The sequence below is a fragment of the Pseudomonas cannabina genome, from assembly GCF_900100365.1.
GTDB lineage: Bacteria > Pseudomonadota > Gammaproteobacteria > Pseudomonadales > Pseudomonadaceae > Aquipseudomonas > Aquipseudomonas cannabina.
The window spans coordinates 2,527,875-2,758,560 of record NZ_FNKU01000001.1; the positions used below are offsets into that span (position 1 = coordinate 2,527,875).

Below are 230,686 nucleotides of genomic sequence, written 5' to 3' on the forward strand. Positions count from 1 at the left end.
GTAAGTCGGCAGGCCGTCGGTCTTCATCAGGACCTGCATGTCCATGCGGTCCCACGGGATTTCGACTTCGCCACGCAGCATGTCCGGCACCACGCAGACGCCTTCGGTCGGCACTTTCATGCGGATGACGTGCGGCTCGCCGGCATCCAGACGGCGCTGGACTTCCTCTTTGGAGAGCAGCAAGGCACGACCGTCGTAACGCGGGGTTTCGCCCTTGGCCTGCTGCTCGGCGCGCATCTCGTCGAGTTCTTCGGCGGTGCAGAAGCACGGGAAGGCATGGCCCAGTTCGACCAGTTGCTGCGCGTATTTCTGGTAGATATCGCCCCGCTCGCTCTGCCGGTAGGGACCATGTGGACCACCAACGTCCGGACCTTCGCTCCAGTCGATGCCCAGCCAGCGCAGCGCGTCGAAGATCTGCTGTTCGGACTCGCGGGTCGAGCGCAACTGGTCGGTGTCTTCAATGCGCAGAATGAACTCGCCGCCGTGCTGTTTGGCAAAGCAGTAGTTGAACAGCGCGATGTAGGCCGTGCCGACGTGAGGGTCGCCGGTGGGCGATGGCGCGATGCGGGTACGAACGGTGGTCATGGAAAATCCCGGAGTAGATCGATCAAGCGCGGAATGTTAACAGGCCGGGGGGCTGAGGCTCCAGCGCGGGTGATGTGATCGTCTCCATAGAACGTCTTCGTGGACAAGTCCACTCCCACAGTGTCCGCGATCTCACACAGGTGCCCGGAATCTGTGGGAGCGGACCGGGCGACGCTTCGCTTGTCCGCGAACTGCCGGGAACCGGCAGCAAAACCATTGCATATGTAGAATGTCTTCGTGGACAAGTCCACTCCCACAAGTGTCCGCGATCTCCCTCAGGTGCCCACACTCAGCGTGATAACCACCAGCGGATCAAACCGCCAGCAACCGCTCGCGCAATTTGCCGATCTCGTCGCGCATCTGTGCGGCGGCCTCGAATTCCAGGTCGCGGGCCAGTTGGTACATTTTTTCTTCCAGTTGGCGAATGCGCTTGTTGATCTCGCTCGGCGAGCGCAGTTCGTTTTCGTAGCGGGCGTTTTCTTCGGCGGCTTTGGCCATGCCTTTGCGCTTTTTGCTGCGCGAACCCGGCACGGTGGCGCCTTCCATGATGTCGGCAACGTCCTTGAACACGCCTTTCGGGGTGATGCCGTGTTCCAGGTTAAAGGCGATCTGTTTCTCGCGACGTCGCTCGGTCTCGCCGATGGCGCGCTCCATCGATCCGGTGATGCGATCGGCATACAGAATCGCCCGGCCATTGAGGTTACGTGCCGCCCGGCCGATGGTCTGGATCAGCGAGCGGTCGGAACGCAGGAAGCCTTCCTTGTCGGCATCGAGAATCGCCACCAGCGACACTTCCGGCATGTCCAGGCCCTCGCGCAGCAGGTTGATGCCCACCAGCACATCAAACGTACCCAATCGCAAATCGCGAATGATCTCGACGCGCTCCACCGTGTCGATGTCCGAGTGCAGGTAACGCACCCGCACGCCATGGTCGCTGAGGTAATCGGTCAAGTCCTCGGACATGCGCTTGGTCAGCGTGGTAACCAGTACCCGCTCTTCGAGCGCCGCGCGCTTGTGGATTTCCGACAGCAGGTCATCGACCTGAGTCAGCGCCGGGCGGATCTCGATCTGTGGGTCGACCAGACCGGTCGGGCGTACCACCTGCTCAACAATGCGGCCCGCATGTTCCGCCTCATAGTTGCCGGGCGTGGCCGAAACAAAAATGGTCTGCGGGCTGATCGCTTCCCACTCGTCGAAACGCATGGGCCGGTTGTCCAGCGCCGATGGCAGGCGGAAACCATATTCCACCAGGGTTTCCTTGCGGGAGCGGTCGCCTTTGTACATCGCGCCGACCTGCGGCACGCTGACGTGGGACTCGTCGATCACCAGCAAGGCATCAGCCGGCAGGTAGTCGAACAAGGTCGGCGGCGGCGCGCCGGATGGGCGGCCCGACAGGTAGCGCGAGTAGTTTTCGATGCCGTTGCAGTAGCCCAGTTCCAGCATCATCTCCAGGTCGAAACGGGTACGCTGCTCCAGTCGCTGGGCTTCCACCAGCTTGTTCTGGCTGCGCAGGTATTCCAGCCGCTCTTGCAGCTCGACCTTGATGTTTTCCATCGCTTCGACCAGCGTCTCGCGTGGCGTGACGTAGTGGCTTTTCGGGTAAAAGGTGAAACGCGGCAGCTTGCGGATCACCTCGCCGGTCAGCGGGTCGAACGCCGACAGGCTCTCGACTTCGTCGTCGAACAGCTCGATACGGATCGCTTCCAGATCGGATTCGGCCGGATAGATGTCGATCACGTCGCCACGCACCCGGAACGTCGCGCGAGCAAAGTCCATGTCATTGCGGGTGTATTGCAGGTCCGCCAGACGGCGCAGCAAGGCACGCTGATCAAGTTTGTCGCCGCGGTCGATGTGCATGACCATGCGCAGATACGTTTCCGGGCTGCCCAGACCGTAAATGCACGACACCGTGGTGACAATGATCGCGTCCTTGCGCTCCAGCAGCGCCTTGGTCGCCGACAGGCGCATCTGTTCGATATGGTCGTTGATCGACGCATCCTTCTCGATGAAGGTGTCCGACGACGGCACATAGGCTTCGGGCTGATAGTAGTCGTAGTAGGAGACGAAATACTCCACGGCGTTGTTCGGGAAGAATGCCTTGAACTCGCCGTACAGCTGCGCGGCCAGGGTCTTGTTCGGCGCCAGCACCAGGGTCGGTCGCTTGATCTGGGAAATGACGTTGGCGATGCTGAACGTCTTGCCCGAGCCGGTCACACCCAGCAAGGTCTGGTGCGCGAGCCCCGCATCGATCCCTTCGACCAGTTGGCGAATGGCCTCGGGCTGATCACCGGCTGGCTCAAAACGGGTAACGAGCTGGAACTCGGACATAACTGACCTCTTGATTGGCGCGCGTATCAGGGGTTCGCGTGAATCTGCCCGCGACCTGACTGCCCTGACCGCATGGATAAAAAGTTCGGGCGCGCAATGACGAAATCATCACAGACGACCGTTCCCGCCGGGAAGCAGACGTGCGATGTTTCGAAGTGATGGCTAATAGATGGAGTCATATATCAGCCTTTCAAGGCATGCACCTGAAGCATTGAGGTTTTAACCGAACGAACGTTCTGCAAATATGCGCAAAAACCTGCAAAAAACCCGCCCCGCCCTGTCGCCCGACGAGGGGATGCTCTCTATACTAGCCCCTGTTTGCGCACCGCTTCGGCGCATCGAGCCGCAGCGTGTAGCCCCTTCCCACTCTTCATCAAGAGCCGCCGCACAATGAGCCTGTTCTCCGCTGTCGAAATGGCACCCCGCGATCCGATCCTGGGTATCAACGAAGCCTTCAACGCCGACACCCGCACCACCAAGGTCAACCTTGGCGTGGGCGTTTACTGTGATGAAGACGGGCGTATTCCTCTGCTGCGTGCCGTGGCTGAAGCTGAAAAGATCCGTGTCGCCCAGCACGCGCCGCGCGGCTACCTGCCGATCGACGGCATTGCCGCCTACGACCAGGCCGTGCAGAAGCTGCTGCTGGGTGCCGATTCATCGCTGATCGCGTCGGGCCGTGTACTGACCACTCAATCGGTCGGCGGCACAGGCGCCTTGAAGATCGGTGCCGACTTCCTCAAGCAACTGCTGCCCAACGCGGTTGTGGCCATCAGCGACCCAAGCTGGGAAAACCACCGTGCGCTGTTCGAAACCGCCGGTTTCCCGGTGCAGAACTATCGTTACTACGACGCCGCCACGCATGACGTGAACCGCACCGGCATGCTCGAAGACCTGCACAACCTGCCGAACAATTCGGTGGTCGTTCTGCACGCCTGCTGCCACAACCCGACCGGCGTCGACTTGAGCCTGGACGACTGGAAAAAGGTCCTGGAAGTGGTCAAGGCCAAGGGCCACGTGCCGTTTCTGGACATGGCTTATCAGGGCTTCGGCCAAGGTATTCAGGAAGACGCCCTCGCGGTGCGCCTGTTCGCCGAGTCGGGCCTGACCTTCTTCGCCTCCAGCTCGTTCTCCAAATCGCTGTCGCTGTACGGCGAGCGCGTCGGTGCGCTGTCGATCATCACCGAATCGAAAGAAGAAACCGCCCGCGTCCTGTCGCAGGTCAAACGCGTGATCCGCACCAACTACTCCAACCCGCCGACTCACGGCGCGATCATCTCCGCTGCGGTGCTCAACGACCCGGCATTGCGCGCTATGTGGGAAGAAGAACTCGGCGAGATGCGCGTGCGCATCCAGGGCATGCGCAAAGCAATGGTCGAGCGTCTGGCCGATAACCCGGCCGGTCAGGATTTCAGCTTCGTCGACCGTCAGTGCGGCATGTTCTCCTACTCCGGCCTGACGGCCGCCCAGGCCCAGCGCCTGCGCAGCGAATTCGGCATTTACGCGCTGGACACCGGTCGCATCTGCGTGGCAGCGTTGAATCAGAAGAATATTGACGTGGTGTGTGAGGCGATCAAGAAGGTGCTTTAAAGCTGCAAGCTGCAAGCTGCAAGCAAAAGCTGCAAGCAAAAGCTGCAAGCAAAAGCAGGACCGCTTTAGCTTGTAGCTGACGCTCCACTGAGTACTTTCCATCGAACGATCCGAAAAAACCTGCCTCGAAACCCTGTCAGACCTTTTTCTGAATCAGCTATCGAGGTAATCATGTCCATCGAACCGCAACGCCAGAAAGAACCGACGCCCAATCAGGACGCCCCTGCCGCGCCAGGTCCGGACCGCAACGATCCGGCCATCGAGCCGCAGGTTTCGGATGTAGAACCAGAAACCGAAACAGGTAACGGCCAGAAACAGGGGCAGACCCCTGCCCCCAGCCAAAGCCAGTCGCAAAGTCAGGATCAGAACCAGCAGTCCAACGGCAGCGCCTATGTGCCTGACTACGAGCCGCAGCAAAAAAAGGAAGACCAGCGCAATCAGCAGCCCACTCAAGGCACCGACGCTGATATCGACACCAACGCGGGCTGAATGAAACAACCGAAAAGCGCATTTGGGTCGTATGGCCCAAATGCGCTTGCGATTTATTCCTTGATCACCTGCACCTGATACGCCGGATCAGCCTTGATTTGCTGCTCGGTGAACGGCAGCGTGCTCCATTGTTTTTTCGAAAACGCTTCGGTCTGATCCCGTGAATGGGCGGACTGCGGATTGCTGGACTCGGAAAACGCCAGCAAACCCTGCGCCTTCGGGCCCTGTTCATCAAACGTCACCACCTGCAAATAGCTGGTGCCACTGACCACCTCGCGTTTGCCGTCCTTGCCCGCGACCGTCTGCATGGCGTTGTAGATGCCCAGCCCGGCCGGGCCGCCGTGAATCGGGACCGGTTGACCGCTGATGCTGGAAACCTGAATATCGCCCCATCGGGTCTCAGCAGAGAGACCGGCCTTGGCCACCTCATCGACCGCCGCAAGCATGGCGGCGCGCAACGCGGTGGCGACTTCCGGGTATTCAATGGCCAGCCCGCTCGGCGTATGGACCGGGTTCTGCGGGTCGAACACCACGCGCCAGCGAGAGGCGACGGCCTGCATGGACGTCACGATGCGCTGGAAGTACACAAAGCCGATGCCGCTGTTCAGGTCAGCGCGACCGTCCCAGGCTTTCAGTGCGGTACACAACGGCGTCAGGCGCGCGGCATCGTCACCCAGCTCTGAGGCGCAGAACCTGAGCAGGTCCGGCAGCACTTGCCCCGCGTGATACACCTCGTTGTCCATGACCATCGCTTGCAGGTTCTCGACGCTGACCTTGCCTGCCTTCTGCAGGCTGCTCAACCGATCCAGCGCAAAGCGCGCCCGCTGGCCCAGCGGCTGACCGGCCTAGCTGATCAGTGGCGAAAAGTCTTTCAGCGGCGCAGCCGGGTTGACCATCCAGGCCGAGTCATTGGAGTGCTGCACGAAATCGGTCCGCAACAGTTGCGGCTGGCGCGAAGAAGGGTAAATACCGGCTTGCGCCGCCTCGGGAGACACGTCCCAGTTGCACTCTCTGCGCGAGCCATCGAGCACGATCAGTTCGGTGCCGATGCGCGGGTCGCTGCACTTGGCAAGCTTCACGGCGTCAACGTTCGGCACCACCGAAATATTCATGTACAGCGCCTGTCCCTTGGCATCGACTGCCAATGTGTTGACCCACGGAATGCCCTGAATCCTGTGCACCGAATCCTGAAACGCCTTGAGGCTGTCAGCCTTGTCCATCGCATACCATTGCTGCAGCACCCGATCGTTTTTCAGGTTGGCATCGCGCAGGCTGAAGGCAAACTTGTCATCCCAGTCCAGCTTGCCCGGCCACTGCACCACCGGGCCGAACTTCGAGGAATAGATGATGCGCGGCACCACCTTGAGCGTACCGTCCGGCTGCCTCACTTCGACGCTGACCTGCTGTTTAGCCATTGCGATGGATTTACCATCCAGCAAGTAACGGGTCGAGTCTTTCGGATCGAGTTGCAAACGGTGCAGAGTGAAGTGTTTCGATGTATCGACGGTGTGGCTCCAGGCCAGATGCTGGTTGAAGCCGATGTTGATCAGCGGCAGGCCCGGCAGCGCCGCGCCCATGACGTCCAGCTTGCCGGGGATGGTCAGGTGCATCTGATAGAAACGCATGCCGCCACCCCACGGAAAGTGCGGATTGGCCAGCAGCATGCCGCGCCCGTTGGCGGACAGATCACGCCCCACCGCCACTGCATTGCTGCCGCGCTCCAGGGCAAAGCGCTCGTTGCGGGCAGCGGCCAGTTGCAGCGCCTGAACCTGCTGGCTATCGACCTGCAATGGCTTTTGCGCAGAAGGCGGTTGGGCACCGGCAAAGGCTTCAGTGAACTGCCCGACACCCCCTTCGACCAGCAGACGACGGGTCAGGCGCACCAGATCATCAGTGCTGATCGGCCGCACCCACTCCGCCGCGCAGGGTTGTGGCAGACCTTGGGTGGTCTGCTCGGCGAGCGAACGGTTGTAACCAGCGACATAGCCCTGCATCAATTGGCGAATCTCGGGCGGCTGGGCTTTCCAGAAATCCGCCAGCGCCTCTGGCGTATTGAGCCACTGGAACAGCAGGTCGCTGGCCATGTTGTTACGCTGCTCAAGGGTCGCCTTGTCCGGCCCGAAATAGCGCGAGCGCTCGCCGTTGACGGTGACGATTTCATTGGCCAGCAGGCACAGGTTGTCCTGCGCATAGGCGTATCCGATGCCGTAGCCCAAGCCTCGTTCATCGGCGGCAACGATGTGCGGCACGCCGAAGCCGGTGCGCCGAATCTCGGCGCTAGCGGCCTGTTGTTCATGCGCAACCAGCGCCTGCGCAGGCAAAACCACCGCGCACGAAAGACCTGCAAACAGAAAACCGGGCAGTATTCTGGACATAATCACGCTGACTCCCACTCGATAACACGACCCGAATTAGCCGCTCCCGTTAAACGAAGTACGGACGCAGATTTTTAGTTGAATCGTACAGCCCGTGATCGGCGCTAAATTCCCGTCGCCATTCCTCGTCTAAAGGGCAGCTCTCGTGGCCGTCGCCTAGCGACCGGCTGACTTCCCAGCGCAGGAATCTGCATGAAACGCTCTCGATACCCTCGACGCGCCCTCCTCGTGGCGCTGTGTCTGTTTCCGGTCATTGCCGTGTGTGCCTGGCAGATCCTGCCCGACGGTACGGGCAACGCCTCGACCGTGACGGTGACCCGCGGCACCATCGAAAACAGCGTGACCGCGCTGGGCACCCTGCAACCGCGCAGTTACGTGGACGTCGGCTCGCAGGCCAGCGGGCAGATAATGAAGATCCACGCGCAGGTCGGTGATCAGGTCAAGGAAGGCGATTTACTGGTGGAAATCGACCCGTCGACGCAAAAAGCCAAACTCGACGCCGCGCGCTACGCCATCGACAACCTCAAGGCCCAGCTTCAAGAGCAGCGTGCGCTGCACGAGCTGGCCGAGCAAAAGCAACAACGGCAGAAAAGCCTTGCCGCAGGCGGTGCCACACGCGCCGAGGACGTACAGGCGGCGCAATCGGAATTTCGTGCCACTCAGGCCCGGGTCGACATGTTCAAGGCGCAGATTCTCGAAGCCCAGGCCGCGCTGCGCAGTGACGAAGCGGCGCTGGGTTACACGCGCATCTTTGCGCCGATGAGCGGCACCGTGGTCGCGCTGGACGCCCGCGAAGGCCAGACCCTCAACGCGCAACAACAGACGCCGCTGATTCTGCGCATCGCCCGGTTGTCACCGATGACCGTCTGGGCCGAAGTGTCAGAAGCCGACATCGGCCACGTCAAACCGGGCATGACCGTCTATTTCACCACCCTCAGCGGCGGCAGCCGGCGCTGGAGCAGCACCGTGCGGCAGATTCTGCCCGTGCCGCCCAGGCCGCTGGACCAGGCTAATCAGGGCGGCGGCAGCCCGAGCAGTTCGCGCAAAAGCGGCGGTGGCCGTGTGGTGCGGTACACCGTGCTGCTGGATGTCGACAACAGCGATCAGGCACTGATGGCAGAAATGACTGCACAGATCTTTTTCGTCGCCGGTAAAGCTGAAAACACCCTCACCGCCCCGCTCGCGGCCCTACGCAACGATGCGCAAGCCGATGTTCAGACCGCGCAGGTGCTAGCCGCTAATGGCGAGGTGCAGAAGCGCCAGGTGCGCACCGGGATCAGCGACCGTCTGCGCGTGCAGATTCTCGACGGGCTCAGCGAAGGTGATCGCCTGCTGGTGCCAGCGCCCGTCGGCAGCGGAGGCTGAATGCACACGCCGCTGATCGACCTGCGGGGCATCCGCAAATCCTACGGCGGTGGCGACAGCCCGCGGGTCAACGTGCTGCGCGGCATCGATCTGTCGATTCATGCCGGTGAGTTCGTGGCAATTGTCGGCGCCTCCGGCTCCGGCAAATCGACGCTGATGAACATCCTCGGCTGCCTGGACCGTCCGACCTCGGGTGACTACCTGTTCGCCGGGGAAAACGTTGCCGAACTGGGCAGCGACGAACTGGCCTGGCTGCGTCGCGAGGCGTTCGGTTTCGTGTTTCAGGGCTACCACCTGATCCCGTCCGGTTCAGCGCAGGAGAACGTCGAGATGCCCGCCATCTACGCCGGTACGCCCGCCGCAGAGCGCCACGCCCGAGCCGCCGCCCTCCTCGACCGCCTGGGCCTGGCCTCACGCACCGGCAACCGGCCGCATCAACTCTCCGGCGGCCAGCAGCAACGGGTGTCCATCGCCCGCGCCTTGATGAATGGCGGGCACATCATTCTTGCCGACGAACCCACCGGCGCGCTGGACAGCCACAGCGGTGCCGAGGTCATGACCCTGCTGGACGAACTGGCCAGCCAGGGGCATGTGGTGATTCTGATTACCCACGATCGGGAAGTCGCCACCCGAGCCAACCGGGTCATCGAGATCAGCGACGGTCTGGTGATCAGCGATACCGTTCGGGATGTTTCCGAGGTGCCGCCCTCCGCCAACCCGGCCGCGCTACAGGCCGTCGATCTGCGCAAGCGTCTGAGCGAAGGCAGTGACAGTCGCGGTGCCTGGAAAGGCGAGCTGCTCGACGCTATTCAAGCGGCGTGGCGGGTCATGTGGATCAACCGCTTCCGTACCGCGCTGACCTTATTGGGCATCGTTATCGGTGTCGCGTCGGTGGTGGTCATGCTCGCGGTCGGTGAAGGCAGCAAGCGCCAGGTCATGGCGCAGATGTCTTCGTTTGGCTCCAACATCATTTATCTGAACGGCAAGGCACCTAACCCGCGCGCCCCCAAAGGTGTCATCACCCTGGAAGAAGTCGCCGCGCTGGGCGAGTTGCCCGAAGTGAAAATGATCATGCCGGTCAACGGTGGACAGGCAGGAGTGCGATTCGGCAATGTCGATCACTCAAGCTACGTCGGTGGCAACGACACGCACTTTCCGGCGATCTTCAACTGGCCGGTCGTGGAAGGCAGTTACTTCAGTGAGGCCGACGAACAGAGCGCAGCCGCCGTGGCCGTGATTGGTTACAAAGTCCGGCAGAAGCTGTTCGGTGATCGCATCGACCCTATCGGTCAATACATCCTCATCGAGAACGTGCCGTTTCAGGTGGTCGGCGTGCTTCAGGAAAAAGGCGCGACCTCGGGCGACCTGGACAGCGACAACCGCATCGCGATTCCGTATTCGTCGGCCAGCATCCGCCTGTTCGGTTCGCAGGACCCGGAGTACATCACCATCGCTACCCGCGATGCCAATAACGTCAGGCAGGCCGAAACAGCGATTCGCAACCTGCTGCAACGCCTGCACAACGGCAAGCAGGATTACGAGCTGACCAACAACGCCGCGATGATCCAGGCCGAAGCGCGCACCCAGAACACCCTGTCGCTGATGCTCGGCTCGATTGCTGCCATCTCGCTGCTGGTCGGCGGCATCGGGGTGATGAACATCATGCTCATGACCGTGCGCGAACGCACCCGCGAGATCGGCATTCGCATGGCCACCGGGGCGCGGCAGCGCGACATTCTGCGCCAGTTTCTCACCGAAGCGGTGATGCTCTCGGTGGTCGGCGGGCTGGCCGGTATCGTGCTGGCGCTGGCGATGGGCGCGGCCTTGCTGGCGAGCAAGGTGGCGGTGGCCTTCACCCTGTCTGCGGTGATCGGTGCCTTTGCCTGTGCCCTTGTCACCGGAGTGATTTTCGGCTTCATGCCGGCCCGCAAAGCTGCCCGGCTTGACCCGGTGGCGGCCCTTACCAGTGAATGATTATTCGATGAAGCCACGCCTTTCCCTGCTGACCGTCTGCCTGTTGCTGAGCGCGTGCAATACGCCTGCCCCGCGCCTGGACAGCGGCATCCAGCCACCCGCAAGCTGGGCATTTGCCGAGCGCGCTGCCAGCCAGCGCAGCGATGCCCAATGGTGGCAACGCTTCGGCAGTCCGGAACTGAACCGCCTAATCGCTCAGGCCAGCCGCGACAGCCATGAAGTGGCGGCGGCAATGGCGCGGGTGCGTCAGGCTCAGGCGACCGCCATCATCGGTGGTGCGCCGCTGCTGCCGGAACTGGCGTTTGACCTGCGCGGCGAACGCAACAAGTTTGTGCGCAACAGCGACCGCAAGGCCAACCCGTCCGACGACAACAACACCAACAACTTCACCAGCGACCTGACCGCCAGCTACGAAGTGGATTTCTGGGGTGGCATCGCGGCCGGACGCGACAGCGCGTTACAGGGCCTGCGCGCCAGCGAGTTCGACCAGGCGACCGTGGAGCTGACCTTGCTCAGTAACGTCGCCGACCGCTACGCGCAAACCCTGGCAGCACGCGAGCAAGGCCGGATCGCCGGGCTGAACCTGGCCAATGCGCAGAGCGTTTTGAGGCTGGTGCAGACCCGTTTTGATGCGGGCTCGGCCACTGCGCTGGAACTGGCGCAGCAGAAAAATCTGGTTGCCACCCAGCAGCGCGAACTGCCGCGTATCCAGCAACTGGCCAACGAACAGTTGATCACCCTCGCCGCACTGCTCGGCCAGCCGGTGCAGAATCTCAAGCTGAGCGATCAGGCCTTCGACACGCTGAACTGGCCGGACATCGGCGCAGGCGTGCCCAGCGACCTGCTGACCCGCCGCCCTGACCTGGCCAAGGCCGAAGCCGAACTGGCGGCCGCGCAGGCCAACGTTACGGTAGCCCGCGCGGCGATGCTGCCGAAACTGACGCTGAGTGCCCGGCTGGGCACCGAAGCCACCCGCGCCGAAGACTGGCTGCGTGCGCCATTCAGCAGCCTGGCGGCCGGGCTGGTCGGGCCGATTTTCAATAACGGACGCTTGGGGGCTGAACGCGACCGTGCTTCGGCGCGCCAGCAAGAACTGCTGGAAACCTACCGCGGCGCGATCATCAACAGCTTCGCCGACGTAGAAAAAGCCTTGAACAGCATCAGCGGCCTGGACCAGCAACGCTACTGGCATGAAGAAGAGCTCAAACAGGCGCAAACCGCCTTCCGCATTGCGCAGAGCCGCTACGAAGCCGGGGCAGAGGATTTACTGACCGTACTGGAAACCCAACGCACGCTGTACCTGGCGCAGGATGTGAGCGTGCAGTTACGGCTGGCAAGGATGCAGGCGAGCATTGCGCTGTATAAAGCGCTGGGTGGGGGTTGGCAGGTGCACTGAACGGGTCAGGGCCAGCGGCGGCTATCGTGCGATGCTCCGCGCCATACATCACTGAGCCCGAAAAAAGGGGGATTAAACCACAGCATCAGTATAGACATAGCCCTTTGTGGGAGTGAGCTTGCTCGCGAAGGCAATGGTTCAAGCGACCTGTCTTGGGGGGCTGTACCTGCCTTTTCGTGAGCAAGCTCACTCCCACAGGATGAGTGTATAACGCTGAGCACGGAGCATGGGCACTCGTCACCGCTCGTTAAAACCACCTCTCCGGCAGCAAATTCCTTGCATACCAAGGCCTGCGCGGTACACGGCGCAGCAGGTTGCTCAACTTGTCATCGGCCGCAAAAGTAATCCGCAACGCAAGCTTCATGACTTCCGGGTCCATTTCCATGGTCGTGCCCGCCGCCTGCCCCGGCACGGTGCTGCAACCGTGGGTTTCCGGGCCCAGCCATGGGTCGCTGACTTCAACCCAGCGGCCCGGTGCGAACCATGGCACGCCGTTGACATTCAGGCGTTTCACTTCGCCCGGATGAAAGCGCTCATGAGCGCGGAACCAGTCGTCGATGCGGTCATCGATCCAGCCGTGGAACATCCAGAACACCGGGTTCACGTGCGACGAAAACGGGTCGGCCAGAAAGTCGTTTTGCGGCTCGAACCAGCGCTCGGCGAAGTCGTCCGAACGACGGGCCATCGGCACCGGCTGGCCATTGGCCGGGTCGCGCGCCACCGCGGCCCAGCGCATGTGCAGCCAGTCATGCAGCTCCAGCTCGACCTGCGAACCGAACTGCCCCAACGTCAGCTTCGACAGAAAACGCGGATCGCGGTACTGCGATTCCCACACCTGAAAATGCGTGTGATAGGTCTCGTGGCTTTTGATGTCGCTGACCAGCTCCGTGTATTCCTCATCACCCTGCGCCAGCCAGTTGGGCGGCAAGGCGCAGCCATCGTGATTGTCGAAGTAGCGGGCAAAGCCCAACCGGTCGCGCTCAAGCTCCGGCTGTGGCAACGGAAAGCGCGGCCACGACGGCAGGTCCTGAATCTTGCGGGCCTGAATCAGCATGTGCCGGTGCATGTAGAAAAAGTCTTCACCCGAGCCGTTACGGTCTTTGTGCGGGCCACGGGCATCACGCTCTTTTTCCCGTGGCCCCGGCTGCCAGCCAATGCCGCGCAGAGCATCGCGCTTATCCTCGGGCAGTTTGTGCCATTTGTCCCGAGACGCATGCCAGAGTTGGTGAAACAGGCGATGCTCCTTGGAAACCAGCCAAGCCAGAAACGGCGGACTCAGACCCACCCGTTCCCGCGCCTCGGGGAATACCTGTTTGATGGCGATCAGGCGATTTTCCAGTTCCGGCAAAGCCAATGGCCGATCCAGTCGCTCGACACGCCCGCTCAGCGTGCCGCTGCCGGCATTGCCGAACGCGCCCCAGACTTCATCGAGGGTCAGGCTGAATTCGTAATCCGGAGTGTCGCTGTGCGGATCATTGCCCGCGTGGCCGTCCATCACACGCAGATACAGTTTCGCGGCGTTGGCCGGTTGCAGGTCGCCTATCACCCGAAAGCGTGGCATGCCCTCGCCGCGCAGTTGCTCGGCCGTGTCGATATAGCCGCGCAGGCCACGCCCACGTGGGGCAATGTCGAGAAACATTTCCAGGCCTTGCAGCGGCGCTCCGCTCAGCCCGGCATCGCGGCCCTCGAAACGCAGGGTCCACACACCACGCAGCTTATCGGCGAGGCGCTGAGTGGCAGTGTCCGCAGGCCCGGCCGTGGCCTCGCCCGGCGTCACGGGTTCATCGGCGCGGGTAAGTTCGCGGTGCGCGTAATAAGCAGCCGGAAGCGCCGCGCCGGTCAGCGCCAGCCCTGCCATGAACCCTCGTCGAGAAATCGTCATTGCCTACCTGTTCCAACCCGAGACCGCTGTTATCCAAGCTAGAACGTAAAACCGGCTGACAAACTTAGCTCGATGCCCACGCACACCACCTTGCGCTAAATTTTTCGCCCATCCGCTCGTTCTCCACCAGATAGCAACGGCCCTTGCGGGCTGCGCCACGGTTAATCAAACGAGACGGAAATGACAAGACCGCGTTGGAAAAAGGCTCTCTTCATCGGCCTGCCGCTGGCCCTGGCCATCAGTGCAGGCGCGGGTTTTCTGGCCTGGAATTACGGGCTGCCCGCCGGTTACCCGGTGAAGATCATGAAACAGGCCGACGACCTGCAAGAGCGGATCATTTCCTTCGACAGCCACATCACCGTGCCGATGAAATTCGGCAGCGAGGGCAACGAGGCCGACAAGGACGGATCGGGGCAGTTCGACCTGGTGAAAACCGCCCGCGGCAGGCTCTCCGGCGCGGCATTGACGATCTTCGGCTGGCCGGAAATCTGGAACGGCGACAACGCCCCGCATCGTCCGACCCCCGGCTTTGTCGACGAAGCGCGCCACCAGCAGGAAGTGCGCTACAAGATCATCACCGGCATGGTCCGCGACTTCCCCAATCAGGTCGGCATTGCCTACACCCCGGACGACATGCGCCGCCTGCACGGCGAGGGCAAGTTTGCGATCTTCATCAGCATGCTCAACGCCTACCCGCTGGGCGACGACCTGAACCTGCTGGACCACTGGACCGCGCGTGGCATGCGCATGTTCGGTTTCAGCTATGTGGGCAATAACAGTTGGGCCGACTCCTCGCGGCCCCTGCCCTTCCTCAACGACACGCCCGACGCATTGGGTGGGCTTTCTGAAATAGGCAAGCAGGCTGTGCAGCGCCTCAATGACCTGGGCGTGATCATCGACGTCTCGCAGATGTCGAGCAAGGCGCTGCTGCAGGTCAGCCAACTGAGCCGCACGCCGATGGTCGCCTCGCACTCGGCACCGCGCGCACTGGTGGACATCCCGCGCAACCTCAGTGACGAGGAAATGCAGCTCATCAAGCAGAGCGGCGGCGTGGTGCAGATTGTGGCGTTCCCAGCGTATTTGAAGCCGCTGACCCAGAAAACCCAGGACAAGCTCAACGCCCTGCGCAAGGATTTTGACCTGCCGCCGCTGCCGAATCTGGCCATGGCGCTGATGCCCGGCGACCCGATCATTACCGTCTGGCCCGAACAGCGCTTCGGTGCCTACGCCAGCAAGCTGTACGCGATTCTGGAAGAGGAACCCAAGGCCACGGTCAAGGATTTCGTCGACGCCATCGATTACACGGTCAGAAAGATCGGCATCGACCATGTCGGCATCAGCTCCGACTTCAACGATGGTGGCGGCGTGAAAGGCTTCAACGACGTCAGCGAAATCCGCAACGTGACCGCCGAGCTGATCGAGCGCGGTTACGCCGAAGCCGACATCACCAAACTCTGGGGCGGCAATTTCTTGCGTGTCTGGGAGCAGGTTCAGGCTTCGGCGCGTCCTGATGCGAAACAAACGAACCTCTCGAACGCCGCTACCCGATCATCAGGCGAAACCGCTCATGACTGACCGCAGAACCTTTCTCAAGCAGGCCGGCTTACTCGCTGCAGCCCTGCCGCTGGGCTCCAGCCTGGCAACAGCAGCCGAACCACTAACAGCGTCCGAGCCAATGGCCGCAGACAAATGGGCACGCCTGAAACAGCTGTTCAATCAGGACCCGGACTACGTTCACTTTTCCAACTTTCTGGTCACGTCGCACCCCAAACCGGTGCGCGACGCCATCGAGCAACATCGTGCACACATCGACCGCAATCCTGGCCTGGCGATGGACTGGGACCTGCAGGAAACCGAGCGCCGCGAACATGAGGTTCGGGTCTGGGCGGGCAAGTACCTGAATGCCCAACCCGGCCAGATCGCCCTGACCGGCAGCACCACCGAAGGACTGGCGATCATCTACGGCGGTATTCATGTACGCCCGGATCAGGAGATCCTGACCACCGAGCACGAGCATTCCTGCACCCGCGACATCCTTAAATTCCGTCAGCAGCGCGAAGGCACGCAGGTGCGCAAGATTCGCCTGTTCAAGGACCCGGCCACTGTTTCGGCAGACGAGATTATTGGCTCCATCGCCCGCAGCATTCAGCCCAAGACGCGCGTGCTGGGCATGACCTGGGTGCAGTCGGGCAGCGGCGTGAAACTGCCGATCGGCGCCATCGGTGATCTGGTCGAAGAACACAACCGCAACCGCGACGACAAGGACCGCATCCTGTACGTGGTCGATGGCGTGCACGGCTTTGGCGTCGAGAACCTGGATTTTCCGGACATGAAGTGCGACTTCTACGTCGCGGGCACCCACAAGTGGATGTTCGGCCCGCGCGGCACCGGGATTGTCTGCGCCCGTTCGGAGCAGGTCAAAGACCTCACCCCGATAATTCCGACGTTCTCGGAAGCCACCGGTTTCAGCACGATCATGACGCCCGGCGGTTATCACTCGTTCGAGCATCGCTGGGCGCTGAACGAAGCGTTCAAGCTGCACCTGCAACTGGGCAAAGCCGACGTGCAGGCACGTATTCATCAGCTCAACAGCGACCTCAAGCAGCGTCTTCAAGCGCAACCGAATGTCGAGCTGGTGACACCGATGGACCCTGCGCTGTCGGCGGGCTTCAGCTTTTTCCGGCTCAAGGGCCAGAAGAGCGACGAGGTGGCCGCGTGGCTGATGAAGCAACGCATGGTGGTCGATGCGGTGAGCCGCGACGTCGGCCCGGTGGTACGCACCGCGCCGGGGCTGCTGAACAACGAGGCTGAAATCGAGCGTTTCATGGAGCTGCTCAGCCAGCGCGCCTGACGCGCCCGCACTGCATCAACTGTTTCCGTTTACTGCTAGCGAGACCCGTCATGAAAAAAACACTGCTGTCCCTATCCGCCGTGCTCGGCCTGTTGCTGGGCGGCACCGCCCTCGCCGCTGCGCCCGTTTCGGTGCCCGCGCCGGTGCCCGCGCCCGGTAAGACATTCAAGGACTGCAAGGATTGCCCGGAAATGGTCGTGCTGCCTGCGGGCACCTTCACCATGGGCGCGCCCGAGGAAGAAATGGGCCGCCAGCCGGACGAAGGCCCACTGCATGACGTGACCTTCGCCAAGCCGTTCGCCATCAGCCGCTTTCAGGTATTGGCTGGCGAATGGGACGCCTATATCAAAAGCTCCGGTTACAAAACGCCCGACGGTGACACCCGGCCAGGCCGCGAGTGCAGGGCCGGCAAGCCACGCTACCCGCTGACCGCGCGCCAGCCAGCGGTGTGCATGGACTGGAACGAGGCCAACGCGTATGTCGAATGGCTGTCGAAGAAGACCGGCAAGCCTTACCACATGGTCAGCGAAGCCCAGCGGGAATACGCGGCACGCGGCGGCAGCAAAGGCTCGTTCCCGTTCCCGATGGACGAAGGCAAGCCCTACAGCATCGCCAAACACGCCAACACCTACGGCCCGGAAGACGGTTTCAGCTACACCGCGCCGGCAGGCAGTTACAGCCCGAACGATTTCGGCATCTACGACGCCCACGGCAACGTCTACGAATGGACTGCCGATTGCGAGACCAGCAACTACAACGGCGCACCCACCGACGGCAGCGCGTGGCTGGCCGGTGACTGCACCTGGAAGATGATTCGCGGCAACGACTGGACCGAAGCGCCGATTTTCTCCCGCTCCGGCAACCGCAACAGCCGCCAGCCCGCTGTGCGTGGCGACTGGCTGGGCTTCCGGGTCGCTCGCGACCTGTAACGGACTTCATGCGCGCGCCTGTGATGCATGCAGGCCGCACTCACGGACACTGACGAGACCCACCATGACCCGCAAAACTGAAAGCCTCGCCCGGGAAACCCTGAGGATCCTCAAGCCGTTCTGGTGGCTGGTGGCGTTGTCGACTGTGCTCGGGATCGTCAGTGGCCTCAGCGTCACCGGCCTGCTGGCCACCATCAATAATGCGCTGAACATGCCCGGCGGCCCCGATGCCTATACCGCATGGCTGTTTGCCGGGCTGTGCGTGCTGACCCTGGCCTGCTCGACGCTGTCCAACCTGTCGACCAACTACGTCGGCCAGCGCGTGGTCGCCAACCTGCGCCGCGAGCTGGCCGCCAAAGTACTGGTCGCGCCCATCGAGCAACTGGAGCGCTATCGCTCGCACCGTTTGATCCCGGTGCTGCTCAACGACGTCAACACCATCAGCACTTTCGCCCTGTCGGTCGCGCCGATGGTGATTTCGTTCACGGTCACCCTGGGCTGCCTGACCTATCTGGCGCTGTTGTCGTGGCAGATTCTGGCCCTGACCGTGCTCACCGTGGTGCTCGGCACCGGCGCGCAGTACCTGGCTCATGCGTTCGGCATGCGCAGCATTCTGGCCGCGCGTAACAGCGAAGACGAACTGCAGAAGCATTATCAGGCGCTGTCCGCTGGTGCCAAGGAACTGCGTATTCAGCGCAAACGCCGTCAGCACATGCTCGACGAAAAGATCCACGGCGCTACCGAAAACATCTGCCGCTCGAACATTCGCGCCGCCAACATCTTTGTCAGTGCCGAAACCTTCGGCTCGATGCTGTTCTTTGCCGTGATCGGCATGGCCATCGCCTTCCAGGCCATGTGGCCGACCACCGAGAAAACCGTGCTGGGCGGCTTCGTGTTGGTGATGCTGTACATGAAAGGACCACTGGAGCGTCTGATTACCGCCCTGCCCGGCATCAGCCGCGCGCAGATCGCCATGCGCCGCATCGCCGAACTGTCGTGGAAATTTTCCAGCCCCGAACCGCACCTGCTGGTCAGCGACCGCCCTAATTCACTGGCCAATATGCAGACCCTGGAACTGCGCAACCTGCGCTACGACTACCCGCCGGTCGAAGGCGGCGACGCGTTCCATCTCGGCCCGGTGGACCTGAGCATCAAACAGGGCGATATCGTGTTCATCGTCGGCGAGAACGGTTGTGGCAAGACCACGCTGATCAAGCTGCTGCTGGGCCTGTACAAGCCGCAACAGGGTGAAGTCCGCCTGAATGGCGAGGCTGTGATTCCGGAGAATCTCGACGATTATCGCCAGTTGTTCACCACGATCTTCGCCGATTACTACCTGTTCGATGAGCCGCTGCAGGGTGAGGCCGCATTGCCGCAAGACGCCGGCAAATACTTGGAGCGTCTGGACATCGCGCACAAGGTCAGCATCAAGGACGGCGCGTTTACCACCACCGACCTGTCCACCGGCCAGCGCAAGCGCCTGGCACTCATCAATGCCTGGCTGGACGAGCGTCAGGTGCTGGTCTTCGACGAGTGGGCCGCTGATCAGGACCCGGCATTCCGTCGGGTGTTCTACACCGAGCTGCTGCCGGAATTGAAGCAGCAGGGCAAGACCATCATCGTCATTTCCCACGACGACCGCTACTTCTACATCGCCGATCAACTGGTGCGCATGCAGGCGGGCCAGATTGAGGTCGAGCAAGCGCAGAGCCAAACCGCACAAGCCTGAATCATCGACATTGAAACGCCCCGCCCGGCCTGTCCGCGAGCGGGGCTTTTTCTTGTCCGGAGAAGTGACGCGCGGCCAAAGCGGATAGCCAAGAGCCATCTTTTTTCGGGATTTGTGAAAAATTCAGTAAATAATCGTTAATCGCTTTCGTTCTCATTAACAGCGAACTGCGTGCCCAGCCATTTCCCCGCGCGGCGCTTTATAAGTTGCGCTTGCCTGCCCGGTCGACGGCTGAACCCGACTGCGCAGGCCCGAACAACGCTCCCGATCTCCTTGCCGATACCCACTGGAAAGAGCCAATTCATGCACAACCCGTCACGCCTCACCCCGCTCAGCAACGCGCTGCTGCTCCGTCAGATGTTCCGTTCCCGGCCATCCATGGCGGCCATGGGTCTTGCGTTCTGCATGCCAGTCGCCCCGCAGGCGCAGGAAGCTGCCACCGAAGGCTCGGCCACGACGGGCTCGGTCACTCTGGCGCCGACCGCGATCGATTCGCAGTACCTGGGCACGACCACCGACGGCACCGGTTCGTATACCACCGGCGCAGTGAGTATTGGCAAGGGCGCGCCGCAGTCGCTGCGTGAAACACCGCAATCGGTGACCGTAGTGACGCGGCAGGTCATGGACGACAGCAACCTCACCAGCCTCAGCGATGTGCTGGAAGACACGCCCGGCATCACTTTCCAGTACCGCAACTTTGGCGGTCACGTGTACACCTCGCGCGGCTTCTCGCTGCTGGCAGAAAGCTTCCTGATCGACGGCATTGGCGGTCAGGGTTATCAGATCACCGGCTGGATGCAGCCGGATATGGCCATTTATGACCGCGTGGAAGTGCTGCGCGGTGCGTCCGGCCTGCTGGTCGGCGCCGGTCAGCCTGGTGGCGCGGTCAATCTGGTGCGCAAACGCCCGACGGCCGACAACAAGTTCTCGATCACTACCCGTGCCGGTTCCTGGGACCAGTACCGTGTCGATCTGGACGGCAGCGGCAAGCTCAACGATTCGGGCACCCTGCGCGGGCGCATGGTCGCGGCCTATGACGACAGCGGTTCCTACCTCGACGGCCGCGACAGCCGCACCCCGCTGCTGTACGGCATCGTCGAAGCCGACGTGAGCGATGACACCACCCTGACCATGAGCCTGCGTCGTCAGGAGCAGGTCATCAACGGCTACTCGATCTACGGCCTGCCACGCTACAGCAACGGCCAGTCGCTGGGCCTGTCGCGTTCGACCAACCTGGCGCAGAAGTGGAACCGCCACGAGAGCGACATGACCGAGGCGTTCACCGAAGTCGCGCACCGCTTCAATGAAGACTGGACCAGCAAGACGTCGCTGACGTATTCGCAGGGCGGGTTTGATCAGACGATTGCGTATGCACGCGGAGCGGTCGATCCGGCTACGTTGGCGGGATCTACTTTCCAGAGCACGCTCTTCCGCAAGGACGAAGTGAACAGCACTGGTCTCAATAGCCAGTTGGAAGGTAATTTCAACGCCTTTGGCCTGGAGCATCAGGTAACACTCGGCGCTGACTGGTCAAGACAGGAGGCCAACTCGCATCAGGCTACTGCGCGGACCCGGTCGCCAATCAATATCTTCGACGTCAACCAGAACGCTTTCGCCAAACCTGCGCGTCCGGCCTGGACCACCGACATCGACACCACCGAAGAACGCGCGGGGCTGTACGCCAACACGCGTATTCACCTGAGCGAACCCTTGAGTGTGGTGCTGGGCACTCGTCTGAGCTGGTATGACTACAAGTACGACGTCAAGACCGGAGCGGCAACCAGTTACGAGTCCACGCAGACCCAGGAATTCACCCCGTTTGCGGGCGTTATCTACGACATCAACGACAGCTGGTCGTGGTACGCCAGCTATGCCGATATCTTCACACCGCAGGCCAACTATGTAACCGCTGGCGGCTCGCCGCTGGACCCGGCGATCGGCTCCAACTACGAAACCGGTTTCAAGGGTGAACTGTTCGACAAGCGCATGAACCTGTCGATGGCGCTGTTCTACATCAAGCAGAAGGATGTGGCCGGTGTCGACGTAAACACCACTCAGCTCTGCCCGACCAGCTCCGACGGCTCCTGCTACCTGCAGGACGGCATCAGCCGCAGCAAGGGTGTCGACGTCGAAGCCAGCGGCGAAGTGCTGCCGGGTCTGCAAGTGTTCGGCGGCTATACCTACAACATGCTGCGCAACAACGGTGACTCGGATGTTACCTATGAAACGCCGAAACACATGCTGCGCCTCAACACCAGCTACAACCTGCCGGGCGCCTGGAACCGCCTGACCCTGGGCACCGGCGTGTCGGCGGATTCGGGCTACGAAGTGCCGTCCAACAAACAGCTGGGCGTCGCCGGCAAGGCCATCTGGGATGCGCGGGCCTCGTGGAAACTGGATGAGAACTGGAAGGTGTCGCTCAACGCCGAAAACCTCTTCGACCGCAAGTACTACACCACCTCGATCGCCACCGACCGCTCCAACGTCTACGGCGAACCGCGCAGTTATGTCCTGACCTTGCGGGGTGATTTCTGATCTGAGTCCAGGCTTTTGATTCTGGCCGAAGGCCGTGATGGAACCCCCCGTGGGAGCGAGCTTGCTCGCGAAAGCAATGGTTCAAATACCCTGGTTCCCGGGGCTGCACCGGACTATTCGCGAGCAAGCTCGCTCCCACAGATTTTTTGTATAACGAGCAAACATCTGCATACCAACAATCACCCGCAAATACATTATCCTGCACCCTCGATTTCAACGAGCCATCCCTCCCATGCCAACACCCTCCAACCGTCTGCGCACAGGACGCGTGAAAACGTGTGTCTTGCGTCTGGGCGGGCTGGTGCTGGCATTGGCTTTTCAGGGCGAGGCGCTGGCTGAAGAGTTCGAGTTCGACATTCCCGCACAGGCCCTGAACAGCGCCCTCAAGGAACTGGGGCGGCAAGGCGATCTGCAAATTCTTTACAACCCCGACGATGTGAGCGGCAAGCTCGGCAGTGCGGTGCACGGCAAGTTGACGCCTGAACAGGCGGTCACGGATCTGCTGGAAAAAGCCGGTGTGGCGCACAGTTTCGAGGCCAACACCCTGATTCTCGGTGCCGCCGCTTCTGCGCAGCCCATGAGCCTGGGGCCGGTGGCGATCAAAGGCGACCATTTCGGCATCACCAGCGAGGGCAGCGGTTCGTATGCGGCCACCGGAATCAGCATCAACAAGACCGCACAATCGTTGCGCGATACCGCGCAGTCGATCACCGTCGTGACCCGCCAGTTAATGAACGACAAGAACCTCACCGGTCTCGACGAGGTGATGGCGCAAACGCCAGGCATTACCTTTTCACAACGCAATTTCGGCTCTCATGTGTTCAGCTCACGCGGCTTTGCGCTGGAGGACGAGAGCTACACCATCGATGGCGTGGCCGGCTGGATGACCCCGGACATGGAAATCTACGACCGCGTCGAAGTGCTGCGCGGCGCTGCCGGGCTGCTGATCGGTGCGGGCAACCCCGGTGGCGCAGTGAATCTGGTGCGCAAGCGGCCGACCGCAATACCGCAGCTGTCGATCACAACCCGCGCCGGGAGTTGGGACCAGTACCGTGTCGACCTGGACGGCAGCAGTAAACTCAACGAGTCGGGCAGCGTGCGCGGGCGCTTTGTAACCTCTTACGAAGACCGTGGCTCTTTCATCGACGGGCTGCAAAAAACCGCGCCGCTGCTGTACGGCATTCTGCAAACCGACCTGAGCGAAGACACCACACTGACCCTGGGCTTGCGCCATCAGAGTGCGGACATTCATGGCTTTTCGATTTTCGGCCTGCCCCGCTACAGCAACGGCAGGGCTGTCGATCTGTCGCGTTCGACCTCGCTGGCCCAGGACTGGAATCGCCACCAGACGCGGACCGACGAAGTGTTCAGCGAGCTGGAAACGCATTTTGACGAGAACTGGAGCGGCACACTGTCGGCGACCCACTCCGAGGGCGCGTTCGACCAGAAAGTCGCCTATGCACAAGGCGCCATCGACCCTGCAACGCAGAGCGGTTCGCGACTGGTCAAAACCCTGTTTCGCTCGGACACACTGCAAAGCGACGGTTTTGACAGCCATCTGGACGGTCGTTTCGACGCCTTCGGCCTGACCCACCAGTTAACGGTCGGTGGCAATTGGTCCGAGCAAAATCGTGATTCGCGCTATGCCACCGTCAACGCCAATCAGCCGCTGGACATCTTCAACCCGGACCACAACGCGATTGCCGAACCTGCGCGCCCGGCCTGGCGCAGTACCGACTACAGCGACAAGCGTTATGGCGTTTACAGCAACCTGCGCCTGAGCCTGACCGAGTCGTTGAGCCTGGTCATGGGCGGGCGAGTCAGCTGGTATGACTATCAGAGCCAGTCCGCAGGCGTGACCGCTCGCGCCCAGGAGGACAATCAGGTTACGCCGTTCGTGGGGGTGATCTACGACCTGGACCGCGACTGGTCGTGGTACGCCAGCTACACCGATATCTTTCTGCCACAGAGCGGTTATCGAACCGCATCCGGCGCGCTACTCGACCCGGCCATCGGTGCCAGCCATGAAACCGGTATCAAGGGCGAACTGTTCGACAAGCGCCTGAACGTGTCTTTTGCGCTGTTCTATGTGAAACAGAAAGACGTGGCAGTCGAGGACGAAGCCCATGCGGGGCAGTGCCTGAGCAACGACGCTTACGGCACGTGCTACCTCAATGGTGACATCCGGCGCAGCAAGGGTTTCGACATGGCAATCAGCGGTGAACCACTGCCTGGGTTACAGACCCTGGCCGGTTACACCTTCAACCTTACGCGTGGCAGCGACGGGCAATCGATTTCAGCAGAAACACCCCGGCACATGGTGCGCCTGTCCAGCAGCTACATCCTGCCCGGCAGCTGGCGTAGCCTGACTGTCGGTGGCGGTGTCTCGGCGCAAAGCGGCTACTCGGCACACGCGTCGACTCAGCCTATCGACAACCCCGGCCGCGCCATCTGGGACGCGCGGGCCTCGTGGAAAATCGACGAACACTGGTCGGTGGCGCTCAACGGCAACAACCTGCTGGATCGCAAATACTACAAGGCCACCGGCGACATCGACCGCGGCAACTACTACGGCGACCCGCGCAACTACGTCCTGACGTTGCGCGGGGATTTTTAGCAGACTGGCGATCAAGACCGGACGCAGAGCGTCCAGAACAGCATGTCTCCTAGTGGGAGCGGACCGGGCGACGCTTCGCTTATCCGCGAAGGCGGCAGTTCAGACGATATATTTTCGGAGAATGCCTAAGCCCTTTCGCGGACAAGTCCGCTCCCACGGGGGCCGGTATGCCCCTCTATTTACTGCCGTTTCCCGGCAGACCCAACAAAAGCGAAGTGTCGCCCGATCCGCTTCTACAGGTGGGAGTGCCGTTCGTGACGCTCTGCGTCACACAAGCCGTTCGGCAAGCCCCTGCAGAAACGCTTCCGCGAGCACCACGTTGTCGTGCCGCTGATCAACCGTTGTCGAGCTGCGCAGTCCGTTCACCGAGCATTGTTCAAGCAGCACCGTTTCAGCCCTGGCAATCTGCCCTGGCGCTCGGCTCTGCCCGGCCCACCAGCAATCGGCCTGTACGTTGAGCTTTTTCAGGGTGAACGCCTGGCTCAGCTGCGCGTTGGCTTCCAGCAGTTTGTAACCGGTTTCGATCTCATCCTGCACAGCGATGTCCTGGAAGACGCTGCGCAGGCTGTCGGTGTTCATTCCGGCTTGCTGTGCAACCTTGTCGACCACCCAGTCAATCACCTCACCCTCGCTGGACACCGACTGCCGGGCGGTTTCGATCAGGCCGACAATCGACGCCTCCTGCAAGCCCGGCACAAACGCCTGCAAGCTTTTGATCAGGCTGCGGTAGTAATTTTCGCCCTGTTTCTGTGTGGTGACTTCAGGCGCTTCCTCGACCCATTCCATGCCCAGCGACGTAGGCAGTTGGGTGTCCACCAGTCCGAGGAAACTCACCGTATTGCCGTCACGCTCCAGCACATGCGCCACCTCGATGGCCAGCGCGCCGCCCATTGACCAGCCCAGCAAATTGTAAGGCCCGTGCGGCTGTGTCGCGCGGATCTGCTCGACGTAATAATCGACCATTTCCTGCCAGGACGTATCGAACCAGCCCGGCACCACGTAGGCCTTGTTGACCAGCCCGTAAACCGGTCGGCGGTCGCTCAATTGGCCCGCCAGCGGGTAATACGAGTACGTCCCGCCGCCCCCCGGTGGCAGGCAAAACAGCGGCGCAGCGTCCGATTGATTGGCGTTCATGGCGATGACGGCTGATTTGACTTTAGCCTCATCGGCACGCATGAAATCAGCCAGTTCGCCGAGGGTCTGCATCAGCAGGAAATCATGCAGCTTGATGGAGATCTCGAACGTCTCGCGAATCCTCCCCGCCAGCGAAACCGCCAGCAGCGAATGACCGCCCAGCGCGAAGAAGTTGTCGTTCAGCCCTACCCGCTCGACCTGCAACACCTGCTGCCACAGCGCCGCCAGACGCTGCTCGAATTCCGTACGCGGTGCGACGTAACCCTGCTGCGACTGGCTGACATCCGGTTTCGGCAGTGCGCGGCGATCCAGCTTGCCGTTGGCGGTCAGCGGCATCGCATCAATGAAGACAAACCAGGTTGGCACCATATAGTCCGGCACGTGAGCCTTGAGGTGCCTCTTCAAGGCTTCGCGCAGAACATCCGGCTCTTGACCTGCATCGGTCGGCACCAGATACGCCACAAGCTGTTTGCCGGACGGCCCATCGATATCGATCACATTGGCTTCGCGCACACCGGCATGCTCATGCAGACGCGCTTCGATTTCGCCCAGCTCGATGCGCAGGCCACGAATCTTCACCTGATGATCGATGCGCCCCGCGTATTCGATAACGCCTGCATCACGATAACGTGCCAGGTCGCCGGTGCGATAAAGCCGTCCGCCACCCTGCTCGTCAAACGGATCGGGCACGAAGCGCTCGGCTGTCAGCGCCGCACGGTTGTGATAACCCCGCGCCAGCCCGACGCCACCCAGGTACAACTCTGCCGCCACACCTTGCGCAGCGGGCAGCAGGCCGTCGTCAAAAATGTGGGTTTTCAGGTTATCGATGGGCCGACCAATCGGCACGCTGAGTACGTCGTCCGTGGAACACGTCCAGTGAGTGACGTCAATCGCGGCTTCGGTCGGGCCGTACAGGTTGAACAAACCGGCCTGCGGCAGACGCTTGAGCACCTGACTGGCGAGTTCGGCAGGCAATGCTTCACCGCTGCACACCACACGACGCAGGCTGTGACAGCTTTCCACCTGCGGATGGGTCATAAACGCCTGCAGCATCGACGGCACAAAATGCAGGGTCGTGACCTCATGTTGGCGGATAGTCTGCACCAGCCGCTCGGGGTCGCGATGGTCGCCCGGCAGCGCCACCGCCAGACGAGCACCAGCCATGAGCGGCCAGAAGAACTCCCAGACCGACACGTCGAAACTGAACGGGGTTTTCTGCAAAACGGTACCGGATTCATTCAGCCCGTAAGCCTTTTGCATCCAGTGCAAACGGTTGACCAGGGCGCGATGGCTGTTGCCTGCGCCCTTGGGCTTGCCGGTCGAGCCGGAGGTGTAAATCACGTAGGCCAGATTCTGCGGATGAGTCAGGTTGACCGGGTTGGCAGCGCTGTAACCTTCAAGCCAGTCGCCGTCCTGATCCAGGCACAGACTCTGCACTTGAACCGGCAGGCGCTCCAGCAGTGCGCTTTGGGTCAGCAGCAAACCAATCCCGCTGTCCTGCATCATGTACGCCAGCCGATCCTCGGGGTAATCCGGGTCCAGCGGCACATAGGCGCCACCGGCCTTGATGATCGCCAGCAAACCGATCACCAGTTCCAGGCTGCGCTCGACACAAATCCCCACCAGCACGTCCGGCCCGACGCCCGCTTCACGCAAGCGGTGGGCGAGCTGGTTGGCGCGGGCATTGAGTTGCGCGTAGCTCAGTTGTTCAGCCGCAAAAATCAGCGCCGGGGCGTCTGGTGTGACCAGCACCTGGGCTTCGATCAGGCTGTGCAGGCATTGCTCGCTCGGGAAGTCGGCAGTCGTGGCGTTCCAGTCGTGGACAATCTGCTGCTGTTGATGATCATCCAACAACGCCAGCTCGCCAATCGCCGCCTGCGGATCACGCACCAACGCTTGCAAAACCTGCCGCAGATGCGCCGACAACTGCGCCATGTGTTGCTCGCTGAAATGCTGGCGGGCATAGCTGAAACGCATCGACAACGTTTCGCCCAGGTTGACCACCAACGTCAGCGGGTAATGAGTCTGCTCCTGCGTGTGCAGGCCGCCAAACACCAGCCCCTGCGGCGCAGACTGCTGTAATGCCTCGGACACCGGGTAGTTTTCGAACACCAGAATGGTGTCGAACAACGCCTCGCCAGCACTGCGTGCCCAACGCTGAATGTCGTACAGCGGCGTGTGTTCATACTCGCGCAGGGCGATGTTCTTCGCCTGCACTTGCTGCACCCAGTCCGCCACCCGCTGTTCCGGGCGCGGGCTGGCGATGACCGGCAAGGTATTGATGAACAACCCCAGTTGCTCTTCGACGCCCGGCAGTTCAGCCGGGCGCCCGGCCACGGTTGCGCCGAAGGTCACGCTGGATTGGCCGGTGTAGCGTTGCAGCACCAGCAGCCAGGCCGACTGCACCAGCGTGTTGAGGGTGACGCGCTGCTCACGGGCGAACTCGCTCAACTGGCGGGTGCTGTCGGCGTCGATCAGTTGCAAGTAATCGCCATGCCCCTGCCCGTTCTCGGGCGCTTTGAACGCCTGAACCAGCCGGGTCGGCTCGTCCAGCCCGGCCAGTTGGCCGGTCCAGAAGCGCTCGCTGAGCGCAGCATCCTGACGTTGCAGCCATTCGATGTAATCGCGATAACGGCTGACTTGTCTCGGCAGCGTCTGGCCGCTGTAGCGTTGCAGCACTTCGCCCAGCAAGCGCGAGCTGCTCCAGCCGTCCATGAGGATGTGATGGCTGGTGTAAATCAGTTGATGCCTCTGCTCGCCGGTTCGCAGCACAGCTAGGCGCAGCAACGGCCCTTGGGCCAGATCGAAGCCCTGCTGGCGGTCCGCATTCGCCCAATCGTCTATCCATTCGCCTGATTGCGCACGGGCATCCAGTTCGACAAACGGCATGCTGACATCGCGCAACACCACTTGCAGCGACTGCTCAAGATGGCTGACAAACCCGCTGCGCAGCACTTCGTGGGCACCCAGTGTGGCCTGCCAGGCGGCGCGGAAACGCGGCACGTCCAGGCCGCTGACCTCGACGCGCATCTGGTTGATGTAATTGCCTGCTTCCTGCTCGAACAGGGTGTGAAACAGCATGCCCTGCTGCATCGGCGCCAGCGGGTAGATGTCTTCGATCTGCGCCGCAGGCATCGGCAAACGGCTTAGCTGCGACTGGGTAAGGCGCGCCAGCGGGAAGTCCGACGGGGTCACGCCAGCCACGCCTTCGGTGGTGCAATGGGCAATTAATTGTTGCAGTTCAAACGCGTATTCGTCGGCCAGTCGCTGCACGGTGTCACGTTCAAATACCGCACCGCTGAAGGTCCAGCTCAGGCGCAATTCGCCGCCATACACCTGACCATTGATGCTGAGCGGCGCAGCCAGTGGCGCATCGGCACTCTGCGACGCGCCGCTGCTGTCGGTCGAAGGCGTGAACAGCGCGCCCTGTGCGTCAAAGCTGCCGTCGAACTGGCCCAGGTAGTTGAACACGATGCTGCCCTGCGGCAACGCTTGCAAAGTCTGCCGCGCCGATTCGCTGCCCAGATAGCGCAGCGCGCCGTAACCAATGCCCTTGTCAGGCACTGCGCGCAGCTGTTCCTTGATGGTCATGATCGAATCGGCCAGCGTGGCCTGCGGGGTGAGCCTGACCGGGTACAGGTTGCTGAACCAGCCGACCGTGCGGGTGATGTCCAGCGCGTCGAACAGGTCTTCGCGGCCATGCCCTTCCAGACGAATCAGCGCGTGCGGCTGCGCAGTCCAGCGGCTGACCACCCGCGCCAGCGCGGTCAGCAGCAGGTCGTTGATCTGCGTGCGATAGGCCGCTGGCGCATCTTGCAGCAGTTGCCGGGTCAGTTCGCCATTCAATTGCGTGACCACCGACAGCGCGTGTTTCTGCTGCTGGCCGCCGTGTGGATGATCGCACGGCAAAGCGTCGCTGACGTCCTGCAACTGCGCTTGCCAGTAATCCAGTTCCTGTTCCAGCGCCGGGCTGTGCGCATAGGCCTGCAACTGCTCGGCCCAGCTTTTCAGCGAGCTGGTTTTCGCCGGCAGCAACGGTGGCCTGCCTGCCGCCGTGGCGACATACGCCTGTTGCAGGTCTTCCAGCAACACCCGCCACGACACGCCGTCCACTGCCAAATGGTGAATCACCAACAGCAAGCGCTGCTCGCCCTGCGGCAGGTCGATCAGCACCGCACGCAGCAACGGACCGTTTTTCAGGTCCAGGCTGCGTTGCGCTTCTTCAGCCAGTTCGCTCAGGCGTTCGACACTGTCCAGCTCGTGGGTCCACAGCACGTCACGCGTGTTCAGCGCGCCGAATGTGGCCTGCCACTGGCCGTCTTGCTGCGTGAACCCGAGGCGCAATGCGTCGTGCTGTTCGATCAGCGCGGTAAGTGCCGCTTGAAGAGGGGTTGCATCCAGCGTTTGCAGGGGTTTGAGCATCAGCGCCTGGTTCCAGTGCTGACGCTCGGGGATGTCCAGTTCGAAGAAGCGCGCCTGAATCGGCAGCAACGGCAGCGAACCACTGACCTGTTCTGCCGCCGCAGCGGGCTTTTTCTCGATCAGTTTGGCCACCGAAGCCAGTTGGCCGATGGTCTGTTTCTCGAACAACTGCTTGGGGCTGAGCTTGATGCCCTGGCGCTTGGCGCGGGCGATGATTTGCAGACTGAGGATCGAATCGCCACCCAGTTCAAAGAAATTGTCGGTGCTGCCGACCTGCTCCAGCTTCAGCACATCGGCCCAGACGGCAGCGAGTTTTTCCTCGATCTCACCGACCGGTGCGGTGTAGCGTTGTTTGACCACGCCCGGCTTGGGCAGGGCGCGCTTGTCGAGCTTGCCGTTGGCGGTCAGTGGCAGCCTGTCGAGCAGCAGGATCTGCGCGGGCACCAGGTATTCCGGCAGGCGCGCCGCCAGCTGCTCGCGCAGAGATTCAACGTTCAGGCGCGCACCGGCCGCTGCGACGCAGTACGCCACCAGTTGCAGGCGTGTTTCGTCGCTCTCCAGCGGCTGGGCCAGCACCACGGCTTCGGCGACGTTTTCCAGGGTTTGCAACAACTGCCCGACTTCGCCGGGCTCGACCCGGTAACCACGGATTTTCACCTGATCGTCCGCACGGCCGAGGTATTCCAGCACGCCGTCCACCCAACGCGCTCGGTCGCCTGCCCGGTACAGACGTTGACCATCGGCGTCCGGGTCCGGCACGAAACGTTCGGCGGTCATCGCCACACGGCCCAGATAGCCCTGCGCCAATCCGCGACCGCCCAGATACAGCTCGCCCGCCACACGCTCGGCAACCGGGTTCAGGTAGGCGTCCAGCACCCGCGCCTTGCCATTGGCCAGAGGCTGACCGACCGGCACGCTGCGGCAGGCGCTCAGACGCTCGGCCACTTCATGAGTGAGGATGCCGACTGTGGTTTCGGTCGGGCCATAGTGATTGACGATGCGGCAGCCCGGTTTCAGCGCACGGACCTGCTCGATCAACGCCCAGGAACTGGCCTCGCCGCCCAGCATCAGCAACTGGCTCGGCAGCACGTCGGCCGGGTTGGCGGCTTGCAGCAAGCCCTGCAAATGGCTAGGCACAATCTTCAACACTTCAACCTGATGCTCGGCCATGTAACGGGCGAAACCGTCAGGGTCGAATGCCTGTTCGTGGGACAGCAAATGCAGCGGGCGACCGGACGCCAGGGCACCGAACAGCAGCGTATGGCCCAGGTCTGCGGCGACCGTCGAGACCATCGCCATGCTCGCCCCGTCCTCCAGCGACAGGCGCGCAAGCACGCCCTGCACGTAGTCGGCCAGCGCGCCGTGGCTGATTACCACGCCCTTTGGCTGCCCGGTCGATCCGGAGGTATAGATGATGTACGCCGGTTGCTCGGGCAGGACCTGAATATCCAGCGCCTGACTGTCGACGTCAGCCCACAGCGCGGCCTCGAACGCCAGCACCGGGCATACGCCAAGCTGCGCAGCCTTGTCGTCGCCGGACGCATGAATCAGCAGCACCGCGCCACTGTCACGAACCAGTTGCTGCAAACGCTCGGCGGGCTGCGCGCTGTCCAGCGGCAGGTACACAGCACCGAGTTTGAGCACCGCCAGCAGGCTGACCACCCACTCCACCGAGCGGTCCAGGCACAGCGCAACGGTCATGCCCGGCTGGATGTCCTGGCTTTGCAAGTAGCGGGCGAACTGGTTGCTGCGTTGTTCAAGTTCGTCAAAGCTCAACACCTGCTGGCCAACGCGCAAGGCGGTCTTACCGCGCCCGATGTGCAGGCCCTGTTGCCACAGGCTGAGAAAATCGCCGCAAGCAAAATCAACAGCCAGCTCAGCGACTGGTAACGAAATGGTTTGCGGCTGATCGGCCAGACGCTGGTCGGTGTCGGCGACCAGCGCTTGCAGCACAGCGCGCAGTGCGTCGGCCATGCGCTCGATGGTCGGTGGCTCGAACAGGTCGGTGGCGTAGGTGAAATAGCCGCGAATGCCGCCCGGCGTGTCGGTGAAGTCGAACGCCAGATCAAAGCGCGCATCGCTGCTGCCCATCGGAAACGCGTCGACGGTCAGGCCCGCCACACGCTGCCCGCTGTCTTCGGCGGCCAGCAGATGCTGGTTGATCTTGAACTGGAACAGCGGGTTGTGGCCCAGGTTGCGTTCCGGGGCCAACGCATCCACCAGGTGCTCAAACGGCAGTTCCTGATGCGACTGGGCACCAGTAACGACCTGTTTCACCTGATCCAGCAGCTCAGCAAAGCTCTGTCGCTCATCCACTTGAACGCGCAGCACTTGAGTGTTGATGAAGAAGCCGATCAGCCCTTCCAGTTCGCTGCGGGTGCGCCCGGCGTTGGGCGCGCCGATACGAATGTCGGCCTGACCGCTGAAGCGCGACAGCACCACCGACAGCGCCGCCAGTATCAGCATGAACACGGTCTGGCCGCTGTTGCGCGCCTGGGCTTTCAGTTGTGCGGACAGGTGTTCCGGCAGATCGACACGCACAGTTGCGCCGCGCTGACTGGGCTGCAGCGGACGCTCGTGGTCCAGCGGCAGGCTCAACAACGGATGCTCGCTGCCCAGTTGCTGTTTCCAGTAATCCAGTTGTCGCTCGCCCTCCCCGGCCTCCAGCCATGCGCGTTGCCAGATCGCATAGTCGGCGTACTGAATCGCCAGCGCAGGCAATTGCGCGGGCTGGCCGGACACCTGCGCCTGATACAGCTGCACACATTCGCGAATCAGCACTTCGCCGGACCAGCCATCGGACACGATGTGATGCATGCACACGGTCAAAACGTGTTCGGTGTCGCCCAGTTGAAACAGCTTGAAGCGCAGCAAGGTGCCGCTCAGCAGATCGAATGGCTTGTGCAGCTCGGCACGCACCTGGCTTTCGATGTCGCCGGGTTCAACTGAAGCAAACTCAAGGGCGACGGTCGCCTGCTGAAGAATCTCCTGATAGAACGCGCCGTCCTCGGAAACAAACCGCGTGCGCAGGGTTTCGTGGCGCAGCACCAGTTGGTCCAGTGCTGCGCTCAACGCCTGGCGGTCCAGCGGACCATTGAGGCGCACCGCCATAGGCACGTTGTAAGCAGCGTTGTCCAGTTCCATCTGCCAGAGGAACAGCATGCGCTGCTGCGCGTAGGACAGTGGAATGCGTGCTGCGTCGTGCCGGGTGACGGCGATGGGCAGCAGTTTGAAGCTCTGCCCGGTCTCGTGCATTTTAGCGAGGATCTGCCGACGCTGTTCGACGGGCAACCCGGTGAAACGCTGGGCGATACGCTCTGCTGCAGACTTGTCCATGTCAGATACCCGCCATTTCATTCATCATTTTTTCGATATCGGACAAGCCGTCCTCGGTCAGCGACAGGCCACTGCTGGCGAAGGCCTGAATAAATTCGTTCAATTGCGGTTTCTCGAAAATCAGGCGCAGCGGGATGTCGATCCCTAGGGAGACGCTGATTTATTCTAAAACCCAGCTGTTGCCCCCAGATAAATCAAGGCCTCCAGAGCGTTGCAGGGACGAAAAATCGAATAAATCAGCGCCTCCCTAGGCCGGTGTGGATTCTGGCAATCAGTTGGGTTGCCAGCAGCGAATGGCCGCCCAGCTCGAAAAAGTCATCGCTCAGCCCGACCCGCTGGACTTTCAGCACATCGGCCCAGATTGCCGCCATCTGCCGTTCCTGTTCGGTGGACGGCGCGACGTACTGGCGCTGCAATTGAGTGGCGTCCGGTGCGGGCAGCGCCCGGCGATCCAGCTTGCCATTGGCGGTCAGCGGCATGCTGTCCAGCACGATGAAGAGCGTCGGCACCATGTAATCCGGCAGAGATTCTTTGAGGTGGGCTTTCAGCACCTCACGCAGGTGATCGCTGCCCTGTTCAGCCACCAGATACGCCGCCAGTTGCTTGCCGGACGGGCCGTCAACGTCGATGACCACCGCTTCCTGAACGCTGTCGTGCTCCAGCAGGCAGGCTTCGATTTCACCCAGTTCGATGCGCAAGCCACGAATCTTCACTTGATGGTCGATGCGCCCGGCATATTCGATAACGCCCTCGTCGCGATAACGCGCCAGGTCGCCGGTGCGATACAAACGTCCACCCTGCTCGTCGAACGGATCGGGCACAAACCGCTCGGCTGTCAGCGCCGCACGGTTGTGATAACCCCGCGCCAATCCGATACCGCCCAAGTACAGCTCTGCCGCCACGCCTTGCGCAGCGGGCAGCAAACCGTCGTCGAGGATGTGGGTTTTCAGGTTATCGATGGGCCGACCAATCGGCACGCTGAGTACGTCGTCCGTGGTGCAGGTCCAGTGGGTGACGTCGATAGCGGCTTCGGTTGGGCCGTACAGATTGAACAAGCCCGCTTGCGGCAGGCGTTTGAGCACTTGGCCAGCCAGTTCGGCAGGCAGTGCTTCACCGCTGCACACCACACGGCGCAGGCTGTTACAGCTTTCTACCTGCGGGTGAGTCATAAACGCCTGCAGCATCGACGGCACAAAATGCAAGGTCGTGACCTGATGCTGGCGAATGGTCTGCACCAACCGCTCGGGGTCGCGATGATCGCCCGGCAGCGCCACCGCCAAACGTGCGCCAGTCATGAGCGGCCAGAAGAACTCCCAGACCGACACGTCGAAACTGAACGGGGTTTTCTGCAACACCGTGTCAGTGCCATCCAGCGCGTAGGCCTTTTGCATCCAGTGCAAACGGTTGACCAGGGCGCGATGGCTATTGCCCGCGCCCTTGGGCTTGCCGGTCGAGCCGGAGGTGTAAATCACGTAGGCCAGATTCTGCGGATGACTCAGGTTGACCGGGTTGGCCGTGCTGTAACCTTCAAGCCAATCGCCATCCTGATCCAGGCACAGACTCTGCACTTGAACCGGCAGGCGCTCCAGCAGTGCGCTTTGGGTCAGCAGCAAACCAATCTTGCTGTCCTGCATCATGTACGCCAGCCGATCCTCGGGGTAATCCGGGTCCAGCGGCACGTAAGCGCCACCGGCCTTGATGATCGCCAGCAGGCCGATGACCAGTTCCAGGCTGCGCTCGACACAGATGCCCACCAGCACGTCCGGCCCGACGCCCGCTTCACGCAAGCGATGCGCAAGCTGATTGGCGCGGGCATTGAGTTGCGCGTAGCTCAGTTGTTCAGCCGCAAAAATCAGCGCCGGGGCGTCAGGCGTGACCGATACCTGGGCTTCGATCAGGCTGTGCAGGCAAAGCTCGCTCGGGAATTGCGCAATCGTGGCGTTCCAGTCACGCACGATCTGCTGCTGTTCGGCAGCGTCAAGCATCGGCACGTCAGCGATGCGCTGGCTGGCATTGGCGCAGATGGCCTGCAACAACGCGAGCCAGTGCCCGGCCATGCGCTCAATGGTGCTGCGCTCGAACAGCGCGGTGGCGTAGGTCAGGCCTGCGCTGAGGCCGCCGTCCTGTTCGGCGGTGTTCAGGGTCAGGTCGAACTGCGCCGGGTAGCTCTCGGACATCAGCGCTTGGACCTGCAATCCGGGCAACGCACGCACCTCGGCGCTGACCTGGCTCTGGTGGTTGAACATCACCTGAAACAGCGGGCTGTGGCTGAGGCTGCGCTGTGGCTGCAAGGCTTCGACCAGTTGCTCGAACGGCAGCTCCTGATGAGCCTGGGCTTGCAGCGCGGTGTGTTTGACCTGTTGCAGCAGCTCGCTGAAGGTTGTGTGCAAGTCAAACTCGGCACGCAGCACCTGGGTGTTGACGAAAAAGCCGATCAAACCTTCGGTTTCCGCGCGGGTGCGGTTGGCAATCGGCACGCCGACACGAATGTCCGGCTGGCCGCTGTGGCGATGCAGCAAAGTCTGGAACGACGCCAGCAACAGCATGAACAGTGTGACGCCCTGTTGCCGCGCGAGCTGTTTCAAGTCATCGATCAACGCGGGCGCAAGCTCCAGCGCCAATCGCGCACCGGCATGGCTTTGCACAACAGGGCGCGGATGATCGGCAGGCAGCTCAAGAATCGGCTGCTGGTCGCCCAGTTGCTGCCTCCAGTACGCCAGTTGCCGCGCCTGCTCACCGACGTCCATCCAGCTGCGTTGCCACAGCGCGTAGTCGGCATACTGCATGTCCAATTCAGCGAGCAGCACCTCGCGGCCCTGGCTGTAGCCTTCGTACAGGCGCACCAGTTCATCGACCATGATCGGCATCGACCAGCCATCGGAGACGATGTGGTGCTGAGTCAGAATCAACACATGTTCATCGGCGGCCAGGTGCAACAGACGAACCCGCAGCAGCGGACCCTGTTCCAGATCGAACGGGCGCTGCACTTCCTGCTCCACGCAGGCTTCAAGGGTCTGACCGGCGGGCACGGTTTCGACCGTCAGGGTCAAGGCGCGTGGCGCATGGATAATCTGCACCGCCTGTTCGCCCTGCTGGCGGAAGGTGGTGCGCAGGGTTTCGTGACGGGCGATCAGCGCGCTGAAGCTGTGCTCCAGCGCCGCAATGTCCAGCGAACCACGCAGGCGCAGGGCCGCAGGAATCGTGTAAGCCGTGCTTTCAGGGTCAAGCTGCCAGAGGAACCATTGACGCTGTTGCGCGTAAGACAAGCCCAACGGCTGAGTACGGTCGGCCTTGATGAAGCGTGGCGCGTTATTGCCCTGCCCTGCGCCCGCCGCGTGGGCAAAGGCTGCCAGATCACGCGTTTCAAAAAGGTCGCGTAACGACAGCTCGACGTCCAGTTGCTGCCGAATACGCGAGATCACCTGCGTGGCCAGCAGCGAATGGCCGCCGAGTTCGAAGAAGTTGTCGCTGCGGCCGACCTGCTCGATTTTCAACACATCGGCCCAGATCGCCGCCAGTTGCTGCTCCAGCTCGCCCTGCGGCGCTATGTAGACCGCCTGCAACTGGCTGGCATCCGGCGCGGGCAGCGCCTTGCGGTCCAGCTTGCCATTGGCGGTCAGTGGCAGCTTGTCGAGAATGATGAAATGGGTCGGCACCATGTAATCCGGTAGATGGGCGCGAAGCTCGACTTTCAGGGTTTCACGCAGCGTTTGCTGATCCTGAGCAGGATCGTTCGGCAGCAGATACGCCGCCAGTTGCCCTTCGATAGCCAGCACGACCACTTCGCGCACAGCCGAATACGCTTGCAGCCGCGCTTCGATTTCGCCCAGCTCGATACGGAAACCACGGATTTTCACTTGATGGTCGATACGCCCGGCGTATTCGATCACTCCCGCAGTTTTATAGCGGGCCAGATCCCCGGTGCGGTACAGGCGACCGCCGTCATTGGAGAACGGGTCCGGTACAAAGCGCTCGGCAGTCAACGCCGCACGATTGTGATAACCCCGCGCCAGACCGGCATGGCCGATGTGCAGTTCGCCGCTGCAACCCTGGGCGACCGGGTTGAAATCGGCGTCCAGCACGTACCACGACAGGTCCGGGATTGCCTCGCCAATCGGGCTGGCCGGGTTTTGCGTGTCGGCCTCGGTGATTGGCCGGTAAGTGACATGCACTGTGGTTTCGGTGATGCCGTACATGTTGATCAGTTGCGGCGTTTGGTCGCCGAAACGTGCAAACCACGGCTTCAGGCTGGCAACGTCCAGCGCTTCGCCGCCGAAGATGACTTTTTGTAACGACATGTGCACGGGCGAATCACAGGCCACTCGCATCAACTGCTTGAACGCCGATGGCGTCTGGTTGAGCACCGTGACCTGCTGCTCAACCAGCAGCGCATGGAAATCTTCCGGCGAACGGGTCACGTCGCGAGGCACGATTACCAATCGGCCGCCGTGCAGCAGCGCGCCAAAAATCTCCCAGACCGAGAAGTCGAAGGCGAACGAATGGAACAGCGTCCAGACATCTTTTTCGTCGAACTTGAACCCGTTATCCGTGGCAGCAAACAGACGCATCAGGTTGTGATGAGCGAGCAAGGTGCCTTTGGGTTTGCCGGTCGAACCCGAGGTGTAGATGACGTAGGCCAGATTGTCTGGCGCAGTCTGGTTGATCGGGTTTTCGGTGCTGTAACCGTCCAGCGCATCCGCCAGATTCAGGGTTTGAACGTGCGCAGGAATCGGCAGTTGGTCCAACAAATGCGCCTGCGTCAGCAACAGCTCGATAGCGCTGTCCTGCATCAGAAAGCTCAGGCGATCCTGCGGGTAATCCGGGTCCAGTGGCACGTATGCGCCCCCGGCCTTGAGGATCGACAGCATGCCCACGATCATCTCCAGACTGCGCTCAGCCGCCAGCCCCACGCGAACATCCGGGCCAACGCCCTGCTTGCGCAGTTTGTGGGCCAACTGGTTGGCGCGGCTGTTGAGCTGCTGATAGCTCAATTGCTCGGCACCCAAGCTCAGGGCGATGGCCTGCGGGGCGCGTTCTGCCTGGGTTTCGATGCGTTGATGGGCGCACTGCTCAGTCGGGTAAACCGCCAGATCCTGGTTCCAGTCGCGCAGGGTATTTTGCCGCTCTTCAACGCTCAGCAATGGCAAGTCGGCGATGCGCTGGTTGACGTCGCGGTACATGCCGGTCAGCAGGTTGCGCCAATGCCCGGCCATGCGCTCGATGGTCGCGGCGTCGAACAGGTCGGTGGCGTAGGTCAACGAAGCGGCCAAGCCGTTCGGGCGTTCGCAGGTATCCAGGGTCAGGTCGAACTGCGCGGTGTGCTTGTCGGACACCTGATAGTCCAGGCGCAGACCGGCCAGTTCGCGGGCCTCGTTGTGGCCTTCGCTTTGGTGGTTGTAGGCCACCTGAAACAGCGGGCTGCGGCTCAGGTCGCGCTGCGGTTGCAGGGCTTCGACCAGTTGTTCGAACGGCAGGTCCTGATGAGCCTGGGCCTGCACGGCAGTGTGTTTGATCTGTTGCAGCAGCTCGGTCACAGTGGTCTGCGCGCCGAACTCGGCCTTGAGCACCTGGGTGTTAACGAAGAAGCCGATCAGCCCTTGGGTTTCGCTGCGGGTGCGGTTGGCGACAGGCACGCCAACGCGTATGTCGGCCTGGCCGCTGTAGCGGTGCAGCAAGGTTTGCAACGACGCCAGCAAGAGCATGAACAGGGTGATGCCCTGCTGCCGCGCCAGTGCCTTGAGGCTGTTCAGCAGCGCGGCGTCCAGTTCGACATTCAGTCGCGCTCCGTCGTAGCTGCGCAGCGCCGGGCGTGGTCGATCGGTGGGCAGTTGCAGAATCGGCTGCTGATCGCCCAGTTGCTGCGTCCAGTAAGCCAGTTGGCGTTCCTGCTCACCCATTTCCAGCCAGTTGCGCTGCCAGATCGCGTAGTCGGCGTACTGGATCGGCAACGGCGCCAGTTCGGCCTCTCGGCCCAGCGTGGCGGCCTGATAGCACTGCATCAGCTCGTCGACCATGATCGGCATCGACCAGCCATCGGAGACGATGTGGTGCTGGGTCAGCACCAGCACGTGCTCCTGTTCGCTCAGTTTGAGCAGCCTGACCCGCAACAGCGGCCCGTGTTGCAGATCGAAGGGCTGTTGCACCTCCTGATCGACATAACGCTCGACCGTTTCGCCAGTCGCCAGTTGATCAACGTTGAGCGCAAAAGGCGACGCCGGATGCACCACCTGCAACGCCTCATCACCCTGCTGCTCGAAGGTGGTGCGCAGGGTTTCGTGGCGCTCGATCAGGTGTTCGATGCTGCGCCGTAGCGCCTTGACATCCAGCGCACCATGCAGGCGCAACGCCAGTGGAATGTTGTAGGCCGCGCTGTGCGGCTCCAGTTGCCAGATGATCCATTGCCGCTGCTGCGCATACGAGAGCGCAGACGGTGCCAGCGTCTCTCGTCTGGCAATCGGCGTGACCCCGTAGAGATTCACCCCCTGGCGCTTGAGCAGGATCGCCAGCGCCTTGCGTTCACGGGCGGACAGCGATTTAACGGAGTCAAGCAACTGTTGCACTGGGGTCTCTCCTGCTAAGCGATCAAATTATCAATTTCCTCCGCTGATAAACGTTTGAGTGCCTCCAGTGATTTAGTCAATTCGTCCAGTGCATGGTCACTTTCGCCATTTTTTTCTTGCAGCGTGGCGCAGAAGTCCGCCAGCACCGGCTGCTCGAACAGGTCCTTGAGGCCGACCTCGCGCTGCAACTGCTCGCGGACCCGCACCAGCATCTGCACCGCCAGCAGCGAATGCCCACCCAGCTCAAAGAAGTTGCCGCTGCGCCCGACTTGCCCGACCTTGAGCACGTCACTCCAGACCGCCGCCAATTGTTCTTCCAGCTCGCCTTGCGGCGCGACATAGGCCGCCTGCAACTGACCGGCATCCGGCGCTGGCAGCGCCTTGCGGTCCAGTTTGCCGTTGGCCGTCAGCGGCAGCTTGTCGAGGACGATGAAATGGGTCGGCACCATATAATCCGGCAGATGCGCCCGGAGTTCGGCTTTCAGGGTTTCACGTAGCGCTTGCTGATCCTGATCAGGCTGGGCCGGCAGCAGATACGCCGCCAGTTGACCTTCGATAGCCAGCACGACCACTTCGCGCACAGCTGGATGCGCTTGCAGCCGTGCCTCGATTTCGCCCAGTTCGATACGGAAGCCACGGATCTTCACTTGATGATCGATACGACCCGCGTATTCGATCACTCCCGCAGCTTTATAGCGGGCCAGATCCCCGGTGCGGTACAGACGACCGCCGTCGTTGGAGAACGGGTCCGGCACAAAACGCTCGGCAGTCAACGCCGCACGGTTGTGATAACCGCGCGCCAGACCGGCATGGCCGATGTGCAACTCGCCGCTGCAACCCTGAGCGACCGGGTTGAAATCCGCGTCCAGCACGTACCACGACAAATCCGGGATCGCCTCGCCAATCGGGCTGGCCGGGTTTTGCGTGTCGGCCTCGGTTATCGGGCGGTAAGTGACATGCACGGTGGTTTCGGTAATGCCGTACATGTTGATCAGTTGCGCTGCCTGATCGCCGAAACGGTCGAACCACGGCTTCAGGCTGGCCACGTCCAGCGCTTCGCCACCAAAGATGACTTTTTCCAGCGACATCGGCGCAGGCGAATCACACGCCACACGCATCAACTGCTTGAACGCCGACGGCGTCTGGTTGAGCATTGTGACGCGCTGTTCAACCAGCAGCGCATGGAAATCTTCCGGCGAACGGGTCACTTCGCGCGGCACGATCACCAGTCGGCCGCCGTGCAGCAGCGCGCCGAAAATCTCCCACACCGAGAAGTCGAAGGCGAACGAATGGAACAGCGTCCAGACGTCTTTTTCGTCGAACTTGAACCAGTTATCCGTGGCGGCAAACAGGCGCATCAGGTTGTGATGAGCCAGCAAGGTGCCTTTGGGTTTGCCGGTCGAACCCGAGGTGTAGATGACGTAGGCCAGATTGTCTGGCGCAGTCTGGTTGATCGGGTTTTCGGTGCTGTAGCCGTCCAGCGAATCCGCCAGATCCAGCGTCTGCACGTGTGCAGGAATCGGCAACTGACCGAGCAAATGCGCCTGAGTCAGCAACAGTTCGATACCGCTGTCCTGCATCAGAAAGCTCAGGCGATCCTGCGGATAATCCGGGTCCAGCGGCACGTAAGCGCCCCCTGCTTTCAGGATCGCCAGCATCCCCACGATCATCTCCAGACTACGCTCGGCGGCGAGCCCCACGCGAACATCCGGACCGACGCACTGCTCGCACAGTTTGTGGGCCAGCTGGTTGGCGCGGCTGTTGAGCTGTTGATAGCTCAATTGCTCGGTACCGAAACTCAGGGCAATGGCCTGCGGGGTGCGTTCTGCCTGGGTTTCGATGCGTTGATGAGCGCACTGCTCGCTCGGGTAACACTGCACGCTTTGCGTCCAGCCAACTGGCAGGGCCAGTTCGCCGAGACGTGCCGTCGCGCAGGCACTGAGGCTTTGCAGCAGGTGATCGAAATGCGCTGCCAGTTGCAGAATGCCTTCGGCGCTGAAGTGTTGCCGGTCGTAACTGAAGCGTACAGACAGCACGTCGTTGGCCTCGACCACCAGGGTCAGCGGGTAATGTGCCTGTTCCTGATTGCGCAGGTCGCTGAAGGTCAGGCCCTCCGGCGCACGCTGCAAGGCGTCGGACACCGGGTAGTTTTCGAACACCAGAATGTTGTCGAACAGCGCCTCGCCACTGTTGCGCGCCCAGCGCTGGAGGTCATACAGCGGTGTGTGTTCATGCTCGCGCAGGGCGATGTTTTTCGCCTGCACCTGCTGCACCCAGTCGCCGACGGTCTGTTCCGAACGCGGGCTGGCGATCACCGGCAGGGTGTTGATGAACAAGCCCAGTTGCTCCTCGACGCCCGGCAATTCAGCCGGACGCCCGGCCACCGTGGCGCCAAAGGTCACGCTGGACTGGCCGGTGTAGCGTTGCAGCAGCAACAGCCAGGCCGATTGCACCAGCGTATTGAGGGTCACGTGCTGTTCGCGGGCAAACTCGCTCAAGCGGCGGGTGCCGTCGGCATCGATCAACTGGATGTAATCGCCATAGCCCTGCTGATCGGTTGATGTGTTGAAGGCTTGCAGCAAGCGGGTCGGCTCAACCAGTTCAGCCAGTTCTGCGGTCCAGAAGCGCTCGCTGAGGTCGGCGTCCTGATCCTGCAGCCACTGGATGTAATCGCGGTAACGTCCCGCCTGTTTCGTCGGCGCCTGACCGCTGTAGCGTTGCAGCACTTCACCCAGCAGCCGCGAACTGCTCCAGCCGTCCATCAGAATATGGTGGCTGGTGTAGATCAATTGCCAGCGGTCATCGTCAGTGCGCACTACCGCAAGGCGCAACAGCGGCCCCCGCGCCAGATCGAAACCCTGCCGACGGTCGGCCTGCGCCCAGTCATCCAGCCAGCTTTGCGGCTTGCCCCGCGCCTCCAGTTCGACAAATGGCAGCATGACCTGACGCTGCACCACCTGCAGCGACTGCTCGCTCTGGCTGACAAAACAGCTGCGCAGCACCTCATGGTTGTCGATCGCTGATTGCCAGGCTTGCTGGAAACGCGGCACATCCAGCCCGCTGATATCCACCCGCATCTGGTTGATGTAGTTGCCCGCGCCCGCGTCGAACAGCGAGTGAAACAGCATGCCCTGCTGCATCGGCGACAGCGGGTAAATGTCTTCGATCTCACCGGCCGCAATCGGCAGCGCGTCGAGTTGCGCCTGAGTGAGATGCGCCAGCGGGAAGTCCGATGGCGTGACGCCCTGATGCCCGGCGATGCAGTGTTCGATCAACGTGGTCAGCGCCTGCTCGTAGCGACGCGCCAGGGTGTCGATGGTCGAGGCCTGGTACACCTCGCGACTGAAGGTCCAGTCCAGTTGCAACTGGCCGTCGAACACCTGACCGTTGAGGCTCAGCCAGTTGCCCAGCGGGCCGTCCTCGCACAGCGCAACGCCAACGCTGTCAGCGCTTGGCACCAACAGTGCGCCTTGCTGTTCGTTGAAACTGCCGTCGAACTGGCCCAGGTAATTGAAGATGACCCGCGCCTGAGGCAGCGCGGCCAATTGCTGCGCAAACGTCGAGTCAGCCATATGGCGCAATACGCCGTAACCAATGCCTTTGTTCGGCACCGCACGCAACTGTTCCTTGATCCCGCACAGGCTCACACCCGGCGCAATGTGCGGGGTAAGGCGGACCGGGAACAGGCTGCTGAACCAGCCTACCGTGCGGCTGAGATCAGTGTCTTCAAACAGGTCTTCGCGGCCATGCCCTTCCAGCTGGACCAGCACCGACGGCTGCTGGCTCCACTCGCACAGCACTTGCGCCAGCGCGGTCAGCAACAGATCGTTGACCTGCGTGCGGTAAGCGGCAGGCGCGACTTTCAGCAGTTTGTGGGTCAGGTCCTTGCTCAGCCACGACGAGGCATGGGCCGCGTCGCGATTGCGCATCGAGCCGTCAGGTTTGTCGCGTGGCAGTGGCTGATCGGCGCCCTGTAACGCGTGCAGCCAGTAATCACGCTCGGCTGTCAGCTTTTCGCCGGTCGCATACTGTTGCAATTGCTCGGCCCAGCGCTTGAGCGATGTGGTTTTTGGCGCCAGCGTCAGTGGCTGGCCGGCTGCCAGAGCGGCGTAAGCCTGTTGCAGGTCTTCCAGCAGCACCCGCCACGACACACCGTCCACCGCCAAATGATGAATCACCAACAGCAGGCGTTGCTCGCCCTGCGGCAGGTTGACCAGTACCGCACGCAATAGCGGACCGTTTTTCAGGTCAAGACTGCGTTGTGCTTCGTTAGCCAGTTCGGTCAAGCGTTCGGGGCTGTCCAGTTCGTGAACCCAGAGCACTTCGCGGGTGTTCAGCGCGCCAAAGGTAGCTTGCCACTGGCTGTTCTGCTGCGTGAAACCGAGGCGCAGCGCGTCGTGCTGATCGATCAGCGCCGTCAGTGCGGCTTGAAGATGGGCTGCATCCAGCAGTTGCAGAGGCTTGAGCATCAGCGCCTGATTCCAGTGCTGACGCTGGGGGATGTCGAGTTCGAAGAAGCGGGCCTGAATCGGCAACAGCGGTAGCGGACCGCTGACCTGTTCTGCCGCCGCAGCGGGCTTTTTCTCGATCAGTCTGGCCACCGAAGCCAGTTGGCCGATGGTCTGTTTTTCGAACAACTGCTTGGGGCTGAGCTTGATGCCCTGGCGCTTGGCGCGGGCGATGATTTGCAGGCTGAGGATCGAATCGCCGCCTAGCTCGAAGAAGTTGTCGGTGCTGCCGACCTGTTCCAGCTTGAGCACGTCGGCCCAGACGGCAGCGAGCTTTTCCTCGATCTCGCCGACCGGTGCGGTGTAGCGCTGTTTGATCACGCCCGGCTTGGGCAAGGCGCGTTTGTCGAGCTTGCCGTTGGCGGTCAGCGGCAGTTTGTCCAGCAGCAGGATCTGCGCGGGCACCATGTAGTCGGGCAAGCGCGCCGTCAGTTGCTCGCGCAGGCTGTCGACAGTCAGGCTGGCACCGGCTGCCGCCACACAATAGGCCACCAGTTGCAGGCGGGACTCGTCTTCATCGACAGGCAACGCAAGCACGCTGACCTGCGCGACAGAAGGCAGAGCCAGCAGCACCCGCGCCACTTCAGCGGGCTCGACACGATAGCCGCGCACCTTTACCTGATCGTCGGCGCGACCGATGAATTCCAGCAAGCCCTGATGATTGCGCCGCATGCGATCGCCGCTGCGGTAAACGCGGCTGCCATCCTCAGCAAACGGGTCCGGCACGAAGCGCTCGGCGGTCAGCGCTTGCTGTCCGAGGTAGCCCAGCGCGACGCTGTCGCCGCCGATGTACAGCTCGCCTGCGACCTGAGTGGCGACAGGGTTGAGCACGTCATCCAGCACATAAGCGCTGGCCCCCGGCAACGGCGCGCCGACCGGCACCTTAGTGGATAGATATAAACCTTGTGGGAGCGAGCCGGGCGACGCTTCGCTTGCTCGCGAAAGCGGTAGTAGAGCCTCAGCCTTTTGCAAACCTGTGCTGGCCTCTTCGCGAACAAGTTCGCTCCCACAGGAAAGGGTGTCGACTTCAGAGCTGCAATCAGAGCATAGAGTTAAGCCAGGCACCTCATGGGTCAGCACGCCAACCGTCGTTTCGCTGGGGCCATAGTGGTTGATCACCCGGCATACCGGCTTGAGCTGACGGACCTGCTCGACCAGCGCTGGCGGACAGGCTTCGCCGCCGACGATCAGTGCATGCTGCGGCAGCACGTCGGCGGGTTGAGCGGCTTGCAGCAGCGCAGCCAGATGACCCGGCACGATTTTCAGCACGCCGACCTGATGCTCGGCCATGTAGGCCGCAAAGGCATCCGGGTCGAAACCCAGCGATTCGGTCAGCACATGCAGCGTTCGCCCCGAACACAGCGCGCCGAACAACACGGTATGGCCGAGGTCGGCGGCGATGGTCGAGACCAGCGCCATGCTCGCCTCGGGGGCCAGTTGCAACTGCTCGAGCACGCCACGCACGTAACTGGCCAGCGCGCCCTGGCTGACCACTACGCCTTTGGGCTGGCCGGTGGAGCCGGAGGTGTGTATCACATAAGCCGCCGAGTCGACTGACAACTCGGTATCAGGACGGCTGATCGGCAAGTCCTGCCACAGCGCAGGCGTCCAGACCAGGCCGTGACAACCGGCGACGTTCAGCGAAGTCGCTCGCGCATCGCCTGCGGCACACAGCAGCACCTTGGCCTGGGCATTGCTCAGCATCTGTTGCAGGCGCGCATCGGGGGCTTTGACGTCCAGCGGCATGTACACACCACCGGCCTTGAAGATCGCCAGCACCGCCGTCAGCCAGTCCAGCGAACGCTCCATCAATACCGCGACCGGCTGGCCTTCGCTGACACCCAGTCCGATCAAGTGATGGGCCAACTGATTGGCCGCCTGATCCAGTTCCCGGGTGCTCAAGGTGCGGTCCAGGCAACGGGCGGCCAGCGCATCGGGCTGGCGTTCTACCTGCAGGTTCCAGAGTTGCAGCATCTGAGGCGCGGGCTCGCGCACTTCGCGCGGCAGTTCGACCGCCAACGCGCCAAGGCTGAACAACGGCGCATCCGGCGCATTGAGCAGCGTTTTAAACATATCAAGCAGTTCAGGAATGAAGCCCTCGACGGTCGCACGTCGATACAGGTCGCTGGCGTAGGTCATGTCGCCGTGGATCAGCGTGCCTTCGTCGGTAATGTCCAGCGCCAGATCGAAATGCGCACCCTGCTTTTCAAAGGCGTATTCGCTGACCTCCAGCCCCGCCAGCTTGAGGGCGGTTTTCTGTTTGAGAACCACGTTCTGGTTGAACTTGGCCTGGAACAACGGGTTGTGCCCCAGGTTGCGCTCCGGCGCGAGGTGATCGACCAGTTGCTCGAACGGCACGTCCTGATGCGCTTGCGCGCCGAACGAGGTGTCGCGAATCTGCGCCAGCAAATCGAGGTAGCTCAGGCGCTCGTCTATCTGGCAGCGCAGCACTTGAGTGTTGATGAAGAAACCAATCAGCCCTTCGGTTTCTGCGTGGCCACGGTTGGCGTTGGGCACGCCGATACGGATATCGCGTTGCCCGGACTTGCGCGACAGAAACAGCGAGAAACCGGCCAGCACCAGCATGAACAGGCTCATGCCCTGAGTGCGGGCGAACGTATTGAGCTGCTGCGACAGCTCAGCGCCGAAATCGAAGCGCAGGTGCTCGCCCTGAAAGCTTTGCGTGACCGGGCGCGGGAAATCCTGCGCGGCGTCGAGCAACGGTTGTTCGTCGCCCAGTTGGCTGCGCCAGTACTCCAGCTGACGCTCGCCCTCGCCCGCTTCCAGCCAGCTGCGTTGCCAGATCGCATAATCGGCGTATTGCAGCGGCAGCTCCGGCAGCGCAGGGTCGCGACCTTCGCAATACGCCTGATAGCAGTGCACGAACTCCTGAATCATCACGTCCATTGACCAGCCATCGGAGACGATGTGGTGCATGCTCACCACCAGCACATGCTCTTCGCTAGCGAGGCGGAACAGATGCGCGCGCAGCAGCGGGCCTTTATGCAAGTCGAAAGGCTGGCGGGTAAGCGTGGTCACTTGCAGCGCCAGCTCGGCTTCGCGCAGCTCATCGTCAGCCAGCGCGGACAGGTCAATGCTGTCCAGCGCGATGGTCTGGTCGGGCAGCAGCACTTGCAACGCCTGATCGCCATCGGTCTGGAACACCGTGCGTAATACTTCGTGGCGCTCGATCAGGTGATCGAACGCACGCCTTAGCGCTGACTCGTTCAGCGGGCCTTGCAGACGCAAACCGGTGGTCATCTTGTAGGCGTCGCTCAGCGGGTCGAGCTGCCAGAGGAACAGCAGGCGCTGCTGAGCAAACGACAGCGGGATCGCGCTGAAATCATGACGGCTGACCGGCACCGGCAACAGGCTGAAATCCTTGCCGTCCTCGCGCAAGCGGGCGAGGAACTGTTGGCGTTGTTCCAGCGAAAGGCCGACAAAACGTTTCGCGATACGTGCAGCAGTGGTCCCGGTCATGCGCCAAATTCCTCCAGTGAATCCATGAACTGGTCCATGTCGCTCCAGTCGTTATCCGTGGTGTTGTCGGTCAGCAGCGCCACTTCGGCGGCGAGTTCGCCCAGCAGCGGTTTTTCAAAGAGCACGCGCAGCGGCAGGCTGACGCCGAGCCGGGTCTTGATCCGCGCAATGACCTGCGCGGCGAGCAGGGAATGGCCGCCCAGCTCGAAGAAGTGATCGTCCAGCCCGACCTGCTGCGTGTGCAGAACTTCCTGCCAGATGGCGGCGAGGCAGATTTCCACCTCGCTGTGCGGCGCGCGATAACGGGCCTGCAACTGGCTTGAATCCGGCGCAGGCAACACCTTGCGGTCCAGTTTGCCGCTGGGCGTGAGTGGCAGTTCGGCCAACAGCAATAGATGTGTCGGCACCATGTAGTCCGGCAGGTTGGCTTGCAGCTGGCTCTTGATGCGCTGGCGCAGCGCCAGTTGCTCGGCGTCGCTGTTGGCCGCGACCTGCGGCACCACGTAGGCGACCAGTTGCGCACTGCCGGCCAGCGCGACCGCCAGCACCACGGCTTCGCGCACGTCTGAGCATTGCTGCAGGCGCGATTCGATTTCGCCCAGCTCGATGCGGAAACCGCGAATCTTCACCTGATGATCGACCCGGCCAATGTATTCGATGGCGCCATCAGCGCGCAGTCGGGCGCGGTCGCCGGTGCGGTACAGACGTTCCCCGGATGCAAACGGGTCCGCCACAAAACGCTCGGCGCTCAGGCCCGGCTGGGCGTGATAACCCCGCGCCAGACCCGGCCCGCCAATATACAGCTCGCCCACCGCGCCCTGCGGCAGCAGGTTCAGTTGGTCGTCCAGCACGTACAAACGACGCCCCGCCAGGCCTTTGCCGATCGGCACGCCGCGCCACGACACCTGCTCCGGGGTCAGCGCGCTGCAATCGTGGATGCTCGACACCACCGTGGCTTCGGTCGGCCCGTAGGTGTTGAGCAGGCGCACCTGCCCGAGACCGGCCTGCCGCCACAAGCGCAGGCCTTCGACGGCCATCGCCTCGCCGCCGACGTGAATCTGCCGCAGCGCGCCGTAATGCGCAGGCGGGCTGGCCGCGAAATCCTGAACCAGGGTCAGCCAGTAGGCCGCAGGCAGGTCCGCCAGGGTCACGCCATGCTCGATGATGGCGTGGTGAAAGGTGGCGCTGTCCCACAAACGTTCATCACGCAGCACCACGGCCGCGCCACGGCACAGCGGTGGGTAGAACTGCTCGACGAAGCCGTCGAAACTTTGTGTGGCAAATTGCAGCACCCGATCGCCTTCGCGCAGGTCGCTGTAGTCCGCGCCCAGGGTGACGAACTCGGCCAGTGCGCCATGGCCGATCGCCACGCCTTTAGGCCGGCCGGTCGAGCCCGAGGTGTAGATCACGTAGGCCAGATTGGCCGGATCGATATCGACAACCGGGTTTTCTGCGCTGGCTGCTTCGCTGTTCATCTGATCGATGCACAGGCACTGAATGCCAGCCAGTTCAGGCAGCGTCGGCCACTGTTCGCTGTGGGTCAGCAGCAGTTTCAGGCCGCTGTCTTGCAGTACATGGCGCAAACGGTCGCTCGGCGCGCTGAGGTCCAGCGGCACGTAGGCACCGCCTGCCTTGAGCACGGCCAATAGCGCAACGGGCATGTCGAGCGAACGGCCCAGCGCCAAGCCAACCAGCACGTCCGGGCCGACACCCTGCTCGCGCAGTTGCCAGGCCAGGCGGTTGCTGCGCTCGTTCAGTTCGCAATAGGTCAGGCGAGGCGACAGGCCTTCACCGGCGAGGATCAGCGCCAGTGCGCCCGGCGTGCGCTGCACTTGCGCCTCAAACTGGCGATGCGCGGGGGTGGTGGTGTCGGCCTTGACGGCGCTGTCGACATCCAGCAATTGCGTGCGCTCGTCGGCCGACAGCATCGACAGCTCGGCGATGGTTTGCAGCGGGTCAGCGCAGACCGACGTCAGCAGGTTGCGCCAGTGCGCGGCCAAACGAGCGATGGTCGGCTGGTCGAAAATGTCGGTGGCGTAAGTAAAGGCGGCGTTCAGCTGTTCGCCTTCACCGCTGGTAGCGAGCATCAGGTCGCTGGCAGCGGCGTGCGAGCGCTGGGCCAGTGCTTGTTGCTCGGCGGGCAGATTGGCCACGCGCAGGCCGCCGCTCAGCTGTTTATCCAGCAAGTCGGCCACCACCGGTTGGTGATTGAACATTACCTGGAACAGCGGATTGTGGCTTTGGCTACGCTCGGGCTGCAGGGCGTCGATGATGGCGTCGAATGGCAGTTCCTGATGCGCCTGGGCACCGGTCGAGGCATCGCGCACGGTGTGCAGCAGATCGACAAAGCGCGTCTGCGCCGTGACCTCGCTGCGCAGCACCTGGGTGTTGATGAAGCAGCCGATCAGGCCTTCGGTGTCACTGCGCGTGCGGTTGGCGATCAAGCCGCCGACGCGAATGTCGGTCTGCCCGCTGTAGCGATGCAGCAGGCTTTTGAAGGTCGCCAGCAGCACCACGAACAGGGTCACGCCCTGCCGTTGCGCGAGGGCTTTCAGGCTGCGCAGCAGCTCGGGCTCCAGCGCCAGCTCCAGGCGCGCGCCTTCATGGCTGGGCAACGCCGGGTACGGGCGGTCGGTAGGCAGCTCGAGTACCGGATGCTCTTCGCCCAGGTGCTTGCGCCAGTAATCCAACTGGCGCTCCTGTTCGCCAGCCTCCAGCCAGCTGCGTTGCCAGACGGCGTAGTCGCGATACTGCACCAGCAACGGCTGGAAGGGCAGCGGCTTGCCGGCCAAAAGTGCGTCGTAACCGCGCAGCCATTCGTCGATCAGCACGTTCATTGACCAGCCGTCGGTGATCATGTGGTGCAGGTTGAGCAGCAGCAGGTGTTCCTGCTCGGCGAGGCGCAATACCTGCACGGTAAACAGTGGCCCGCGCTGCAAATCGAAGGTCTGCGCCGACTGCTCGGCCATCGCCTGCCGCGCGTTCGCCCAGCGCTGCTCGGGCGGCAGCGAGCTCAGGTCGATCAGGCGAATGTTTACTGGCGCTGGCGGCGCAACACGCTGAAACGCCCGGTCGCCTTCCTGGCCGAAGGTGGTGCGCAGGCTTTCATGACGCTCGACCAGCGCACTGAACGCCCGCTCCAGCAGCGGAAGCTCCAGCGGACCATTCAGGCACACCGACATCGGCAGGTTGTAGGCTGCGCTGTGCGGGTCCAGTTGCCAGAGAAACCACATGCGCTGCTGGGCATAGGACAGCCCGTCGCGCTCGGCCAGCCCTGCGCAGGGGGGAATCGGGAACAGCGCGAAATCCATGTTCTCCTTGTGCATGCCTTCGAGAAACAGGCGACGTTTTTCAAGGGGTAACTCGACAAAACGACGAGCGAGTTTCTGGGCGTGTTCGGGGTTCATGGGTGGAATCCTTGCTGAATGGGGCTGACCGTCAGGCGGGGTCGTATCAACAAGAACGAATTGGCGGGGAAATATTTAGACACCGATTGTGCCTCACGCTCCAGTGGGCTACACCCTGGATCGGACGCAGAGAGTCGCACGATAGTTGAGGTGATCGTTCCGCACGCTCCAGCGTGGGAATGCCTTGGGTGACGCTCTGCGTCACAAAGCGGTTCGTCGATGTCAGTTATATTTGTTCACGGCTCAAGGCACCTTTTCGCCCCTCGGCGAGTCACTTTGATGGGGCCAAAGTGACCAAACCCCTCGGCTCCGTTTCCGGCCCGACTTCGTCGGGTTCCTTCGTCCTGACAACGCCACCGTGATCGAAAAGCATGTTGTGACCGTGGCTACGGACATGACATAACAACCTGCCACATCAACAAATTGTGACGCAGAGCATCCAGAGCGGCATGCCACCGCGGAGCATCGCACGGTAGTTAAAACCTTGTGGGAGCGAACTTGTTCGCGAAAAGGCAGGTACATTCTTCAAAAATGTACCTGCTGAACTACCGTCTTCGCGGACAAGCGAAGCGTCGCCCGGTCCGCTCCCACAAAAGCACAATTACTTGAGTTCTGCAGGACCGGGGTATAACGCTGGCGCGGAGCGTTGGCACGGAAATCAATAAACAACTACTTATCCGAATGCCCCTGCGCCATGGCCACCACGACTTTTCGCTTGCCGGTGAACGGTGCGCGGGAGTGGGCGGTGAGCATGTTGTCGAGCATCAGCACGTCGTTTTCCAGCCACGGGAAGCTGACGGTGCAGGCGTCGAGTACGCCGCGAATCTCGTCCAGCAGGGTTTCTTCAAGGGGCGAGCCGTCGCCGTAGTAGACATTGCGTGGCAGGTCTTCTTGGTCCACAACATCGAGCAGGGTTTCGCGCACTTCCGGTTGCAGGTTGGAGATGTGGAACAGGTGCGCCTGGTTGAACCAGACCGTGTCCCGGGTCACCGGATGGCGGGACACCGCCTGGCAGATTTGCCGGGTGCGCAGTTCGCCGTCGTCTTTCCATTCGCATTCGATGTTGTGCGCCCGGCAGTACGCTTCCACCACGCGCTCATCTTCGGTGTTGAACACCTGGCTCCATTCCACATCGAGCCCGTTGCCGTAGTTGCGCACGTACATGAGCTTTTTTTCGATGAAGCGATCACGAATGCGCGCCGGAATGCGTCGGTAGATCTCGCGACTGTCGGCAATCGGCGTTTCGCCGCCGGTCTGTGCCGCGATCATGCTGTAGAACCAGATCTTCATCGGCCAATCCAGCGTGTAGGCCTGCTCGTTGTGCAGCGGGATGCTCTGGTGCGCCGGGTATTCGGTGGAGGTATAAACGCCCTTGGTTACGTTACTGCGCGGCGTGGAGCCGAATTCGTAGTTGAGCAGCGGATCACCAAAACCGGCCGCGAACTCACGAAACACCTCGGCACCGCCAACCTCGAAACCGCGAAACAAGATGCCGCCCGCGCTGTACAGGTGCTCGGCCACCAGCGGCTTTAGCTCACCCAGCGCTTCCATCAAGTCCAGACCGGGCTCGGGCGCCTGCACCAGCATGGGCAACGTGCCCGCCCCCGCCAGCAGCGGCCAGATATCCAAACTCAACGCATGACTCATGATGTCTCTCCCTCGATGGCAAAAGCGCCCGAACCCCTGCGGTCTGGCGCAACACCCGTGTGCAGATTGAACGTACTTCGCGGCTGAAAAATTAGCCGCTCAGCGCCATTTCCATCCCGCCACGCTTCGCCCTCGATACCTCTGAAACAATTTTTTTCATTTAAACGCAAAATATTCCTACAGGAATCCCGTTCTCATTCGTCTTTAACTGAATGCGAGGCTTTATACCGCCCGCGCGTACAGACCCGCACGTAAAGAACCTGTACCTAAAACAGGGAGCCCGGCCTTGCGCCCGCTCTACATCGTGAATCGAGATTGTTTATCCATGTCGAAGAAGTCCCGCTCAAAAATCTGGTTTCTCGTCCACAGCTGGCTGGCCCTGCCCATCTGGTTCTTCGTGCTGATCGTCTGCGTGACCGGCACGCTGGCGGTGATCAGCAAGGAAATCATGTGGCTGGCCAACCCGGAGATGCGTGACAACCGTCCCTCCGACGATGCACAACGCATGAACTTCGAGCAGATTCGCGCCACCATCGAGAGCAACGAGCCGGACCTGATCGTCGGCACGATCATGCAACCTGACGGCGATTACTTCGCCCTGAGCGTGTTCGTGACTTACCCGGACGGCCGCTCGGTGCCGGCTTACGTCAACCCTTACACCGGGGTGATTCAGGGCCTCACGCCATCATTTGACTTCCGCCGCTTCACCCGTGCCCTGCACGGCTGGTGGCTGGTGCCATTCACCAATGGCTATTCGTGGGGCTGGTATCTGGTGTCGATTCTCGGCCTGCCGCTGCTGGCGTCGCTGGTGACCGGGCTGGTGGTCTACAAGAAATTCTGGCGTGGCTTTTTCAAGCCCGTGCGTTTCAGCCAGGGCCCGCGGATTTTCTGGGGCGACATTCATCGGCTCAGCGGCGTGTGGTCGATCTGGTTCATCGCGGTGATATCCATTACCGGCACCTGGTTTCTGATTCAGGCGATCCTGGGTGATAACCAGATCAGTATTTCCAGTAAATCCCAGGTCGCGTCGATCATCCCGCACAGCGCCGTGCCGCTGACCGCCGACGGCAGCCCCGCGCCGACCATCAGCCTGGAAAAGGCCGTGGCCATCGCCAAGGAGCGGATTCCAGGCCTTGAAGCGAGCTTCATCACCCCGCCGTTCAATGCCAACAGCAATATGCAGGTCGGCGGACGCAGCTGGTATCCGTTGATGTTCCAGACCGCCGAAATCAACCCGTACAGCGGCGAAATAGCCGCCTCGCACTTGCTGTCGGACCGTAACAAGCTGGAGTTCGTCACCGAATCCATGCGCCCGCTGCACACCGGCGACTTCGGCGGCATCTGGATCAAGCTGATCTGGGCGTTCTTCGGCCTGTTGCTGAGCATGATGGTCCTCAGCGGCCTGTTGATCTGGAGCAAACGCACCGCAATTGCGACGCTTAACGCCCTCAAGCGTGAAGCCAAAACCAGGCCTGCCGCGTACACCCCGGAACCCCACACCTCGCCACTGGCGACCCGCACCCCGGAGAACAGCCTGTGAGCAAGGTCGCTGTCGCACCACCTGCGTCGTCGCTGAGCCGTTTCTGGCACAAGTGGCGCTTCCACATCAACGTGCTGCTGGTGCTGATCCCGCTGGGTTTCATGCCCAAATACTTCTCCGACGTCTCGCTGGATCGCGGCGATCAGGGCCTTGGCCAGCGCGAGGTCGGCGAGATTCAGGTCGGCCCGTGGAGCCTGCGTCTGGCAGAGGATCGCAACGAAGCCCCGCGCCTGTCCGGCCCGTCGGGCTACATGAAAAGCTTCAACGCCGCGCTGTGCAACGCCTGCATCGACCGGGTCAAGGCCACGTACCTGCGCATCGGCAAACCGCGCAGCCTGCGCACCGCCGGGGTGATCTTCTTCGGCGGCGGCTATCGCATGAGCGCGTTCATGCAGATTCCTGAAAACACCAGCCCCGACTCCGACCTGTGGATCACCATGGAAGGTTGGGACGGCGCGGTGCATCAGACTTCCATCCCTCTGCACCAGGCCTCGCCAACAACCGTGGCGTGGCTGAAAAAACAAGGAGCCAAACCATGAGTGCCCGCCCTTCCCTGCGCTGGCTGACGGCCAGCGCCCTGTGCCTGCTTGGCCTGAGCGGCAACGCCCTGTGCCTGCTTGGCCTGAGCGGCAACGCCCTGGCGCATAACCCGATGTGCGAATGCAAACAGATCGACAACGAGCAGATCCGCTGCACCGGCGGTTTTTCCGACGGCAGCGGTGCGCCGGGCGTGACGCTGGACGTGATCGGCTACGACGAAACCATTCTGGTGCCCGGCAAGCTGGGCGAGGACTCGACCGTGACCTTCAAGCGCCCTGCGTCCGAGTTCTACGTGCTGTTCGACGCAGGCCCCGGTCACGTGGTGGAAATCGATCAGGCGGATATCCCGACCCCATGAGTGCGGCCACCCGACAAATCGTCCGTCCGGCAGGTGCCGGGCATGAAACCCTCTATGTCCTGCTGCTGTGCCTGCTGATTCTTGCCGCTGCCGCCAGCGTGGTCAGCCTGCACCGCAAAACACAGGACGTGCAGAGCATCGCCAGCCATCAACTCGATGCACGCCGCGACCTGACCGCTGCCGAACAGGGCATCTACGCCGACCTGCGCGTAACGCTGGATGAGATTCGCTTGCTGACAACAGAGCAGCAAACGCCAATCACCCCACAGCAGCTGGGTGAAGAAGGCTTTGCACCGTTCGCCCAGGACGCCAGTTCGGTCAGTCGCGGCGGTCATGTCTGGCAAATGGTCGAGCAGTCCTATCTTGGCCTGAGCCAGACGCCGAGCGTGGCCGGATCGTTTCTGATGCGCGTTGACTCATCCCTTGGCGAGCAGCCCGATATCTGGATCAACCGCAGCGCCTCGATCACCGCAGCAAGCAACCTGGGTGACAAGGCCTTGATCGATGCGGGCTGGAAACAGGTCGTCGCGCAATTCGACGCTGGCGTGACCCGTCAGCACCCGCACTGACACTCCGCATTCCTTTGAAAGAAGACCGCTTGCCCATGCCTATTTCATTCAAACGCCGCCCTTTCCTTCGCGTTCTGCTGGTGAGCCTGTTCGCCGCCGTGCTGGCACCCGCAAGCTTCGCCGCCGACCCGGCCAAGCGCCTGCGCATCGGCATCACCCTGCACCCGTATTACAGCTATGTGAGCAACATTGTCGGTGACAAGGCCGAAGTGGTGCCGCTGATCCCGGCCGGTTTCAACCCGCACGCCTACGAACCCCGTGCCGAGGACATCAAGCGCATCGGTTCGCTGGACGTGATCGTGCTCAACGGCGTGGGTCACGACGATTTTGCCGACCGCATGATCGCCGCCAGCGAAACCCCGAACATCAAGACCATCGAAGCCAACGCCGACGTACCGTTGCTGGCCGCCACCGGGGTTGCAGCGCGTGGCGCCGGTAAAGTCGTCAATCCGCATACGTTCCTGTCGATCAGCGCGTCCATCGCCCAGGTCAACAACATTGCCCGCGAACTGGGCAAGCTGGACCCGGACAACGCCAAAACCTACACCGCCAATGCCCGCGCGTACGGCAAACGCCTGCGGCAGATGCGTGCCGACGCCCTCGCCAAACTGACCAAGGCGCCCAACGCCGACCTGCGCGTGGCCACGGTGCATGCGGCCTACGACTACCTGCTGCGTGAGTTCGGCCTGGAAGTGACCGCCGTCGTGGAACCGGCGCATGGCATCGAACCCAGCCCGAGCCAGCTGAAAAAGACCATCGACCAGTTGCGTGCGCTGGACGTGAAAGTGATCTTTTCGGAGATGGACTTCCCGTCCACCTACGTCGATACCATTCAGCGTGAATCGGGCGTCAAGCTGTACCCGCTGTCGCACATTTCCTATGGCGAATACACCGCCGACAAGTACGAGAAGGAAATGGCCGGCAACCTCGACACCGTGGTGCGGGCGATTCAGGAGTCCGGCGCATGACCGCTGCACAGCACCTCGACATCGTCAGCCAGGGGTCGGCTATCGAGTTCAATCAGGTGAGCCTGACGTTAGGGCGCACCACGATTCTCGACCGGGTGCATTTCAACGTGCGGGCCGGCAGTGTGCACGCACTGGTCGGGCCGAACGGCGGCGGCAAAAGCTCGCTGATCAAGACCCTCCTCGGGCAGACACCGCATCAGGGCCAATTGAGTTTGCAATGGCCTGCCGCGCCGGGCCTGATCGGCTACGTGCCGCAGGCGCTGGAGTTCGACCGGGGCCTGCCCATGACTGTGGACGATTTCATGGCGGCCATGTGTCAGCGGCGTCCGGCGTTTCTCGGTTTGTCGAAGCACTATGCGGCAGCGATTGGCGAAGCCCTGGAACGGGTCGGCCTGCAGGACAAGCGCAAACGGCGCATGGGCGCGTTGTCGGGTGGCGAACGGCAGCGCGTGCTGCTGGCGCAGGGGCTGATTCCGGCGCCGCAATTGCTGGTGCTGGATGAGCCGATGTCGGCGCTCGATGAAGCAGGCATTCAGGTGTTCGAGCGTTTGTTGGGTGACTGGCGTCGCAGCGGCATCACCGTGCTGTGGATCGAGCATGATCTGGACGCGGTGCGGCGGCTGGCGGATCAGGTGACCGGGCTCAATCGCCGGGTGCTGTTCGACGAGCCTGCCGCCACGGCGCTGACGCCGGAGCGCCTGCTGACGTAGTTTTCTGCTCATCCCCGCAATGACGGGAGCACCCTGTGATGGATTACGAAACGTTTCGCCTGTTCATTCAGGGCCTCGCCTCATCCGGTTATCTGCCCGAAGCGCTGGCTTATGGCTTTGTGGTCAATGCGCTGCTGGCCGGGCTGCTGATCGGCCCGGTGCTCGGTGGTTTGGGCACGCTGGTGGTGGTCAAGCGCTTTGCGTTTTTCTCCGAAGCGGTGGGCCATGCTGCACTGACCGGCGTGGCCATCGGCATTCTGCTCGGCGAGCCCTATACCGGCCCATATGGTGCGCTGTTCGGTTACTGCCTGTTGTTCGGCATCGTCCTCAATTACCTGCGCAACCGCACCGGGCTGGCGCCGGACACGCTGATCGGCGTATTCCTCTCGGTGTCGCTGGCGCTCGGCGCGAGCCTGCTGCTGGTGCTGGCCGGCAAGATCAACGTGCACATTCTGGAAAACGTGCTGTTCGGCTCGGTGCTGACCGTCAACGGCAATGACTTGCTGGTGCTGCTGATCGTCGGTACGCTGGTCATGGGTCTGAGCCTGCCGCTGTACAACCGCATCATGCTGGCCAGTTTCAACCCGCAACTGGCCGCAGTGCGCGGCGTGGCAGTGAAGACGCTGGACTACCTGTTCGTGATTCTCGTGACGCTGATCACCGTCGCGGCGGTGAAAGTCATCGGCGCAATCCTGGTCGGTGCGCTGCTGGTGATTCCGGCCGCAGCGGCCAGGCTGCTGAGCCAGTCGCTGAAAGGCTTCTTCTGGATCTCGGTGGCCATCGCGACCGTCAGTACCTTGTGCGGCATTTTGCTGCCTATCGTCTTCGACCTGCCGGTGCCGTCAGGCGCGGCGATCATTCTGGTGGCAGGCGTGGCCTTCGCCCTGGCCGCGATCGCGCGCGGCACACTGCCCGGCCTGAAAGGGAATATTGGATAAATGCCTACTTTACGCACATTGACCCTGGCGCTGGCCCTGACCGGCCTGTTCAGCAACAGCCTGCATGCCGCCGACGCCAAAACCGATAGCTCGCAACCGGTACGGGTGCTGGCCAGCCTGCCGATCACCTATGGGCTGGGCGAGATGCTGCTCAAGTACAGCGGCGTGGTGCTGGAGCGCGCAGCGGCTGCCAATCTGCCGGGTTCGCGTCAGACGGCGTATTTCACCGGGCGCGGGGCTGATGCTTTGCGCGGGCTGGCGAATAACGCCGACGCAGTGATCGGTTTGCGGTCGATCTGGGCGGATGACCCGCTCTACCCTAATGCCCGCCGCAGCAATATCCGCATCGTCGAGATTGATGCGGCGCGGCCGGTGGATGGCAGCCTGCCGGGGATTGCCGTGCAGCCTGGGCTGGGCACCGACGGGCTGAACAGTCAGCCGTGGCTGGCGAGCAACAACATGGGGCGCATGGCCGATGTGCTGGCGGCGGACCTGGTGCGTCTGGCACCGACGGCCAAGCCGAAGATCGAGGCCAACCTGGCAGCGTTCAAGCAGAAGTTGCTCAAGCTGAGTGCCAGCAGCGAAGCGGCGCTGGCCGGTGCCGACAATTTGAGCGTGGTGAGTTTGTCGGATCGCTTTGGTTACTTGATCAGCGGGCTGAACCTGGAGCTGATTGACAGCCAGGTGCTGACTGATGAACAGTGGACGCCCGAGGCGCTGAGCAAACTGGGCACCACCCTCAAGGATAACGACGTGGCGCTGGTGCTCGATCATCGTCAGCCGCCAGAACCGGTCAAGGCTGCGATTGAAACGGCAGGCAGCACATTGCTGGTGTTGGGGATTGATGGCGCTGATCCGCTGGTCGAACTGCAGGGCGATATTCAGGGGATTGTAAAGGCACTGGCTGGGAGCGGGAACGTCGCACGATAGTTGAGGTAGTTCGGATTATCGTTCCGCACGCTCCAGCGTCGGAATGCAGTTCGCGACGCTCTGCGTCGCAAAAGAGGACGCGGAGCGTCCGCAACGGCATGCCGACGCAGAGCGTCGCACGATAGTTGAGCCAATCAGGCCGTCTGGGCTTCCATCTTCTGGCGCAGGCTCAGGGGGCGCATGTCGGTCCAGACTTCTTCGATGTAGGCCAGGCATTCTTTCTTGAAACCGCTTTTGCCGACGGTGCGCCAGCCGTTGGGGATAGCTTTGTAGTCGGGCCAGATCGAGTACTGTTCTTCGTGGTTGACCACAACTTGAAAGACGATGTCTTCCCGATCGAATACTGAAGTCATTGCTGCTCTCCGAGGTTGTTCAGTGCCGCTGCGCCAATTCGCAGCCGCTATAGGGATTGAACGTATCGCTACGTCGAAAAATTAAAGCTGGGCGACGGCGGCGTTAAGCGCGCGGCCGAAGATTTCCGCCACTTCGTCGATCTGCTCGGCGGTGATCACCAGCGGTGGCAGGAAACGCACCACGCTGCCGTGCCGACCGCCCAGTTCCAGAATCAGCCCGCGCTTGAGGCATTCGCGCTGGATCAGCGGGGCCAGACGGGCAAACACCGGTGGATGACCTTGCGCATCGCGCGTACCCGCAGGATCGACCAGTTCCACACCCAGCATCAGCCCGCGACCACGAATGTCACCCAGTTGCGGGAAGTCGCGCTGCTGGGCTTGCAGATGACCGACCAGCCGCGCGCCCATCGCTGTCGCGTGCTCACACATATTGTTTTGCTGGAGATAGCGCATCACCGCCGAACCGGTGGCCATCGCCATCTGGTTGCCGCGGAAGGTCCCGGCATGCGCACCCGGCAACCAGGTGTCGAGCCAGGAACGGTAAACCACTACAGCCAACGGCAAACTGCCGCCGATGGCTTTGGACATGACCACCACATCGGGAATGATCCCGGCGTGCTCAAAGGCGAACATCTTGCCGGTGCGCGCAAAACCGCTCTGGATTTCATCGACGATCAGCGCCACACCGGCTTTTTCAGTGATGCGCCGCACACCGCGCAGCCAGTCCAGATCAGCCGGAATCATTCCGCCCTCACCCTGTACCACTTCAAGAATGACCGCTGCGGGCAACTGCACGCCGGCTTCCGGGTCGTTGAGCAGGTTTTCCAGGTAGTGCAGGTTGGCACGCACGCCCTGTTCGCCACCCAGCCCGAACGGGCAGCGGTAATCGTAGGGATACGGCAGAAACTGCACGCCCGCGCTGAGCAACGCACCCAGCGGCTTTTTCGGCCCCAGACTGCCCATCAGGCTCAACGCCCCCTGGCTCATGCCGTGATAACCGCCCTGAAACGACAACACGGTGCTGCGCCCGGTGGCAGTGCGCACCAGTTTCAACGCAGCTTCCACCGCATCGGTACCGGTCGGGCCACAGAACTGGATCTTCGCGTCATTGGCCAGCGCTGGCGGCAGCAGGCCGAACAGGTCCTGCACGAACTGGTCTTTGACCGGCGTGGTCAGATCCAGGGTGTGCAGCGGCAATTCATCGCTGATCACCTGCTGGATCGCTTCGATGATCACCGGATGGTTATGCCCCAGCGCCAGCGTGCCCGCGCCTGCCAGACAATCGATGAAGCGCCGCCCTTCGACGTCCTCAACGTGAATGCCCTTGGCACGCTTGAGCGCCAGCGGGATGCGCCGTGGGTAGCTGCGCGCATTGGATTCCTGGCGGTTCTGCCGGGCCAGCAATGGCGACTCGTCGAACTGGTAGAGCCTCTCAGCCGCTGCCGGGGTAACCCGGGTCAGTTGATCATCGATAAACCTGGTAGCGACTGACATTTGTGCAGCCCTCAATACGCTGGTTGAATGACCTGATGCATGACCAAGGGCCATGCCGGTTCAGGCGTTTATTCCTTCTCTTGAAAACGCGCCAGCGCGCTGCGGATTTACACCCGGTAACGAGTTTTTTATCCACAACGCACGTGCGCCGACCAGAGGCTGATCAGAACCCTTCAAGTTCCGCCATCAAGTCCGCCAGCCGGTCGAATTTCTGCTCGTCGACCTGCGCGCCGCCGAGGCTTTGCAGATGTTCGGCCAACGCCTGAACGGTGTTGAATTCGAACATCGCCCGCAACGGCACGTTACGTTGCAGCAGCTTCTGCGCACGGGTGACCACCTGTGTGGCCAGCAACGAATGCCCGCCCAATTCGAAGAAGTTGTCAGTGATGCCCACCCGCTCGACCTTGAGCACATCGGCCCAGATAGTCGCCAGTTGTTGCTCCATTTCAGTTTGCGGCGCGAGGTATTCCTGCTGCGACTGGCTGACGTCCGGCGCAGGCAGGGCCTTGCGGTCGAGCTTGCCGTTCGGCGTCAGTGGCATCGCGTCCAGAATCACCAGATGCGCAGGCACCATGTAGTCCGGCAGGCTGGCCTTGAGGTGGCTTTTAAGCGCATCTCGCAGCGCGTCATGATCCTGCGTGGCAGCGCGTGGCACCAGATAGGCCGCGAGCACTTTGCCCAGCGCACCCTCGATGTCCAGCACCACTGATTCGCGAATCGCCGGATGCTCCAGCAAGCGGGTTTCGATTTCGCCCAGCTCGATGCGATAGCCACGAATCTTCACTTGGTGATCGACCCGGCCGACGTACTCCAGCACGCCGTCCTTGCGCCGCCGCGCCAGGTCGCCGGTGCGGTACAGACGCTCGCCCGGCGCGCCGAACGGATGCGGCACGAATACCGGCACCGTGCGCGATGGATCCGCGACGTAACCGCGACCGACACCGGCCCCGGCGACACACAACTCACCCACGGCACCTAACGGCACAAGGTCCAGAGCGTCATCGAGCAGGTACAGGCGATTGTTGTCGGTCGGCGAACCGATCGGCAGATACGCGCTACGTGTGGAATCCGCGTCAACGCGGAAGAACGCCACGTCGTCGGAACATTCAGCCGGGCCATAGGCATTCACCAGCCCGATAGCCGGGTAGCGTTGCAGCCACTGGCTGGCCAACTCAGGCGGCATGGCTTCGCCGGTCGGCAGCAGCCAGCGCAGGCTGTCGAGTGTGGCGTGCTGTTCGGCGAGCAGGCCGGTAATCAGCGACGGCACGCTTTCCAGCACGCTGATGCGCTGCGCCTGCACATGCGCCAGCAGCGCCTGCGGGTCGCGAGCGATGTCGTTCGGCACGATGTCCACCCGCGCCCCGAACAGCGGCGCGGCAAGGAACTGCCAGACCGAAATGTCGAAACTTTGCGAAGCGGTCTGGGCGATCACATCGCTGTCGCTCAGGTTCAGGTACGGCACCTTGCTCAACTGGTTATTGAGCATGCCGCGCTGTTCGACCATCACGCCCTTCGGCAGCCCGGTGGAACCGGAAGTGAAGATCACGTAAGCCAGGTTATCCGCCGCGCTGTAGCGACCCGGATTGTGCTGCGCTGATTCGCTCCGCTGCACGTCTTCCCAGACCCGCAACTGCGGACGATCGGACTCGGGCAGCGCATCGAGCAGCGCCCTGCCCTGTTGCAGGCAATCCGCGCTGCACACCAGCACCGGCGTGCGGCTCTGGGCGATGATGCCGCTCAGTCGCACATTCGGCAGCGCAGGGTCCAGCGGCAAGTAACCAGCACCGGCTTTGAAGCTGCCGATGATCATGCCGAGCAATTCAGGCCCGCGCTCGGCCAGCAAGGCCACCGGCTGATCGAAGCCGACTCCGGACTCGATAAGCGCATGGCCCAGACGATTGCTGGCGATATTCAGTTCGGCGTAGCTGACTTCACGATCCAGATAACTGACTGCAATGCGCTCGGGATGCGCCGCGACCTGCGCCTCAAACAGTTCGATATAGCTCTTGTCCAGCGGGTAAGCGTGCTCGCTCTGGTTGCAGCCCTCGAGCAGGAATGCGCGCTCCTGCTCACTGACCAGCGCCAGCTCGGCCATGTCGCCATGGAAACCTTCGATCAGCGCCAGTAGCAGGCGCTTGAACTCGCCGAGCATGCTCTGCACGGTGGATTCGTCGAAATAACGCTGGTCGTAGGACAGGTGCAGGCCCAGGTCATCGCCCGGATAGCAGACCGCCGTCAGCGGGTAATTGGTGTGAGTGCGGCCGGAATCCGAGGTGGCATTGAGGCTTTGCGCACGGTCCAGTACCGAGACTTCCACCGGCGCGTTTTCGAACACGAACAGGCTGTCGAACAACGGCTGGCCCTTGGGCAGTTCGCTGTTCTCCTGAATGGTCACCAGCGGCAGGTATTCGTACTCGCGCAGCTGCATGTTGCTGTCCAGCAACTGTCTCAGCCAATCTCGAACCGTGCAGCGCTGCTCGTCACTCGGCATGCCGACCCGCAGGGCTATGGTGTTGATGAACAGGCCGACGGTGCGCTGCATCTGCGGCAATTCCACCGGTCGCCCGGCCACCGTAACGCCGAATACCACGTCGCGATCACCGCTCATGCGCCGCAAGGTCAAGGCCCACGCCGCCTGGGCGAAGGTGTTGACAGTCAGTTGATGCTGCTGAGCCAGTTCGCGCAGTTGTGCGCCGTCGCGCTCATCAAGACGGGTGTAACAATCGCCCACCACCATGCCGCCGCTGTCACCGGCATGTTCACGCAGGAACGGACGGTCGCTGGGGATCGGTGTCGGCCGCTCGAAGCCGCGCAGGTTGTGCTGCCACCAGTCACGCGCCTGAGCCAGGCCACGGCGTTGCAGCCAGCCGATGTAATCGCGATAGCGCGGCGCAGGCGTCAGTTGTGCTTCACGCCCTTCGCCCAGCGCGGTGTAAAGGTCGAAGAAGTCGTTCATCAGCAGCGAACGGCACCAGGCATCGATGAGGATGTGGTGGTTGCTCATCATGAACCAATAGCGCGCTTCATCGACGCGGGTCAGGCGCAGGTGGAACGGCGGCTGATTGAGCAGATCGAACCCGGCCTCGCGCTCGGACTTGAGCAGGGCCTGCAAGCGCGGCTCTTGCTCGTCTGACGGTACCTCGCGCCAGTCCAGATAATCAATCGGCGTGCTGCCCGGCTTGTGGATGACCTGCAGCATGGTTTCGCCAATGTCCCAGCAGAACGAGGCACGTAGCGCTTCGTGGCGGGCAATCACTGCCTGCCAGGCCTGGGCAAAACGCTCCGGGTCGAGCGCGCTGTTGATGCGGTAGCGGTCCTGCATGTAATACAGGCCGGTGCCCGGTTCCAGCAGGGTGTGCAGCAGCATGCCCTCCTGCATCGGCGTCAGCGGGTATACATCCTCAATGTGCGTAGCGGCGACCGGCAGCGCGTCGAGTTGCGCCTGATCCAGATCGGCCAGCGGGAAGTCGGAAGGCGTCAGGCCGCCGCTGCCGTTACTCAGGCAATGGGCGATCAGCGCCTGCAACTGGCTCAGGTAGTCCTGCGCCAACGCTTCGATAGCAGCAGGTTGATAACGCTCGGCGCTGAAGGTCCAGCGCAACAGCAGTTCGCCGCCATACACCTGGCTATCGATGCTCAGCTCATTGGGCAGCGGCGCGTGCGGATCATGGGCCGCGCCCGTCGATTCTTCCAGCGGGCGGAACAGCGCATCGTCGGCAAAACTTTGGTCGAACTGGCCGAGGTAATTGAAGGTGATCGGCGCCACCGGCAGCGCCTGCATGACGGCCTTGCTGGCAGGGTCGGCCAGATAGCGCAGTACGCCATAACCGAGGCCTTTGTGCGGTATCTGGCGCAGTTGCTCCTTGATGGCCTTGATCGAGTCACCCGGCGCTGCATCGGCAGCCAGTGCAGGCGTGAGGCGCAGCGGATAGGCACTGGTGAACCAGCCCACGGTACGGGTCAGGTCGATGTCGTCAAACAGGGTTTCGCGGCCGTGACCTTCCAGCTGGATCAGGGTCGATGGCTGCCCGCTCCAGCGGCAGACCACCTGCGCCAGCGCTGTCAGCAGCAAGTCGTTGACCTGAGTGCGGTAGGCGCTGGGGGCCTGTTGCAGCAGTTGCCGAGTGCGCTCGGCATCCAGCCGCACGCTGACCGTTTGCGCATGACGATTCTGCTGCCCGCCCTGCGGGTTGTGGCACGGCAGATTCGTCGCAGGACCGCTCAGCTGGCGCTTCCAGATGCGCAGCTCTTCACGCAATGATTCGTTACCCGCATACGCCTGCAAGCGTGCCGCCCAGTCGCGGAACGAACTGGTCTTGACCGCGAAACGTACTGATGTAGCGTCGCTCAACTGGCGATAAGCCGTTTGCAGATCATCCAGCAGCACACGCCACGAAACGCCATCGACCACTAGGTGGTGAATGACCATCAGCAGGCGTAGCTGGCCCTGCGGCCCATCGACCAACAAGGCACGCAGCAGCGGGCCGCTGTGCAGATCGAGGCTGCGCTGGGTATCGGCGTACAAGGCCGCACATTCGGCCATGTCGGCGACGCGCGCCTGGATCAGCAGGGTTTCGGCGGTTACGGCGCGGTGCTCGGCCTGCCACTTGCCGTTTTGCTCGACGAAACTCAGGCGCAATGCGTCGTGCTGTTCAAGCACGGCACGCAAGGCCTGCTCCAGCGCACGAGGATCGAGCGCGCTGACCAGCTCCAGCACCAGTGACTGATTCCAGTGCTGGCGCTGCGGGATCGGCGTGTCGAAGAACCAGTGTTGAATCGGCGTCAGCGCGGACGCACCTTCCAGCAGGCCCTGCTCGGCCTGAATCAGTTCACGGGTGGTCGCCACAGCGGCCAGGGTCTGCACGGTCTGATGCTGAAACAGGTCACGTGGGCTGAAATGAATGCCCGCCTGACGCGCGCGGCTGACCACTTGAATCGACAGGATCGAATCACCGCCCAGTTCGAAGAAGTTATCGTTGACGCCGACTTTCTCCACATTCAGCACCGCGCACCAGATCGCCGCCAGTTGCTGCTCCAGCTCGCTGGCAGGCGCGATGTAGTGCTGACGATTGAGTTCCGGGTCCGGCGCAGACAAGGCGCGGCGATCCAGCTTGCCGTTGGCGGTCAGCGGCATGCTCTCGAGCAGTATCAGATGCGTCGGCACCATGTAATCCGGCAGTTGCGCCTTGAGGTGCGCTTTCAGCGATTCACGCAATTGCGCCTGCTGTTCATCGCCCTGCCCGGCCACCTCACTGACCAGATAAGCGGCCAGTTGCTTGCCCGACGGCGTGTCCAGCGCCAGCACCACGGCTTCGCGAATCGCTTGGTGTTCCAGCAGGCGGGTTTCGATTTCGCCCAGCTCGATACGGAAACCGCGAATCTTTACCTGATGGTCGATACGGCCCACGTATTCCACCAGCCCGTCGGCGCGCTGACGCACCAGGTCGCCGGTGCGATACAGACGCCCGCCGTTGCTGGCAAACGGGTCGGCCACGAAACGCTCGGCGGTCATGCCGGGACGCTGATGATAGCCCTGCGCCAGACCGGCACCACCGATGTACAACTCGCCACTCGCACCCTGCGGCACCAGCGCCAGGTCGGCGTCGAGAATATAGGCCACGCGCGCGCCGACGATACGCCCAATCGGCACGCTGGCTTCGCCTTCCTCCAGTTGCTGCGGCGCCAGACTGGCCAGTGGCATGACCACGGTTTCAGTCGGGCCATAGGCGTTGAAGAACAGTTCCGGCTGAAAGACTGCACGAATGCGCTGCAAGTGTTCGCCGGTCAGCGCTTCGCCGCCGGTGATGCACATGCGCACCGGCAAGGTCTGGCCCTGAGTCGCCAGCCATTGCGCCAACTGGCTGCCATAACTGGGCGTGAAACCAAGAATATTGACCTGCTGCTCACGAATCAGCGTGCAGATTTCTTCGGCGTCCCACTGGCCCTGAGCACGCAGCACCACACGCGCGCCGCTGAGCAACGGCACCAGCAGGCGCTCGGTGGCGGCGTCGAAGTTGATCGAATAGAAATGCAATTCGCAGTCATCAGGCTGCATGTCGAAACGGCGGATGACCGCTTGGCAATGCATGGCGATTTCACCGTGGGAAACCACCACGCCCTTGGGCTTGCCGGTCGAACCGGAGGTGTAAATCAGGTACGCCTGATGCTGTGGCAGGCTGATGAACGGCAGTTCATCGGACGAAAAAGACACCAGCAGCGGCTGATCATCTTCCAGGCACCAGCGAGCAACACCGGCAGGCAATTCGCCCAGCGCGGTAAACAACGCTCGATCGCTCAACAACAGACCGACGCCGCTGTCTTCGATCATGTAGTGCAGGCGTTCCAGCGGGTATTCCGGGTCGAGGGGCACGTAAGCGCCACCGGCCTTGAGGATCGCCAGCAAGCCGACCACCATGTCCAGCGAGCGCGGCAGCGCCAGACCGACCCGCACCTGCGGACCGACGCCACGTTGGCGCAGCATTCCGGCCAGTTGGTTGGCGCGGCCGTTCAGCTCGGCGTAACTCAGGGTTTCACCGGCAAAGGTCAGCGCCGCCGCCTGTGGGCGCAATCGGGCCTGCTCGGCGAACAGGCTGTGAATGCAGTGATCGAGCCGTTGTCCGCCAGCTTCAACGCCGAGGCTGTCGAGCAATTCTTGACGCTCGGCGTCCTGCAACAGCGGCAGTTCACTCAGGCGCTGTTGCGGATCGACGAGCAACGCTTGCAGCAGGTTGAGCCAATGTTCGGCCATCTGCGCGATGCGCGGCTCGTCGAACAGATCGGTGCTGTAGGTCAGGCAGCAACCCAGGCGGTGATCCAGCTCGGTGACTTCGAGGTTGAGGTCGAATTTGGTAGCCCGCGCATCGTTGACCAGGTAGTCGACAGTCATGCCCGCCAGCTCGCGACTTTGCTGGAATTCCCAGCGCTGCACATTGCACATCACCTGGAACAGCGGGTTGTAGGCCGCGCTGCGTGGCGGTTGCAGGGCTTCGACCAGATGATCGAAGGGCAAGTCCTGATGCGACTGGCCTTCGATGACCGTGTGGCGCACCTGTTCAAATAACTGCGCGACGCTCATCTGCCCGTCGAGCTGCACGCGCAGCACCTGGGTGTTGAGGAACGCGCCGATCAGCCCTTCGCTTTCCGGACGAATGCGGTTAGCCACCGGCGCGCCGATGCGCAGGTCATTCTGGCCGCTGTAGCGATAGAGCAGCACCGCCAAGGTAGCGGTCATGGTCATGAACAAGGTCAGCCCGTTGCGGGCGTTGAACGCGCGGACTTTCGCGGCCAATTCAGGATTCAGGTCGAAGCGGTACAGCTCGCCCCGATGGCTTTGCACAGGTGGACGCGGCCGGTCGCCGGGCAGTTCCAGCAGCGGGTGTTCGTTGCCCAGTTGCGCGGTCCAGTAGTCCAGTTGGCGCTGGCGTTCGCCGGCTTCCATCCACTGACGCTGCCAGACGCTGTAATCGAGGTACTGCACCGCCAGCGGCTCCAGCGGCGACGGCTTGCCGTCAAGAAACGCTTCGTAGAGCAGGCCCAGCTCGCGGGCGAAAATATCCATCGCCCAACCTTCGGTGACGATGTGGTGCAAGGTCAGGACGAAGTAATGCTCCAGCTCCGCAGCCCTGACCAGACAGGCGCGCAGCAACGGCCCGGTTTCCAGGTCAAAGGGCTGGTGCGCCTCGCTGTCGGCCAGCGCCTGAATGCGCTGCTGACGAACCTCGGCAGGCAGCGCCGAGTAGTCCTGCCACTGCACGCTCAGGCCGGTCTGTTCGGAGACTTTCTGGCAGGCCACGCCGTTGACGCTCGGGAACGTAGTGCGCAGGGTTTCGTGGCGCAGGATCAAGGCTTGCAGCGCAGCCTCGAAACACTCGATATCGAACACGCCGTTCAAACGCGCCATGCCGCCGACGTTGTACGCCGGGCTGTCCGGTTCCATCTGCCAAAGGAACCACATGCGCTGTTGCGAATAGGACAGCGGCACCGGCTGACTGCGATCGACGCTGGCAATCGGTTGCAGGCTGTTGCGTGCGCCTGACTGCTGAAGGGCTTGAACCTGTTCAGCGAATGCGCCCAGCTCGCTGGCCTCGAACAGCGCGCGCAACGGTAAATCGATGTCGCAGGCCTGACGCACCCGGGAAATGATCTGCGTGGCCAGCAACGAGTGCCCGCCCAGCTCGAAAAAGTCATCGCGCAGGCCGACACGCGACACGCCCAGCACCTGTCGCCAGACAGCGGCGATCTGCTTTTGCAGGTCGGTGTGCGGCTCGACGTGTTCGCGGGTCTGCCATTGCGGCTCGGGCAAGGCCCGGCGATCCAGCTTGCCGCTCGGGCTCAGCGGCATGCTGTCGAGGCGTACCAGTTGCGCCGGGACCATGTAATCCGGCAGTTCCAGCGCGAGAGCCGATTTGATGCGCTCGGCCTGAACGTCCTGCCCGGCTTCGGCGGTGTAATAACCGATCAGTTGTGGGCCAGCGGCGGTATCACGCACCAGCACGGCAGCATGACCAACGCCTGGTTGAGCCAGCAGGCGGGCTTCGATTTCCTGTGGTTCGACGCGGAAACCACGCAGTTTGACCTGCTGATCCAGACGCCCCAGATATTCCAGCACACCGTCAACCGCCCAGCGCACCAGATCACCCGTGCGGTACAGGCGTTCGCCCGGCTGGCCCAGCGGGTCGGCGATAAAGCGCTCGGCGGTCAGGCCCGGACGGTTCAGATAACCACGCGCCAGGCCGATCCCACCGATGCACAGCTCACCGGCCACCCCGCGTGGCAGCGGGTTCAGCTCGCTGTCCAGCACCCGGCACAGCACGTTGCCCAGTGGACGACCCATCGGCGAGCGCGGGCCATCGGCACGCTGGCAGTGCCAATGGGTGACGTTGATCGCGGTTGCGGTGGGGCCATAACGGTTGTGCAGTTGCACATTCGGCAGTTGCTCCAGCACCCGGTTGCGCAGTTCGCCTGGCAGCGCTTCGCCGCCGGAAAACAGGCGACGCAGGCTGCTGCACTGCTGCGTCAGCGGTTCGTCGATGAACAGTTGCAGCAAGGGCGGCACAAAATGCAGCGTGGTCACGGCGTATTCGTTGACCAGTTGCGCGATGCGATGCGGATCACGGTGTTCGCCGGGGCCTGCCAGCAGCAGGCGGCTGCCGGTGATCAGCGGCCAGAAACACTCCCACACCGACACGTCGAAGCTGATCGGTGCCTTTTGCATCAGCACGTCGCTTTCATCCAGCGCATACGCGGCCTGCATCCATTGCAGGCGCTCGGCCAGGGCCGCATGGGTGTTGCCGACGCCTTTGGGCAGGCCGGTGGAACCGGAGGTGTAAATCACGTAGGCGAGGTTGTCGCCGTGCAGGTGCAGGCTCGGCGCGCTGGCTGGCCAGTTGTCCAGATGCAGCGTGTCCATCGCCAGCGTGCAAACGCCCTCGGCACTCGGCAGGTCGCCGAGCAGATGGCTCTGGGTCAGCAGCAATTCGACCCCGCTGTCTTGCAGCATGTAGGTCAGCCGATCCGTCGGGTAATCGGGGTCCAGCGGTACATAAGCGCCACCGGCCTTGAGAATCGCCAACAGGCCGATCAACAGCTGCGGCGAACGCTCGGCGGCAATCGCCACCTTGATGTCCGGGCCGACGCCCTTGTCGCGCAGGTAATGCGCCAGACGGTTGGCCTGAGCATGCAGGCTGGCAAAATCGAGGCTGCCGCCCTCCCACACCAGCGCAATGCGCTCGGGAGTTTGCAGCGCCTGACGCTCCAGCTGTTCAGGCAACCAGCTTTGCGCCGGCGTGCAGGCGGCGGCGCTCCATTGCGCCTGTTCGGCCCACTCGTCAGCGCCGAGCAATTGCAGGTCGCCCAGCGCGACCTGCGCCTGCTGGCTAACCTGGGTCAGCACCTGAACATAGTGCCGGGCCAGACGCACAATGGTGTCGCGCTCGAACAGCTCGTCGGCGTAGTCGAAGGACAGGTTGAGGCGACCGTTACGGTCTTCTTCGCTGTGCAGTTGCAGGTCGAACTTGGCCTCGCGGCTGTGCCACGGAAGCTCTTCGGCAAGCAGCCCCGGCAGCCGGCGCAAGGCGCTGAGGTCGCGTTGCTGGTGGTTGAACATGACTTGAAACAAACCATGCTCACGCGCCTGCGGGAAGGCTTCGACCAGCTGTTCGAACGGCACGTCCTGATGCGCTTGGGCATCGAGTGCGGTCTGGCGGGTCTGAGCCAGCAGGGTCGAAAACGGCAGGCGCGGGTCCAGTTGCGCACGCAGCACCAAGGTGTTGATGAAGAAGCCGATCAGCCCTTGGGTTTCATGGCGCGGACGATTGGCACCGGGCACGCCGATGCGGATGTCGGTCTGCCCGCTGTAGCGATGCAACAGGGTCTGAAAACCGGCCAGCAACAGCATGAAGGGTGTCGATTGCCAGGCTTGCGCCGTGTTGCGCAGCGCAGCGCTCAGATCGGCGCTCAGGCGCAGGCTGTAACGCGAAGCGCTGTGTTGCTTGCGTGTAGAACGCGGGTGATCGGTGCTCAGCGTCAGGGTCGGCTGCTCATCGCCCAGTTGCTGTTTCCAGTAACCCAGCTGGCTCTCAGCCTCGCCTTGCGCCAGCCAGTCACGTTGCCATTGGCCGTAGTCGGCGTAGCGCAGCGGCAAAGGTGTCAGTTCCAGGGTCTGACCTTGAACAGCCGATGCATAGAGGCGCGAGAACTCGTCGATCAGCACATTCAGCGACCAGCCATCGGCAATGATGTGGTGCAGCGTGACCAGTAACTGATGCTCTTCTTCGTCCAGTTGCAGCAGCGTAACGCGCAGCAACGGGCCGTTGTGCAGATCGAACGGCAGGCGCGCCTGCTCTTCGCGGATCGCCAGCGCACGCGCTTGGCGCTCTTCGCTGGGCAGTTCGCTGATGTCTATGGTGTGCAGCGGGAATTCGCCCGCTGCGTCGATGCGTTGCAGGGCCACGCCGTCCTGTTCGTAGAACCGCGTGCGCAGTGATTCATGCCGCTCGATCAGGCGCTGGAAGCTGCTGCGCAATGCCTCGACATTCAGCTCGCCGCGCAGGTGCAGCCCACCGGGAATGGTGTAGGCGCTGCTTTGTGGGTCGAGCTGCCAGAGGAACCACAGACGGTTCTGCGCCAGCGATTGCGGCAGATGCTCGTTACCTGGCAGGCGAGCGATAGCGTTCTGCGTCTGAATGCTGCCTTGCGACGCAGCGATCTGCAGCGCTTCGACCTGCGCAGCAAAGGCGGCCAGCGTCGGTGCTTCGAACAGCAGGCGCAGGTTCAGGTCGATGCCCAGCGTCTCGCGCAACTTCGCAACGACCTGAGTCGCGACAATCGAGTTGCCGCCGAGCAGGAAAAAATGGTCGTCGGCGCTGACCTGCTCGCACTGCAACTGCTCGCACCAGACGCTGGCAATCTGCGCTTGTAGTTCCGAGCCGGTGCTTGAAGTGTGGCTTTGAATGGTCGTACCGAATGCAGGAAATACGGCATAGCTGTCGAGGCTGCCATCGGCCAGACGGGTGCGGCAGGCCGAACGCTGCAGCTTGCCGCTGGACGTCTTGGGTAACGCGCCCGGATTGAGCAGCACGACAACGCTCGGCGCTTCCTGGAAGGCTTCGGCCACGGTCTGCCGGATGAGTTTGATCAGCGCTTCGGGCGGCAGGATTTTCTGTACGCTGCGACTGATTTCGGCGGCAATGCCGATGCCTTCACTGCCGTCCTGATTGACAGCGAACGCAGCAATGCGGCCTTTGCGCACCACATCGATTTCGCGCTCGATGACCTTCTCGATGTCTTGCGGGTACAGGTTGTGGCCACGCACGATCAGCATGTCTTTCAAACGGCCGGTGATGTACAGCTCGCTATGCCGCTGGAAGCCCAGATCACCGGTGCGCAGCCAGGTCTGGCCGTCATGCTGGACGAACGCTTTGGCGGTGGCTTCAGGGTTGCGCCAGTAACCGTGGGCGATGCTCGGCCCACTGGCCCAGACTTCGCCAATGCTGTTTTCAGCCAGCACCTTCAGGGTGACGGGGTCGGCGATCAACACGCCATGCCCCGGCTGGCCGCTGCCGCAGCTCATCACCGGTTGGCCGTCGCCCGGCTCGGCCACATTGCGCGCCAGGGCCTGCGCATCCAGACGCAACGAAGGAATGCCCTTGCCGCGCTTGCCGCCGGCCACATACAGCGTGGCTTCGGCCAGCCCGTAAGAGGCCATGAAGCTGTCCGGCGTGAAGCCACAGCTGGCGAATTTCTCGGCGAACGCATTCAGGCTGTCTTCGCGGATCGGCTCGGAACCGGAATACGCCACGCGCCAACGGCTCAGGTCCAGCCGCTCCAGCGCCGAATCGCTGACCCGTGCGCTGCACAGTTGGTAGGCGAAATCAGGACCGCCACTGATGGTGCCGCCGTATTCACTGATCGCCTCCAGCCAGCGCAACGGGCGCGTGAGGAAGTAGGCCGGCGCCATGAGGATGCACGGCACGCCGCTGAAAATCGGTTGCAGCAGGCCACCGATCAGGCCCATGTCGTGGTACAGCGGCAGCCAACTGACGATCACGTCGTCCGGGTTGACGTCGATGCCGAAGCCATGACGAATCAACAGTTCGTTGGCGACCAGATTGCCATGACTGACCTGCACGCCTTTGGGCAAGGCCGTCGAGCCGGAGGTGTATTGCAGAAACGCGATGTCGTCGGCTTGCAGTGGCGGACCCTGCCAGCCATCGGCCGACGCACTGTCCAGCGTATCGACGCACAGCAGTGGCGGCGCATCGGCGGCGGCCAGTTCGTCCATCTGCAACAAAGCGGGTTGCACGTCGGAAGCGGTCAGAACCAGACGCGGCTCGGCATCGGCAATGATCGACAGCAGTCGCTCCTGATGGTGGCGACGGTTGGATTCCGGCGGGTAAGCCGGCACCGCGATCACACCGGCGTACAAGCAGCCGAAAAACGCAGCGACGTAGTCCGGGCCGCTGTGGAACAGCAGAATCGCCCGATCCCCTGGCTCGGCCTGGCGTTGCAGCGCAGCGGCAATAGTTCGCGCGCGCAGGTCCAGATCACGGTAGGTCAACACCAGCCCTTGGGTTTTCTCGTCGGTGAGAAAGCGCAGGGCCAACCGGTCCGGCGTTTGCGCGGCGCGACGCTGAAGGGCTTGAGCCAGGGTGTCGGGGAGTTCAAACGCATCCATGATGGGGTTCCTGCTAGATTCGGCGTGCCAGATAAGATCTGAATGTCAAGAAAGACGCGCGCATCGGGGAACGGGCGCGCGTGAGGCCTAAACGGTCAACCGGCAGCCCGGTTCAACTGCCGTGACGCGCTGTTGCGCCAACGGGCCAAGTGCTGCTCGGAATAGCGCCGCAGATGGCGAAGCAATTGCGCCTGCTCGTCGACCAGATAGAAGTGATGACCCTCGAACATGTCCAGCGAGAAGCCGGTGCAGGTTTCTTCCTGCCAGTCGAGCAGCTCCTCGACGCCGACGCTGTCCTGTTTGCCGCCGAAGACGTGAATCGGCACGCTCAATGGTTCGCGCTGGCCGTACACAAAGCTGCCGCAGAGCAGAAAGTCGGCGCGCAGGATCGGTAGCATCAACTGCATCAGCTCTTGATTGGCGATGATGTTTTCGCTGGTGCCCTTGAGTGTGCGCAGTCGGGCGATCAGTTGTTCGTCGGTCTTGGCGACGGCGTATTCGCTGACATCGCGGCGCACCGGGCCGGCAGTGGCCGACGCAAACAGTGCCAGCGGCGCAGGCAGCCCGCGTTCGCGCAAAACATGCGCCAGTTCGAAGGCCAGCAAACCGCCCAGGCTGTGGCCGAACAAGGCATAGGGTTTGTCCAGCTCGACGCTGATTTCGTCGGCCAACTGGTTGGCCAGTCGCACGATGTCGGTTTGCAACACTTCGTCCATGCGCATGCCGCGACCGGGAAGCTCAAGCGGGCGCACGTTCAGCCACTCGGGCACTTTGCGACGCCAAGGGCTGTAGAGCATCGCGCTCGCGCCAGAGAAAGGCAGGCAGAACAGCGTCAGGCTCACAGACGGATTCATGGCAGAACCGTCCGTCTGGTGGCGCGGATGTAAAAGCGGCGAGGCGCGTGATCGAGACGCATGGGGTTCTCCTGAGGTATTCCCTGGCCGCAACCACGGTCGGGCCTGTCACCAATGAGAACGGATGACGTCTGCAAATAATTAGTGAGGGTGCCCATTGCGGGCGCGCGGCAGGCAAGCCTGCACTTTTAAAGTGCGCTGATTTACTTTCGCATTTGACAATAATTATCATTAAGGCTAATTTGTTGCCCCATGTGACGGCGCTGCTCCTCCCGCAGCCCTCCCCCCCCAATAGACTTTGTAGCAAGGTGAATTCCATGACGGAACACGTATTCACAGGCAAGTGCGACTCACCCTTACTCCAGGCATTCGTCGACAACTACTTGCTGCTGGTCAAGATCGCGGCGCGCATTGTTGGCTGTCGGTCGCGTGCCGAGGACATCGTGCAGGATGCGTTCTTCAGATTGCGTTCAGCGCCGCAGGCCACACTGACCTTCAAGGCGCAGCTCAGCTATCTGTTTCAGATCGTGCGCAACCTGGCCATCGATCATTACCGCAAGCAGGCACTGGAACAGAAATACACCGGCCCCGAGGCCGAGGGGCTGAATGTGGTGATTCAGGGTGCATCGCCAGAAACTTCGCACATCAACTTCTCCAGCCTGGAGAAAATTGCCGATGCCCTGAGTGAACTGCCACCGCGCACCCGTTATGCGCTCGAGATGTATCGCCTGCATGGCGTGCCACAGAAGGACATCGCCAAGGAACTAGGCGTGTCGCCGACGCTGGTCAACTTCATGATCCGCGACGCGTTGATTCATTGCCGCAAGGTCAATGGCACTGGAGCTGAAGCCTGACGGGGGCGAACAAGGCAGACGAAAAAAATCCGGAGCAATGGCTCCGGATTTTTCGTTTCGGCCTTTACAGACGCTGGATCAGCGGCTGACCTGATACTCAGGCTGCACTTCCGGCATTGCCGAGGAGTGGTGGTTGAGAATCTTCCACTCGTTGCCAATGCGGTGGTAGAGGAACGAATAACGTGCCTGTACCTTGGTTTTCTTGCCATCCGGCGCCGTCAGGGTGAAGGTGTAGACGCCATTGTCCGCAGCGGCGTCAGGGCCCAAGCGACGGATCTCGCGGTAGTTGATCTCGCCAATCGGCTTGAGGGCCAGGAAGTGATCGAAGTAGTCCTTGATCTCTGCCGGAGTGGCGCGCACCTTGTTGGAAACCGTGGGCTGCAGGACCGCGTCTGGCGTGTACAACGACGCTACGGTCTGCGAGTTGCCGGTCTGCAGGGCCTTGTTCCAGCGGTCGAACAGACCGGCGATTTCTTTATCGTTCACGTTGTTTGGCGTCTCGGCCACCATGCGGTAGGTGTAGCCGGACGGTTCGGCAGCAGCCTGAACCATCGGGGCAGTCACAGCCAGCATCAGGGCCAGGGCGGTCAATTTGGTTTTCATCGCTATTCTCCTACGGGGATCTGTTCAGGGATTCAGTGAGGGCTACTTTGCCCGCCCCGCCCCGCCCCGCCATCGGCCAACCGGGGTTATCTGCATCTGCCGATCGGCAGATGGGCTTTAACACCTGATACAGTTCTAATGGCGTCACTTCTGTTGCACCCGTGTTGCGCCCGCGCGGCCATCCACCCTCGCTGGAGTCCTTATGCAAAGCCCACCACACGATCCGGCAAGCGCGCTGGCCATTCGTAATCATTATCGTCAGTCGCAAAGTCGTGCGGCGCGGCTTCGGCTGCTGGTCGATACCGGTCAGGAACTGACCCAGTTACCGCCCGCAGCCATGCGCCAGCGCGTGTTGCAACGCGCTTGCGCGTTCGTGGCCATGGATCATGGTCTGCTGCTCGAATGGGAAGCGGACGGCGGCGTGCAGAAAACCGCCAGCCACGGCGGTGAAGAACGCCTGAACACCCTTGAAACGACGGCCGACCCGCTGGCTATCGGCCCGCAATGGCTGGAGCGGCCCGGCACCGACATGCCTTGCGTGCTGCTGCTGCCGTTGCGCGGTGCTGAGGACGGCTCGTTCGGTACGCTGTTGCTGGCCAACAGCGTCGCCATCAGCGCGCCCGACAATGAAGACATCGAGTCGCTGCAACTGCTCGCCACCCTGCTCGCTGCGCACCTGGAAAACAATCGCCTGCTCGACGCGCTGGTGGCCCGCGAACGAACCATGTCACAGCTGGTTCGCCAACTGTTCACGGCGCAGGAAGACGAACGCAAACGCGTCGCCTACGACCTGCATGACGGCCTGGCCCAGCCCCTTGCCGGTCTGCACCAGCGCTTGCAGGGTTTTGCCGGTCGCTGCCCGGAGCTGCCTGAACCGCTGAACGCCGATCTGCAAGCCATCCTCAAACTGGCGCAGCATTGCGTTGGCGAAGGACGGCAACTGATCAGCGGCCTGCGTCCGGCCGTGCTGGATGACTTCGGGCTGTGGCAGGCCGTCGACAAAGAAGCCGATCGCCTGCGTGAAGCCGGAATCGTCGTGCAATGGGCCTCGCGCTCGCTGGTGCGCCTGCCCAGTCACCTGGAGATCGCACTGTTTCGCATCGCTCAGGAAGGCATCAACAATGTGCTCAAACACGCCAACGCCAGTTGCGTAGAATTGGCGCTGGAACTGAGTGACGGCAACCTTTCACTCAGGCTGCAAGATAACGGCCGTGGCTTCATCACCGAGAAACGGCCTGACAGCAGTGGCGTTCAGAAACTGGGCCTGGTTGCCATGCAGGAACGCGCCAGCCTGCTGGGTGGCCGCCTGACCTGCGTCAGCCGTCCCGGTAGCGGCACCCGGCTGCGCGCCATCGTCCCCTTCAATGCAGACAAGGCACTCACATGACTGAAACCGTGCGACTGGTTCTGGCCGACGACCATGAGGTCACCCGCACCGGGTTCGTCTCGCTGCTGGCGGGCCACCCGGAATTCGAAGTAGTCGGCCAGGCCGCAGACGGCCAGCAAGCCATCGACCTGTGCCAGCAACTGCAACCGGACATCGCAATTCTCGATATCCGCATGCCGGTGCTCAACGGCCTGGGCGCTGCGCGAATTCTTCAGCAACGCATGCCGCACCTCAAAGTGGTGATTTTCACCATGGACGACAGCACCGACCACCTGGAAGCCGCCATCAGTGCGGGCGCAGTCGGTTATCTGCTCAAGGACGCGAGCCGCGATGAAGTGATCGCCGGCCTGCAACGTGTGGCACGTGGCGAAGAAGCCCTCAACAGCGCGGTGAGCGCACGCCTGCTGCGGCGCATGACCGAGCGCAACACCAGCGGCGCAAGCGCACCGGAAGCCTTGACCCCGCGCGAACGCCAGGTACTCGGGCTGGTCGCGGGCGGCTTCAGCAACCGGGAAATCGGCGAGAAACTCGGCATCACCACCGGCACCGCCAAGGCGCACGTGGAAAAGGTCATCGGCAAACTGGGCGCCTCGGACCGCACTCAGGCCGCAGTGCGCGGTGTGGCATTGGGTCTGGTGAGCCAGTCGGCGAGCGAATAGCGATGACCGTTATCGGCAGCAGCCGCTGGGAAGACCTGCCGTTACGCGGCAAGGCGCTGGTGGCGATTTCTCTGCCGCTGGCGATGTTGATGTTTTCGCTGGTGCTCATCTACATCGCCGAACGCCAGACCGCGCAGGCCGAAGAAGACGTGCGCCGCGTACTGCTCGTTCAAGGCGACATTCAGACGCTTCATACCCAGATCGCCGAAGGCGCGGCCAGCGTGCGTGGTTACCTGCTGACCCACCAGGAAGACTTCCTGCCCGGCTACATCAACGCGCAACCGCTGATCGACGCGGCGCTGGTGCGGCTCGATGCCAACATCCGTGATCAGCAGATGCGCGAGCACCTGAAATCCATCGAACCGCTGATTCGCACCAAGGTTGACGGCCTGGAAAAGCTACGCTTGATGAGCAGGGAAGATCACGAAACCGTTGCCGCCATTCTGGTCGAAAACAAATACGTTCTCGACCAGTTGCGCGAGCGGATCGGCGTGATGCGCGAGCGCGAGGACGCGCTGCTCGCAGAACGTACGGAAGCAGCGGCGGCCACCCGTCAGCGCTTGTTGTGGTCCACCCTGCTGGCAGCCGCCTGCGGCATCATCGGTGCCATTCTTGCTGTGCTCATGCTCTCCAAGGGCATTGTGGCCAGGGTTCATCAGGTGCAACGCAACGCCCAGCGCCTGGCCCTCGGTCATCCTTTGTTACCGCAACCCCCGGAAAAGGACGAAATCGGCCAGCTCGGCACCCGTCTGGTTGAAGCCGGTCAATTACTGGCCGAACGCGAACGCGCGTTGCGCGACAACGAGGAGCGTCTGCGCCTGATCATTGAAGGCGTGAAGGATTACGGCATCTTCGCGCTGGACCGCAATGGTTATGTCATCACCTGGAACGCGGGTGCCGAGCGCATCAAGGGTTACACCGAACAGGAAATCATCGGTCAGCATTTCTCTGTTTTCTATCTGCCACAGGAATGTCCGCAACACCCGGATATGGCGCTGCACGAAGCCACGGTCAACGGTCGGTATACCGAAGAGAGCTGGCGGCGGCGCAAGGATGGCAGTCGTTTCTGGGCCAGCGTGGTGATCACGGCGCAATACGACAGCAATGACCAGCTGCGCGGCTTTTCCAAGATCACCCGGGACATCAGTGATCGCCGCGTGGCGGAAATCGCTCTGGGCACTGCGCGCGAAGAAGCCGAGCGTGCCAGCCGGGCGAAAAGTGAATTTCTGTCGCGCATGAGCCATGAGCTGCGCACCCCGCTGAACTCCATTCTGGGCTTCGCCCAATTGCTGGAAATGGATTCTCCGGCCAGCCAGCGCCCGCAAGTCGGCCATATTCTGCGCGCCGGTCAACACCTGCTGAAACTGATCAACGAAGTGCTCGACATCGCCAGAATCGAGGCCGGGCACATTTCCCTCAGCCTGGAACCGGTGCCGCTGTCGAACGTGCTCCAGGAAGCACTGGTGCTGGTTTCACCGATGGCCGCTGACGGCAACATCGAGTTGCAGAGGCTGCCGCAACTGCCGGATGAACTGGGTGTGGTTGCCGACCGCCAGCGTCTGATTCAGGTGTTGTTGAATCTGCTCTCCAACGCCATCAAGTACAACCGGCCCAACGGTCAGGTGCGGATCGAAGTCGAGCAATCGGCAGAACGGGTCGCCGTCAGCGTGGTGGACAGCGGCCACGGAATTGCGCCAGAGCTTATCGATCAGTTATTCAAACCGTTCGAGCGATTGAACGCTGACCCAAGCGTAGAAGGCACCGGGCTGGGGCTGGCGCTGAGCAAGAGCATGCTGGAAATGATGCACGGCACACTGTCTGTACACAGCGTACCAGGCGAAGGCAGCCGGTTTACGCTGGAACTGCCGGTCATGCAGGTGCAGCAAGGCGCCCTGCCGCCACAACGCCAACCCGACCTGCTGCCTGCGCCCCGCGTCCCTGCATCTCCGGTCTGGCACGGCAAACTGCTCTGCGTCGAAGACAACCTGTCGAGCATGGCACTCATTGAAACCCTGCTGCAGCGCCGACCGGGCATCCAGTTGCTGTCGAGCATGCAGGGCCAGTTGGGGCTGGATCTGGCCCGCCAGCATGCGCCACAACTGATCCTGCTCGACCTCAACCTGCCGGACCTTCAAGGCCTGGAAGTGTTACAGCGCCTGAGACGCTTGCCGGCGACAGCCAACACGCCGGTGCTGATGATCACCGCCGACGCCAGCGACAGCACCCAGCGCGAGCTGAAAGCGGCCGGTGCAACGGCCATTCTGACCAAACCTATCCAGGTGCCCGTGTTCCTCGCCCTCCTCGACCAATACTTACCGGAGCCCCTATGACCGGAGACTTCCGCATTCTGATCATTGACGACCAGCGGCCCAATCTTGATCTGATGGAACAGCTACTGGCCCGTGAAGGGCTGACCAATGTGCTGAGCAGCACCGAACCGTTGCGCACGCTGGACCTGTTCAACAGCTTCGAGCCGGATCTGGTCGTGCTGGATCTGCACATGCCCGAGTTCGACGGTTTCGCGGTGCTGGAACAGCTCAACCGCCGTATTCCGGCCAATGATTATCTACCCATCATGGTCCTGACCGCCGACGCAACCCGCGACACGCGTCTACGCGCCTTGGCACTGGGCGCACGGGACTTCATCAGCAAGCCGCTGGATGCGCTGGAAACCATGCTGCGAATCTGGAACCTGCTGGAAACCCGCGCACTGTACAAATCCCTGCGCAAGCTGCTGCCACCGGAGAACATCGAGTTGCTGCGCCAGACACGCGTGCCTGCGCAGCAATGAGAACAGACGTTACTTGATGAGGGTGACGGGCACCGACACTTCGTGAATCACTCGCGTGGCCACCGAGCCCAGCAACAGGCCGCCAAAGTTGCCCAGCCCGCGAGTGCCCATCACCACAGCGTCGCAGCCGAGCCGCTGAACTTCGGCCTCGACCTGCTCGGCCACGTTGCCCAGATCGACATGGGCCTGAAACGGCACGCCAGCGGCAGTCAGCAACGCTACCGCGTCATCCAGTACCCGCTTGCCTTCATTGGTCAGACCGGCCTTCACGCCATCGATCATGTCGGGAGCCAGATAAAGGCTGTAGTCGATGGGGCTGGCCTGCACGTTCAGCACATGCACTTCAAGCGGCTTGTTGAGGTCGCCAGACAGCTCGATGACATAGCCCAGGGCACGCATGGCGTGCTCGGAGCCGTCGAAAGGAACCAGAACTTTGTGCATGGGCGTTTTCCTTGTTGGGTTATGCGCACAACATAGCCCGAGCGCTGCGGCGCGGCTAGTGGAAAAAGCGCCTCTTTTGATCCAGAGCAGCCGCCTGCACGCGCGATCAATGCCCTTGCAGAAACGCCGCCGCCTGATCCAGCAACAGCATCGGATTCTCCGCCTTGTGGATATCGACCGACAGCAACTGACGGAAGCGCCGCGCGCCGGGGAAACCCAGGCCCAGACCGAGCATATGCCGGGTGACATGGTGCATGTTGCCACCGCTGACAATGTGCGCCGCAATGTACGGCCGCATCGACTCCAACGCATCGTAACGGCTGATGACCGGCGCAGTGCTGCCGAACAACTGCTGGTCCACATGGGCCAGCAAATACGGATTGTGATAAGCCTCACGCCCCAGCATCACACCATCGAACGTCTGCAAATGCTCACTGCACTGCTCAAGCGTCTTGATACCGCCGTTGAGGACGATTTCCAGCTCGGGAAAGTCAGTCTTCAACTGCGCAACCACGTCATAGCGCAGCGGCGGGATATCGCGGTTCTCCTTGGGAGACAACCCCTCGAGAATCGCGATGCGCGCATGCACCGTAAAACTCTGGCAACCCGCCTCCTGCACTTTGCCGACGAAATCACACAGCTCGGCATAACTGTCACGGCCATTGATACCGATCCGGTGCTTGACCGTGACCGGAATACCGACCGCATCGCGCATGGCCTTCACACAATCAGCGACCAACTCCGGATGCGCCATCAGGCACGCGCCGATCATATTGTTCTGCACCCGGTCACTCGGACAACCGACGTTCAGATTGACTTCGTCGTAGCCCGCTTCTTCAGCCAGCCGCGCACAGGCCGCCAGATCCGCAGCCGTGCTCCCGCCCAACTGCAACGCGAGCGGATGCTCGGTGTCGTCGTGACGCAAGAACCGCTCACGGTCGCCGTGGAGCAAGGCACCGGTAGTGACCATCTCGGTGTACAGCAATGCGTGCTTCGAGAGCAGTCGCATGAAGTAGCGACAATGGTGGTCAGTCCAGTCCATCATCGGGGCGACGGAGAAACGGCGGGAGAAAGAGGTCGTTTTATCAGGGGTTGCGGATGACATTAGCGTCGGTAACTCGGAGGGAAATATCGCGTTAGTCTAGCATTGTGCCTGGTGATGCAACCATGTTGGCTGGTCGAAGCCGTTATGGATGGTAATAAAATCGAATGCGCTCAAATCGGCTTTATATCGGCTCGCAAAAATAGCATCCGAACGTCATCAGCTGCCTTGGGGTTTTCCAGCGCAATGTAATTAGCTTCGTCTTCCAGATTCTTGAATGCTTTTGCCAGCCATTCAATCCGCATTCTGGCTAAGGCGCCGGGCGCGCATCGCCGCGCCTACTCATCGCTAGCGAAACTGCCTTCGTGAGCTTGCTTCACCGCGTGCTCGATCTGCGCGATCAGCGTCTTTTCGTGCTCGATGTAATCACGAAGAACATCCATCGCCATAAAGCTCGCGCTTTGCCCTTTTTTTGGCGAGGTCAGTAAGAGAGTTGGAAAGGTCTTCCGGGAGGTCCAGCGATATACCGGTCATGGCAATATGGGCCTGATCATGGCTCTCCGTACCCAAAGCTATAAGCACCCTTCACTCCCCCTTCAACGGAATAAACACCGCAAACGTCGTCCCCTGCTCTGCTTTCGATGTCACTTCAATCCGCCCGCCATGCGCATCAACTATCTTGGCCACTATGAACAGGCCAAGTCCCAGGCTTGAATACGGGCCATTGTCGGTGATTTGTTCGGGGGAGTAGCGTCCCATCGGGTTGAAGATGAACGGGAGGACGTCTTCAGGGATCGGGCTGCCGGTGTTGTGAACGGTGAACTGCAGGGTGCCGCCGGACGCTGCGAGGGTGACTTCCACAGGATCGCGGCTGTTGCCGTGCTGGATTGCGTTGCCGATGAGGTTGGAAAACACTTGCTCCAGTCGATCACCGTCAAAGTTGCCGATGACCTGTTCGCTGGACGTCAGGCGGATGTCGGCCTCGGGATTGACCGTGCGCGACTCGTCGACGATGCGCGCGCAGATGTGCTGGATATCAATCTCGGTCCTTTTCATCGGGATGCCGGGGCCGATCTGTGAGCGTGTGAAGTCCAGCAGGTCGCCCACGATTTGACTGGCGCGCTTTACGCTGGAGTAAATTCTTGAAGCCACTTTGGTCGGTCGCGCGCCCAGGTCGCTGGTGCGCAACAGGACATCGGCGCCCAACAGGATCGCGCTCAGCGGGGTGCGCAGATCGTGCCCGAGGATGCCGAGGAAGATGTTGCGCGAAGCCTGAACCGCCCCGGTGTAGCTGGAGATGGATTCCGCGAGCGCCTGATCGATGGCTTCGTTGAACCTGATCATGTCTTCCATGCGTAATTGCGTGTCAGCGGTCTCGTTTAGCATCCACTGTTTGATCACACTGGCGCGTAACGCCCGGAACTCGGAAACGACCTGATCAATGGTGAAGCCGGACATCAATCGTGTAATCGCATGGGTTTTCGCGGCTGTATCTTCTTGCGACTCAACCTGTCCCTGTGATTTGTCGACCTGTTCCTGCGAGGATTGATCGGTTTGCAAGTCCGCGGCGATGGCCCGAAGCATCTGCTCGGCATGATCCCTAAGCTCACGGGTATCCAGAGGCTCGCCAGACGTGGTCATCGTGCGGGCGAAATCGGTCCAGTCCTGCACGATGGGTTCGATATTTTCGAGGATGAAGCCCGATAACCGCATAGCAACCTGATCCTTTGAATAATCAGCAAATGGCGTCTTCCGGGTGCAAGTCAAGCACTTATCCCGGCGGAGAGAACGGCTGGGTGTTTTTTTGGATCACATTGTTGGCAGGAAGTGCGGACTAAATTCGCTCAGGCAGATGACGACTGTCGCCTTGCAGGCGGTACTGGCATCGACGGTGCGAAACGAAGCAGAAAGACGGTGCCTGAGCTATTCGGCCAGCGCTTGCAAACGCGCCTGAACCGCATCGTCAAATATGATGTAAAGCGCTTCGGCGTCGGCAGCACGCAGCTTTCTGGTGGTTTCAAGTCCGTGGATGTATTCGATTTGCAGCGCGGCCTCTGCTTCTACATCTGCCCGCGTGCTGGCCGCGTCGAGCGCTCTGACCAGATCACTGACGTCTCCCTGAAGCGCTTTGGCAAGCCGCAATTGGTCGATTCGTTCCTGCATGGGGTCAATTCTCCAGTGAAGCCAAGATGGCCAGCAGCAGACCATGCAAGGGGGTGTAATGCAAGGCTGAGTCATAGCTGGTCAACTATTATTCGCTCCGGGCGTTTCGACCGTCCAGCAGGTTTTTCATGCTGTAGGTCACCACGCCGAGGATGATCAGGTCATCGTTATCGGTCACCTGCAGCGAGGGGTAGTCACTGTTTTCGGACTGCAGAACCGCGAACTCGCCACGCATGTACAGGCGCCGACAGATCTGCCGGGCGTTGAGTGACGCGACAACGATGTCGCCATGCTCGGCGTACTGGCTGCGGTCAACCACCAGCATGTCACCCAGGCACATGCCAACCCCACGCATGCCCTCGTCGTCGATCCTGGCCAGGTAAGCGTGCGGCTCACGGACCTCACAAAGCTCGGCGATCGAGACGTGTTTTTCCACGACAGGCGACTGCGAGCCGGTGGAGGCCATGGAAATGAACGGGAGCTTGATGCCCTCTGCCGACAACGGGCCAAGGAATGTGACACTCATGCGGTGAGCCTTTTATGATTAACTGTATGCATATACAGTTAATCGTTTCTCAGACTTGCAGTCAATCCCGAAGTCCGCCTCTCGACCAATGGCGGGCTTCAGTCTGAGCAGGATTTGTCTAAGGCGCCGAATCAGCTCGCGACAACTGCATGATCAGCGCAACGGTCAGGTAGAGCCTGGGCGCGATGCTCGACAGCTCGATGTACTCGTCATCGGCGTGCAAACCGGCACCCACGCCCCCCATTGTTTCCAGTACCGCGGGGCTGGCGCTGCCGGGCACATAGGCATAACCCGCGTCGGTGCCGAAGCGCATGGCGATGGGTTCGATGCTGCGGTCGATTTTTCCGTAAAGTGCCTGCGCGGTTTTTGCCAACTGCTCCGAACCCGGGTTTTTTGCCAGCGGTGGACGGCCCTTCTCAATGCGCAACGTCACTTCAGTGCCATCGATGAGCGTGTTCTTCACGATTCGCTGCCCATCTGCCAGCACGCGGTCACTCTCACTCAGGTCGGAATAGCGCATGTCCGCTTCAGCCGAGGCGCTGGACGGAATGATGTTGCGCTTCTCGCCGCCTTTGATGAGCGTCCAGTTCACTGTCGTGCCTTTGCCCGCATCGCCGAGGTCCTTGAGTTGCAGCATCTGGTGCGCGAGCTCGATGGCAGCGTTGCGCCCTGCTTCGGGTGCCGAGCCGGCGTGAGATGATTTGCCTTTGACGTCGAGGATCAGGCCGTTGATGCCGTTGGTGGCGACGGTGACGGCATCCTTGTCAGGCGGCTCGTAGGAAAAGACGTAATCGTGTTGGCGAGCCAGTTCGGCGATGACTTTTTTCGAGCCGCTGGAGCCGGTTTCCTCATCCGGATTGAACAACACCGTAAGCGTGCCGAACGCTTTGAACTTCTGATCCTGCAGCAGTTTCAGCGAATGCAGAATCATCGCTACCCCGCCTTTGGCGTCGGCGACACCGGGGCCGTAAGCGCGTTCGCTGTCGAGCCTGAACGGACGCTTTGCGGCGGTACCGGGGCCGAAGACGGTGTCGTAGTGGACCATCAGCAGGAAGGATTGCGTACCACTGCCTTTGAACGTGCCAACGATATTGTCGCCGGCAGACGGCTCGGCAGGCGTGGTCGTGACCTCGGCACCCAGTGCTTTGAGACGTTCGACCAGCAGCGCGCTGATGACTTTCAAACCGGGCGCCTGACCGGTCCCGGTGTCGACATCCACCAATTGCCTGACCGTTGCGAGATAGGACGGTTGTTCAGCCTGTGCCTGCTTCAGCAACTGATCGGCCGGCAAATCGGCGGCCATGGCACTCGTCGCCATGGCACTCAGAGAAAGCAGGGAAAAGCCGATTGCAGCGGTAAGGGACGCGCGTTGTGGATGCATGCTGGTTCCTTCAGTCATCGCTTATTGAAGCTGCATCTTTACCGTAATGTTCCAGCCAACGCCAGATTCGCTGCGCCAGCCGCCATGTGCATTCGAGATTGCTGCGCCTGTTTGTAACCTCTGGAGGAGCAAAATAAAGATCGAGGGAACAAGCAGTCTGCCATGGGCTCCAAAACAGTCTAGACAGGGTTTTCACGACTATGCCGACCCTCGACGCCCTCCATCCGCAGGCATTGTGTTCTGCGGCCTTGAGTGGGCGGCAGCGCTCGGGTAATGTCATCCAACCGCACAGGACAGAGCACGCTCATGACTTCCAAGCTGGATCAACTCAAGAAATTCACCACCGTCGTTGCTGACACCGGCGATTTTGGCGCCATCGAAAGCCTCAAGCCGCAGGACGCCACGACCAACCCTTCCCTGCTGCTCAAAGCGGCATCGAGCGAAGGCAACAAGCCGATGCTCAGAGAAGCCTTCAGCGGCAGCAACGGCGACATCGGACTGGCCTGTGACCGCTTTGCGGTTGCCATCGGTCAGGAGATTCTCAAGGTTGTACCAGGTCGCGTATCCACTGAAGTGGACGCCCGGCTGTCTTTTGACAAAGATGCGCTGATTCAACGCAGCGAGCGTTTGATCGGTCTGTACGACCAGGCGGGCGTCAGCCGCGACCGGGTGCTTATCAAACTGGCCGCGACCTGGGAAGGCATCCGCGCCGCCGAGCACCTTGAGAAGCAAGGCATCCAGACCAACCTGACGTTGTTGTTTTCCTTCGCTCAGGCTGTCGCATGTGCCGAAGCGGGCGTATTCCTGATCTCGCCATTCGTGGGCCGCATCTACGACTGGTACAAAAAGTCGACGGGCACCGATTACACCGGTGCTGAAGATCCGGGCGTGCAGTCGGTAACGCGCATTTACAATTACTACAAGGCCAACGACTTCAAGACCGTCGTAATGGGTGCCAGCTTCCGCAACCTGAACCAGATCGAACAACTGGCCGGTTGTGACCGCCTGACCATCAGCACCGATCTGCTCAAGCAACTGGACCAAGACACCGGCACGCTGGAGCGTAAACTTACCCCGGATAACGCAGGCGAGAAACGTCCGGCTGCGGTCAAGAACCTGACCGAAAGCCAGTTCCGCTGGGATTCCAACGAAGACGCCATGGCCACCGAAAAACTGGCCGAAGGCATTCGTCAGTTCGCTCGCGATCAGGAAAAGCTGGAAGCATTGCTCTCCGACAAACTCTGAAAACACTAAAGGGCGGCACCCTCGCGGGTGCCGCCCTTTTTGCTGTCTGCGATTTGGTGCGGGAGAAGGTTCGCCTAGCGTTGCCCTTCGAGCGCGTTGACCAGGTCATGAAACGCTTCACGGTTGGAGTCGTTCAGGCCCATGAGGATCTTGTGCGCTTCAAGCACCTTGGCCTTCACCACTTCTTCACACTGATCCTGCGACGGCAGGTCGGTCAGGGACTCAGGGCGCGGCAGAGGCCGGTCAACGATGTTGAACACCTGATCGAAGCCCATGGACTGCAGCAGCCGCGTGATGTCTTCATGGGTGGTCACCAGGGTCGGCAGCAGGCCCACTTTCTGACGTGACAGGATCGACAACTTGGCCAGCAGGCCCAATGTCGTGCTGTCGATGCTGCGCGTCTCGGTCAGGTCGATCACCACCGCGGAGAAATTCAACGCCGTGAAGATTCGCTCGATAGTCGCATCCAGGGCCGAACACAGCGTCAACCGCACTTCACCCACGAACTTCAGAACGAAGGTGCCTTCCTGCTCGGCGAACTGGATTCTACCGGTACTCATTCAAGATTCCTGCTTAACACTAACAAGGCGATATCATCCGGCATCTCCCCTAGCGTTGCCAATTCAAAAACCCGCTGCAAGCCTTCCAGGCTGCCGCCAGCCGTCTTCACCAACTCGGGAAGCACGGCTTCTTTTTCTTTGAGTGTATCACCGGGCAGCAAGTCCAGTATGCCATCAGACAACATGGTCAGACTGAAGGACGCCGGCAGTTCCACTTCGTGATCCTGATAGGTCGCTTCGTTGAACAAGCCGACCGGCAGCCCACGGCCTTCCAGGTAACGCGCCTGCCCCTCGGTGTACAGCACCGGCAGTGGCAGATGGCCGCCAACGGCGTAGGTCAGCGTGCCCGACTCTTCGTCGATCACCCCGCCCACCATAGTGACATGCTTGCCCAGTTTGCAACTGATCAGGCCACGGTTGATGTGTCCAAGTACGTCCGACGGTTTGAACTCGGGCAGCGTTCCACCGCGCTTCGATTCGAACAGCAGGCGGGTGGTCATGAACTTCAGCAGCACGGTGATGAACGCCGAAGACGCTCCATGCCCTGAGACATCGGCGAGATAGAAGGCAACGCGCCGTTCGTCGACCCGAAAATAATCGACGAAGTCACCGGACAGGTACAATGAGGGAATGATCTGATGAGCGAACTGGCTCTCGGCGATAGACCAAGGGGTGATCGGCAGCATATTCATCTGCACTTGCCGACCCGCGTCCTGATCTTCCTGCAACAGGTGCAGGCTGGCTTCAAGCTCGCGATTGGCTTTTTCCAGCTTCTCGCGGTAGACCTGGTTTTCGTTGAGCAGACGCGCCCTGTCCAGAGCGCGACGCACTGAATGTTCGAGCACCGCCAGATCTTCAAGGGGTTTGATCAGGTAATCGGCGGCGCCCAGACGCAGCGCTTCCACCGCATCGCTCATCACGCCGGCCCCGGAAACAACAATTACCGGGGTCTGCGGAGCACTGGCGGTCACCTGACGAATCAGTTCAAGTCCACCCATCTGCGGCATGCGCAAGTCGCACACCACCAGATCGGGCTTTTCCTGCTCGAATATCTGTATTCCCTGCAAGCCATTGCTGGCCTGGAGGACGCTGAAGCCACTGTCTTCCAAATAGGCGGCGAGGCTCGCGCGCACTACTTCGTCGTCATCGATAATCAGCAGCGTGGCACTGGTTTTTGGCATGTGGGCAAACGGCGCCAGATAAGGTTGGCGTAGGCGGCCCGGAATCACCGGAACCCGCTTACTGGATTCGCTTCTAGCCTCTCTGCAATTTCACGCCCGCAACACTGTGTGTGCGTCATGTTCAGAGGTGCCCTTCAAGGCGCAGACGGTACTCCCATCCGACGGGTGTTTCAAGCATGCTCCGCCCCTCACTTCGTGCTCTTTACATCTCAAATCACCGGGAGTTATAAGAACTGATTAATCAGCAACTAAAACGAAGGGACTGAACATGAGTCGAACTGATCGCGACTACGAGGAAAAACGGGATTACATCCGCATGCGCGTCGACGCAGACGTCAATCTGATTCACGCCGGTCAGGTCATTCCTGCCGTGTGCATTGATCTTTCCAGCTCGGGCATGCAGGTTCAGGCCCCTCGCTCCTTTCAGGTGGGCGACAAACTCAGCGTGCGGATCGATTCCGATCATCAGGCGCTCAAGGGTCTTGAGGCAGAAACCGAGGTTGTCTGGGTCAGTGATGAAGAAGGTGGCGGGCAAAAACTGGGGCTGTCCATCGTCTCGATGAGCTGATGTGAAACGGAACGGGTTCACAAATATACAAAATAATAAAGGCGACCCGAGGTCGCCTTTATTGGTTTTATCACGCGCATTCAACGTGTCGATTAAAAATCGTCTTCGACCTTGCCATCCTTGACCTTGAACTCACGGTTTTGCAAATAGGCGTTACGGATGAACGTGTAACGATCACCGCTGACCATGCGCTCTGCGGACAACAGGCTGGCACGTGTATCGACCAGATTGACACCCAGCGCGGTGTTACGAGTCGGAACATGATCGATGTAACGGTAGGGCGAGGTGTAGGTGTCCGGGTACTTGGCGAAAGCATCACGCACGGTGCTCGGCCCCAGCAGCGGAAGGACCACGAACGGGCCGCTTGGCACGCCCCAGTAGCCCAATGTCTGACCGAAGTCTTCATCGTTGCGTTGCAGGCCCATGCGGGTGCCTACGTCGATGAAACCCAGCAAGCCGAACGTGGTGTTGAAGATCATGCGTGCGGTGTCGACGCCGGCGGCTGCAGGCTTGGCCTGCAGCACGTTGTTGGCCAGGTTGCCGACGTCGCCGATGTTGTTGAAGAAGTTGTGTATGCCGTCTTCAACGAATTGCGGGGCGATGTACTGATAACCCTTGGCCAGCGGCTTGAGCGTGTAAGTGTCGAGGGTGTCGTTGAAGCTGAAGATGGAACGGTTGATGCCTTCCCACGGATCGTCTTCAGCAGCCTGAACGGCCACCGGGACCAGCGCAATGCCTGCGCACAGAGAAAGTTGCGCCAAACGTTTGATAAAGCCTGCACCGGTCAAGGGCATAGCTGACACTCCTGATCGAGATATCGAAATAATGACGCGGGTGCAACGCCCCACACGCTAAGTCCGGGAGTATAAAGCCTTCTGTCGCGAATAAGGCAGGTCTGTCGGCAAAGCAATGCGGATAAACCTGGTCATCACGCCGTCATCCAACTGTCACACAAGCGCAGTAGCGTGCTGGGTATTTCAGAGATTTGCCCATGCTCGCGCCGGTCCTTACGCCTTTGCCGACTTTCCCCGCCCTGCTTTTCGGCCTTAGCGGCTGCCTGGTGGATTTTGGCGCACAGGCCGGAACGGTCGAACGCCCGGGGCCGGAACACCTTCAGCCGACACCGGGTGCGCTGGAAATACTGAAAACCCTGCGTGCTCAGGGGCAACCCTGCGCCTGGCTGGAAGAGCTGCCTGAAACCGTCAGCGCTCCCCTCGCCGCACCGCTGGATGACTGGATAGTCTGCGCCCCTCGTCCAGCCGCGAAATGGCCTGCACCGGATGCCTGCTGGATGGCACTGATGGCGCTCAACGTCCCGCAACTGGACGGCTGCGTGCTGATCAGCGGCGACCCGCGCCTGCTGCAGTCCGGCTTGAACGCCGGGCTATGGACCATCGGCCTGGCCTCGTGCGGGCCGCTTTGCGGACTGTCTCCGGCACAATGGCAAGCGCTCAGCGACGCGAAACGCGAGCAGCGACGTGCGCAGGCAACGCTCAAGCTCTACGCGCTGGGCGTGCACTCGGTCATTGATCATCTGGGCGAGCTGGAGTCGTGTCTGGCCGATATCGCCCTGCGGCGCAGCAAAGGTGAAAAGCCTTGATACATATGCAGCGGGATGATTACTGGATTAGTCTTGGGTCATGACGGACCTTTCGCCAAGTGGCGAAGTCCATGACACAGACTTATCAATCAAGGAGCACTCCATGCCTGCCCGCGAACTTCAAGAACAACTCGATACGCTGCGCGAGCAACTTGAGCATAACCCGCCGCTGTCGGAGTCCGAGCGCGAAAACCTGCACGAACTCATGCAACAAATTGAAACTAAAATCCAGCTGGAACAAGCGACTCACGAGCAGGACAGCAGCCTTGCCGATGGCGTGAATCTGGCCGTCGAGCGTTTTGAGCTGGAGCATCCGGGTATTGCCGGTACGCTGCGCAGCATCGTGCAGACGCTGGGCAATATCGGGATTTGATCGGGCTAGTATTTGTGGGAGTGAGCCGGGCGACGCTTCGCTTGCTCACGAAGAGGCCAGCGCAGTCGCTGAGATTACTGATCAGTTAGTCGACCTTCGCGAGCAAGCTCGCTCCCACAGGGGCTAGGTGTATGGCGAGGTTGGCGCAGTCGCTGGGACTGTTGATCAGCTAGTCCGCCTTCGCGACTAAGGCGGACCGCCGCCCCGTCGCTCTCAAAGAGGGCGATGATCAGCCCACATCGTCTTGAAAGCCCTGCCAACGCTGAGCATGGGCACAGAAGTTGAGCCTACTGCCGAGCCAACCTGCGATTATCCACGCTAAGTACTTCAGTGCTGCGGTACGGATTGATATCCAGGCCACCACGGCGCACGTAGCGGGCGTAGACCGTCAGTTTCTCTGGTTTGAGCAGACGCTGCAGGTCGAGAAAGATCCTTTCCACACACTGCTCATGAAAATCCGAGTGCTGGCGAAAGCTGACGATATACGCCAGCAGGCTGGCGTGATCCAGCGCTGCGCCGCGATAGTCGACCACCACGCTGCCCCAGTCAGGCTGGCTGGTGACCGGGCAGTTGGATTTGAGCAAATGAGTGTGCACGCTCTCTTCAACCACGCGCGACCCGTCACAGCGCAGCAATTCAGGCTGCGGCCGGTCATAGCTGCTGACGGTGATTTCAAGGTCGTCGATGCAAACACCCGGCAAAGCCGCGACCCCCTCCCCTTCGATGTCCGCCAGGCTGCGAATACGCACGCCCACCGGCTTGCCGGCGGCCGCTGACAAGTCCTTTTCGAGCGTCGCCTGCACCAGCGCCACGCCATCGAAGGCGGTCTGGTTCAGGGAGTTGAGGTACAGCTTGAAAGACTTCGATTCGATGATGTTCGGCGAATCGGCCGGAATGCTGAACTCGGCAATCGCCACCACCGGCTTGCCCGACGGCAACAGCCAGGACAGCTCGTAGCAATTCCAGAAATCGACACCTTTGTACGGCAGCGTCTGCGCGGTCAGCCCGAGTTCGGCCCATTTTGCGGCGCGCGGGATCGGGAACAACAGGGACGGCGTATAGGTGGCGATGTATTCACTGGATTTGCCCAGCGGCGAGTGTTCGGCTGCGGGATGCATGGCGATACCTGGATCGAGAATTAACGCGGCGAGTCTATAGGGTTTGCTGCGGGCTTTCAGCGAAAAATCCACCTCGGCCCGCACGCCATCGCTAGGCGCAATATGCCTGATTACTCATAACGCAGCGCATGCGCCGGCTCGATTTGCGCCGCACGCCAGGCCGGGTAAACGGTGGCCAGGAAGCTCAGGATAAAGCCAGCGCTGCAGATCAGCAGTACATCGCCGCCCTGTAACTCGGAAGGCAGGTTGCTGATGAAATACACGTCGGAGCTGAAAATGTGCTGGCCGCTGACCCGCTCGATCCAGCCCACCAGACTGCTGACGTTCAAGGCAGCAATGATGCCGAGAACGCCGCCGATCAACGTGCCGACAATGCCGATCACCGTGCCCTGCACCATGAAGATGGCCATGATCTGCCGAGGCGTGGCGCCAATGGTGCGCAGGATCGCAATGTCGGCGCCCTTGTCATTGACCACCATGATCAGCGTGGCAATGATGTTGAACGCTGCGACAGCGACGATCATCAGCAACAACAGACCGATCATGGTCTTTTCCATTTTCATCGCACTGAACAGGCTGCCTTGCGTATGGGTCCAGTCATCGGCGTGATAGCCAGTGCCCAGCTCGGCGGCAATGGCGGTGGACACCTGCGGCGCCTTGTACAGGTCCTTGAGCGCCAGACGCACACCCTGCACCTGATCGGGCTGCCAGCGCTGCATCTGCGCGGCGTCGGCGATGTTGATCAGCCCCATCGAACCATCCAGCTCTGCGCCGACCTTGAAGATGCCGACCACGGTCAGGCGTTGCAGGCGCGGCGTGATGCCGCCCGGTGCTCTGCTGACTTCCGGCACGATCAGGGTCAGTTTGTCGCCGATCGTCAGGCGAAAACGCCGCGCGGTGAGATCACCCAGCACCACACCGAACTCGCCTGGCTTGAGGTCTGCAAGGCTGCCGCGGGTGATGTGTTGAGTGACGATGGAAACTTCGTGCTCCAACGCCGGGTCAACGCCGCTGATCTGGATCGGCTGCATCGAGCCCTTGTAGGACAGCATGCCTTCCATGTCGGTAAACGGCACGGCAGCGGTGACTTCCGGGTTTTTCAGGGCGGCGGCGGCCAGCGGTTTCCAGTCGTCCACCGGCGTAGCACCCGCGATCACTGCATGCGGCACCATGCCCAGAATCCGTGAACTCATTTCGCGCTGGAAGCCGTTCATGACCGACAGCACCACGATCATGGCCAGCACGCCGAGTGCCAGCCCGATCATCGAGGTCATCGAAATGAACGAGATGAAGCTTTTGCGGCGTTTGGCGCGGGTATAGCGCATGCCGATGAAAATGGGTAACGGTCTGAACATTCGCGAAGCACCGTAGAAATAAACACGTATGAAAACGTAGAACCCGGCGCGATGAACTGCGCCGGGCAGGGTCAATCAGGCCTCGACGAGGCGACCGCCTTCCAGACGCAGGACGCGGTCCATCTGCCGGGCAAGCCCCATGTCATGAGTCACCACCAGAAACGCCGTGCGCGACGAGGTGCTCAGCTCGCGCATCAGGTCCTGAATACCCTGCGCGGTGTGGTGGTCGAGGTTGCCGGTAGGCTCGTCGAGCATTACCAGGCCCGGCTGATTGACCAACGCACGGGCGATGGCAACGCGCTGACGCTCGCCGCCCGACAACTCCGAAGGCTTGTGCGCCAGACGATGACCAAGACCGACACGCTCGAGCAACGCCGTAGCACGCTGACGCGCCTCGGGAATCGCGGTGCGACCAATCAGCAGCGGCATGCAGACGTTTTCCAGCGCGGTGAACTCAGGCAGCAGGTGGTGGAACTGGTAGACGAAACCCAGTGCCCGATTGCGCAGCAGGCCACGGGCTTTTTCACCGAGCGCCGACAATTCTTCGCCGGCCAGCCAGACACTGCCTTCGGAGGGCGTGTCCAGCCCGCCCAACAGGTTCAGCAAGGTGCTTTTACCCGAACCGGAAGTCCCGACGATTGCGACCCGCTCACCCGGATGCAGCTCCAGTTGCAGACCGGACAACACCACGACCGATTCCGGGCCTTCCTCGTAGGATTTACCCAGGTTGCGGCAACTCAATACAGCTTTATCAGACATGCCCGACTCACTCATAACGTAACGCCTCCGCCGGCTGGGTGCGCGCAGCACGCCAGGCGGGATACAGGGTGGCGAGGAAACTCAAGACCAACGCCGCACCGCAGACCTGGAACACGTCCTGGGCCATCAGTTGCGAAGGCAGGTAATCAATGAAATAGACATCGGCATTGAGAAACTTGTGGCCGATCAGCCCTTCGAGCATCGAGATGGCAGCACTGACATTGAGCGCCGCCAGAATGCCCAGCGCCGCGCCGATCAGCGTACCGACCACGCCTATCACCGTGCCCTGCACCATGAAGATCGCCATGATCTGCCGTGGTGTAGCGCCCAGCGTGCGCAGAATGGCGATGTCGCCCTTCTTGTCGTTGACCACCATGACCAGCGTGGAAATGATGTTGAACGCCGCAACCGCCACAATCAGCAGCAACAACAGACCGATCATGGCTTTTTCCATGCGGATGGCCTGATAGAGGTTGCCGTGGGTACGCGTCCAGTCGCGGGAGTAGAAGTTGTTCTCGCCCAGTTTCTGGGCGATTTCCCACGACGTGCGTGGCGCTGCGAACAGGTCATCGAATTTCAGGCGCAGACCCTGCACCTGATTCGGCTTCCAACGGTGCAGACGGCCCAGGTCGTCAAGGTTGGTCAACCCGAGAAAGCCGTCGATCTCGCCAGCGCCAACATGAAAGATACCGGTCACTTCGAAACGCTTCATGCGCGGGAACATCCCGGCGGGCGTGACCGTCACCTCAGGGGCGACGAAGGTCAGCTTGTCGCCGATACCAACGCCCAGCTTGGCCGCGGCCTTGTCGCCGATCATGATGCCGAAGCTGCCGGGGGTCAGGCTGTCGAGCTGGCCCTGCTTGATAAAGTGGTCGATGATCGACACCTTGCGCTCCTCGACCGGGTCGATACCGTTAAGCAGCACCTTCTGGACCTTGCCGTCGTGGGTCAGCAAACCCTGCATTTGGGTGAATGGCGCAACCGCCAGTACCTGCGGGTTTTCCTGGACCTTCGCGCCCAGGCCACGCCAGTCGGTGATCGGGTCGGCGGATTCGATGGTGGCATGGGGTACCATGCCGAGGACGCGGGTGCGCATCTCGTGATCGAAGCCGTTCATGACCGATAACACGACTATCATCACCACCACGCCAAGGGCCAGGCCGATCATGGACGTGAGGGAGATGAAGGAAACAAAGTGATTGCGTCGCTTCGCACGGGTGTAGCGCGTGCCGATAAATACAAAAAGAGGTCTGAACATGTAGGATTTTGTTCGCAGGAATGAGGACGTCCGTGTGGCGGGCCTTGACGTGCAGCTTTACACTCGAAACTCTCTGACCACCGCCGCTAGCTTGGGTTCGCCATGTCGACATTAGATGAAGCAGGACGCCGCGAATACTACCGTATCGACGACAGCGTCGCACTGGAAATTAACCCCTTGTCTTCCGCCGACCAGGCAAGTCAGGACGCCATGCAGGACACCTCGACGCTGTTCGACCTGCTCAGCGAACTGCACGTCAGCGAGTTCGAATCGCAGCATTTGATGCGGCAACTCGATGAGCGCGACCGGGTGCTGAACAGTTTTCTCAAGTCGCTGAGCAAGCGCATCGACCTGCTGGGCGAAGTTGTCGCGCACACTGCGCTGGGCAAACTGGGCGCTCCTCAGCCGGTAAAACTGTCCGAAGGCGGGATTCAATTCAATTCGCAACAAGGTTTTGCAACGGGCGAACAGCTGTCGATCAAAATGGTGCTGATGCCTCAGGCAGCCGGGTTGATGCTGCGCGCCCGAGTGAGCCAGTGCGAGGCGCTGGCGGACGGCAGTTTCGAGATCAACACCGAGTTCGTCAATCTGCCGGATGCCCAGCGTCAATTGCTCGCGCGCCACGTGTTGCAGCGTCAGGCTCAACATCGGCGTCAGGCGCTGGAGCAAGGTCAGCCATCCGGGAATTAAGCTCCGGATACGTTAATTTCACATCAGCAGTCGGCGCCTTTCAGGCCAGGAGTACACGTGACCCTTATTTACGGCCACCGCGGCGCCAAGGGCGAAGCACCGGAAAACACCCTGGTCAGTTTCCAGGAATGTCTCAAGCATGGCGTGCGCCGTTGCGAACTGGACCTGCATCTTTCTCTGGATGGCGAGCTGATGGTCATCCACGACCCGACCCTCAAGCGCACCACCGACCGGCGCGGTAAAGTCAACGAGCATGCGGCCGCCGACCTGGTGACCTATGATGCGCGCAAGGGCGGCCCTGGCTGGGTTTCGCCCTGCCCGATTCCGCGCCTTGAGGAGCTGTTCGAGCAGTGTGATTTCGAGCACTGGCAACTGGAAGTCAAAAGCGCGTCACGCACCCGCGCCGCCAACACCGTGCTGGCGATTCGGGAAATGGTTCAGCGCCATGGTCTGCTGGACAAGGTCACCATCACCTCCAGCTCCCGCGAGGTACTGCGCGCCGCTCTTGACTTGACCCCGGACATCTCGCGCGGGCTGGTGGCTGAATACGCGTGGCTCGACCCGCTGAAAGTCGCGCAGAGTTATGGCGGTGAGATTCTGGCATTGAACTGGACACTGTGTACCCCGGAGCGCCTGCAGAAAGCACAGCGTCAGGGCCTGCATGTGTCGGTGTGGACAGTCAACGAACCTGCGTTGATGCGCAGGCTCGCTGATTTCGGCGTCGACAGCCTGATTACAGACTTTCCCGGTTTGGCCACCGCCACGCTCGGGAATCACTGAAATAGGTCTCCCCGGCCGGCTCAGGCCACCGGCCGGAGTCGCTTAAAAAAGCCGGTTGAGGCCGTCGTAAGCCGCGACCCGATAGGCTTCGGCCATGGTCGGGTAGTTGAACGTGGTGTTGACGAAGTACTTGATCGTGTTCGCCTCGCCCGGCTGGCTCATGATGGCCTGACCGATGTGCACGATCTCGGACGCCTGGTCGCCGAAGCAATGCACGCCTAGCACCTCACGCGTTTCGCGGTGGAAGAGGATCTTCAGCATGCCGACCCGCTCGCCGGAAATCTGCGCACGCGCCATGCCCTTGAAGAACGCTTTGCCGACTTCGTAAGGCACCTTGGCCTGGGTCAGTTCGTGCTCGTTCTTGCCGATCGAACTGATCTCCGGAATGGTGTAGATCCCGGTCGGCACGTCGTTGACGTAACGCCAGCTGCCGTTGTCGACCATGCTGCCCGCTGCTGAGCGACCCTGGTCATACGCAGCACTTGCCAGACTCGGCCAGCCGATCACATCGCCCGCGCCGTAGACGTTGGAAACACTGGTGCGGTAAGTCTCGTCGACCTCGATCTGGCCACGACCGTTGGCCTTCAGACCGATGTTCTCCAGCCCCAGCTTGTCGGTGTTGCCGGTACGGCCGTTGCACCACAGCAAGGCGTCGGCCTTGATTTTCTTGCCGGACTTCAGGTGCAGAACCACACCGTTTTCCAGCCCTTCGACCCGTTCGTATTCTTCGTTGTGGCGGACCATCACGTTGTTGTTGCTGAAGTGATAGCTCAGCGCCTGGGAGATTTCCGAATCAAGGAAGCTCAACAGCTGGTCGCGGTTGTCCACCAGTTCGACCAGCACGCCCAAACCGCTGAAGATCGACGCGTATTCGCAGCCAATGACACCCGCACCGTAGATGATCAGTTTGCGCGGAGTGTGGCCGAGGCTAAGGATGGTGTCGCTGTCGTAGATACGCTTGTGACTGAAATCGATGTCGGCCGGGCGGTATGGGCGCGAGCCGGTGGCGATGATGATCTGGTTGGCGACCAGCTTTTCGACCACGCCGTTGGAGCAGACCACGTTGATGCTGGTCTCGTCGGCAAAGCTGCCAGTGCCGAAGAACACGTCGACACGGTTGCGGGCGTAATAGGCGGTGCGCGACGCCACTTGCTTGGAGATGACCATTTCGGCGTTTTTCAACACATCCGGAAACGAAAACCAGCGTGGCTCGCCGATGGCCCGGAACATGGGATTGGTGTTGAACTGGATGATCTGTTTGACCGAGTGACGCAGAGCCTTGGACGGGATGGTGCCCAAATGGGTGCAGTTGCCGCCCACTTGCCGACGGCTGTCGACCATGGCGACCTTGCGCCCCGCCTTGGCGGCATTCATTGCCGCGCCTTCTCCGGCAGGGCCGGAACCCAGTACCACTACGTCGTAGTTGTAGACAGCCATGCGTACTCCTTAAACAGACCGAGGCGCCACTCTGGCATCTCTGGCTAAATCACGCGGCGCAGTCTAGCGCTGCACCGAGGCGGCGAACATTAACCCTTGGTCGCGTCGAAGGCCAATTTTTGTCTGCACATGTTTCTCGGCAAGGTGTGATTCACACCCTGAATCAGCGCGGCTGCTCTACGGCAAGACGATCAAACGACGCGTTGCTGCGGATGATAAAGCGCTTATCGGCACGAATCACAAAAAAAGCAGGGATTTTGCGTTCTTGCGCATAATTCCAGCCGCGCTCCGGGCCCAGAATCAGCAACAGCGAGGACAAGCCGTCGGCCATCAGCGCCGAGGGATGTATCACCGTCACCGACGCCAGCGCATGATCGACGGGTTTGCCGGTCAGGGCGTCGAGCGTATCGGACAGGCGCCGAGGATGACGCTCGGCGTAACGTCGGTAATCGCCCGCAGTAGAAACAGCATAGCCGTTCAGGGGAAAGACTTTCTGCGTGCCATAGCCTTCTTCACCTGGCGCGTCGAGGGTGATCCGCCATGGCGAACCATCGGGTTTGAAACCGTTGACCTTCACTTCGCCAGTAGCCTGCACAAGGTAGTCATGCAGCCCGAGCGCATCCATCCGCTGGCTGATGCGGTCGACCGCATAACCGGCGGCGATACTGTTGAGGTCCACTTGCACAGCGGCGCTTTTGCACAACTGCTGGCCGACGATGCGCACGTTGCGGTAGCCAACCGTACTGCGCGCCTTGGCCAGTTGCCGGGTGGACGGCAGTTGCTCAAACAGCGCGTGAGCCCCCAACCCCCAGAGATCGATCAACGGCTTGACCGTCAGATCGAAGGCGCCGTCACTGTCTCGGGAAAGCTGTTCGCCGACACCGATCAGCTTGAGAACCGCATCGGGCATGGTCTGGCAACTGTTGGCCGGCAAGGCGTTGAAACGCTCAAGGTCCGAATCGCTGCGCCATAGCGACATCTGATGATCGACCTCGGCCAGAATCGCTTCGACTTCCGGACGCAGCGCCGCCGCATCAGGTTGTGCCGCGCCCCGTACGTACACCACAGAATAATGGCTGCCCATGGTCGGCCCGCCGAAGCTTTCCAGCGTGCGCTCCTGAGTACAGCCACTGCCCGCCATTAACATCAGGCACCCTGCAACCCTGCCAAACCCTTGCAAATCCGTGCCCCGCACTCTCGAAAACCATTCAAAGCGACTTGCCTGCGATAGCCGGCAAGGCAGAAAACCCGGCATGAACCAGCAAGATACTGCGCTCGATCAAGACCACCAGGTCATTAAGTGGTCACTGAAGTCTGGATGGTTCCCGACGACCTGCAAACTGAACGTTTTTTACCAGCCTCACAGCCCGCCATAGCAGTGACACATCGCAACTTCACCTACATGTCAAGCGTCAGCTAACACATGGCAAATCGCCGAAACGGTTGTTTTTGAGCACTGTTACACATACTGTTACAAGTGTGCATCGCCATTCGCACACACGTAGCGGCGATGTAAACGGGATAACAACGACAACGGATTCCAAGCCGACGAGCCTGAGCGAGTAACTAAATGGCCTCCACCACCAGTAAAGGCAAAGCGATTTTTCGCGTTGTCAGCGGTAACTTCCTCGAGATGTTCGATTTCATGGTCTACGGCTTTTACGCCACGGCCATTGCCAAGACTTTCTTCCCTTCCGACAGCGCATTCGCTTCGTTGATGTTGTCGCTGGCGACCTTCGGCGCAGGCTTCCTGATGCGTCCACTGGGCGCGATTTTTCTGGGCGCCTACATTGACCGTCACGGCCGCCGCAAGGGGCTGATCATTACCCTCGCCATGATGGCCATGGGCACGCTGCTGATTGCCTGTGTGCCGGGTTATGCCACGCTGGGCGTGATTGCACCGTTGCTGGTGCTGCTGGGCCGTTTGCTGCAAGGCTTCTCGGCGGGCGTGGAACTGGGCGGCGTTTCAGTCTATCTGGCTGAAATCTCGACACCGGGCCGCAAGGGCTTCTTCGTCAGCTGGCAGTCCGCCAGCCAACAGGCTGCCGTGGTCTTCGCCGGTTTGCTGGGTGTTGGCCTGAATCATTGGCTGAGCCCGGAGCAGATGGGGGAATGGGGCTGGCGCGTGCCGTTCCTGATCGGCTGCCTGATTGTGCCGGCCATTTTCATCATCCGCCGTTCGCTGGAAGAGTCGCCAGAGTTCGAAGCCCGCACCCATCGTCCGACCCTGCGTGAAGTGGTGCGCTCGATCGGCCAGAACTTCGGCCTGGTGATCGGCGGCATGGCGCTGGTGGTCATGACCACCGTGACGTTCTACCTGATCACGGCCTACACCCCGACTTTCGGCAAGAACGAGCTGAATCTGACGGACCTGGAAAGCCTGTTGGTAACGGTCTGTGTCGGCGTGTCGAACTTCATCTGGCTGCCGATCATGGGTTCGTTCTCGGACCGTATCGGCCGCAAGCCGCTGCTGATTGCGGCCACGGTGCTGGCGATCGCCACTGCGTACCCTGCCCTGTCGTGGCTGGTCGCGAACCCGAGTTTCAGTAACCTGCTGATGGTCGAGCTGTGGTTGTCGTTCCTGTACGGCTCCTACAACGGCGCGATGGTCGTGGCGTTGACCGAGATCATGCCGGTCGACGTGCGCACCACCGGCTTCTCGCTGGCCTACAGCCTGGCGACCGCAACCTTCGGCGGTTTCACTCCGGCGGCCTGCACCTACCTGATCCACGCGCTGGGCAACAAGGCTGCGCCAGGCATCTGGCTGACCGGCGCAGCGGTGCTCGGTCTGGTTGCGACGCTGGTGCTGTTCCGTAAGGGTGGGCAAAAGCTTGAGGCGCCTGTCGCGGCGTCCGCTAGCTGATTCATCGCCGCACCGGTAAAGCAAACAAACCCCGGCCCGGGTTATCTCGGGCCGGGGTTTTGCGTTTCAGACCTTGCGCTGCCATGGCCGAAAGCTGAGCCAAAGCAGAAAACCCGGCACTTGCAGGGCAATCATCAGCCCCAGCGACCATTGATAGGCCTCAGGCGGATGCCCCGCCCCCTGTGCGACCGGCCACAGATTGAGCACCACGCCCATCAGCCATTGCAGGCAAAACGCGAGCACGAACACCACCAGATTGAAGGATGAACTCACCCTTCCCGCCAGCTCTGGCGACACCGACTGCGCGACGATGGCGTAATTCATGGTGGTCGAGGTGCCGAAGAAGCTGAAGCCCATGGCAATCAGATAAGGCGATACCGGCAAGTCGCTGACCATCAGCACCTGGAAGCCGATGAAGATCAGCATCCCGGTGCCGCAGATCATGATCGGCTGTACGCCGAACCTGCGCAGGTAATCGGTGATCGCGCCGAACGTCAGGGACCCCGCCACCATCGCGATGGCCCCGAACAACAGCACACTGGCCATCGCGGAATCACTCAAACCTGCCATGTCGCGCAACCACGGCCCCATCCACAATGACAGCACCGACATGTAGATGGCGTGTGCGAACACCGAGTACAACGCCAGACGCCAGAACGTCCAGGACGAGTACAGTTTGCCGACTGCGGCGAACATATCGCCGTAGCGAGTGTTTTTGCTCTGGTAGGTTTTGGGCACGCTGAAATGTATGACCACGGCCACGCAAAAGGTCAGCAGCGCCAGGACCAGAAACGCTTCGCGCCAGGTCAACCAGCTCAGCAGCGCATGCTTTGATCGCACTCATCAGCGAGCCCGCCACGCCCAGGCCGATCAGACCACGCCCGATCAACAGACCTGCCTCGCTGCTGGAGACACTGAAAATGACCGAACCGGCGACCGCAAATAAAAGCATCGGCGCCTGTACGCTGCGTGGACCATAACGGTCGAGCATCACGCCAAGCGGAATCTGCGCGGCGGCGAAGGTCAGAAAGTACACGCCGGTCAGCAAACCCAGACTGCTGGCAGGCAAGCTCAGGTCGGTTTGCAGATCGACGTAGATCACCGCATTGACGGTACGAAACAGGTAGGAAACGAAATGCCCCAGGCCAAAGGGAATGAAAATTGTCAGAAACAGCAGGAAGAAGCTGCTCTTGAGCTTTTGCTGCGAACCGTCCATGGCCGAACTGTTATTCATCACGCGTTACTCCATTGTCCCTAAAGGTTGTACGTATTTCACAACAGAAATGCCCGCGCGCTTCTTCGAGCCACAGTTGGTCCGGAGCAGGACACATCTCGGAAAACTTGACGTGCCCCGCTTTCTTCATCGAATTACTGACACCGTCGAGTGACAACGGGTTATCGAAATCAATGAAAATCGGCTTGGGTTCGATATCGATCTTGGCGAACACATAACGGGGCAAACCGTGCTCGACGGCCCACGCTCGCCATGCCAGCACGTCGTCGAGCTTGTCCACACTGAATTCAGAGCACGGCAGTTGCTCTGGACTGAACCACCACGAGGCGCGTTTGTACAAGGTCTTGCCCAAGCCTATTCGGCGTCGGTCGTTCTTGGCCACGACGCTGCCAGCCAAGGCAAAACCCAGTCGGTGCATAGGAGTGGGATACACGCACACCAAGTCTTCGCTGAATTGGCCGGCAATATCCTCGACGCGCAAACGTCCCTCGCTCATGACAAGACGAGCACGGCCGACGGCAAAGCGCTGATCCGCCGGCACGCAACCGCCGCCAGAAGGCAGTATCAGTTGTTGGTAGCACTCGAGCAAAGGCCAATCGATATGCGAACGCTGATAACTGTCCGGCGAGTCGGCAAGCACCAGACGAGGTCCGTCGAATATTTGCCGAACCTCCTGCTCGATCTCTTTATTGAACGGTCCGAAAGGCTCGGCTACTGGCTGACTGAGGGTGTGCACGCCCGGATGGACCTCTCCCAGAATGATTGAGTAGTCGCCCTGGTTCAGCGCGTCTGTCGAGGTACTGGAAATCAGGAAATCCGGAGAGTGAAAGTGGCTGCCAAATACGCTGAACGTCCGAACATCCAGACGCGTGTTCAGCTCGACAATCAGCCGCTCTATGTCCTCATGGGTCAACTGCACCTGTTCAGGGTCGTGTTTATCGCTCAGGACCTGCTGCCAGGCGTCTGCCAGCACTGCGTCCAGTTCCTCGATGATGCCCGCCTCGGCGTGTGCAATTACTGGTTGCACAGCGCCAAGAAAGGCCAGGAAGTTCACCGGATTATGCTCGTCCTCTGCCTGCAGACGTTGCCATACCTGAGCGTAGAAACCATTCAGTTGCCGAGCGCATGCCTTGATCAGCCATTGATGAATGCGCATCAACGGCGCCAGATCGGCATTGACCTGATCAAGTAAGGCGCCACCCAGGCTGATATCGATATTGCGCGAACAATCCTCGTAGACCGGGTAGCGACCGACATACATGGCGCCGCTCTCACGCGAAATATCCACGCCGGCTTCGCCAAGCAGCCGGTTCAGCTTGTCGAGGCTGGCAATGCGTACGGCCAGATCGCCTGTCGCATAGTCTTGCCGAATCGCTTCAAGGCCCGACAGACGTTCATGCCACTGAGTGCGGAAGTCATCAGACAGGCGCGCGTCGGCCAGAAAAGCGTGCAGCACCTGAACAGGCTTTCGTTCCCTGGGGGAAATCTGCCAGCCGCGACGCACAATCTGCTGGGCGACCAGATGATCGATCAGGTCGCGCAATTGCCCGGCGCTGACATCCTGCAACTCGGCCTGCAACCCGAACAGGGTCGGTGCCACAGCGCTCTGGCACTGAATGTAACCCAGCACTCTGGCCGTCAAGGCACTGACCTGACGACGTTTGTTGACGGGCAGATGCAACGTGTCTTGATTCAAAAAACAGCCCGGGTTGAGTTGCAACGGCATGAACTGCACATCAACGCAATGGCGATTCAACTGCTCGACCAGCCGCTGTACAACCCAGCTCTCGAAAAAGGTATGGCGTTCTCTGATCCAGCCGGGGCCGTGCTGCGTGATACGAACATGCTCGACCTGCGTACGATCAAACCGTCCCCAGGCCAGCGGGCCGAAAAAACTCGACGTATCATTTTTTGAACAGAATCGCTGTGCGTAGCTCCAGGCCAGGCGCAGTTTCTGCTTCTTGCGGCTGTCAGTTCTCGCATGGCGCTCTTGCCTGAGCTCCTGAAGCCGGGTCAGCGCGGTCGGGTTGGAAATGAACACGGCCTGCTCAACGTCTTCGTCGTCCACGAAATCAATCAGGGCCTGCCGCGCGCGTTCGAGAAACACGGCATATTCCTCATCCACTTCGACACGTTGCTTGAGCCGGCCAAGCCGCTCGTTCCAGTGCGCCAATTCATCCACTGCGTCATCACGCAGCGCCTCCGGAAGATCAGACACTTGCAGCGGCAGGTTTTCATTCAGCTTGCGGATCAGCTTGCGACAGGCCTGAGACGAGTGGCTTATGGACTTCTCTAACAGGCTGTCGCGTAGAGTATTCAGGGAGCGATAATCGGTTTCAAAATCCTTCAGCAACGGCAATTCGGCCATTTTCCCCAGGCGGGTCAGGTGATGCACCGCAAACCCGGTCGAGCGAAGCCAGAAATAGAGTGAGCTTTCCATAGGCTACAAAGGCTTCCTTATCGCGTTAAGCTGTTCCAGCCTGTCGAGCAGCGCCAGGTCTGCGCTACCCGGCACGGACGCCGAGTCCGAATTGATCAGCATGAACAGCCCGGCAGCGGACTGAGGTTGCTCCAGGCAGTTGTAAAGCCGGGCAGCCTGCGCGTTGATCAAAGTAAACTTGTGACGAGCCTGAAGCGTGGGAAGGTAGATCAGCACCTGCTCGGTGTTCTCGGGCAGACGTGTCAGGCCCAACTGATCCTTCTGTCTGAGCCAGCCAGACAGGGCAAAACGTGTCTCGTAAAGACGAGCCATTGAGGTGCGGTGATAACGGTTGTCTGCCGGCAATGACTCAGGACCGACCAACCCCCGGTACAGGCGAACCGATTCGCGCTCCAGCCGCATCAGATCAAGGATTTCAGGATAACCCTGCAGCTCATCCGCCTCGGCAAGGAAACCCAGTACATCTTCACAATAGGTATAGACCTGCGGCCCGTAATCGCGCCACTGCCTGTCACGCAGGAAGGCCTTCGATTGCGCATTCAGGTCCACATTTATGTGCAGCAACGCCCGCAACGACAAGGGCGCCCCGGTCTCCAGCGCGTTCAAAAAAGAGTTCACCAGCCGGAACTGATAGTTCTCGACGAACCATTTGACGCGGTCAAACTGCTGCGCATACACCGAGAGGATCTTGCTTTCTGACTCGCTGAAACCTGACAACCAGTGCGTGGCATCGGTAGCCGAAAACAACTGCGCCTGAAGGCGCTCATCGCGCAGAACGCGCCGCCACAGTTTCCATACCTGTTCAGCTTCCATACTGACGCTCCTGCGGATGCCTGTTGTAACGATTCCAGATTGCCTGAGCACGCTGGACATCCCTGACAATCATCGACTCGTCGGACGCATCCATGATCCTCGTCTGGGCATGATGCGCCTGCCCCTGATACTCAAGAATCACAGCAGAGGGCTGTGCACGCGAAAGCAGGTCTTCGTACAAGTCCCAGACCGGCTCGGGCACGCAGGCGTCATGCCAGTCGTGATACAGACCGCCGTGCCAGCTTCCTCCGGCCAGATGCACCGAAATCACCTTGTCCAGCGGCAGCGTATCCATGTAGTCCTTGAGATCGAAACCTTTCAGATTGAGGTGGTTGGTGTAAATGTTGTGCAGGTCAAGGTGAAGAAAAGTCCCTGAGCGCTGCACCAGTCTTGCCAGAAACTCGGCCTCACGCATTTCGGCGCCTGGGCATTCAAGGTAGTAGGCGGCATTTTCATGAGCCAGCGGCATGCCATAAAGCGCCTGCAACGACTGTGCGCGATCGGCACAACGCGCCACTTCGGCTGCGGAGAACTGAATGGGACTGCTCCAGATATCCAGCCAGGACTGGTCCCCATAGAAACAATGGTTGGCCACCCAAGGGCTGTTGAGCATTTTTGCCAGAGGTACATGGCGCTGCACCGCCGCTGTTTCTTCGAGGGCACTGAAACCAAAATCGCAGCCGTAATTGGAGTGAGCCAGCAAGGTAAATTTTTGCCCTAGCCGCTCAATCATTGCCTGGGCAGAAGGCTTGATAATCTGCGGGCCATCCATGGGCGCCATGATGTTATCGAGCAAAATTTCCAGAATATCCACTTGGATATCCTCGAATGGAAACCAGTCCAGTATTTCGGGGTTGTACTGGATACCCACACCGATAGGCGCGGGCTTGACGAAATCAGGCATGGCTAACACTCGCACTGATGAAAGAAGCCCTCCTGCGTATCCCTACAATCCGGCACGCAAGAGGGCATGGCGCACTCAGGCAAAGACCTTGCTCTCGATGACTTCAATGTCATCCAGGTCAAACTCTTCAAACAACGCCTCCTCTGTGGCCTGCGGAGTGTTTTCGAGATCTTTTACATCACCAGACGCTTGCTGGTTTTCTACGGACTGCACGTTGGGTTGTCCCATGGGTAAATCCTCACTGGTTATGAGGGTGTAGACAAAATCATGTAGTGAGTCGGCGCGCGAGTATTCGAGCCTCGGCCAACCAAACCCATGCCTCGCTTACCGCAAAAAGGCGATCATGATGCATGATCAGTCGCCGAGCTCTCTCATTCCAGGCATGAGTTCGCTCCACTACCCATCGCTTGGGCATGACCACAAATCCAGTCTGAACAGGCTCCACGGAAAATAGATCGCCTTGTTCAGAGTGCCATTGCCCTGTTCTTCTGTTATTCGGGCCACGGATCACTTGAACATCGATAGCGTGCAGTTGATGGGTGCGCTGTGCCCATTTTCCTGCGTACGCACTATCAACAAAAAGCGTGCTCAGTGACGGATATTTTTCCTTCGAGTACGCCACCGCATCATCCGCCGCGTCACGATCCTGCACGCTTGCAGCACTGATACTGACAGCCAGCAGCAGGCCCAATGTATCGACAATCAGACTTCGTTTACGCCCCTTCACTTTTTTGCCTGCGTCGTAGCCGCTGTCACCGCCTTGAGGAGAACTGCGGGTCGACTGTGAATCCAGGATCGCTGCTGACGGGCTGTCAGCGCGTTCTTCCCGCTCACGCCATTGAGCTCGCAAGCGATCATGCATTTGCTCGAACTTGCCTTGAGCGCTCCACCGGCGGAACGTTTTGTAGACATTGTCCCAATGAGGAAAATCGCGGGGTAGCATTCGCCATGAGCACCCCGTGCGTACGACATAGCAACAGGCTTCCAGCAACGTGCGCCGAGAGTGAAGCGGTGGCACTCCTCGTCCGCCCTGGCTTTCAAACAGGTCGGCGACCAGTGCCCACTCGGTATCTGTCAAGCAACTCGGATATAGCTGCTCCGGCAGTTGGCGGCGGTGGGTTTCATTGTAGCCATAGGCTTTATTAGGTTCAGGTGACTGAAAACTTCCCTTGGCCCGCTGCTTTACACGCGTAATCCCTGCCATTTTCAACGCTTTTGCAAAGGTGTCGGGATGCGCAGTGATACCGGTTTCGGCGAAGAATACGAGCGCCAATTCGGCCTGGCTGGAATAGGGCTGTGCATGAGCGAGTTTCACCAGCACGGGATAGTGCTCGGCGGCAATCGAGCGAGGACGTCCGGTTTTAGGCATGGCTTGAGGGCTATTCAGACAAGGGAGTGAAAGTTTAATTTATTTTGTCTACACCCTCTATGAAATACACGAAAAAGCGTCTGCAGCACGAAGCCCCACACCAACACCCAGCCAAGACAGGTGATCAATACAGTGCTCAGATAAAGGCGTTGGAGCCGGACTGACGTTTCACAAGGTGCCCCGCGCAAGCGTGCTTTCAAATAGTTGAAAGAGCGCTGCCTTAACCGGGGCTCGTTGATGAGTTCGGTGATGGCCAGGTAAGTGTCGCCATTGAACATCGGCAACAAGGTTGGAATCAGAGAGATGAACGATGCCACAATCATCACAATCGACAGCGCAAGCAAGTCACTTTGCGCTTCACCGTAAGCAGCCCAGATCACAATGCCTGCAGTGGCGTAAACAAGGCTGACCAGTGGCCCGGCCAAAATGGTGACGATGCGCTGATACCTCGGCAACGAACTCCATTGTTCTTGAACCGGCCGCACCCACCCGGTGGCCAGCAACAGATAAATGCCGATCCCGAAATCACTGACTTGAACATTGTAATGTCGACAGGCCAGGGCATGCCCGAACTCGTGCAGTGCGATAGAACTGAGGATGACCGGAAAATGCCACCACAGCCATTGATTGCTGTGCACATACACCGCGAGAACATCTTCTTGAAATGCGCCGAAGTGCATCCCCAGGTAGACGTAGCTGACCAAACACGCCGCAAGCATCGCCAGACAAAACGGTACGCTGCATATCCAGCGCACGCTGGGGTAAACATAGTCCAGGCCCGGCTGCGGATTCATCTTGACCAGGTTGATCAGCAGGTATTTCTTCAAAGGCCCATAGGTAATACCGGTCGCGGGATCACGAAGCTTTTCAAGATCGCCATCTGCCCCCGACAGAATATTCAGACTCAATAGGCGACTTTCAAACTGCACCAGTTTCGTCTGACTGACCTTGATACGGTGCCGGGTTTCAGCGTATCGGGAGATCTCTTCGTGTGTGGATACACCATCAAAAAGGCGGACCAGTGCATACTCGGTTTTACCCAACTCAAAACCGATATCGTTACTGGGGTCGTAAAGCTTGTAGCGCAACCGGCCGTCTGCCTCCACACGCTCGCTGACAACAATATCGTTGCGCAGACAGGACGCGATTGAAGTCTGTCTCATGACCTCGGACACTTCGGAAGCGTGTGTCATGATGGCAACACCAGCGCCCGGAAGCGCTCCCGGTAGTAACTGTCCAGGCGCTCACGCCCTTGCGCCTTGACACGTTCGTGCTGCACATCATCCGACGGGGCTGCGCATCGACCGAGGACGAAAACCGCGCCAGGTCGAGTAGGCCCGCACAACGGTTGCTCGGTTATCAGCAGCGGCTCCCAGCCGTGCATACGCATCAGCAGTTCGATGCTGGTGCCGCTGAGATAACGCCGATGATTGTGGGTCAGCATGCCCTGCTCCAGGCCGTGACCCAGGGCGCGGCCTTCAATCAATAACAGACCGTTTTCCGACGACGCCTGCCGACAGCGCTGCATGACGCAATGCACGTCGTACATATGTTCCAGCGAGCCATTGATGATAATCAGATCGACATCGCCTGCGGCGTCCATTTCTTCGGCCGCTGTCAGCTCGATATTCAGGCCGATCTGTTTTTCGTATTCCACATAAGCGCGATCAGGGTCATTGCCGGTAACAGACCAGCCCCTCTTGGCAAAAGGGATCATCAGGCCACCGGCTGAACATCCGACATCCAGCAGGCGACCACTCTCTGGCAGGTATTCGCGCAGGCTCTGACGCAGGTATTCTCCACGACGAACCTGGTCGAGAAAAAACGCTTTTTCCGGCGCGCTGTTGCCGAACAGCTTCAAGCGATAAAACTTGTCGTAGTAGTCTTTGTAAAACTGCGCATCAAAACGATATTTTTGAAAAATATGGCCGCACGCCTGACACCCCAACACAGGCAAATCAACGCCGTGGGGTTCAGGACCGCAGATACGTGGCAGCAACACCTCATGGTGTTCACTGCCGCAGAGTTCGCAGTCCAGTGCAACGGCTTGATAACCGCTGTCCATGTGCAACACATCCAGGTAATGGCTGATAGCCCAATCGTTCATCGCAACGTCCCTGTTACTTGATGCAGAAGAAACCTTCAAAACAGATGTATTTGAAAATGCTCATTACGTCCTTGAAACCGGCCCGAGCGAGCATGTCCTGATTACCGGCCGTGGAGAACGGTTCCAGCACACCTTTAAGACTACGCGTCTTGGCCAGGATCTCGCTCGGCGTATAGCCCTGCTGCATCTTGTAGTCGACATACAAACTGCTGATCACATCCTGAAACCGAGCATCCGGCCCCCTGACTTTCTCGAACAGCACAAATGCCCCCCCAGTTCAGAGACTCGTAAATACGATTGAACAGCTCCTGGCGAACGCGGGGATGGACAAACTGAACCGTATAATACGCGACGATGAAATCGCTCTTCTCATACGGAAAGGTGAGGATGTCGTCGGTCACAAAGGTGACGTTACTGATGGGCGCACAGCCGAGTGATTGATTGGCTTGTTGAGTCATGGCCTCTTCGACATCGATACCCACCCATTTGCCTGAACGCCCGTGACGTTCTGCCAATTGCCGTGTCAATGTGCCGGTCGAACTTCCAAGTTCATAACAGACGCTGTCAGCCTTGATAAAGAAGTCGCTCAAGGAAAGAACGATATCGTGACCGTCCTTGTACTTGGGAACCGATTTCGAAACATGCGAGTCGAAATGTTTGGGCGTGTCACCGCCAAAACTCCAGGCTGCGTTATTTGAAGCCAGTCCATCCCCGACCACTTCAAGACTTATTACTTCAGGCGCATTAACAGGCACAATGAATCTCCTTGCTTACCTTGCACAGGAACACCGGAAACTGCAGTGCGTCACGCGATGCAGTTTGACTGAAACGTTTACGGTCAGGCTATGGCGGCGACAGCCACCTTGCGCCAGGCAAGACGGCCCAACGCAATACACCCGTTTAAAAGGGCTACCGAGAGAATCGTGTACAGCAGTGAGGGCATGCCGTAAGCCACGATTATTTTTCCGGCCAACAGTGGAAAACCGAACACGCCTACAAAGTAAGACAAACTGAATAACAACAAGGACTGTGCGGTGAGTCCGTTGGGCGCTTCATTGGCCGCCAGGCCGTTGATCACCGAATACGTCAAGCCATAACCCACGCCAAGAATGATCGCGGCCAACAAATAACTGAATGGCGACTCAACCGAAAACACAAACATCAGTATCGAAACAATCATCAGGGAGGTCAGTACGCAGGAAGACAGGTAAGCATCACGCTTGACGATGAACCCGGCAATCAACAATCGGCAAGAGATGGCTGCACACATGAATCCGAGGAAAAACAGCGAATAGTCCAGATGATGCAATGCGGCGTAGGAGGTCTGAAAGTTGGAAAGCCCGCCGAAGATTGCGCCGCCCAATCCCACCATCACGATAGGAAAGAACGCCTTGGAACGCAGTACACGAGCGGCAGCACCTGTAGTGATGCGGCACACGGCCACAGGCCCGAGAACAGCCTGTTGCAGCCTGATTTTCGGAGCTATCAGAAAAAACACGACTGCACCCAGCAGGCTGGCAGCAGCCGCGACGACGAACGCCGATTCAACCGGATACCCCATTGCCACCGCACCGCGCCCTGCCAAAGGCCCGGTACCGATCCCACTCATCATGCTGCCGGACAGCAAAGCAAAATACTTCACCCGACGCGCAGGCTCGATGATCATTGCAACAATGATCGGCCCCAGTGTGTAGAACACACCCCAACCGAAACCCAGTATCAGACCGAATATCAATAATGCCGGGCCATACGTCGGGGTCATGGCAAACCCGATGCATGCAATCATCAACGTCAGACCTCCGGCAGCGATAGCCCGGGGCGCACCGATGATATCGGTCAGGTGACCTGAAAAAATAACGGCGAGAAATGTGCTCAGCATGGCCACTGAAATCACTGTGCCGGCGTCAGACTCGCTTCCGCCATGAGAGCCCAGCATCAGGGCCAGTAGAAAAGTGGTGCCGTAAGACAGGGACAGCAGATAGCTGGCCAGGCAAAACAGGCCGAACAGCCCCTTGGTCGAAGGGGTATTTTCAGGCGCTTGCGAAGACATGTAGGACATTCCTTATCGTTTGATAACAGTGCTGCTCTCAATAACCAGCCACCGCGTGGTGTAAGGCATTGATCACAATTGCGACATCACTGCGTGTGGTCATCCAGTTACAGACAGCCAGACGAAATACCTTTTCCCCGTTGTACGTACTGGGCGTAAGAAACAGTGCAACTGTGGCATTGATTCTTTCCAGCACTGCCACGCTGTGCGCGTCATGATCACGCCCGCCGACACGTCGGCAGCGAAACATCACGATGTTCAAATAGACAGGGCACAACACGTCGTAGTATTCACACCCGTCAATCCACGAAGCGATCTGGCGTACAACATCACAATTACGCTCTACCAACTCGCGGTAACCCGACTTGCCGTAAGCCATAAGCGTCATCCATAACGGCAACGCACGATAGCGACGCGACTGTTCGACACCTCGGTTCATGAAAGCAGGAAGCTCGCCCCCCATGGGCACATAGGGCGCGTCAGCGGAAAAGCTCCGTTCATGAAACGCAGTATGTCGGGTCAGGGCAATTCCACAGTCATAGGGAACGTTAAGCCACTTGTGAGCATCCGCCGTTATCGAATCAGCACGCTCCAGCCCCTCGACCAAGTGTTCGTAACGAGGAGAACAACGAGCAAAGGCACCGAATGCCGCATCGACATGCAACCACGCGTTATACCTCATGCATAAATCAGCAATACCATTGAGGTCGTCGAAATCACCGCTATTCACGGTACCGGCGCTGGCCACTACAATTCGAGAAGTAGAGGCACTGCTTTTCAGCGCTTCTTCCAGGTGTTGAATATCCATGGCTTCACGATCAGGCAAACTGCGTATTGACACTATATTTTTGCGCCCGATACCCAGCACACCCAGACTTTTGATAATACTTGAGTGGGCAGACGCCCCGAATACCGCTATCGGAGGGGCTGCTGCAATTCCTTCGTGAGCAATGCTGACTCCCGCCTGCTCACCGCACCACTCACGAGCGCTGGACAGCCCCACCAGATTTGCCGCGGTCGCCCCGGTCGTCAAAACGCCCTGAAACAAACCCGCCGGAAGCTTCAGCAGGTCACTGATGAACGTCAGCACTTGAGCTTCGATAAATGCAGCGATCGAATGGCGCTCAGTGGCGACGTTCTGGTCAAGGACGGAAACCAGCCAGTCTCCGGCAAGTGCAGCGGGCGTCACCCCGCCTGTCACGAAGCCATAGTACCGAGGGCCTGTGCTGCGACTGTGCCCATCAGCGTAGCGCTGCCAATAAGTCCTCAGAGCATCCAGGCAACCGAGCCCCTCCTCGGGCATTTCCGCTTGCTGAGTCAGGACATCAGGGCGCGTGTCGACCGCAGCAGCGGTCTGTGCGCCAGACAGAAAGTCGAGCGACAAGCTGCGAAGCTGCGTCAACAGCTCGGGGATACAGCGCTCATCATCCAAAATGCACGACATTTCGATCCGCCCATGGCCTGCCGAATGAAGCCTCAACCGCGACCAAAACGCCGCCCGTCGCCTTCTTGAATAAGCTTATAACTGTTATTCATTAGGCAGCGCAATAGGATCCAAAATAGTCACCACATCTTGAAAAACACGAAAAATTCGCTTTATTTCCGTTAAAACATTTGATCATCTTGAAATATGCAGAAATAAATCATTGGAACGATAAATTCCGATGTCGCAGGTGAATATTCCAATTACGACATGAGCGCATGACTTTCATGTAAATCACGAAGGTCAGGTACAAAAGCAAAAAGGCCGAATCCCGTTTGCACAGGATTCGGCCCTTCAATTCCTTGCCCGGTCAGACCGGGCAACTCATACGTTTGATGCTTACTGCGGAAACGCTGGCGGATTGACGTCTGCCATGTCTTCCATCACGCGCACCACCTGATGGCTGTAACCGAATTCGTTGTCGTACCAGACGTACAGCACAACGCGGTTGTCGTTGACGATGGTGGCTTCGGCATCGACCACACCGGCGTGACGCGAGCCGACGAAATCGGTGGATACCACTTCCTGCGAGTTCACGAAGTCGATCTGCTTGTGCAGGTCCGAGTGCAGCGCCATGTAGCGCAGGTACTCGTTCATTTCTTCGCGGGAGGTCGGCTTCTCGAGGTTGAGGTTGAGAATGGCCATGGACACGTTCGGCGTCGGAACGCGGATTGCGTTGCCGGTCAGCTTGCCGGCCAGTTCAGGCAGTGCCTTGGCAGCGGCAGTGGCCGCACCGGTTTCGGTGATGACCATGTTCAGCGCAGCGCTGCGGCCGCGGCGATCACCCTTGTGGAAGTTGTCGATCAGGTTCTGGTCGTTGGTGTACGAGTGAACCGTTTCAACGTGACCGTTGGTGATGCCGAACTTGTCGTTGACCGCCTTGAGCACCGGCACGATGGCGTTGGTGGTGCAGGATGCTGCCGAAACGATCTTGTCGTCTGCGGTGATTTCACCGTGGTTGATGCCGTGCACGATGTTCTTCAGCTTGCCTTTGCCCGGAGCGGTCAACACCACGCGGTCGATACCAGGGCAGGCCAGATGCTGACCCAGACCTTCGGCATCACGCCACACACCAGTGTTGTCCACCAGCAGCGCATCTTTGATGCCGTACTGGGTGTAATCCACTTCAGTCGGGTTCTTGGCGTAGATCACCTGAATCAGGTTGCCGTTGGCGGTGATGGTGCTGTTGGCTTCATCGATGGTGATGGTGCCGTCGAACGGGCCATGCACCGAGTCACGACGCAGCAGGCTGGCACGCTTGACCAGATCGTTTTCCGCACCTTTGCGAACGACGATGGCGCGCAGACGCAGGCCGTCGCCACCACCGGTCTTTTCGATCAGAATCCGCGCCAGCAGGCGACCGATACGACCGAAACCGTAGAGCACGACGTCGGTGCCTTTACGCGGGTTGGTGCCCTGCTGCCCCACTACACTGGCCAGTTCCTCACGCACGAACTGCTCGGGCGTGCGGCCATTGCCTTCAGTCTTGAACTTGACCGCCAGCTTGCCGAGGTCCACCGAGGCGGCACCCAGCTTGAGTTCGCTCATCGCTTTGATAAGCGGGAACGTCTCATGGACGGACAACTCAACGGCATCGGACTGACGATGACGCGCAAAGCGGTGCGCCTTGAGAATCGCAATCACTGAACGGTTGATCAGGCTACGGCCATAGATCGAACTCACCACATTGTTATTGCGGTAGAGCTGACCGATGAGCGGGATCATCGCTTCCGCAAGGGCTTCACGATCGATCCATTCACCAAGACACTGGTCGGGCTTCTGAGTCACGGGAACCTTCCACATGTAGGGGCTGAAAAAAGGGGCTACATTATGACCGCGCCAGTGTTTATGAGCAATGCGCGGCTGTCAGATCAACCAGCACTACATAATTTTTGCCCGTAAATACGTGGTAATACTCCGGAAAACTGACAGCCACCACCTTCCCCCGTTACAATCGCCGCCCCTGTCGCAACGCCTGGAGCCTGACCTTCCGTGCCAGTTCTGCGTCTACCGCACCTTTCTGCCGCTGCAGGCAAACAACACTGGGGCAATCTGCCCGGTGCCGCACTGAGCCTGGCCATTGCCGAGGCTGCCAGCGCAGCCAAACGCTTCACCCTGCTTCTGACCGCCGACAGCCAAAGCGCCGAGCGGCTCGAGCAAGAGCTGAAGTTTTTTGCGCCCACGCTGCCGGTTCTGCACTTCCCGGACTGGGAAACCCTGCCCTACGATCTGTTCTCGCCGCATCAGGACATCATTTCCCAGCGCATCTCCAGCCTTTATCGCCTGCCGGAGCTGGTGCATGGCGTTTTGGTAGTACCGATCACCACTGCCCTACACAGACTCGCGCCGACCAAATTTCTGCTCGGCAGCAGCCTGGTGCTGGATGTTGGTCAGAAGCTCGACGTGGAGGCCATGCGCACGCGTCTGGAAGCCAGCGGCTATCGCTATGTGGACACGGTTTACGAGCACGGCGAGTTCACGGTGCGTGGTGCGCTGATCGATCTGTTCCCGATGGGCAGCAAGCTGCCGTTCCGCATCGACCTGTTCGATGACGAGATCGAAACCCTGCGCACCTTCGACCCGGACACCCAGCGCTCCATCGACAAGGTTGAATCGGTACGCCTGTTGCCGGCCCGCGAGTTCCCGTTACAAAAAGAAGAAGTCACGCGTTTCAAGGCGCGTTTCCGCGAGCGCTTTGACGTGGACTTCCGCCGCAGCCCGATTTTCCAGGACTTGAGCAGCGGCATCACGCCCGCCGGTATCGAGTACTACATCCCGCTGTTCTTCGAAGAAACCTCGACGCTGTTCGACTACCTGCCGCAGGACACCCAAGTGTTCTCGCTGCCCGGTATAGAGCAAGCCGCCGAGAACTTCTGGAACGACGTGCGCAATCGTTACGAAGAGCGTCGTGTCGATCCGGCTCGGCCACTATTGCCGCCCGCCGAGTTGTTCCTGCCGGTGGAAGACTGTTTCGCGCGCCTGAAAAACTGGCCGCGTGTGGTCGCCAGCCAGCAGGACGTCGACGCCGGGGCCGGACGCGAACGCTTTCCGGCGCAGGTTCTGCCGGACCTGTCCATCGAGGCCAAGGCCAACCAGCCATTGGCGGCCCTGGCGAAGTTTCTCGATGAATTCCCCGGCCGCGTGCTGTTCACCGCCGAGTCCGCCGGACGCCGGGAAGTGCTGCTGGAGCTGCTTGAACGCCTGAAGCTGCGGCCGAAAACCGTCGACAGCTGGCTGGATTTCGTCGACGGCAAGGATCGTCTGGCAATCACCATTGCACCGCTGGACGACGGCCTGCTGCTGGAACAACAGGCCTTGGCGCTGGTTGCGGAAAGCCCGCTGTTCGGCCAGCGCGTCATGCAGCGCCGTCGCCGCGAAAAACGCACCGACGGTGGCAACAACGACGCGGTGATCAAGAACCTGACCGAGCTGCGTGAAGGCGCGCCGGTGGTGCATATCGACCATGGTGTCGGCCGTTATCTGGGGCTGGCGACGCTGGAAGTCGAAAATCAGGTCGCGGAATTCCTGATGCTGGCCTACGCCGAAGACGCCAAGCTGTACGTCCCGGTCGCCAACCTGCACCTGATCGCCCGCTACACCGGCAGCGACGACGAAATGGCGCCGCTGCATCGCCTGGGTTCGGAAACCTGGCAGAAGGCCAAACGCAAGGCGGCCGAACAGGTTCGCGACGTCGCAGCCGAATTGCTCGACATCTATGCGCGCCGGGCCGCTCGCGAAGGCTATGCATTTGCCGACCCGAAAGCCGATTACGCCACCTTCAGCGCTGGCTTCCCGTTCGAAGAAACCCCCGATCAGCAGACCACCATCGAAGCCGTGCGCGCCGACATGCTGGCGCCCAGGCCGATGGACCGCCTGGTCTGCGGCGACGTGGGTTTCGGCAAGACTGAAGTGGCCATGCGCGCAGCGTTCATCGCCGTGCACGGCGGGCGTCAGGTCGCGATTCTGGTGCCGACCACCCTGCTCGCCCAGCAGCACTACAACAGCTTCCGCGACCGCTTTGCCGACTGGCCGGTGACCGTGGAAGTGATGAGCCGTTTCAAGTCAGCCAAGGAAGTCAGCGCCGCCGTCGCCGATCTGGCCGAAGGCAAGATCGACATCGTCATCGGCACGCACAAACTGTTGCAGGATGACGTGAAAATCAAAAACCTTGGTCTGGTGATCATCGACGAAGAACACCGGTTCGGCGTGCGCCAGAAAGAACAGCTCAAGGCGCTGCGCAGCGAGGTCGACATTCTGACCCTGACCGCCACGCCGATTCCACGCACCCTGAACATGGCCGTATCGGGCATGCGCGACCTGTCGATCATCGCCACGCCACCGGCGCGCAGGCTGTCGGTGCGCACCTTCGTCATGGAGCAGAACAAGCCGACGATCAAGGAAGCGCTGCTGCGCGAGTTGCTGCGCGGCGGGCAGGTTTATTACCTGCACAACGACGTCAAGACCATCGAGAAATGCGCAGCGGACCTGGCCGAACTGGTGCCGGAAGCGCGTATCGGCATTGGCCACGGTCAGATGCGCGAGCGTGACCTCGAACAGGTGATGAGCGACTTCTACCACAAGCGCTTCAACGTGCTGATCGCCTCGACCATCATCGAGACCGGCATCGACGTGCCAAGCGCCAACACCATCATTATCGAACGCGCCGACAAGTTCGGTCTGGCGCAACTGCACCAGTTGCGCGGCCGTGTCGGGCGCAGTCACCACCAGGCCTACGCCTACCTGCTGACACCGCCGTGCAAGCAGATCACCCCCGACGCGGAAAAGCGTCTGGAAGCGATTGCCAACACCCAGGACCTCGGCGCGGGCTTTGTGCTTGCCACCAATGACCTGGAAATCCGTGGCGCGGGCGAACTGCTTGGCGATGGCCAGAGCGGCCAGATTCAGGCCGTCGGTTTCACGCTGTACATGGAAATGCTCGAACGTGCCGTCAAGGCGATCCGCAAGGGTGAACAGCCGAACCTCGATCAGCCACTCGGCGGCGGGCCGGAAATCAACCTGCGCTTACCAGCACTGATCCCGGAAGCCTATCTGCCGGACGTGCACACACGCCTGATTCTCTACAAACGTATCGCCAACGCGGCAGATGAAGATGCGCTGAAGGACCTGCAAGTCGAAATGATCGACCGCTTCGGTTTGCTGCCCGAGCCGACCAAGCATCTGGTGCGCATCACGCTGCTGAAGTTGCAGGCCGAACAGCTGGGCATCAAGAAAGTCGACGCTGGGCCGCAGGGTGGACGCATCGAATTCGCGGCCGATACCCCGGTTGATCCGCTGACCCTGATCAAGCTGATCCAGAGCCAGCCCAACCGCTACAAATTCGAAGGTGCCACGCTGTTCAAGTTCATGGTGCCCATGGAACGCCCGGAAGAGCGTTTCAACACCATTGAAGCGCTGTTCGAGCGCCTGACCCCGAAAACTGCCTGAAGGATTCACGCATGCTTCTGTTTCGTTCATTGATCCTGCTGCTGGCGCTGGTCGCTCCGACCGCGTTCGCAGACGGCTTGTATCAGGTCGAGATCCTGCTGTTTCGCCAGAACGGCGAGCCGGCTGCGACCCGCCAGCTTGTCCCGGAAAACTGGGACAGCGGCGCGCAGAAAATCGACTCCGGCAATGAACGAAGCCCTGCACTGACTGATCTGGCGAGTAAACTGCAAGACAGTGGCCACTATCAGGTGCTGATGCAGAGCGCCTGGCAGCAGAACATCGGCAGCGAGCCGGGTAAAATGGCTGTCACCCTGGGCCAAGAAAAGCTCGGCCACTTCCCCATCGAGGGCACCGTCAGTCTGGCCATGGCACGTTTTACCGATATTGATGCACAATTCTGGGTCAATCAGCTGGACCCGCACGGCGTGGTCATCAGCAGTGAACGGCTGAAACAGACCGCCAGAGTGAAAAACGGCGAGCTGACCTATCTGGACAACGGCAACCTGGCGTTGCTGATCAAGGTTTCTCCTCTTTGATTTTTTACGTACACAAGGGGCGCTGCGGCGCTCCCTTTCTTTTGAGTATCGCTGCGGCGTAGGGCTTTTTAAAACTTGTCGTCCATTCTTGAAAAAGTCCTGGCTTCGGCCTGGACAGACTTATTCCATGATCGAACGCTTGAGCGAGGGCGCGACTACGCCCGGCAAAAACGCATCGTGCTGGAAGACTCCAGCCCGCAGATCATCCGCACAGCGTGCCGTGGCTCGGGCCTGGAAATCTATACCCAGACCCTGCTGTTCAAGGACCCTGATCGCTACAAGAATTACCTGACCTGCAAATGCACCTGCCCGGTCCGCAACGATTGCAAACATTGCGTGGCCGCCCTCCTGTTTTTGCAGGACCCGCAAAACCGGCCGCTGTTGCAGGCTGCCCTGAGTTCGCACCAGCGCGAAATGGAGCAGCACGCCGAGCAGCAGCAAATCGCGCAAAAGCCCAAGCTCCCGGAACGTCTGATCGATGACCTGCAACCGCGGCCCAGGCTGATTCTGGCCAGCGTCGAATTCAGCGCCTACGAACCGCGCAACGGCCGTATGCAGCGCCATGTGCAGCATCGCGCCGCGCTGGCCTTCGCTTACGGTAAGCATTACGCGGTGGGCACCACCAATGTGAGCATTCTGGTCAGTTCACTGGGCAGCGACCTGGTGAACCAGAAAAGCGACATCATCGAGCACACCGAAACCGAAACCCTGCGCATACGGCGTCAGGGCGAAAAAGAGCGGCAACTGCGCCAGGAACTGGCCGACCTGGGCTTCAAGGTCGCCACACGGCAGAGCAAGGCATTGCCCGACAGCGCCGGCGACATGTACGAACTGCCCAACGACAAGGCCTGGCTGCATTTTGTGCTCGACGACCTGCCACGCCTGCGCGAGCAAGGCTGGGAAATCGAGATTCAGGAAGAGTTTGGCTTCGATGTCACACCAGTGGACGACTGGTACGCGGTCATTGACGAAGAGACCGAGCGCGACTGGTTCGACCTGGAACTGGGCATCATCGTCAATGGCGAACGCCTGAGCCTGCTGCCGATCCTGATCAACCTGATCCGCAGTCATCCTGAACTGATGAGCCCTACCGCCGTGGCCAAGCGCGGCGATGAAGAACAATTGCTGGTGCAACTCAATCATTTCACCCAGAGCGGCGGCAGCCCGGTGCAGATCGCCCTGCCCTACGGTCGACTCAAGCCGGTACTGGCAACGCTGGGCGATTTTTACTGGCGTCAGGACGGCAACAACGCGCTGCGCATGAGCAAGGCCGATGCCGCGCGCCTGACCCAGCTCGAAGACCTGCCGTTGACTTGGCAGGGCGGCGACCGTCTGCGCCACTTCGCCGAGCGCCTGATCAACATCAAGGACGCGCCAGTCAGCCTGCCCGATGGCCTGAACGCTACACTGCGTCCGTATCAGCTGGAAGGCCTGAGCTGGATGCAGTCGCTGCGCGAGCTGGAAGTCGGCGGCGTGCTGGCCGATGACATGGGCCTGGGCAAGACGCTCCAGACCCTCGCCCACCTGTTGATGGAGAAACAGGCCGGGCGCCTCGACCGCCCTGCGCTGGCGGTCATGCCGACCAGCCTGATCCCCAACTGGCTGGACGAAGCCGAGCATTTCACCCCGGACCTCAAGGTGCTGGCGCTGTATGGTGCCAACCGCCATCAGGACGCAGGCAACCTTCAGGATTACGACCTGATCCTGACCACTTACGCGCTGCTGCCCAGAGACCTGGAACTGCTCGAAAAACAGCCTTTCCACGTATTGATTCTCGATGAAGCGCAGTACATCAAGAACCCCAACAGCAAGGCTGCCCAGGCCGCGCGCAACCTTAACGCCCGTCAGCGCCTGTGCCTGAGCGGCACGCCGCTGGAAAACCACCTGGGCGAACTGTGGTCGCTGTTCCACTTCCTGATGCCCGGCTGGCTGGGCAACAGCAAGGAATTCAACAGCAATTACCGCACGGCCATCGAAAAGCACGGCAATCAGGATCGCCTGCATCACCTGAATGCACGCATCAAGCCGTTCCTGTTGCGCCGTACCAAGGAACAGGTTGCGACCGAACTGCCGCCGAAGACCGAGATCATTCACTGGGTCGACCTCAACGACGCGCAGCGTGATGTGTACGAAACCGTGCGCCTGGCGATGGACAAGAAGGTCAGAGACGAAATCACCCGCAAAGGCGTGGCGCGCAGTCAGATCATCATTCTTGAAGCGCTGCTCAAGCTGCGTCAGGTGTGCTGCGACCTGCGGCTGGTCAATCACGACATGCCGGTCAACAGTAAACAAGGCACGTCCGGCAAGCTCAACAGCCTGATGGAGATGTTCGAAGAACTGCTGGCCGAAGGTCGCAAGATCCTGCTGTTCTCGCAATTCACCTCGATGTTGAGCCTGATCGAAGAAGAATTGAAGCAGCGCGGTATCGCCTACGCCCTGCTGACCGGCTCGACCCGCGATCGGCGCACGCCGATTCACGACTTCCAGAGCGGCAAGCTGCCAATCTTCCTGATCAGCCTGAAAGCCGGCGGCACCGGCCTCAACCTGACCGCCGCCGACACCGTGATTCACTACGACCCGTGGTGGAACCCGGCCGCGGAAAATCAGGCGACCGACCGCGCTTATCGCATCGGTCAGGACAAGCCGGTATTCGTCTACAAGATGATCGCGCGCGGCACCGTCGAAGAGAAAATCCAGCGCCTGCAACGGGAAAAATCCGCACTGGCCGCAGGCGTGCTCGACGGCCGGACCACCGGCGACTGGAAGCTGCGCGACGAAGACCTGCAGGCACTTTTCGCGCCGTTGCCTGCCGCGCCAAAAAAGACCCGCAAGTGATCTGATTTTATTGGGCGGCAGCGTATTGGAGAACCTGCGCGGTGGACAATACCGTGGCGTATTCACCGTGCAGATTGGCCAGCGACATGGCATGCACGTCTTCGGTACTGCGCGGCGTGCCAAAGAAATCCGTTTGATCGAAGGTAAAGCAGGCGTCATGCGCCACTACCACCTCAAAGCCTAGATTGCCGCCACTACGCGCGGTCGACTCGATTGAGTTGTTGGTCACCACGCCGACAATCACTATCTGCCTGATCCCGTCGGACCGCAGCCACATTTCCAGAAACGATCCGCAAAACGCGTCAGGCACCTGCTTGCTCAGCTCCCGCTCATCGGCGTGCGGCACGAACGCCGGTTGATACTCCACACCCGACTGCTCAGGCCAGAACACCGATTCCGGTGACGTGGAAAAATGCCGCACGTGAATCACCGGACGCCCGGACTGCCGCCAGGCGTCCAGCAGCGCGCTTATGTTGGCCTCGGCTTGCGGATTGTTACGCCGCCCCAATTTGGGATGATTGATGCCCTGTTGCATGTCGATCAGGATCAACGCGCTGTTGTTTTGCATATCCATGACGAATCAGTCCGAACTTTTGGTTCAGGAAGACTATCGCAATCAGGGTCTATTCTGGTCGCAGTCGTCGACGCCTTCTGGCTGTCCGAGACCTGCCCAACGGAGAACATCATGATCGAACACCTCAAACTTGCTGGCAAAGTCGCTTTGGTGCAAGGCGGCTCACGCGGCATTGGTGCGGCCATCGTCAACCGCCTGGCCAAAGAAGGCGCGGCGGTAGCCTTTACCTACGTCAGCTCCGAAGTCAGTGCACTGGAAATTCAGGACAGCATCGTCGCCAACGGCGGGCGGGCACTGGCCATTCGTGCAGACAGTGCGGATGAAAAAGCCATCCGCCAGGCCGTGCAGACCACCGCTGAAACACTCGGCAGGCTGGATATTCTGGTCAACAACGCTGGCGTGCTGGCCATTGCTCCACTCGACGCGTTCAGCATGCAGGACTTCGACAGAACCCTGGCCATCAACGTGCGCAGCGTATTCATCGCCAGCCAGGAAGCCGCGCGGCATATGGAAGAAGGCGGTCGCATCATCAACATCGGCAGCACCAACGCTGACCGCATGCCGTTTGCGGGTGGCGCGACTTACGCCATGAGCAAGTCGGCACTGATCGGCCTCACCAAAGGCATGGCCCGCGACCTCGGCCCACAGGGCATCACCGTCAACAACGTCCAGCCCGGCCCGGTCGACACCGACATGAACCCGGCACAGGGCGAATTCGCCGAAAGCCTGAAGGCGCTGATGGCCATCCCCCGCTACGGCAAAAGCGAAGAAATCGCCAGCTTCGTCGCCTACCTCGCAGGCCCGGAAGCGGGCTATATCACCGGCGCCAGCCTGACCATCGACGGCGGCTTCAGCGCCTGAACTGCCCACGGCAAGCGGCCCAGCACACAAGGGCCGCATCACCCGCCCGGGCCTTTTGCTGGCGAACAGACATTTATCTGCTTAACCACATGAAAAATCTGAAAAAAAGTTTTGCGTTAGGAAAGGCTTTCGACTACATTAGCGCGCCTCGGCAGACACAACGTTGTTACCGAGATACGGTGAGGTGTCCGAGTGGCTAAAGGAGCACGCCTGGAAAGTGTGTATACAAGAAATTGTATCGAGGGTTCGAATCCCTCCTTCACCGCCATATTGCCACACACAAAACCCCTGAGTTCGCTAAGAATCTCAGGGGTTTTGTGGTTTTCGGGGTCCGGAAAAAAGCGCGTCCTGCTAACTGAGTCAGGATGCTGCAGAAGGGCTTTCAGATACACCGCCTGAAGCCCGCAGCCTCAGATCAAAGAACTGCTCTCGGACACGTGATGACTCAGCGCTGACCGGACCGGAACCGGGCCATGTTTGGGCAACGAAGAGGATATGCGCTCCACTACGCGCTGATCGCCGTCGTTGAGCTTCCTGAAGTCCTGAATCACTTCGACTTCACGAACATTCAGACCAGTCGAGCTCATGGGCACGTGCTGCCCCGTCACCACATAAAGAACATCCACACCGCCTTTGGCGATCGCGGCCAGGTAGTCAAGCTTGGGTTTACGCTTGCCCATTTCATAGTTAGCCTGGGCATTAGCCCTGACGCCGCCCATGGCTGCGAAGTCGCTCTGACTGAGAGCGCTTTTGCGACGCTCTTCGATCAGTCTTGCACCAAAATTTTGCATACGGATGCTCCTGTGTAGACCTAAGGAGACGCTGATTTATTCTAAAGCCCAGCTGTTGCCCCCAGATAAATCAAGGCCTCCAGAGCGTTGCAGGGACGAAAAATCGAATAAATCAGCGCCTCCCTAACGACCATACACCCATTGCTTGTCCGGCTGTCGTTTAATTGCAGTTTTACGCAATAATTAGCTTGCAGAACTATCTCCAATATGGCTGGCGCGCCCCACGGGCCGCACTCATCGTACACGTTGAAGGCTCGCTATTAATTTGCAGGCACGCCTCCGCCTCTTCCATTGCTGGCCTGTCGATGGTCTAAAGTACCTTCCTACTGAAAGTACCGCCCTGAACAAGCACCCCTCCTGAATCCACCCGAGCCTCAATCATCATGAATAACCGAGCACGTGAACTGGCTTCTCGCCTGATCCGCAACCTCAATGAAGCGCCTCTGGCGCATGAGGTCCGTGAGCCGCTGTACGAAAGCGCAGCCGCGCGCCTGGGCACCGGGACGGCCGCGCAAAAGCTGGGGGCATCGATTGACGTCGTGGCGCCGGGCAAGCGTTCATGCCCCTATCACTTCCATCACGCCCAGGAAGAAATGTTCGTGATTGTCGAAGGTGAAGGCAGCCTGCGGGTTGCCGGCGAAATGTTACCCATCAGGGCGGGTGATGTGCTGTTTATCCCGGCCGGGCCGCAATACCCGCATCAGATCATCAATACGTCACAACAGCCGCTTAAATACCTGTCGATCAGCACCCGGGAGTCGCCGGAGATCTGCGAATATCCGGACTCGGGCAAGTACCAGGCAATGGCGTCCATAAAAGGCGCACGGGCATTTACCGCCAATCAGCGGACGACTGAAACCCTCGATTACTGGGATGGCGAGCCTTGATCGAAATTGTTTCGATATGGTATTGAGCCGTTCACGCTTTTTTCACGTTCGCGGGTTTATTGTTAACTCAATTCCCAGCAAGACCTTAAGCCCGCTACCCCCCATCGCGGGCTTTTCTTTGTCTGCGATTTGAGTGTATGTCCTTGCGACGACATTGAAATATCGGGCAATCTGCAGGTCGGACCACGCTGCAGAAAACGCTTTCCAAGCCGTACCATTCGGATGACAAACTTCCCGACATGAAAAAAATCCTGAGAAGCCTGGCCCTCGCTGTCACCTGCCTCACGGGGGCTAACGCCTACGCCGCCTGCCAGATGACGCCGATTGACTACGACATGCCGACGCAACGCCTGGACGAGGCGCTGCAACAACTGGCGCATCGCTCCGGCTGCCCGATCAAGGTCGATCCGGGCACCGACAGCAGCAAGAAGGTGAAAAAATTCAAGGGCACCTTCACACCGGATAAAGCGTTGGCGCTGGTCTTGAAAAAAACCGGGCTGGAAGGCTACGTCGAAAACGACGGGCTGACGGTGGACCGCAGAGGTCAGGATTTTGTCCACGCACGAGCGGCCGAGCTTCGCAAGGCGATTGATGACGCCGGGCCAAAACTGGAAGCCAAGAGAAAAAGACGCTTCCTTCACCAACTGGACAGCATTGAAACGGGCTCGAAAAAGCTGGCGCTTGAACAAAGCTTTGTCAGCGCAGCCGAGATGGCCAGTTACAAGCGCGACCTTGACGAACTGGCGAAGCAGATCCCCGCACGCAAGTAAGCACCCGACGATTGCGCTAGAATCTGCCCATTTTGGCTGAGCAGCCTGGCCACTTTGGGGTATCAATGAAGAAGACCGCTTTATTCGCGCTGGTCATGGCGTTGCACGTTTCTGCCTATGGCTCTGGCGATGCAGAAGCCGGAAAAGCGGTTTTCACCCGCCTCTGTTCCGGCTGCCACAAGATCGGTCCCTCCGCGCGCCACGCATTCGGTCCGCAACTCAACGGTATCGTCGGTCAGAAAGCCGGGCAACAGGAAGGCTATGTCTATACCGACGCCATGAAAAACTCAGGACTGATCTGGAACCGCGAAGAGTTGCGCACCTACATCAAGGACCCAAGCGACGTCGTACCCGGCACCCGCATGAAACTGTGGTGGATGGGTAACGATGAGCGAATGGACGATCTGCTGGAATATCTGGATGCGAACAAGTAGCAAGGTTTAGCGAAGCGATGTAATTGCCCCCGGCGTATACCGGGGGCAATCGATCCGTTACTTTTTAGGCATGTACGGCGGGTAATCGTCCGTAGTGCCTTTTTCAGTGGCCTCAGTCTCTGCAGCCTCGGTTGGATCGACTTGAGGATCTTCTTTTTCCGGTGACTCTTCGTCGAACCCCAGATTATCCTTGGTCTCGTTTTTGCTGTCTGGCGTTGTGCCGGTCATATGCGCCTCCGTTTTTTAAACATTCAAAACCTGATAGTCAGAGCGCTGACCGCCATCGCCGTGCCATGCTACTGACGAACGGGCTTTTCAGGCGCAGCCGGATGATCTGGCAGCATTCGATGCTAACTGGTAGCCTTGCGCCATCCAGGGAGAGATTCATGAAAAGGCTTTCAGTTGCGGCGGCGTTGGCAACCATGCTCGTCGCCAGTGCGGCGCATGGTGAAATATTCAAATGCACTTCGCCCGACGGCAAAGTGAGCTTCGCTTCCATTCCATGCGACAGCAATTTCCAGAGCGCCCCGCAACGGCAAGGCCCGCCGCCGATTCTGCGTGAGGGAGAGCCGCTGGACTATGTCCACAAGACTAATCTCAAGGCCACCGAGTACCTGAAGGTCAGCAGTCGAGCTCATGTAACGGTGATCGAGACGGAACGCTACAAGGCTTATCAGCGCAACCGCCCGCCACCGCCCAGCGTTGCTTCTCAGTGCCGAAGCCCCGACTACAACAGCCAGTGTTTCGACCCATCGGGCGGGACGTCCTCAAGAAAGGACGTGGCTCGCCGTAACGCGGACCGGTAATCGGTTACGCGGTTCTTACCTCTTTACGTACTTCGCTGATCAGTATTTCCGGGATCAGATCGGTGTAGTTGATGATGTCGCCATTGATCTCTTTGGCGTGCGGCCCCATGCCAGCCTCGAAGGCTTCGATAGAGTCGCAATAGATGTGGCACATGGCGATATAGCGCGGATCGGAGCCGGGTGTAGCACCGCCAATGCCACGGTCGACGCTGTAGCCTTTGCAATGCTCGCCCATGAGTTTCTGCACCAATGGCAAATGCTTGTCACGGTAATAGTCGTGATCGAAACGAGCGCCCTCTTCATACCCATACAGCACGCTGACTTTAATCATGTGGATGTCCTCTCGAATGGATAACGTTAAATTTTCTGACACTCCAGGGTCTGTTCCCGTTTCATCGCGGCCGCGTCGGAGTCTGTTTTGCCGCGAGGCAAGGCAGGAGACACGAAGTCTGGTTGTTCCAAATGAGTGTCGAGTAACGCAGCCTCGCGGCAAAACAGGCCCGACCCTTCGGGTTGCGTGCCAAATCTCGCCATGCCTCGTTGCAGGACTTGAAAAGGGAACAACCATTCTCTGCGTCCTGCGCCTGGCCTGGCGAGATTTGGCCCAGCAACGCGGCTCGCGATGAAACGGGAACAGACCCTGGCGATTATCCTGTTCAGGTGCTGACATCAATCCTCTGCTCCCTCACAATCACGCGCTCGCTCTAGGCCGCGCTGTGACGCACGGCCTCCATCAAGTTTGAGGAACCCGCTATGAACGCACTGGAGTGGAATGAAGCCGCGCTGGCGAAGTACCTCGCGACGCATCCGACCCTGAAAGATGAAATCAGCAGCCTGAGCCCGAAAGAACAGAAGCAGCAGCTGCAATGGGCTTTTGAGGACGAGGCAGAAGGCCAAGGCATCGAGCCGTGGGAGCTGGCGCTGGAACTGATCGCCGAGTCACCCGAGCAACTCAAGAGCATGCGCCTGGAAGCGCATCGCCAGGTGGCCGAGGCCTTGGGAATGGAGTGGGAAGAATATTGCGGGTTCAACGATATCCAGCCGTGAACGAGACGCTTGCCAAAAGCGAATCGGACATTCGCAAATGACTGCTCAGTCAGCGCTTTACCTGATCCTTGCGGGTGAGTAACGTTTGCCTACTTCAATAAAGGAATCACGTCATGAGTGATCTGGTCTCATACCATCTGGACGACGGCGTTGCCACGCTGACCCTGAACAACGGCAAGGTCAATGCCATTTCCCCGGACGTGATTGTCGCGTTCAACGCTGCACTGGATCAGGCTGAAAAAGACCGGGCCATCGTTATTCTGACCGGTCAGCCGGGCATCCTCTCGGGCGGCTACGACCTCAAGGTCATGACGTCGAGCGCCGATGCCGCGATCAACCTGGTGGCACAGGGCTCGACGCTGGCGCGACGCATGCTGTCGCACCCCTTCCCGATCATTGTCGCCTGCTCCGGCCACGCTGTTGCCAAAGGTGCTTTTCTGCTGCTGTCGGCGGATTACCGGATCGGTGTCGCCGGCCCGTTCAGCATCGGCCTGAACGAAGTGCAGATCGGTATGACCATGCACCACGCCGGTATCGAGCTGGCCCGTGACCGGTTGCGCAAATCGGCATTCAACCGCTCGGTCATCAACGCCGAGATGTTCGATCCCGAAGCGGCGATGGCGGCAGGCTTTCTGGACAAGGTGGTCAGCGTCGAAGAGCTGCAGAGCGCTGCGTTGGCAGTCGCCGCGCAGCTCAAGAAGATCAACATGAACGCCCACAAGAAAACCAAGCTCAAGGTTAGAAAGGCACTGCTCGACACGCTGGATGCGGCGATCGAAGAAGATCGACAGCACATGCTTTGACGCTCACCCGAAGCCCGCCGATGCGGGCTTTCGTTCATCAGCGAACTCATCCGCATTTGATCAATCTGATCAGCTACCGCGCATGATCATTTGCGCCACTGACATATTGAAGAAGCGATAGCGCCATGGGTCGAGTTGTTGCAGCAGCCGTTTACAGCAAAGGCAAAAAAGTCCGGGACATCACCCTTGATGAAGGCGCTGCCTGGGCCGCCAAACCTGAGCACTTCGTCTGGATCGGGCTGGAGCAGCCGAGTGCCGAGGAGCTGACCAGCCTGAAAGAGCAGTTCAATCTGCATGAGCTGGCACTCGAAGATGCCATGGAAGTGCACAGTCGCCCGAAGCTGGAAACCTTCGGTGATGCACTGTTTATCGTGACGTACGCGCCGGTACGCGACAACGGCAAGTTGCTGTTCATCGAAACTCACATCTTTGCGGGCAAGGGCTACGTCATCACGTCGCGCAACGGGCATTCCAAGTCCTTCGGGCTGGTGCGCCAACGTTGCGAAGCCAGACCGTTGCTGCTGGAGCATGGCGAAGACTTCGTGCTGTACGCCCTGCTGGATTTCGTCACCGAAAACTATCAGCCCGTCACCGAAGCCATTCACACCGAGCTGGAGCTGCTGGAACAGAGCGTGATCGGCGGTTCCTTGCGCGAGTCCGACATTCAGCACATCCACGCCCTGCGTCGCGATCTGTTGCGCATGCGTCGCTACGTGGCGCCCATGGTGGAAGTCGGTGAGGAACTGCAGCGACTGAGCTTTCCGTTCATCGACAAGAACATGCGGCCGTACTTTCGTGACGTCGAGATCCACGTCAAGCGGCAGATGGAAGACCTCGGCAACCTCTGTGATATCGCCAGCCAGACCATCGAGATCGGCCTGCTGCTGGAGTCATCACGCCAGAGCATCGTGCAGCGCAAGTTTGCCGGCTGGGCAGCGATTCTGGCTTTTCCGACGGCAATTGCCGGGATCTACGGCATGAACTTCGAAAACATGCCCGAACTCACCTGGCACTACGGCTACTTCATCGTGCTCGGCGTGATCTTCGGTGGCTGCGGCACACTGTTTGCCAGCTTCAAACGCTCGGGCTGGCTGTAACGCGGCGCGCGGATAACCGCACACACGTTCTGACCAACAAGGAGGACAGGCCCGTCAGACAGCCTGCTCCTCCGGCCGATGTGCCACGAAACGCATCATCCACTCGGCGACCGTGGCCCCATGGTGATCATGATCGAGGCTGGCAACGCCCTGACGGTAAATCTGCTCGCCCAGTGCTTCCTGACGCAAATCCAGCAAGCTGCGGGAAAATTCGTGAATGAATTCCGGATGACCCTGGAAGCACAGCACTTGATGGTTGATGTGATAAGCGGCGAACGGGCAAAACTCGCTGGAGGCAATGACCGTGGCGTTCTCGGGCAATGCAGTGACTTGATCCTGATGGCTGATCAACAGCGTCAGCGTGTCCATCCTTGGGGTCATCCACGGCGTGGCGGTCGCCAGTTGATAATGATGAATGCCCACACCCCACCCCTGCGCGGCACGCTCGGTCTTGCCGCCCAGCAGCAATGCCAGCAACTGATGGCCAAAGCAGATACCCAACAGCTTTTCGCCACGCTGATAGAGCTCGAGCAAGTAGCCCTTCAAGGTTTGAATCCACGGATCGGTGCCGAACGAGTCAGCCTTGCTGCCGGTCACCAGGTACGCGTCAAACCGCTCGCCCTCAGGCGGGTAGCTGCCCTGCACTACGTTGTAGACCGACAGTTCGGCCGCGATCGGCTGGCGCGCGAAGAGCAATTCGAACATCCGCCCGTAACCCTGATACTGCTCGACCAGTTCCGGACGCAGGTTATCGGTTTCCAGAATACAGATGCGTAAAGACATAAATGAGGACCCGAAACGGTGATGAGGTAAAGACACCGCGAAGCCTGCCTTGAAGGCCCGACCAAATCAAGCGAGGCCGGGCGTAAAGACAGGTTGCGCGAGCCATGTAAGACGAATCTGACTCGGACGAACGGTACAGAACAGTTCATTTCGCAAGAAGCGTCTAGTAAAGGCCTGTTACCCGAAGCATAGACAGATTAATAACCAGGTGTTCAGAAAAACAAGATTTAAAGTCTGAACGGTTCTATGGCGTAAGGCACGCCAGCTCTATGTTTATATCTGTAACAGAGAGTACTGCAGAAACCATTCAGCGCTCGGGGCAGCGGTCAGATGACCGAGCCCGCCTGTTCAAGCATCACGCGTGTCATCAGTCGCTCGCTCGCCATCTATTTGCAACATTTGGCGGGTTAAAGTCGTTCAGGCATAACAACAAAAGGCAGACAGCCATGCTCAAGTTCAAACACTCGAAAGTACGTCAGGCAGGACTCATCCTGTTCACCACCACGCTGTTATTGATCGTGCCAAACCTTAACCGGTTGTTTGGCTGATTCGACCCGCTTTCGTCGCGTGCACAACTGTGCCACTCTTTCCACTCGAACGAAGGGAGACGGGCTTATGCGCCGATGGATAGCGTTATGTGCACTCGCCGGCAGCTTCGCTGCGCAGGCGGGCGTTGTTGATCAGGCGGCGGCGGTGGCAGCCTTGAAGGAAGGCAAGCTGGCGATGGACGTGCGCAGCCAAAGCGACTACGAAGCCGGTACCGTGCTGAATGCAGTGCGGGTGGATGAAGTGCGGTTAGTCAATCAGATGAAGCAAGTGCTGAACGACCGCAACGCGGTGTTCGTCATCTTCAGCAGCGATAACAACAAGGCCAACAGGGCGCAGGACAAACTGATGGCAGCGGGTTACTTCAGCGTTATCAATGGTGGCAACTACGAAGAGTTGCACAACGCCCTGTACGATACCTCCGATGACCCTGCGGAATAAGCCAGGCCCGTAGCGATTGCCTGCAGCGGTGCGCAGATTGTTTCAAAGCAATCCGCGCATCATCCGCCTTACTGATGCTGACTCTGCACCTGAACTCTGGACTTCACTTTTGGTGTGCCGGTCATGGGCGACACCACGACCTTGGCGTGCATCTGTTCCGAGCCACCGCCACGACGCATACCGCGCACCGGACAGGCATCCAGATAATCCAGCCCGACAGCCAGTTTCAGATGCCGCTCGGGAATCGCCAATTGGTTAGTCACGTCAAAGCTGTACCAGGCGTTATCGATCCACGCCTCGGCCCAGGCATGGCTGGACAGATGCTCGCTGTCTTCACTGCACAGATAACCGGACACATAACGCGCCGGCACACCAAGGCTGCGGGCACACGCCAGAAATGCATGAGTGTGGTCCTGACAGACGCCTGAACGCCCGGCAAATGCCTGCGCCGCACAGGTATCGACTTCCGTCGCACCCTGGGTGTACGTCATGTGCTGATTCAGCGCCTGCATCAGATCGATCAGTGCAGTGCGGTCGTTGCGCTTGCGACACTCCTTGACCGCAAAGCTGCGAATCGCTTCGTCCGGCTCGGTCAGGCGCGTCACGCGCAGGAACGGCAGTGCCGACTGGCTTTCATGCTCGGCTTCGCAGGTTTCGTCGATCTCGACCTGCCCGCGTGCGCCGATAATGATTTCTTCGTGCGGCTCTTCCAGACTCAGCACGTGCAGGATATTTCCGAACGGATCGACCTGCGCCCGCACCGAGCGCGGCAGCGTCAACTGCCAACTGAGCACTTGCTGGCGCTCGCTGTCACGGGGAGTCAGGCGCAGGTACTGGATACTCGAACGCACCTGATCATCATAGTGATAGGTGGTCTCGTGGCTTATAGAGAGTCTCATGCAGCCTCCAGGTACGAAATGTGGATGGCATCACCCAACTGGGCCAGCATCGGGATGAATTCGTTCAACCACTCATGCAGGCCTTCATCGAGGATTTCGTCGATACTGGTGTAGCGCAGTCGCGCGTCCATTTCCGCCGCCATGCGCTGCGCCGGACGACCGTTGATGCCGGGCAGGCTGGCGAGAATGACATCCATCTCTTCCAGGCAGGCGCGCAACGAGCGCGGTATGTCGGCACGCAGCAGCAAAAGCTCGGCCACCTGACGGGCGCCGGGGGCGTCCCGATAGACTTCGGTGTAAGCCTCGAACGACGACAGTGCGCGCAACAACGCGCTCCACTGGTAGTAACCGGCGGCCGAGCTGTCCGCTGCAGCATTCGCCTGCGGCCCGCGCAACTCGAGCATTTCATAACGGGCATCGAGCATGCGCATGGTGTTATCGGCGCGTTCGATGAAGGTCCCCAGACGGATGAAACGGAAGGCATCGTTGCGCATGATGGTGCCGTAAGTGGCACCGCGGAACAGGTGCGACCGCTCCTTGACCCACTCGCAGAAGCGGCTCATGCCGTAACGCGTCAGACCTTGCTGAGCAATGCCGCGAATTTCCAGCCACGTGGAGTTGATGTTCTCCCACATGTCCGCAGTAATCCGGCCACGCACCGCGTGCGCACTGGCCCTGGCCGCACCCAGGCAACTGTAGATGCTCGCCGGGTTGCTGGCATCCAGAGCGAAGAAATGCAGCATGCGCTCGGCATGCAAGTCACCGTGGCGCTCGACGTAGGTTTCCAGGGTTCCGGTGATCAACAGCGGCATGGCTATTTCATCCAGCCCGTCGCCACGCCCGTCCTGGGGCATCAACGACAGCGAATAGCTCACGTCCAGCATTCGGGCGAGGTTCTCCGCTCGCTCCAGGTAACGCGACATCCAGAAAAGATCCGAGGCAGTTCTACTTAACATTGGCAGGCATCCTTAATCCTCGACCACCCAGGTGTCTTTGGTACCGCCACCCTGAGATGAATTTACGACCAGCGAACCTTCGCGCAACGCAACACGCGTCAGGCCGCCAGGCACGACGCGGGTTTCGCGACCAGCCAGAACAAAAGGACGCAGATCGATGTGTCGCGGGGCGATACCGTTCTCGACAAAGGTCGGACAGGTCGACAGGCATAACGTGGGCTGGGCGATGTAGGCATGCGGCTTGGCCTTGAGACGTGCGCGGAAGGCTTCGATCTCGGCAGCCGTCGCTGCGGGGCCGACCAGCATGCCGTAACCGCCGGAGCCCTGGGTTTCCTTGACGACCAGATCGCCCAGGTTGGCCAGCACATGGGACAGCTCTTCCGGCTTGCGACACTGCCAGGTCGGCACGTTCTTGAGAATCGGCTCTTCGTCCAGATAGAAACGAATCATGTCGGTGACATACGGGTAAACCGACTTGTCGTCCGCCACGCCGGTGCCGATGGCATTGGCCAGCACCACATTACCGGAACGGTACGCGGAAAGCAGACCGGGCACACCCAGCATCGAATCGGGATTGAACGCCAGCGGATCGAGAAACGCATCGTCCAGACGACGGTAGATCACATCGACCGCTTTCGGGCCGTCAGTGGTGCGCATGAACACGCGATCATCCCGGACAAACAGATCGGCACCTTCCACCAGTTCGACACCCATCTCGCGAGCCAGAAACGCATGCTCGAAAAAGGCGCTGTTGAAACGCCCCGGTGTCAGCACCACAACGCTGGGGTTATCCAGATGGCTGGAGCTCTTGAGCGTGTCGAGCAGCAGGTTCGGGTAATGATCGATCGGCGCGATGCGTTGCGCGGCGAACAGCTCGGGAAACAGGCGCATCATCATCTTGCGGTCTTCGAGCATATAGCTCACTCCGCTCGGCGTGCGCAGGTTGTCCTCGAGCACGTAATACGTGCCATCGCCGTCGCGTACCAGATCGACGCCGGAAATGTGCGAGTACAGATCGCGATGCAGGTTCAGACCTTGCATCGCGATCTGATATTGCTCGTTGGCCAGCACCTGTTCGGCGGGAATGATCCCGGCTTTGATGATGCGCTGATCGTGGTACAGATCGGCCAGAAACATATTCAGCGCCTTGACGCGCTGAATGCAGCCGCGCTCTACAACCCGCCACTCACTCGCGGGAATACTGCGCGGAATGGTATCGAACGGGATAAGCCGTTCGGTCCCTTGTTCGTCACCGTAGAGCGTGAACGTGATCCCGGCGCGATGAAACAGCAAATCGGCTTCACGCCTGCGTTGAGCCAGCAGCTCAGGTGGCGTATCGCCCAACCAACGGGCGAACTCCCGATAATGCGGGCGAACAACACCGCCAGCATCGTACATCTCGTCATAAAAGGTGCGGATCATGCCGTACTCCTTGTCACCGTGGACACCAAGACCATCGCAAGGCCCGTGCCACCGACATAAACGCATTGATATCAAGGGCTTGCATAAAAAACCGACTTTCTCTGCACCATTCCTGTGCATTAAACGCCCAAGCCAATTCGCCTACGCCTCATTCAGATGCGTCATTCAACCTTGAAATCTATGATCAGCATAGCGAGAGTTGATTTCCCGACGCGATATTAGTTCGCCACAATCGCCAGCAACCGAGCAAACACGGCACCCAGCGCCACATTTGCCCCGCCTTTTTATTTGCGACCCGCAGCGATGCTGACAGGCGACGCTGCAAACAGACTTCCCTTTGTGCCACTCGTTTGAGTGGCTTTTTTTTGCTCATACGCCGGGTTTGAAACGCTGTGTTGTGACGAAAAAGCCCCGATTCGTGCATTCGACCGCCTTTGAAACAAAACCGGCCCGATCAGGACGTCATCCTGGTCAGGCCGATCAGTGCGCAGCGTTGAAACTGTTCAAATAGCGCGTATCACGCGTGCAGTCTTCTGATCTCCTGAGTGACACCCCAACCTTCGACTTCTCCGTCCATGGGCGAGATCACCATCTGAAAGTCCTGCTCGAAGTCACCGATGCCATCGTAGGTCGCATACATCACCTTGCTCAGTTGCAAGTGCCAGGCACCGTCATCACGTACGTTTATCTGGGTGTTGAGGGATTCACCGCGAAATTGCTCTGCGGCCTGCCGTGCCCGTTCCTCGTCCGGGAAAATGGCATAGAACTCGATGGGATAGATTCGCGCAAAATCAAAACCGCCTTCTTTCATGCGGCGCAGCACATTGCTGCTGATGTCCTCTTGATAGGCTGTGCTCATGAAACGTCCTCCTATACAACGATAGATAGAGTTTCAACTCTTCCAGCGCGACCACCAGAGGGGCAGTCGCCGCACGACAGATAATCCGGCGTGGGGAATCAAGCATGTAGCTGACCAGGCAGGGCTTGCGCGCAGGCCCGGTATCGAGATGTCAGAGGCCATCTGAAATGGCCTCATCTGCAGATTAGCCCTATCACGGACCGTATGCCAAGTGGTTGGCACGAAAAGGTTTTTAATCGGTGAGGATCAGCTCGTTTCTGTGATGGAAATGATCTCCACACTGTTATGGTCCTTGAGCGTCTTCACGGTAGGCTCTTCGGTGCGCCCTTCAAGATCATTGAGATCCAGCTCATCGGTCATCGGATAGAGATCCTTGCGCAGGAGCTGCGCAACTTCTTCCTCGCTGGGACGCTGTTCAAAAGCGGCCACATGGCGCTGCTGCACTCCATCCTTGTCCAGATACAAAATGGCCCACTGTTTCATCAATGCCTCCAGAACGAAGCCAGGCACTCTGGCTTATGGGATAAGGACCTTTTTACCAGCGCATTCGTTCCGCCGGATCAGCGCTGCACAATAGCTGATAACGGCAGCTGATAACGGCCAGAACAAAAGGCCCTTGCAGTAAATGCCAAGGACCTTCTTCATTGCATGACTGGCCGCTTCGGCGAATCAGTCGTCGTCAGTTGCGGTTCTTGCTGGCCTCGACACCGGCCGTGTTGTCCAGAAGGCTCTTGGTCGCCGTCTGCAGGAAGCTTTCCAGCCGCAGCTTGAGCGCCTGCATGTCCGGCGAATCAGACACTTCTTCGGCATGCGGGTTGGCGCCAAGGGTGTAAGTCATCAGCTTGGCCGGCATTTCCGTCGGTTCGATCAGAATGCGGTTGCCGCTGACAATCGCCACGATCTGCTCGCTGCCCGATGGCTTGATCACGCCAAAGCCTTTGTCGCCTTCCGGCAGGTTCAGCAGATCACGGCCCCAGCACTGGTTGCGGTTCACGCCACCGAGACGCCCCATGATGGTCGGCACCACGTCTACCTGAGTACCGACGGTGCTACTGCGTTGACCAAACTTCTCCTGCACGCCAGGACCGATCAGCAACAGCGGCACGTTGAAGCGCCCCAGGTCCATTTCGGTCAGCTGTTTGTTATTGCCGAAGCCGTGGTCACCCAATACCACGAACAGGGTGTTCTTGAAGTACGGCTCTTTTTTGGCCTTCTCGAAGAACTGGCCCAGCGCCCAGTCGGCGTAACGCATGGCGGTCAAATGCTCGTCCAGCGAACCGTGCCCGGTGACGCGCTCGACCGGCAACGGGTCCGGCAGCGCGTAAGGCGTGTGGTTCGACAGAGTCTGCAACAGCGCATAGAACGGCTTGCCGTCCTGACGCGCTTTGAGTTCCTGCGCGCCACGGTCGAACATGTCCTGATCGGACACACCCCAGGTCGGATCGGAGAACACCGGATTGACGAAGTCCTCGCGGCCAACGAAGTTGGTCATGCCCTGGTTGCTGAAGAAGCCCGACTGGTTGTCCCAGGCAAAGTTGCCGTTGTAGACATAAACGTCGTCGTAATTGCGCCCGGTGCTCAGCAACTGCGGCAGGCCGGAAAGCTTGTGTGCACCCTCTGGCGTCTGCATCAGGTACTCGAAGCCCGGCAGGTTCGGGAAGCACGCCATGGTGGCGAACATGCCCTGGTGAGTGTGAGTACCGTTGGAGAAGAAGTGATCGAACAACAGCCCTTCTTTGGACAGCTTGTCGAAGTACGGTGTGATGTTGGCATCGCTGCCCAGCGCCCCGACCGAATGACCGGCGAAGCTTTCCATCAGGATCACGACGACGTTACGGATCGGCAGCGTGTTTTCAGCGGGAGGCGTGAAGTCACGACGCACCGCAGCAATGTCAGGCTCGACCAGCTTGTCATGCGGGGTCAACAGCATGTCACGCACGGTCTGCTGCGCTTCGGCCTGCGGCAGCGTGGCTTTCCAGATATTGTCACGCTGCTCGGACATACGGCTTTTTGCCGCAGTGATCAGGGTCAGCGTACCGTTGAGGCCCAACTGATTGGCGAAGTTCGAGTCAGTGGTGTACGCGTCGCCCCAACGCAGCGGTGGACCCTGACGCAAGGTGCCGCGAATGCACACCACCATGACCAGCAATACAACGACGAAAACCCCCGCACGCATGTACCACGGTGCAGCCGGGCTGAGCGTATGAGTGCCCGTAGCGGCGGCATGACGTGGACGCGTCAGGCGGTCGATGCCCTTGAACACCAGGCTCAGCAGCCAGGTCACCGCGGCCCATGCCAACAGGTAACGCACCACCGGAAAGCCGTACCACAACATGCTCAGCACGGTTTTCGGGTCTTCTTTCACGTACTGGAACACCAGACCGTTCAGGCGCTGGTGGAATTCGCGATAGAAGTCCATCTCCATCAGGCCGAGGAACAGCGTGATGCTGCCGACCAGGGTCAGCCAGAAGCGGAAGAACCCGCGTGCCGCCATGGCCCGCGCACTGAACAGCGACAGCACCAGTGGAATCAGCAGGTACATCGTCAGGCGCAGGTCGAAACGCATGCCATTGAACAGCGCTTCAATGAACGTCGAGGCTGGCGTATCGCCAATCATCTCGCGGTTATAGACCAGCAGACCGATACGCAACAGGGTGTACATCACCATCAAGGCGAAACCGCTGAGCAGGATGTACGCGAGGTGCGATTTGACAGTCGGGTTGTGCAGGCGGGCTTGCCGATGAATCTGGGCGTCCGTTTTGGCCATGGTTGTCAGGATCCGGTGGATTCAGGGGTAGGTTCGGTGTGCAGCACCACCCTCCTCTGGGGAGCGGCGGCGTGCGGCAGGGCGCAGATATTACTTGATTGCGGGTGACCTGGGGCCAGGTCAGCCCATGAAGGCGCATGCCTGTTCAGTTTCGCGCGCAATTGTGCGCCAAAACGTGTGAAATTTCTGTCGCGAGCGCCCTTCTACAGCAGCTGTCCGGGGACGCGCAGACACGCGGGCCTGCGACGTCGCGCCGGTGCTGTCAGTCGTTGCTGGCTTTGCTCACAGCCTTGAGCACGTACTGTGGCAATGCGAACGAACCGATATGGACTTCAGGGTTGTAATAGCGCGTAACAATACCGCTGCCCGAAAAACGCTGGCGCAGGGTTTCCAGTGGCAGCTTGCGATAGCTTTTGTCGGTCGCGCCCCAGGCGAAGGTCATCGCACCGCCAATATAGGTCGGGATGGCCGCCTGATAGAAATGCCAGTCGGCAAACAGACCATTCATGCGCCCGGCAGTGGTCTGTACACCGCTCAGTTGCATGAAAGGCGTACCGTTCTGGGTGACCAGAATGCCGCCTTCGTTCAGGCAGCGATGGCAGGCCTGATAGAAGTTTTCCGAGAACAGGACTTCACCCGGTCCGATGGGATCGGTGGAGTCGGAGATGATCACGTCGAACTTTTCTTCGGTGGTTGCCACGAAGCGCATGCCATCGTCGATGACCAGATTCAGACGCGAATCTTCGAAAGCCCCGCTGGAGTGATCGGGCAGAAACTCTTTGCACATTTCGACCACCGTTGCGTCGATCTCGACCATGGTGATGTGCTCGACAGTCAGGTGCTTGGCGACCTCGCGCAGCATGCCGCCGTCGCCACCGCCGATGATCAGCACGCGCTTGGCTGCCCCGTGCGCCAGGATCGGCACGTGAGTGAGCATCTCGTGGTAGATGAATTCATCCGCTTCGGTGGTCTGGATAACGCCGTCCAGCGCCATGACGCGCCCCATGCGCGGGTTCTGGAAAATCACCAGATGCTGGTGGTCGGTGCGGACTTCGTGCAGCATTTTTTCGATACGAAAGCGCTGGCCGTAGCCTTCGTACAACGTTTCCTGATAATCGCTCATGGGTAAGCTCCCGCTGGGTACTGATGACAGGACGGCCGACCGCCCACAACAAAGACGCGCATTCTACGTCGAGGAAGATGACAGGTCGAACCTCTCTGCAACCTGAGCCGTTCGCACGCTTTGAAAAGGCTTGGGCCCGGAAACGAAAAACGCCTGACTACATAGGTAATCAGGCGTTATTGTCGAGCTTCAGAAATCTCAGATACGCACGTTGCCGCGCGGCCCCAGAATCGCCCAGATGATCAGACCCAGCACCGGCAACAGCACAATCAACAACACCCAGAGAATTTTCTTCCCGGTCTCGGCGTTGCTTTTCAAGACATTGATAATGGCCCAGATATCGAGCGCCAGAATAATCAGACCGACCAGGCCATTGAATGACGAACCCATGGTGTTGCCTCTTAGTGAATGCTTACCTTCCTAGGATAGTCGCACCGTTCGGGGGTTCCATTGAACCAACCGTATATTCTCGGGCTCCGAAGCGGGAGGCGATTTTTTGTGTCGCCTGCCCCGCGCTCAGCCATCAGTCCAGCCATTGAAAAGAAAGGTACGTCGCCGTATGTCATCACCTGCACAGCCCGGAACGTCACGAGGGACCTGGCTCTCCCACTTCCAGACCAGCCCGCTGGTCAGCCTGGGGTTCGCGATCGCTATTCTGTCGGTCGTGGGTCTGGGTGGCGTCAGCCTGTATAACGCGTTCTACAGCACCAATCAGGTCAACTTCAATCATGCCCTGCTGGGCGGGATCGCAGGCTTTATGGCTACTGCGCTCGGGGCGGTCCTTGCAGTGGCCTTGCGCGATGTGTCGCAACGCGCTCAGGACATCATGCTCGGTTTTGCCGCCGGGATGATGCTGGCTGCCAGCTCGTTCTCGCTGATTCTGCCAGGGCTGGAAGCTGCCAGAGAGATCACCGGCAGCGGCCCGTTCGCGGCGGCGACGGTAGTGACCGGCCTGGGGCTTGGCGTGCTGCTGATGCTGGGGCTGGACAGGTTCACCCCGCATGAGCATGAGAGTGTCGGCCGTCAGGGGCCGCATTCGGAACGCATCAACCGGGTCTGGCTGTTCGTGCTGGCAATCACGCTGCACAATCTGCCCGAAGGCATGGCCATCGGTGTCAGCTTCGCCAGCGGCGACCTGAATGTCGGCCTGCCGTTGACCACGGCCATTGCGATTCAGGACATTCCGGAAGGCCTGGCCATTGCGCTGGCCCTGCGCGCCACTGGGCTGTCGGCCTTCAAAGCGATGCTGGTCGCGATTGGTTCAGGCCTCATGGAACCGCTGGGGGCACTCGTAGGGCTGGGCATTTCCAGCGGGTTTGCAATTGCCTACCCGGTGAGCATGGGCCTGGCCGCTGGCGCGATGATTTTTGTCGTGTCCCATGAAGTCATCCCGGAAACCCATCGCAACGGCCATCAGACCTCGGCAACGCTAGGGCTGATGGGCGGCTTTGCGGTGATGATGTTTCTCGACACTGCGCTGGGCTAGCCGCGCAACGCTTGCAGCGACGGTGCGGCGTGAATGCCCGCCGCCGCAGCGAGCTCAAGCACGCGCGCCTGGTCACGGCCATAGACCAGCACAGCTTGCAGTTCGTCATCCAGTGGCTGGCTGAAATCCATCAGGACGTAACCGCCCAGGTCCTTGCTCATGCTGCTCAGCTGAATCTGAATGCGATTGAGCGCAACCAGCGGTTCGACCTTGGCCAGTTGCTTCGATTTGATGTTGAACGTCACGTCCTTGCCGAATGACTGAACGATCTGTTCGAACAGATCCATGTAGCTGTCCGCCTGAAACAGCACGGTGTCCGGAAGACTGCCGACCACGACCCACTCGCCCAGCGAGATAGGGAAGCTGTCGTCGTAATTGATATCGGGGTTCGCCGCCAGAAAAGCCTGCGGGTCGGCATAAGCCTGAGCGGCCTCATCGGCGATACGTGCGATCTCGTCATCCGCCATACAACCGGAACTGACTTTGCTGATTAATTCGACCAGTGAGTCTTTCATGGGGGACGATCCTGCTAGCGGGCAAAAAAAGAGGCGCGAAGGATAACGGTAAATCCTTCGCGCCTCTATCTATGTCTGGACCGGATGTCCTGCGGTAACGCTGGTCTCAGGCCCTTGCCGCCTGCACGCCCAGCTTGGTCAATTGCTCGGCGGTAATGGTCGCCCCCATCGCCTGCGCGGCGCCCAGCGCGGTAATGCCCTTGGCATCACTGACATGCGGGTCAGCGCCCTTGCTGATCAGATAGTCGACGATCTCACTGCGGTTGAACATGGCCGCCATCATCAACGCCGTGCGGCCGTCGGCAGCAGCGGCTTCTACATTGGCACCCGCTTCAACCAGCAATTTGACAACCGCCAGATCGCCTTTGAACGCCGCACCGGCAATCGGGCTTTGGCCATTGTCATTGCGAATTTCCGGATCGGCACCGTGACTGAGCAGCACCCGGACCGCATCCTGATGGCTGTGATAGCTGGCCAGCATCAGCAAGGTATCGCCCTTGTGATTGCGCAAATCCGCAGGCAGACCTTTTTCAAGAAGGCGCTCCAGCATGGTGGCGTTGCCCTGGCGAGCCACATCGAAGACCTGCTCGGCAAACTCTGCGGCCTCTTCCTCAGTCATGGTCTTCGCTTGGCGGGTATCTGAATCGGTCATCGATCACTCCTTGGCACACGGTCAGCCGGGAATCCAATGCTCCCGGTAGCGGTAACACAATGACCACAAGTCTCGCCCGCTGTTCGATCAACCTTTCTGATCGACGTCAGCCCGGTGAGAACGACTGAAAGTGCTTCAGTACGCTGTTATGCCCGATCGTTATCAGCTCAGAACCCGCAAAATGCAGTGTGCACGACAGGCGTTCATGCAAAATGCACGAACCCCGAAAAATTAAAATATTATAAGCCATTGTTTTTAAAGGGATTAATGTCAGTGCAAATACTGGCACAGACACTGCACTACTACTAGCAAGCTTGTTATCCCATGAGCAATGGAGCCGCTAGACATGACTTTTATTCAAGAAAAATTCGCTTCCGTATTTTCCGATTACACCGTGACCACTCAGCCTCGCCCGGATGGCGGTGTTCTGGTGTCGCTGCGTAATGACGAGGGCAAACAGATCCGTCGCTCCGTGTCTTATGCGCAACTGCACACGCCGGTCCAACTGGAATGGGTTATCAGCGCAATTCGCCGTGACCTCGCGGCACAAGCCAGCGAGCTGCCAGCCATTTCGATGCTGCAAAGCCAGCACCGCTTCGATCTGCCGACTTACCATACACGCTGATTCGTTTGACTCGCTGCTCCTTTTGGAGCGGCGATCCGTTGTACGCTCTCATCCCTTGTTTGCCGCGATTACTCACTGTTTTCGCGGCTTTTTTATGCTAGCTCGGTGCGCTGCGAACTACCGGATCAGCCCGCGACACAAGGCCTCACCGACCGCCTGAGCCCTGTTAGCAACGCCCAGTTTGGCGTAAATGGCCTTAAAATGATATTTGACCGTGGCTTCTGAAATGTCACGGATCACCGAGATTTCCCAGGCGGTTTTTCCGTCTCTGGCCCACTGCAACGTTTCCAGCTCTCGATGAGTCAAGCCGCGAGAACAGAACTTCAGCCCTCTCGCCACACTGTGCATGACCGGCATCAGACTGCTGACCAGATACTTTTGTTCAGCGTTGATCGGCTTTTCCAATTCTGCCAGGGTACAGACCGACGTCACGCTCTCCGTGCCGCGGCAATGACTGGTGTACCCATAGGAAATGGCCGGCAACAACTCACTGGCCTCGACCGCTTTGTCATAGCAGGCAGACAAAGGGTACAGGCGAAATGCATCCTGCCAGTTCATGAACCCTAGGGAGGCGCTGCAAAAATAGCCAACTGTCCCCACCCTTGGCACACTAAGTTCCTTCAACAGCCTCCCTCTCCGTGAGCGTTACGCGCGTGCAGAAGACCTTCTCCGAACTCGAATATACCGGCAAGAAAAAGCAGACTCGCCGAGATCGCTTCCTGGCTGACCTTGAACAGTTGGTGCCCTGGGCCCTGCTGGAGGCGCAAGTGGCGCCGTTTTATAGCAACACCGCAGGCAAGCGCGGACGCCCTGCGATAGGGGTGTCGCGCATGTTGCGCATGTACGTCGTGCAGCAGTGTTTCGGTTTCTCCGATGAAGGTTGCGAAGATGCCGTCTACGACAGCCAGGCCATCCGCGGTTTTATGGGTATCGACCTGGGTCGCGAGTCTGCACCGGATGCCACCACCTTGCTGCGTTTTCGCCGCTTGCTGGAAGTCCATCAGCTAACCCGGCTGCTGTTTGAAACGATTAACCAGCATCTGGCCAGCCGGGGGCTGCTGCTCAAGGAAGGCACTATCGTCGACGCTACTCTGATCGCCGCGCCGCCCTCGGTCAAGAACCGAGAAGGCAAGCGTGATCCTGAGATGCATCAGGCCAGGAAAGGCAATCAATGGCACTTTGGGATGAAGGCCCACATTGGTGTAGACGCCACGTCGGGGCTGGTGCACAGCGTAGTAGGGACGGCCGCTAACGTGGCGGATGTCACCCAGGTTGGCCAGTTGCTTCACGGTGACGAAACCTATGTTTCGGGTGACGCTGGATACACCGGTGCGGCCAAGCGACCGGAGCATGCTGAACGGGACGTTATCTGGTCGATTGCAGAACGGCCAAGCAGTTACAAGCAGCACGGCGAAGGCAGCGTGCTGTATCGGGTCAAGCGCAAAATTGAATATGCCAAGGCGCAACTGCGTGCCAAGGTCGAGCACCCCTTCCAGGTAATCAAGGTGCGCTTCAATCATCGCAAGGTTCGCTACCGTGGGCTGGAAAAGAATACAGCGCAGTTGTTCAGTTTGTTTGGGTTGGCCAATCTGATGCTGGCCAAGCGGTATTTACAACAGACGGCAGGATAAATCCATCTGAAAGGCGGGACTGGCCCGCCTTTCAGCAAAATGAGGGCAGAAATCTGCTCGAGAAACGTAAAATAAGGCCGGCAGGTTGAAAAAAACCGGCTTGGAAATGGGGACGGTGCGAACGGGTTAATTGTTCAGCGTCTCCCTAGAGGGTGTAGACAAAATAAATTAAACTTTCACTCCCTTGTCTGAATAGCCCTCAAGCCATGCCTAAAACCGGACGTCCTCGCTCGATTGCCGCCGAGCACTATCCCGTGCTGGTGAAACTCGCTCATGCACAGCCCTATTCCAGCCAGGCCGAATTGGCGCTCGTATTCTTCGCCGAAACCGGTATCACTGCGCATCCCGACACCTTTGCAAAAGCGTTGAAAATGGCAGGGATTACGCGTGTAAAGCAGCGGGCCAAGGGAAGTTTTCAGTCACCTGAACCTAATAAAGCCTATGGCTACAATGAAACCCACCGCCGCCAACTGCCGGAGCAGCTATATCCGAGTTGCTTGACAGATACCGAGTGGGCACTGGTCGCCGACCTGTTTGAAAGCCAGGGCGGACGAGGAGTGCCACCGCTTCACTCTCGGCGCACGTTGCTGGAAGCCTGTTGCTATGTCGTACGCACGGGGTGCTCATGGCGAATGCTACCCCGCGATTTTCCTCATTGGGACAATGTCTACAAAACGTTCCGCCGGTGGAGCGCTCAAGGCAAGTTCGAGCAAATGCATGATCGCTTGCGAGCTCAATGGCGTGAGCGGGAAGAACGCGCTGACAGCCCGTCAGCAGCGATCCTGGATTCACAGTCGACCCGCAGTTCTCCTCAAGGCGGTGACAGCGGCTACGACGCAGGCAAAAAAGTGAAGGGGCGTAAACGAAGTCTGATTGTCGATACATTGGGCCTGCTGCTGGCTGTCAGTATCAGTGCTGCAAGCGTGCAGGATCGTGACGCGGCGGATGATGCGGTGGCGTACTCGAAGGAAAAATATCCGTCACTGAGCACGCTTTTTGTTGATAGTGCGTACGCAGGAAAATGGGCACAGCGCACCCATCAACTGCACGCTATCGATGTTCAAGTGATCCGTGGCCCGAATAACAGAAGAACAGGGCAATGGCACTCTGAACAAGGCGATCTATTTTCCGTGGAGCCTGTTCAGACTGGATTTGTGGTCATGCCCAAGCGATGGGTAGTGGAGCGAACTCATGCCTGGAATGAGAGAGCTCGGCGACTGATCATGCATCATGATCGCCTTTTTGCGGTAAGCGAGGCATGGGTTTGGTTGGCCGAGGCTCGAATACTCGCGCGCCGACTCACTACATGATTTTGTCTACACCCTCCTAGGTGGTTGCGGTAGTACCGAATGACCGGGTCCTGAGTGATCAGTTCATGATGCCGATAGGCTTTGCCCCAAATGTCGTCGACATTCGAAGTGATGAACGTCAGCAGCAACGGCCCTTTGAATTGATAGAACATCGCCCGCTCGCAATCACACTCACGCCTCAGCCATTCAAGGGCGTTTTCGACTGCTGTTTGCCCGTCGAGTTCGGTAATCGTATTGACCATCTGTTGTATCAATAGATCTTTCGTTGCGCTCTCTGCCATTGCACTGCCCATGACCACCGCTCCTGTGCGCCCCGGAATAGGCGCAAGTGTGGCCCCGGGGACAATTGCGAAGAACTTACACGATTAATCGCGTAGAAAAACGGCAGCCAAAACAAACAGAAACAGAGCACTTTTAAACGGGCAGCATCCCACTGGAAAGCAGGACGCTGCTTACAGCAAATGGCTTGCAGCCTGTGAACCAGGATGCATGCAGGGCTGTAGATCAATGACGCGGAGGGTCTCGGAATGCAGGCCAACGCGAGCGCTGGCACGAGCGTCGGCTGGATTCAGAATGAGCGCCCAGCCAGGGAACAGACTCTAGAAAGCAGCAGGATCGATAAACGCAAAGCTGGCCACGTTTTCATGACCTGCCAGTGCGCCACCGTCACGCGTCAGGCCACAGGTTGCCATCCCGGCAGCCTGCGCGGCATCCAGCTCTTCGACGATATCCGACAAAAACAGAATGTCCTGCGCGGCGAAACCGGTCGCGGCTGCAATCGTCCGATAGGACTGCGCCTCACGCTTGGGGCCCGAGGTGGTATCGAAGTAGCCGCTGAACAGGCCGGAAAGATCGCCCGCCTCGGAACAGCCGAAAATCAGTTGCTGGGCCTGAATCGAGCCTGACGAGTAAACGTAAAGTTTATAACCGTCCTGATGCCAGCGTTTGAGCGCCTCAACGGCGTCCGGATAAACATGGCCCTTAAGCAGCCCGGCGTTATAGCCCTGCTCCCAGACCATGCCCTGCAAGGCCTTGAGCGGCGTCGCCTTGCGGTCTTCGGCAATCCACTCCAGCAGAATCGCAATGACCCGCTCGACATCGGCGCCAGGCTCGCCGCTTTGTTCGCGAACGGCGTGCAGTTGTGTGGCCACCGCGGGCTGGTCGACCTGCTGACGAACGAAGTCCGGCAGATGCTTTCGGGCAAACGGAAACAGCACCTCGAAAACGAAGCTCACTGTGCTGGTCGTGCCTTCGATATCCGTGAGAATGGCTTTGATGGGCATCAGAATCGGGCTCCTGTCAGTCTTCCAGCCGAGGGAAACGGCCAGCAATGTCTTCACCGGTAAAATTAGCCACCCAACCCTCAGGGTTGTTGAACAGGCGAATGGCGACGAAATGCGGATTTTCACCCATGTCGAACCAGTGCCGGGTCCCGGCGGGTACAGAGATCAGGTCGTTCTTTTCGCACAGCACGGCGTATACATAGTCGTCGATGTGCAGCGTGAACAGCCCGCGCCCGGCGACGAAGAAGCGCACCTCGTCCTCGGCGTGTCGATGTTCTTCGAGGAACTTCGCGCGCAATTCGGCTTTCTGCGGGTGATCGCTGTTGAGGCTGATGACGTCGACAGTGACATAACCGCGCTCGGTCATCAGCCTGTCGATTTGCGTGCGATAGGCGTTGATGACCTCTTCCTGACTGGCACCCGGCGTGATCGGCGTGGCGGCCTCCCAGCGGTCGAACGCAACGCCGTGCTCGGCCAGCGTCGAGGCGATGTCTTCTAGGTGGGTCAGCACCTTGTTGGGAATATCAGGGCTTGAAACGTGATAGACGGACAGGCTGCTCATGGCATGAATCCTCGGTTTGGGGCAACGCCTTCCGGCTTTTACAGGCCGGTCAGGCATACACGCTGTTTAGTGCTGAGTCATTGACGGTTCATCACCGTGCGCATTTTCAATTCGCATTCGAACAGGAACTCGAACGCTTCGATCTGTCGTAATGCGTCGCTCATTTTCGCCCCCCAGGTGTAGAGACCGTGGCCGCGAATCAGGTAACCGGCGCAGTCGGGGTGAGCGTCCAGCCAAGGCTGCACCTTCGCGGCCAGACGGGCAATGTCCTGATCATTGTCGAAAATCGGCACGACCACGCGCGATTCATGGGTTGTCACGCCCTGAAAGGCTTTTTGCAGCTCGTAGTCTGCGAACACCAGATGATCGACAGCGGTCAGCCGCGACAGCACGGTCGCATTCACCGAATGCGTGTGCAGCACCGCGCCAACCTGTGGCCTGCAGCGATACAACTGGGTGTGCAGCAGGGTTTCTGCGGACGGCTTTTTGCCCGGTTCCAGGCTGTTGCCCGCCAGATCGGTGGCCAGCACGTCGTCGACGCCCAATTGCCCTTTGTGTTTGCCGGACACGGTCAACAGCGCTTCGCTGGCAGACAGGCGCACCGAGTAGTTGCTGCTGGTGGCAGGCGACCAGCCACGGCCGTACAGGAAGCGCCCGGCTTCGATGATTTCCAGGCTCAGTTGTTCGCGGCTCATACACCTTCCTCTTTCTTGGCTGTAACAATCATGACGGCTGCTGCGAGGGCGGCAAGGCTGGCGATGGCAAACGTCCAGGCCGGCCCCAGCACGCTCCAGCTGTAACCGGAATACAACGCACCCACCGTACCGCCCACGCCAGACAACGCTGCATATAGCGCCTGCCCCTGACCTTGCTGTCGCGGGCCGAAGCTACGTTGCACGAAATGGATGGCAGCCGCGTGAAAGCTGCCGAATGTTGCAGCATGCATCAACTGGACAATCAGCAGCACACCCAGATAATCGGCGAACATGCCCAGCAGCAACCAGCGCAGCGCAGCGAGCAAAAAACTGGTGAGCAGCACCAGACGCACGGAGAAACGCTGCAAAATGCGGCTCATCAGCATGAACATCAGCACTTCAGCCACCACCCCGACGGCCCATAGCATGCCGATCAGACCACGGCTGTAGCCCAGCGCTTCGAGGTGCAGGGTCAGAAAGGTGTAATACGGGCCATGGCTGAGCACCATCAGCGCCACGCTGATGTAGAACGCCAGCACGCCGGGTCGGGTCAGTTGCCTGAGAAAACCACCCGCCTCTGCCTCCTGTGGCGAGACCAGCGGCCGGGCATTGGGCAGCCACCAGCTGCTGACGGCGATAAAGAGCATGACGGCCAGCAGAATGTACGGAAACAGGTCGAGACTGAAACGTTCGAAGACGCGCCCCAGCACCACCACTGCCAGAATGAAACCGATCGAACCCCACAACCGGATCTGGCTGTAGCGCGAGGTCTGCCCGCGCAAATGCGCCAGGGTGATGACTTCGAACTGCGGCAGGATGGCGTGCCAGAAGAACGCATACAGCGCCATGACCATCGCCAGCCAGGTATAGCTTTTGTCGATCAGCACCAGCGAAAACGCCAGCAACGTGCAAATCGAGCCGAAGCGCACGATGGTCAGCCGTCGTCCGGTGTAATCACCCAGCCAGCCCCAGATATTCGGCGCAATGCAGCGCATCAGCATCGGGATCGCGATCAGTTCGCCAATGCGCGCGCTGGAAAAACCCAAGTGGTGGAGGTACAGCGCCATGAAGGGCGCGGCCGCGCCAAGCAATGCGAAATAACACACGTAGAAGCCGGACAGCCGCCAGTAAGGAAGCTGCCTGTCGGGAAGTGCCGTCACGCTAGCGAACCGCAACCGTGACAGCGCTCATTACAACTGTGCCAGCACAGGCGTATTGACACTGACATCGGCATTCTGCCCGCGATGACGTAGCAGGTGATCGAGCAAGACGATGGCCATCATCGCCTCGGCAATCGGCGTGGCACGAATGCCGACGCAGGGGTCATGTCGACCCTTGGTGATCACGTCGGCGGCATTGCCGTCGACGTCGATGGAGCGCCCCGGCGTTGTAATGCTGGACGTTGGCTTGAGGGCCAGATGCGCAATGATCGGCTGGCCGGAGGAAATACCACCGAGAATGCCGCCCGCCTGATTCGACACAAAGCCCTGCGGCGTCATCTCGTCGCGGTGCTCGGTGCCGCGCTGGGCGACACAGTCGAAACCCGCACCGATCTCCACGCCCTTCACCGCGTTGATGCTCATCAATGCATGCGCCAGTTCGGCGTCCAGGCGGTCAAAGATCGGCTCACCCAGGCCTGGCATCACGCCTTCAGCGACCACGGTGATTTTCGCACCGACCGAGTCCTGGTCGCGACGCAGTTGGTCCATATAGGCTTCCAGCTCAGGCACCTTGTCGGGATCAGCGCAGAAAAAGGCGTTGTCTTCGACCGAATCCCAGGTCTTGAACGGGATCTGGATCGGACCGAGCTGACTCATGTAGCCGCGAATCACAATGCCCTGGGTGGCCAGATACTTCTTGGCGATGGCACCGGCAGCGACGCGCATGGCGGTTTCGCGTGCAGAACTGCGGCCGCCGCCACGGTAATCACGAATGCCGTACTTGTGGTGGTAGGTGTAATCGGCATGGGCCGGCCGGAACAAGTCCTTGATGGCCGAGTAGTCCTTGGACTTCTGATCGGTATTGCGGATCAGCAGGCCGATGGAAGCGCCGGTGGTCTTGCCCTCGAAGACGCCCGAGAGGATTTCGACCTTGTCGGCCTCCTGACGCTGCGTGGTATGCCGGCTGGTGCCGGGCTTGCGCCGGTCCAGGTCACGCTGCAGGTCGTGCAGGTCAAGCTCCAGCCCCGGCGGGCAGCCGTCGACGATAGCGACCAGCGCCGGGCCGTGGCTCTCGCCGGCGGTGGTGACAGTGAACAGCTTGCCGAAAGTGTTGCCGGACATGCGGGCGCTCCGAGAAATCAGCCAAAAAACCAGATCATTGCATCAAGCGCGCCAGTATACGCAGGCTCGCGGTTCAGTTCATCCTCGAACCTTCTGTGACCGCATGCGTCCAAGCGAGACCCCTCCCATGATGGCCTTGCAATGTTATCCGGTATTTTCCTGTTTCGAGTTGCACACTTATTGCGCCTGCTGGCCCTGCCGCTGATCTTTTTCGCTGCCACCGCCAGCGCTGCTGCGCCGAGTGCGGTGCAACGCCAGGTCAGCGTCGACACTGAAAACGGCAAGCTCTACGGCACGCTGATGATGCCGCGCTCGGACAAGCCGGTACCGGTGGTCCTGATCATCGCCGGCTCCGGCCCCACCGACCGCGATGGTAATAATCCCGAAGGTGGCCGCAACGACAGCATGAAGCGCCTGGCGGTGATTCTGGCCACTCACAACATCGCCAGCGTGCGTTATGACAAACGTGGCGTGGCGGCCAGCAAGGCGGTCACGCCGGACGAGCGCAATCTGAGCGTCGAGCGCTACGTTGCCGACGTGCAGCTCTGGGCCAGAGCACTGAAAGCTAACCCGCGCCTGGGCCCGTTGATCCTGCTGGGGCATAGCGAAGGGGCATTGGTCGCCACACTGGCGGCTGAAAAAGTCGGCGCAGCGGCACTGATTTCCGTGGCCGGCATCGGACGGCCGGTGGATCAGGTGCTGCGTGAACAGTTCCAGGAACGTTTGCCCCCGGAATTGTTGCAGCGCAGTAATCAATTGCTCGACGAACTCAAAGCCGGCAAGACCGATGACAACGTTCCGCCCGAGTTGGAGGTGGTGTTCCGCCCCACGGTCCAGCCGTACCTGATCTCGCTGTTCCGCCAGGACCCGGCCGCTGCCTTTGGCGCAGTTAACGTTCCGGCACTGATCGTTCAGGGGCGCAATGACATCCAGGTCGGCGTGGGCGACGCGCTGTTGTTGCAAAAAGCCAAGCCTGATGCGGAGCTGGCGCTGATCGACGGCATGAACCATGTGCTGCGCATCGTGCCCGACGACCTGCAGCAGCAACTGCTGTCCTACCGCAACCCGACCCAGCCGCTGGCCAAAGAAGTGACGTCGCGCATCCTGCGCTTCATCAATGCGCTGCCGGAGGCTGGCAAAAAAAACTGACGGTCATCCGCCCTTCAGTCGCGGGCAATCCGGCCGATAGCTGTTTAACGGCTTTATGTTTGCTACACATGGCCCAGGGTCTGTTCCCGCTTCATAGCGAGCCGGCCGCGATGAAACGGGAACAGACCCTGGGACAGGACCCTTGTTAATGACTGACGCGAAGATCATGACCGAATCCATTGCAGACCCCGCAACGGCCGAAGCCGAAGCTCCGGCAGCACCGCTGCCGTGGGATGACGTCCTGCCCGAAAGCTTTCAGATGTTGCGTCTGGCGCCACAGCCGACCGACCGGAGCACGGGTGGCCGGCCGTTGCGCTTTGTACAGTTCGGGCGTGCCGAGCGACACAGCAAAGAGCTGAGTCTGCTGCGTATCAATGTTCAGTTGCCCGGCCAGCGAGTGCGCAAGGAACAGAACAATCTGGATGTCTGGGCCGACCACGTGACGCGCACGGTACGCTTCGGTCCGCAGCCAGGCTTGCAGATCGAGCCCTGGAATCGGGGTATCGGCCGTTTTCTGATCGCTCACGCCGTGCATTGGGCGCAGAAACGCTGGTCGTCCTATAAGATCGAGGGCGTGGCCCTCGCCAGCAAGGACGGCCTGAATGAAGACACCCGCCTGCGCCGTGATCACTTTTTGCGCACCCTGGGCTTTGAAGTCGTCTACGCCGACGCTCAGCACATGAAAGGCAGTATCAAAGACGTGCACGTCGGCAACTTGCACAGCACCTGGAACAACGACAAAGTGCAGATCGTCGAGATTCTCGAAGCGTCGCAGATGCTGGAGAAGGCCGAGAAGAGCATGATCGAACAGGAAGTGACCATTCGCCAGCACGAAGAGCGGGTTGGCAAATACAAACGCGAGGACGCCAGTCTGCGCTTCACGATTGCCTGCCTGGTGACCTTCGCGGTGTTTCAGGCGGGCTTATTGATCTGGATCGCCACCCACCGCTAGGCCGTTTGCCAGCAAAATAACGAGGGCTGATGCCAGCCCCGTGACCCCCTTACGTCAGACCCGTGCCTGAAACACCGCCTGATGGGCGCGGCACTGCTCGGCCGAGAGCATGAACACGCCGTGACCGCCGCGCTTGAAGTCCAGCCAGGCAAAATCGACCTCGGGGTAAAGCGCCTGCACGTGAACCTGACTATTGCCCACTTCGACGATCAGCAAGCCCTTCTCGGTCAGATGATCGGCAGCCTGCGCCAGCATGCGACGCACCAGATTCAGGCCATCGCTGCCGCAGGCCAGCGCCAGCTCGGGTTCGTGCTGATACTCGTCCGGCATTTCGGCAAAATCTTCGGCATCCACGTAAGGCGGGTTGGAGACGATCAGATCGAAACGCTGCCCCGGCAGGCCGTCGAACCCATCGCCCTGAACGGTGTAGACCCGATCTTCCATGCCGTGGCGCTCGATGTTCTGGTTGGCCACTTCCAGCGCGTCGTAGGAGAGATCGGCCAGGGCCACTTCGGCGTCAGGAAATTCGTCGGCACAGGCAATACCGATGCAGCCGGAGCCGGTGCACAGGTCCAGAATTCGCTCAGGTTCGCTGGCCAGCCAAGGGGCGAAACGCTCTTCGATCAGCTCGGCAATCGGTGAGCGCGGGATCAGCACGCGGTCATCGACAACGAACGACATACCGCAGAACCACGCCTCGCCGAGCAGGTAAGGCGTCGGCACGCGCTCATCGATACGGCGCCTGATCAAGCGCTGCAATTCGGAAATTTCGTCGATCTCCAGACGGCAGTCCAGGTAGCTGTCAGCAACTTCCCATGGCAGATGCAGAGCGCCCAGCACCAGTTGCCGCGCTTCGTCCCAGGCGTTGTCTGTGCCATGACCGAAAAACACGTCTTCCTGATGAAAGCGGCTGACGGCCCAACGGATATGGTCGCGCACGGTACGCAAACGGGAAGTGATCATGAACAAACTCCTTGGAAAAAACGACGAGCCACTGTGAAAGGCCTGGTTGCGAACAACGTCGCACTCTTCGTACCCGACAGGCGTGGAAGTTTCCACGATTCGGCTACCGCCATCAAGGCAAACCGCCATCCAGCATGCCCTTCACCTGCCCTGCAGGCCATAAAAACCGGGGCTTTCAATGGTTGCCATTCCCAGAACGGCTCAGCCAGAGGACAATGTCGCAAAAGCCCCACTCAAAGGAGCCCGTGAATGTCCGATTTAAAGACCATGTTCCAACTCAGCGGCCGTGTGCATGCGCATGCCAACCTGAGCAACGCGACGCTGATCATCATCGACGCACAGAAAGAATACCTCAGCGGCCCGCTGGCCCTGACCGGTGTCGACGAAGCCCTGGCCAATATCGGTCTGCTGGTGGCCAAAGCGCGTGCGGTCAAATGCCCGATTGTTCATGTCCGTAATCTGGGCACCGTGGGCGGCCTGTTTGACCCCCAGGGCGAGCGCGGGCAGCTGGTTCCGGAACTGCTGCCGCAGGGCGATGAGCATCTGATCGAAAAACGCCTCCCCAACGCTTTCAACGGCACCGGTTTACACGAACTGCTGCAAAGTCTGGGTCATCTGGACCTGGTCGTCTGCGGGTTCATGAGCCATTCCAGCATCAGCACCACCGTTCGCGCGACCAAGGATTATGGCTATCGCTGCACACTGGTCGACGACGCCTGCGCAACCCGCGACCTGCCGAGCCAGCATGGCGTGGTCAGTGCTCACGTGGTACACAGAACCGAGATGGCAATCATGGCCGACAACTTCGCGACCCTGGCCCTGACCAAAGACCTGATCTGACTCTGTCGACGGGGCGAAAAAACGCTCTTGCCCAGGCCACAGCGCCGACATTTATCGAGCCGATACCTGCTGAGGAAAAAGCATGAAGACGTCAGGTGGTTTCAATGCACGTCGCTTGCGCAACAAAGGCCAGGGCAACTGGCGCAAACGGATCGGGGCGCTGATCGCACTGCTGCTGGCTGCGCTGGGCATATTGCTGACCGTCGCCGGTGTCTCCAGCCTGATCGGCCATCCGCAGATGCTGGGTGAACTGAATGCCAGCCCGGGCGGCGCCGCGTTCGTTGCAGTGGGTGGATTGCTGGTGTTTTATCTGGGTGTCTGGCTATGGCGTCGCTGCCGTCGCCAACCCGGCGCAAACGGTTTGAGCATCTCTGCTCATTTGCTGAAAAAACACAACTGACCCGCTCGCTCGAGCGGTTAGACTAGCCTCCTTCGCGGAGGCCTCATGCAAGACGACGATTTTTCCCTGTTCAGAAGCGAAACGCGCGGCGTCAAGCCGCTCAAGCATGAACACGCCGATGTCGGCAAACCCAAAGCTGATCGAAAAATGCTCGCCCGCCTGCGTCAGTCCGCGACCGTGCGCACCGACTCGGTGACGGTCGACGGGCTCTCGGACCAGTTTGTCATCGATGTCGGGCCGGAAGATGTGCTGAGCTGGTCACGTGACGGCGTACAGGAAGGTCAGATGCGCAAACTGAAGCTCGGCCAGATCAGCTTCGAAGGCAGCCTCGACCTGCACGGCATGACCGTGGAAGTAGCGCGCGAGACGTTGTGGGAGTTTTTGGCAGAAGCCACAAAACTGGAAATACGCTGTGTGCGTGTCACCCATGGCAAGGCAGTGCGTCTGGACGGCAAGCGTCCGATGATCAAGAGTCACGTCAATACGTGGCTGCGTCAGCATCCGCAGGTGCTGGGCTTTTGCTCGTGCCTGGCCAAACATGGCGGCGCGGGCGCAGTTTATGTAGTGCTCAAACGCACAATGATGGAAGGACGCGACGAGTAATCCTCTTCGCGCCCTTCATTGCTTACCGGGCAGCAGCACGCTGCCCGATTCGGCACTCAGCGCGGGCCAGGACCACCAGGGCCAGGGCCGCCGCCTTCATGGTGCCCGCCACCGCCACCACCGTGCCCACCCGGCCCCGGCCAGAATGGCCAGCAACCGGAAACCGACGACAGTACGATGGCGAACATCGCTATTTTTGCTACTCGACTCAACATCCGGATTCACTCTCTCGACAGGCTATTGATTGATGACCTGCGTCAGACAACGCGGCCTGCCGGAAGTGGGTAGCGATCGGGTTGCTAGTGTGTAAGCGAAGCGATACAAACCATCTTCCGGCTCGCCACTTCTGATACGGACATGCGAAAATCTGTTCTGCAGGTGATATCTGACCAGGCAGTCAGAACCAGATTCTGAACGCAAGCCATGAAACAGCCAGTGCGAACACAGCACCGGATGCAGCAGACACCAGAATATTTCGGGTTTCATGGGCGGGCTTATTACGAACCTCATTGCCCAGTTGCTCAAGGTCTTCGCGCATTTGCTTTATGACTTGATCGTGGCTCATGTTCATCCTCTCTCGGGGTGTCAGGTCAAGCCCGTCGAATGGCCCCGCCTGCACACATTCGCTTGATTCAGCTCAAAGCTCAAGTAGGTTCGGGCGACAGCGTTGGTTGCTCATCGCAAGGCCTATCAACCTGCCAGCTCGCTTTAAACGCTACGGCGTATGTCTCTTCAGTATTCCTGATACGGTCGAGCAGGTCGGTCCGAGCAAAAAACTCAAGGTAAAGTCAAATACCCCAGGCATTACCAAGCGACGGTAGTACAACTGCCGGCAGACCTACGCTACCATGCACGCCACGGCCGGGCTCAACCCCGTGTTCATCGCCAACAGGATAAGGCACAGCATGTAACTGCTGTGGTTACGTACACCAGTTCACTCGGCTCCATCAGCATCAATCGAGGTGGTCGATAATCTGGAAACGCTCCTCGTTGGTACAAAATCGGTACACCCCCAAAAAACGTACCGCTCTGAAACCCACACGGAAACACAGTCCTGTGACACTGGAACAGAATTACACCGCCATACTCGGGCAACTGGGCGAGGACGTATCGCGCGAAGGTTTGCTGGACACCCCCAAGCGCGCCGCCAAGGCCATGCAATACCTGTGTCGCGGTTATGCGCAGACGCTGGAAGAAGTCACCAACGGTGCGCTGTTCAGCTCTGACGCCAGTGAAATGGTGATGGTCAAGGACATTGAGCTGTACTCTCTGTGCGAACACCATCTGCTGCCGTTCATTGGCAAAGCCCACGTGGCCTACATCCCGAAGGGCAAGGTGCTGGGCCTGTCAAAGGTGGCACGGATCGTCGACATGTACGCCCGCCGTTTGCAGATTCAGGAAAACCTCAGCCGTCAGATCGCTGAAGCGATCCAGCAGGTGACCGGCGCATTGGGCGTTGCAGTGGTCATCGAAGCCAAGCACATGTGCATGATGATGCGCGGTGTCGAGAAACAGAACTCGGCGATGATCACGTCGGTGATGCTCGGCGAATTCCGTGAAAACGCCGCCACTCGCAGCGAGTTTCTCAGCCTGATCAAGTGACCCGTTCAGCCTGCGTTCATGTGCTTTGATGCACGTTGAACGGTAGGCCGATTTCTGCCACTGCCCGCACGAGGTATGACCGTGTTCATGAAAGCGTTAAGAGTCGGCCTCGGCCAGCTCGTCATCGGCATCGACTTCCTGACCCGCCCGGGCCGGAAAAAGCGTGATCCTCAGGCTCAGGCGGCCGTCGACGAAGCTGCTCGGGGCCTGACTCTGTATCAGTTTCACGCCTGCCCGTTCTGCGTGAAGACTCGTCGCGCTCTGCGTCGCCTCAACGTTCCGGTTGCGCTGCGCGACGCGAAGAACAACGAACTCGATCGCCAGACCCTGCTCAACGAAGGCGGCAGAATAAAGGTGCCTTGCCTGCGTATCGAAGAAGGTGGAAAGACGGTCTGGATGTACGAGTCAAAGGTGATCATCGACTACCTTGACCAGCGCTTCGGGGCCATCTGAATCCCGACTGCCCGCCGCCTTTCAGCGCGGGCAACCTTCCTCGCGACAGGCCACATAGGCTTTCAGCTGCTTGACCTGCACCCTGGTCTGCCCGGCCAGGCATTGCGAATGCACCAGCGGCCAGATCGAACCTGAATCCTCGGGTTTGCCCGCCTGATACAGGCAATCGGCATCACGCAAAGCGATCCATTTTTGCTGCGCGTCTTTGAGCGCCTGTTTTTTCTCCGGGGTCTGGAGCCAGGCCATCTGCGCCTTGTATTGCTTGTTCAGATCCGCGTCGAGTGTCGCCAGCTCATTGGCGGCACACTTGTTCATGCTCGCCTGATTGGTGTTGCAGTCCTCGGCCTGAGCGGAGCAGCCGACGCCGAGCGCGATGAAGGTGGCGAGAAGAGTCAGTGAAATACGCATAAATTCGTTGCTCTCAAGAGGATCGGATCAGTCCAGCATGCCAATGTAGCCGGGCTGAGCCTGGACCCGCTCCAGCCAGCGGCGGATGCCGGTGTAGGGCGCCAGGTCGAAGCCGCCTTGATGCGCCACGTGAGTGTAGGCATACAAGGCGATGTCGGCGATCGAGAAGTTGTCGCCGACCAGGAAAGGTGTGCGGTCGAGCTGTTGCTCCATGACCGCCAGCGCGCGATAGCCAGACTTCTGCATGGCCCGGTATTCGACCATGCGCTCGGCCGGCAACCCCAGGTAAAACTGGATAAACCGCGCGACGGCTACCGACGGCTCGTGGCTGTACTGCTCGAAAAACTGCCACTGCAACACTTGTGTCCGCAAACGCGGCTCACTTGGCAGGTAGCGGGAGCCATCGGCCAGAAAATTGAGAATCGCATTGGACTCCCACAGGCACGTGCCATCCTCCAGTTCCAGCACCGGAATCTTGCCGTTGGGGTTCTTTTCGAGAAACGCCGGGGTCTGGGTTTCGCCGCCGAGAATATCCACCGGCACCCACTCGTACGCGCTGCCCAGCAGGCTGAGCATCAGCTTGACCTTGTAGCAATTGCCCGAATTGTAATCACCGTAAACCTTGTACATCGCCCTGCTCCCTTGGTGTGTTCGGGTTGGATCGGATCAAGCCGCTTGCAGATTCTGTGCTGCACGCACGACAGATGCCAGTCGTTTTATGCCTTCATCCAGACGCGCCGGGTCGATATGACTGAAATTGAGCCGCAGATAACCGGGGTTGGCGTCCGGGTCGGCGAAGAACGGCTCGCCCGGCATGAAGGCGACATCCTGCGCCAGCGCCGCATCCAGCAAGGTGCGGGTATCCAGCGGCTGCTTGAGGGTCAACCAGAAGAACAGGCCACCTTGCGGGCTGTTCCACACGGCCAGATCGGTAAAATGCTGTTGCAAGGCGCTTTCAAAGGCGTCACGTCGACCGCGATAGAACTCGCGCAGCGTTACCAGATGCTCACGATAGTGCTCGGTACCGATCCACTGCAAGGCCTGCCATTGTCCCAGACGATTGGTGTGCAGGTCGGCAGACTGTTTCAACCGCAGCAGGTGCGGAAACAGATCGGGGCTGGCGATCAGATAACCCACTCGCAGACCGGGAAGCAGCGTCTTCGACACCGTGCCGGTGTAGATCCAGCTGGCCTTTTTCAGACTGCTCACGATCGGCCTGGCACTGCCACCGTCAAAGGTCAGCTCGCGGTACGGTTCATCCTCGATGAGCGTCACGCCGAACTCGTCCAGCAGGGCCGCAACCGCGTCGCGGCTGGTCTGGCTGTAGCGCACCGCCGACGGGTTCTGGAAGGTCGGAATGAGATAGGCAAAAGCCGGAGTGTGCCGCTCCAGCCGTTGGCGCATGACCTGCAGATCCGGGCCTTCTGCGAGCAGAGGCACCGTGATGCAGTCGGCACCGAACAGCTGGAATATCTGCAACGCAGCCAGGTAGGTCGGCGCTTCCAGCAACACCTTGGTACCCTTGTCGATGTAGAGTTTGGCGGCCAGATCCAGCGTCTGCTGTGAACCGCTGACCACCATCACCTGACTGGCTTCACAGGCGATTCCCAATGCACGCGCTTCGGCCGCCAGTGCTTCGCGCAGGGCAGGCTCGCCTTCACTCATGCCGTATTGGCCCAGCGCGACCGGCATATCGGCCCACTCGACCTTGGGCAGCATCGACTCGGCAGGCAGTCCACCGGCGAACGACATCAACTCCGGGCGCTGGGCGGCGGCGAGGATCTCGCGAATCAGCGAGCTTTTCAGACGGGAAACGCGTTCGGAGAATGCCATGTCGATTACCTGTAGCCGGGGCGAATGAAAATAAGTCAAACTTGTTGACTAAAATTACGACGCGCCAACCGGATACGTCAATATGCTTGACCTTAAAAAACCAGCCAATCAGCAAATGGCAATGGAGGCGTTCTTCTTCGGCTATCAGGCGTTCACTGCCAAAGCTGACGAAATGCTCGCCTTGCGCGGCTTCAGTCGGGTGCATCAGCGCATCGTGTTTTTCATCGCCCGCTATCCCGGCCTGAGCGTCAAGGAGCTGCTGACGGTACTGGGCGTCAGCAAACAGGCACTCAATGCGCCGCTGCGCCAGCTGATTGCAATGAATCTGGTGAACAGTGCTGCACCTGAGGCCGACAAGCGCAAGCGGCTGCTGGCGCTGACCGCAGACGGCGCCCGCTTCGAGGAGGCGCTGCGGCGCGAGCAGGTCAAGCTGCTGCAGCGCGTGTTTGGTGAAGCGGGCCAGGACGCGGTGGATGGCTGGCTGACGGTCAACCGCGCGCTGGGCCAGACGCTGCAATCCGGGGCGTGCCCGCCAGGTGCCGACGACGAGTGAGCGAGCCTTTTGCAACTGTGCTGGCATTTGCTCGTATCGCTGTATCGTAGAATCGCGCACGCATCCGTTTAGGCTTGGCGTCCATTGTTACCTGCCCGCTGCAAGGATCGCCCTCCATGAACCAGACCCTGAAGGTGCCGCTGCGCCCGCTGGCCGACTCATCGCCGTCCGCCATGGTCGCCGGCTTCATCGCCATGATGACGGGCTGCACCAGTTCGCTGGCGCTGATCTTCCAGGCCGGACAGGCGGCGCAGTTGAGCAGTGTGCAGGTTTCTTCGTGGCTGTGGTCTTTGTTCGTGGGCATGGCTGTGTGCAGCATCGGCCTCTCGTTGCGCTATCGCACGCCCATCACCGTGGCATGGTCGACCCCCGGCGCGGCGTTGCTGATCACCAGTCTGGGTGGCGTCAGCTACCCGCAGGCGGTCGGTGCGTTCATCACCAGTGCGCTTCTGGTCGTTCTGTGCGGCGTAACCGGCACATTCGAACGGCTGGTGAGACGCTTGCCCGCTTCATTGGCGGCAGCCATGCTGGCAGGCATTCTGTTCCGGATCGGCAGTGAGATTTTCGTCGCGGCCCAGCACCGTACCAGCCTGGTGACGGGCATGTTCCTCACTTATCTGCTGGTCAAGCGCGCCTCGCCACGTTACTCGGTACTGCTCGCCTTGCTGGTTGGCATTGTGATCTCCGGCCTGTCGGGATTGCTCGACTTTGGCGGGATGGCTCTGGACGTGGCTGTGCCAGTATGGACAACACCGGAATTTTCCTGGGCGGCCACCGTCAGCATCAGCATTCCGCTGTTCGTGGTAGCGATGACCTCGCAGAACATGCCGGGCGTGGCTGTGTTACGCGCCGACGGTTATTACCCGCCCACCTCGCCGCTGATTTCGACGACCGGAATTGCCTCGCTGCTGACCGCACCGTTCGGCTGCCACGGGATCAATCTGGCAGCCATCAGCGCGGCGATCTGCACCAGCCCGCATGCTCATCAGGACAAGACGAAGCGCTACACCGCAGCGATCTGGTGCGGCATTTTTTACGGCATCGCCGGCCTCTTTGGCGGGACCCTCGCGGCGCTGTTCAGCGCGTTCCCCAAAGAGCTGGTGCTGTCGATTGCAGCACTGGCGCTGTTCGGCTCGATCATCAATGGCTTGACGGTCGCCATGGCCGAACCGAAACAACGCGAACCTGCATTGATCACCTTCATGGTAACTGCATCGGGCATGACGCTGTTTTCCATCGGCTCGGCATTATGGGGCATCATCGCAGGCGTGGTGACGCTGCTGATTCTGAACGCGCGCAAGGCTGATTGAGCCTGCGCCTCGCACTTCAGCGGGCGGCTGCGGACACCAGCAGGGTGCCAGCATCTGCATCGAGGATTGCCGGCATCCCCAGTGGCACGGCCTGATTGAGGTCGCCATGGCCGACCGGCAAGCCGCCGAGTACCGGGATGCCCAGGCCGCCCAGCCGCTCCAGCAAGACATGCGCAGGGCTGATGGTGCCGCCGGTGTTCGCGGCCGGGGTGAACTCACCGACAGCAATGCCCGCCAGTCGCCCGAGAATGCCGCAGTTACCCAGATGGGTCAGCATGCGGTCAACCCGATAGGCGGGCTCGTTGACTTCTTCGATGAGCAGAATGGCACCGGTGAAGTCCGGCATGAACGGCGTACCGACCGAGGTATCGAGTATGCACAGGTTACCGCCGAGCAGCAGGCCTTTCGCACTGCCCGAGGTCCGTACACTGGCGGTCGGCGAACCGGGATCGGCCTTGAGCAACACGGATTCGGTACTCATCAGCACCTGACGCATACCGCTGACGAACAGCCCACCGCGTTCCAGTTGCGCAGCGATGGGCCCGTGAATGGTCGCCAGGCGCGCATGGTTCCATAGCGCGCCGTGCAGGGCGGTGATGTCGGAAAAGCCCGTCACCAGCTTCGGGTCGCGGCGCACGGCATCCATGTCAACTTGCTGCACGATGCGCTGCACACCATAGCCACCGCGCGTGCAAAGCACTGCGCGAATTTCCGGATCAGCCAGTGCCGCATTGAGGTCAGCGAGCCGCTCCTCGTCGGTCCCCGAATAGAACGAATAAGCACCCAGCGCATGAGGGTAGACACGCGGCCGTAGCCCCCAGCTCTTCAGGACCTCGACGGCCGCTTCGACCCTGGCAGCGGCGACCGGCCCGGCAGGCGATACCAGCGCCACGGCGTCACCTGCACGCAGAACTTGAGGTTGAAGGGTGTGCAGACTCGTCACGGGCATTGCAGTCATCCGGGCATTCATTGAGCGGACAATGTAGAGCACCGAGGCAGGCGACTCAAGCCGCGCAGGCGCCCGGCGTGCGTCGCTCTGTGAATCGACTTGAACGCCACAGCCTGAGCGGACTCCTATCAACCACATGGATCAAACGGCATTCGCTCGATGATCGCTTGTTGCCTGAAGCTGCTTGCCGGACCAGTGTTGCGAGCGTTTGAATCCATTCTTGAACCATTTTTACGAGGCCCTGCCATGACTGATCGTTCCAACCGCCAGTTTCTGCTCGCCAAACGCCCTTCGGGCACTGTGCGCCGTGATGACTTCACCTATCAGACTGTCCCGGTGACTGCCCTCGCCGACGGCCAGATTCTGGTCAAAAACAAATACCTGTCCCTGGACCCGGCCATGCGTGGCTGGATGAACGAGGGCAAGTCCTACATTCCGGCCGTGCAACTGGGCGAGGTCATGCGCGCACTGGGTGTGGGCGAAGTGCTTGAATCGAAAAACCCTAAATTTACCGTCGGCGATCATGTGCAAGGGGCCATCGGTGTTCAGGATTATTTTATCGGTGAGCCCAAGGGTTTCTACAAGGTAGATACCCGCCTGGCTCCGCTGCCACTGTATCTGTCGGCGCTGGGCATGACTGGCATGACTGCTTACCTGGCGCTGCTGGACGTCGGTCAGCCAAAAAGCGGCGACACGGTGCTGATCTCCGGCGCAGCAGGTGCCGTTGGCAGCGTGGCCGGGCAGATTGCCAAAATCAAAGGCTGCCGGGTCGTCGGTATCGCCGGGGGCAAAGAGAAATGCCGCTTGCTGACTGAAGAGTTGGGATTCGATGCGGCGATCGACTACAAATCCGAGGACGTGCTGGACGCCGTGAAACGCCACTGCCCGGACGGTGTGAATGTGTACTTCGACAACGTGGGCGGCGACATTCTGGACGCTGCACTCAGCCAATTGGCGGTCGGCGCACGCGTGGTGATCTGCGGTGCCATCAGCCAGTACAACAACACCACTGCTGTCAAAGGCCCGGCCAACTACATGTCGCTGCTGGTCAACCGCGCACGCATGGAAGGCTTCATCGTGCTTGATCACGCGGACCGCTTTGCAGAGGCTGGCCAGGTCATGGCGGGCTGGATCAAGGAAGGTAAGCTGAAGAGCAAAGAGCATATCGAAGAGGGTCTGGAGACATTCCCGGAGACCTTCCTGAAGCTGTTTACCGGTGACAACTACGGCAAGCTGATATTGAAAGTGGAATGAAGGCAGCTGTTCTGTGCTGCACGCGTACCTGAATGACTCTCGTGCCAGTGCGGTGGCACGAGAGTGAGATCATCGTTCCGCACGCTCCAGCATGCGAATGCAGTTCGAGAAGCTCTGCGTCGCACAATAATCGGGGTGAGTGATCAGGCCAGTTCGGCGACCACTGCGGCCAGTGCCTTGGTCGGGTCGGCGGCCTGGCTGATCGGGCGGCCGATTACCAGGTAGTCGGAGCCTGCGTCCAGTGCCTGGCGCGGAGTCAGAATGCGGCGCTGGTCGTCTTGCGCGCTGCCCGCCGGGCGGATGCCGGGGGTAACCAGTTGCAGTGACGGGTGGGCCGCTTTCAACGCCTGCGCCTCCATCGCAGAACAGACCAGCCCGTCCATGCCGGCTTTTTCAGCCAGCGCCGCCAGGCGCAACACCTGCACCTGCGGATCGATGTCCAGACCGATACCGGCGAGGTCTTCGCGCTCCATGCTGGTCAGCACTGTCACACCAATCAGCAAAGGCTGCGGGCCGGTGCGCTGCTCAAGCACTTCACGGCATGCAGCCATCATGCGCAGCCCCCCGGAGCAGTGCACATTGACCATCCACACGCCCATTTCTGCCGCCGCCTTGACGGCCATGGCGGTGGTGTTGGGAATATCATGGAATTTGAGATCCAGAAACACTTCGAAGCCCTTTTCGCGCAGGGTTTCGACGATGTCCGATGCGCAACTGGTGAACAGCTCCTTGCCCACCTTGACCCGGCACAGCGTGGGATCAAGTTGATCCGCCAGCCGCAGAGCGGCTTCGCGGGTCGGAAAATCCAGGGCGACGATGACAGGAGTCTGGCAGGCGGACATGAGCGTGGTCTCAGGTAAGTCGAAATCGGCGCGCATTGTAGCCGAACCGGCGAACGGGCGGGACCCGTAGATCGGTATTTGCCCGGATCGCCGCAAAAAACCCAACGATTCCCTGCACTTGCAGCGAACACTCGTGCGCTCGATTGCACCAAACCTGCACAAGGGAATGAATCGATTAACCCTGGCGTTCTGCAAACGACCTCTTTTGAAGCATTACGACGGCCGTTCATGCACTGGCACGGCCTCTGCAACAGGATGTTTCAACGATGACAGAACCTCAGGGAGACGATAATGAGTACTCAACTCAAGCCTACGCTTGGCACGCTTCATCTATGGGGGATTGCGGTCGGGCTGGTGATCTCCGGCGAATACTTCGGCTGGAGCTACGGCTGGGGCGTGGCGGGTACGCTGGGCTTTTTGGTAACAGCCCTGATGGTCGCGACCATGTACACCTGCTTCATCTTCAGCTTTACCGAACTGACCACCGCGATCCCTCACGCCGGTGGCCCGTTCGCTTATAGTCGCCGTGCCTTTGGCGAGAAAGGCGGGCTGATCGCCGGTATGGCGACGCTGATCGAATTCGTCTTCGCGCCACCGGCCATCGCCATGGCCATCGGTGCCTATCTCAATGTTCAGTATCCGGGTCTGGACCCCAAGCACGCCGCCGTCGGAGCCTATATCGTATTCATGGCGCTCAATATCGTTGGCGTGAAACTGGCCGCAACCTTTGAACTGGTGGTGTGCATTCTGGCGGTTGCCGAGTTGCTGGTGTTCATGGGCGTGGTCGCGCCGGCCTTCAGCTTCAGCAATTTCGCCCTCAATGGCTGGGCGGGTTCGCAGACGTTCGGGCCTGAAGCGATTGCCGGCATGTTCGCGGCGATTCCATTCGCGATCTGGTTCTTTCTGGCCATCGAAGGTGCCGCCATGGCGGCTGAAGAAGCCAAGGACCCGAAACGTACCATCCCGAAAGCGTACATCAGCGGGATCATCACCCTCGTGGTGCTGGCCCTCGGCGTGATGCTGTTTGCCGGTGGCGTGGGCGACTGGCGCACCCTGGCCAACATCAACGACCCGCTGCCGCAAGCCATGAAGGCAGTGGTCGGTGACAGCTCCGGCTGGCTGCACATGCTGGTGTGGATTGGCCTGTTTGGCCTGGTTGCCAGCCTCCACGGCATCATCATGGGCTACTCGCGCCAGTTCTTCGCCCTCGCCCGCGCCGGCTACCTGCCTGCCTCGCTGGCCAAACTGTCACGCTTTCAGACACCACACCGGGCGATCATTGCCGGCGGCCTGATCGGCATCGCCGCGATTTACAGCGATGGCCTGATCAACCTGAGCGGCATGACCTTGACGGCTGCGATGATTACCATGGCCGTGTTCGGCGCAATCGTCATGTACATCATGAGCATGCTCAGCCTGTTCAAACTGCGCAAAACCGAGCCTAAGCTGGAGCGCACGTTCCGCGCTCCGGGCTACCCGGTGGTGCCTGGCATTGCCCTGGTTCTGGCGGTGGTGTGCCTGGTGGCAATGGCCTGGTTCAATTTGCTGATAGGCCTGATTTTTCTGGGCCTGATGGCGATCGGCTTCATCTACTTCAGCCTGACCGCCCGCTCGCGCGCCGAGGCTCCGGCCGATGCGATGCTGACTGGCCGATAATCGCAAACAGACTCTCCCCATGCTGTGTGCAAACAGTGTTGCGTGCAAACAGTCTTGCACGCAACGCGCTTGTGGCGCGTACACTTGAACCATTGAGCAGCCTCGCTGCTCAAACCGGTATCACAACAAGGAGAGCGCTATGCCCTGGTATGCCTGGTTAATTCTGCTCGTAGCCATCGGCTCGATTGTCGGCGGTCTGATGATGCTGCGCGACACAGCCAAGAAACTGCCCCTGACCGAAGAACAGCTCAAGCGTGTTCATGAGCGCAATGCGGAAATGGACGCCAAGGACGCCAGAGACCGCTGAGTCAGCAAAGGTGGCAGATCGTTAACGCTGTCACCCTTCCCTCTTTGCCCCTGTATCTTTCTTGCACGTGCCTTATTGCACAGCAGAGCTGGTACTCATCGGCAGTACCTTGATATGCAACGGCTGAAAGATATCCGCCAGCGTTCCCGCACTGCGCAGCTGCTCCAGCAATACGGTGAAGTGCGCGACGTCGATATTGCCGTTGGGGCGCAATAAGGCATATTGCCGATAAATCTGGTCAACACGGTCGGACACCATCAATTGTCCGGCTTCGTCCTTGTTATGGGCCATGAAGTCAATCAGATAGGAACGGGTCACTGGCGCAATATCCACTCGCCCGCGCACGACCATCAGCAGATTACTGTCGTGAGAGTAGGTCGAGGTAATATTGAAGTGCTCGTTCAGAAACTTCTGATCGGTATTGAAGTTGGCAAAACCGTAGTGATACCCGGAAAACACGGCCAGGCGCTTTCCGGACAGCGTGTCGAAATAGTCCTGTTCACGACCTTCCGCCCGCCGGGCCACGTACACCTCGGCATCTTCAAGGCCCATGTCGACGGTTTCATGGGGAATGTCTTTCCAGCCCCAGTCAGGGTTTTCAAAGATCGCGATGTCGAAACGGCCTTCAGTAAAATCGCGAAAGCGCCGTGCCACTGAGGTCGGGATCATCACGAACTGGTAATCATCCTGCGCAGCGTTCAAGGCGGCGATCAGGCGCGGCAACAGACCGGTGTCTTCACCTTTTTCGGGACGCACCATATATGGCGGGAAATGCACCGCAGCCAAACGCACCACTTGCGCTGCGAAACACTGCGAACCCGTCAACAGCAAGAGCAGCAGACAGACGCCCACTGCCGCGCTGCGCAGTTGCCCATTGATTATCACTGCAAGTCTTTTCATAAAAACAACATTAATCAAAGCCCCCCACGCTATGCGGTTTCCCTGATTTAAACAACTGTCAAATCACCGGCGTCAGCGAGTTTGAAGTACTGTCTGCTTTATACGTGCAATAAACTGGCACGCTGCAACAACGCGGTATCGCTTGATCAGTATCGAGGCAGACAGGACCAGCGGTGCGACAGAGACCGGCACAGCGGGTCAATGTGGCTACGCTGTAGTCATTCAACAGGGTAAGGGAGCTTGATAATGCCACATTGGCTGGTGATTGATCTGGAGGCTACCACCGAAGAGGGTGGCTGGCCGGTCGCAGAAATGGAAGTCATCGAGATAGGCGCGACGCTGGTCAATCAGGACGGGCGCGAGCTGGATCACTTCGAGCGCTTCGTACGTCCCGTCCGCAGGCCGCTGCTGACCCATTTCTGTCGCGAACTGACCCATATAACTCAGAGCAACATCGACAGCGCCGCACCGCTCACCGCCGTATGGCCGCAGTTCGAACGCTGGCTTGCCCATCATCGCGCTCGCGTGGTGGGCTGGGCGAGCTGGGGGGATTACGATCGACAGCAACTGGAAGAGGAATGGCGCAACCATCAACTCGACAGCGCCCTGTCCAGCATGCCTCACGTCAATCTCAAGCAGCGCTTTGCCCAGGCTCGTCACCTGCAAAAACCGCTGGGCCTGAACAGCGCCCTGCAATTGGCCGGCATGCAGTTTTCCGGTCAGCAACACAGAGCACTGGTCGATGCGCGCAACACCGCGAGGCTGCTGCCGCTGATTCTGACCAACTGAACATTCATGCTTGCGGACGACACTCTAATGACACTCTAATCAGGCGTGACGGGGTTTGGCGGGTTGGGCATACTGGCGAGCCATTTCCAGCCCTTTCATAAGGAACCGCTCATGTTCAAGGTCAACGAGTACTTCGACGGCACCGTCAAATCCATCGCCTTCAGCCAGGCCGAAGGTCAGGCAACCATCGGCGTCATGGCCGCGGGCGAATATGAGTTCGGCACTGCACAGCGGGAAATCATGCACGTTATTTCCGGTGAGCTGAATGTGAAACTGCCTGACAGCAGCGACTGGGAGACTTTCTCCACCGGCAGCCAGTTCAAGGTACCGGCAAACAGCAAGTTCCAGCTCAAGGTCAGCGTCGATACCGCTTACCTGTGTGAATATCGCTGAGACCGATCAGTGGGAGGTCATCGCCTACCCTTTGACGGCTCACTCCTTGTCAGCGTTGAACTGCAACGCCGCCAGGCGCGCGTACAGCGGGTTACTGTCGATCAACTGCCGATGCGTACCCACTGCCACCAAGCGCCCCTGATCCATGACGGCAATGCGGTCGGCGTTCTGTACCGTGGCCAGACGATGCGCAATCACCAGCGTGGTGCGGCCCTGCATCAGGCTTGGCAGGGCTTGCTGAATCAAGTGCTCACTCTGTGCATCCAGCGCACTGGTCGCTTCATCCAGTAACAGCACCGGCGCGTCGACCAACAATGCCCGGGCAATCGCCAGACGTTGCCGCTGCCCGCCCGACAGCCCCAGCCCGCCTTCGCCCAGATGGGTGCGATAGCCATCGGCCATTTCCAGGATGAACTCGTGGGCATGGGCGATTCTGGCGGCGGCTTCTACCTGCTCGAAACTGGCATTCGCGTTGCCGTAGCGGATGTTGTCCTCGACGCTGCCAAAAAACAGGGCTGGTGATTGCGAGACCAGCGCGAAACAGCGACGCAGGTCATGAGGATCAAGCTGTGCGCAGGCCATGCCTTCGATCAGAATCCGCCCTTGCACTGGATCATAAAAGCGCAGCAGCAGGTCGAAGATCGTTGATTTGCCCGCCCCGGACGGCCCGACCAGCGCCAGCGTCTCGCCGGGCTCCACGCTCAGGGTCAGGTTGTCGACGGCGTTGCGCTCCGGTCGCGAAGGGTAAGCGAAGCTGACGTTCTCCAGCGCCAGACGTCCACTGATACGCTGCGGCAGGATCAGCAGATCGGTCTTCGGCGCGCGGATTTCGTTGCGTGCCTGGAGCAGTTCACCGATACGCTCGGCGGCACCTGCGGCGCGCTGCAACTCACCGATCACTTCGTTCAAGGTGCCAAACGCCATGCCTACCACCAGCGCATAAAACACGAACGCCGCCAGTTCGCCACTGGAGATGCGGCCGTTGATCACGTCCATGCCGCCCACCCACAACATCACGGCCACCGCCCCCAGCACCAGAACGATGACCAGCGTAATCAGCCAGGAACGTTGCAAAATCCGTTTGCGTGCGGTGTCAAAGGCCTGTTCGACGGTCTGCGAAAAGCGCTGTTTGTCCTGCTGCTGATGGTTGTAGGCCTGAACCGTCTTGATCTGCCCCAACGCCTCGGCCACATAGCTGCCAACGTTGGCGACCCGGTCCTGACTTTCGCGCGACAGGGTGCGCACCCGGCGACCAAACATGAGGATGGGCGCGATGATCAGCGGCAGGGCCACCACCACGATACTGGTCAGCTTGGGGTTGGTGATGAACAGCAACACGATGCCGCCAATCACCATCAACGCATTGCGCAGAAACATCGACAGCGATGAACCGATGACCGATTGCAACAAGGTGGTATCGGCGGTCAATCGCGACTGAATTTCCGAGCTGCGGTTGTTTTCATAGAAGCCCGGATGCAACTCGATCAGGTGGTCGAAGACTTTCTTGCGCAAGTCTGCGACCACACGCTCGCCGATCCACGACACGAGGTAGAAGCGGGCAAATGTCCCGATGGCCAGGCCGACCGTCAACAGCATGAACAGCCCGATCGAGCGTTCGAGCAGTTGCGCAGAACGGGTCATGAAGCCTTGGTCGATCATCAGTCTGATGCCCTGCCCGATCGACAGTGTAATGCCGGCGGTGATGACCAGCGCCAACAAGGCACCCAGTGCCTGCCAGCGATACGGAGCAATGAAGCTTGCGGCCAGACGTATGGCCTGGCGCTGACGCCCGGAAACCCGTGAAATCATTGAAAATAACCCGCCTGTCTGCCGATGGGAGCGAATTGCCAGCCTGCACCTGTCAGGAAATCGGTGCTGGACGTGATTCGGAGTGAACTTGCGGCCTGCACCAAAGGTCAGGTTATGACTGCTTTACAGCGGCGCTAGACGACAAAGATCTAAGCGCATGCTGGCAGATTTGCATCATTTCTGTTGCACTGGTATCGCGTTTGAGCGGCTGACAGTATCTGTCACGGACCGGTCATCAAGCGCGGTTAATTTAACGCCGTTACCTGATGAAAGGAGAGACACCATGAGCCTGCACGAGCGCAGCACCGAAGTTCAAGTCGTACGAGCCACGCCCGGTCTTCCGGTTGGCGGTGCCATTCTCGACGAGGATGGGCAAGAAGTACTGATCACCGAAGAAATGGTTCAGGCAGCCTGTCAGGAATGCGACAAGAACTGGGTAACACCGGAAAAATAAGACCTGTCGAATCCATTGAAACCCGACCTCGTTGTCGGGTTTTTTATGCGCCGCACAGCTTGATCGATCAGACCCGCACCGCCCCCAGGGCCGTGACGATCTGCGCCAGTGCTTCGGACTCTCCCTCAAGCCGAACCTTCAGCGCGTCGATTTCCCGGCGTGGCGGATAGTGTTTGCGCAAGGCGTCGAAGGCCAGGCGCTGACTGACCGTGTCACCGGTCAGGCTGCGACGAAAATCCGCATCATCGCGGCGAGGGTCATACACACCACGACACAACACAGTCAGGGCCCACATCGGATCGGTGTCGGCATCGAGGCTGACCTGCGCCAGCCAGGGCCGGGGCAGCAGCGTGTCGAGGCTGATCAGCGGCGGCTGGCCGAGAAAGGCGCACAACGCCTGATAGATCTGGGCGGTACCACGCTGCCGACCGTCAAGGCTGTAACCGGCAATGTGCGGCGTGCCGATTACACACAGATCGGCCAGCGCGACATTGACCTGCGGCTCACCCTCCCAGACATCCAGTACGGCCTGCAGGTCTTCACGATCGAGCAGCACGTCATGCAGCGCGGCGTTATCCACCACTGCGCCACGGCTGGCATTGATCAGCCAGGCACCCTGCCTGAGCTGACGCAGACGCGCTTCGTCAAACAGGTGCCAGGTAGGCAGCTCGCCGGTGCTGGTCAGCGGCGTGTGCAGGCTGATGACGTCGCAGCGCCGGATGATTTCGTCGAGGCTGACAAACCCTTCTCCTTCGGCCGACGCACGGGGTGGATCGCACACCAGCACATTCCAGCCCAGCGCCTTGAGCACGGTCACCAGACGCCCCCCAACCTGCCCTGCCCCGACGACGCCGTAGGTACGCTGCCGGAGATCGACACCTTCGATCTCGGCCAGGGTCAGCAGGCTGCCGAGCACATAATCGACCACGCCACGCGCATTGCAGCCCGGCGCGCTGCACCAATGAATGCCGGCTTGCTGAAGCCAGGCGAGGTCCAGGTGATCGGTGCCGATGGTGCAGGTGCCGACGAATCGTACCGGGCTGCCTTCAAGCATTTCGCGGGTCACCGGCGTGACCGAGCGCACCAGCAGGATGTCGGCGTCCGCCACCGCTGCACGGTCGATGGAGCGGCCGGGCAAGCGACGTATGTCGCCGAAATCAGCAAAAAATGCGTCAAGCAGGGGGATGTTTTCGTCAGCAACAATGCGCATGGAAGATTCTCGAGGTCGGGCGGGACGGGACCGGTCCAGATCGTGAACAGGCGCGGGATGCGGTGATGCGGTGATGCGGTGATCAGTCGGACTTCTTGCGAATCCAGTACAGAAAGGTTTCTGCCTCTGCCCGCTCTTCGACCAGATCGTGGCCGAGGAAGACGCAGAACTTGGGGATGTCACGACGCGTGGAAGGATCGGTCGCGATAACCTTGAGCAGTCCGCCTGCGGGCAGGTCGCGAACTTTCTGGTGCAGCATCATCACCGGTTCCGGGCAGTTCAGCCCGGTGGCGTCCAGCACGGCATCGACGGTGAGGTTTTCAACGGATTCAGACATGGGGCACTCCAGAAGCGGGTAGCGATTGTCGCTCAAATCGGTGAGCAGGCCAAATGCAGGTTGCTCATCATGCTAAATGACTCTTGTGCCAAGACTGCATTGACTACCGTGCACGTCTCCGCGTTGGCATGCATTTCGTGACGCTCTGCGTCACACAGCGGTTCTGCGATGTCAGTCGTGTTTGTTTACGACTCAAGGCACCTTTTCGCCCCTCGGCGACATACTTTGAAGGATCAAAGTATGCAAAATCCTGGCTCCGTTTCCGGCCCGACTTCGTCGGGTTCCTTCGCCCCTTGGCGACTCACTTGGAGAGCAGCTCAGGCTCGACTCACGTCACCGCTTCGCGGCTTTGGCCACGTCCAGCCGGCGCAGGTGGCAGGTGACTTCTTCGCGGTCGTGGTAGAGCTGTTTGCAGCCGATCGAGACTCGCACGCCGCGCGCCTGAAAGCCTTCTTCGATGCGGTCGAGCAAACGACGCACTTCAGCGTAGCGCTGTTTCATCGGCAGTTTCAGGTTGACCACCGCTTCGCGGCACAAGCCTTCGCCCAGCCAGGTTTCCAGCAGTGCTGCATTGCGGGCAGGCTTTTCGACGATGTCGCACACCATCCAGTCCACCGGCTGACGAGGCTTGTAGGTGAAGCCGTCGGCCATCAGATGCTGCACCAGTCCGGTGTCCATCAGACTTTCGGCCATGGGGCCGTTATCGATGGCCGTCACCAGCATGCCACGGCGCACCAACTGGTAGGTCCAGCCACCGGGCGCGGCGCCCAGGTCCACGCCGGTCATGTCACCGGAAAGACGTTCATCCCATTGATCTCGGGGAATGAAATGGTGCCACGCTTCTTCCAGCTTGAGGGTCGAGCGGCTCGGTGCCTCGCGGGGAAACTTCAGACGCGGGATGCCCATCGGCCACATTGCCGAGTTGTCGGCGTCAGCCATGCCGAGAAACACTTCGCGGCCACTCTTGAAGGTCAACAGCAAACGCGGCTTGCGAGGATCATCGACCAGCTTGCCCGCCTGGCTCAGAGCCTTGCGCAACGGCGCCTCGAACTTCTTGCAAAAATTCGACAGCTCTTTGCCATCGTTGGTGTCCACCACCTCCAGCCACACGCTGCCGCAGGTTGGAAACGCCGATAGCTGGGCGAGGATCACGCTGATGCGGTCGGTTTCCGGCAGGTCGAGGAACAAGCCTCGTGCCCACTGCCGAGGGAAAATCAGCTTGTCGAAGCGCTGGCCGCTCATCAGCCGCTCAGGCCCGTCAGCGTCCGTGCAGATAAATTCGGCGCAAGCGGTGTCGGGTCGTGCCTTGGCGTAACCGGCAACATCAAGACGCGCGGCATGGTCAGCGATTTCCGAACAGACTTCCCCTTCAAAACCGGGTCGGCAATGCATAAACAGCGTATTCATGGGTTACTCCTGGGCAATGGGCACTCGGGCGTAACCCCGCAGACTTGAAAGCCGCGCATCATAGCCCAATCCAGGAACCACTGGCGCGGCCAGACAGTCCACAGAACCTGAAGCCTGTTACGGGGCTCCCGACCTGATGCACATGAAGCCCCGTAATCCGATGTCCGGAGATCATTCCAAAAGGAGACATTCATGCCCTCCCTCGATAGCCTGAAGAGCCTGAAAACGCTCGAAATCGACAACAAGACCTACCACTACTTCAGCCTGCCCGATGCGGCTCGCTCGCTCGGCAATATCGACAAGCTGCCCATGTCGCTCAAAGTGCTGCTGGAAAACCTGCTGCGCTGGGAAGACAACAAGACCGTGACCGGCAACGACCTCAAGGCCATCGCCGACTGGTTGACCGAGCGCCGTTCGGACCGGGAAATTCAATACCGCCCTGCCCGGGTGCTGATGCAGGACTTCACCGGCGTGCCTGCAGTGGTCGATCTGGCCGCCATGCGTGCTGCCGTGGCCAAGGCTGGCGGCGACCCGCAGCGTATCAACCCGCTGTCGCCGGTAGACCTGGTGATCGACCACTCGGTCATGGTCGACAAGTTCGGCGACCCGGCGGCTTTCGAGCAGAACGTCGACATCGAGATGCAGCGCAACGGCGAGCGCTACGCGTTTCTGCGCTGGGGCCAGAGCGCCTTCGATAACTTCAGCGTGGTGCCGCCTGGCACCGGCATCTGCCACCAGGTCAACCTCGAGTACCTGGGCCGCACGGTCTGGACCAAAGAAGAAGACGGCCGCACCTACGCGTTTCCCGACACGCTGGTCGGCACAGACTCGCATACCACGATGATCAACGGCCTCGGCGTATTGGGCTGGGGCGCGGGCGGGATCGAGGCCGAAGCGGCCATGCTCGGCCAGCCGGTCTCGATGCTGATCCCGGAAGTGATCGGTTTCCGGCTGACTGGCAAACTGAAAGAAGGCATCACCGCCACCGATCTGGTGCTGACCGTGACCCAGATGCTGCGCAAGAAAGGCGTGGTCGGCAAGTTCGTCGAGTTCTACGGTGACGGTCTGGCCGATCTGCCGCTGGCCGACCGGGCGACCATCGCCAACATGGCACCGGAATATGGCGCGACCTGCGGCTTCTTCCCGGTCGACGAGGTAACGCTGGATTACCTGCGCCTGTCCGGGCGTCCCGATGAGACCGTCAAGCTGGTCGAAGCCTATTGCAAGGCGCAAGGCCTGTGGCGTCTGTCCGGCCAGGAGCCAGTGTTCACCGACAGTCTGGAACTGGACATTGGCACGGTAGAGGCCAGCCTCGCCGGGCCGAAACGCCCGCAAGACCGCGTGGCGTTGCCGAATGTCGCTCAGGCGTTCAACGACTTTCTGGGGTTGCAGGTCAAGCCTGCCAAGGTCGAAGAGGGCCGTCTGGAAAGTGAAGGCGGCGGTGGCGTGGCGGTCGGTAACGATGCGCAGGTCAGCGGCGAAAGCCAATATGAGTACAACGGGCAGACTTATCACCTGAAAGACGGCGCGGTGGTGATCGCAGCGATAACGTCCTGCACCAACACGTCAAACCCCAGCGTCATGATGGCGGCCGGGCTGGTGGCGAAAAAAGCGGTCGAAAAAGGCCTGCAACGCAAGCCCTGGGTAAAGAGCTCGCTGGCACCCGGCTCCAAAGTTGTGACCGATTACTACGAAGCGGCAGGTCTGACCCAGTACCTTGATGCCTTGGGCTTCAACCTGGTGGGTTATGGCTGCACCACCTGCATTGGTAACTCCGGCCCGCTGCTGGAGCCTATCGAAAAAGCTATTCAGACGTCAGACCTGACCGTGGCGTCGGTGCTGTCGGGCAACCGCAATTTCGAGGGCCGGGTTCACCCACTGGTCAAGACCAACTGGCTGGCCTCGCCGCCGCTGGTGGTGGCCTATGCCTTGGCAGGTTCGGTGCGCATCGACATCAGCAGCGAGCCACTGGGCGTAGGCTCGGACGGCAAGCCTGTCTATCTGCGTGACATCTGGCCCAGCCAGAAAGAGATCGCCGACGCGGTCGCCAGCGTCAACACCGGCATGTTCCACAAGGAATACGCCGAGGTGTTTGCCGGTGACGAGCAATGGCAAGCCATCGAAGTGCCGCAGGCCGCCACTTATGTGTGGCAGGACGACTCGACGTACATTCAGCATCCGCCGTTCTTCGATGGCATCGACGGCCCGTTGCCAGTCATTCAGGACGTGGAAAATGCGCGCGTCCTCGCCCTGCTGGGAGACTCGGTCACCACCGACCACATCTCGCCGGCCGGCAACATCAAGGCGGACAGCCCGGCCGGCCGTTACCTGCAGGAGAAAGGCGTCAAGTCGCAGGACTTCAACTCCTATGGCTCGCGTCGCGGCAACCATGAAGTGATGATGCGCGGCACCTTTGCCAACATTCGTATTCGCAACGAAATGCCCGGCGGCGAAGAAGGCGGCAATACCGTGCACGTGCCCTCCGGCGAGAAGATGGCGATCTACGACGCCGCGATGCGCTATCAGACCGAGGGCACACCGCTGGTGATTGTCGCGGGTCTGGAGTACGGCACGGGTTCCAGTCGCGACTGGGCTGCCAAAGGTACCAACCTGCTGGGCGTCAAAGCGGTCATTGCCGAAAGCTTCGAGCGGATCCACCGCTCCAATCTGGTGGGCATGGGGGTTCTGCCGTTGCAGTTCAAGAACAGCCAGACGCGCAAGACCCTGGCTCTGACCGGCAAGGAAACCCTGAAAATCACCGGGCTGACCAACGCCGACGTGCAGCCGGGCATGAGCCTGACCCTGCACATCGAGCGCGAGGACGGCAGCAAAGAGACCGTCGACGTGTTGTGCCGCATCGACACGCTCAACGAGGTGGAGTACTTCAAGTCTGGTGGCATTCTGCATTATGTGTTGCGACAGCTGATTGCTTCCTGATTCAGAATACGGTCGCCCTGCCCCATCACGGGCAGGGCGACCGCTGGCTGAAAGGTGAAGCGGTGACCTGACGGGTATGAATGTTATACAGTATCGCTCCTCGTGAATCAGGAGCGTTTCAATGACGTCAAGACACTGGCTTTTTCTTGCTCTTCTCGCAACAGGATATGGGCTCGCGCTGGTATATGGCAGCCTGGCCCCCATCGCAGCAGTAGGTTTCGGCTTGCTGCTTGTTGCCTGGCTTTGTGTGGCGCGATCCGCTTCCCGACATGTCAGTCTGTTCGGTCATTTGCTATTTATCATGACAGGCCTGGCGCTGGCGACTCACCTTTTGCCGGGGTTCAATAATGCCAAAGGAAGGTCTGAAAAAGCCTTTTCTTCAAAAGTCGAAGCCAGTAAATACAGGCGCTCCAGCCCGGTTCCTCTCCAAAAAAATGGGCTTTTTCAGAGGATACCAAAGTCATTGATGACGCCAGATTCACAGCTGACGCTGCCGCTTTTTCCATGTACCTGAATCTTGACAAGCCCCTGATCGGCTTTTGGCTATTGCTTGCCTGCCCGTGGATTCTGCCAAGAATCGACGTCAATCAGTCACTCAAAGTGGGCCTGCTGGCGCTGATTGCGACGTCTGCTCTGTGCATGACAGTGGCGGCATCACTTGGCACCGTAGACTGGGCACCCAAATGGCCCGCGCAAAGCACCCTGTGGTGGGTAAACAACCTGCTGCTGGTGACGTTGACCGAAGAGCTGTTTTTTCGCGCTTATCTTCAGGGCAGCCTGCAACGGCTCCTCGCAGGATGGAAATTCGCGACGCCTATGGCAATTGCTATAACCGCAAGCCTGTTTGGGCTGTCTCACATCGGCGCAGGCTGGGAATGGATGCTGCTGGCAGGGCTTGCAGGTGTGGGCTACGGCATCGCATTTCGTTTCGGCGGCTTACCGTCTGCGGTCATCTGCCACTTCGGTCTCAATGCCGTGCATTTCGGCCTGTTCACTTACCCCATGCTTGCCCGGTAATCTGACCCACCAGTCATTTGGCGTGCAGTGCTCAATTTATCGGCTCACCTGCCGATAAAACGCCATCGTCTTCTGGATCGAAGGATCGACACCCATGCGCAATAACCAGCCCATCACTCAACGTGAGCGGACATTTCCTGCCGAACAACGACTGATCTCCACCACCGACACGCGTGGCACGATTACTTACTGTAACGATGCCTTCGTCGACATCAGCGGTTACAGCGAAGCCGAATTGCTCGGTGCCGCGCACAACACCGTCCGCCATCCGGATGTCCCGCCTGCCGTCTTCGAACACATGTGGACCACGCTCAAGACCGGCCAGCCGTGGATGGGCATCGTCAAGAATCGTTGCAAGAATGGCGACCACTATTGGGTCAACGCCTATGTGACGCCGGTGCTGGAAAACCGCAGCGTCGTCGGTTTCGAGTCGGTGCGTATCAAACCGACCGCCGAACAGATTCGCCGCGCCGAAGCACTGTATAAACGCCTTAATCTGGGCAAAAGCGCGGTGCCGGGTCGTGACCAGTGGCTGCCGGTGTTGCAGGACTGGCTGCCGTTCATTCTGGTCAGCCAGTTGAGCTTTTTGATTGGTGTGTGGCTGAACTCACAGTGGGGCTTCGCGCTTGCCGCCGCATTGTCAGTGCCGCTCGGCCTGCTCGGCCTGTCGTGGCAACAGCGCGGCACCAAACGCTTGCTGCGTCTGGCGGAGCAGACCACCTCCGACCCGCTGATTGCCCAGATGTACACCGACAGCCGCGGCCCGCAGGCACGTCTGGAGATGTCGATTCTCAGCCAGGAAGCGCGCATGAAGACCTGCCTGACGCGCTTGCAGGACACCGCCGAGCATCTGAACCATCAGGCCCGCCAGTCCAACTCGCTGGCCAGGGAGAGCTCGACCGGGCTGGAACGTCAGCGAGTGGAGACCGAGCAGGTCGCCGCAGCCATCAACCAGATGGCAGCTACCACTCAGGAAGTGGCCAGCCACGTGAATCGCGCCGCTGACGCCACTCAGCAGGCCAATGAGCTGACCCGTCGCGGCCGCGATATTGCGGGCGAAACCCGCGAGGCCATTCAACGCCTCTCCACTGCGGTGGGCGAAACCGGCCTGACCGTGACGCGGCTGGCCAAGGACAGCGACGAAATCGGCGGCGTGGTCGATGTGATCAAAGGTATCGCTGACCAGACCAACCTGTTGGCCCTCAACGCCGCCATCGAAGCGGCACGCGCGGGTGAGATGGGCCGTGGCTTTGCAGTCGTGGCCGATGAAGTACGCCAACTGGCGAAGCGCACCGCCGAGTCCACCGGGCAGATTCACGGCCTGATCGCCAAATTGCAGCAGACCGCAACCGACGCCGTGCAGACCATGGACGCCGGACGTCGTCAGGCCGAAGAAGGCGTGGCCCGGGTACTGGAAGCGGATCAGGCACTGGTCGGCATCAGCGAAGCAGTGGCCAACATCACCGACATGACGACCCAGATCGCCACGGCCACCGAAGAACAAAGCGCTGTGGCCGAGGAAATCAACCGCAACATTTCCACCATCGCCGAACTGGCTGACAAGACCGCCGACGAAGCCCGGCGCTCGGCCGTATTGAGCGGGGAACTGACGAATACTGCCAACTCGCAATACTCACTGGTCGAGCGTTTTAATCGCTGAAAATTAAAGTATTGCACAGGGCCCCGGCCAACTCAGGTTGCTCGGGGCTTTTTATTGCGCCGCTTATCACGCCTTACAACTTTCAAGGTATTAGCCGAGCAAGGCGTAGGATCATTCCGTAATATTAACAACAGTAGCAAAGCTTGCCTGCCGGGTATTGACACTCGACAGGCACTCCGATTAGTTGAAATTCAGGCGGCATGCGGTAGTTATTTATTACCACGAATAGCTATTGCTTACTTCCCAAATCAAAACCCTGAATTTCGCCATGTGGCGTTTGACTAAAAATTGGAGATACGTATGAATACCATTTCTAACCCATCACTGGAGGCACCTTCAGTTCCCGTAGCGGAAAGCGATGGCCTCATCAAAGTCCGTGATCTTGAATCAGGCATTTGGGTCCATTTCACCGCGCGTGGTCTAATCAAAGAAAAAGACAGCTTCCAGCTTATGGTCAATGGCGTCGGCACTGGGCTTGTTCAGACCATTTATGATCCTGACGCACCTGAAGAGGTGCTGTTCGTGATGAGTCTTCAACCTGAACACTTCGCTAACGATGGAAATTACGCGATTGGTTACCAGTGGCTGACGTTTCCAGGTGGCATTCGAACAAACTCAGCGACCACTAATATTCGAATCGACCGCACCGCCCCGGGCGGGCCGCTGCTCGCCCCCATCCTCTTCCATCAGATCAACTTCGGCGAAACCCTGACAGGCACCGTCCCAGGCTATGCCGACATGCAACCCGGAGACCGAATCCAGACCCTCTGCAACGACCGGGAAGGCCCTACCCACGTGGTCACCGCCGAGAACCTGACGGATCGTCCGGTACAGATCATTTTCGACAAAGCGTTCCTGCTTGATCTGGACAGCGATAGCGTGACAGTCCGTTATCAGGTCACTGACCGTGCCGGTAATCGCTCGATTATGGCCCGCCAGGTAACCTTGTCGATGCAGAGTTAATGCCTGAAAGTACACGATTGCTCCAAAGGTTGAAGGTTTCGTATGCCGACACGTGCGAGACCTTAATGATAAATTTGAGTGAATAGTCCTACACCTGAGTGGGACCTTTCACAAAACGGCTTATTTTTTAAAATGCAGGAGCAGCCTGTAGTACATATCCTACAGATATCATCCATTGAAAAATACCTAAAACAGCTCTTGAAATAATTTTAACCCCCTGTTTACAGCACTCTCAGCACCATCAAGCAATAATTTAGTCTTAACTTGAAACCAAATGTGACGGAAAAACCTGTGCAAACCTGACACTACCATCGCACATTTCCACGACTTGACCTGAACACTAATGTGCCTTGTAATGTTTCTGGCGCCGACAGACGACGGCCCGACGAAAAACAAATCACTTAATGTAAATAAACGAGTTAACGATGGAAAAAAATCATTCCAAGGATGTAGTTGCACGCACCTCCGAAAAGAGCAAACCCACAGCGTCAGACGCTGTGCGAGAAGCCCCCATGCAAGAGAGCACCTATCGAAAAATGACTTCCCTACATATTCCATCGGATATTTCAGACACCTTGAAACCGCCCGTATTGCCCGACAACGACGGGAATATAATCAGTTACGAAGAGGCGCACCTGGGCGTGGTCGTACATATTCCCGGCTCGATCAAGATGTGCTGCGGAGATGAAATCCGCTTTTACTGGGGGAAAAACCTGTCGACGACAACGCTTTTCCATCGAGTGGGCGAAAACAGCGTCATCCGTGTGCTGTGCATTTCCTACGACCTGGTCTCCTACATTCTGTATGGTCAGGTAGACGTCTACTACGAGCTCTATCGCGATCAGCGACTGATCGGCACATCACCTGTGTTGAAGGTTAATATCGAACACGCGATGCCCGCCAATTCCAAGGCGCGCCAACGTCAACGCTTTATCGATAACGGGCTTGCCGACAAATAGCCGAAAGCCCCCGGTGATCGCTCACCGGGGGCCTTTGTTACGCAGGTGTCGGCGTGTCTGGATCAGAACTCCAAGCGCAGCCCGACATTGGCACCCCACGGTTGCTCGATGTGCTTGCCCTTCATGTAGTCGAAGTCGGCGTGCACCTGCAAACGCTCCGACAGGGAAACCGACACCCCGGCACCCAGTTCGGCACGCGAGCCGAACAGGCTGTTATCGAACGTCACGTCATTGGCCTTCACTTCATTACGACGTGAAAACTCCTGAGCAACAGCGCCCCGAACGTAAGGGCGCAACATCCCGCCGTCCTTGAGCGAGACCGTTCGCCCCAGCGACGTGCCGACTTTACCCAGCACCGACTGAGTACGATCGTTCTTCGCTTTCATACCGTTATCCAGACGCAGCTCCTGGCCCTGAACCACGACAGTGGACAGTTGGGCAAACGGCTCAAGGAAGTAGTCATCCGCCAGCTCGATATGGCGACCGACCTCTAGCCAGCCACCGACACCCGTGTTGCTGTAGTCACCCTTGGCCTTGCTCGCATCGCTCATGGCAACATCTGCCTTGTTGCGAAAACGGTTGAGCTTGAGCACGCCGTCCACGTAGTAACCATCATCAAATAGCCAGGTGCCGTAAGCGCCCACATAGTAGCTGTCGACTTTACCTGTGGTGCCACGGCTCAAGTCCAGAGCGGACGTGCTGTAACCCCCCAACACACCGACCAGCAATTGTCCGTTGCTGACCTCAATCGGCGCATCGGCGCCCAGCGACAGACCACTTTGCTTCTGGCGATAGTCGACGCCGTCACTGGTCGTCGCATTGAGCCGGTTGCCATAGGCGCGCATCCAGCCACCCGCCTTGCCACTGGCACGAACCTCGCCCATGCGTGAGCGCAGGGTTGACAGTTCGCTCATCCAGATCGCCGGTGCCGCGCTGTACAGCGCCAGAGCGCTCTGGGTCGAAGGGCTTATGACCTTGTCTCTACCCACGATGAACCAGTCATTGCCTTGCTGTTCCAGCAGATACGAGTAGGCCCCCAGATCAACACGCCCGCCCAAAAGGCTGAACCGCGCATCGCCACCCTCGGTATGCACTACCTTGAGCGGCGTCATATCGGCCGCCACCACCTCTACACCGGTGTTGCGTACCCGCAACCCGAACTCGCCGCTGGCCTGACCGTTGACGTCGATGAGGTCGCCCACACCGTTACTCAGGTCAACCCGCATTCCGAACGTGCCGGTACCGGACAACGCGTTCAGCGACAGCGTATGAAACCCCTGCTCGCCAAACCCGACACTGCCACCTTGCATGGCGAGCGACTTGACAGCGTTGTCACCCTGCATCTGCCACTGGCCGCCGGATGTGATGGCCAGCGAGTTACCGTTGACAATGTCGCCGGTCAGCTGCGCGCCGTTTTGCAGGGTGACGTTCAAAGTGCTGGTGTCATCGGCCACTAGGAGGGTGTAGACAAAATCATGTAGTGGGTCGGCGCGCGAGTATTCGAGCCTCGGCCAACCAAACCCATGCCTCGCTTACCGCAAAAAGGCGATCATGATGCATGATCAGTCGCCGAGCTCTCTCATTCCAGGCATGAGTTCGCTCCACTACCCATCGCTTGGGCATGACCACAAATCCAGTCTGAACAGGCTCCACGGAAAATAGATCGCCTTGTTCAGAGTGCCATTGCCCTGTTCTTCTGTTATTCGGGCCACGGATCACTTGAACATCGATAGCGTGCAGTTGATGGGTGCGCTGTGCCCATTTTCCTGCGTACGCACTATCAACAAAAAGCGTGCTCAGTGACGGATATTTTTCCTTCGAGTACGCCACCGCATCATCCGCCGCGTCACGATCCTGCACGCTTGCAGCACTGATACTGACAGCCAGCAGCAGGCCCAATGTATCGACAATCAGACTTCGTTTACGCCCCTTCACTTTTTTGCCTGCGTCGTAGCCGCTGTCACCGCCTTGAGGAGAACTGCGGGTCGACTGTGAATCCAGGATCGCTGCTGACGGGCTGTCAGCGCGTTCTTCCCGCTCACGCCATTGAGCTCGCAAGCGATCATGCATTTGCTCGAACTTGCCTTGAGCGCTCCACCGGCGGAACGTTTTGTAGACATTGTCCCAATGAGGAAAATCGCGGGGTAGCATTCGCCATGAGCACCCCGTGCGTACGACATAGCAACAGGCTTCCAGCAACGTGCGCCGAGAGTGAAGCGGTGGCACTCCTCGTCCGCCCTGGCTTTCAAACAGGTCGGCGACCAGTGCCCACTCGGTATCTGTCAAGCAACTCGGATATAGCTGCTCCGGCAGTTGGCGGCGGTGGGTTTCATTGTAGCCATAGGCTTTATTAGGTTCAGGTGACTGAAAACTTCCCTTGGCCCGCTGCTTTACACGCGTAATCCCTGCCATTTTCAACGCTTTTGCAAAGGTGTCGGGATGCGCAGTGATACCGGTTTCGGCGAAGAATACGAGCGCCAATTCGGCCTGGCTGGAATAGGGCTGTGCATGAGCGAGTTTCACCAGCACGGGATAGTGCTCGGCGGCAATCGAGCGAGGACGTCCGGTTTTAGGCATGGCTTGAGGGCTATTCAGACAAGGGAGTGAAAGTTTAATTTATTTTGTCTACACCCTCTTAGGGGAAAACGAAAATCTGGTTTGTTACCAAGTAATAGACCGTGCAGGCAACCCCTCGATTCTCTCGAATACCGTACCCGTGAAATTGAGGTTGCAAGAGCTACCCTCTAATTATCCAGCACCTGTCATCGATCAGGTGGTAGGCGATCAAGTTGATTATACGGAGGCTCAGGCAGGCGTATTGGTCGACATTCCCCATTACCCGGGTGCGGCAGCACTTGATAACATTCAGTTGTTTTGGGGTATCAACAACCCTTTGACCCCTGTTCCAGTAGCACCTGGAGACGAAAACGAATCAGTCATACTGACGCTGAAGTTACCATTCGAAGCAATTGCTCGTGGCCCGCAAGGCAACACAGCTGTCCATTATGAAGTGTTTCGAAATGAAGAAGAGGCCGGCACGTCTCTGGACACTCATATCGATGTCTTTACAACGCTTCCTTTCGCAGAGCCACTAAAAAACGTAACAGTACAAGGCACGAGTTTACAAAGCCCGAATACCCAAGATAATTTCATTGATGAGGACGATTATGAGCTAAATGGAAGAGGCTTGGTAAGCTGGAATTCCGGCTTTGAAGTCAATGACAATCTGAATCTGTATTGGGGCAGCCAGGTAAAGCAGCAGTGGTATCAAATAAAATCCGGCGACGTTACTGCCGAAAGAGATCTCATCATCACTATCGATAACGAACTCATGCGACTGCAAGGCACCGGTGCAGCCATTCCTGTTTACTTCACTGTCGCTAGAACAGGCAATCCCAATACTGTCACTAGCCCGGTTCAGCCTGTGACAGTACGATCCAGAGAAGAGCAGCCTGGCGGTCAGGAGGGATTGACCGGCCCTGCATTTAACCTCACATCAAATGGAGTGCTGGGCCCCAACGAGAATCCCAACGGGGCGGACGTCAAGGTCTCAACGTATACAAATATTGCAGAGGGCCAAAGGGTCACACTCACCTTCAAAGGATTTGACGATTTCAACAACCCCATAGAGGCGGCCACCTACGTAGCAACCCGAAAACTGGATGAAGTTGATGTCCAACAAGGGCACATATTTACAGTGCCACTCATCAACACACTGCGTATCTGTACAGGCTTCGCAGAAGCCACTTATACGGTCGAACCCGTAGAAGGTAGCAACCAGAGCCCGGCGAACTCCACGACCACTCGCGTCATCGTCCATATGCTCCGTCCAACAGACTTCACCTGCCTGAGCCGTTAACCAGTTGCGGGCCTTAAGGGCCCGCAACCTTCATAAATACAAGGGAACAACCATGTACGGCAATAATGAAAAAAAAGATAGCTTGCTAATAGCCCCCTCCGTCCCGGCAGCCTTGAGCAATGGTCTGCTACCCACAGACGCGTTGAATGCTCCTGTCCAAGTAAAACTAAAAGTGTGGCAAGGAGCACGCCCTGGCTATACCTATCAGCTTTATTTCGATGAGACTTTTATTGGACCGACAAAGCAAATTCTTGAGTCGCACAGCCCCGAGGACACCCTTAGTCTTGAAATTCCGCAAGAGTTGTTGAAGCACGGCCTGCACTCCGTAGCCTATGCAATCGAAAACCCTATAAATATGGTGGTAGAGTTTTCCGAAAAAACACTCATCTCCGTGGACCTCACTCCACCGGGCGATCCTATCCTTGCACCTATTCTTTTCCCCAGCCAAATCCAGAACGGCCTCACCTCCGAAGAACTTAACAGCCTAGGGAGACGCTGAACAATTAACCCGTTCGCACCGTCCCCATTTCCAAGCCGGTTTTTTTCAACCTGCCGGCCTTATTTTACGTTTCTCGAGCAGATTTCTGCCCTCATTTTGCTGAAAGGCGGGCCAGTCCCGCCTTTCAGACGGATTTATCCTGCCGTCTGTTGTAAATACCGCTTGGCCAGCATCAGATTGGCCAACCCAAACAAACTGAACAACTGCGCTGTATTCTTTTCCAGCCCACGGTAGCGAACCTTGCGATGATTGAAGCGCACCTTGATTACCTGGAAGGGGTGCTCGACCTTGGCACGCAGTTGCGCCTTGGCATATTCAATTTTGCGCTTGACCCGATACAGCACGCTGCCTTCGCCGTGCTGCTTGTAACTGCTTGGCCGTTCTGCAATCGACCAGATAACGTCCCGTTCAGCATGCTCCGGTCGCTTGGCCGCACCGGTGTATCCAGCGTCACCCGAAACATAGGTTTCGTCACCGTGAAGCAACTGGCCAACCTGGGTGACATCCGCCACGTTAGCGGCCGTCCCTACTACGCTGTGCACCAGCCCCGACGTGGCGTCTACACCAATGTGGGCCTTCATCCCAAAGTGCCATTGATTGCCTTTCCTGGCCTGATGCATCTCAGGATCACGCTTGCCTTCTCGGTTCTTGACCGAGGGCGGCGCGGCGATCAGAGTAGCGTCGACGATAGTGCCTTCCTTGAGCAGCAGCCCCCGGCTGGCCAGATGCTGGTTAATCGTTTCAAACAGCAGCCGGGTTAGCTGATGGACTTCCAGCAAGCGGCGAAAACGCAGCAAGGTGGTGGCATCCGGTGCAGACTCGCGACCCAGGTCGATACCCATAAAACCGCGGATGGCCTGGCTGTCGTAGACGGCATCTTCGCAACCTTCATCGGAGAAACCGAAACACTGCTGCACGACGTACATGCGCAACATGCGCGACACCCCTATCGCAGGGCGTCCGCGCTTGCCTGCGGTGTTGCTATAAAACGGCGCCACTTGCGCCTCCAGCAGGGCCCAGGGCACCAACTGTTCAAGGTCAGCCAGGAAGCGATCTCGGCGAGTCTGCTTTTTCTTGCCGGTATATTCGAGTTCGGAGAAGGTCTTCTGCACGCGCGTAACGCTCACGGAGAGGGAGGCTGTTGAAGGAACTTAGTGTGCCAAGGGTGGGGACAGTTGGCTATTTTTGCAGCGCCTCCCTAGGCAACGTCCTCTCCGGCACCATCGCCAGCTACAACGGCATGCAGGAAGGCGACGTCATCCGCACTTACTGGAATAACATCCCCGGCCCGACGGCGGTGGTGACCAAGGACGATATGGGGCTGAAACGAACGATGGTCGATTTTGCCAGACCGTTTCTCGAACGGATAGGCGACATTGAGGCACCGGTCCATTACACGGTCACGGATCTTGCGGGAAATATTTCCATGGAGTCCGAGTCGTTGAGTGTGCAGCTTCAGCTCGCGACCATTACTCCCCTCCCCACCCCATCCATAAAAGAAGCCACCGGCAATACCCTGGACCCCGGGAACGCCTCTTCCGGTGCGACGGTGGTCATCGACGCGGCCGCCAACCTCAAGGCCGGTGATCAAGTCATCGTGCAGTGGCAGGGTCCGAAGGGCAGCGATACCAAGGAGAAGACGCTGACCGGCGCCGACGCTGGCAAAACGCTGGAGGTGTTGTTTGCCGCTGTGCTGGTATCAGCCAACGCCGGGCAGACGGTTTCGGTGTCTTACGTCGTCAATCGTACCAGTGGCCTGGTGCAGGTCTCCGACACGCTGGCCCTGCAAGTTCTTGACGGGCTGACCGAGTTGCCTGCGCCGCGCATGGACAGTGTCGGTGCCGACGGTGTGGTCATGCCTTCGCTGATTCCAGCCAGCGGCGCAACGGTGCGGGTGAGTTATCCGGGCATGGGCGCTCAGGACAGTGTGGTGGTCAACTGGCGCGGTGCGTCCAGTCAGGACACGGCGGCGCAAATTGCGACAGGCAGCGAGTTGCAGTTCAACCTGCCCAAGGCGCTGATCAGTGCCACTGCGGGTGGCTCAGCCACCGTGACCTACACCGTCACCCGCGCTGGAATACCCAAGGTATCGGCGCCTTTGAGGTTGAACGTCCGCCAGGAATTGCTGTTCGACACCTCGCCTGTCGAGGTGGCGGGCAAGGTTTACCTGCTGGTGAGCTACCCGCATCTATTGCCACAATTTCCGGCCAACACCACCGTCCAGCGCCAGGCCAGCGGCGGGAAGGCGCCCTACACCTATAAGTCAGCCGATACGTTGGTGGCGCAAGTGAATAACGAGGGGCTTGTGTCTGTTCGAGGCAAAGGTGCAACGACTATCACGGTGACCGATGCTCTGGGTGCCAGCAAAAGCTATCCGGTCAGCGTAACCGGCGTCATCCATTGCCTTGGTGTGGGCAGCGGCAGCTACAGTCAGATCGCCAGGAATGCGAGTAACAACGGTGCGAGGATTCCATCGATTCATGAGCTTGTGGAGATTTACTCTGCCTACGGCAATCGCTGGCCGATGGGCAACGGTAATTACTGGTCGTCCACCGTCTCGAGCGCCGGCATCGGGGGATGGAACTGGTACTACGTGAAGAACATGGTCAGCGGCGGAAACTTCAAATTGAAGAGCCACAATGCCGCGCTTGGCGTCGCTGTCAAATAATCGATTGCTGAAACGCTGGTGATCATCAGGCAGGGCGTTATCCGCAAGGACAACGTCCTGCTTCTTATATTAATAAGCCGTCAAATGACAAACACCGGCCCCCTCTAGCGTAGAGAAAAACATCGGAACTCAAGCGCGCAGAAACCTGGCAATCTCCCGCGCGGATTCAGCCAGGCACTGATCATGACTGACGCCGGCGATTTTCAGCGGCTTCAAATCATGATTGGCAGTCGGCAACCAGCGCACGCGGATCGCGTCCGACAGCACGTAGCCCTCGACGGTTTCCCGGTCGCCCAACGCATCGCGTTCGCCCTGCACGATAAGCGTCGGTGTTTCGAGCGTGGCCAGGTGCACGACACGTGGCTTGTCCGGCTTACCCACGGCGTAGAACGGGTAGCCCAGGCAAACCAGCGCATCGACCTGCAACTCATCGGCAATCAGGCTGGCCATGCGCCCACCCATCGATTTGCCGCCGATCGCCAGCCGTCCTGTCATCGAACTTCGCACGCTTGCATACACCTCGCGCCAGCCGTCGAGCAACTGCGCTTGCGGGTTGGGCGGACGCTTGCTGCCACCCTGACGTCGTTGGGCCATGTAGGGAAACTCAAAGCGCAGGACGCTGACGCCGTGTGTCGCGAGGTGCGCTGCCATGTCATTCATGAAAGCGCTGTCCATCGGCGCACCGGCCCCATGCGCCAGCAATAACGTCACCGGTTCCAGCGCGTCGACCGACTGCCCCGCTGTCCATAGCCAGCCGCGCTCGCGAACCTGCTGTAACCATTGATCGCTGCTGGCGGGTGGTAAACCTTTGCTCATGCGTGTCTCATCCAGAGGAGTCTGTCGGTAGCCCGCCACTATAAACCAAACCGCGAACCGCTCCGCAAAGCTGCAAACGGTGGCAAAACCGAATTTCGCAGCCTGCCAAGGGTGCGGATTCCAGGCTGCGCAGGGCAGCTGATGGCTACGACTTCCCAGACCCCGCTTTCAAAGATAAGCTTGTCAGCACACGGTCTGCTGCAAACACCTGCCATCTGATCACTCAGATGTCCGGTCCTGCCCCTGCCCTTTCGGTCTGCCTTTGGGCGATTGCCGAGCCTGCATCGCCTGCATCCGAATACGTCTCTGGTCACCCTCTGAATTGTGGAAGTCTGCAATGAGCACAGTAATCACTCCGACGGCCTATAACTACAAAGTGGTGCGCCAGTTCGCCATCATGGCGGTAGTGTGGGGCGTCATCGGCATGGGGCTGGGTGTATTCATCGCGTCGCAACTGGTCTGGCCGGGGCTGAATCTGGAGCTGGAGTGGACCACCTTCGGACGCCTGCGCCCGCTGCACACCAACCTGGTGATCTTTGCCTTCGGTGGTTGTGCGCTGTTCGCCACCTCGTATTACGTGGTGCAACGCACTTGCCAGACACGCCTGATTTCCGACGCTCTGGCAGCGTTCACCTTCTGGGGCTGGCAGGCCGTGATCATCGGTGCCATTGTCAGCCTGCCCATGGGCTACACCACCACCAAGGAATACGCCGAACTCGAATGGCCCATCGCAATCCTGCTGGCCATTGTCTGGGCGGCCTACGCCGCGGTGTTCTTCGGCACTATCGTCATCCGCAAGACCCGGCACATTTATGTCGCCAACTGGTTCTATGGTGCGTTCATCGTCGTGACCGGCATGCTGCACATCGTCAACCACATCTCGTTGCCGGTCAGCCTGTTCAAATCCTATTCAGCCTACGCCGGGGCGACCGACGCCATGATCCAGTGGTGGTACGGGCACAATGCGGTGGGGTTTTTCCTGACCACCGGTTTTCTCGGGATGATGTATTACTTCGTACCCAAGCAGGCCGAGCGGCCGGTCTACTCCTATCGCCTGTCCATCGTGCATTTCTGGGCGTTGATCACCCTGTACATCTGGGCCGGCCCGCACCACTTGCACTACACCGCGCTGCCGGACTGGGCGCAGTCGCTGGGCATGGTGATGTCGATCATCCTGCTGGTGCCGAGCTGGGGCGGCATGATCAACGGCATGATGACCCTGTCGGGCGCCTGGCATAAGCTGCGGACCGATTCGATTCTGCGTTTTCTGGTGGTGTCGCTGGCCTTCTATGGGATGTCGACGTTCGAAGGCCCGATGATGGCGATCAAGACCGTCAACTCGCTGTCGCACTACACCGACTGGACCATCGGCCACGTACACGCCGGGGCGTTGGGCTGGGTGGCGATGATCACCATCGGTTCGCTGTATCACATGATCCCGAAACTATATGCCCGCCCGCATATGCACAGTGTCGGCCTGATCAACGCGCACTTCTGGCTGGCGACCATCGGCACCGTGTTGTACATCTCGTCGATGTGGGTCAATGGCATCACCCAGGGCCTGATGTGGCGTGCAGTCAGTGAGGACGGCACGCTGACTTACTCTTTCGTCGAAGCCATGCAGGCCAGCCATATGGGCTACGTCGTGCGCGCAATCGGCGGCGCGATTTTCACCAGCGGGATGCTGTTGATGGCCTACAACGTGCTGCGTACCGTGCGCGCAGCCGACCCGCAGGCTTCGCAAGCCGCAGCGCGGATCACGGTGTCGGGAGCGCATTCATGAAGCTTGATGCGCTCGAAAAAAACGTCGGCCTGCTGGCGTTCTTCATGGTCATCGCCGTCAGCATCGGCGGCCTGACCCAGATCGTTCCGCTGTTCTTTCAGGACGTGACCCATCAGCCGATTGAAGGCATGAAGCCACGCACTGCGCTGGAAGTGGAAGGCCGCGATGTGTTCATTGCCAACGGCTGCGTGGGTTGTCACTCGCAGATGATTCGTCCGTTTCGCGCCGAGACCGAGCGCTACGGGCACTACTCGGTGGCGGGTGAAAGCGCCTGGGATCACCCGTTCCTGTGGGGTTCGAAACGCACCGGGCCAGACCTCGCAAGAATCGGCGGGCGCTACTCGGATGAGTGGCATCGGGCGCATCTATACAACCCGCGTGACCTCGTGCCCACCTCGATCATGCCGGCCTATCCGTTCCTGGCCGTCAACACACTCGACAGCACGCAGACCGCGAAGAAGCTGCAGGTGTTGCGCACCCTCGGCACGCCATACACTGACGCAGACATCGCCGGGGCCGCGGCTGCGGTGCAGGGCAAGACCGAAATGGACGCGCTGGTGGCCTATCTGCAAGGCCTCGGCACTCTCATCAAGAGCAAGCGGTGATCATGATGGACATCGGAATGATTCGTGGCCTCGGCACGCTGGTGGTGATGCTGGCGTTCATCGGTCTGACGCTGTGGGTATTCAGCCCGGCGCGCAAAGCACAGTTCGACGATGCGACCCTGCTGCCTTTCGCCGACGACCCTGAGGCCACCAGCAACGTCGAGCCTGCCAGTGCCGAACGGGAAGACCGGCCATGAGCACGTTCTGGAGCCTGTATGTCACGGTACTGACGCTGGGAACACTGATCGCCATGCTCTGGCTGCTGCTGAGCACACGCAAAGGCCAGCGCAAGGAATCGACCGAAGAAAAGGTCGGCCATTCGTTCGACGGCATCGAGGAGTACGACAATCCGCTGCCCGGCTGGTGGTTCAAGCTGTTCATTGCCACCCTCGTCTTTGCGCTGGGCTATTTGTTGCTGTACCCGGGGCTCGGCAACTGGCAGGGCCTGCTGCCCGGCTATGAGTATCGAGACAAGGACAGCAAGACCCGGTTCTCCGACGGTCAGCAAGGCTGGACCAGTGTCCATGAATGGGAAAGAGAGGTCGCGACTGCCGAAGCACGTTATGGCCCGCTGTTCGCCAGGTATGCGGCGATGCCCGTCGAGGAAGTCGCCAAAGACCCGCAGGCGCTGAAAATCGGCGCGCGCCTGTTCGCCTCCAACTGCTCGGTCTGCCACGGCTCCGATGCCAAAGGCGCCTATGGTTTTCCCAACCTGACCGATGCGGACTGGCGCTGGGGCGGCGACGCTCAGGCAATCAAGACGTCGATCATGGCCGGGCGCATGGGCGTGATGCCTGCGCTGGGTAGCGCACTGGGCGAACAAGGCGTGCGTGACGTGTCGGCTTACGTGCTGACCCAACTGGACGCGAGGCCGCTTCCGGAAGGCACCGATGCCGATCCGGTTGCCGGTCAGAAGACCTTCACCACCCTGTGCGCCGCCTGCCACGGGCCAGAGGGCAAAGGCATGCCGTTGCTGGGTGCACCTGATCTGACACATCCGCGCGCCTTCATTTACGGATCGGGTTATGCGCAACTTCAACAAACCATCCGTGACGGTCGCCAGGGCCAGATGCCGGCGCAACAGGCACTGCTCGGCAACGACCGGGTCCACATTCTGGCAGCGTATGTCTACAGTCTGTCCCGACAGAACAAGCCGGCCGAGCCCCGGTAAGCCCGGAGGCAGAGCCGAGCGACGCTTCGCGTGTTCGCGCTCTGTCGGCAACCCACAGACCGATGCAAGCGCTGTTGCAATTTGAAAGACTGTGCATGTTGTAGTTACATCTCTACAAGTCTAGACTCGCTCATTGCCACGCCAATTTGTCTATCCACTCAGGAGGTCGCTTGCATGACGACTACCCTTTCCAGCCGCGAATTCAATCAGGACACCAGCGGGGCCAAGAAGGCCGCGAATGAAGGTCCGGTGTTCATCACCGACAGGGGCCGCCCCGCGCATGTGCTGTTGTCGATCGAGGATTACCTGAAGCTGACCGGTGGCGCAGTCAGTATCGCCGACATGCTGATCATGCCGACTGACGTCGATATCGAGTTCGAGCCGCAACGCGCGGTTATCACCCCCCGGCCTGTGGATCTGTCCTGATGTTTCTGCTCGACACCAACGTGGTCTCCGAACTGCGCAAGCGCAACGCCGACACCAACGTGGTCCGCTGGTCGCGGGACCACATGGCGTCGAGCCTGTTCATTTCAGCGATTACGGTGCTGGAACTCGAAACAGGCGTTCTGCGCATCGAGCGCCGCGACCCGACCCAAGGTGCGGCGTTGCGCCTGTGGCTGGAGCATAATGTGTTGAAAGCGTTCGCCGGGCGCATACTGGCAGTCGACACTCAGGTGGCCAGGCGCTGCGCTCAGTTGCACGTGCCCGACCCACGCAGCGAATGCGACGCACTGATCGCGGCCACCGCACTGGTGCATGGCATGACCATGGTGACGCGTAACACCGGAGATTTTCAATCGTGCGGGGTCGCTTTGCTCAATCCATGGGTCAGTCAGCTCAACGAAGACGCCGCCCGTTATTCGATCAACGCACGTTGAGCCCTCGCCGCAGGATGCCTCAGTGAGCAATCAGATTCCGCTCCACGACATCACCCCGCGTCCCGGTGAAGGCAGCGAAACAGTGGAGCTTTACGCGGCGCGGGAAAAGATCCACACCCGCGCTTTCAAAGGCCTGTTTCGTAATCTGCGCATGGCAGGCGGTGCGCTGCTGTTGCTGATCTTTTTCGGCACAGTCTGGCTGACCCGCAACGGGCATCAGGCGGTGTGGTGGAATCTGCCAGAGCGCAAGTTCTATATCTTCGGTGCGACCTTCTGGCCGCAGGACTTCATCCTGTTGTCCGGGATTCTCATCGTTGCGGCCTTCGGGCTGTTTTTTATCACGGTCTATGCCGGACGTATCTGGTGCGGATACACCTGCCCGCAGAGCGTCTGGACCTGGATGTTCATGTGGTGCGAAAAAGTCACCGAGGGCGACCGCAACCAGCGCATCAGGCTCGACCATGCTCCGATGAGCGCCGGTAAACTGCTGCGCAAGTCCACCAAACACAGCTTGTGGCTGCTGATCGGTTTTGCCACGGGCCTGACCTTCGTGGGTTATTTCTCGCCGATCCGCGACTTGTGTTTAGACCTGTTCACCGGCGAGGCGGATGGCTGGGCGTATTTCTGGGTCGGTTTTTTCACCCTGGCCACTCACCTCAATGCAGGCTGGCTGCGCGAGCAGGTGTGCATCTACATGTGCCCCTATGCGCGCTTCCAGAGCGTGATGTTCGACAAGGACACGCTGATCATTTCCTACGACCCGGATCGCGGCGAACCGCGTGGGCCGCGCAAAAAAGAAGCCGACCATCAGGCAGCCGGGCTCGGAGACTGTATCGACTGTACGATGTGCGTGCAGGTCTGCCCGACCGGCATCGATATTCGCGACGGTCTGCAAGTGGAGTGCATCAGTTGCGCCGCGTGTGTCGACGCCTGCAACACGGTCATGGACAAAATGGATTACCCGCGCGGGCTGATTCGCTATACCACCGAACACAATCTGTCCGGAGAGCGCACCCGTACACTGCGCCCGCGCCTGATCAGTTACGCGCTGGCCCTGTTGGTGATGATCGGGCTGCTTGCCAGCGCTTTTTACCTGCGCCCGCTGGCGGGGCTCGACATCAGCCGGGACCGTATGCTGTTCCGGGAAAATGCCGAAGGCCGTATCGAAAACGTCTACAGCCTGAAAGTGATCAACAAGGATCAGGTCGATCACAGCTACCTGCTCAATGCCAGCGGCCTGCCCGACCTGCAACTGCAAGGCCCGCATGAGATCAAGGTGTCGGCAGGCCAGATTTTCAGCCTGCCGGTAGGGTTGTCCAGCGCGCCGGAGAAACTGTCATCCAGCAGAAACGAAGTGACGTTCACCCTCCAGGACATCGATAACGGCGGCACGCTTATCGAAACCAAAAGCAGCTTCCTCGGCCCACCGACTATTCGTTAAGAGTGCCCTCATGCCCGCTGCAGCCCCTTCAAGCCCTTGGTACAAACATCTCTGGCCGTGGATCATCATCGCGATCCTGACCTGCTCGGTGACCCTGAGCCTGACGATGGTGGCCATCGCCGTGAACAATCCGGACAATCTGGTCAGCGACAACTATTACGAAGCCGGCAAAGGCATCAATCGCTCACTTAACCGCGAAGTGCTGGCCCAGACACTCAAGCTGCGTGCCCGTGTTCATCTGGACGAGCTTACCGGCGAAGCCGAGGTGCGCCTGAGCGGCAACAGCGGCCCGGACCGTCTTGAGCTGAACCTTGTTTCCCCGACCCAGCCCGCCCGGGACCGACGGGTGTTCCTGACTCGCAGCGCTTCCGAACCTGGCCGTTATGTCGGCCAGTTGCAGGACAAGGTCCAGGGCCGCCGTTTTGTCGAACTGCTGGGCGTCGAAGGTGGCCAGACCTGGCGCCTGTTCGAGGAAGAACAGATCGGGCGCGAAGACCTGACCCTCGGCGATGAACCGCTACAGGCTGCACAAGGCCGGAAAAACTGACCGTGCCCGCCCTGTCCAGCCCAACGCCTTGTTACCACTGCGGCCTGCCCGTCCCGTCCGGCAAGCGCTTCACCGCGCGGGTGCTGGGCGAAACCCGCGAACTGTGCTGCCCCGGCTGTCAGGCTGTAGCCGAAGCCATCGTCGCTGGCGGGCTGGAAAGCTATTACCGCCATCGCAGCCAGACATCCGCCAACCCGGAACGTCTGCCCGCGCAGTTGCTGGACGAACTGAAACTCTATGACCGTCCCGACGTGCAGGCACCCTTCGTGCGCCACGAGGGCGCTGTTTCGGAAACCACGCTGCTGGTCGAAGGCATCAGTTGCGCGGCCTGTGGCTGGCTGATCGAGCAGCGGCTGGGCAGATTGCCCGGCGTTGCCGAGGCGCGCCTGAACCTGTCCAGCCATCGCCTTCAGGTGCGCTGGCACGCTGAGCAACTGCAATTCAGCCAATTGTTCAACGAACTGCGCACCATCGGTTATGTGGCTCACCCCTGGCAGGCGGACCGCGCAGCCGAGCGCCTGGCCCATGACAACCGGCTGGCGCTGCGGCAACTGGGGGTGGCGGGCCTGCTGTGGTTTCAGGCGATGATGGCCACCATGGCGACCTGGCCGGAGTTCAACATTGATCTCAGCCCGCAACTGCACACTATCCTGCGCTGGGTGGCGCTGTTTCTGACCACGCCCATCGTGTTTTACAGCTGCGCGCCGTTCTTTCGCGGCGCGCTACGTGACCTGCGCAGCCGTCAATTGACAATGGATGTTTCGGTATCGCTGGCAATCGGCGCAGCTTATGGCGCAGGCATCTGGACCACCATCACCGGCACCGGCGAGCTGTATTTCGACGCGGTCGGCATGTTCGCCCTGTTTCTGCTCACAGGACGTTATCTGGAACGTCGCGCCCGCGAGCGCACGGCTGCGGCCACTGCGCAACTGGTCAACCTGCTGCCGGCCTCGTGCCTGCGCCTGGATGAAGCAGGTCAGACCAAGCACGTTATGCTCAGCGAACTTCGTCTGGCTGATCGCGTGCTGGTGCAACCCGGTGCGTTGGTTCCGGCCGACGGAACCATCCTTGCAGGCCAGTCCAGTGTGGATGAGTCGCTGCTGACCGGCGAATACCTGCCGCAAGCGCGTGGCACGGGTGATGCCGTCACCGCCGGGACACTCAACGTCGAAAGCCCGTTGACCGTCGAGGTGTCGGCGCTGGGTGACGCCACCCGATTGTCCGCGATTGTCAGGCTGCTTGAGCGGGCGCAGACCGAAAAGCCCAGACTGGCGCAGATCGCCGACCGCGCCGCGCAGGCTTTCCTGCTGTTTTCACTGATCGCGGCGGCTGTGATCGGAGTCGTCTGGTGGCAGATCGACGCTGCGCGTGCGTTCTGGGTTGTACTGGCGATGCTGGTTGCAACCTGCCCGTGCGCACTGTCGCTGGCGACGCCGACCGCCCTGACCGCAGCGACCGGCACGCTGCACCGGCTCGGGCTGTTATTGACCCGAGGCTATGTGCTGGAGGGCCTGAACCGGATCGACACGGTTATCTTCGACAAGACCGGCACACTGACCGAAGGACGTCTGGTATTGCGCAGCATTCTGACATTGAGCGAGCTGAGTGCCGATGAGTGTCTGGGATTGGCGGCCGCGCTGGAGAACCGCTCCGAACACCCCATTGCCCGCGCTTTCGGACCGGCGCCGCAGCCTGCCGAAGAGGTCCATAACCTGCCGGGGCTGGGGCTTGAAGGCTGCGTCGGAGCACGCCATTTGCGCATCGGCGAACCGACGTTCGTGTGCGCCCTGAGCAATAGCGATGCGCCACCCACGCCCGCTGAAACCGGTCAGTGGCTGTTGTTGGGCGATGCGCAAGGGCCGCTGGCATGGCTGGTGCTCGATGACGCTCTGCGCGCCGACGCAGGCTTGCTGGTGCAGGCCTGCAAGGCACGCGGCTGGAAAACCCTGATGCTGTCCGGTGACAGTTCGCCGATGGTCGCCTGCGTTGCCGATGCGCTGGGCATCGACGACGCGCGTGGAAGCATGCGCCCGGACGACAAGCTGGCCGTGCTGCATCAATTGCAGGCGCAAGGCCGCAGGGTGCTGATGATCGGCGATGGCGTCAACGATGTGCCGGCCATGGCCGCCGCCGATATCAGCGTGGCGATGGGCTCGGCCACCGACCTTGCCAAAACCAGCGCAGACGCAGTGCTGCTGTGCAATCGGTTGCCGGTGCTGATCGACGCGCTGAACCTTGCGCGCCGCACCCGGCGGATCATTATCGAAAACCTCATGTGGGCCGCTCTGTACAATGGCCTGATGTTGCCATTTGCCGCGCTGGGCTGGGTGACGCCCGTCTGGGCAGCCATCGGCATGTCGGTCAGCTCGTTGATCGTGGTGCTCAACGCCCTGCGCCTGACGCGTCTGCCGCAATCAGCCCAATCGGCTTCGGAGGTTTCATGCCTGCGCTCTACATCATGATTCCTGCTGCCCTGCTGCTGGTAGGCGTCGCGATTTACGTGTTCTTCTGGGCGGTCGACAGCGGCCAGTACGACGACATGGAAGGTCCGGCACACAGTGTGTTGTTCGATGATCCGCCAGCAATCGATCAGGCCGAAGCGCAACGCCCCCGAACCGGAACCGACGAGAAGCCCGATGCTTGAGCTCGTGCCACTGCTGTTCTCGGCACTGATTCTTGGCCTGCTGGGCGGCGGCCATTGTCTGGGCATGTGTGGTGGCCTGATGGGCGCACTGACCCTCGCCATTCCCCAGGAACAGCGCAGCCGTCGGTTTCGTCTGCTGCTAGCGTACAACCTGGGACGGATTTGCAGCTACACGCTGGCGGGTGTGCTGTCCGGGCTGGCAGGCTGGGCGGTTGCACAAAGCCCGCTGGCAACCGGCCTGCGCGTGGCCGCCGCGCTACTGCTTATCGTCATGGGCCTGTATCTGGCGGGCTGGTGGAGCGGTCTGACACACATCGAACGTCTGGGCCGTGGGCTGTGGCGATACCTGCAACCGCTGGCCCGCCGCCTGATGCCGGTGTCCAGTCTGCCCCGCGCCTTGTTGTTGGGCGCTTTATGGGGCTGGCTGCCCTGCGGGCTGGTCTACAGCGCGCTGCTCTGGGCTGCCAGTCAGGCCAATCCTGTGCACAGCGCGTTGCTGATGCTGGCATTCGGGCTGGGCACTTGGCCTGTGTTGCTGGCCACGGGCCTGGCAGCCGAACGCACCACCGCGCTGCTGCGCAAGCGTGGCATTCGCATGGCCAGAGGCCTGCTGGTCATTGTGTTCGGCTTGTGGACCCTGCCGGGCCCGCATCAACACTGGCTGATGGGGCACTGAGCCATGGGGCTCCCATCGAGATTCTTCCTGCGTTGCGCGCACCCTCGAACTCTTGGCCGGGTCGCCGCTTCACATTTTGGCCAGTACCAGCATGCCAGCGGAGGTCTTGTCGCTATCGCTGGAACCCAGGCTGTTCATCAGCGACGACAGATCGGCGGTGGAACTGCTCATCAGCGCCTGTAACGTGCCCAGCACGGTTTGCAGCGCCCCGGCTTTGGTCTGGCGCTCTTCAGGGGTCAGGCTTCTGTCGGCCAAGACTTTCTGAATCTGATCAGTGGTTTCCTCCATCTTGCGCTGCAATTCGCGGATCGACTTGAGGATTTTCTGCACCGAAGAAGGAAGACCGCTCTGTTCGATATCCGAGTCTCTCGACCCTGACGACGCTGCAGCCTTGCCCTCGGCTGACAGATTGACCTCTATCCCCTTCGCTTTGCCAGCAGACGCCTCGGCAACATTGTCGCTGGTCTGGTCACTGGCCTGACTGTAGGTGATCGTCGCGGTTGCTGGACGTATCGTAACGCTGTTGATCAACGGAACGGTCGTTGACATGGCAAGGCATCCTGAGTCAGCTGAAAAGATACAAGGTCATCGGCACCACACCCGGAAACTTGATGAAACAGTTCACCCTCGAAGCTGGCCGCATCTGGCAAGGGTGAGTTACCCTTACGTCCTATGTGTGATTTCCCACAAGGAATTAAGTGATGTCCGAGCCAGCAAAACGCGCTCAACCCCAGGCTCATTGCAAGGATTGCAGTCTCGCTCCGCTCTGCTTGCCCCTCTCGTTGAATATGGACGACATGGACTCGCTTGACCAAATCGTCAAACGCGGCCGCCCGCTGAAGAAAGGCGAGTTTCTGTTTCGTCAGGGCGATACCTTCGAATCGGTGTACGCGGTGCGCTCCGGCGCCCTGAAAACCTTCAACATCAGCGATTCGGGCGAAGAACAGCTCACCGGCTTCCACCTGCCCAGCGAGCTGCTGGGCATGTCGGGCATGGACGCCGAGGCCTACCCGGTTTCGGCGCAGGCGCTGGAAACCACGTCAGTCTGCGAGATTCCATTCGAGCGCCTAGACGAACTTTCGGCTCAGTTGCCGCAATTGCGTCGGCAACTGATGCGGGTCATGAGCCGCGAGATCCGTGACGATCAGCAAATGATGCTGTTGTTGTCGAAAAAGACCGCCGACGAGCGTATTGCCACCTTTCTGGTCAATTTGTCGGCGCGCTTCCGGGCGCGGGGCTTTTCAGCCAATCAGTTCAGGCTAAGCATGTCGCGCAACGAGATCGGCAATCACCTGGGGCTGGCGGTTGAAACCGTGTCCCGGGTGTTCACCCGCTTCCAGCAAAACGAGCTGGTACGTGCCGACGGCAAGGAGATCCACATCCTCGCGCCCGTCGAGCTGTGCGCACTGGCTGGCGGCGCAATGCAAAGCTGAGGCGTGCGATCTGTGGCAGGTGGGCTTAAACTGTCGGCCAAAACTGCCATGGATCACCCAGATGACCTTCGATCAATCGACTTTCAAAGCCCTGATACGCCCGGTCGTAGACTTCCCCAAGCCGGGTGTCGTGTTTCGCGACATCACTCCGCTGTTCCAGTCGCCCAAGGCCACGCGTCAGGTGATCGACGCCTTCGTGCAGCGCTATATCGAAGCCGATTTCAGCCACATTGGCGTCATGGACGCACGTGGTTTTCTGATTGGTTCAGTGGTCGCTTACCAGTTGAACAAGCCGTTGGTGCTGTTCCGCAAACAGGGCAAACTGCCGGCTGACGTGCTGTCCGAGGGTTATCAGACCGAGTACGGTGAAGCCTATCTGGAGGTTCATGCAGACAGCCTGTGCGACGGCGATTCGGTGGTGATGTTCGATGACCTGATCGCCACAGGTGGCACGCTGATTGCGGCTGCCAACCTGATCCGCCGCATGGGCGCCAGGGTTCACGAGGCTGCTGCGATCATCGACCTGCCGGAACTGGGCGGCTCGAAACGCCTGCACGACCTGCAGATCCCCACGTTCTGCCTGACGGAATTTGCGCTGGACGAGCAGTAAGACGGCACGCTGACTTTGCACGGCGGTTCTGCGATTTCAGTGATATCTATTTTCGACTCAAGGCACCTTTTCGCCCCTCGGCGACTGACTTTGAAGGATCAAAGTAAGCAAAATCCCGGCTCCGTTTCCGGCCCGACTTCGTCGGGTTCCTTCGCCCTGTCACTGATCCGGGGGTCGCCGCAACGGGCCATCCATGGCCCGGTGCGGCTAGCCTGGCGTCCTGCCAGGCTAGCCCCGGATCAGCGCCAGGACTCAGCCGTCACTTACGTCGCACCCTGCGTCGTCAGTGCCATCGCGGTAGAAAAGCGCTTATTTATGAGCAAGGCATGACAAAGTGCTGCAGCACAGCGGTGACGCAGAGCGTCACGAGACGGCATGACGACGCGGAGCGTCGCAGGATAGTTGAAGGACGGAGACGGAGCGTCCAGAACGGCGTACCGACGCAGAACGCCGGCACGATGGTCACTGGCTGGCTGTGCAGGACGACGAACTAGCTCGGCGTGTTGCCGTGCAGTTTGGTCATCAGTTGCGCTTCAGCCTGGGTCAGGCCGCAGGATTGGGTCAGTTCGTCGATGCTGGCGCCCATGCCAACGAGGCGCGCGGCTTGGGCAAAGGACAGCGTGGAGGGATCGCGCTGTTCCAGTGCCGTCAGTTTGTCAGGCAGCGGCGCGACCGTGGCACGCAGTTCGTGCAACGCCTCACCCATGCGGACCGTGCCGTTCTGGTAGTTGTCCAGACGCCTGGCCAACTCCTTGATTCGTTGATCACGCAAGGCAGCCGCCTCGTCACGCGCTGCGTCGAGCTTGCGCTGACGCTTCGTATGGGCCAGGAACAAAAACAGGGTGACAACCCAGAGAATGCCCAGAAAGACGACAGCTACCTCAACGATCAATCAGATGCTCTCCAGTTCGGACCACTCTTCTTCAGACATCATTTTGTCCAGCTCGACCAGGATCAACAGTTCGCCGTTCTTGTTGCAGACGCCCTGAATGAACTTGGCCGATTCGTCGTTACCCACGTTCGGTGCGGTTTCGACTTCGGACTGACGCAAGTAAACCACTTCCGCCACGCTGTCGACCAGAATACCGACCACTTGTTTGTCGGCTTCGATGATCACGATACGCGTGTTGTCACTGACTTCAACCGGATCCAGACCGAAACGCTGACGGGTGTCGATCACGGTCACGACGTTACCGCGCAGGTTGATGATCCCGAGGACATAGCTTGGCGCACCTGGCACCGGGGCAATTTCGGTGTAGCGCAGCACTTCCTGCACCTGCATTACATTGATGCCATAGGACTCGTTGTCCAGACGGAATGTAACCCATTGCAGGATCGGATCTTCGGAACCTTGCGCAGACGACTTATTCATAACCCCAACCCCTCACGTGTGTTCTTTGCGGGCAGCGCCTTTGGCGCCGACCCATGATTATTTCGACTTGTTCAACTGCTTGACCGCGCCACTGGCTATCAGCTCGGCCAACTCTGCAACGTCCAGCAACGCGCACATGTGTTCGATCACCGTGCCCGCCAACCATGGGCGCTGGCCGCGCTGCGTGCGCCATTTGATCTCGTTCGGATCAAGACGCAACGAGCGACTCACATGATGCACCGCCAGCCCCCACTCGTATCCCTGCACCGAGATCACGTACTGCAATCCCTGGCGAAAATCATCGCGATAGCGATCCGGCATGATCCAGCGCGCGGTATCCAGTACTTTCAAATTACCTGCCTGGCTGGGCAGAATCCCGAGAAACCAGTCCGGCTGGCCGAACAGCGGCGTCAGCTCCTGCCCCGCCAGCGGGTAAATCGAGCCCAGGCACACCAGCGGCACCGCCAGCGTCAGGCCAGCCACATCGAACAGCAGGCATTCGAACGGCTCTGCAGCCCACGCCGGACGACCATCGCTGGTCGGCGGTGGCGTGGGAGTCCGCTGAGTCACCCGTGTGCTCAACTCCGCGACAGGCTCGACCAGACCCACAGTCGGTTCCGCCGTTTCAACTTCTAATGCCTCGACCGGCACCGCTTCGGCAACAATCACCGGAGCGACTTCAACCACAGGCGCTGGCACTGCAACCGGTGTCGCTGCCTTGACGGCAACCGCCACCGGTTTGAGCTGCGCCTGCATCCGCGCGTCGAACGCCTGCTCTTCGAGCACGGCGGCCTGAAATTCATCGATGCTGGCGGAGGGCTCTTCGAGCTCTTCCGTAGCGTCGTACAGCAATGCATCCAGATAAGACTGCAAAGCCAGCTTGGGTCGTGTTGCAACTTCTACAGGGCGGTTCATACCGGGACCCAACAAAAAATGAAGCATGTGCAGCCTGATAGAGTTATCGGCCGCATTGAGGGATCACTTGAGCGAACTGTGCAGAAAGAGTGGGCGTTCACGTCAGGCCACCTGAGCATTGAGCTGCTCGGCCAGCATGTGCTTGAGCAACGCCCGGTAAGCGATCACGCCACGGCTCTTGCTGTCATTCTGCGACGGGGTCAGCCCCAGTCGGCTGGCGTCACGCAAGCGCGTGTCGACCGGCACATAAGCCTGCCAGACATGTTCGGGAAAACTGTCACGCAACAGTTTCAGGGTGCCCATCGACGCTTGAGTACGACGGTCGAACAGAGTTGGCACGATGGTGTAAGGCAACGGTACCTTGCGCGAGCGGTTGATCATGGCCAGGGTATTGACCATACGCTCCAGGCCTTTTACCGCGAGAAACTCGGTCTGCACCGGAATCGCCAGTTGCTGGCTTGCCGCCAGCGCATTGACCATCAGCACGCCCAGCAACGGCGGGCTGTCGATCAAGGCATAGTCAAAATCCTGCCATAACTGGGCAAGACTCTTGGCGATCACCAGCCCCAGCCCGCTCTGGCCAGGCGATTGACGCTCAAGCGTAGCCAGCGCGGTGCTCGACGGGATCAGCGAGATGCGCTGGTCACTGGCCGGCAGCAGTAACTGACCGGGCAAACCTTCAGGCACCGCGCCCTTGTGCAGAAACAGATCAAAGGCACTGTGTTCCAGTTCGTCGGGGTTGTGCCCGAAATAGCTGGTCATGGAGCCGTGAGGGTCGAGATCGACAACGACCACGCGCTTGCCCGCATCGGCCAGTAAACCGGCCAGGGCAATGGTCGTGGTGGTCTTTCCGACTCCACCTTTCTGGTTGGCTACTGCCCAGACTCTCATTGAATGTTTTCCTTTCGTACAGCGAAGCGCATACCGATACGATTATTGGAGGGCGGGTGACGGAGAATTGACGGCGTTCGCGCGTACCGGCGGCTTTGCTGGCACCGGTGCAGTTTGTGTGCCAGCCCGCTTCAACGCGGCGTCAGGCTGAACATTGGCCGTCCCGGCGCTGGTCAGACTGCGGCGCACGTCCAGATTTCGCGAGATCACCAGCACCACGCGGCGGTTCTTGGCGCGCCCGGCGGCCGTGGTATTGGGAGCAATCGGCTGAAACTCGCCATAGCCGACTGAGGCGAGACGCGCCGGATTGACGCCATCCATGGCCAGCATGCGCACAATACTGGCAGAGCGCGCCGACGACAGGTCCCAGTTGGTCGGGAATTGCGACGTGTTGATCGGCTGGTCGTCAGTGAAACCTTCCACATGGATGGGGTTGTCGAAGCGTTTGACGATCCCGGACACCTTCTCGATGATCGAAAACGCCTTGTCACTGGGCATTGCATCGCCGCTGCCGAACAGCATGCTGGAGTTGAGCTCGATCTCGACCCACAATTCGTTGCCACGCACGGTCATCTGGTCAGACTTGAGCAAATCCCCGAAGGCATCGCGCACGTCCTGGGCAATGGTCTGCAAAGGGTCATCTGAAGCCTGGCCGATGCCGGCGTCGGTCTGCTCGCTGTCCTTGAGCAACGGCTCGGCAGGTTTGACCGAGACCGGGCGCTGCTCGCCGATCGGGATCGGCTTCATGCTCCGCTCGGTGTCGTTGAACACGCCGACCAGCGCCTGAGAGAGGATCTTGTACTTGCCTTCGTTGATCGAGGAAATCGAGTACATCACCACAAAGAAGGCGAACAGCAGGGTAATGAAGTCGGCGTAGGACACCAGCCAGCGCTCGTGATTCTCGTGTTCTTCGGGCTGACGACGGCGTGCCATTTGCGCTTACTCCATGAAGCCTTGCAGCTTGAGTTCGATGGAGCGCGGGTTTTCACCCTCGGCAATGGACAGCAGGCCTTCCAGAAGCATTTCGCGATAGCGCGACTGACGATGGGCGATGGCTTTGAGCTTGTTGGCCACCGGCAGCAGAATCAGGTTGGCGATGGCCACCCCATAGATGGTCGCGACAAATGCCACCGCGATGCCGCTGCCCAGCTGACTGGGATCAGCCAGATTGCCCATGACGTGAATCAGGCCCATCACCGCACCGATGATGCCCACGGTCGGTGCATAGCCGCCCATGCTTTCGAACACTTTGGCCGCCTGAATATCGCGGGTTTCCTGAGTGATGAAATCCACTTCGAGAATGCTGCGAATGGCCGCTGGTTCGGCGCCATCGACCAGCAATTGCAGGCCTTTACGGGCATAACCGTCGGGCTCGGCATCGGCCACGGTCTCTAGACCAAGCAGGCCTTCCTTGCGGGCCGTCATGCTCCAGCCAATGACCCGATCCACCCCGCCAGGCAGGTCGATGCGCGGCGGGAAGATAATCCAGCCGACGATTTTCAGGGCGCGCATGAATGCACTCATCGGTGACTGCAGCAGCGAGGCCCCGAGCGTACCGCCTATCACGATCAATGCAGCCGGGCCGTTAATCAAGGCGCCAAGGTGCCCGCCTTCGAGAAAGTTACCGCCGATGATCGCGACAAACGCCAGAATCAGGCCGATAAGACTCAGCACATCCATCAGAGACAGGCCTCGACCAGGTGCCGACCGATGTCATCCAGGCTGTAGATCGCATCCGCGAGCTCCGCCTTGACGATCGCCATCGGCATGCCATAGATCACGCAGCTCGCTTCATCCTGCGCCCAAACGGTGCTGCCAGCCTGCTTGAGCAGACGCGCGCCCTCGCGACCGTCTGCGCCCATGCCGGTCAGCACCACAGACAACACTTTGTCGCCGTAGGATTTGGCGGCGGAACCGAAGGTAATATCCACACACGGCTTGTAGTTCAAGCGCTCGTCGCCGGGCAGAATTTTCACCGTCCCGCGACCGTCGACCATCATCTGCTTGCCGCCAGGTGCCAGCAGCGCCAGACCGGGTCGCAAAATATCACCGTCCTCAGCCTCTTTCACACTGATCTTGCAGAGTTTGTCGAGACGCTCGGCGAACGCTTTGGTGAACGCCGCAGGCATGTGCTGAATCAGCACCAGCGGTGCCGGAAAATTGGCAGGCAACTGGGTCAGTACCCGCTGCAAGGCAACCGGGCCGCCCGTCGAGGTGCCGATGGCGACCAGTTTGTAGGCCTTGCGCTTGGCGGTACCGGTCGTCGTCGGGTGCGCGGGGGCATGATGAGCATGACCATGGGCTGGCGCGGCAGCAGCAGGCACGGCGGCGCGCGGCGGTACAGTCCGCGCAGGCGTCGCAGGGGCTGGCGCACGACTGGACGGAGCCGGGGCAGCAGCGGCCGGCGCAGCGCTCGTCGCCCCCAACCCGCTGGAACGGCGATTACTGCGGGAAATGCTGTTGATCTTCTCGCACAGCAGTTGTTTGACTTTCTGCGGGTTGCGCGAGATATCTTCGAAATTCTTGGGCAGGAAATCCACGGCACCGGCGTCCAGCGCATCCAGCGTCACGCGCGCACCTTCGTGCGTCAGCGACGAGAACATCAAGACCGGGGTGGGGATACGTTGCATGATGTGACGAACTGCCGTAATGCCATCCATCATCGGCATTTCGTAGTCCATGGTAATGACGTCAGGCTTGAGCGCCAGCGCCTGCTCAATTGCTTCCTTGCCATTGGTAGCGGTGCCGACAACAACAATGTTGGGGTCCGAAGAAAGAATTTCCGTGACACGGCGGCGGAAGAAACCGGAATCATCCACCACCAGGACCTTGACTGCCATAAACACTCCAATAGGCGTTGCAGGCAGCCAGGCCGCCCGCAACGCCGGGTTCAGATACGCCGTGCGGCGTAACGCTTGAGCATGCTGGGTACATCGAGAATCAGCGCAATGCGACCGTCACCGGTAATGGTGGCGCCCGACATGCCCGGCGTACCCTGCAACATCTTGCCCAGCGGTTTGATGACCACTTCTTCCTGACCGACCAGTTGATCGACGACAAAGCCGATGCGCTGGGTGCCAACAGTAAGAATCACGACGTGCCCTTCACGCTGCTCTTCATGAGCGGCCGAACTGACCAGCCAGCGCTTGAGGTAGAACAGCGGCAGAGCCTTGTCACGCACGATGACGACTTCCTGGCCATCGACGACGTTGGTGGTCGACAGGTTCAGGTGGAAGATTTCGTTGACGTTGACCAGCGGGAAGGCAAACGCCTGGTTGCCCAGCATTACCATCAGGGTCGGCATGATCGCCAGGGTCAGCGGGACCTTGATGACGATTTTCGAACCCTGACCTTTGGTCGAGTAGATGTTGATCGAACCGTTGAGCTGGGAAATCTTGGTTTTCACCACGTCCATGCCCACACCACGGCCCGACACATCGGAAATCTCGGTCTTGGTCGAGAAGCCCGGTGCGAAGATCAGGTTGTAGCAATCGGTGTCGCTCAACCGGTCGGCGGCATCCTTGTCCATCACGCCACGCTTGACGGCGATGGAGCGCAAGACGTTCGGGTCCATGCCCTTGCCGTCATCGGAAATCGACAGCAGGATGTGGTCGCCTTCCTGCTCGGCCGAGAGAATAACGCGGCCACCGCGGGACTTGCCCGTGGCTTCGCGCTCTTCCGGCGTTTCGATACCATGATCGACCGCGTTGCGCACCAAGTGGACCAGCGGGTCGGCAAGCGCCTCTACGAGGTTTTTGTCGAGGTCGGTTTCTTCGCCGACCAGTTCCAGGTTGATCTCTTTCTTGAGCTGGCGAGCCAGGTCGCGAACCAGACGCGGGAAGCGGCCGAATACTTTCTTGATCGGCTGCATGCGGGTCTTCATCACCGCCGTCTGCAGATCTGCGGTCACCACATCAAGGTTGGACACCGCCTTGGACATGGCTTCGTCAGCGCTGTTGAGCCCCAGGCGAACCAGCCGGTTACGCACCAGTACCAGTTCACCCACCATGTTCATGATCTCGTCCAGGCGGGCGGTATCAACGCGAACAGTGGTTTCAGCTTCGGTGGCTACCGGTTTTTCAGCCGGAGCAGCCGCAGCGCGCGCCGGGGCCGGTGCTGGAGCCGCTCTGGCCGGCTCGGCTTTCGCAGCAGGTGCCGGTGCAGGCTTGGCAGCAGGCGCCGGAGCGGCCGCAGCAGCAGGCGCTTTGGCAACAACCGCCTGAGGCTCGAATTTACCCTTGCCATGCAACTCGTCAAGCAGGCTTTCAAATTCGTGATCGGTGATTTCGTCCGATGCAGCCGCGGTGGAGGCCGCAGGTGCCTTGGCAACCGCCGCAACCGGAGCAGCAGCAACCGGCGCCGCTACGGCGCCGTCAAACGAACCCTTGCCATGCAATTGATCAAGCAAGGCTTCGAACTCATCGTCAGTGATTTCATCATTGCCGGACGCGGCTTTGCTGCTCTGCGCAGCTGGTGCCTGGGCAGGTGCGACAACGTCGGCCGCAAATTTGCCCTTGCCGTGCAACTGATCGAGCAGGGATTCGAATTCCTGATCGGTGATCTCGTCGCCCGACGCTGCACTGGCCGCAGGAGCTGGTGCAGCGGCTGGCGCGGCCGACACCGGACTACTGCCATGCAGCGAGTCCAGCAGTTGTTCGAATTCATCATCGGTGATGTCATCACCGCCTGCAGCCTGCGCTACCGCCGGGGCAGGAGCCTCGACGACAGGTTCTGGTTCCGCAGCCACAGGCGCATCCGCAGATTGTGGCTCGGCCAGACGCGCCAGCGCGGCCAGCAGTTCCGGTGTAGCGGGCGTTACGTCAGTCCGTTCACGTACCTGACCAAACATGCTGTTGACGGCGTCCAGAGCTTCCAGGACCACATCCATCAGTTCGGAATCAACGCGTCGCTCACCCTTGCGCAGGATGTCGAACACGTTTTCGGCGATATGGCAGCACTCCACCAGCTCATGGAGCTGGAGGAAGCCGGCGCCCCCTTTTACAGTGTGAAAACCGCGAAAAATTGCATTGAGCAGATCAGCATCATCCGGTCGGCTTTCCAGCTCGACCAATTGCTCTGACAACTGCTCCAGAATTTCGCCGGCCTCTACCAGAAAATCCTGAAGGATTTCTTCATCGGCGCCGAAGCTCATGGGGTGCTCCCTAAAATTAACCGTCAACAGACCTTAGAAGCCGAGGCTCGATAGCAGATCGTCTACATCATCCTGTCCGGATACGACGTCTTCACGTTTATCGGCATGAATCTGCGGACCTTCACCCTTGGCGAGATGTTTTTTAGGATCTTTTTCAGCAAGGATGGATTCTTCGTCATGTTCGATGCCAGCGAAGCGATCGACATGACTGGCCATGAGCACCAGTTTGAGCAAATTGCCTTCTACTTCGGTGACCAGTTGCGTAACACGCTTGATGACCTGACCGGTGAGGTCCTGGTAATCCTGGGCCAGCAGAATGTCGTTGAGGTGGGTGGAAACTTCGTGGGTTTCCTTCTCGGTACGCGTCAGAAAACCATCGACCCGCTTGGCGAGTTCGCGAAATTCTTCGGCACCGATTTCACGGCGCATGAAACGCCCCCAATCTTCGCTCAACGCCTTGGCGTCGGTACTCAGACCGTTCATGAGCGGCGTGCTTTCCTCGACCAGGTCCATGGTGCGGTTGGCCGCATTCTCGGTCAGCCGTACAACATACGACAGGCGCTCGGTGGCGTCAGTGATCTGCGACACCTCTTCGGCCTGAGGCATGTGCGGATCGATCTGGAAATTGACGATTGCACTGTGCAACTCACGAGTCAGCTTGCCCACTTCCTGATAAAGGCCGCGGTCGCGTGTCTGGTTGAGCTCATGGATCAGCTGCACAGCTTCGCCGAAACGGCCTTTTTCAAGGCTGGTGACGAGTTCCTGCGCGTGTCTTTTTAGGGTCGACTCAAAGTCGGCCATCGAATCAGTGTTATCCATAGCGCCCTCACGGCATGCATCAGCTATTGACGCGTTCAAAGATCTTTTCGATCTTCTCTTTCAGCGCTTGAGCCGTGAATGGCTTGACTACATAACCGTTCACCCCGGCCTGAGCAGCTTCGATGATCTGCTCACGCTTGGCTTCGGCAGTGACCATCAGCACGGGAAGGCTCTTCAGCCGTTCATCCGCACGCACCTGACGCAGCAGGTCGATACCGGACATGCCAGGCATGTTCCAGTCCGTCACCAGAAAGTCAAAAGCACCGCTCTGCAGCATCGGCAATGCGGTCAGACCATCGTCCGCTTCCGACGTGTTGGTAAACCCCAGATCGCGCAACAGGTTCTTGATGATCCGCCGCATCGTTGAGAAGTCATCAACGATGAGGATTTTCATGTTCTTGTCCAATTCGACCTCCAAGCAGTCTTTAACGCGTTCAGCACCTGAACACGCTGTTCACTCAATACTGGCACAGCACACTCCCAGCTATACGAAACGGCGACGGGCTTGGCACAACGACAATCGAGACTGCGACTAAAGCCCATCGAGACACTGCCCGACAGGCCTTTGCCTCGTCTTTCCTGTTACCACGTAACGCTTTGCACAGCCGGCATGCAGACAACGCGCGACAAATGCCGCGCACTGCCGTCAACGCGCTCGCCACTCCCCCAAACGCCCTCGCAAACGAGCTGCGCACTGGCTGTGTAACTGACTGACTCGCGATTCGCTGACACCCAGAACCTCTCCGATTTCCTTGAGGTTCAGCTCTTCGTCGTAGTACAGCGCCAACACCAGACGCTCACGCTCCGGCAAATTGGCAATTGCATCGGCCAACGCGGCCTGGAAGCGCTCGTCTTCCAGGTCGCGCGACGGCTCGAGCGAACCGCTCGCGCCATCCTCGTGCAGCCCTTCATGATCGCCGTCCTGCAGCAGGTCGTCGAAACTGAAAAGGCGGCTGCCCAAGGTATCATTCAAAATCCCGTAATAATCATCAAGACTCAACTGGAGTTCGGCCGCAACCTCGTGATCTTTAGCGTCACGTCCGGTTTTAGCTTCAATTGCGCGAATTGCGTCACTTACCATGCGTGTATTGCGGTGGACCGAGCGTGGCGCCCAGTCACCCTTGCGCACTTCGTCGAGCATCGCGCCACGAATGCGAATGCCTGCGTAGGTCTCGAAACTCGCACCCTTGGTGGAATCGTATTTGGTGGAGACCTCAAGCAGACCGATCATGCCGGCCTGAATCAGATCTTCCACCTGCACGCTGGCCGGCAAACGCGCCAGCAGGTGGTAGGCGATACGCTTGACCAGCGGCGCATACCGCTCGATCAACTCGTATTGCGAATTACGAGAACTCTTGCTGTACATCTGATAGCCGCTCGCAGTCATTGCACAGGCCCCGCACTGGTCTGGTGGACGAGTCGCTCGACGAAGAACTCGAGGTGACCCCGCGGGTTGGCTGGCAACGGCCAGGTATCAACCTTCTGGGCAATGGCCTTGAACGCCAGTGCACATTTGGAACGCGGGAATGCTTCATAGACGGCACGCTGTTTCTGCACGGCCTTGCGCACGCATTCGTCGTACGGCACGGCGCCCACATACTGCAGGGCAACGTCAAGAAAACGGTCGGTGACCTTGGTCAGCTTGGCGAACAGGTTGCGCCCTTCCTGCGGGCTCTGGGCCATGTTGGCCAGCACCCGGAAGCGGTTCATCCCGTAGTCGCGATTGAGCAGCTTGATCAGGGCGTAGGCATCGGTGATCGACGTGGGCTCGTCGCACACCACCAGCAGGACTTCCTGAGCAGCGCGCACAAAGCTCACCACGGATTCACCGATGCCGGCCGCCGTGTCGATCACCAGCACATCGAGGTTGTCGCCAATCTCGCTGAACGCCTGGATCAGACCGGCATGCTGGGCCGGGGACAGATGCACCATGCTCTGCGTGCCGGAAGCGGCAGGCACGATGCGAACGCCACCCGGGCCCTGCAACAGAACGTCGCGCAATTCGCAGCGACCCTCGATCACATCGGCAAGCGTGCGCTTGGGTGTCAGCCCGAGCAGAACGTCGACATTGGCCAGACCAAGATCGGCATCCAGCAGCATGACGCGCCGGCCAAGCTCGGCGAGGGCCAGTGAGAGGTTCACTGACACGTTAGTCTTACCGACGCCACCTTTGCCGCCGGTCACCGCGATCACCTGTACGGGATGCATGCTGCCCATGTTATTTCTTTACCTTGTCTTGCGTAGACCGAAACCACACAGAGAACCGCACATTCACAAATGAACAATGCCTGGCAGACCTTTGATGCAGGGACATTCCAATACTATCCATCACTTAACCCACTCTCTTGCCAGGGGTGTGATAGAGGTCAGCAAACATATCAGCCATCGCTTCCTCGCTAGGCTCATCATGCATCTGCACACTCACGGCACGACTGACCAACTGATGACGCCGTGGAATGTGCAGATCATCAGGAATACGTGGGCCGTCCGTGAGGTAGGCCACTGGCAATTCGTGACTGATTGCCAGGCTCAGGACTTCGCCGAGGCTGGCTGTTTCATCGAGCTTGGTCAAAATGCACCCCGCCAGACCGCAACGTTTGTAACTGTGATAGGCCGCCGTCAGGACCTGCTTCTGGCTGGTAGTGGCCAGCACCAGATAGTTACGCGACTTGATGCCACGACCAGCGAGACTTTCCAGTTGCATGCGCAACGCCGGATCGCTGGCTTGCAGCCCGGCGGTGTCAATCAGCACCACACGCTTGCGCAGCAGTGGCTCCAACGCCTGAACCAGCGACTGGCCAGGATCGATATGAGTGACCGGCACGTTGAGGATGCGGCCCAAGGTCTTGAGCTGCTCCTGAGCACCGATACGAAAACTGTCCATGCTGACCAGCGCGATGTTCTGCGGGCCGTACTTGAGCACGTAGCGTGCGGCGAGCTTGGCCAGCGTGGTGGTCTTGCCCATGCCAGCCGGGCCGACCATGGCAATCACACCGCCCTCTTCCAGTGGCTCGACGTCAGGCACTGCGATCATCCGCGCCAGGTGCGCCAGCAACATGCGCCAGGCCTGACGGGGCTCGTCGATATCCGGAATCATCGACAGCAGATCGCGGGACAACGGGCCGGACAGACCGACACGTTGCAGACGGCGCCACAGGTTGGCCTGCTGCGGGCGGCTGCCCTGCAGCTGATTCCAGGCCAGGGAGCCGAGCTGGACTTCCAGCAGCTCGCGCAGGCCATTCAGTTCCGAACGCATCGAGTCAAAGGCGCGCTGGCCGCCAGCAGGCTCTGCGGCAGGTGCCGGCGCGTAGGCAAACGGGCGTGGCGGCTCTTCGAGCGTCGGTTCAATGTGCGTGTCGGCAGCGCTGCCGGTCTTGCCGGAAAACAGCTGAAGGTTGACCGAGGTATCACTGTCGCTGCGATTGTTCAATTCAGCCTGAGCGGAGACGATGCGCGACTGGGTTTTGCGCAGTTCATCTTCAAGCTCCATGTTCGGTACGCGCGGGGCCAGGGCAGACAGCTTGTAATCCAAAGCAGCAGTCAGCTCTACGCCACCGGCAATCCGCCGGTTACCGATGATGGCCGCTTCAGCGCCCAGCTCATCGCGAACCAGTTTCATGGCTTGACGCATATCGGCGGCGAAAAATCGCTTAACTTGCATGACTCACTACCTCAGCCGTTTGGCCCGACAGTCGCTACGATGGTTACTTGCTTGTTGTCCGGTATTTCCTGATACGCCAGCACATGCATGTTCGGTACAGCCAACCGTCCAAATCGTGACAGCATCGCCCGGACCGGACCTGCTACCAGAAGAATCACCGGCAACCCTTGCATCTCTTGACGCTGGGCGGCCTCGATCAACGAACGCTGGAGCTTTTCAGCCATGCTCGGCTCAAGCAAAACGCCTTCTTCCTGACCCTGACCAGCCTTCTGTAGACTATTGAGCAATATCTGTTCCAACCTTGGCTCCAGAGTGATAACAGGCAGCTCCGGCTCAACGCCTACAATGCTTTGGACGATTGCGCGGCTCAAACCGACCCGCACTGCCGCGACCAGCGCGGCGGTATCTTGACTCTTTCCGGCGTTGTTAGCGATGGACTCTGCGATGCTGCGGATATCACGCACCGGCACGTGTTCGGCCAGCAGCGCCTGCAGCACATTGAGCAGCGACGACAGCGACAACACACCTGGAACCAGCTCTTCAGCGAGCTTGGGCGAGCTTTTGGCCAGCAATTGCATCAACTGCTGGACTTCCTCATGGCCGATCAGCTCATGGGAGTGCTTGTACAGAATCTGGTTGAGGTGCGTCGCGACCACAGTGCTGGCGTCCACCACCGTGTAGCCCAGCGACTGCGCCTGGCTGCGCTGGCTGATTTCGATCCAGACCGCTTCGAGGCCAAACGCCGGGTCTCTGGCGGTGATGCCGTTCAGCGTGCCAAAGACTTGCCCGGGATTGATCGCCAGCTCGCGATCCGGATAAATCTCGGCCTCGGCGAGGATCACACCCATCAGCGTCAAGCGATAGGCACTGGGGGCCAGATCGAGATTGTCGCGGATGTGCACGGTCGGCATCAGGAAGCCAAGCTCCTGAGAGAGCTTCTTGCGCACGCCCTTGATACGCGCGAGCAATTGACCACCCTGATTGCGGTCCACCAGCGGAATCAGGCGATAACCCACTTCCAGGCCGATGATGTCGATCGGGGTCACGTCGTCCCAGCCCAGCTCTTTGGAATCCTGAACGCGGGTCGGAGACGGCAGCAGGTCTTGCTGACGCTGCACTTCGGCAATGGCTTCGACCTTGACCTGATTTTCTTTCTTCCACAACAGGTAGGCGCCGCCAGCGGCCACCAGCCCGAGACTGATGAAGGAAAAGTGCGGCATGCCTGGCACCAGCCCCATGACGATCATGATTGCCGCAGAAACACCCAGCGCCTTCGGCGAGGCAAACATCTGACGATTGATCATCTTGCCCATGTCTTCCGAACCGGAAGCACGGGTCACCATGATCGCGGCCGCGGTGGACAGCAGCAGTGATGGCAACTGCGCCACCAAACCGTCACCGATGGTCAACAGGGTGTAGACGCGACCGGCATCGGCGAAGCTCATGTTGTGCTGGAAGATGCCGACCAGCATGCCGCCGATCAGGTTGATGAACAGAATCAACAGGCCGGCAATCGCATCGCCGCGCACGAACTTGCTGGCACCGTCCATGGAACCGTAGAACTCGGCTTCCTGGGCGACTTCTGCACGACGGCGCTTGGCCTCCGGCTGATCGATAAGACCGGCGTTGAGGTCGGCGTCGATGGCCATTTGCTTGCCGGGCATCGCGTCGAGGGTAAAGCGCGCGCTCACCTCGGAAATACGACCGGCACCTTTGGTGATCACCACGAAGTTGATGATCATGAGGATCGCGAACACCACGATACCGACCACATAGTTGCCGCCGATGACCACTTCACCGAAAGCCTGAATCACCTTGCCCGCCGCCGCGTGACCGTCCTGACCGTGAAGCATGACCACCCGGGTGGAAGCGACGTTCAGCGCCAGACGCAGCAACGTGGCGACCAGCAGAATGGTCGGGAACACCGAGAAATCCAGCGGCCGCAGTGCGTAGACGCAGACCAGCAGCACGACGATCGAAAGTGCGATGTTGAACGTGAACAGCACGTCCAGCAGGAACGGCGGCATGGGCAACATCATCATTGCCAGCATGATCAGCAACAACAACGGAACGCCCAACTGACCACGACCCAGGCCAGAGATATTGCTGCGTGCGCTACTGAGTAATTGAGAGCGATCCACTGATTCGTTACCTGCGCACTAGATCAAAACATTGACGCCAAAGCGCCCTGTATCGACCCTGCTGCAAAAACCTGTCCAACTTTTACAAAGCCAGTGGCGGCAAGGCTTTGAGGTAGAAACTGCGCAAGACGAGGGCGATCAGTGAAGCCAGAGAACCTTGCGCTGCGCGCACTAAAGAGCGGACGCAGAGCGCCCAGAACGGCATGCCCACGCGGAGCACCCACCGTTATACATAAGTCCGCTTTTGATTCTGCCCGCAGGGCGTGGGCGCGAACTTGTTCGCGAAAGGGCCGGAATAGTCGCCGAAAATGCAGCTCCTGAAACATCGTCTTCGCGAACAAGCGAAGCGTTGCCCGGTCCAGTCCGCTCCCACGCCCTGCGGGCAGAAGCCTGAACGCCCACATTTTCCGGGCTCTTCAGGACTTGCGTATAGCGATGAGCGTAGAGCGTTGGAACAGAGGTAAGGCATCTTTATGACAGCTGCTAACGGCTACGCATCGCGCTGCAGGTCCGGGGGGATTTTGACGTCGCCGAGGGGGTCGGGGCGTTTGCCCTGGCCGGCGTGGAACTGGCGGATCTGATAGACGTAGGCCAGCACCTGGGCCACGGCCAGATAAAGTCCGGCGGGGATTTCCTGGTCCAGCTCGGTGCTGTAGTAGATGGAGCGAGCGAGCGCCGCCGACTCCAGAATAAGTATCTGGTTGTGCGCGCCAATCTCGCGAATCTTCAGGGCCACAAGGTCTGACCCCTTGGCCAGCAGCATCGGCGCCCCGCCCTGCTCGGGATCGTATTTCAAAGCCACGGCGAAGTGTGTCGGGTTGGTAATAATCACATCGGCCTCGGGGATCGAGGCCATCATCCGCCGCTGAGACATTTCACGTTGCAACTGGCGAATGCGCTGCTTGACCTCCGGATTACCGTCGCTGTTTTTGTGTTCGTCGCGTACTTCCTGCTTGGTCATCAGCAGTTTCTTGTGCGCTTGGTAGAGCATGAACGGCACGTCCACTGCCGCAATGAACGCCAGACCGCAGGCCATCCAGAAGCTGCTCCAGCCCACCACGATCAGGCTGTGAATCATCGCCTGTTCGAGCGGCTCGTGGGCAATGGCGATCAGGTCCTTGCGCTCGCTGTTCAGCACCGCCAGCGCAACCGCCAGGATGATCAGGAATTTACCGAGAGACTTGAGCAGTTCGACCAACGCGCTTGGCGCAAACATACGCTTGAGCCCGGCTGCCGGGTTCATGCGACTGAACTTGGGCATCAACGGCTTGGCTGTAAACAGCCAGCCGCCCAGCAGGATCGGCCCCACCAGGGCAGCCAACAGCATGGCTATCAGAAACGGCAGCACCACCACCAGCGCATGCTGGCCTGAGCTGAGCAGCGCTTTGCCCATATAGGACTGATCCATCAGCGTTTCACGCGTTATCGTGAAATTGTCGCGCATCAGTGCGGACATCATCTCAGCGATGTCGGAACCGAAAATCAGCAACCCGCCCGACCCCATCAACATCACCACCAGCGTGGTCAGCTCCTTGGAGCGCGCAATCTGGCCATCGGCCCGTGAGTCCTTGACCTTCTTTTCCGTGGGGTCTTCTGTCTTGTCCTGGCCATTCTCGTTTTCTGCCATTTCAACGAGCCCTCACCATATCGCGTAACGCCTGCAATGCCTGGCTGGCAATCGGCTGATACTGATTGAGAATGTCACCGATGGTCAGCCACAGGATAACCATGCCCATCACCAGGGTCAGCGGGAAACCGATCGAGAAGATGTTGAGCTGCGGCGCGGCGCGAGTCATAACGCCAAAGGCGATGTTGATGATCAGCAACGCCGTGATCGCAGGCAGCACCAGCCGCAGCCCGGAACTCAACACCCAGCCCAGCCCGTTCGCCAGCTCCCAGAAATTATTGACCAGCAGACCACTGCCGACCGGCATCGTGGTAAAGCTCTCGACAAGAATTTCCAGCACCACCAGATGGCCGTTCATGGACAAGAACAGCAGCGTGACCAGCATGGTGAAGAACTGACCGATTGTCGCGGAAGACACGCCGTTGGTGGGGTCGACCATGGACGCGAAACCCATGCCCATCTGTGTCGAGATGATCTGCCCGGCAATCACGAAGATATGGAAGAACAACTGCAACGACAGCCCCATCCCGGCACCGATGATGATCTGCTCGCCGATCAGCAGCAACGCACTCAGATCCAGCGCCTGGACCGGTGGCATGTTCGGCAACGCCGGTGCGACCACGACGGTGATCGCAACCGCCAGGTACAAACGCACCCGACGTGGCACCAGCGTAGTACCGATGATCGGCATGGTCATCAGCAGCGAAATGATCCGAAAAAGCGGCAACATGAAGGCCGCTACCCAGGTACTGATCTGGGTATCGGTCAGCGCGAGCATCGACTGCATGCGGCGCTAGCCGATCAGCGTCGGAATACTGGTGTACAGCGCCAGCATGTATTCCATGAATATTTTCAGCAGCCACGGGCCGATAGCGATCAAGGTCACCAGCATCACCAGCAGGCGAGGCAGAAAGCTCAATGTCTGTTCGTTGATCTGGGTGGCAGCCTGAAACATCGCCACCAGCAGACCGCACAACAGGCTCGGCACCACGAGAATGGCGACCAGCACGGTGGTCAGCCACAGCGCTTCGCGAAACAGATCGACGGCTACTTCCGGCGTCATCGGACAGACTCCTCAGTGAAACGACTCATACGCCACCAAAACTGCCAGCCAGGGTGCCGACAATCAGCGCCCAGCCATCCACCAGCACAAACAGCATGATCTTGAACGGCAGGGAGATAATCAGCGGCGACAGCATCATCATGCCCATGGCCATCAGCACACTGGCGACCACCAGATCGATGATCAGGAATGGAATGAAGATCATGAAGCCGATCTGAAACGCCGTCTTGAGTTCGGAAATCACGAACGCCGGCACCAGAATAGTCAACGGCGCGGCATCCGGCGTCGGAATATCGGTACGCTTGGACAGGCGCATGAACAGCTCGAGATCACTGGTACGCGTCTGCGCCAGCATGAAATCCTTGATGGGCACCTGCGCTTTGGCAACCGCATCCTGCGCCGTAAGTTTTTCCGCCAGATAAGGCTGCAAGGCGTCCTGATTCACCCGGTCGAAAACCGGCGCCATGATGAACATGGTCAGAAACAGCGCCATGCCGGTCAGGATCTGGTTCGACGGTGTCTGCTGCAAGCCCAGGGCCTGACGCAGAATCGAGAACACAATGATGATCCGAGTGAAGCTGGTCATCAGCATGACGAACGCCGGGATGAAACTCAGCGCCGTCATGATCAGCAGGATTTGCAGGCTGACCGAATACTCCTGCTGACCATCCGCGCCATTGGACAGCGTGATTGCCGGTATCGACAGCGGATCGGCCGCCAGAACAGATGGCGCCACCATGACCAGCAACAGCGGTATCAGGAAACGCAAGGCGCCCATTACTTCTTGTCCTTATCCTTGCCCATCAGCTCCATCAGACGCTGAGCGAATTCAGGCGTCGCCTGTTCACGCACCGGCACACTCACCGGCTCCTTGAGTACATGCAAGGGCGTGATTCGACCCGGCGTAATACCCAGTAATACCTGTTCGTTGCCGATTTGCACCAGCACCAGTCGATCGCGCGGCCCAAGGGCACGCGTGCTCACCAGTTCGATAACCTGACCGTTGTTCGGACCAATACGCTGCACGCGGCGCATCAGCCAGGCCAGCACGAAAATCAGGCCGACCACCAGTATCAGACCGAACAGCAATTGCACTAATTGGCCGCCCATCCCGCCGGACACGGTAGTTGCCACTTGCGCAGGTGCCGCCTGGGCAGCAGGCTCGGCGGCCCAGGCCAACGACGGCAGGGTCAACAGAACACTCAGCCAGCGCTTCATTCAGCGCAGCTTCTTGATGCGTTCGCTCGGGCTGATCACGTCGGTGAGACGGATGCCGAACTTCTCATTGACCACCACCACTTCGCCATGGGCGATGAGCGTGCCATTGACCAGCACGTCCAGCGGCTCGCCGGCCAGACGGTCCAGCTCGATCACCGACCCCTGGTTAAGCTGCAACAGGTTACGAATGTTGATGTCAGTGCTGCCCACTTCCATGGAGATCGACACCGGAATATCCAGAATCACGTCCAGGTTCGGACCATCCAGCGTCACCGGGCCGGTGCTCTTCGGCACGCTGCCGAATTCTTCCATCGCCAGACGGCTGCCCGAATTGCCCGCGTCCGCAGCCAGCAACGCATCAATGTCCGCTTGCCCGCCGTCACCGGCCTCGCCCAGTGCAGCTGCCCATTCATCGGCCAGTGCCTGATCTTCAGCAGACGTCATATCGTTTTCATCAGCCATCAGTTGTCCTCTGTACGCAGTCTTTCAGTTACGCAAAATGTCCGACGCCGACCTGACAGGTCAACGTCGTGCTATGGGTTCGATTACTTGCAGGGCCATCTTGCCCTTGTGCGAGCCAAGCTTGACCTTGAATGAAGGCACGCCGTTGGCACGCATGACCAGCGAGTCGCTCAGTTCGACCGGTATCACATCGCCGGGGCGCATGTGCAGGATGTCGCGCAATGGCAACTGACGCTGGGCAATCGTGGTCGTCAGCGGCACATTGACATCCAGTACGTCTTCCTTGAGCGCATTGACCCAGCGCTCGTCCTGATCGTCGAGGTCCGACTGGAAGCCGGCATCGAGCATTTCGCGGATCGGCTCGATCATCGAATACGGCATGGTCACGTGCAGATCGCCGCCACCGCCATCGAGTTCGATGTGGAACGTCGAGATCACCACCGCCTCGCTCGGGCCGACGATGTTGGCCATGGCCGGGTTCACTTCCGAGTTGATGTACTCGAAGTTGACCTCCATGATCGCCTGCCAGGCTTCTTTGAGGTCGATGAATGCCTGATCCAGCACCATGCGCACGACGCGCAATTCAGTCGGTGTGAACTCACGACCTTCGATCTTTGCGTGACGACCGTCACCACCGAAAAAGTTATCCACCAGTTTGAACACCAGCTTGGCGTCGAGGATGAACAGCGCGGTGCCGCGCAAGGGCTTGATCTTGGCCAGATTGAGGCTGGTCGGCACGTACAGCGAATGCACGTACTCGCCAAACTTCATAACCTGCACACCGCCCACCGCCACATCCGCCGAGCGGCGCAGCAGGTTGAACATACTGATGCGGGTGTAGCGGGCGAATCGTTCGTTGATCATTTCCAGGGTCGGCATGCGACCCCGGACAATCCGGTCCTGGCTGGTCAGGTCATAACTTTTGACGCTGCCCGGCTCGCCGGGGCCGTCGGTCTGGACCATACCATCGTCAACACCATGCAGCAGCGCGTCGATTTCGTCCTGGGAGAGCAGGTCTTGCACAGCCATGTGAAAATCCTACTGCAATACGAAATTAGTGAAGAGCAGCTGTTCGATCACAGTCTTGCCGAGTTCTTTCTGTGCGACTTCCTGGATGCTCGCGGTCGCTTTCTGACGTAGCATTTCCTGGCCGATCGGCGACGCCAACGACTCGAACGGGATGCCTGCGAAGAGCATGACCAGATTATTGCGAATCAGCGGCATGTGTACTTTCAGGGCTTCCATGTCGGCAGCGTTGCGCCCGAGCATGGTGATACTGACTTGCATGTAGCGCTGACGACCATTGGCGTTGAAGTTGACCACGAACGCGGGCGTCATCGGTTCATAGACCGCCACTGGCTTGACGTTGGCTGCCGCTGCGGCCGGGTCTACCTTGCTTTCGCCTTTGTGCATGAGAAACCAGGTCGCTCCCACTGACAGACCCACGGCCAGCAACAGCGCCACGACGGCGATAATGATGAGCTTGAGTTTACCTTTGCCTTTGGGTGCGGGGTCTTTAACGTCTTCGCTCTGCGCCATGCCAATAATCCGTCACTATTCAAGAGTTTCTTTACTACGTGACAGAGGTAGAGCAAGTGTTATGCCAGAGTTGTACGAAATGGGGATGTAGCGGACACAAGTGGTTACGCTCGCGTGCTGTGTGGCTATGCTTTTCGTGACGCTCCGCGTCACACGGAGGTTCTGCGGTGTCAGTAATAATTGTTTACGGCTCAGGTCACCTTTGCGCCCACCGGCGAAGAGCATCAGGCGGAGTATAGATACTTGTGGGAGTGAGCTTGCTCACGAAGACGCTGGTCCAAACACCCTATTCTTGGAGGCTGTACCGAACTCTCCGCATCACACAGCGGTTCTGCGGTGTCAGTGATGCTTGTTTCTGACTCAGGTCACCTTTGCGCCCTTACGGCGCCCCACTTTGAGGGACCAAAGTAGGCAAAGTCCCAGCTCCGTTTCCGGCCCGACTTCGTCGGTTTCCTTCGTCACTTACGTCGCACTCTGCGTCGTCAGCACCATCGTGATCATAAAGCGCTTTGATTATCAACTATCGTGCGACGCTCCGCGTCGCATGCCGTTCTGGACGCTCTGCGTCCTCTTTGTTGCGCTGCGCGTCACACAGCGGTTCTGCCATGTCAGGGGTATTTGTTTAAGACTCAAGGCACCTTTTCGCCCCTCGGCGAGTAACTTTGAAGGATCAAAGTAACCAAAATCCTGGCTCCGTTTCCGGCCCGACTTCGTCGGGTTCCTTCGCCCTGACACTGATCCGGGGGCCGCTGCAACGGGCCATCCATGGCCCGGTGCAGCTTGCTCGGCGTCCTGCCTCGCATCCCCCGGATCAGCGCCAGGACTCAGCCGTCACTTACGTCGCAATCGGCGGCGTCAGTGCCATCGCGATAAAAAAGCGCTTTGACTATCGTGCGACGCTCCGCGTCGCATGCCGTTCTGGACGCTCTGCGTCCGATCTTGAGTGTGCGGTGCAGATCGGGGACGTTCCGCGTCATACAGCGGTTTTGCGATGTCAGTGATGGTTGTTTACGACTCAAGGCACCTTTTCGCCCCTCGGCGAGTGACTTTGAAGGATCAAAGTAACCAAAATCCTGGCTCCGTTTCCGGCCCGACTTCGTCGGGTTCCTTCGCCCTGACACTGATCCGGGGGCCGCTGCAACGGGCCATCCATGGCCCGGTGCAGCTTGCTCGGCGTCCTGCCTCGCATCCCCCGGATCAGCGCCAGGACTCAGCCGTCACTTACGTCGCACTCTGCGTCGTCAGTGCCATCGGGGTTGAAAAGCACATCAAAAGCGGCTTGGTTGCAGTTGACTATCGTGCCGGCGCTCCGCGTCGGCAGGGCTTTTGTCAGGCGTAGTAGTCGATTTCGCTGCTGCCGATCACGCGTGCCGCTGGCTGGCTGACGGGGATGGAGGCGTCGACGCCTGCAATTTCATCGGCGCTGTCGCTGGAGCTCATGCCGTTGCCGCGGCCGCTGCGCTGGGCGCGGCTGGCTTGTTCCTGCGCCTGCTGCTGGGCCTGTTGTTGGGACTGATCGGATACGTTGACGTCTACCTGGCCAAGGCCTTGCTGGACGAAGGATTCGCGCAATCTCGACATCTGGTTTTCCAGCGCATCGCGCACGCCCAGGTGTGCGCTCATGAAGGTTACCTGGGTCTGCTGATCCGGGGCCATGTTGATACGGATGTCCAGACGCCCGAGTTCGGCAGGCTCCAGTTTGATATCGGCAGTTTTGAGGTTCTGGCTCGACAGGTACATCACGCGGTCGACGATGCCTTCGGTCCAGCCGCTTTGATGCATGGCCAGAGGCTGATTCATCAGCGGCGCGGCAGCGGGTGTTGCCGCCACGCGGGCCGGTTGCGCCGCTTGGCTCAATGCGGCGAGTCGATCGGCGAAGTTGTCGACGCGGGTGTCGCCGGCGGCGCTTTTGACATCCTTGAGACCTTCTCCGATCAGACCGCTGAAGGACTTGTCGCTGCTTTCAGTACTGCTGTCATCCGCCGGGAGCTGCTCGCTCAGGGCCGACAGGTTATTGACTAAATTCTGCGTCGGGTCAGCTTCTGCGTTCGACGGCGTCGCTTTGCTGGCGGCCTGAGCATTCTGCGCAGCCAGTTGGGTTTTGGAGGTGGCATTTTCCAGCGCCAATTGCACTGCGTCCAGTCCCGCCAGAGGGTCAGCGTCAGGATTGAAAGCCGCTTCGGCAACCACCGGGGCGGCAGCGGGCGTAACGGCAGTCGGCGTAAGCGTCGCAAGGGCAGGCGAAGCCTTGGTTTCCGTGCTCTGCGGTTTGACTGTCGGCGCAACAGGCGCCTGTACCGTCATCGCTTGCAGGGCAGGATCGAGTGCGGGGTCGATTAGCGCTTGTGCATCTACCAATGCAGGATCGGCAGACGCAGTAGCATCCTCCTGCGCAGCATCCGCGCTGGCAGCGTCTTCGCCACTCGCCGCGGGCTTGGCAGGCAAGCCATTGCCGCTATCGGCAACGGTCGCCTTGTCAGCGGCACTTGCCTGGTCGTTGACCGGCTTATCCTTGCCAGCGGCAACCTTGTCCTTGTCGGACGCAGTCCTGTCCCGGCCGGGTTTGACCGGCACGTCATCGCGTGGCGCGACGGTATCCCGGGCCTGCTTGGCGTAGACATTGGAAAAGCTGGAAGCCCCGTCCTTGCTGCTGTCGGCAGGTTTGACCGAGTTATTCGCCACACCGGACCGTGAGGTCGCAGCAGTGGTGGCCTGAAGAAGGGCGTTAGTGGCAAGGGGCATTTCGGTCTCCGCATAAGCAGCTGGTTATCCTATCACCAGCAAGATGCAGGCCAACTTCGATCACTTGTCCTTCAGGCCCTGAAAGGACAGTTAACTGACGAAGAACTGCCGTTCTGCATTGAACAGCCCGCGGACAGTCAGGTATTCGCTGTCTATCTCGCCAACCAGCTCTGCAAGTCCGGACGGCTTTTGATGGCGAGCCTGCTCTTCAAGCTCTCGGCACAGATCGGAAAGGCGCAATGCGCCCATGTTGCTGCTGCTGCCCTTGAAGCTGTGCGCGTTAAGGCTCAGCTCCTGCAGATCCAGGTCGCAGGCTGCAACCGCCAGGCGCAGCTGCTGCAAGCGCTGCTCGGAATCTTTCAGGAACACGTCCAACAACGTTGGATACTCATCCTCCATGACTTCCTGCAACGCGTTTAACACGCTGTAATCCAGATGAATCGACACTTGCTCGCTCCTTGATCAAGATTTGAGGGTCTGTTCGGGTTCAGGCACGGGCCGCTTCGCCGGTCCGAGATGACACACAAGCAGCCACCGATGCGGATTATGCCACTCCCTCCCATAAAAATTCCACGCAGGCGGTCCTGCCATCAGCGGACCATCGAGCTTCATGGCTCAACTCAGACACCAGTCGCAGACCGCGACCATAAAGATCACCGCTGGCAGGCGTCTGCATTCTGGCCGCTTGCGCATTGAATCCGTTGCCGCTGTCCTCGACACTCAAGGTCAGACGACCCCCCTGACCGACCTGTTCGATCTGCAGGCTCATGCGGATGAAGCCTGCCTCCAGCGCACTCAAACGTTCGGCGCGCTGCTGGTAATAAAGCGCAAAGCCCGGCGCATCATGCTTGAGCGCCGAGTCCAACCCTAACACACCATGTTCCAGAGCATTGCTGTACAGCTCGCCCAACACCATGTGCAACGCGGCCCCCTGATTACGCAGGCCGTGGACTTCGAGCAGCAGTTGCAGCACATAAGGCAGCGGATTGAAGCGTTTGAGGGTCGACGCGCGAAACTCGAAGCTGGCCGACCAGTCCAGCGGGCTTGAAGCGCCGCTGTCCGAGTAGGTCAGGACCGGCATGCTTGCGGGCGGCTCATCCACCGCACTGATTTCCAGCAGGCTGACGTCATCACGCGCCTTGCCGCCAAAATCGTTGAGTGCCTGAAGGATTTCCTGAATCAGCAGCTGAGGCTCGCGATTGGCTGACAGGACCTGACGCAGACGCTGCGCACCGAACAACTCATCGTCACTGTCGCTGGTGTCGAGCACGCCGTCGGACAGCAGAAAAATCCGGTCTCCGGGTGCCAGCGGGTACACCTCGGTACGGGTATCGAAGGCATCGACACTCAATACACCCAGCGGCAGATGGCGCGAGGCCAGCGGCACATGTTCGCCCTGTGTGCCGCGCAGCAGATAACCGTCCGGCAAACCACCGCTCCAGACTTCGACCTGATGCTGCTGGAGGTTGACGCACAGCAACGTCGCGCAACAGAACATGTCGATCGGCAGAATGCGCTTGAGCTTGGCGTTCATCTCCCGAACGATTTCTACAAGGCCGTAGCCCTTGGCAGTCATGCCGTAAAACACTTCAGCCAGCGGCATGGCGCCCACGGCGGCCGGCAAACCATGCCCGGTGAAGTCTCCGAGCAGCACTTGCATGTGCCCGGCCGGGGTGTAAGCCGCCAGCATCAGGTCGCCGTTGAACAGCGCATAGGGCGATTGCAGGTAACGGATGTTGCTCGCGCCGAGGCAGCCGGCATGCGCGACCTGATCGAACACGGCTTTGGCCACACGCTGCTCGTTGAGCAAATAGTCATGGTGTCTGGAAATCTGGTCGCGCTGCTCACGCACCGTCTCGTGCAACACGCGCAGGCGGTTCATCGCATTGATCTTGGCCGCCAGCACCAGAGGGTTGTAAGGCTTGGACATGAAATCGTCGCCGCCTGCATCCAGACAACGCGCCAGCGCTTCGCCTTCGGTGAGCGAGGTCAGAAAGATGATCGGCACCAGCGACTCGCCGGTCATTGCCTTGATATGCCGGGCCGCCTCGAAACCGTCCATACCGGGCATCATTGCGTCCATCAGAATCAGTTGCGGGCGTTCGGACGTGAAGATTGCCACGGCTTCGACGCCATTGGCGGCACTCAGCACCCGATGCCCCTGACGGGCGACAATGGTCGACAGCAGCAGGCGATCGCTGGCGTTGTCATCGACAATCAGAATGCACAGCTTCTTTGCGGACGACTGCACCCGTCAGCTCAACTGAAACAACTTCGAGAAATTGGAGATCGCCAGAATCGTGCGAACATCGGACGTGCAGTTGATCAGCCGTACCACCGCTTTATCGCCACCCGCATGATCGCGCAGCAGCAACAACATGCCGAGCGCGGAGCTGTCCAGATAATGCGTACTGCGCAGGTCGACGACGTAATTCAGATCCTGCGGGTACTCCTCGTAGGCAGCGCGAAAGTCTTGGTGGGCATCAAAATCAAAGCGTCCCTCAATGAAAAGGGTCAGTTGTCGACCATCTGCCGAACGTTCGGAAGTGATTGTCATGGGAACTCCGAGGTGTTTCATCACCGAGACAGTGTGAGCGTAGACCAGACCGAGAGATCGCCAGGACCTCATTCAGTCAAAAGTCAGAATTGTTCATGCCGGGGCAAACGCTGCGATAATTCATCGAGCAGCTTCTGTTCCCGTTTGTCTTCAAGCTTGCGTGCTTCGTCCATGTAGCGCTGCACCAGCTTGCGTAAACCTTCGACCCGCGCGTAGCAATCCTGCCAGGCGGTGCGAGCCCTATCGAGATTGGTCTTGTGCCATTCGAGGCTTTTGTACTGCTGGGCAACCGCGACGTCGAGCTGGCTGAGAAAACGATGATAGCCCAGCAGCCATTGTCCGGAAACCCCGGAACTGCCACGCTGCAGCCATTGCTGCTGATAATCCTGGCGAAACTGGTCCAGCTCCTGCAACTTGCTGTTGGCCAGGTTGACCTGCCCCTGAAAATGCCCGAGTCGTTGGGCTGCCGTGCGCTCGGCAGCTTCAGCCATCTCGACCACAGGCGCCAGACGCGCCGCTCGACTCTGAGCCATGGCCTATCAGCCGCCAGGTGCCGGAGCGAAGATCGACGCCAGCGCTTCGCCACTGCCCTGCATGCTTTCGTTTTCGCGCAACGCCTGACGCTGATAACGCACCAGCACCGGGTGCAGCGCAATGGCCATGTCGG

General features: G+C 60.0%; 180 protein-coding genes, 1 tRNA gene and 14 pseudogenes (2 of these 195 only partly in view). 84 read left to right on the forward strand and 111 right to left on the reverse strand.

Annotated features, from left to right (window positions below):
• Both gltX and uvrB read right to left on the reverse strand, forming a co-directional pair.
• Positions 1-585 carry the 5' portion of a glutamate--tRNA ligase gene (gene gltX / locus BLT55_RS11890; protein WP_074800461.1) on the reverse strand. Its footprint begins 897 nt before the window's first position, so only the first 585 of its 1,482 coding nucleotides appear in the window; its start codon is at positions 583-585; the stop codon falls past the left edge of the window.
• A gap of 312 nt (positions 586-897) precedes the next feature.
• Positions 898-2,913 carry an excinuclease ABC subunit UvrB gene (gene uvrB / locus BLT55_RS11895; RefSeq protein WP_007250042.1) on the reverse strand — a complete coding sequence of 672 codons (2,016 nt, stop codon included), beginning with the start codon at positions 2,911-2,913 and terminating at the stop codon, positions 898-900.
• Positions 2,914-3,303: 390 nt separating this feature from the next.
• On the opposite strand from uvrB, the gene BLT55_RS11900 reads away from it, so the two are divergent.
• Entirely contained in the window at positions 3,304-4,500 is a 1,197-nt protein-coding gene (locus BLT55_RS11900) for an amino acid aminotransferase (RefSeq protein ID WP_055001717.1), read from the forward strand.
• A gap of 171 nt (positions 4,501-4,671) precedes the next feature.
• Positions 4,672-4,989, forward strand: coding sequence for a hypothetical protein (locus BLT55_RS11905; RefSeq protein ID WP_055001718.1), 318 nt, complete (start codon positions 4,672-4,674; stop codon positions 4,987-4,989).
• A 53-nt stretch (positions 4,990-5,042) separates the two neighbouring features.
• On the opposite strand, the pseudogene pvdQ reads toward BLT55_RS11905, so the two are convergent.
• Positions 5,043-7,364: pseudogene (gene pvdQ, locus BLT55_RS11910) on the reverse strand (bifunctional acylase PvdQ).
• A gap of 192 nt (positions 7,365-7,556) precedes the next feature.
• On the opposite strand from pvdQ, the gene BLT55_RS11915 reads away from it, so the two are divergent.
• The 3 genes from BLT55_RS11915 to BLT55_RS11925 are packed head-to-tail and all read left to right on the forward strand — an operon-like array spanning position 7,557 to position 12,099.
• Positions 7,557-8,729, forward strand: a complete 1,173-nt coding sequence (locus tag BLT55_RS11915) for an efflux RND transporter periplasmic adaptor subunit (RefSeq protein ID WP_074800464.1) — start codon at positions 7,557-7,559, stop codon at positions 8,727-8,729.
• Positions 8,730-10,703, forward strand: a complete 1,974-nt coding sequence (locus BLT55_RS11920) for a MacB family efflux pump subunit (protein WP_055000541.1) — start codon at positions 8,730-8,732, stop codon at positions 10,701-10,703.
• A gap of 7 nt (positions 10,704-10,710) precedes the next feature.
• The gene (locus tag BLT55_RS11925; protein WP_055000542.1) at positions 10,711-12,099 is read left to right on the forward strand and encodes an efflux transporter outer membrane subunit; all 1,389 of its coding nucleotides are present in this window, start codon (positions 10,711-10,713) and stop codon (positions 12,097-12,099) included.
• A gap of 247 nt (positions 12,100-12,346) precedes the next feature.
• On the opposite strand, the gene pvdP is transcribed toward BLT55_RS11925, so the two are convergent.
• Positions 12,347-13,981 (reverse strand): pyoverdine maturation tyrosinase PvdP, encoded by a 1,635-nt coding sequence (gene pvdP / locus BLT55_RS11930; RefSeq protein ID WP_055000543.1) that lies wholly within the window; start codon positions 13,979-13,981, stop codon positions 12,347-12,349.
• Positions 13,982-14,161: 180 nt separating this feature from the next.
• Between pvdP and pvdM the strand changes: the two genes are divergently transcribed.
• From pvdM to BLT55_RS11965, 6 genes are all read left to right on the forward strand, one after another.
• The gene (gene pvdM, locus BLT55_RS11935; protein WP_055000544.1) at positions 14,162-15,556 is read left to right on the forward strand and encodes a pyoverdine-tailoring dipeptidase-like protein PvdM; all 1,395 of its coding nucleotides are present in this window, start codon (positions 14,162-14,164) and stop codon (positions 15,554-15,556) included.
• Positions 15,549-16,832, forward strand: coding sequence for a pyoverdine-tailoring periplasmic protein PvdN (gene pvdN, locus BLT55_RS11940; RefSeq protein WP_055000545.1), 1,284 nt, complete (start codon positions 15,549-15,551; stop codon positions 16,830-16,832). The genes pvdM and pvdN overlap by 8 nt, the downstream gene beginning before the upstream one ends.
• 50 nt (positions 16,833-16,882) lie before the next feature.
• Complete coding sequence (gene pvdO, locus BLT55_RS11945) at positions 16,883-17,761, forward strand: dihydropyoverdine dehydrogenase (protein WP_055000546.1); 879 nt, start codon at positions 16,883-16,885, stop codon at positions 17,759-17,761.
• A 64-nt stretch (positions 17,762-17,825) separates the two neighbouring features.
• Complete coding sequence (locus BLT55_RS11950; protein WP_055000547.1) at positions 17,826-19,490, forward strand: cyclic peptide export ABC transporter; 1,665 nt, start codon at positions 17,826-17,828, stop codon at positions 19,488-19,490.
• 303 nt (positions 19,491-19,793) lie between these two features.
• Positions 19,794-22,025 carry a TonB-dependent siderophore receptor gene (locus tag BLT55_RS11960; RefSeq protein WP_055000548.1) on the forward strand — a complete coding sequence of 744 codons (2,232 nt, stop codon included), beginning with the start codon at positions 19,794-19,796 and terminating at the stop codon, positions 22,023-22,025.
• 232 nt (positions 22,026-22,257) lie between these two features.
• Positions 22,258-24,642 carry a TonB-dependent siderophore receptor gene (locus tag BLT55_RS11965; protein ID WP_055000549.1) on the forward strand — a complete coding sequence of 795 codons (2,385 nt, stop codon included), beginning with the start codon at positions 22,258-22,260 and terminating at the stop codon, positions 24,640-24,642.
• Between the two features lie 267 nt (positions 24,643-24,909).
• On the opposite strand, the gene BLT55_RS11970 is transcribed toward BLT55_RS11965, so the two are convergent.
• The 6 genes and pseudogenes from BLT55_RS11970 to BLT55_RS11995 all read right to left on the reverse strand — a co-directional run bounded on the left by BLT55_RS11970 (position 24,910) and on the right by BLT55_RS11995 (position 53,136).
• On the reverse strand, positions 24,910-33,534 hold the full coding sequence (locus tag BLT55_RS11970; protein ID WP_083379493.1) for an amino acid adenylation domain-containing protein: 8,625 nt from the start codon (positions 33,532-33,534) through the stop codon (positions 24,910-24,912).
• A 1-nt stretch (position 33,535) separates the two neighbouring features.
• Positions 33,536-33,679: pseudogene (locus BLT55_RS35100) on the reverse strand (phosphopantetheine-binding protein); the annotation flags it as partial.
• Positions 33,680-33,794: 115 nt separating this feature from the next.
• Positions 33,795-40,094, reverse strand: a pseudogene (locus tag BLT55_RS11975) (amino acid adenylation domain-containing protein); the annotation flags it as partial.
• Positions 40,095-40,108: 14 nt separating this feature from the next.
• Positions 40,109-48,082 (reverse strand): non-ribosomal peptide synthetase, encoded by a 7,974-nt coding sequence (locus tag BLT55_RS11980; RefSeq protein ID WP_054998928.1) that lies wholly within the window; start codon positions 48,080-48,082, stop codon positions 40,109-40,111.
• A complete protein-coding gene (locus tag BLT55_RS11985; protein ID WP_054998927.1) occupies positions 48,079-51,489 on the reverse strand; it encodes a non-ribosomal peptide synthetase in 3,411 nt (1,136 codons plus the stop codon). The genes BLT55_RS11980 and BLT55_RS11985 overlap by 4 nt, the downstream gene beginning before the upstream one ends.
• Before the next feature lie 669 nt (positions 51,490-52,158).
• Positions 52,159-53,136 (reverse strand): TauD/TfdA family dioxygenase, encoded by a 978-nt coding sequence (locus BLT55_RS11995; protein ID WP_055001985.1) that lies wholly within the window; start codon positions 53,134-53,136, stop codon positions 52,159-52,161.
• A gap of 325 nt (positions 53,137-53,461) precedes the next feature.
• Here BLT55_RS11995 and BLT55_RS12000 point away from each other — a divergent pair, with 325 nt between their 5' ends.
• Genes BLT55_RS12000 through BLT55_RS12035 form a run of 8 tightly spaced genes read left to right on the forward strand, consistent with a single transcriptional unit; the run spans position 53,462 to position 59,689 of the window.
• Positions 53,462-54,676 carry a PepSY-associated TM helix domain-containing protein gene (locus tag BLT55_RS12000; protein ID WP_055001984.1) on the forward strand — a complete coding sequence of 405 codons (1,215 nt, stop codon included), beginning with the start codon at positions 53,462-53,464 and terminating at the stop codon, positions 54,674-54,676.
• A complete protein-coding gene (locus BLT55_RS12005; RefSeq protein WP_055001983.1) occupies positions 54,673-55,215 on the forward strand; it encodes a hypothetical protein in 543 nt (180 codons plus the stop codon). Before BLT55_RS12000 ends, BLT55_RS12005 begins: the two co-directional genes overlap by 4 nt.
• Positions 55,212-55,574 carry a hypothetical protein gene (locus BLT55_RS12010; protein ID WP_055001982.1) on the forward strand — a complete coding sequence of 121 codons (363 nt, stop codon included), beginning with the start codon at positions 55,212-55,214 and terminating at the stop codon, positions 55,572-55,574. Before BLT55_RS12005 ends, BLT55_RS12010 begins: the two co-directional genes overlap by 4 nt.
• Positions 55,571-56,143, forward strand: a complete 573-nt coding sequence (locus tag BLT55_RS12015) for a DUF6162 family protein (protein ID WP_055001981.1) — start codon at positions 55,571-55,573, stop codon at positions 56,141-56,143. The genes BLT55_RS12010 and BLT55_RS12015 overlap by 4 nt, the downstream gene beginning before the upstream one ends.
• 35 nt (positions 56,144-56,178) lie before the next feature.
• Complete coding sequence (locus BLT55_RS12020; RefSeq protein ID WP_055001980.1) at positions 56,179-57,111, forward strand: metal ABC transporter substrate-binding protein; 933 nt, start codon at positions 56,179-56,181, stop codon at positions 57,109-57,111.
• Positions 57,108-57,821, forward strand: a complete 714-nt coding sequence (locus BLT55_RS12025; RefSeq protein WP_055001979.1) for a metal ABC transporter ATP-binding protein — start codon at positions 57,108-57,110, stop codon at positions 57,819-57,821. Before BLT55_RS12020 ends, BLT55_RS12025 begins: the two co-directional genes overlap by 4 nt.
• A gap of 38 nt (positions 57,822-57,859) precedes the next feature.
• The gene (locus tag BLT55_RS12030) at positions 57,860-58,759 is read left to right on the forward strand and encodes a metal ABC transporter permease (RefSeq protein WP_055001978.1); all 900 of its coding nucleotides are present in this window, start codon (positions 57,860-57,862) and stop codon (positions 58,757-58,759) included.
• Positions 58,760-59,689 (forward strand): metal ABC transporter substrate-binding protein, encoded by a 930-nt coding sequence (locus BLT55_RS12035; RefSeq protein ID WP_055001977.1) that lies wholly within the window; start codon positions 58,760-58,762, stop codon positions 59,687-59,689. It abuts the gene before it with no gap.
• A gap of 134 nt (positions 59,690-59,823) precedes the next feature.
• Here BLT55_RS12035 and BLT55_RS12040 read toward each other — a convergent pair whose 3' ends face one another.
• The 4 genes from BLT55_RS12040 to BLT55_RS12055 form a co-directional block, all read right to left on the reverse strand.
• Complete coding sequence (locus BLT55_RS12040; protein WP_003304661.1) at positions 59,824-60,042, reverse strand: MbtH family protein; 219 nt, start codon at positions 60,040-60,042, stop codon at positions 59,824-59,826.
• Positions 60,043-60,123: 81 nt separating this feature from the next.
• Complete coding sequence (locus BLT55_RS12045) at positions 60,124-61,536, reverse strand: aspartate aminotransferase family protein (protein WP_055001976.1); 1,413 nt, start codon at positions 61,534-61,536, stop codon at positions 60,124-60,126.
• Positions 61,537-61,699: 163 nt separating this feature from the next.
• The gene (locus BLT55_RS12050) at positions 61,700-74,710 is read right to left on the reverse strand and encodes a non-ribosomal peptide synthetase (RefSeq protein ID WP_055001975.1); all 13,011 of its coding nucleotides are present in this window, start codon (positions 74,708-74,710) and stop codon (positions 61,700-61,702) included.
• Positions 74,711-74,805: 95 nt separating this feature from the next.
• On the reverse strand, positions 74,806-75,564 hold the full coding sequence (locus BLT55_RS12055; RefSeq protein WP_055001974.1) for a thioesterase II family protein: 759 nt from the start codon (positions 75,562-75,564) through the stop codon (positions 74,806-74,808).
• A gap of 317 nt (positions 75,565-75,881) precedes the next feature.
• Here BLT55_RS12055 and BLT55_RS12060 point away from each other — a divergent pair, with 317 nt between their 5' ends.
• A complete protein-coding gene (locus BLT55_RS12060; protein WP_055001973.1) occupies positions 75,882-76,418 on the forward strand; it encodes an RNA polymerase factor sigma-70 in 537 nt (178 codons plus the stop codon).
• A 78-nt stretch (positions 76,419-76,496) separates the two neighbouring features.
• Here BLT55_RS12060 and BLT55_RS12065 read toward each other — a convergent pair whose 3' ends face one another.
• Complete coding sequence (locus tag BLT55_RS12065) at positions 76,497-77,021, reverse strand: SgcJ/EcaC family oxidoreductase (protein ID WP_007253110.1); 525 nt, start codon at positions 77,019-77,021, stop codon at positions 76,497-76,499.
• Positions 77,022-77,223: 202 nt separating this feature from the next.
• Between BLT55_RS12065 and BLT55_RS12070 the strand changes: the two genes are divergently transcribed.
• The 4 genes from BLT55_RS12070 to BLT55_RS12085 are packed head-to-tail and all read left to right on the forward strand — an operon-like array spanning position 77,224 to position 81,858.
• Positions 77,224-78,408 carry a sensor histidine kinase gene (locus BLT55_RS12070; RefSeq protein ID WP_055001972.1) on the forward strand — a complete coding sequence of 395 codons (1,185 nt, stop codon included), beginning with the start codon at positions 77,224-77,226 and terminating at the stop codon, positions 78,406-78,408.
• Positions 78,405-79,067: a response regulator gene (locus BLT55_RS12075; protein ID WP_055001971.1), complete on the forward strand. Its 663-nt coding sequence runs from the start codon at positions 78,405-78,407 to the stop codon at positions 79,065-79,067. Before BLT55_RS12070 ends, BLT55_RS12075 begins: the two co-directional genes overlap by 4 nt.
• 2 nt (positions 79,068-79,069) lie before the next feature.
• A complete protein-coding gene (locus tag BLT55_RS12080; protein ID WP_055001970.1) occupies positions 79,070-81,397 on the forward strand; it encodes an ATP-binding protein in 2,328 nt (775 codons plus the stop codon).
• Positions 81,394-81,858 (forward strand): response regulator, encoded by a 465-nt coding sequence (locus BLT55_RS12085; protein WP_007253114.1) that lies wholly within the window; start codon positions 81,394-81,396, stop codon positions 81,856-81,858. Before BLT55_RS12080 ends, BLT55_RS12085 begins: the two co-directional genes overlap by 4 nt.
• Positions 81,859-81,867: 9 nt before the next feature.
• On the opposite strand, the gene BLT55_RS12090 is transcribed toward BLT55_RS12085, so the two are convergent.
• The 8 genes and pseudogenes from BLT55_RS12090 to BLT55_RS12125 form a co-directional block, all read right to left on the reverse strand.
• The gene (locus tag BLT55_RS12090) at positions 81,868-82,299 is read right to left on the reverse strand and encodes a universal stress protein (RefSeq protein WP_007253115.1); all 432 of its coding nucleotides are present in this window, start codon (positions 82,297-82,299) and stop codon (positions 81,868-81,870) included.
• Positions 82,300-82,405: 106 nt separating this feature from the next.
• A complete protein-coding gene (dusA, locus tag BLT55_RS12095) occupies positions 82,406-83,404 on the reverse strand; it encodes a tRNA dihydrouridine(20/20a) synthase DusA (RefSeq protein WP_055001969.1) in 999 nt (332 codons plus the stop codon).
• 129 nt (positions 83,405-83,533) lie between these two features.
• Positions 83,534-83,646: pseudogene (locus tag BLT55_RS12100) on the reverse strand (type II toxin-antitoxin system RelE/ParE family toxin); the annotation flags it as partial.
• Positions 83,636-83,875, reverse strand: a pseudogene (locus BLT55_RS12105) (CopG family ribbon-helix-helix protein). The pseudogenes BLT55_RS12105 and BLT55_RS12100, both read right to left, overlap by 11 nt.
• Before the next feature lie 51 nt (positions 83,876-83,926).
• Positions 83,927-85,054 carry a sensor histidine kinase gene (locus tag BLT55_RS12110; protein ID WP_055001968.1) on the reverse strand — a complete coding sequence of 376 codons (1,128 nt, stop codon included), beginning with the start codon at positions 85,052-85,054 and terminating at the stop codon, positions 83,927-83,929.
• Positions 85,055-85,264: 210 nt separating this feature from the next.
• The gene (locus BLT55_RS12115; protein WP_042914284.1) at positions 85,265-85,504 is read right to left on the reverse strand and encodes a hypothetical protein; all 240 of its coding nucleotides are present in this window, start codon (positions 85,502-85,504) and stop codon (positions 85,265-85,267) included.
• An 88-nt stretch (positions 85,505-85,592) separates the two neighbouring features.
• A complete protein-coding gene (locus BLT55_RS12120; RefSeq protein ID WP_055001967.1) occupies positions 85,593-86,030 on the reverse strand; it encodes a LexA family protein in 438 nt (145 codons plus the stop codon).
• Between the two features lie 118 nt (positions 86,031-86,148).
• A complete protein-coding gene (locus BLT55_RS12125; RefSeq protein ID WP_055001988.1) occupies positions 86,149-87,411 on the reverse strand; it encodes a M20/M25/M40 family metallo-hydrolase in 1,263 nt (420 codons plus the stop codon).
• A gap of 306 nt (positions 87,412-87,717) precedes the next feature.
• Between BLT55_RS12125 and tal the strand changes: the two genes are divergently transcribed.
• Entirely contained in the window at positions 87,718-88,656 is a 939-nt protein-coding gene (gene tal, locus BLT55_RS12130; protein WP_055001966.1) for a transaldolase, read from the forward strand.
• A gap of 74 nt (positions 88,657-88,730) precedes the next feature.
• Here tal and rssC read toward each other — a convergent pair whose 3' ends face one another.
• Both rssC and rssB read right to left on the reverse strand, forming a co-directional pair.
• Positions 88,731-89,216, reverse strand: coding sequence for an anti-sigma factor antagonist RssC (gene rssC, locus BLT55_RS12135; RefSeq protein WP_002552898.1), 486 nt, complete (start codon positions 89,214-89,216; stop codon positions 88,731-88,733).
• Entirely contained in the window at positions 89,213-90,397 is a 1,185-nt protein-coding gene (gene rssB / locus BLT55_RS12140; protein ID WP_055001965.1) for a two-component system response regulator RssB, read from the reverse strand. Before rssB ends, rssC begins: the two co-directional genes overlap by 4 nt.
• 268 nt (positions 90,398-90,665) lie before the next feature.
• Between rssB and BLT55_RS12145 the strand changes: the two genes are divergently transcribed.
• Positions 90,666-90,965 carry a PilZ domain-containing protein gene (locus BLT55_RS12145; RefSeq protein ID WP_007253123.1) on the forward strand — a complete coding sequence of 100 codons (300 nt, stop codon included), beginning with the start codon at positions 90,666-90,668 and terminating at the stop codon, positions 90,963-90,965.
• 92 nt (positions 90,966-91,057) lie between these two features.
• On the opposite strand, the gene BLT55_RS12150 is transcribed toward BLT55_RS12145, so the two are convergent.
• A complete protein-coding gene (locus BLT55_RS12150) occupies positions 91,058-91,759 on the reverse strand; it encodes an MlaA family lipoprotein (RefSeq protein ID WP_055001964.1) in 702 nt (233 codons plus the stop codon).
• Between the two features lie 197 nt (positions 91,760-91,956).
• On the opposite strand from BLT55_RS12150, the gene pcrP reads away from it, so the two are divergent.
• Together pcrP and BLT55_RS12160 are read left to right on the forward strand one after the other, a co-directional pair.
• Positions 91,957-92,565 (forward strand): HAD superfamily inactivated hydrolase PcrP, encoded by a 609-nt coding sequence (gene pcrP, locus BLT55_RS12155; RefSeq protein ID WP_055001963.1) that lies wholly within the window; start codon positions 91,957-91,959, stop codon positions 92,563-92,565.
• Between the two features lie 103 nt (positions 92,566-92,668).
• Positions 92,669-92,938 carry a DUF4404 family protein gene (locus BLT55_RS12160; RefSeq protein ID WP_055001962.1) on the forward strand — a complete coding sequence of 90 codons (270 nt, stop codon included), beginning with the start codon at positions 92,669-92,671 and terminating at the stop codon, positions 92,936-92,938.
• A 287-nt stretch (positions 92,939-93,225) separates the two neighbouring features.
• On the opposite strand, the gene queF is transcribed toward BLT55_RS12160, so the two are convergent.
• The 4 genes from queF to BLT55_RS12180 all read right to left on the reverse strand — a co-directional run bounded on the left by queF (position 93,226) and on the right by BLT55_RS12180 (position 97,428).
• Positions 93,226-94,056 (reverse strand): NADPH-dependent 7-cyano-7-deazaguanine reductase QueF, encoded by an 831-nt coding sequence (queF, locus tag BLT55_RS12165; protein ID WP_055001987.1) that lies wholly within the window; start codon positions 94,054-94,056, stop codon positions 93,226-93,228.
• A gap of 110 nt (positions 94,057-94,166) precedes the next feature.
• Positions 94,167-95,411, reverse strand: a complete 1,245-nt coding sequence (locus BLT55_RS12170; RefSeq protein ID WP_055001986.1) for a lipoprotein-releasing ABC transporter permease subunit — start codon at positions 95,409-95,411, stop codon at positions 94,167-94,169.
• Between the two features lie 75 nt (positions 95,412-95,486).
• Positions 95,487-96,170 carry a lipoprotein-releasing ABC transporter ATP-binding protein LolD gene (gene lolD, locus BLT55_RS12175; RefSeq protein ID WP_174518439.1) on the reverse strand — a complete coding sequence of 228 codons (684 nt, stop codon included), beginning with the start codon at positions 96,168-96,170 and terminating at the stop codon, positions 95,487-95,489.
• A gap of 7 nt (positions 96,171-96,177) precedes the next feature.
• On the reverse strand, positions 96,178-97,428 hold the full coding sequence (locus BLT55_RS12180; RefSeq protein WP_054080228.1) for a lipoprotein-releasing ABC transporter permease subunit: 1,251 nt from the start codon (positions 97,426-97,428) through the stop codon (positions 96,178-96,180).
• Between the two features lie 102 nt (positions 97,429-97,530).
• On the opposite strand from BLT55_RS12180, the gene BLT55_RS12185 reads away from it, so the two are divergent.
• Together BLT55_RS12185 and BLT55_RS12190 are read left to right on the forward strand one after the other, a co-directional pair.
• Positions 97,531-98,118 carry a PilZ domain-containing protein gene (locus BLT55_RS12185; RefSeq protein WP_007252223.1) on the forward strand — a complete coding sequence of 196 codons (588 nt, stop codon included), beginning with the start codon at positions 97,531-97,533 and terminating at the stop codon, positions 98,116-98,118.
• A 57-nt stretch (positions 98,119-98,175) separates the two neighbouring features.
• Positions 98,176-98,898: a glycerophosphodiester phosphodiesterase gene (locus tag BLT55_RS12190; protein ID WP_055001961.1), complete on the forward strand. Its 723-nt coding sequence runs from the start codon at positions 98,176-98,178 to the stop codon at positions 98,896-98,898.
• Between the two features lie 42 nt (positions 98,899-98,940).
• Here the strand turns inward: BLT55_RS12190 and sthA are convergent, their stop codons facing one another.
• Together sthA and BLT55_RS12200 are read right to left on the reverse strand one after the other, a co-directional pair.
• Entirely contained in the window at positions 98,941-100,335 is a 1,395-nt protein-coding gene (gene sthA, locus BLT55_RS12195) for a Si-specific NAD(P)(+) transhydrogenase (RefSeq protein ID WP_055001960.1), read from the reverse strand.
• 163 nt (positions 100,336-100,498) lie between these two features.
• Positions 100,499-101,482, reverse strand: coding sequence for an FAD:protein FMN transferase (locus BLT55_RS12200; protein ID WP_055001959.1), 984 nt, complete (start codon positions 101,480-101,482; stop codon positions 100,499-100,501).
• A gap of 423 nt (positions 101,483-101,905) precedes the next feature.
• Here BLT55_RS12200 and tcuC point away from each other — a divergent pair, with 423 nt between their 5' ends.
• On the forward strand, positions 101,906-103,198 hold the full coding sequence (tcuC, locus tag BLT55_RS12205; RefSeq protein ID WP_007252219.1) for an MFS transporter: 1,293 nt from the start codon (positions 101,906-101,908) through the stop codon (positions 103,196-103,198).
• 66 nt (positions 103,199-103,264) lie between these two features.
• Here the strand turns inward: tcuC and BLT55_RS12210 are convergent.
• The 12 genes and pseudogenes from BLT55_RS12210 to BLT55_RS12260 form a co-directional block, all read right to left on the reverse strand.
• Positions 103,265-104,432: pseudogene (locus BLT55_RS12210) on the reverse strand (MFS transporter).
• Positions 104,425-106,872 (reverse strand): lantibiotic dehydratase, encoded by a 2,448-nt coding sequence (locus BLT55_RS12215; RefSeq protein WP_055001958.1) that lies wholly within the window; start codon positions 106,870-106,872, stop codon positions 104,425-104,427. The pseudogene BLT55_RS12210 and the gene BLT55_RS12215 overlap by 8 nt, the downstream one beginning before the upstream one ends.
• A 3-nt stretch (positions 106,873-106,875) precedes the next feature.
• Complete coding sequence (locus BLT55_RS12220) at positions 106,876-107,685, reverse strand: hypothetical protein (protein ID WP_055001957.1); 810 nt, start codon at positions 107,683-107,685, stop codon at positions 106,876-106,878.
• Positions 107,675-108,589 (reverse strand): MbnB/TglH/ChrH family RiPP precursor modification enzyme, encoded by a 915-nt coding sequence (locus BLT55_RS12225; RefSeq protein ID WP_055001956.1) that lies wholly within the window; start codon positions 108,587-108,589, stop codon positions 107,675-107,677. The genes BLT55_RS12220 and BLT55_RS12225 overlap by 11 nt, the downstream gene beginning before the upstream one ends.
• 75 nt (positions 108,590-108,664) lie before the next feature.
• Positions 108,665-108,817, reverse strand: a complete 153-nt coding sequence (gene tglA / locus BLT55_RS33455; RefSeq protein ID WP_007252214.1) for a 3-thiaglutamate biosynthesis pearlin carrier peptide TglA — start codon at positions 108,815-108,817, stop codon at positions 108,665-108,667.
• 37 nt (positions 108,818-108,854) lie between these two features.
• Positions 108,855-109,958 (reverse strand): IS5-like element ISPsy19 family transposase, encoded by a 1,104-nt coding sequence (locus BLT55_RS12230; protein ID WP_004663854.1) that lies wholly within the window; start codon positions 109,956-109,958, stop codon positions 108,855-108,857.
• Between the two features lie 14 nt (positions 109,959-109,972).
• Entirely contained in the window at positions 109,973-111,151 is a 1,179-nt protein-coding gene (locus BLT55_RS12235; RefSeq protein ID WP_074800470.1) for a M50 family metallopeptidase, read from the reverse strand.
• Positions 111,148-112,065: a class I SAM-dependent methyltransferase gene (locus BLT55_RS12240; protein ID WP_055001181.1), complete on the reverse strand. Its 918-nt coding sequence runs from the start codon at positions 112,063-112,065 to the stop codon at positions 111,148-111,150. Before BLT55_RS12240 ends, BLT55_RS12235 begins: the two co-directional genes overlap by 4 nt.
• A gap of 140 nt (positions 112,066-112,205) precedes the next feature.
• Complete coding sequence (locus tag BLT55_RS12245; RefSeq protein WP_223862780.1) at positions 112,206-112,820, reverse strand: class I SAM-dependent methyltransferase; 615 nt, start codon at positions 112,818-112,820, stop codon at positions 112,206-112,208.
• 83 nt (positions 112,821-112,903) lie between these two features.
• Positions 112,904-114,115: an MFS transporter gene (locus tag BLT55_RS12250; RefSeq protein ID WP_055001180.1), complete on the reverse strand. Its 1,212-nt coding sequence runs from the start codon at positions 114,113-114,115 to the stop codon at positions 112,904-112,906.
• A 37-nt stretch (positions 114,116-114,152) separates the two neighbouring features.
• Positions 114,153-115,559 carry a pyridoxal phosphate-dependent decarboxylase family protein gene (locus BLT55_RS12255; RefSeq protein ID WP_055001179.1) on the reverse strand — a complete coding sequence of 469 codons (1,407 nt, stop codon included), beginning with the start codon at positions 115,557-115,559 and terminating at the stop codon, positions 114,153-114,155.
• Positions 115,560-115,937: 378 nt separating this feature from the next.
• A complete protein-coding gene (locus BLT55_RS12260) occupies positions 115,938-117,401 on the reverse strand; it encodes a glyceraldehyde-3-phosphate dehydrogenase (protein WP_055001178.1) in 1,464 nt (487 codons plus the stop codon).
• A gap of 189 nt (positions 117,402-117,590) precedes the next feature.
• On the opposite strand from BLT55_RS12260, the gene mfd reads away from it, so the two are divergent.
• The 3 genes from mfd to BLT55_RS12275 all read left to right on the forward strand — a co-directional run bounded on the left by mfd (position 117,591) and on the right by BLT55_RS12275 (position 124,414).
• Positions 117,591-121,043, forward strand: a complete 3,453-nt coding sequence (gene mfd / locus BLT55_RS12265; RefSeq protein ID WP_055001177.1) for a transcription-repair coupling factor — start codon at positions 117,591-117,593, stop codon at positions 121,041-121,043.
• A gap of 11 nt (positions 121,044-121,054) precedes the next feature.
• A complete protein-coding gene (locus BLT55_RS12270; protein ID WP_055001176.1) occupies positions 121,055-121,579 on the forward strand; it encodes a CsiV family protein in 525 nt (174 codons plus the stop codon).
• A gap of 75 nt (positions 121,580-121,654) precedes the next feature.
• On the forward strand, positions 121,655-124,414 hold the full coding sequence (locus BLT55_RS12275; RefSeq protein ID WP_055001175.1) for a DEAD/DEAH box helicase: 2,760 nt from the start codon (positions 121,655-121,657) through the stop codon (positions 124,412-124,414).
• Positions 124,415-124,421: 7 nt separating this feature from the next.
• Here the strand turns inward: BLT55_RS12275 and BLT55_RS12280 are convergent, their stop codons facing one another.
• Positions 124,422-124,988 (reverse strand): cysteine hydrolase family protein, encoded by a 567-nt coding sequence (locus tag BLT55_RS12280; RefSeq protein ID WP_055001174.1) that lies wholly within the window; start codon positions 124,986-124,988, stop codon positions 124,422-124,424.
• Positions 124,989-125,099: 111 nt separating this feature from the next.
• Here BLT55_RS12280 and BLT55_RS12285 point away from each other — a divergent pair, with 111 nt between their 5' ends.
• Positions 125,100-125,849, forward strand: coding sequence for a 3-oxoacyl-ACP reductase family protein (locus tag BLT55_RS12285; protein WP_055001173.1), 750 nt, complete (start codon positions 125,100-125,102; stop codon positions 125,847-125,849).
• Positions 125,850-126,027: 178 nt separating this feature from the next.
• Positions 126,028-126,117 (forward strand) — tRNA-Ser (locus tag BLT55_RS12290).
• A gap of 142 nt (positions 126,118-126,259) precedes the next feature.
• On the opposite strand, the gene BLT55_RS12295 is transcribed toward BLT55_RS12290, so the two are convergent.
• Positions 126,260-126,640 (reverse strand): helix-turn-helix domain-containing protein, encoded by a 381-nt coding sequence (locus tag BLT55_RS12295; RefSeq protein WP_055001172.1) that lies wholly within the window; start codon positions 126,638-126,640, stop codon positions 126,260-126,262.
• Positions 126,641-127,023: 383 nt separating this feature from the next.
• Between BLT55_RS12295 and BLT55_RS12300 the strand changes: the two genes are divergently transcribed.
• From BLT55_RS12300 to BLT55_RS12310, 3 genes are all read left to right on the forward strand, one after another.
• Complete coding sequence (locus BLT55_RS12300) at positions 127,024-127,527, forward strand: cupin domain-containing protein (RefSeq protein ID WP_054998718.1); 504 nt, start codon at positions 127,024-127,026, stop codon at positions 127,525-127,527.
• 239 nt (positions 127,528-127,766) lie between these two features.
• The gene (locus BLT55_RS12305; protein WP_054998719.1) at positions 127,767-128,297 is read left to right on the forward strand and encodes an STN domain-containing protein; all 531 of its coding nucleotides are present in this window, start codon (positions 127,767-127,769) and stop codon (positions 128,295-128,297) included.
• A 65-nt stretch (positions 128,298-128,362) separates the two neighbouring features.
• The gene (locus tag BLT55_RS12310) at positions 128,363-128,731 is read left to right on the forward strand and encodes a c-type cytochrome (RefSeq protein ID WP_054998720.1); all 369 of its coding nucleotides are present in this window, start codon (positions 128,363-128,365) and stop codon (positions 128,729-128,731) included.
• A 57-nt stretch (positions 128,732-128,788) separates the two neighbouring features.
• On the opposite strand, the gene BLT55_RS33460 is transcribed toward BLT55_RS12310, so the two are convergent.
• Positions 128,789-128,959, reverse strand: coding sequence for a DUF6021 family protein (locus BLT55_RS33460; RefSeq protein ID WP_007252199.1), 171 nt, complete (start codon positions 128,957-128,959; stop codon positions 128,789-128,791).
• Between the two features lie 158 nt (positions 128,960-129,117).
• Here BLT55_RS33460 and BLT55_RS12320 point away from each other — a divergent pair, with 158 nt between their 5' ends.
• Positions 129,118-129,537 carry a DUF4124 domain-containing protein gene (locus BLT55_RS12320; protein WP_054998726.1) on the forward strand — a complete coding sequence of 140 codons (420 nt, stop codon included), beginning with the start codon at positions 129,118-129,120 and terminating at the stop codon, positions 129,535-129,537.
• Between the two features lie 4 nt (positions 129,538-129,541).
• On the opposite strand, the gene BLT55_RS12325 is transcribed toward BLT55_RS12320, so the two are convergent.
• Complete coding sequence (locus BLT55_RS12325; RefSeq protein ID WP_007252197.1) at positions 129,542-129,868, reverse strand: EthD family reductase; 327 nt, start codon at positions 129,866-129,868, stop codon at positions 129,542-129,544.
• A gap of 422 nt (positions 129,869-130,290) precedes the next feature.
• Between BLT55_RS12325 and BLT55_RS12330 the strand changes: the two genes are divergently transcribed.
• The 3 genes from BLT55_RS12330 (at position 130,291) to BLT55_RS12340 (ending at position 132,484) form a co-directional block, all read left to right on the forward strand.
• Positions 130,291-130,584: a DUF6388 family protein gene (locus BLT55_RS12330; protein WP_007252196.1), complete on the forward strand. Its 294-nt coding sequence runs from the start codon at positions 130,291-130,293 to the stop codon at positions 130,582-130,584.
• A gap of 113 nt (positions 130,585-130,697) precedes the next feature.
• Positions 130,698-131,387, forward strand: coding sequence for a crotonase/enoyl-CoA hydratase family protein (locus tag BLT55_RS12335; protein WP_054998721.1), 690 nt, complete (start codon positions 130,698-130,700; stop codon positions 131,385-131,387).
• A 125-nt stretch (positions 131,388-131,512) separates the two neighbouring features.
• Positions 131,513-132,484: a magnesium and cobalt transport protein CorA gene (locus tag BLT55_RS12340; RefSeq protein WP_054998722.1), complete on the forward strand. Its 972-nt coding sequence runs from the start codon at positions 131,513-131,515 to the stop codon at positions 132,482-132,484.
• A 54-nt stretch (positions 132,485-132,538) separates the two neighbouring features.
• Here the strand turns inward: BLT55_RS12340 and BLT55_RS12345 are convergent, their stop codons facing one another.
• The gene (locus tag BLT55_RS12345) at positions 132,539-133,267 is read right to left on the reverse strand and encodes an amidotransferase (protein WP_007252193.1); all 729 of its coding nucleotides are present in this window, start codon (positions 133,265-133,267) and stop codon (positions 132,539-132,541) included.
• A gap of 615 nt (positions 133,268-133,882) precedes the next feature.
• Here BLT55_RS12345 and BLT55_RS12355 point away from each other — a divergent pair.
• The gene (locus BLT55_RS12355; RefSeq protein ID WP_007252191.1) at positions 133,883-134,254 is read left to right on the forward strand and encodes a rhodanese-like domain-containing protein; all 372 of its coding nucleotides are present in this window, start codon (positions 133,883-133,885) and stop codon (positions 134,252-134,254) included.
• Positions 134,255-134,322: 68 nt separating this feature from the next.
• On the opposite strand, the gene BLT55_RS12360 is transcribed toward BLT55_RS12355, so the two are convergent.
• The 8 genes from BLT55_RS12360 to BLT55_RS12395 form a co-directional block, all read right to left on the reverse strand.
• Positions 134,323-135,153, reverse strand: a complete 831-nt coding sequence (locus BLT55_RS12360) for a transglutaminase family protein (RefSeq protein WP_007252190.1) — start codon at positions 135,151-135,153, stop codon at positions 134,323-134,325.
• The gene (locus tag BLT55_RS12365; RefSeq protein WP_007252189.1) at positions 135,150-136,109 is read right to left on the reverse strand and encodes an alpha-E domain-containing protein; all 960 of its coding nucleotides are present in this window, start codon (positions 136,107-136,109) and stop codon (positions 135,150-135,152) included. Before BLT55_RS12365 ends, BLT55_RS12360 begins: the two co-directional genes overlap by 4 nt.
• 12 nt (positions 136,110-136,121) lie before the next feature.
• Positions 136,122-137,531, reverse strand: coding sequence for a circularly permuted type 2 ATP-grasp protein (locus BLT55_RS12370; RefSeq protein ID WP_007252188.1), 1,410 nt, complete (start codon positions 137,529-137,531; stop codon positions 136,122-136,124).
• A gap of 517 nt (positions 137,532-138,048) precedes the next feature.
• Positions 138,049-138,390 (reverse strand): ribonuclease E inhibitor RraB, encoded by a 342-nt coding sequence (locus tag BLT55_RS12375; protein ID WP_005617305.1) that lies wholly within the window; start codon positions 138,388-138,390, stop codon positions 138,049-138,051.
• A gap of 246 nt (positions 138,391-138,636) precedes the next feature.
• Complete coding sequence (locus tag BLT55_RS12380) at positions 138,637-138,873, reverse strand: hypothetical protein (RefSeq protein WP_007252187.1); 237 nt, start codon at positions 138,871-138,873, stop codon at positions 138,637-138,639.
• A gap of 196 nt (positions 138,874-139,069) precedes the next feature.
• Positions 139,070-141,157 carry an LTA synthase family protein gene (locus BLT55_RS12385; protein ID WP_054998723.1) on the reverse strand — a complete coding sequence of 696 codons (2,088 nt, stop codon included), beginning with the start codon at positions 141,155-141,157 and terminating at the stop codon, positions 139,070-139,072.
• A 262-nt stretch (positions 141,158-141,419) separates the two neighbouring features.
• Positions 141,420-142,280 carry a polyamine aminopropyltransferase gene (gene speE / locus BLT55_RS12390; protein WP_054998724.1) on the reverse strand — a complete coding sequence of 287 codons (861 nt, stop codon included), beginning with the start codon at positions 142,278-142,280 and terminating at the stop codon, positions 141,420-141,422.
• 198 nt (positions 142,281-142,478) lie between these two features.
• Complete coding sequence (locus tag BLT55_RS12395; protein WP_007252184.1) at positions 142,479-142,670, reverse strand: PLDc N-terminal domain-containing protein; 192 nt, start codon at positions 142,668-142,670, stop codon at positions 142,479-142,481.
• 169 nt (positions 142,671-142,839) lie between these two features.
• On the opposite strand from BLT55_RS12395, the gene BLT55_RS12400 reads away from it, so the two are divergent.
• Positions 142,840-143,766, forward strand: coding sequence for a ZIP family metal transporter (locus BLT55_RS12400; RefSeq protein ID WP_007252183.1), 927 nt, complete (start codon positions 142,840-142,842; stop codon positions 143,764-143,766).
• On the opposite strand, the gene BLT55_RS12405 is transcribed toward BLT55_RS12400, so the two are convergent.
• Both BLT55_RS12405 and BLT55_RS12410 read right to left on the reverse strand, forming a co-directional pair.
• Positions 143,763-144,281, reverse strand: a complete 519-nt coding sequence (locus BLT55_RS12405; RefSeq protein ID WP_007252182.1) for a hypothetical protein — start codon at positions 144,279-144,281, stop codon at positions 143,763-143,765. The genes BLT55_RS12400 and BLT55_RS12405 overlap by 4 nt on opposite strands.
• 106 nt (positions 144,282-144,387) lie before the next feature.
• Positions 144,388-144,933, reverse strand: a complete 546-nt coding sequence (locus BLT55_RS12410; RefSeq protein ID WP_054998725.1) for an ankyrin repeat domain-containing protein — start codon at positions 144,931-144,933, stop codon at positions 144,388-144,390.
• Positions 144,934-145,279: 346 nt separating this feature from the next.
• Between BLT55_RS12410 and BLT55_RS12420 the strand changes: the two genes are divergently transcribed.
• Entirely contained in the window at positions 145,280-145,558 is a 279-nt protein-coding gene (locus tag BLT55_RS12420) for a DUF3509 domain-containing protein (RefSeq protein WP_054085716.1), read from the forward strand.
• A 117-nt stretch (positions 145,559-145,675) separates the two neighbouring features.
• Here the strand turns inward: BLT55_RS12420 and BLT55_RS34410 are convergent.
• Positions 145,676-146,125: pseudogene (locus tag BLT55_RS34410) on the reverse strand (response regulator transcription factor); the annotation flags it as partial.
• Between the two features lie 86 nt (positions 146,126-146,211).
• Here BLT55_RS34410 and BLT55_RS12430 point away from each other — a divergent pair.
• Complete coding sequence (locus BLT55_RS12430) at positions 146,212-147,189, forward strand: IS5 family transposase (protein WP_007247761.1); 978 nt, start codon at positions 146,212-146,214, stop codon at positions 147,187-147,189.
• A gap of 206 nt (positions 147,190-147,395) precedes the next feature.
• A complete protein-coding gene (locus BLT55_RS12435) occupies positions 147,396-148,499 on the forward strand; it encodes an IS5-like element ISPsy19 family transposase (RefSeq protein WP_004663854.1) in 1,104 nt (367 codons plus the stop codon).
• 14 nt (positions 148,500-148,513) lie between these two features.
• Here BLT55_RS12435 and BLT55_RS12440 read toward each other — a convergent pair.
• The 6 genes and pseudogenes from BLT55_RS12440 to aroC form a co-directional block, all read right to left on the reverse strand.
• Positions 148,514-148,792, reverse strand: a pseudogene (locus BLT55_RS12440) (helix-turn-helix transcriptional regulator); the annotation flags it as partial.
• A 306-nt stretch (positions 148,793-149,098) separates the two neighbouring features.
• Entirely contained in the window at positions 149,099-149,782 is a 684-nt protein-coding gene (gene mtnC / locus BLT55_RS12445) for an acireductone synthase (protein WP_055000493.1), read from the reverse strand.
• A 16-nt stretch (positions 149,783-149,798) separates the two neighbouring features.
• A complete protein-coding gene (locus BLT55_RS12450) occupies positions 149,799-150,344 on the reverse strand; it encodes a 1,2-dihydroxy-3-keto-5-methylthiopentene dioxygenase (protein ID WP_054080222.1) in 546 nt (181 codons plus the stop codon).
• Positions 150,345-150,421: 77 nt separating this feature from the next.
• Positions 150,422-151,039, reverse strand: a complete 618-nt coding sequence (locus tag BLT55_RS12455; protein WP_055000494.1) for a methylthioribulose 1-phosphate dehydratase — start codon at positions 151,037-151,039, stop codon at positions 150,422-150,424.
• On the reverse strand, positions 151,036-152,199 hold the full coding sequence (locus BLT55_RS12460; RefSeq protein WP_074800473.1) for an MFS transporter: 1,164 nt from the start codon (positions 152,197-152,199) through the stop codon (positions 151,036-151,038). The genes BLT55_RS12455 and BLT55_RS12460 overlap by 4 nt, the downstream gene beginning before the upstream one ends.
• 30 nt (positions 152,200-152,229) lie before the next feature.
• Entirely contained in the window at positions 152,230-153,321 is a 1,092-nt protein-coding gene (aroC, locus tag BLT55_RS12465; protein ID WP_055000496.1) for a chorismate synthase, read from the reverse strand.
• Positions 153,322-153,462: 141 nt separating this feature from the next.
• On the opposite strand from aroC, the gene BLT55_RS12470 reads away from it, so the two are divergent.
• Together BLT55_RS12470 and BLT55_RS12475 are read left to right on the forward strand one after the other, a co-directional pair.
• Complete coding sequence (locus tag BLT55_RS12470; protein WP_055000497.1) at positions 153,463-154,470, forward strand: alpha/beta hydrolase; 1,008 nt, start codon at positions 153,463-153,465, stop codon at positions 154,468-154,470.
• A gap of 148 nt (positions 154,471-154,618) precedes the next feature.
• The gene (locus BLT55_RS12475; RefSeq protein ID WP_074800476.1) at positions 154,619-155,422 is read left to right on the forward strand and encodes a hypothetical protein; all 804 of its coding nucleotides are present in this window, start codon (positions 154,619-154,621) and stop codon (positions 155,420-155,422) included.
• A gap of 54 nt (positions 155,423-155,476) precedes the next feature.
• On the opposite strand, the gene prmB is transcribed toward BLT55_RS12475, so the two are convergent.
• A complete protein-coding gene (gene prmB / locus BLT55_RS12480; RefSeq protein WP_055000498.1) occupies positions 155,477-156,385 on the reverse strand; it encodes a 50S ribosomal protein L3 N(5)-glutamine methyltransferase in 909 nt (302 codons plus the stop codon).
• A gap of 249 nt (positions 156,386-156,634) precedes the next feature.
• Here prmB and BLT55_RS12485 point away from each other — a divergent pair, with 249 nt between their 5' ends.
• The 3 genes from BLT55_RS12485 to BLT55_RS12495 all read left to right on the forward strand — a co-directional run bounded on the left by BLT55_RS12485 (position 156,635) and on the right by BLT55_RS12495 (position 158,228).
• Entirely contained in the window at positions 156,635-157,225 is a 591-nt protein-coding gene (locus BLT55_RS12485; RefSeq protein ID WP_055000499.1) for a cysteine hydrolase family protein, read from the forward strand.
• An 82-nt stretch (positions 157,226-157,307) separates the two neighbouring features.
• Positions 157,308-157,625: a hypothetical protein gene (locus BLT55_RS12490; RefSeq protein WP_007252169.1), complete on the forward strand. Its 318-nt coding sequence runs from the start codon at positions 157,308-157,310 to the stop codon at positions 157,623-157,625.
• Between the two features lie 45 nt (positions 157,626-157,670).
• On the forward strand, positions 157,671-158,228 hold the full coding sequence (locus tag BLT55_RS12495) for a Smr/MutS family protein (protein ID WP_007252168.1): 558 nt from the start codon (positions 157,671-157,673) through the stop codon (positions 158,226-158,228).
• A gap of 397 nt (positions 158,229-158,625) precedes the next feature.
• Here the strand turns inward: BLT55_RS12495 and BLT55_RS33465 are convergent, their stop codons facing one another.
• Positions 158,626-158,793, reverse strand: a complete 168-nt coding sequence (locus BLT55_RS33465) for a hypothetical protein (RefSeq protein ID WP_167359958.1) — start codon at positions 158,791-158,793, stop codon at positions 158,626-158,628.
• A gap of 491 nt (positions 158,794-159,284) precedes the next feature.
• Here BLT55_RS33465 and folE point away from each other — a divergent pair, with 491 nt between their 5' ends.
• Positions 159,285-159,830, forward strand: a complete 546-nt coding sequence (gene folE, locus BLT55_RS12510) for a GTP cyclohydrolase I FolE (RefSeq protein ID WP_054080221.1) — start codon at positions 159,285-159,287, stop codon at positions 159,828-159,830.
• A 75-nt stretch (positions 159,831-159,905) separates the two neighbouring features.
• Positions 159,906-160,283, forward strand: coding sequence for a glutaredoxin family protein (locus BLT55_RS12515; protein ID WP_074800482.1), 378 nt, complete (start codon positions 159,906-159,908; stop codon positions 160,281-160,283).
• Between the two features lie 21 nt (positions 160,284-160,304).
• Here BLT55_RS12515 and BLT55_RS12520 read toward each other — a convergent pair whose 3' ends face one another.
• Genes BLT55_RS12520 through BLT55_RS12530 form a run of 3 tightly spaced genes read right to left on the reverse strand, consistent with a single transcriptional unit; the run spans position 160,305 to position 162,524 of the window.
• Entirely contained in the window at positions 160,305-160,691 is a 387-nt protein-coding gene (locus BLT55_RS12520; protein ID WP_055000501.1) for a lysozyme inhibitor LprI family protein, read from the reverse strand.
• A gap of 27 nt (positions 160,692-160,718) precedes the next feature.
• The gene (locus BLT55_RS12525) at positions 160,719-161,321 is read right to left on the reverse strand and encodes a glutathione S-transferase family protein (protein WP_055000502.1); all 603 of its coding nucleotides are present in this window, start codon (positions 161,319-161,321) and stop codon (positions 160,719-160,721) included.
• A gap of 36 nt (positions 161,322-161,357) precedes the next feature.
• Complete coding sequence (locus BLT55_RS12530) at positions 161,358-162,524, reverse strand: aminotransferase-like domain-containing protein (protein WP_055000503.1); 1,167 nt, start codon at positions 162,522-162,524, stop codon at positions 161,358-161,360.
• 82 nt (positions 162,525-162,606) lie between these two features.
• Between BLT55_RS12530 and BLT55_RS12535 the strand changes: the two genes are divergently transcribed.
• Both BLT55_RS12535 and BLT55_RS12540 read left to right on the forward strand, forming a co-directional pair.
• Entirely contained in the window at positions 162,607-163,077 is a 471-nt protein-coding gene (locus BLT55_RS12535; protein WP_055000504.1) for a MarR family winged helix-turn-helix transcriptional regulator, read from the forward strand.
• Between the two features lie 116 nt (positions 163,078-163,193).
• Positions 163,194-164,387: a benzoate/H(+) symporter BenE family transporter gene (locus BLT55_RS12540; protein ID WP_055000505.1), complete on the forward strand. Its 1,194-nt coding sequence runs from the start codon at positions 163,194-163,196 to the stop codon at positions 164,385-164,387.
• 16 nt (positions 164,388-164,403) lie between these two features.
• Here BLT55_RS12540 and BLT55_RS12545 read toward each other — a convergent pair whose 3' ends face one another.
• Positions 164,404-165,336, reverse strand: coding sequence for a S66 peptidase family protein (locus BLT55_RS12545; protein ID WP_074801373.1), 933 nt, complete (start codon positions 165,334-165,336; stop codon positions 164,404-164,406).
• Positions 165,337-165,582: 246 nt separating this feature from the next.
• Between BLT55_RS12545 and BLT55_RS12550 the strand changes: the two genes are divergently transcribed.
• Positions 165,583-166,590 carry an NADP-dependent oxidoreductase gene (locus BLT55_RS12550; RefSeq protein ID WP_055000507.1) on the forward strand — a complete coding sequence of 336 codons (1,008 nt, stop codon included), beginning with the start codon at positions 165,583-165,585 and terminating at the stop codon, positions 166,588-166,590.
• A gap of 143 nt (positions 166,591-166,733) precedes the next feature.
• Here the strand turns inward: BLT55_RS12550 and pyrF are convergent, their stop codons facing one another.
• Positions 166,734-167,432, reverse strand: coding sequence for an orotidine-5'-phosphate decarboxylase (gene pyrF / locus BLT55_RS12555; protein WP_055000508.1), 699 nt, complete (start codon positions 167,430-167,432; stop codon positions 166,734-166,736).
• Between the two features lie 291 nt (positions 167,433-167,723).
• Here pyrF and eat point away from each other — a divergent pair, with 291 nt between their 5' ends.
• Positions 167,724-169,088, forward strand: coding sequence for an ethanolamine permease (gene eat, locus BLT55_RS12560; protein WP_055000509.1), 1,365 nt, complete (start codon positions 167,724-167,726; stop codon positions 169,086-169,088).
• Between the two features lie 139 nt (positions 169,089-169,227).
• Positions 169,228-169,395 carry a DUF2897 family protein gene (locus BLT55_RS12565; protein WP_007252154.1) on the forward strand — a complete coding sequence of 56 codons (168 nt, stop codon included), beginning with the start codon at positions 169,228-169,230 and terminating at the stop codon, positions 169,393-169,395.
• 72 nt (positions 169,396-169,467) lie between these two features.
• Here the strand turns inward: BLT55_RS12565 and BLT55_RS12570 are convergent, their stop codons facing one another.
• Positions 169,468-170,295, reverse strand: a complete 828-nt coding sequence (locus BLT55_RS12570; RefSeq protein WP_055000510.1) for a substrate-binding periplasmic protein — start codon at positions 170,293-170,295, stop codon at positions 169,468-169,470.
• A 246-nt stretch (positions 170,296-170,541) separates the two neighbouring features.
• Between BLT55_RS12570 and BLT55_RS12575 the strand changes: the two are divergent.
• Together BLT55_RS12575 and ppnP are read left to right on the forward strand one after the other, a co-directional pair.
• Positions 170,542-171,112 (forward strand): annotated as a pseudogene (locus BLT55_RS12575) (3'-5' exonuclease).
• Between the two features lie 83 nt (positions 171,113-171,195).
• Positions 171,196-171,477, forward strand: a complete 282-nt coding sequence (ppnP, locus tag BLT55_RS12580; RefSeq protein WP_007252151.1) for a pyrimidine/purine nucleoside phosphorylase — start codon at positions 171,196-171,198, stop codon at positions 171,475-171,477.
• Positions 171,478-171,516: 39 nt separating this feature from the next.
• On the opposite strand, the gene BLT55_RS12585 is transcribed toward ppnP, so the two are convergent.
• Positions 171,517-173,286, reverse strand: a complete 1,770-nt coding sequence (locus tag BLT55_RS12585) for an ABC transporter transmembrane domain-containing protein (protein ID WP_055000511.1) — start codon at positions 173,284-173,286, stop codon at positions 171,517-171,519.
• A 283-nt stretch (positions 173,287-173,569) separates the two neighbouring features.
• On the opposite strand from BLT55_RS12585, the gene BLT55_RS33470 reads away from it, so the two are divergent.
• Positions 173,570-173,740: a PA1571 family protein gene (locus BLT55_RS33470; protein ID WP_007252149.1), complete on the forward strand. Its 171-nt coding sequence runs from the start codon at positions 173,570-173,572 to the stop codon at positions 173,738-173,740.
• 67 nt (positions 173,741-173,807) lie between these two features.
• Here BLT55_RS33470 and pdxB read toward each other — a convergent pair whose 3' ends face one another.
• The 3 genes from pdxB to rlmM form a co-directional block, all read right to left on the reverse strand.
• Positions 173,808-174,950 carry a 4-phosphoerythronate dehydrogenase PdxB gene (gene pdxB / locus BLT55_RS12595; protein ID WP_055000512.1) on the reverse strand — a complete coding sequence of 381 codons (1,143 nt, stop codon included), beginning with the start codon at positions 174,948-174,950 and terminating at the stop codon, positions 173,808-173,810.
• 82 nt (positions 174,951-175,032) lie between these two features.
• A complete protein-coding gene (tusA, locus tag BLT55_RS12600; RefSeq protein ID WP_055000513.1) occupies positions 175,033-175,287 on the reverse strand; it encodes a sulfurtransferase TusA in 255 nt (84 codons plus the stop codon).
• Between the two features lie 333 nt (positions 175,288-175,620).
• Entirely contained in the window at positions 175,621-176,694 is a 1,074-nt protein-coding gene (gene rlmM, locus BLT55_RS12610) for a 23S rRNA (cytidine(2498)-2'-O)-methyltransferase RlmM (protein WP_055000403.1), read from the reverse strand.
• Between the two features lie 192 nt (positions 176,695-176,886).
• On the opposite strand from rlmM, the gene acnA reads away from it, so the two are divergent.
• The 5 genes and pseudogenes from acnA (at position 176,887) to BLT55_RS12635 (ending at position 184,230) form a co-directional block, all read left to right on the forward strand.
• Entirely contained in the window at positions 176,887-179,631 is a 2,745-nt protein-coding gene (gene acnA, locus BLT55_RS12615; protein ID WP_074800493.1) for an aconitate hydratase AcnA, read from the forward strand.
• Positions 179,632-179,752: 121 nt separating this feature from the next.
• A pseudogene (locus tag BLT55_RS34510) lies at positions 179,753-180,648 on the forward strand (CPBP family intramembrane glutamic endopeptidase).
• Between the two features lie 94 nt (positions 180,649-180,742).
• Positions 180,743-182,308 (forward strand): methyl-accepting chemotaxis protein, encoded by a 1,566-nt coding sequence (locus BLT55_RS12625; RefSeq protein ID WP_055000479.1) that lies wholly within the window; start codon positions 180,743-180,745, stop codon positions 182,306-182,308.
• A gap of 300 nt (positions 182,309-182,608) precedes the next feature.
• Entirely contained in the window at positions 182,609-183,271 is a 663-nt protein-coding gene (locus BLT55_RS12630; RefSeq protein WP_055000480.1) for a hypothetical protein, read from the forward strand.
• 425 nt (positions 183,272-183,696) lie between these two features.
• Complete coding sequence (locus BLT55_RS12635) at positions 183,697-184,230, forward strand: hypothetical protein (protein WP_055000481.1); 534 nt, start codon at positions 183,697-183,699, stop codon at positions 184,228-184,230.
• Positions 184,231-184,292: 62 nt separating this feature from the next.
• On the opposite strand, the pseudogene BLT55_RS12640 reads toward BLT55_RS12635, so the two are convergent.
• Positions 184,293-185,687, reverse strand: a pseudogene (locus tag BLT55_RS12640) (autotransporter outer membrane beta-barrel domain-containing protein); the annotation flags it as partial.
• A gap of 16 nt (positions 185,688-185,703) precedes the next feature.
• On the reverse strand, positions 185,704-186,807 hold the full coding sequence (locus BLT55_RS12645) for an IS5-like element ISPsy19 family transposase (RefSeq protein ID WP_074800503.1): 1,104 nt from the start codon (positions 186,805-186,807) through the stop codon (positions 185,704-185,706).
• 58 nt (positions 186,808-186,865) lie between these two features.
• Here BLT55_RS12645 and BLT55_RS12650 point away from each other — a divergent pair.
• Positions 186,866-188,089: pseudogene (locus tag BLT55_RS12650) on the forward strand (hypothetical protein); the annotation flags it as partial.
• A gap of 52 nt (positions 188,090-188,141) precedes the next feature.
• Positions 188,142-188,579: pseudogene (locus tag BLT55_RS12655) on the forward strand (hypothetical protein); the annotation flags it as partial.
• A gap of 143 nt (positions 188,580-188,722) precedes the next feature.
• On the opposite strand, the gene BLT55_RS12660 reads toward BLT55_RS12655, so the two are convergent.
• The gene (locus BLT55_RS12660) at positions 188,723-189,700 is read right to left on the reverse strand and encodes an IS5 family transposase (RefSeq protein WP_007247761.1); all 978 of its coding nucleotides are present in this window, start codon (positions 189,698-189,700) and stop codon (positions 188,723-188,725) included.
• 83 nt (positions 189,701-189,783) lie between these two features.
• Here BLT55_RS12660 and BLT55_RS12665 point away from each other — a divergent pair.
• A pseudogene (locus BLT55_RS12665) lies at positions 189,784-191,256 on the forward strand (hypothetical protein); the annotation flags it as partial.
• Positions 191,257-191,385: 129 nt separating this feature from the next.
• On the opposite strand, the gene BLT55_RS12670 reads toward BLT55_RS12665, so the two are convergent.
• Complete coding sequence (locus tag BLT55_RS12670; RefSeq protein WP_055002133.1) at positions 191,386-192,072, reverse strand: alpha/beta family hydrolase; 687 nt, start codon at positions 192,070-192,072, stop codon at positions 191,386-191,388.
• 337 nt (positions 192,073-192,409) lie between these two features.
• Here BLT55_RS12670 and ccoN point away from each other — a divergent pair, with 337 nt between their 5' ends.
• The 11 genes from ccoN (at position 192,410) to BLT55_RS12725 (ending at position 201,817) form a co-directional block, all read left to right on the forward strand.
• Complete coding sequence (gene ccoN / locus BLT55_RS12675; RefSeq protein WP_055002134.1) at positions 192,410-193,855, forward strand: cytochrome-c oxidase, cbb3-type subunit I; 1,446 nt, start codon at positions 192,410-192,412, stop codon at positions 193,853-193,855.
• Positions 193,852-194,460, forward strand: coding sequence for a cytochrome-c oxidase, cbb3-type subunit II (gene ccoO, locus BLT55_RS12680; protein ID WP_055002135.1), 609 nt, complete (start codon positions 193,852-193,854; stop codon positions 194,458-194,460). Before ccoN ends, ccoO begins: the two co-directional genes overlap by 4 nt.
• 5 nt (positions 194,461-194,465) lie before the next feature.
• Entirely contained in the window at positions 194,466-194,657 is a 192-nt protein-coding gene (locus BLT55_RS12685) for a CcoQ/FixQ family Cbb3-type cytochrome c oxidase assembly chaperone (protein ID WP_007252130.1), read from the forward strand.
• Positions 194,654-195,631, forward strand: a complete 978-nt coding sequence (ccoP, locus tag BLT55_RS12690; protein ID WP_055002136.1) for a cytochrome-c oxidase, cbb3-type subunit III — start codon at positions 194,654-194,656, stop codon at positions 195,629-195,631. Before BLT55_RS12685 ends, ccoP begins: the two co-directional genes overlap by 4 nt.
• Before the next feature lie 174 nt (positions 195,632-195,805).
• Entirely contained in the window at positions 195,806-196,057 is a 252-nt protein-coding gene (locus BLT55_RS12695) for a type II toxin-antitoxin system Phd/YefM family antitoxin (RefSeq protein ID WP_007252128.1), read from the forward strand.
• On the forward strand, positions 196,057-196,509 hold the full coding sequence (locus BLT55_RS12700) for a type II toxin-antitoxin system VapC family toxin (protein WP_055002137.1): 453 nt from the start codon (positions 196,057-196,059) through the stop codon (positions 196,507-196,509). The genes BLT55_RS12695 and BLT55_RS12700 overlap by 1 nt, the downstream gene beginning before the upstream one ends.
• Before the next feature lie 22 nt (positions 196,510-196,531).
• On the forward strand, positions 196,532-197,950 hold the full coding sequence (ccoG, locus tag BLT55_RS12705; protein WP_055002138.1) for a cytochrome c oxidase accessory protein CcoG: 1,419 nt from the start codon (positions 196,532-196,534) through the stop codon (positions 197,948-197,950).
• Between the two features lie 10 nt (positions 197,951-197,960).
• Complete coding sequence (locus BLT55_RS12710) at positions 197,961-198,497, forward strand: FixH family protein (protein ID WP_055002139.1); 537 nt, start codon at positions 197,961-197,963, stop codon at positions 198,495-198,497.
• An 11-nt stretch (positions 198,498-198,508) separates the two neighbouring features.
• Positions 198,509-200,959, forward strand: a complete 2,451-nt coding sequence (locus BLT55_RS12715) for a heavy metal translocating P-type ATPase (protein WP_162235006.1) — start codon at positions 198,509-198,511, stop codon at positions 200,957-200,959.
• Positions 200,938-201,141 (forward strand): cbb3-type cytochrome oxidase assembly protein CcoS, encoded by a 204-nt coding sequence (ccoS, locus tag BLT55_RS12720; protein ID WP_007252123.1) that lies wholly within the window; start codon positions 200,938-200,940, stop codon positions 201,139-201,141. Before BLT55_RS12715 ends, ccoS begins: the two co-directional genes overlap by 22 nt.
• A complete protein-coding gene (locus tag BLT55_RS12725) occupies positions 201,134-201,817 on the forward strand; it encodes a sulfite exporter TauE/SafE family protein (RefSeq protein WP_055002141.1) in 684 nt (227 codons plus the stop codon). Before ccoS ends, BLT55_RS12725 begins: the two co-directional genes overlap by 8 nt.
• Before the next feature lie 69 nt (positions 201,818-201,886).
• On the opposite strand, the gene BLT55_RS12730 is transcribed toward BLT55_RS12725, so the two are convergent.
• Entirely contained in the window at positions 201,887-202,366 is a 480-nt protein-coding gene (locus BLT55_RS12730) for a hypothetical protein (RefSeq protein WP_055002142.1), read from the reverse strand.
• 152 nt (positions 202,367-202,518) lie between these two features.
• Here BLT55_RS12730 and fnr point away from each other — a divergent pair, with 152 nt between their 5' ends.
• Positions 202,519-203,250, forward strand: coding sequence for a fumarate/nitrate reduction transcriptional regulator Fnr (fnr, locus tag BLT55_RS12735; protein ID WP_042913983.1), 732 nt, complete (start codon positions 202,519-202,521; stop codon positions 203,248-203,250).
• A gap of 61 nt (positions 203,251-203,311) precedes the next feature.
• Positions 203,312-203,860: an adenine phosphoribosyltransferase gene (locus tag BLT55_RS12740; RefSeq protein WP_054085670.1), complete on the forward strand. Its 549-nt coding sequence runs from the start codon at positions 203,312-203,314 to the stop codon at positions 203,858-203,860.
• Positions 203,861-204,350: 490 nt separating this feature from the next.
• On the opposite strand, the gene BLT55_RS12755 is transcribed toward BLT55_RS12740, so the two are convergent.
• From BLT55_RS12755 to fliI, 28 genes are all read right to left on the reverse strand, one after another.
• Positions 204,351-204,752 (reverse strand): DUF2802 domain-containing protein, encoded by a 402-nt coding sequence (locus tag BLT55_RS12755; protein WP_007252117.1) that lies wholly within the window; start codon positions 204,750-204,752, stop codon positions 204,351-204,353.
• A complete protein-coding gene (locus BLT55_RS12760; RefSeq protein WP_007252116.1) occupies positions 204,753-205,232 on the reverse strand; it encodes a chemotaxis protein CheW in 480 nt (159 codons plus the stop codon).
• Positions 205,233-205,289: 57 nt separating this feature from the next.
• Positions 205,290-206,174: a CheW domain-containing protein gene (locus BLT55_RS12765; protein WP_054999007.1), complete on the reverse strand. Its 885-nt coding sequence runs from the start codon at positions 206,172-206,174 to the stop codon at positions 205,290-205,292.
• Between the two features lie 75 nt (positions 206,175-206,249).
• A complete protein-coding gene (locus tag BLT55_RS12770; RefSeq protein WP_054999006.1) occupies positions 206,250-207,038 on the reverse strand; it encodes a ParA family protein in 789 nt (262 codons plus the stop codon).
• Positions 207,039-207,080: 42 nt separating this feature from the next.
• On the reverse strand, positions 207,081-207,971 hold the full coding sequence (gene motD / locus BLT55_RS12775; RefSeq protein ID WP_054999005.1) for a flagellar motor protein MotD: 891 nt from the start codon (positions 207,969-207,971) through the stop codon (positions 207,081-207,083).
• Between the two features lie 6 nt (positions 207,972-207,977).
• Positions 207,978-208,718, reverse strand: coding sequence for a flagellar motor protein (locus BLT55_RS12780; RefSeq protein WP_007252112.1), 741 nt, complete (start codon positions 208,716-208,718; stop codon positions 207,978-207,980).
• Positions 208,718-209,878: a protein-glutamate methylesterase/protein-glutamine glutaminase gene (locus BLT55_RS12785; protein WP_054999004.1), complete on the reverse strand. Its 1,161-nt coding sequence runs from the start codon at positions 209,876-209,878 to the stop codon at positions 208,718-208,720. The genes BLT55_RS12780 and BLT55_RS12785 overlap by 1 nt, the downstream gene beginning before the upstream one ends.
• A 50-nt stretch (positions 209,879-209,928) precedes the next feature.
• Positions 209,929-212,190, reverse strand: coding sequence for a chemotaxis protein CheA (locus tag BLT55_RS12790; protein ID WP_054999003.1), 2,262 nt, complete (start codon positions 212,188-212,190; stop codon positions 209,929-209,931).
• Between the two features lie 33 nt (positions 212,191-212,223).
• On the reverse strand, positions 212,224-213,009 hold the full coding sequence (locus BLT55_RS12795; RefSeq protein ID WP_007252109.1) for a protein phosphatase CheZ: 786 nt from the start codon (positions 213,007-213,009) through the stop codon (positions 212,224-212,226).
• A 19-nt stretch (positions 213,010-213,028) separates the two neighbouring features.
• The gene (locus BLT55_RS12800) at positions 213,029-213,403 is read right to left on the reverse strand and encodes a chemotaxis response regulator CheY (protein WP_162234937.1); all 375 of its coding nucleotides are present in this window, start codon (positions 213,401-213,403) and stop codon (positions 213,029-213,031) included.
• 252 nt (positions 213,404-213,655) lie between these two features.
• The gene (gene fliA / locus BLT55_RS12805) at positions 213,656-214,396 is read right to left on the reverse strand and encodes an RNA polymerase sigma factor FliA (protein ID WP_007252107.1); all 741 of its coding nucleotides are present in this window, start codon (positions 214,394-214,396) and stop codon (positions 213,656-213,658) included.
• A complete protein-coding gene (gene fleN / locus BLT55_RS12810) occupies positions 214,393-215,226 on the reverse strand; it encodes a flagellar synthesis regulator FleN (RefSeq protein WP_003412391.1) in 834 nt (277 codons plus the stop codon). The genes fliA and fleN overlap by 4 nt, the downstream gene beginning before the upstream one ends.
• Positions 215,227-215,341: 115 nt before the next feature.
• Positions 215,342-216,670 (reverse strand): flagellar biosynthesis GTPase FlhF, encoded by a 1,329-nt coding sequence (gene flhF / locus BLT55_RS12815; protein ID WP_054999002.1) that lies wholly within the window; start codon positions 216,668-216,670, stop codon positions 215,342-215,344.
• Between the two features lie 11 nt (positions 216,671-216,681).
• A complete protein-coding gene (gene flhA, locus BLT55_RS12820) occupies positions 216,682-218,811 on the reverse strand; it encodes a flagellar biosynthesis protein FlhA (RefSeq protein ID WP_007252105.1) in 2,130 nt (709 codons plus the stop codon).
• Between the two features lie 490 nt (positions 218,812-219,301).
• Complete coding sequence (gene flhB / locus BLT55_RS12830; protein WP_054999001.1) at positions 219,302-220,438, reverse strand: flagellar biosynthesis protein FlhB; 1,137 nt, start codon at positions 220,436-220,438, stop codon at positions 219,302-219,304.
• Between the two features lies 1 nt (position 220,439).
• Positions 220,440-221,225, reverse strand: a complete 786-nt coding sequence (gene fliR, locus BLT55_RS12835) for a flagellar biosynthetic protein FliR (protein ID WP_042913977.1) — start codon at positions 221,223-221,225, stop codon at positions 220,440-220,442.
• Between the two features lie 6 nt (positions 221,226-221,231).
• Complete coding sequence (locus BLT55_RS12840; RefSeq protein ID WP_007252102.1) at positions 221,232-221,501, reverse strand: flagellar biosynthetic protein FliQ; 270 nt, start codon at positions 221,499-221,501, stop codon at positions 221,232-221,234.
• 25 nt (positions 221,502-221,526) lie between these two features.
• Positions 221,527-222,279 (reverse strand): flagellar type III secretion system pore protein FliP, encoded by a 753-nt coding sequence (gene fliP / locus BLT55_RS12845; protein ID WP_007252101.1) that lies wholly within the window; start codon positions 222,277-222,279, stop codon positions 221,527-221,529.
• On the reverse strand, positions 222,279-222,719 hold the full coding sequence (gene fliO, locus BLT55_RS12850; protein ID WP_007252100.1) for a flagellar biosynthetic protein FliO: 441 nt from the start codon (positions 222,717-222,719) through the stop codon (positions 222,279-222,281). The genes fliP and fliO overlap by 1 nt, the downstream gene beginning before the upstream one ends.
• On the reverse strand, positions 222,720-223,181 hold the full coding sequence (gene fliN / locus BLT55_RS12855; RefSeq protein ID WP_007252099.1) for a flagellar motor switch protein FliN: 462 nt from the start codon (positions 223,179-223,181) through the stop codon (positions 222,720-222,722).
• 60 nt (positions 223,182-223,241) lie between these two features.
• The gene (fliM, locus tag BLT55_RS12860) at positions 223,242-224,210 is read right to left on the reverse strand and encodes a flagellar motor switch protein FliM (RefSeq protein ID WP_054080214.1); all 969 of its coding nucleotides are present in this window, start codon (positions 224,208-224,210) and stop codon (positions 223,242-223,244) included.
• A 9-nt stretch (positions 224,211-224,219) separates the two neighbouring features.
• Positions 224,220-224,720 carry a flagellar basal body-associated protein FliL gene (fliL, locus tag BLT55_RS12865; RefSeq protein WP_054999000.1) on the reverse strand — a complete coding sequence of 167 codons (501 nt, stop codon included), beginning with the start codon at positions 224,718-224,720 and terminating at the stop codon, positions 224,220-224,222.
• Between the two features lie 1,329 nt (positions 224,721-226,049).
• On the reverse strand, positions 226,050-227,462 hold the full coding sequence (locus BLT55_RS12880) for a flagellar hook-length control protein FliK (protein ID WP_055001193.1): 1,413 nt from the start codon (positions 227,460-227,462) through the stop codon (positions 226,050-226,052).
• A gap of 90 nt (positions 227,463-227,552) precedes the next feature.
• Positions 227,553-227,909, reverse strand: a complete 357-nt coding sequence (locus tag BLT55_RS12885) for an Hpt domain-containing protein (protein ID WP_055001194.1) — start codon at positions 227,907-227,909, stop codon at positions 227,553-227,555.
• Positions 227,910-228,006: 97 nt separating this feature from the next.
• A complete protein-coding gene (locus BLT55_RS12890; RefSeq protein WP_055001195.1) occupies positions 228,007-229,713 on the reverse strand; it encodes a fused response regulator/phosphatase in 1,707 nt (568 codons plus the stop codon).
• Between the two features lie 3 nt (positions 229,714-229,716).
• Positions 229,717-230,019 (reverse strand): STAS domain-containing protein, encoded by a 303-nt coding sequence (locus BLT55_RS12895; RefSeq protein WP_007252093.1) that lies wholly within the window; start codon positions 230,017-230,019, stop codon positions 229,717-229,719.
• A gap of 83 nt (positions 230,020-230,102) precedes the next feature.
• A complete protein-coding gene (gene fliJ / locus BLT55_RS12900) occupies positions 230,103-230,552 on the reverse strand; it encodes a flagellar export protein FliJ (RefSeq protein ID WP_055001196.1) in 450 nt (149 codons plus the stop codon).
• 6 nt (positions 230,553-230,558) lie between these two features.
• Positions 230,559-230,686, reverse strand: the 3' end of a protein-coding gene (gene fliI, locus BLT55_RS12905; RefSeq protein ID WP_055001197.1) for a flagellar protein export ATPase FliI. 1,231 nt of this gene lie beyond the right edge of the window; only the last 128 of its 1,359 coding nucleotides appear in the window; its start codon lies beyond the right edge, outside the window; it ends in the stop codon at positions 230,559-230,561.

What these genes read in the sequence shown, in the direction of transcription:
- uvrB (WP_007250042.1), bottom strand. Translation starts at nt 2,913, where the DNA reads ATGTCCGAGTTCCAGCTCGTTACCCGTTTTGAGCCAGCCGGTGATCAG.
- BLT55_RS12235 (WP_074800470.1), bottom strand. Translation starts at nt 111,151, where the DNA reads ATGACACACGCTTCCGAAGTGTCCGAGGTCATGAGACAGACTTCAATC.
- pvdM (WP_055000544.1), top strand. Translation starts at nt 14,162, where the DNA reads ATGACAAGACCGCGTTGGAAAAAGGCTCTCTTCATCGGCCTGCCGCTG.
- BLT55_RS12340 (WP_054998722.1), top strand. Translation starts at nt 131,513, where the DNA reads ATGGGTCGAGTTGTTGCAGCAGCCGTTTACAGCAAAGGCAAAAAAGTC.
- fliP (WP_007252101.1), bottom strand. Translation starts at nt 222,279, where the DNA reads ATGGGCGCCTTGCGTTTCCTGATACCGCTGTTGCTGGTCATGGTGGCG.
- BLT55_RS12220 (WP_055001957.1), bottom strand. Translation starts at nt 107,685, where the DNA reads ATGGAAGCTGAACAGGTATGGAAACTGTGGCGGCGCGTTCTGCGCGAT.
- BLT55_RS12710 (WP_055002139.1), top strand. Translation starts at nt 197,961, where the DNA reads ATGCCCGCTGCAGCCCCTTCAAGCCCTTGGTACAAACATCTCTGGCCG.
- BLT55_RS12485 (WP_055000499.1), top strand. Translation starts at nt 156,635, where the DNA reads ATGTCCGATTTAAAGACCATGTTCCAACTCAGCGGCCGTGTGCATGCG.
- BLT55_RS11985 (WP_054998927.1), bottom strand. Translation starts at nt 51,489, where the DNA reads ATGAACCCCGAACACGCCCAGAAACTCGCTCGTCGTTTTGTCGAGTTA.
- BLT55_RS12240 (WP_055001181.1), bottom strand. Translation starts at nt 112,065, where the DNA reads ATGAACGATTGGGCTATCAGCCATTACCTGGATGTGTTGCACATGGAC.
- fleN (WP_003412391.1), bottom strand. Translation starts at nt 215,226, where the DNA reads ATGGGCAGCATGCATCCCGTACAGGTGATCGCGGTGACCGGCGGCAAA.
- BLT55_RS12120 (WP_055001967.1), bottom strand. Translation starts at nt 86,030, where the DNA reads ATGAGTGTCACATTCCTTGGCCCGTTGTCGGCAGAGGGCATCAAGCTC.
- BLT55_RS33460 (WP_007252199.1), bottom strand. Translation starts at nt 128,959, where the DNA reads ATGACCGGCACAACGCCAGACAGCAAAAACGAGACCAAGGATAATCTG.
- pvdO (WP_055000546.1), top strand. Translation starts at nt 16,883, where the DNA reads ATGAAAAAAACACTGCTGTCCCTATCCGCCGTGCTCGGCCTGTTGCTG.
- BLT55_RS12225 (WP_055001956.1), bottom strand. Translation starts at nt 108,589, where the DNA reads ATGCCTGATTTCGTCAAGCCCGCGCCTATCGGTGTGGGTATCCAGTAC.
- BLT55_RS12740 (WP_054085670.1), top strand. Translation starts at nt 203,312, where the DNA reads ATGACCTTCGATCAATCGACTTTCAAAGCCCTGATACGCCCGGTCGTA.
- BLT55_RS11980 (WP_054998928.1), bottom strand. Translation starts at nt 48,082, where the DNA reads ATGACCGGGACCACTGCTGCACGTATCGCGAAACGTTTTGTCGGCCTT.
- fliO (WP_007252100.1), bottom strand. Translation starts at nt 222,719, where the DNA reads ATGAAGCGCTGGCTGAGTGTTCTGTTGACCCTGCCGTCGTTGGCCTGG.
- BLT55_RS12285 (WP_055001173.1), top strand. Translation starts at nt 125,100, where the DNA reads ATGATCGAACACCTCAAACTTGCTGGCAAAGTCGCTTTGGTGCAAGGC.
- tal (WP_055001966.1), top strand. Translation starts at nt 87,718, where the DNA reads ATGACTTCCAAGCTGGATCAACTCAAGAAATTCACCACCGTCGTTGCT.
- queF (WP_055001987.1), bottom strand. Translation starts at nt 94,056, where the DNA reads ATGCATCCCGCAGCCGAACACTCGCCGCTGGGCAAATCCAGTGAATAC.
- BLT55_RS12765 (WP_054999007.1), bottom strand. Translation starts at nt 206,174, where the DNA reads ATGCTTCATTTTTTGTTGGGTCCCGGTATGAACCGCCCTGTAGAAGTT.
- BLT55_RS12840 (WP_007252102.1), bottom strand. Translation starts at nt 221,501, where the DNA reads ATGACGCCGGAAGTAGCCGTCGATCTGTTTCGCGAAGCGCTGTGGCTG.
- BLT55_RS11950 (WP_055000547.1), top strand. Translation starts at nt 17,826, where the DNA reads ATGACCCGCAAAACTGAAAGCCTCGCCCGGGAAACCCTGAGGATCCTC.
- tglA (WP_007252214.1), bottom strand. Translation starts at nt 108,817, where the DNA reads ATGGGACAACCCAACGTGCAGTCCGTAGAAAACCAGCAAGCGTCTGGT.
- dusA (WP_055001969.1), bottom strand. Translation starts at nt 83,404, where the DNA reads ATGTCATCCGCAACCCCTGATAAAACGACCTCTTTCTCCCGCCGTTTC.
- fnr (WP_042913983.1), top strand. Translation starts at nt 202,519, where the DNA reads ATGTCCGAGCCAGCAAAACGCGCTCAACCCCAGGCTCATTGCAAGGAT.
- BLT55_RS12115 (WP_042914284.1), bottom strand. Translation starts at nt 85,504, where the DNA reads ATGCAGGAACGAATCGACCAATTGCGGCTTGCCAAAGCGCTTCAGGGA.
- BLT55_RS12150 (WP_055001964.1), bottom strand. Translation starts at nt 91,759, where the DNA reads ATGCCCTTGACCGGTGCAGGCTTTATCAAACGTTTGGCGCAACTTTCT.
- BLT55_RS12075 (WP_055001971.1), top strand. Translation starts at nt 78,405, where the DNA reads ATGACTGAAACCGTGCGACTGGTTCTGGCCGACGACCATGAGGTCACC.
- pdxB (WP_055000512.1), bottom strand. Translation starts at nt 174,950, where the DNA reads ATGCGCATTGTTGCTGACGAAAACATCCCCCTGCTTGACGCATTTTTT.
- BLT55_RS12180 (WP_054080228.1), bottom strand. Translation starts at nt 97,428, where the DNA reads ATGTTCAGACCTCTTTTTGTATTTATCGGCACGCGCTACACCCGTGCG.
- BLT55_RS12525 (WP_055000502.1), bottom strand. Translation starts at nt 161,321, where the DNA reads ATGTACAAGGTTTACGGTGATTACAATTCGGGCAATTGCTACAAGGTC.
- BLT55_RS12300 (WP_054998718.1), top strand. Translation starts at nt 127,024, where the DNA reads ATGAATAACCGAGCACGTGAACTGGCTTCTCGCCTGATCCGCAACCTC.
- pcrP (WP_055001963.1), top strand. Translation starts at nt 91,957, where the DNA reads ATGCTCGCGCCGGTCCTTACGCCTTTGCCGACTTTCCCCGCCCTGCTT.
- BLT55_RS11915 (WP_074800464.1), top strand. Translation starts at nt 7,557, where the DNA reads ATGAAACGCTCTCGATACCCTCGACGCGCCCTCCTCGTGGCGCTGTGT.
- BLT55_RS12320 (WP_054998726.1), top strand. Translation starts at nt 129,118, where the DNA reads ATGAAAAGGCTTTCAGTTGCGGCGGCGTTGGCAACCATGCTCGTCGCC.
- fliL (WP_054999000.1), bottom strand. Translation starts at nt 224,720, where the DNA reads ATGGCGCAGAGCGAAGACGTTAAAGACCCCGCACCCAAAGGCAAAGGT.
- pvdP (WP_055000543.1), bottom strand. Translation starts at nt 13,981, where the DNA reads ATGACGATTTCTCGACGAGGGTTCATGGCAGGGCTGGCGCTGACCGGC.
- pyrF (WP_055000508.1), bottom strand. Translation starts at nt 167,432, where the DNA reads ATGTCCGCCTGCCAGACTCCTGTCATCGTCGCCCTGGATTTTCCGACC.
- BLT55_RS12020 (WP_055001980.1), top strand. Translation starts at nt 56,179, where the DNA reads ATGCCTATTTCATTCAAACGCCGCCCTTTCCTTCGCGTTCTGCTGGTG.
- BLT55_RS12305 (WP_054998719.1), top strand. Translation starts at nt 127,767, where the DNA reads ATGAAAAAAATCCTGAGAAGCCTGGCCCTCGCTGTCACCTGCCTCACG.
- BLT55_RS12110 (WP_055001968.1), bottom strand. Translation starts at nt 85,054, where the DNA reads ATGCGGTTATCGGGCTTCATCCTCGAAAATATCGAACCCATCGTGCAG.
- BLT55_RS12760 (WP_007252116.1), bottom strand. Translation starts at nt 205,232, where the DNA reads ATGAATAAGTCGTCTGCGCAAGGTTCCGAAGATCCGATCCTGCAATGG.
- BLT55_RS12040 (WP_003304661.1), bottom strand. Translation starts at nt 60,042, where the DNA reads ATGACTTCAGTATTCGATCGGGAAGACATCGTCTTTCAAGTTGTGGTC.
- BLT55_RS12160 (WP_055001962.1), top strand. Translation starts at nt 92,669, where the DNA reads ATGCCTGCCCGCGAACTTCAAGAACAACTCGATACGCTGCGCGAGCAA.
- BLT55_RS12145 (WP_007253123.1), top strand. Translation starts at nt 90,666, where the DNA reads ATGAGTCGAACTGATCGCGACTACGAGGAAAAACGGGATTACATCCGC.
- BLT55_RS12090 (WP_007253115.1), bottom strand. Translation starts at nt 82,299, where the DNA reads ATGCACAAAGTTCTGGTTCCTTTCGACGGCTCCGAGCACGCCATGCGT.
- BLT55_RS12170 (WP_055001986.1), bottom strand. Translation starts at nt 95,411, where the DNA reads ATGTTCAGACCGTTACCCATTTTCATCGGCATGCGCTATACCCGCGCC.
- BLT55_RS12630 (WP_055000480.1), top strand. Translation starts at nt 182,609, where the DNA reads ATGAATACCATTTCTAACCCATCACTGGAGGCACCTTCAGTTCCCGTA.
- BLT55_RS12725 (WP_055002141.1), top strand. Translation starts at nt 201,134, where the DNA reads ATGCTTGAGCTCGTGCCACTGCTGTTCTCGGCACTGATTCTTGGCCTG.
- BLT55_RS12250 (WP_055001180.1), bottom strand. Translation starts at nt 114,115, where the DNA reads ATGTCTTCGCAAGCGCCTGAAAATACCCCTTCGACCAAGGGGCTGTTC.
- BLT55_RS12025 (WP_055001979.1), top strand. Translation starts at nt 57,108, where the DNA reads ATGACCGCTGCACAGCACCTCGACATCGTCAGCCAGGGGTCGGCTATC.
- pvdN (WP_055000545.1), top strand. Translation starts at nt 15,549, where the DNA reads ATGACTGACCGCAGAACCTTTCTCAAGCAGGCCGGCTTACTCGCTGCA.
- BLT55_RS12730 (WP_055002142.1), bottom strand. Translation starts at nt 202,366, where the DNA reads ATGTCAACGACCGTTCCGTTGATCAACAGCGTTACGATACGTCCAGCA.
- BLT55_RS12395 (WP_007252184.1), bottom strand. Translation starts at nt 142,670, where the DNA reads ATGGGTTCGTCATTCAATGGCCTGGTCGGTCTGATTATTCTGGCGCTC.
- BLT55_RS12345 (WP_007252193.1), bottom strand. Translation starts at nt 133,267, where the DNA reads ATGTCTTTACGCATCTGTATTCTGGAAACCGATAACCTGCGTCCGGAA.
- ccoP (WP_055002136.1), top strand. Translation starts at nt 194,654, where the DNA reads ATGAGCACGTTCTGGAGCCTGTATGTCACGGTACTGACGCTGGGAACA.
- BLT55_RS12685 (WP_007252130.1), top strand. Translation starts at nt 194,466, where the DNA reads ATGGACATCGGAATGATTCGTGGCCTCGGCACGCTGGTGGTGATGCTG.
- BLT55_RS12365 (WP_007252189.1), bottom strand. Translation starts at nt 136,109, where the DNA reads ATGTTAAGTAGAACTGCCTCGGATCTTTTCTGGATGTCGCGTTACCTG.
- BLT55_RS12355 (WP_007252191.1), top strand. Translation starts at nt 133,883, where the DNA reads ATGCGCCGATGGATAGCGTTATGTGCACTCGCCGGCAGCTTCGCTGCG.
- BLT55_RS12570 (WP_055000510.1), bottom strand. Translation starts at nt 170,295, where the DNA reads ATGAAAAGACTTGCAGTGATAATCAATGGGCAACTGCGCAGCGCGGCA.
- aroC (WP_055000496.1), bottom strand. Translation starts at nt 153,321, where the DNA reads ATGTCCGGCAACACTTTCGGCAAGCTGTTCACTGTCACCACCGCCGGC.
- BLT55_RS12520 (WP_055000501.1), bottom strand. Translation starts at nt 160,691, where the DNA reads ATGCGTATTTCACTGACTCTTCTCGCCACCTTCATCGCGCTCGGCGTC.
- fliM (WP_054080214.1), bottom strand. Translation starts at nt 224,210, where the DNA reads ATGGCTGTGCAAGACCTGCTCTCCCAGGACGAAATCGACGCGCTGCTG.
- BLT55_RS11925 (WP_055000542.1), top strand. Translation starts at nt 10,711, where the DNA reads ATGAAGCCACGCCTTTCCCTGCTGACCGTCTGCCTGTTGCTGAGCGCG.
- speE (WP_054998724.1), bottom strand. Translation starts at nt 142,280, where the DNA reads ATGAGCGATTATCAGGAAACGTTGTACGAAGGCTACGGCCAGCGCTTT.
- BLT55_RS12490 (WP_007252169.1), top strand. Translation starts at nt 157,308, where the DNA reads ATGAAGACGTCAGGTGGTTTCAATGCACGTCGCTTGCGCAACAAAGGC.
- BLT55_RS12880 (WP_055001193.1), bottom strand. Translation starts at nt 227,462, where the DNA reads ATGCCCCTTGCCACTAACGCCCTTCTTCAGGCCACCACTGCTGCGACC.
- BLT55_RS12215 (WP_055001958.1), bottom strand. Translation starts at nt 106,872, where the DNA reads ATGGAAAGCTCACTCTATTTCTGGCTTCGCTCGACCGGGTTTGCGGTG.
- BLT55_RS12475 (WP_074800476.1), top strand. Translation starts at nt 154,619, where the DNA reads ATGACTGACGCGAAGATCATGACCGAATCCATTGCAGACCCCGCAACG.
- BLT55_RS12545 (WP_074801373.1), bottom strand. Translation starts at nt 165,336, where the DNA reads ATGCCCGTGACGAGTCTGCACACCCTTCAACCTCAAGTTCTGCGTGCA.
- BLT55_RS11905 (WP_055001718.1), top strand. Translation starts at nt 4,672, where the DNA reads ATGTCCATCGAACCGCAACGCCAGAAAGAACCGACGCCCAATCAGGAC.
- BLT55_RS12770 (WP_054999006.1), bottom strand. Translation starts at nt 207,038, where the DNA reads ATGAGAGTCTGGGCAGTAGCCAACCAGAAAGGTGGAGTCGGAAAGACC.
- BLT55_RS12200 (WP_055001959.1), bottom strand. Translation starts at nt 101,482, where the DNA reads ATGTTAATGGCGGGCAGTGGCTGTACTCAGGAGCGCACGCTGGAAAGC.
- BLT55_RS12565 (WP_007252154.1), top strand. Translation starts at nt 169,228, where the DNA reads ATGCCCTGGTATGCCTGGTTAATTCTGCTCGTAGCCATCGGCTCGATT.
- BLT55_RS12670 (WP_055002133.1), bottom strand. Translation starts at nt 192,072, where the DNA reads ATGAGCAAAGGTTTACCACCCGCCAGCAGCGATCAATGGTTACAGCAG.
- BLT55_RS12030 (WP_055001978.1), top strand. Translation starts at nt 57,860, where the DNA reads ATGGATTACGAAACGTTTCGCCTGTTCATTCAGGGCCTCGCCTCATCC.
- fliA (WP_007252107.1), bottom strand. Translation starts at nt 214,396, where the DNA reads ATGACTGCGAGCGGCTATCAGATGTACAGCAAGAGTTCTCGTAATTCG.
- BLT55_RS12295 (WP_055001172.1), bottom strand. Translation starts at nt 126,640, where the DNA reads ATGCAAAATTTTGGTGCAAGACTGATCGAAGAGCGTCGCAAAAGCGCT.
- BLT55_RS12325 (WP_007252197.1), bottom strand. Translation starts at nt 129,868, where the DNA reads ATGATTAAAGTCAGCGTGCTGTATGGGTATGAAGAGGGCGCTCGTTTC.
- BLT55_RS33465 (WP_167359958.1), bottom strand. Translation starts at nt 158,793, where the DNA reads ATGAGCCACGATCAAGTCATAAAGCAAATGCGCGAAGACCTTGAGCAA.
- BLT55_RS12360 (WP_007252190.1), bottom strand. Translation starts at nt 135,153, where the DNA reads ATGAGACTCTCTATAAGCCACGAGACCACCTATCACTATGATGATCAG.
- BLT55_RS12080 (WP_055001970.1), top strand. Translation starts at nt 79,070, where the DNA reads ATGACCGTTATCGGCAGCAGCCGCTGGGAAGACCTGCCGTTACGCGGC.
- BLT55_RS12700 (WP_055002137.1), top strand. Translation starts at nt 196,057, where the DNA reads ATGTTTCTGCTCGACACCAACGTGGTCTCCGAACTGCGCAAGCGCAAC.
- ccoS (WP_007252123.1), top strand. Translation starts at nt 200,938, where the DNA reads ATGCCTGCGCTCTACATCATGATTCCTGCTGCCCTGCTGCTGGTAGGC.
- tcuC (WP_007252219.1), top strand. Translation starts at nt 101,906, where the DNA reads ATGGCCTCCACCACCAGTAAAGGCAAAGCGATTTTTCGCGTTGTCAGC.
- BLT55_RS12045 (WP_055001976.1), bottom strand. Translation starts at nt 61,536, where the DNA reads ATGTCAGTCGCTACCAGGTTTATCGATGATCAACTGACCCGGGTTACC.
- BLT55_RS12280 (WP_055001174.1), bottom strand. Translation starts at nt 124,988, where the DNA reads ATGGATATGCAAAACAACAGCGCGTTGATCCTGATCGACATGCAACAG.
- BLT55_RS12385 (WP_054998723.1), bottom strand. Translation starts at nt 141,157, where the DNA reads ATGGCCAAAACGGACGCCCAGATTCATCGGCAAGCCCGCCTGCACAAC.
- lolD (WP_174518439.1), bottom strand. Translation starts at nt 96,170, where the DNA reads ATGTCTGATAAAGCTGTATTGAGTTGCCGCAACCTGGGTAAATCCTAC.
- ccoN (WP_055002134.1), top strand. Translation starts at nt 192,410, where the DNA reads ATGAGCACAGTAATCACTCCGACGGCCTATAACTACAAAGTGGTGCGC.
- BLT55_RS12450 (WP_054080222.1), bottom strand. Translation starts at nt 150,344, where the DNA reads ATGAGCAGCCTGTCCGTCTATCACGTTTCAAGCCCTGATATTCCCAAC.
- BLT55_RS12635 (WP_055000481.1), top strand. Translation starts at nt 183,697, where the DNA reads ATGGAAAAAAATCATTCCAAGGATGTAGTTGCACGCACCTCCGAAAAG.
- fliN (WP_007252099.1), bottom strand. Translation starts at nt 223,181, where the DNA reads ATGGCTGATGAAAACGATATGACGTCTGCTGAAGATCAGGCACTGGCC.
- BLT55_RS12535 (WP_055000504.1), top strand. Translation starts at nt 162,607, where the DNA reads ATGCTTGACCTTAAAAAACCAGCCAATCAGCAAATGGCAATGGAGGCG.
- BLT55_RS12785 (WP_054999004.1), bottom strand. Translation starts at nt 209,878, where the DNA reads ATGGCAGTCAAGGTCCTGGTGGTGGATGATTCCGGTTTCTTCCGCCGC.
- tusA (WP_055000513.1), bottom strand. Translation starts at nt 175,287, where the DNA reads ATGTCTGAATCCGTTGAAAACCTCACCGTCGATGCCGTGCTGGACGCC.
- BLT55_RS12255 (WP_055001179.1), bottom strand. Translation starts at nt 115,559, where the DNA reads ATGTCGTGCATTTTGGATGATGAGCGCTGTATCCCCGAGCTGTTGACG.
- BLT55_RS12380 (WP_007252187.1), bottom strand. Translation starts at nt 138,873, where the DNA reads ATGAAACAGTGGGCCATTTTGTATCTGGACAAGGATGGAGTGCAGCAG.
- BLT55_RS12010 (WP_055001982.1), top strand. Translation starts at nt 55,212, where the DNA reads ATGAGTGCCCGCCCTTCCCTGCGCTGGCTGACGGCCAGCGCCCTGTGC.
- BLT55_RS12085 (WP_007253114.1), top strand. Translation starts at nt 81,394, where the DNA reads ATGACCGGAGACTTCCGCATTCTGATCATTGACGACCAGCGGCCCAAT.
- BLT55_RS12550 (WP_055000507.1), top strand. Translation starts at nt 165,583, where the DNA reads ATGACTGATCGTTCCAACCGCCAGTTTCTGCTCGCCAAACGCCCTTCG.
- BLT55_RS12895 (WP_007252093.1), bottom strand. Translation starts at nt 230,019, where the DNA reads ATGACAATCACTTCCGAACGTTCGGCAGATGGTCGACAACTGACCCTT.
- BLT55_RS11995 (WP_055001985.1), bottom strand. Translation starts at nt 53,136, where the DNA reads ATGAGTCATGCGTTGAGTTTGGATATCTGGCCGCTGCTGGCGGGGGCG.
- sthA (WP_055001960.1), bottom strand. Translation starts at nt 100,335, where the DNA reads ATGGCTGTCTACAACTACGACGTAGTGGTACTGGGTTCCGGCCCTGCC.
- BLT55_RS12530 (WP_055000503.1), bottom strand. Translation starts at nt 162,524, where the DNA reads ATGGCATTCTCCGAACGCGTTTCCCGTCTGAAAAGCTCGCTGATTCGC.
- BLT55_RS12335 (WP_054998721.1), top strand. Translation starts at nt 130,698, where the DNA reads ATGAGTGATCTGGTCTCATACCATCTGGACGACGGCGTTGCCACGCTG.
- motD (WP_054999005.1), bottom strand. Translation starts at nt 207,971, where the DNA reads ATGGCACGCCGTCGTCAGCCCGAAGAACACGAGAATCACGAGCGCTGG.
- ppnP (WP_007252151.1), top strand. Translation starts at nt 171,196, where the DNA reads ATGTTCAAGGTCAACGAGTACTTCGACGGCACCGTCAAATCCATCGCC.
- BLT55_RS12375 (WP_005617305.1), bottom strand. Translation starts at nt 138,390, where the DNA reads ATGAGCACAGCCTATCAAGAGGACATCAGCAGCAATGTGCTGCGCCGC.
- BLT55_RS12695 (WP_007252128.1), top strand. Translation starts at nt 195,806, where the DNA reads ATGACGACTACCCTTTCCAGCCGCGAATTCAATCAGGACACCAGCGGG.
- BLT55_RS12455 (WP_055000494.1), bottom strand. Translation starts at nt 151,039, where the DNA reads ATGAGCCGCGAACAACTGAGCCTGGAAATCATCGAAGCCGGGCGCTTC.
- BLT55_RS12065 (WP_007253110.1), bottom strand. Translation starts at nt 77,021, where the DNA reads ATGAAAACCAAATTGACCGCCCTGGCCCTGATGCTGGCTGTGACTGCC.
- BLT55_RS12330 (WP_007252196.1), top strand. Translation starts at nt 130,291, where the DNA reads ATGAACGCACTGGAGTGGAATGAAGCCGCGCTGGCGAAGTACCTCGCG.
- BLT55_RS12495 (WP_007252168.1), top strand. Translation starts at nt 157,671, where the DNA reads ATGCAAGACGACGATTTTTCCCTGTTCAGAAGCGAAACGCGCGGCGTC.
- BLT55_RS12230 (WP_004663854.1), bottom strand. Translation starts at nt 109,958, where the DNA reads ATGCCTAAAACCGGACGTCCTCGCTCGATTGCCGCCGAGCACTATCCC.
- BLT55_RS12055 (WP_055001974.1), bottom strand. Translation starts at nt 75,564, where the DNA reads ATGAATCCGTCTGTGAGCCTGACGCTGTTCTGCCTGCCTTTCTCTGGC.
- BLT55_RS12540 (WP_055000505.1), top strand. Translation starts at nt 163,194, where the DNA reads ATGAACCAGACCCTGAAGGTGCCGCTGCGCCCGCTGGCCGACTCATCG.
- fliJ (WP_055001196.1), bottom strand. Translation starts at nt 230,552, where the DNA reads ATGGCTCAGAGTCGAGCGGCGCGTCTGGCGCCTGTGGTCGAGATGGCT.
- BLT55_RS12260 (WP_055001178.1), bottom strand. Translation starts at nt 117,401, where the DNA reads ATGTGGAAGGTTCCCGTGACTCAGAAGCCCGACCAGTGTCTTGGTGAA.
- BLT55_RS12000 (WP_055001984.1), top strand. Translation starts at nt 53,462, where the DNA reads ATGTCGAAGAAGTCCCGCTCAAAAATCTGGTTTCTCGTCCACAGCTGG.
- BLT55_RS11970 (WP_083379493.1), bottom strand. Translation starts at nt 33,534, where the DNA reads ATGGACAAGTCTGCAGCAGAGCGTATCGCCCAGCGTTTCACCGGGTTG.
- BLT55_RS12435 (WP_004663854.1), top strand. Translation starts at nt 147,396, where the DNA reads ATGCCTAAAACCGGACGTCCTCGCTCGATTGCCGCCGAGCACTATCCC.
- eat (WP_055000509.1), top strand. Translation starts at nt 167,724, where the DNA reads ATGAGTACTCAACTCAAGCCTACGCTTGGCACGCTTCATCTATGGGGG.
- BLT55_RS12405 (WP_007252182.1), bottom strand. Translation starts at nt 144,281, where the DNA reads ATGAAAGACTCACTGGTCGAATTAATCAGCAAAGTCAGTTCCGGTTGT.
- BLT55_RS12060 (WP_055001973.1), top strand. Translation starts at nt 75,882, where the DNA reads ATGACGGAACACGTATTCACAGGCAAGTGCGACTCACCCTTACTCCAG.
- mtnC (WP_055000493.1), bottom strand. Translation starts at nt 149,782, where the DNA reads ATGCCCATCAAAGCCATTCTCACGGATATCGAAGGCACGACCAGCACA.
- BLT55_RS12270 (WP_055001176.1), top strand. Translation starts at nt 121,055, where the DNA reads ATGCTTCTGTTTCGTTCATTGATCCTGCTGCTGGCGCTGGTCGCTCCG.
- BLT55_RS12800 (WP_162234937.1), bottom strand. Translation starts at nt 213,403, where the DNA reads ATGAAAATCCTCATCGTTGATGACTTCTCAACGATGCGGCGGATCATC.
- BLT55_RS12125 (WP_055001988.1), bottom strand. Translation starts at nt 87,411, where the DNA reads ATGCATCCACAACGCGCGTCCCTTACCGCTGCAATCGGCTTTTCCCTG.
- BLT55_RS12645 (WP_074800503.1), bottom strand. Translation starts at nt 186,807, where the DNA reads ATGCCTAAAACCGGACGTCCTCGCTCGATTGCCGCCGAGCACTATCCC.
- BLT55_RS33470 (WP_007252149.1), top strand. Translation starts at nt 173,570, where the DNA reads ATGAGCCTGCACGAGCGCAGCACCGAAGTTCAAGTCGTACGAGCCACG.
- ccoO (WP_055002135.1), top strand. Translation starts at nt 193,852, where the DNA reads ATGAAGCTTGATGCGCTCGAAAAAAACGTCGGCCTGCTGGCGTTCTTC.
- BLT55_RS12790 (WP_054999003.1), bottom strand. Translation starts at nt 212,190, where the DNA reads ATGAGCTTCGGCGCCGATGAAGAAATCCTTCAGGATTTTCTGGTAGAG.
- BLT55_RS12015 (WP_055001981.1), top strand. Translation starts at nt 55,571, where the DNA reads ATGAGTGCGGCCACCCGACAAATCGTCCGTCCGGCAGGTGCCGGGCAT.
- BLT55_RS12035 (WP_055001977.1), top strand. Translation starts at nt 58,760, where the DNA reads ATGCCTACTTTACGCACATTGACCCTGGCGCTGGCCCTGACCGGCCTG.
- BLT55_RS11965 (WP_055000549.1), top strand. Translation starts at nt 22,258, where the DNA reads ATGCCAACACCCTCCAACCGTCTGCGCACAGGACGCGTGAAAACGTGT.
- rssB (WP_055001965.1), bottom strand. Translation starts at nt 90,397, where the DNA reads ATGCCAAAAACCAGTGCCACGCTGCTGATTATCGATGACGACGAAGTA.
- BLT55_RS12400 (WP_007252183.1), top strand. Translation starts at nt 142,840, where the DNA reads ATGTCATCACCTGCACAGCCCGGAACGTCACGAGGGACCTGGCTCTCC.
- BLT55_RS12185 (WP_007252223.1), top strand. Translation starts at nt 97,531, where the DNA reads ATGTCGACATTAGATGAAGCAGGACGCCGCGAATACTACCGTATCGAC.
- BLT55_RS11900 (WP_055001717.1), top strand. Translation starts at nt 3,304, where the DNA reads ATGAGCCTGTTCTCCGCTGTCGAAATGGCACCCCGCGATCCGATCCTG.
- flhB (WP_054999001.1), bottom strand. Translation starts at nt 220,438, where the DNA reads ATGGCAGAAAACGAGAATGGCCAGGACAAGACAGAAGACCCCACGGAA.
- BLT55_RS12070 (WP_055001972.1), top strand. Translation starts at nt 77,224, where the DNA reads ATGCAAAGCCCACCACACGATCCGGCAAGCGCGCTGGCCATTCGTAAT.
- prmB (WP_055000498.1), bottom strand. Translation starts at nt 156,385, where the DNA reads ATGATCACTTCCCGTTTGCGTACCGTGCGCGACCATATCCGTTGGGCC.
- acnA (WP_074800493.1), top strand. Translation starts at nt 176,887, where the DNA reads ATGCCCTCCCTCGATAGCCTGAAGAGCCTGAAAACGCTCGAAATCGAC.
- BLT55_RS12420 (WP_054085716.1), top strand. Translation starts at nt 145,280, where the DNA reads ATGACTTTTATTCAAGAAAAATTCGCTTCCGTATTTTCCGATTACACC.
- BLT55_RS12410 (WP_054998725.1), bottom strand. Translation starts at nt 144,933, where the DNA reads ATGACCGATTCAGATACCCGCCAAGCGAAGACCATGACTGAGGAAGAG.
- BLT55_RS12050 (WP_055001975.1), bottom strand. Translation starts at nt 74,710, where the DNA reads ATGGATGCGTTTGAACTCCCCGACACCCTGGCTCAAGCCCTTCAGCGT.
- BLT55_RS12625 (WP_055000479.1), top strand. Translation starts at nt 180,743, where the DNA reads ATGCGCAATAACCAGCCCATCACTCAACGTGAGCGGACATTTCCTGCC.
- BLT55_RS12780 (WP_007252112.1), bottom strand. Translation starts at nt 208,718, where the DNA reads ATGGATGTGCTGAGTCTTATCGGCCTGATTCTGGCGTTTGTCGCGATC.
- rssC (WP_002552898.1), bottom strand. Translation starts at nt 89,216, where the DNA reads ATGAGTACCGGTAGAATCCAGTTCGCCGAGCAGGAAGGCACCTTCGTT.
- BLT55_RS11960 (WP_055000548.1), top strand. Translation starts at nt 19,794, where the DNA reads ATGCACAACCCGTCACGCCTCACCCCGCTCAGCAACGCGCTGCTGCTC.
- BLT55_RS12470 (WP_055000497.1), top strand. Translation starts at nt 153,463, where the DNA reads ATGTTATCCGGTATTTTCCTGTTTCGAGTTGCACACTTATTGCGCCTG.
- fliR (WP_042913977.1), bottom strand. Translation starts at nt 221,225, where the DNA reads ATGCAGTCGATGCTCGCGCTGACCGATACCCAGATCAGTACCTGGGTA.
- BLT55_RS12585 (WP_055000511.1), bottom strand. Translation starts at nt 173,286, where the DNA reads ATGATTTCACGGGTTTCCGGGCGTCAGCGCCAGGCCATACGTCTGGCC.
- flhF (WP_054999002.1), bottom strand. Translation starts at nt 216,670, where the DNA reads ATGCAAGTTAAGCGATTTTTCGCCGCCGATATGCGTCAAGCCATGAAA.
- BLT55_RS11920 (WP_055000541.1), top strand. Translation starts at nt 8,730, where the DNA reads ATGCACACGCCGCTGATCGACCTGCGGGGCATCCGCAAATCCTACGGC.
- BLT55_RS12310 (WP_054998720.1), top strand. Translation starts at nt 128,363, where the DNA reads ATGAAGAAGACCGCTTTATTCGCGCTGGTCATGGCGTTGCACGTTTCT.
- BLT55_RS12370 (WP_007252188.1), bottom strand. Translation starts at nt 137,531, where the DNA reads ATGATCCGCACCTTTTATGACGAGATGTACGATGCTGGCGGTGTTGTT.
- BLT55_RS12795 (WP_007252109.1), bottom strand. Translation starts at nt 213,009, where the DNA reads ATGGATAACACTGATTCGATGGCCGACTTTGAGTCGACCCTAAAAAGA.
- BLT55_RS12515 (WP_074800482.1), top strand. Translation starts at nt 159,906, where the DNA reads ATGACCGTGTTCATGAAAGCGTTAAGAGTCGGCCTCGGCCAGCTCGTC.
- rlmM (WP_055000403.1), bottom strand. Translation starts at nt 176,694, where the DNA reads ATGAATACGCTGTTTATGCATTGCCGACCCGGTTTTGAAGGGGAAGTC.